The 230686-nt window shown below is 36.8% G+C and carries 215 protein-coding genes, 1 pseudogene and 1 riboswitch (2 of these 217 running past the window's edge); of the genes and pseudogenes, 133 read left to right on the forward strand and 83 right to left on the reverse strand.

Annotation, left to right across the window (positions count from 1 at the left end; genetic code table 11):
* From OK18_RS14190 to OK18_RS14210, 5 genes are all read left to right on the forward strand, one after another.
* Positions 1 to 394, forward strand: partial view of a TIGR02757 family protein gene (locus OK18_RS14190; RefSeq protein WP_053329383.1) — the 3' portion only. It extends 377 nt beyond the left edge of the window; only the last 394 of its 771 coding nucleotides appear in the window; the start codon falls outside the window, past its left edge; it ends in the stop codon at positions 392 to 394.
* A 12-nt stretch (positions 395 to 406) separates the two neighbouring features.
* Entirely contained in the window at positions 407 to 958 is a 552-nt protein-coding gene (locus OK18_RS14195) for a DUF1003 domain-containing protein (protein ID WP_050021449.1), read from the forward strand.
* Positions 959 to 1174: 216 nt separating this feature from the next.
* Positions 1175 to 3535, forward strand: coding sequence for a choice-of-anchor L domain-containing protein (locus tag OK18_RS14200; RefSeq protein ID WP_053328396.1), 2361 nt, complete (start codon positions 1175 to 1177; stop codon positions 3533 to 3535).
* A 172-nt stretch (positions 3536 to 3707) separates the two neighbouring features.
* On the forward strand, positions 3708 to 7295 hold the full coding sequence (locus tag OK18_RS14205) for a choice-of-anchor L domain-containing protein (protein ID WP_053328397.1): 3588 nt from the start codon (positions 3708 to 3710) through the stop codon (positions 7293 to 7295).
* 288 nt (positions 7296 to 7583) lie between these two features.
* Positions 7584 to 9950, forward strand: a complete 2367-nt coding sequence (locus OK18_RS14210; RefSeq protein ID WP_053328398.1) for a choice-of-anchor L domain-containing protein — start codon at positions 7584 to 7586, stop codon at positions 9948 to 9950.
* Positions 9951 to 10023: 73 nt separating this feature from the next.
* Here the strand turns inward: OK18_RS14210 and rsmA are convergent, their stop codons facing one another.
* Entirely contained in the window at positions 10024 to 10794 is a 771-nt protein-coding gene (gene rsmA, locus OK18_RS14215; RefSeq protein WP_053328399.1) for a 16S rRNA (adenine(1518)-N(6)/adenine(1519)-N(6))-dimethyltransferase RsmA, read from the reverse strand.
* 91 nt (positions 10795 to 10885) lie between these two features.
* On the opposite strand from rsmA, the gene OK18_RS14220 reads away from it, so the two are divergent.
* From OK18_RS14220 to OK18_RS14250, 7 genes are all read left to right on the forward strand, one after another.
* On the forward strand, positions 10886 to 11785 hold the full coding sequence (locus tag OK18_RS14220; RefSeq protein ID WP_050021446.1) for a cell division protein FtsX: 900 nt from the start codon (positions 10886 to 10888) through the stop codon (positions 11783 to 11785).
* Positions 11786 to 11787: 2 nt separating this feature from the next.
* Positions 11788 to 12084 (forward strand): DUF3098 domain-containing protein, encoded by a 297-nt coding sequence (locus OK18_RS14225; RefSeq protein ID WP_053328400.1) that lies wholly within the window; start codon positions 11788 to 11790, stop codon positions 12082 to 12084.
* Positions 12085 to 12179: 95 nt separating this feature from the next.
* Positions 12180 to 12998 carry an undecaprenyl-diphosphate phosphatase gene (locus OK18_RS14230; RefSeq protein ID WP_050021577.1) on the forward strand — a complete coding sequence of 273 codons (819 nt, stop codon included), beginning with the start codon at positions 12180 to 12182 and terminating at the stop codon, positions 12996 to 12998.
* Positions 12999 to 13023: 25 nt separating this feature from the next.
* On the forward strand, positions 13024 to 13722 hold the full coding sequence (truB, locus tag OK18_RS14235; protein ID WP_050021444.1) for a tRNA pseudouridine(55) synthase TruB: 699 nt from the start codon (positions 13024 to 13026) through the stop codon (positions 13720 to 13722).
* Positions 13719 to 14297 carry a hypothetical protein gene (locus tag OK18_RS14240; RefSeq protein ID WP_053328401.1) on the forward strand — a complete coding sequence of 193 codons (579 nt, stop codon included), beginning with the start codon at positions 13719 to 13721 and terminating at the stop codon, positions 14295 to 14297. Before truB ends, OK18_RS14240 begins: the two co-directional genes overlap by 4 nt.
* Positions 14297 to 15019: a 23S rRNA pseudouridine(2604) synthase RluF gene (gene rluF / locus OK18_RS14245; RefSeq protein ID WP_050021442.1), complete on the forward strand. Its 723-nt coding sequence runs from the start codon at positions 14297 to 14299 to the stop codon at positions 15017 to 15019. The genes OK18_RS14240 and rluF overlap by 1 nt, the downstream gene beginning before the upstream one ends.
* Before the next feature lie 165 nt (positions 15020 to 15184).
* Positions 15185 to 16408: a hypothetical protein gene (locus OK18_RS14250; RefSeq protein ID WP_053328402.1), complete on the forward strand. Its 1224-nt coding sequence runs from the start codon at positions 15185 to 15187 to the stop codon at positions 16406 to 16408.
* 175 nt (positions 16409 to 16583) lie between these two features.
* Here the strand turns inward: OK18_RS14250 and OK18_RS14255 are convergent, their stop codons facing one another.
* Entirely contained in the window at positions 16584 to 17837 is a 1254-nt protein-coding gene (locus tag OK18_RS14255; RefSeq protein WP_050021440.1) for a helix-hairpin-helix domain-containing protein, read from the reverse strand.
* Between the two features lie 381 nt (positions 17838 to 18218).
* On the opposite strand from OK18_RS14255, the gene OK18_RS21710 reads away from it, so the two are divergent.
* The 13 genes from OK18_RS21710 (at position 18219) to OK18_RS14310 (ending at position 32080) form a co-directional block, all read left to right on the forward strand.
* Positions 18219 to 18383: a hypothetical protein gene (locus OK18_RS21710; RefSeq protein ID WP_228377618.1), complete on the forward strand. Its 165-nt coding sequence runs from the start codon at positions 18219 to 18221 to the stop codon at positions 18381 to 18383.
* A 132-nt stretch (positions 18384 to 18515) separates the two neighbouring features.
* Complete coding sequence (locus OK18_RS14260) at positions 18516 to 19889, forward strand: T9SS type A sorting domain-containing protein (protein WP_228377619.1); 1374 nt, start codon at positions 18516 to 18518, stop codon at positions 19887 to 19889.
* Positions 19886 to 22750 (forward strand): RHS repeat protein, encoded by a 2865-nt coding sequence (locus OK18_RS14265; protein ID WP_053328403.1) that lies wholly within the window; start codon positions 19886 to 19888, stop codon positions 22748 to 22750. The genes OK18_RS14260 and OK18_RS14265 overlap by 4 nt, the downstream gene beginning before the upstream one ends.
* A gap of 10 nt (positions 22751 to 22760) precedes the next feature.
* Positions 22761 to 26465, forward strand: a complete 3705-nt coding sequence (locus tag OK18_RS14270) for a DUF6443 domain-containing protein (protein WP_053328404.1) — start codon at positions 22761 to 22763, stop codon at positions 26463 to 26465.
* 20 nt (positions 26466 to 26485) lie between these two features.
* Positions 26486 to 26776, forward strand: coding sequence for a contact-dependent growth inhibition system immunity protein (locus tag OK18_RS14275; protein WP_053328405.1), 291 nt, complete (start codon positions 26486 to 26488; stop codon positions 26774 to 26776).
* 294 nt (positions 26777 to 27070) lie between these two features.
* Positions 27071 to 27682: an RNase A-like domain-containing protein gene (locus tag OK18_RS14280; RefSeq protein WP_053328406.1), complete on the forward strand. Its 612-nt coding sequence runs from the start codon at positions 27071 to 27073 to the stop codon at positions 27680 to 27682.
* 18 nt (positions 27683 to 27700) lie between these two features.
* The gene (locus OK18_RS14285) at positions 27701 to 27997 is read left to right on the forward strand and encodes a hypothetical protein (RefSeq protein ID WP_053328407.1); all 297 of its coding nucleotides are present in this window, start codon (positions 27701 to 27703) and stop codon (positions 27995 to 27997) included.
* A gap of 294 nt (positions 27998 to 28291) precedes the next feature.
* Positions 28292 to 28456: a hypothetical protein gene (locus OK18_RS21280; protein WP_156173291.1), complete on the forward strand. Its 165-nt coding sequence runs from the start codon at positions 28292 to 28294 to the stop codon at positions 28454 to 28456.
* A gap of 111 nt (positions 28457 to 28567) precedes the next feature.
* Positions 28568 to 28876 (forward strand): hypothetical protein, encoded by a 309-nt coding sequence (locus OK18_RS14290; protein ID WP_053328408.1) that lies wholly within the window; start codon positions 28568 to 28570, stop codon positions 28874 to 28876.
* Positions 28877 to 28898: 22 nt separating this feature from the next.
* Positions 28899 to 29240 carry a hypothetical protein gene (locus OK18_RS14295; protein WP_053328409.1) on the forward strand — a complete coding sequence of 114 codons (342 nt, stop codon included), beginning with the start codon at positions 28899 to 28901 and terminating at the stop codon, positions 29238 to 29240.
* Positions 29241 to 29461: 221 nt separating this feature from the next.
* Positions 29462 to 30271, forward strand: coding sequence for a hypothetical protein (locus tag OK18_RS14300; protein WP_053328410.1), 810 nt, complete (start codon positions 29462 to 29464; stop codon positions 30269 to 30271).
* A gap of 597 nt (positions 30272 to 30868) precedes the next feature.
* Entirely contained in the window at positions 30869 to 31159 is a 291-nt protein-coding gene (locus OK18_RS14305) for a hypothetical protein (RefSeq protein ID WP_050022602.1), read from the forward strand.
* Positions 31160 to 31366: 207 nt separating this feature from the next.
* The gene (locus OK18_RS14310; RefSeq protein ID WP_053328411.1) at positions 31367 to 32080 is read left to right on the forward strand and encodes a hypothetical protein; all 714 of its coding nucleotides are present in this window, start codon (positions 31367 to 31369) and stop codon (positions 32078 to 32080) included.
* 245 nt (positions 32081 to 32325) lie between these two features.
* Here the strand turns inward: OK18_RS14310 and OK18_RS14315 are convergent, their stop codons facing one another.
* On the reverse strand, positions 32326 to 32670 hold the full coding sequence (locus OK18_RS14315) for a MerR family transcriptional regulator (RefSeq protein WP_050022604.1): 345 nt from the start codon (positions 32668 to 32670) through the stop codon (positions 32326 to 32328).
* Positions 32671 to 32953: 283 nt separating this feature from the next.
* Here OK18_RS14315 and OK18_RS14320 point away from each other — a divergent pair, with 283 nt between their 5' ends.
* Together OK18_RS14320 and OK18_RS14325 are read left to right on the forward strand one after the other, a co-directional pair.
* Positions 32954 to 35629 carry a reprolysin-like metallopeptidase gene (locus tag OK18_RS14320; protein ID WP_053328412.1) on the forward strand — a complete coding sequence of 892 codons (2676 nt, stop codon included), beginning with the start codon at positions 32954 to 32956 and terminating at the stop codon, positions 35627 to 35629.
* Between the two features lie 404 nt (positions 35630 to 36033).
* Positions 36034 to 36927, forward strand: coding sequence for an SMP-30/gluconolactonase/LRE family protein (locus tag OK18_RS14325; RefSeq protein WP_053328413.1), 894 nt, complete (start codon positions 36034 to 36036; stop codon positions 36925 to 36927).
* A gap of 308 nt (positions 36928 to 37235) precedes the next feature.
* Here the strand turns inward: OK18_RS14325 and OK18_RS14330 are convergent, their stop codons facing one another.
* A complete protein-coding gene (locus OK18_RS14330; RefSeq protein ID WP_050022609.1) occupies positions 37236 to 38543 on the reverse strand; it encodes a DEAD/DEAH box helicase in 1308 nt (435 codons plus the stop codon).
* 201 nt (positions 38544 to 38744) lie between these two features.
* Here OK18_RS14330 and OK18_RS14335 point away from each other — a divergent pair, with 201 nt between their 5' ends.
* From OK18_RS14335 to OK18_RS14360, 6 genes are all read left to right on the forward strand, one after another.
* Positions 38745 to 40451, forward strand: a complete 1707-nt coding sequence (locus OK18_RS14335; protein ID WP_053328414.1) for a DNA methyltransferase — start codon at positions 38745 to 38747, stop codon at positions 40449 to 40451.
* Positions 40452 to 40454: 3 nt separating this feature from the next.
* Positions 40455 to 43007, forward strand: a complete 2553-nt coding sequence (locus OK18_RS14340; RefSeq protein ID WP_053328415.1) for a DEAD/DEAH box helicase family protein — start codon at positions 40455 to 40457, stop codon at positions 43005 to 43007.
* A 249-nt stretch (positions 43008 to 43256) separates the two neighbouring features.
* Entirely contained in the window at positions 43257 to 45047 is a 1791-nt protein-coding gene (gene rpsA, locus OK18_RS14345) for a 30S ribosomal protein S1 (RefSeq protein WP_050022612.1), read from the forward strand.
* 350 nt (positions 45048 to 45397) lie between these two features.
* Positions 45398 to 46819 carry a T9SS type A sorting domain-containing protein gene (locus OK18_RS14350; RefSeq protein ID WP_053328416.1) on the forward strand — a complete coding sequence of 474 codons (1422 nt, stop codon included), beginning with the start codon at positions 45398 to 45400 and terminating at the stop codon, positions 46817 to 46819.
* A gap of 114 nt (positions 46820 to 46933) precedes the next feature.
* Positions 46934 to 47920 (forward strand): EamA family transporter, encoded by a 987-nt coding sequence (locus OK18_RS14355; RefSeq protein WP_053328417.1) that lies wholly within the window; start codon positions 46934 to 46936, stop codon positions 47918 to 47920.
* Between the two features lie 312 nt (positions 47921 to 48232).
* A complete protein-coding gene (locus tag OK18_RS14360; protein WP_053328418.1) occupies positions 48233 to 49228 on the forward strand; it encodes an alpha/beta fold hydrolase in 996 nt (331 codons plus the stop codon).
* Positions 49229 to 49316: 88 nt separating this feature from the next.
* On the opposite strand, the gene OK18_RS14365 is transcribed toward OK18_RS14360, so the two are convergent.
* Positions 49317 to 50450, reverse strand: a complete 1134-nt coding sequence (locus tag OK18_RS14365) for an MFS transporter (protein WP_053328419.1) — start codon at positions 50448 to 50450, stop codon at positions 49317 to 49319.
* A gap of 78 nt (positions 50451 to 50528) precedes the next feature.
* Here OK18_RS14365 and OK18_RS14370 point away from each other — a divergent pair, with 78 nt between their 5' ends.
* Positions 50529 to 51311, forward strand: a complete 783-nt coding sequence (locus OK18_RS14370; protein WP_053328420.1) for an AraC family transcriptional regulator — start codon at positions 50529 to 50531, stop codon at positions 51309 to 51311.
* 173 nt (positions 51312 to 51484) lie between these two features.
* Here OK18_RS14370 and rplS read toward each other — a convergent pair whose 3' ends face one another.
* The gene (gene rplS / locus OK18_RS14375; RefSeq protein ID WP_050022617.1) at positions 51485 to 51841 is read right to left on the reverse strand and encodes a 50S ribosomal protein L19; all 357 of its coding nucleotides are present in this window, start codon (positions 51839 to 51841) and stop codon (positions 51485 to 51487) included.
* 292 nt (positions 51842 to 52133) lie between these two features.
* Here rplS and OK18_RS14380 point away from each other — a divergent pair, with 292 nt between their 5' ends.
* Complete coding sequence (locus OK18_RS14380; protein WP_053328421.1) at positions 52134 to 54881, forward strand: fibronectin type III domain-containing protein; 2748 nt, start codon at positions 52134 to 52136, stop codon at positions 54879 to 54881.
* A gap of 183 nt (positions 54882 to 55064) precedes the next feature.
* Here OK18_RS14380 and OK18_RS14385 read toward each other — a convergent pair whose 3' ends face one another.
* Entirely contained in the window at positions 55065 to 56597 is a 1533-nt protein-coding gene (locus OK18_RS14385) for a toxin-antitoxin system YwqK family antitoxin (protein ID WP_053328422.1), read from the reverse strand.
* Between the two features lie 345 nt (positions 56598 to 56942).
* Between OK18_RS14385 and OK18_RS14390 the strand changes: the two genes are divergently transcribed.
* Positions 56943 to 57644, forward strand: coding sequence for a CoA transferase subunit A (locus OK18_RS14390; protein WP_050022620.1), 702 nt, complete (start codon positions 56943 to 56945; stop codon positions 57642 to 57644).
* A 57-nt stretch (positions 57645 to 57701) separates the two neighbouring features.
* Here OK18_RS14390 and OK18_RS14395 read toward each other — a convergent pair whose 3' ends face one another.
* The gene (locus OK18_RS14395) at positions 57702 to 59504 is read right to left on the reverse strand and encodes an ABC transporter ATP-binding protein (protein WP_050022621.1); all 1803 of its coding nucleotides are present in this window, start codon (positions 59502 to 59504) and stop codon (positions 57702 to 57704) included.
* Between the two features lie 122 nt (positions 59505 to 59626).
* Here OK18_RS14395 and OK18_RS14400 point away from each other — a divergent pair, with 122 nt between their 5' ends.
* Both OK18_RS14400 and OK18_RS14405 read left to right on the forward strand, forming a co-directional pair.
* Positions 59627 to 60280, forward strand: coding sequence for a CoA transferase subunit B (locus OK18_RS14400; protein WP_050022622.1), 654 nt, complete (start codon positions 59627 to 59629; stop codon positions 60278 to 60280).
* Between the two features lie 279 nt (positions 60281 to 60559).
* Positions 60560 to 60943 (forward strand): hypothetical protein, encoded by a 384-nt coding sequence (locus OK18_RS14405; RefSeq protein WP_128572546.1) that lies wholly within the window; start codon positions 60560 to 60562, stop codon positions 60941 to 60943.
* A gap of 71 nt (positions 60944 to 61014) precedes the next feature.
* Here the strand turns inward: OK18_RS14405 and OK18_RS14410 are convergent, their stop codons facing one another.
* Positions 61015 to 61827, reverse strand: a complete 813-nt coding sequence (locus tag OK18_RS14410) for a DUF4197 domain-containing protein (RefSeq protein WP_053328424.1) — start codon at positions 61825 to 61827, stop codon at positions 61015 to 61017.
* 232 nt (positions 61828 to 62059) lie between these two features.
* On the opposite strand from OK18_RS14410, the gene OK18_RS14415 reads away from it, so the two are divergent.
* From OK18_RS14415 to OK18_RS14470, 12 genes are all read left to right on the forward strand, one after another.
* Positions 62060 to 64324 carry a glycoside hydrolase family 20 protein gene (locus tag OK18_RS14415; RefSeq protein ID WP_053328425.1) on the forward strand — a complete coding sequence of 755 codons (2265 nt, stop codon included), beginning with the start codon at positions 62060 to 62062 and terminating at the stop codon, positions 64322 to 64324.
* 280 nt (positions 64325 to 64604) lie between these two features.
* Positions 64605 to 65597 (forward strand): isoaspartyl peptidase/L-asparaginase family protein, encoded by a 993-nt coding sequence (locus tag OK18_RS14420; RefSeq protein ID WP_053328426.1) that lies wholly within the window; start codon positions 64605 to 64607, stop codon positions 65595 to 65597.
* A gap of 98 nt (positions 65598 to 65695) precedes the next feature.
* A complete protein-coding gene (locus tag OK18_RS14425; RefSeq protein WP_082129199.1) occupies positions 65696 to 66256 on the forward strand; it encodes a hypothetical protein in 561 nt (186 codons plus the stop codon).
* Positions 66257 to 66269: 13 nt separating this feature from the next.
* On the forward strand, positions 66270 to 66932 hold the full coding sequence (locus OK18_RS14430) for a copper homeostasis protein CutC (protein ID WP_053328428.1): 663 nt from the start codon (positions 66270 to 66272) through the stop codon (positions 66930 to 66932).
* A 681-nt stretch (positions 66933 to 67613) separates the two neighbouring features.
* Entirely contained in the window at positions 67614 to 68000 is a 387-nt protein-coding gene (locus OK18_RS14435; protein WP_053328429.1) for a GxxExxY protein, read from the forward strand.
* On the forward strand, positions 67993 to 70464 hold the full coding sequence (locus OK18_RS14440) for a beta-mannosidase (RefSeq protein ID WP_053328430.1): 2472 nt from the start codon (positions 67993 to 67995) through the stop codon (positions 70462 to 70464). The genes OK18_RS14435 and OK18_RS14440 overlap by 8 nt, the downstream gene beginning before the upstream one ends.
* Before the next feature lie 158 nt (positions 70465 to 70622).
* On the forward strand, positions 70623 to 70868 hold the full coding sequence (locus tag OK18_RS14445; protein ID WP_050022626.1) for a type II toxin-antitoxin system ParD family antitoxin: 246 nt from the start codon (positions 70623 to 70625) through the stop codon (positions 70866 to 70868).
* Positions 70869 to 71168, forward strand: a complete 300-nt coding sequence (locus tag OK18_RS14450; RefSeq protein WP_053328431.1) for a type II toxin-antitoxin system RelE/ParE family toxin — start codon at positions 70869 to 70871, stop codon at positions 71166 to 71168. It begins immediately after the preceding gene.
* Between the two features lie 198 nt (positions 71169 to 71366).
* On the forward strand, positions 71367 to 72275 hold the full coding sequence (locus tag OK18_RS14455; RefSeq protein WP_053328432.1) for an AEC family transporter: 909 nt from the start codon (positions 71367 to 71369) through the stop codon (positions 72273 to 72275).
* Positions 72276 to 72408: 133 nt separating this feature from the next.
* Positions 72409 to 74856, forward strand: coding sequence for a replication restart helicase PriA (priA, locus tag OK18_RS14460; RefSeq protein WP_053328433.1), 2448 nt, complete (start codon positions 72409 to 72411; stop codon positions 74854 to 74856).
* A gap of 159 nt (positions 74857 to 75015) precedes the next feature.
* Positions 75016 to 76485, forward strand: coding sequence for a D-alanyl-D-alanine carboxypeptidase/D-alanyl-D-alanine endopeptidase (gene dacB / locus OK18_RS14465; protein WP_053328434.1), 1470 nt, complete (start codon positions 75016 to 75018; stop codon positions 76483 to 76485).
* A gap of 83 nt (positions 76486 to 76568) precedes the next feature.
* Entirely contained in the window at positions 76569 to 78497 is a 1929-nt protein-coding gene (locus OK18_RS14470) for a M1 family aminopeptidase (RefSeq protein ID WP_053328435.1), read from the forward strand.
* A gap of 71 nt (positions 78498 to 78568) precedes the next feature.
* On the opposite strand, the gene OK18_RS14475 is transcribed toward OK18_RS14470, so the two are convergent.
* The gene (locus tag OK18_RS14475) at positions 78569 to 79447 is read right to left on the reverse strand and encodes a cupin-like domain-containing protein (protein WP_053328436.1); all 879 of its coding nucleotides are present in this window, start codon (positions 79445 to 79447) and stop codon (positions 78569 to 78571) included.
* A 158-nt stretch (positions 79448 to 79605) separates the two neighbouring features.
* Between OK18_RS14475 and kbl the strand changes: the two genes are divergently transcribed.
* The 11 genes and pseudogenes from kbl to OK18_RS14540 all read left to right on the forward strand — a co-directional run.
* A complete protein-coding gene (gene kbl, locus OK18_RS14480) occupies positions 79606 to 80802 on the forward strand; it encodes a glycine C-acetyltransferase (RefSeq protein WP_050022630.1) in 1197 nt (398 codons plus the stop codon).
* A gap of 169 nt (positions 80803 to 80971) precedes the next feature.
* Entirely contained in the window at positions 80972 to 81523 is a 552-nt protein-coding gene (locus tag OK18_RS14485) for a CopD family protein (RefSeq protein ID WP_053328437.1), read from the forward strand.
* Between the two features lie 59 nt (positions 81524 to 81582).
* Positions 81583 to 82311, forward strand: a complete 729-nt coding sequence (locus OK18_RS14490) for an ABC transporter permease subunit (protein WP_053328438.1) — start codon at positions 81583 to 81585, stop codon at positions 82309 to 82311.
* A 4-nt stretch (positions 82312 to 82315) separates the two neighbouring features.
* Entirely contained in the window at positions 82316 to 83986 is a 1671-nt protein-coding gene (gene gldG, locus OK18_RS14495) for a gliding motility-associated ABC transporter substrate-binding protein GldG (protein ID WP_053328439.1), read from the forward strand.
* A gap of 197 nt (positions 83987 to 84183) precedes the next feature.
* Entirely contained in the window at positions 84184 to 85827 is a 1644-nt protein-coding gene (locus tag OK18_RS14500) for a T9SS type A sorting domain-containing protein (RefSeq protein ID WP_053328440.1), read from the forward strand.
* A 6-nt stretch (positions 85828 to 85833) separates the two neighbouring features.
* Positions 85834 to 88674 (forward strand): RHS repeat domain-containing protein, encoded by a 2841-nt coding sequence (locus tag OK18_RS14505; protein WP_053328441.1) that lies wholly within the window; start codon positions 85834 to 85836, stop codon positions 88672 to 88674.
* 6 nt (positions 88675 to 88680) lie between these two features.
* Positions 88681 to 92187, forward strand: a complete 3507-nt coding sequence (locus OK18_RS14510; RefSeq protein WP_053328442.1) for a DUF6443 domain-containing protein — start codon at positions 88681 to 88683, stop codon at positions 92185 to 92187.
* Complete coding sequence (locus OK18_RS14515; RefSeq protein ID WP_053328443.1) at positions 92159 to 92734, forward strand: hypothetical protein; 576 nt, start codon at positions 92159 to 92161, stop codon at positions 92732 to 92734. Before OK18_RS14510 ends, OK18_RS14515 begins: the two co-directional genes overlap by 29 nt.
* A 101-nt stretch (positions 92735 to 92835) precedes the next feature.
* A complete protein-coding gene (locus OK18_RS14520; RefSeq protein WP_053328444.1) occupies positions 92836 to 93300 on the forward strand; it encodes an RHS repeat-associated core domain-containing protein in 465 nt (154 codons plus the stop codon).
* 555 nt (positions 93301 to 93855) lie between these two features.
* Positions 93856 to 94104 (forward strand): hypothetical protein, encoded by a 249-nt coding sequence (locus OK18_RS14525; RefSeq protein WP_053328445.1) that lies wholly within the window; start codon positions 93856 to 93858, stop codon positions 94102 to 94104.
* Between the two features lie 1296 nt (positions 94105 to 95400).
* Positions 95401 to 96270 (forward strand): annotated as a pseudogene (locus tag OK18_RS14540) (IS1595 family transposase); the annotation flags it as partial.
* A 7-nt stretch (positions 96271 to 96277) separates the two neighbouring features.
* On the opposite strand, the gene OK18_RS14545 reads toward OK18_RS14540, so the two are convergent.
* The 4 genes from OK18_RS14545 to OK18_RS14560 all read right to left on the reverse strand — a co-directional run bounded on the left by OK18_RS14545 (position 96278) and on the right by OK18_RS14560 (position 98820).
* Positions 96278 to 96694 (reverse strand): hypothetical protein, encoded by a 417-nt coding sequence (locus OK18_RS14545; RefSeq protein ID WP_053328448.1) that lies wholly within the window; start codon positions 96692 to 96694, stop codon positions 96278 to 96280.
* Positions 96687 to 97184, reverse strand: coding sequence for a hypothetical protein (locus tag OK18_RS14550; RefSeq protein WP_053328449.1), 498 nt, complete (start codon positions 97182 to 97184; stop codon positions 96687 to 96689). Before OK18_RS14550 ends, OK18_RS14545 begins: the two co-directional genes overlap by 8 nt.
* Entirely contained in the window at positions 97177 to 97782 is a 606-nt protein-coding gene (locus tag OK18_RS14555; protein ID WP_053328450.1) for a hypothetical protein, read from the reverse strand. The genes OK18_RS14550 and OK18_RS14555 overlap by 8 nt, the downstream gene beginning before the upstream one ends.
* Positions 97783 to 98001: 219 nt before the next feature.
* The gene (locus OK18_RS14560; RefSeq protein ID WP_053328451.1) at positions 98002 to 98820 is read right to left on the reverse strand and encodes a hypothetical protein; all 819 of its coding nucleotides are present in this window, start codon (positions 98818 to 98820) and stop codon (positions 98002 to 98004) included.
* 401 nt (positions 98821 to 99221) lie between these two features.
* Here OK18_RS14560 and OK18_RS14565 point away from each other — a divergent pair, with 401 nt between their 5' ends.
* A complete protein-coding gene (locus tag OK18_RS14565) occupies positions 99222 to 99587 on the forward strand; it encodes a hypothetical protein (RefSeq protein WP_053328452.1) in 366 nt (121 codons plus the stop codon).
* Between the two features lie 19 nt (positions 99588 to 99606).
* Here the strand turns inward: OK18_RS14565 and OK18_RS14570 are convergent, their stop codons facing one another.
* Together OK18_RS14570 and OK18_RS21285 are read right to left on the reverse strand one after the other, a co-directional pair.
* Complete coding sequence (locus OK18_RS14570) at positions 99607 to 99834, reverse strand: hypothetical protein (protein ID WP_053328453.1); 228 nt, start codon at positions 99832 to 99834, stop codon at positions 99607 to 99609.
* An 18-nt stretch (positions 99835 to 99852) separates the two neighbouring features.
* Positions 99853 to 100002 carry a hypothetical protein gene (locus OK18_RS21285; protein WP_156173293.1) on the reverse strand — a complete coding sequence of 50 codons (150 nt, stop codon included), beginning with the start codon at positions 100000 to 100002 and terminating at the stop codon, positions 99853 to 99855.
* 191 nt (positions 100003 to 100193) lie between these two features.
* Between OK18_RS21285 and OK18_RS14575 the strand changes: the two genes are divergently transcribed.
* From OK18_RS14575 to OK18_RS21895, 8 genes are all read left to right on the forward strand, one after another.
* Positions 100194 to 101048 (forward strand): hypothetical protein, encoded by an 855-nt coding sequence (locus OK18_RS14575; RefSeq protein WP_228377620.1) that lies wholly within the window; start codon positions 100194 to 100196, stop codon positions 101046 to 101048.
* Between the two features lie 13 nt (positions 101049 to 101061).
* The gene (locus tag OK18_RS14580) at positions 101062 to 102318 is read left to right on the forward strand and encodes an AAA family ATPase (RefSeq protein WP_053328454.1); all 1257 of its coding nucleotides are present in this window, start codon (positions 101062 to 101064) and stop codon (positions 102316 to 102318) included.
* 470 nt (positions 102319 to 102788) lie between these two features.
* Positions 102789 to 103142 (forward strand): hypothetical protein, encoded by a 354-nt coding sequence (locus tag OK18_RS14585; RefSeq protein ID WP_053328455.1) that lies wholly within the window; start codon positions 102789 to 102791, stop codon positions 103140 to 103142.
* Positions 103143 to 103290: 148 nt separating this feature from the next.
* A complete protein-coding gene (locus tag OK18_RS21715) occupies positions 103291 to 103542 on the forward strand; it encodes an RHS repeat-associated core domain-containing protein (protein ID WP_053328456.1) in 252 nt (83 codons plus the stop codon).
* The gene (locus OK18_RS21955; protein ID WP_053328457.1) at positions 103535 to 104332 is read left to right on the forward strand and encodes a hypothetical protein; all 798 of its coding nucleotides are present in this window, start codon (positions 103535 to 103537) and stop codon (positions 104330 to 104332) included. Before OK18_RS21715 ends, OK18_RS21955 begins: the two co-directional genes overlap by 8 nt.
* 1 nt (position 104333) lies before the next feature.
* Positions 104334 to 104681: a hypothetical protein gene (locus tag OK18_RS14600; RefSeq protein ID WP_053328458.1), complete on the forward strand. Its 348-nt coding sequence runs from the start codon at positions 104334 to 104336 to the stop codon at positions 104679 to 104681.
* Between the two features lie 289 nt (positions 104682 to 104970).
* Complete coding sequence (locus OK18_RS21290; RefSeq protein ID WP_156173294.1) at positions 104971 to 105138, forward strand: hypothetical protein; 168 nt, start codon at positions 104971 to 104973, stop codon at positions 105136 to 105138.
* The gene (locus OK18_RS21895; RefSeq protein WP_053328459.1) at positions 105117 to 106280 is read left to right on the forward strand and encodes an RHS repeat-associated core domain-containing protein; all 1164 of its coding nucleotides are present in this window, start codon (positions 105117 to 105119) and stop codon (positions 106278 to 106280) included. The genes OK18_RS21290 and OK18_RS21895 overlap by 22 nt, the downstream gene beginning before the upstream one ends.
* Positions 106281 to 106953: 673 nt before the next feature.
* Here the strand turns inward: OK18_RS21895 and OK18_RS14615 are convergent.
* Positions 106954 to 107592 (reverse strand): hypothetical protein, encoded by a 639-nt coding sequence (locus OK18_RS14615; protein WP_053328461.1) that lies wholly within the window; start codon positions 107590 to 107592, stop codon positions 106954 to 106956.
* A gap of 115 nt (positions 107593 to 107707) precedes the next feature.
* Positions 107708 to 108136 carry a DUF4268 domain-containing protein gene (locus tag OK18_RS14620; protein WP_053328462.1) on the reverse strand — a complete coding sequence of 143 codons (429 nt, stop codon included), beginning with the start codon at positions 108134 to 108136 and terminating at the stop codon, positions 107708 to 107710.
* 126 nt (positions 108137 to 108262) lie between these two features.
* Here OK18_RS14620 and OK18_RS14625 point away from each other — a divergent pair, with 126 nt between their 5' ends.
* The 3 genes from OK18_RS14625 to OK18_RS14635 all read left to right on the forward strand — a co-directional run bounded on the left by OK18_RS14625 (position 108263) and on the right by OK18_RS14635 (position 110058).
* The gene (locus tag OK18_RS14625; protein ID WP_050022643.1) at positions 108263 to 108670 is read left to right on the forward strand and encodes an RrF2 family transcriptional regulator; all 408 of its coding nucleotides are present in this window, start codon (positions 108263 to 108265) and stop codon (positions 108668 to 108670) included.
* Between the two features lie 121 nt (positions 108671 to 108791).
* Complete coding sequence (locus OK18_RS14630; RefSeq protein WP_050022644.1) at positions 108792 to 109679, forward strand: sulfite exporter TauE/SafE family protein; 888 nt, start codon at positions 108792 to 108794, stop codon at positions 109677 to 109679.
* Positions 109680 to 109767: 88 nt separating this feature from the next.
* Complete coding sequence (locus OK18_RS14635; RefSeq protein WP_053328463.1) at positions 109768 to 110058, forward strand: putative quinol monooxygenase; 291 nt, start codon at positions 109768 to 109770, stop codon at positions 110056 to 110058.
* A 77-nt stretch (positions 110059 to 110135) separates the two neighbouring features.
* On the opposite strand, the gene OK18_RS14640 is transcribed toward OK18_RS14635, so the two are convergent.
* Both OK18_RS14640 and OK18_RS14645 read right to left on the reverse strand, forming a co-directional pair.
* Positions 110136 to 111434 carry a T9SS type A sorting domain-containing protein gene (locus OK18_RS14640; protein WP_053328464.1) on the reverse strand — a complete coding sequence of 433 codons (1299 nt, stop codon included), beginning with the start codon at positions 111432 to 111434 and terminating at the stop codon, positions 110136 to 110138.
* Positions 111435 to 111786: 352 nt separating this feature from the next.
* A complete protein-coding gene (locus OK18_RS14645; protein WP_053328465.1) occupies positions 111787 to 112599 on the reverse strand; it encodes a T9SS-dependent choice-of-anchor J family protein in 813 nt (270 codons plus the stop codon).
* Between the two features lie 96 nt (positions 112600 to 112695).
* On the opposite strand from OK18_RS14645, the gene OK18_RS14650 reads away from it, so the two are divergent.
* The 9 genes from OK18_RS14650 to OK18_RS14690 all read left to right on the forward strand — a co-directional run bounded on the left by OK18_RS14650 (position 112696) and on the right by OK18_RS14690 (position 122261).
* Positions 112696 to 114804: a TonB-dependent receptor plug domain-containing protein gene (locus OK18_RS14650; protein ID WP_053328466.1), complete on the forward strand. Its 2109-nt coding sequence runs from the start codon at positions 112696 to 112698 to the stop codon at positions 114802 to 114804.
* A gap of 14 nt (positions 114805 to 114818) precedes the next feature.
* The gene (locus OK18_RS14655) at positions 114819 to 115943 is read left to right on the forward strand and encodes an HmuY family protein (protein WP_053328467.1); all 1125 of its coding nucleotides are present in this window, start codon (positions 114819 to 114821) and stop codon (positions 115941 to 115943) included.
* Positions 115944 to 116027: 84 nt separating this feature from the next.
* The gene (locus OK18_RS14660) at positions 116028 to 116906 is read left to right on the forward strand and encodes a heme/hemin ABC transporter substrate-binding protein (protein WP_053328468.1); all 879 of its coding nucleotides are present in this window, start codon (positions 116028 to 116030) and stop codon (positions 116904 to 116906) included.
* Positions 116890 to 117930, forward strand: a complete 1041-nt coding sequence (locus tag OK18_RS14665; protein WP_082129200.1) for a FecCD family ABC transporter permease — start codon at positions 116890 to 116892, stop codon at positions 117928 to 117930. The genes OK18_RS14660 and OK18_RS14665 overlap by 17 nt, the downstream gene beginning before the upstream one ends.
* Positions 117930 to 118703, forward strand: a complete 774-nt coding sequence (locus tag OK18_RS14670; RefSeq protein ID WP_053328470.1) for a heme ABC transporter ATP-binding protein — start codon at positions 117930 to 117932, stop codon at positions 118701 to 118703. Before OK18_RS14665 ends, OK18_RS14670 begins: the two co-directional genes overlap by 1 nt.
* A 2-nt stretch (positions 118704 to 118705) precedes the next feature.
* Positions 118706 to 119356 (forward strand): class I SAM-dependent methyltransferase, encoded by a 651-nt coding sequence (locus OK18_RS14675; RefSeq protein WP_053328471.1) that lies wholly within the window; start codon positions 118706 to 118708, stop codon positions 119354 to 119356.
* Positions 119357 to 119359: 3 nt separating this feature from the next.
* Positions 119360 to 120388 carry a hemin-degrading factor gene (locus tag OK18_RS14680; RefSeq protein ID WP_053328472.1) on the forward strand — a complete coding sequence of 343 codons (1029 nt, stop codon included), beginning with the start codon at positions 119360 to 119362 and terminating at the stop codon, positions 120386 to 120388.
* A gap of 142 nt (positions 120389 to 120530) precedes the next feature.
* Positions 120531 to 121403 carry a ChaN family lipoprotein gene (locus OK18_RS14685; RefSeq protein WP_053328473.1) on the forward strand — a complete coding sequence of 291 codons (873 nt, stop codon included), beginning with the start codon at positions 120531 to 120533 and terminating at the stop codon, positions 121401 to 121403.
* A gap of 228 nt (positions 121404 to 121631) precedes the next feature.
* Positions 121632 to 122261 carry a peptide deformylase gene (locus tag OK18_RS14690; protein ID WP_053328474.1) on the forward strand — a complete coding sequence of 210 codons (630 nt, stop codon included), beginning with the start codon at positions 121632 to 121634 and terminating at the stop codon, positions 122259 to 122261.
* A 104-nt stretch (positions 122262 to 122365) separates the two neighbouring features.
* On the opposite strand, the gene OK18_RS14695 is transcribed toward OK18_RS14690, so the two are convergent.
* From OK18_RS14695 to OK18_RS14705, 3 genes are read right to left on the reverse strand one after another with little or no spacing between them, the layout of a single operon-like run.
* Entirely contained in the window at positions 122366 to 122791 is a 426-nt protein-coding gene (locus tag OK18_RS14695; protein ID WP_050022652.1) for an organic hydroperoxide resistance protein, read from the reverse strand.
* On the reverse strand, positions 122792 to 123226 hold the full coding sequence (locus OK18_RS14700) for a MarR family winged helix-turn-helix transcriptional regulator (RefSeq protein ID WP_050022653.1): 435 nt from the start codon (positions 123224 to 123226) through the stop codon (positions 122792 to 122794).
* 31 nt (positions 123227 to 123257) lie between these two features.
* Entirely contained in the window at positions 123258 to 123890 is a 633-nt protein-coding gene (locus OK18_RS14705) for an NAD(P)H-dependent oxidoreductase (RefSeq protein ID WP_050022654.1), read from the reverse strand.
* Positions 123891 to 124159: 269 nt separating this feature from the next.
* Between OK18_RS14705 and OK18_RS14710 the strand changes: the two genes are divergently transcribed.
* Positions 124160 to 124912, forward strand: coding sequence for an SDR family oxidoreductase (locus tag OK18_RS14710; protein WP_053328475.1), 753 nt, complete (start codon positions 124160 to 124162; stop codon positions 124910 to 124912).
* A gap of 22 nt (positions 124913 to 124934) precedes the next feature.
* Here the strand turns inward: OK18_RS14710 and OK18_RS14715 are convergent, their stop codons facing one another.
* The 14 genes from OK18_RS14715 to OK18_RS14780 form a co-directional block, all read right to left on the reverse strand.
* A complete protein-coding gene (locus OK18_RS14715) occupies positions 124935 to 125249 on the reverse strand; it encodes a hypothetical protein (protein WP_050022656.1) in 315 nt (104 codons plus the stop codon).
* Positions 125250 to 125319: 70 nt separating this feature from the next.
* The gene (locus OK18_RS14720) at positions 125320 to 126285 is read right to left on the reverse strand and encodes a protein-glutamine glutaminase (protein ID WP_156173295.1); all 966 of its coding nucleotides are present in this window, start codon (positions 126283 to 126285) and stop codon (positions 125320 to 125322) included.
* Between the two features lie 334 nt (positions 126286 to 126619).
* Positions 126620 to 127348 (reverse strand): lipoyl(octanoyl) transferase LipB, encoded by a 729-nt coding sequence (gene lipB / locus OK18_RS14725; RefSeq protein WP_053328477.1) that lies wholly within the window; start codon positions 127346 to 127348, stop codon positions 126620 to 126622.
* Between the two features lie 78 nt (positions 127349 to 127426).
* Complete coding sequence (gene trpA / locus OK18_RS14730; RefSeq protein WP_053328478.1) at positions 127427 to 128161, reverse strand: tryptophan synthase subunit alpha; 735 nt, start codon at positions 128159 to 128161, stop codon at positions 127427 to 127429.
* 63 nt (positions 128162 to 128224) lie between these two features.
* Positions 128225 to 129409: a tryptophan synthase subunit beta gene (gene trpB, locus OK18_RS14735; RefSeq protein WP_053328479.1), complete on the reverse strand. Its 1185-nt coding sequence runs from the start codon at positions 129407 to 129409 to the stop codon at positions 128225 to 128227.
* Between the two features lie 4 nt (positions 129410 to 129413).
* Positions 129414 to 129959: a GNAT family N-acetyltransferase gene (locus tag OK18_RS14740; protein ID WP_053328480.1), complete on the reverse strand. Its 546-nt coding sequence runs from the start codon at positions 129957 to 129959 to the stop codon at positions 129414 to 129416.
* Between the two features lie 324 nt (positions 129960 to 130283).
* A complete protein-coding gene (gene tnpA / locus OK18_RS14745) occupies positions 130284 to 130736 on the reverse strand; it encodes an IS200/IS605 family transposase (protein WP_053328481.1) in 453 nt (150 codons plus the stop codon).
* Between the two features lie 34 nt (positions 130737 to 130770).
* On the reverse strand, positions 130771 to 131499 hold the full coding sequence (locus tag OK18_RS14750; RefSeq protein ID WP_228377621.1) for a phosphoribosylanthranilate isomerase: 729 nt from the start codon (positions 131497 to 131499) through the stop codon (positions 130771 to 130773).
* A 1-nt stretch (position 131500) separates the two neighbouring features.
* On the reverse strand, positions 131501 to 132289 hold the full coding sequence (gene trpC / locus OK18_RS14755; protein ID WP_053328482.1) for an indole-3-glycerol phosphate synthase TrpC: 789 nt from the start codon (positions 132287 to 132289) through the stop codon (positions 131501 to 131503).
* A 75-nt stretch (positions 132290 to 132364) separates the two neighbouring features.
* Positions 132365 to 133351: an anthranilate phosphoribosyltransferase gene (trpD, locus tag OK18_RS14760; protein ID WP_053329386.1), complete on the reverse strand. Its 987-nt coding sequence runs from the start codon at positions 133349 to 133351 to the stop codon at positions 132365 to 132367.
* Between the two features lie 38 nt (positions 133352 to 133389).
* Entirely contained in the window at positions 133390 to 133989 is a 600-nt protein-coding gene (locus OK18_RS14765; protein ID WP_053328483.1) for an anthranilate synthase component II, read from the reverse strand.
* Positions 133990 to 134059: 70 nt separating this feature from the next.
* Positions 134060 to 135478 carry an anthranilate synthase component I family protein gene (locus OK18_RS14770; protein ID WP_053328484.1) on the reverse strand — a complete coding sequence of 473 codons (1419 nt, stop codon included), beginning with the start codon at positions 135476 to 135478 and terminating at the stop codon, positions 134060 to 134062.
* Positions 135479 to 135737: 259 nt separating this feature from the next.
* A complete protein-coding gene (locus tag OK18_RS14775; protein ID WP_228377622.1) occupies positions 135738 to 136352 on the reverse strand; it encodes a hypothetical protein in 615 nt (204 codons plus the stop codon).
* Positions 136353 to 136511: 159 nt separating this feature from the next.
* Positions 136512 to 136967: a cupin domain-containing protein gene (locus tag OK18_RS14780; RefSeq protein ID WP_053328486.1), complete on the reverse strand. Its 456-nt coding sequence runs from the start codon at positions 136965 to 136967 to the stop codon at positions 136512 to 136514.
* 196 nt (positions 136968 to 137163) lie between these two features.
* Here OK18_RS14780 and OK18_RS14785 point away from each other — a divergent pair, with 196 nt between their 5' ends.
* The 4 genes from OK18_RS14785 to lysS all read left to right on the forward strand — a co-directional run bounded on the left by OK18_RS14785 (position 137164) and on the right by lysS (position 140530).
* Entirely contained in the window at positions 137164 to 137382 is a 219-nt protein-coding gene (locus OK18_RS14785; protein WP_050022665.1) for a hypothetical protein, read from the forward strand.
* Positions 137382 to 137756: a c-type cytochrome gene (locus OK18_RS14790; protein WP_050022666.1), complete on the forward strand. Its 375-nt coding sequence runs from the start codon at positions 137382 to 137384 to the stop codon at positions 137754 to 137756. The genes OK18_RS14785 and OK18_RS14790 overlap by 1 nt, the downstream gene beginning before the upstream one ends.
* A gap of 3 nt (positions 137757 to 137759) precedes the next feature.
* Positions 137760 to 138689 (forward strand): 23S rRNA (adenine(1618)-N(6))-methyltransferase RlmF, encoded by a 930-nt coding sequence (gene rlmF / locus OK18_RS14795; RefSeq protein ID WP_053328487.1) that lies wholly within the window; start codon positions 137760 to 137762, stop codon positions 138687 to 138689.
* Between the two features lie 143 nt (positions 138690 to 138832).
* Positions 138833 to 140530 carry a lysine--tRNA ligase gene (gene lysS / locus OK18_RS14800; protein WP_050022668.1) on the forward strand — a complete coding sequence of 566 codons (1698 nt, stop codon included), beginning with the start codon at positions 138833 to 138835 and terminating at the stop codon, positions 140528 to 140530.
* Positions 140531 to 140564: 34 nt separating this feature from the next.
* Here lysS and OK18_RS14805 read toward each other — a convergent pair whose 3' ends face one another.
* From OK18_RS14805 to OK18_RS14815, 3 genes are read right to left on the reverse strand one after another with little or no spacing between them, the layout of a single operon-like run.
* The gene (locus tag OK18_RS14805) at positions 140565 to 141080 is read right to left on the reverse strand and encodes a ClbS/DfsB family four-helix bundle protein (protein WP_053328488.1); all 516 of its coding nucleotides are present in this window, start codon (positions 141078 to 141080) and stop codon (positions 140565 to 140567) included.
* Positions 141081 to 141086: 6 nt separating this feature from the next.
* On the reverse strand, positions 141087 to 142091 hold the full coding sequence (locus OK18_RS14810; protein WP_050022669.1) for a cytochrome d ubiquinol oxidase subunit II: 1005 nt from the start codon (positions 142089 to 142091) through the stop codon (positions 141087 to 141089).
* Complete coding sequence (locus tag OK18_RS14815) at positions 142088 to 143431, reverse strand: cytochrome ubiquinol oxidase subunit I (RefSeq protein WP_053328489.1); 1344 nt, start codon at positions 143429 to 143431, stop codon at positions 142088 to 142090. The genes OK18_RS14810 and OK18_RS14815 overlap by 4 nt, the downstream gene beginning before the upstream one ends.
* Positions 143432 to 143659: 228 nt before the next feature.
* Between OK18_RS14815 and gyrB the strand changes: the two genes are divergently transcribed.
* From gyrB to OK18_RS14830, 3 genes are all read left to right on the forward strand, one after another.
* Positions 143660 to 145594: a DNA topoisomerase (ATP-hydrolyzing) subunit B gene (gene gyrB, locus OK18_RS14820; RefSeq protein ID WP_053328490.1), complete on the forward strand. Its 1935-nt coding sequence runs from the start codon at positions 143660 to 143662 to the stop codon at positions 145592 to 145594.
* Between the two features lie 324 nt (positions 145595 to 145918).
* Positions 145919 to 146746, forward strand: coding sequence for an RsiV family protein (locus tag OK18_RS14825; RefSeq protein WP_053328491.1), 828 nt, complete (start codon positions 145919 to 145921; stop codon positions 146744 to 146746).
* A gap of 4 nt (positions 146747 to 146750) precedes the next feature.
* Positions 146751 to 147641: a diacylglycerol/lipid kinase family protein gene (locus OK18_RS14830; protein ID WP_394331960.1), complete on the forward strand. Its 891-nt coding sequence runs from the start codon at positions 146751 to 146753 to the stop codon at positions 147639 to 147641.
* A 47-nt stretch (positions 147642 to 147688) separates the two neighbouring features.
* Here the strand turns inward: OK18_RS14830 and OK18_RS14835 are convergent, their stop codons facing one another.
* Positions 147689 to 148969: a dicarboxylate/amino acid:cation symporter gene (locus OK18_RS14835; RefSeq protein WP_053328492.1), complete on the reverse strand. Its 1281-nt coding sequence runs from the start codon at positions 148967 to 148969 to the stop codon at positions 147689 to 147691.
* 183 nt (positions 148970 to 149152) lie between these two features.
* Positions 149153 to 150841, reverse strand: a complete 1689-nt coding sequence (gene ggt, locus OK18_RS14840; RefSeq protein ID WP_050022672.1) for a gamma-glutamyltransferase — start codon at positions 150839 to 150841, stop codon at positions 149153 to 149155.
* A gap of 342 nt (positions 150842 to 151183) precedes the next feature.
* On the opposite strand from ggt, the gene OK18_RS14845 reads away from it, so the two are divergent.
* Entirely contained in the window at positions 151184 to 152149 is a 966-nt protein-coding gene (locus tag OK18_RS14845) for an NAD-dependent epimerase/dehydratase family protein (RefSeq protein ID WP_050022695.1), read from the forward strand.
* A gap of 84 nt (positions 152150 to 152233) precedes the next feature.
* A complete protein-coding gene (locus tag OK18_RS14850; RefSeq protein WP_053328493.1) occupies positions 152234 to 152986 on the forward strand; it encodes a polysaccharide deacetylase family protein in 753 nt (250 codons plus the stop codon).
* Positions 152987 to 153072: 86 nt separating this feature from the next.
* Here the strand turns inward: OK18_RS14850 and OK18_RS14855 are convergent, their stop codons facing one another.
* Positions 153073 to 154278 carry a metallophosphoesterase gene (locus OK18_RS14855; protein WP_053328494.1) on the reverse strand — a complete coding sequence of 402 codons (1206 nt, stop codon included), beginning with the start codon at positions 154276 to 154278 and terminating at the stop codon, positions 153073 to 153075.
* A 69-nt stretch (positions 154279 to 154347) separates the two neighbouring features.
* Positions 154348 to 155415 (reverse strand): 3-oxoacyl-ACP synthase III family protein, encoded by a 1068-nt coding sequence (locus OK18_RS14860; RefSeq protein WP_053328495.1) that lies wholly within the window; start codon positions 155413 to 155415, stop codon positions 154348 to 154350.
* Positions 155416 to 155516: 101 nt separating this feature from the next.
* On the opposite strand from OK18_RS14860, the gene OK18_RS14865 reads away from it, so the two are divergent.
* From OK18_RS14865 to OK18_RS14905, 9 genes are all read left to right on the forward strand, one after another.
* On the forward strand, positions 155517 to 156086 hold the full coding sequence (locus OK18_RS14865) for a hypothetical protein (protein ID WP_053328496.1): 570 nt from the start codon (positions 155517 to 155519) through the stop codon (positions 156084 to 156086).
* 3 nt (positions 156087 to 156089) lie between these two features.
* Positions 156090 to 156821, forward strand: a complete 732-nt coding sequence (gene ubiE, locus OK18_RS14870; protein WP_053328497.1) for a bifunctional demethylmenaquinone methyltransferase/2-methoxy-6-polyprenyl-1,4-benzoquinol methylase UbiE — start codon at positions 156090 to 156092, stop codon at positions 156819 to 156821.
* Between the two features lie 3 nt (positions 156822 to 156824).
* Positions 156825 to 157607: a type IX secretion/gliding motility protein PorT/SprT gene (porT, locus tag OK18_RS14875; RefSeq protein WP_050022676.1), complete on the forward strand. Its 783-nt coding sequence runs from the start codon at positions 156825 to 156827 to the stop codon at positions 157605 to 157607.
* Positions 157608 to 157745: 138 nt separating this feature from the next.
* The gene (locus tag OK18_RS14880; RefSeq protein WP_050022677.1) at positions 157746 to 158048 is read left to right on the forward strand and encodes a hypothetical protein; all 303 of its coding nucleotides are present in this window, start codon (positions 157746 to 157748) and stop codon (positions 158046 to 158048) included.
* Positions 158048 to 158335 carry a cell division protein ZapA gene (locus tag OK18_RS14885; protein ID WP_050022678.1) on the forward strand — a complete coding sequence of 96 codons (288 nt, stop codon included), beginning with the start codon at positions 158048 to 158050 and terminating at the stop codon, positions 158333 to 158335. The genes OK18_RS14880 and OK18_RS14885 overlap by 1 nt, the downstream gene beginning before the upstream one ends.
* Positions 158336 to 158570: 235 nt before the next feature.
* Positions 158571 to 160136: a ribonuclease Y gene (rny, locus tag OK18_RS14890; protein WP_053328498.1), complete on the forward strand. Its 1566-nt coding sequence runs from the start codon at positions 158571 to 158573 to the stop codon at positions 160134 to 160136.
* A 74-nt stretch (positions 160137 to 160210) separates the two neighbouring features.
* Complete coding sequence (locus OK18_RS14895) at positions 160211 to 161452, forward strand: MFS transporter (RefSeq protein WP_053329388.1); 1242 nt, start codon at positions 160211 to 160213, stop codon at positions 161450 to 161452.
* Positions 161453 to 161527: 75 nt separating this feature from the next.
* On the forward strand, positions 161528 to 161707 hold the full coding sequence (locus tag OK18_RS14900) for a hypothetical protein (RefSeq protein ID WP_050022679.1): 180 nt from the start codon (positions 161528 to 161530) through the stop codon (positions 161705 to 161707).
* A 264-nt stretch (positions 161708 to 161971) separates the two neighbouring features.
* A complete protein-coding gene (locus OK18_RS14905) occupies positions 161972 to 162160 on the forward strand; it encodes a hypothetical protein (RefSeq protein ID WP_050022680.1) in 189 nt (62 codons plus the stop codon).
* Between the two features lie 77 nt (positions 162161 to 162237).
* Here OK18_RS14905 and OK18_RS14910 read toward each other — a convergent pair whose 3' ends face one another.
* The 3 genes from OK18_RS14910 to OK18_RS14920 form a co-directional block, all read right to left on the reverse strand.
* Positions 162238 to 163173 (reverse strand): YeiH family protein, encoded by a 936-nt coding sequence (locus tag OK18_RS14910; protein ID WP_050022681.1) that lies wholly within the window; start codon positions 163171 to 163173, stop codon positions 162238 to 162240.
* 138 nt (positions 163174 to 163311) lie between these two features.
* Positions 163312 to 164187 carry a LysR family transcriptional regulator gene (locus tag OK18_RS14915; protein ID WP_050022682.1) on the reverse strand — a complete coding sequence of 292 codons (876 nt, stop codon included), beginning with the start codon at positions 164185 to 164187 and terminating at the stop codon, positions 163312 to 163314.
* A 151-nt stretch (positions 164188 to 164338) separates the two neighbouring features.
* Positions 164339 to 165646 (reverse strand): voltage-gated chloride channel family protein, encoded by a 1308-nt coding sequence (locus OK18_RS14920; protein WP_174441962.1) that lies wholly within the window; start codon positions 165644 to 165646, stop codon positions 164339 to 164341.
* Positions 165647 to 165675: 29 nt separating this feature from the next.
* A riboswitch (Fluoride riboswitch) is annotated at positions 165676 to 165743 on the reverse strand.
* A 324-nt stretch (positions 165744 to 166067) separates the two neighbouring features.
* Here OK18_RS14920 and OK18_RS14925 point away from each other — a divergent pair.
* Entirely contained in the window at positions 166068 to 167090 is a 1023-nt protein-coding gene (locus tag OK18_RS14925) for a serine hydrolase domain-containing protein (RefSeq protein WP_053328499.1), read from the forward strand.
* 69 nt (positions 167091 to 167159) lie between these two features.
* Here OK18_RS14925 and OK18_RS14930 read toward each other — a convergent pair whose 3' ends face one another.
* Both OK18_RS14930 and OK18_RS14935 read right to left on the reverse strand, forming a co-directional pair.
* On the reverse strand, positions 167160 to 167996 hold the full coding sequence (locus OK18_RS14930; protein ID WP_082129201.1) for a GLPGLI family protein: 837 nt from the start codon (positions 167994 to 167996) through the stop codon (positions 167160 to 167162).
* A gap of 94 nt (positions 167997 to 168090) precedes the next feature.
* Positions 168091 to 168558, reverse strand: a complete 468-nt coding sequence (locus OK18_RS14935) for an acyl-CoA thioesterase (RefSeq protein WP_050022683.1) — start codon at positions 168556 to 168558, stop codon at positions 168091 to 168093.
* Positions 168559 to 168674: 116 nt separating this feature from the next.
* Here OK18_RS14935 and OK18_RS14940 point away from each other — a divergent pair, with 116 nt between their 5' ends.
* The 3 genes from OK18_RS14940 to OK18_RS14950 all read left to right on the forward strand — a co-directional run bounded on the left by OK18_RS14940 (position 168675) and on the right by OK18_RS14950 (position 169823).
* A complete protein-coding gene (locus tag OK18_RS14940) occupies positions 168675 to 169028 on the forward strand; it encodes an arsenate reductase family protein (protein ID WP_082129202.1) in 354 nt (117 codons plus the stop codon).
* Positions 169029 to 169092: 64 nt separating this feature from the next.
* Entirely contained in the window at positions 169093 to 169503 is a 411-nt protein-coding gene (locus tag OK18_RS14945; protein ID WP_156173297.1) for a hypothetical protein, read from the forward strand.
* 137 nt (positions 169504 to 169640) lie between these two features.
* Entirely contained in the window at positions 169641 to 169823 is a 183-nt protein-coding gene (locus OK18_RS14950) for a hypothetical protein (protein WP_053328501.1), read from the forward strand.
* A gap of 58 nt (positions 169824 to 169881) precedes the next feature.
* On the opposite strand, the gene gcvT is transcribed toward OK18_RS14950, so the two are convergent.
* From gcvT to idi, 3 genes are read right to left on the reverse strand one after another with little or no spacing between them, the layout of a single operon-like run.
* The gene (gene gcvT, locus OK18_RS14955) at positions 169882 to 170958 is read right to left on the reverse strand and encodes a glycine cleavage system aminomethyltransferase GcvT (RefSeq protein WP_050022687.1); all 1077 of its coding nucleotides are present in this window, start codon (positions 170956 to 170958) and stop codon (positions 169882 to 169884) included.
* A 9-nt stretch (positions 170959 to 170967) separates the two neighbouring features.
* A complete protein-coding gene (locus OK18_RS14960; protein WP_053328502.1) occupies positions 170968 to 171441 on the reverse strand; it encodes a hypothetical protein in 474 nt (157 codons plus the stop codon).
* On the reverse strand, positions 171441 to 171950 hold the full coding sequence (gene idi / locus OK18_RS14965; RefSeq protein WP_050022688.1) for an isopentenyl-diphosphate Delta-isomerase: 510 nt from the start codon (positions 171948 to 171950) through the stop codon (positions 171441 to 171443). The genes OK18_RS14960 and idi overlap by 1 nt, the downstream gene beginning before the upstream one ends.
* A 307-nt stretch (positions 171951 to 172257) precedes the next feature.
* Here idi and OK18_RS14970 point away from each other — a divergent pair, with 307 nt between their 5' ends.
* Both OK18_RS14970 and OK18_RS14975 read left to right on the forward strand, forming a co-directional pair.
* Positions 172258 to 172668, forward strand: coding sequence for an LNS2 domain-containing protein (locus OK18_RS14970; RefSeq protein WP_050022689.1), 411 nt, complete (start codon positions 172258 to 172260; stop codon positions 172666 to 172668).
* Between the two features lie 94 nt (positions 172669 to 172762).
* Entirely contained in the window at positions 172763 to 173722 is a 960-nt protein-coding gene (locus OK18_RS14975) for a D-2-hydroxyacid dehydrogenase (RefSeq protein ID WP_053328503.1), read from the forward strand.
* Between the two features lie 264 nt (positions 173723 to 173986).
* Here the strand turns inward: OK18_RS14975 and mscL are convergent, their stop codons facing one another.
* The gene (mscL, locus tag OK18_RS14980) at positions 173987 to 174361 is read right to left on the reverse strand and encodes a large conductance mechanosensitive channel protein MscL (protein WP_050022690.1); all 375 of its coding nucleotides are present in this window, start codon (positions 174359 to 174361) and stop codon (positions 173987 to 173989) included.
* A 243-nt stretch (positions 174362 to 174604) separates the two neighbouring features.
* On the opposite strand from mscL, the gene OK18_RS14985 reads away from it, so the two are divergent.
* Positions 174605 to 176116, forward strand: a complete 1512-nt coding sequence (locus OK18_RS14985) for a bifunctional ADP-dependent NAD(P)H-hydrate dehydratase/NAD(P)H-hydrate epimerase (protein WP_053328504.1) — start codon at positions 174605 to 174607, stop codon at positions 176114 to 176116.
* Positions 176117 to 176185: 69 nt separating this feature from the next.
* On the opposite strand, the gene lgt is transcribed toward OK18_RS14985, so the two are convergent.
* Complete coding sequence (gene lgt, locus OK18_RS14990) at positions 176186 to 177052, reverse strand: prolipoprotein diacylglyceryl transferase (protein ID WP_053329391.1); 867 nt, start codon at positions 177050 to 177052, stop codon at positions 176186 to 176188.
* Positions 177053 to 177480: 428 nt separating this feature from the next.
* Positions 177481 to 177732: a membrane protein insertion efficiency factor YidD gene (gene yidD, locus OK18_RS14995; protein WP_053329392.1), complete on the reverse strand. Its 252-nt coding sequence runs from the start codon at positions 177730 to 177732 to the stop codon at positions 177481 to 177483.
* A 102-nt stretch (positions 177733 to 177834) separates the two neighbouring features.
* Between yidD and OK18_RS15000 the strand changes: the two genes are divergently transcribed.
* Entirely contained in the window at positions 177835 to 179112 is a 1278-nt protein-coding gene (locus OK18_RS15000; protein WP_053328505.1) for a replication-associated recombination protein A, read from the forward strand.
* Positions 179113 to 179162: 50 nt separating this feature from the next.
* On the opposite strand, the gene OK18_RS15005 is transcribed toward OK18_RS15000, so the two are convergent.
* The 5 genes from OK18_RS15005 to OK18_RS15025 form a co-directional block, all read right to left on the reverse strand.
* Positions 179163 to 179597: a hypothetical protein gene (locus tag OK18_RS15005; RefSeq protein WP_053328506.1), complete on the reverse strand. Its 435-nt coding sequence runs from the start codon at positions 179595 to 179597 to the stop codon at positions 179163 to 179165.
* A gap of 104 nt (positions 179598 to 179701) precedes the next feature.
* Complete coding sequence (locus tag OK18_RS15010) at positions 179702 to 181942, reverse strand: DUF2339 domain-containing protein (protein ID WP_053328507.1); 2241 nt, start codon at positions 181940 to 181942, stop codon at positions 179702 to 179704.
* A gap of 106 nt (positions 181943 to 182048) precedes the next feature.
* Positions 182049 to 182756, reverse strand: a complete 708-nt coding sequence (locus OK18_RS15015; RefSeq protein ID WP_050021378.1) for a hypothetical protein — start codon at positions 182754 to 182756, stop codon at positions 182049 to 182051.
* A 419-nt stretch (positions 182757 to 183175) separates the two neighbouring features.
* Positions 183176 to 184024: a prephenate dehydratase gene (gene pheA / locus OK18_RS15020; protein WP_053328508.1), complete on the reverse strand. Its 849-nt coding sequence runs from the start codon at positions 184022 to 184024 to the stop codon at positions 183176 to 183178.
* A gap of 198 nt (positions 184025 to 184222) precedes the next feature.
* Positions 184223 to 184636 (reverse strand): acyl-CoA thioesterase, encoded by a 414-nt coding sequence (locus tag OK18_RS15025; RefSeq protein WP_053328509.1) that lies wholly within the window; start codon positions 184634 to 184636, stop codon positions 184223 to 184225.
* A 136-nt stretch (positions 184637 to 184772) separates the two neighbouring features.
* Between OK18_RS15025 and dnaA the strand changes: the two genes are divergently transcribed.
* The 4 genes from dnaA to OK18_RS15045 all read left to right on the forward strand — a co-directional run bounded on the left by dnaA (position 184773) and on the right by OK18_RS15045 (position 188124).
* On the forward strand, positions 184773 to 186227 hold the full coding sequence (gene dnaA, locus OK18_RS15030) for a chromosomal replication initiator protein DnaA (protein ID WP_053328510.1): 1455 nt from the start codon (positions 184773 to 184775) through the stop codon (positions 186225 to 186227).
* A gap of 128 nt (positions 186228 to 186355) precedes the next feature.
* On the forward strand, positions 186356 to 186805 hold the full coding sequence (locus OK18_RS15035) for a low molecular weight protein-tyrosine-phosphatase (RefSeq protein WP_053328511.1): 450 nt from the start codon (positions 186356 to 186358) through the stop codon (positions 186803 to 186805).
* Positions 186806 to 186890: 85 nt separating this feature from the next.
* Positions 186891 to 187589 (forward strand): SAM-dependent methyltransferase, encoded by a 699-nt coding sequence (locus OK18_RS15040; RefSeq protein ID WP_050021374.1) that lies wholly within the window; start codon positions 186891 to 186893, stop codon positions 187587 to 187589.
* A 157-nt stretch (positions 187590 to 187746) separates the two neighbouring features.
* The gene (locus OK18_RS15045; RefSeq protein WP_050021373.1) at positions 187747 to 188124 is read left to right on the forward strand and encodes a hypothetical protein; all 378 of its coding nucleotides are present in this window, start codon (positions 187747 to 187749) and stop codon (positions 188122 to 188124) included.
* Positions 188125 to 188302: 178 nt separating this feature from the next.
* Here OK18_RS15045 and OK18_RS15050 read toward each other — a convergent pair whose 3' ends face one another.
* Complete coding sequence (locus tag OK18_RS15050; RefSeq protein WP_053328512.1) at positions 188303 to 189178, reverse strand: DUF4349 domain-containing protein; 876 nt, start codon at positions 189176 to 189178, stop codon at positions 188303 to 188305.
* 81 nt (positions 189179 to 189259) lie between these two features.
* Positions 189260 to 189733: an Mpo1 family 2-hydroxy fatty acid dioxygenase gene (locus OK18_RS15055; RefSeq protein WP_050021371.1), complete on the reverse strand. Its 474-nt coding sequence runs from the start codon at positions 189731 to 189733 to the stop codon at positions 189260 to 189262.
* Between the two features lie 74 nt (positions 189734 to 189807).
* On the opposite strand from OK18_RS15055, the gene OK18_RS15060 reads away from it, so the two are divergent.
* From OK18_RS15060 to OK18_RS15090, 7 genes are all read left to right on the forward strand, one after another.
* Positions 189808 to 190653 carry a helix-turn-helix domain-containing protein gene (locus OK18_RS15060; protein WP_050021370.1) on the forward strand — a complete coding sequence of 282 codons (846 nt, stop codon included), beginning with the start codon at positions 189808 to 189810 and terminating at the stop codon, positions 190651 to 190653.
* A gap of 89 nt (positions 190654 to 190742) precedes the next feature.
* Positions 190743 to 192053 (forward strand): TolC family protein, encoded by a 1311-nt coding sequence (locus OK18_RS15065; protein ID WP_053328513.1) that lies wholly within the window; start codon positions 190743 to 190745, stop codon positions 192051 to 192053.
* A gap of 24 nt (positions 192054 to 192077) precedes the next feature.
* Complete coding sequence (locus OK18_RS15070; protein WP_053328514.1) at positions 192078 to 193190, forward strand: HlyD family secretion protein; 1113 nt, start codon at positions 192078 to 192080, stop codon at positions 193188 to 193190.
* 94 nt (positions 193191 to 193284) lie between these two features.
* On the forward strand, positions 193285 to 194877 hold the full coding sequence (locus tag OK18_RS15075; protein ID WP_053328515.1) for a hypothetical protein: 1593 nt from the start codon (positions 193285 to 193287) through the stop codon (positions 194875 to 194877).
* A gap of 237 nt (positions 194878 to 195114) precedes the next feature.
* Complete coding sequence (locus tag OK18_RS15080; RefSeq protein ID WP_053328516.1) at positions 195115 to 197328, forward strand: TonB-dependent receptor; 2214 nt, start codon at positions 195115 to 195117, stop codon at positions 197326 to 197328.
* Between the two features lie 105 nt (positions 197329 to 197433).
* A complete protein-coding gene (locus OK18_RS15085; protein ID WP_053328517.1) occupies positions 197434 to 198246 on the forward strand; it encodes a siderophore-interacting protein in 813 nt (270 codons plus the stop codon).
* Positions 198247 to 198347: 101 nt separating this feature from the next.
* Positions 198348 to 199052 carry a class I SAM-dependent methyltransferase gene (locus tag OK18_RS15090; RefSeq protein ID WP_053328518.1) on the forward strand — a complete coding sequence of 235 codons (705 nt, stop codon included), beginning with the start codon at positions 198348 to 198350 and terminating at the stop codon, positions 199050 to 199052.
* 247 nt (positions 199053 to 199299) lie between these two features.
* Here OK18_RS15090 and metG read toward each other — a convergent pair whose 3' ends face one another.
* Positions 199300 to 201333, reverse strand: coding sequence for a methionine--tRNA ligase (gene metG / locus OK18_RS15095; protein ID WP_053328519.1), 2034 nt, complete (start codon positions 201331 to 201333; stop codon positions 199300 to 199302).
* 331 nt (positions 201334 to 201664) lie between these two features.
* Here metG and OK18_RS15100 point away from each other — a divergent pair, with 331 nt between their 5' ends.
* The 11 genes from OK18_RS15100 (at position 201665) to OK18_RS15150 (ending at position 216243) form a co-directional block, all read left to right on the forward strand.
* Positions 201665 to 204448 (forward strand): SusC/RagA family TonB-linked outer membrane protein, encoded by a 2784-nt coding sequence (locus OK18_RS15100; protein ID WP_053328520.1) that lies wholly within the window; start codon positions 201665 to 201667, stop codon positions 204446 to 204448.
* 12 nt (positions 204449 to 204460) lie between these two features.
* Entirely contained in the window at positions 204461 to 206062 is a 1602-nt protein-coding gene (locus tag OK18_RS15105) for a RagB/SusD family nutrient uptake outer membrane protein (protein WP_082129204.1), read from the forward strand.
* 17 nt (positions 206063 to 206079) lie between these two features.
* Entirely contained in the window at positions 206080 to 207198 is a 1119-nt protein-coding gene (locus tag OK18_RS15110) for a SusE domain-containing protein (RefSeq protein ID WP_053328521.1), read from the forward strand.
* A gap of 76 nt (positions 207199 to 207274) precedes the next feature.
* Positions 207275 to 209431 (forward strand): glycoside hydrolase family 97 protein, encoded by a 2157-nt coding sequence (locus tag OK18_RS15115; RefSeq protein ID WP_053328522.1) that lies wholly within the window; start codon positions 207275 to 207277, stop codon positions 209429 to 209431.
* 197 nt (positions 209432 to 209628) lie between these two features.
* Positions 209629 to 211488 carry a glycoside hydrolase family 13 protein gene (locus OK18_RS15120; protein WP_053328523.1) on the forward strand — a complete coding sequence of 620 codons (1860 nt, stop codon included), beginning with the start codon at positions 209629 to 209631 and terminating at the stop codon, positions 211486 to 211488.
* A 12-nt stretch (positions 211489 to 211500) separates the two neighbouring features.
* Entirely contained in the window at positions 211501 to 212016 is a 516-nt protein-coding gene (locus tag OK18_RS15125; RefSeq protein WP_053329393.1) for a nuclear transport factor 2 family protein, read from the forward strand.
* A 16-nt stretch (positions 212017 to 212032) separates the two neighbouring features.
* Entirely contained in the window at positions 212033 to 213415 is a 1383-nt protein-coding gene (locus OK18_RS15130; RefSeq protein ID WP_050021435.1) for an MFS transporter, read from the forward strand.
* A 512-nt stretch (positions 213416 to 213927) separates the two neighbouring features.
* A complete protein-coding gene (locus OK18_RS15135) occupies positions 213928 to 214656 on the forward strand; it encodes a pirin family protein (protein ID WP_050021362.1) in 729 nt (242 codons plus the stop codon).
* 249 nt (positions 214657 to 214905) lie between these two features.
* Positions 214906 to 215136 carry a helix-turn-helix transcriptional regulator gene (locus OK18_RS15140; protein ID WP_053328524.1) on the forward strand — a complete coding sequence of 77 codons (231 nt, stop codon included), beginning with the start codon at positions 214906 to 214908 and terminating at the stop codon, positions 215134 to 215136.
* Positions 215137 to 215197: 61 nt separating this feature from the next.
* Positions 215198 to 215407: a hypothetical protein gene (locus tag OK18_RS15145; RefSeq protein WP_053328525.1), complete on the forward strand. Its 210-nt coding sequence runs from the start codon at positions 215198 to 215200 to the stop codon at positions 215405 to 215407.
* A 56-nt stretch (positions 215408 to 215463) separates the two neighbouring features.
* Entirely contained in the window at positions 215464 to 216243 is a 780-nt protein-coding gene (locus OK18_RS15150; protein WP_082129205.1) for a GLPGLI family protein, read from the forward strand.
* Between the two features lie 152 nt (positions 216244 to 216395).
* On the opposite strand, the gene OK18_RS15155 is transcribed toward OK18_RS15150, so the two are convergent.
* Genes OK18_RS15155 through OK18_RS15240 form a run of 20 tightly spaced genes read right to left on the reverse strand, consistent with a single transcriptional unit; the run spans position 216396 to position 229611 of the window.
* Complete coding sequence (locus OK18_RS15155; protein ID WP_053328527.1) at positions 216396 to 218225, reverse strand: PemB family protein; 1830 nt, start codon at positions 218223 to 218225, stop codon at positions 216396 to 216398.
* Positions 218225 to 219004, reverse strand: coding sequence for a hypothetical protein (locus tag OK18_RS15160; RefSeq protein WP_053328528.1), 780 nt, complete (start codon positions 219002 to 219004; stop codon positions 218225 to 218227). Before OK18_RS15160 ends, OK18_RS15155 begins: the two co-directional genes overlap by 1 nt.
* Positions 218991 to 219458: a hypothetical protein gene (locus OK18_RS15165; RefSeq protein ID WP_053328529.1), complete on the reverse strand. Its 468-nt coding sequence runs from the start codon at positions 219456 to 219458 to the stop codon at positions 218991 to 218993. The genes OK18_RS15160 and OK18_RS15165 overlap by 14 nt, the downstream gene beginning before the upstream one ends.
* A complete protein-coding gene (locus OK18_RS15170) occupies positions 219448 to 220287 on the reverse strand; it encodes a hypothetical protein (protein WP_053328530.1) in 840 nt (279 codons plus the stop codon). The genes OK18_RS15165 and OK18_RS15170 overlap by 11 nt, the downstream gene beginning before the upstream one ends.
* Positions 220288 to 220587: a hypothetical protein gene (locus tag OK18_RS15175; RefSeq protein ID WP_053328531.1), complete on the reverse strand. Its 300-nt coding sequence runs from the start codon at positions 220585 to 220587 to the stop codon at positions 220288 to 220290.
* Positions 220562 to 221104, reverse strand: a complete 543-nt coding sequence (locus OK18_RS15180; protein WP_053328532.1) for a phage holin family protein — start codon at positions 221102 to 221104, stop codon at positions 220562 to 220564. Before OK18_RS15180 ends, OK18_RS15175 begins: the two co-directional genes overlap by 26 nt.
* The gene (locus OK18_RS15185) at positions 221101 to 221388 is read right to left on the reverse strand and encodes a hypothetical protein (RefSeq protein ID WP_053328533.1); all 288 of its coding nucleotides are present in this window, start codon (positions 221386 to 221388) and stop codon (positions 221101 to 221103) included. The genes OK18_RS15180 and OK18_RS15185 overlap by 4 nt, the downstream gene beginning before the upstream one ends.
* A 12-nt stretch (positions 221389 to 221400) precedes the next feature.
* Positions 221401 to 222228, reverse strand: a complete 828-nt coding sequence (locus OK18_RS15190) for a hypothetical protein (RefSeq protein WP_053328534.1) — start codon at positions 222226 to 222228, stop codon at positions 221401 to 221403.
* A gap of 6 nt (positions 222229 to 222234) precedes the next feature.
* The gene (locus OK18_RS21295; RefSeq protein WP_156173298.1) at positions 222235 to 222438 is read right to left on the reverse strand and encodes a hypothetical protein; all 204 of its coding nucleotides are present in this window, start codon (positions 222436 to 222438) and stop codon (positions 222235 to 222237) included.
* A gap of 2 nt (positions 222439 to 222440) precedes the next feature.
* Positions 222441 to 222935, reverse strand: coding sequence for a hypothetical protein (locus OK18_RS15195; RefSeq protein WP_053328535.1), 495 nt, complete (start codon positions 222933 to 222935; stop codon positions 222441 to 222443).
* On the reverse strand, positions 222911 to 223441 hold the full coding sequence (locus tag OK18_RS15200) for a hypothetical protein (protein WP_156173299.1): 531 nt from the start codon (positions 223439 to 223441) through the stop codon (positions 222911 to 222913). Before OK18_RS15200 ends, OK18_RS15195 begins: the two co-directional genes overlap by 25 nt.
* Positions 223335 to 224447, reverse strand: coding sequence for a hypothetical protein (locus tag OK18_RS15205; protein ID WP_053328537.1), 1113 nt, complete (start codon positions 224445 to 224447; stop codon positions 223335 to 223337). Before OK18_RS15205 ends, OK18_RS15200 begins: the two co-directional genes overlap by 107 nt.
* Positions 224447 to 225058, reverse strand: a complete 612-nt coding sequence (locus OK18_RS15210) for a DUF6046 domain-containing protein (RefSeq protein ID WP_053328538.1) — start codon at positions 225056 to 225058, stop codon at positions 224447 to 224449. Before OK18_RS15210 ends, OK18_RS15205 begins: the two co-directional genes overlap by 1 nt.
* A complete protein-coding gene (locus OK18_RS21300; protein WP_156173300.1) occupies positions 225058 to 225198 on the reverse strand; it encodes a hypothetical protein in 141 nt (46 codons plus the stop codon). The genes OK18_RS15210 and OK18_RS21300 overlap by 1 nt, the downstream gene beginning before the upstream one ends.
* Positions 225199 to 225242: 44 nt before the next feature.
* Entirely contained in the window at positions 225243 to 225563 is a 321-nt protein-coding gene (locus OK18_RS15215) for a hypothetical protein (RefSeq protein ID WP_053328539.1), read from the reverse strand.
* Positions 225564 to 225602: 39 nt separating this feature from the next.
* A complete protein-coding gene (locus OK18_RS15220) occupies positions 225603 to 226019 on the reverse strand; it encodes a hypothetical protein (protein WP_053328540.1) in 417 nt (138 codons plus the stop codon).
* Positions 226019 to 227260 carry a DUF2586 family protein gene (locus OK18_RS15225; protein WP_053328541.1) on the reverse strand — a complete coding sequence of 414 codons (1242 nt, stop codon included), beginning with the start codon at positions 227258 to 227260 and terminating at the stop codon, positions 226019 to 226021. The genes OK18_RS15220 and OK18_RS15225 overlap by 1 nt, the downstream gene beginning before the upstream one ends.
* 9 nt (positions 227261 to 227269) lie before the next feature.
* Positions 227270 to 227482 (reverse strand): hypothetical protein, encoded by a 213-nt coding sequence (locus OK18_RS15230; RefSeq protein ID WP_053328542.1) that lies wholly within the window; start codon positions 227480 to 227482, stop codon positions 227270 to 227272.
* Between the two features lie 11 nt (positions 227483 to 227493).
* A complete protein-coding gene (locus OK18_RS15235; RefSeq protein WP_053328543.1) occupies positions 227494 to 228420 on the reverse strand; it encodes a hypothetical protein in 927 nt (308 codons plus the stop codon).
* A gap of 3 nt (positions 228421 to 228423) precedes the next feature.
* Positions 228424 to 229611, reverse strand: a complete 1188-nt coding sequence (locus OK18_RS15240) for a head maturation protease, ClpP-related (protein ID WP_167336366.1) — start codon at positions 229609 to 229611, stop codon at positions 228424 to 228426.
* A 123-nt stretch (positions 229612 to 229734) separates the two neighbouring features.
* Between OK18_RS15240 and OK18_RS15245 the strand changes: the two genes are divergently transcribed.
* Positions 229735 to 230178, forward strand: coding sequence for a hypothetical protein (locus OK18_RS15245; RefSeq protein WP_053328545.1), 444 nt, complete (start codon positions 229735 to 229737; stop codon positions 230176 to 230178).
* A protein-coding gene (gene terL / locus OK18_RS15250) for a phage terminase large subunit (RefSeq protein ID WP_053328546.1) crosses the window boundary here: on the forward strand, positions 230178 to 230686 show its 5' portion. Its footprint extends 1087 nt past the window's final position; 509 of the gene's 1596 nt are visible here — the first part of the coding sequence; its start codon is at positions 230178 to 230180; its stop codon lies beyond the right edge, outside the window. The genes OK18_RS15245 and terL overlap by 1 nt, the downstream gene beginning before the upstream one ends.

Genomic DNA, 230686 nt, shown 5'->3' on the forward strand with positions numbered 1-230686 from the left:
AAAAGAAGGAGAAAATAATTTTCTGCATTCCATTGAAAGGTTCAGGAATAATTTTCTGGAAGCCGAAAAACACAGAAGTCATAAACATATCAGCTCACCGTACAAAAATTCTTCCGCCAAAAGGATTATAATGTTTTTGAGGTGGATGGTACGTAAAGATAAGCGGGGAGTAGATTTTGGAATCTGGAAAGAAATAGATCCCAGATACCTGTCCATCCCTTTAGATGTACACACCGGAAATATTTCCAGAAAACTGGGATTGGTTTCAAGAACGCAGAATGACTGGAAGACGGTGGAAGAACTGGATATCGCCATTAGAAAAATGGATGAAAATGATCCGGCAAAATATGATTTTGCCCTGTTTGGACTAGGGGTTACCAAAGAACTCTTGTAAAAATATAAAAGGATGAAAAAATACAACGAAAAAACGGAAGTTCTTGAAAAAATAGCCGATAGCATTACATCATGGATTGGGTCTATTCAATCATTAATAGTGCATACGCTGCTTTTTATCACCTCCTTTCTGCTTCCTATGCTGAATATTGTTGATTTTGATAAAATGCTTCTGATTCTCACTACGGTATTATCTTTAGAAGCTATTTATCTGGCCATTTTTATTCAGATGTCAGTCAATAAAAGCCACGAAAAAATTGAAGATATCCAGGAAGACATTGAAGAAATCAGTGAAGATATCGAAGACATCCAGGAGGATATCGAGGAAATAAGCGAAGACATTGAAGAAATCAGTGAGGATATTGAAGAAATCAACGAAGATATTGAAGATATTCAGGAAGACCTTGAGGAAATTAATGAAGAGGAAGAAGAGGAAGATCATAATGAAAGAGCCAGAAACGTAATGCTGAAAAGCAATGTAAGCTCAAATAAAAATGAAATAAAAGCCCTGAAAGACATTATTTCCCAGCTTCAGAATGAAATTGATCAGCTGAAAAAGAATTAAAAAAAATAATATAAGTATGACAGGTCAGCATAGGTTGATCTGTTTTTTTTAGCATTAAATATCATTGGGTTTAAAATTTTCATACATAATTTTTTTTATGAAAAATTTAATAATAAGAAATTTTCATTATTAATAAATTGATTAAATGTGGGTTTTAGGTTGAGAAAGATCATTTTGTTTAGAAATTTTTGGTACATTTGGACAAATGAAATTAAAATGTTAAACTATAGAGTAAAAAGCTACTTTTTTCTTTTTGCGTTTTTACTGATTTCTATTTCTGCGTTTTCTCAGACGGCACCCGACAGAAGAATGTCCAAAAAAGTGAAACCTTCTGCAGCCAGTCTCAGAGCAGGCGCATTTATAGACGTAAACGTAACTCCTTATGTAGGTTCTACCTATACTGCCGAACAATTGGTAAAGAATATTCTGATTAACGGAGGAACCAATTGTACCACTGCTAACGTAACCAACGTCACGGTTTCTCCCAATCACGCGGTAGGAGATAACGATAGGTTTTGGGGATATTTCAATAAAGGAACAGCCAGTTTTCCTTTTACAGATGGAATTGTATTGACAACAGGTTATGCACGGCAGGCCGGGAACAGCTATGTCGGATTGCTTAGCGGACAGGTAGGTACGGGAAGTGATCCGGACCTTGTTACAGCAACGAATCCTCCATATGCCCTGCTGGATGCAGTAGCGCTTGAATTTGATTTTGTTCCCAATTCTACCCAGGTAAAATTTAATTATATATTTGCTTCTGAAGAGTATGATGCGAATTATCCATGCTCGGGATACTCCGATGCTTTTGCCCTTCTCTTAAAGAAAGCAGGAGATCCTACGTATACGAATCTTGCTGTGTTACCCAATGGTGCAGGCCCGGTAAGTGCTACAAATATTGTACCTGCCGGAAACGGATTTAGCTGTGGCCCGATCAATGCCACCTATTTCGGAGCAATGAACAATCCCCATGTTGGAATTAATTATTTTGGAAGAACAGTTCCGTTAACAGCTGTTGCCGATGTTATTCCGGGGCAGACCTACCATTTCAAAATGGTTCTTGCGGATGCAAGGGACAGGGGACACGATTCTGCAGTGTTCCTGGAAGGAGGTTCTTTTGATATCGGGATTAAAATTGTGGATGAAAACGGGGTTGCCCTGCCCAACAGCATCAATATGTGTGATAATACCCCTAAACAACTGAAAGCACAGTTAGCAGCCATTCCTGGAATGACTTTCCAATGGTATAAAGACAATGTGGCAATTCCCGGGGCTACCAATGCCGTTTATATAGCCAATCAGCCGGGTGTTTATACCGTAAAAGTAATGATTCCCGGGAACCAGTGTCCCGGAGAAGCAACGATAACTATTGTGGGAGGAACGAGCCCTACTGTAAAGGATGCCACCATGAAGCTTTGTGCAACACCGGCTCTGAATACTTTTAATTTGGAAGATGCAAAACCCCTGATCAGTACCACTCCGGGAGCTGTATTCCGTTTTTATACCACTCAGGCTGATGCACAGGCTCAAAATAATAATTTCATTACCAACCTGACCAGTTATAACGGAACAGACGGACAAATTTTATATGTTCTTGTTTCCAACGGAGCTTTCTGTAGTAAGATTGCTACATTAACTTTAAGAAGGGAAGAAACACCGGTAGCTGTGCTTAATGCAACAAAATTAAAAATTTGTGTAGGAGAGTCAGTGGTATTAACGGCTTCAGGAGGCGTTACCTATCAATGGAATAACAGCTCAGCCACAACACCGGTAAGAACAGTGAGCCCAACGCAGACAACTACTTATACAGTGTATGCAATCGGAGCACAGGGATGCAAGTCTTTACAGCCGGCCAGTGTTACCGTTGAAGTAGTACCCGCTATTGTTTCCAAATTAAAGGGAGGCCATATTTGCCAGGGAGACCAGATCGTTCTGGATGCCGGCGCGGGACCTGATTATACCTACGAATGGAGTACAGGAGAAACCACTCAGAGCATTTCTGTAGGAACTCCGGGAGTTTATACGGTGAAAATCAGTAACGGTGTATGCTCTGATGTATATAAAACAGAGGTTATAAAAGCAATCATTCCTGAAATTACCAATGTAGATTATAACGAGAACGGAACCATGATTATAACAGCCAGTAATCCTAGTAACGGAATACTGGAATATTCAATAGATAACGGGATTACATGGCAATCTTCCAATGTATTCGGTAATGTTCCAAGAAATAAAGTGATTTCCATCCGTGTAAGAGTTAAATACACCAGTTGTGTAGGATTCCTGGAATTCTTTACTTTCGTAATGAAAAATGTAATTACTCCGAATGGAGATAACATCAATGATATTATTGATTTCAGAGGAGTAAGTGATTATAAGGATTTTAGTGGAGTGGTGTATGACCGGTACGGAAGGGAAGTTTTCAAGGCAGAAAAGATCAGGCCTTATTGGGATGGATATTTCCAGGGTAAGAAACTGCCTACAGCATCCTACTGGTATCAGGTGACTTATGAAGATCCGGCCAGCAAGCAGCTCACTGTAAAAACAGGTTGGATATTGCTGAAAAATATAGAATGATTTTTTTAGATATTAGTTAAAAGACTGACGGTTTTGTCGGTCTTTTTTTAGTATATTGGTGGAAATAAAATTGATATTCTATAATAAATAAATTTGCGTTAGTAATAATGTAAATTGTGATAGGCTGAATTTCAATCAAAAAAAATAGTATTTTTGTTTAAAATAATATAAAATGTTAAATAGGAGGACAGGAAGTTTATTTTTAATCTTATTTTTTGCCTTTATCGGGAACTTTGTCTTTTCTCAGGATAGAGAGAGAATACAGGTGGCCAAACCTGACGGTTCTGTATCAAGGAGAGCCACGGATTTTATTGATGTGAATGCAGCCGGCTATCCCGAATCTGGTTATAATATTACCCAACTGGTTAAAAATGTTCTTATATCCGGAGGCGGATGTGCCACTTCCAATGTAAGTAACGTAACTGTTTCTCCCAATCTGCCTGCAAATGATCAGAACAGAAGCTGGGGATATTTCAATAAAGCCACTACTAATTTTCCTTTCAGTAAAGGGATTATTCTTTCTACGGGATATGCTAATAAAGCAGGAAATTCATTTAATTTAAATTTAAGTGATGATCTGGGATCCGGAGGAGATGTAGACCTTGCTACTGCCCTGGGAATTCCTAATAATAAGCTGAAAAATGCTACCTATATAGAGTTTGACTTTGTGGCAGCTTCTACTGAAATAACATTCAAATATTTATTTGCTTCTAAAGAATATCAACAGAGTTTTCCCTGTACCATTACAGACGGTTTTGCTTTATTGTTAAAAAAGGTCGGAGATCCTACTTATACTAATCTGGCAGTACTTCCGGGAGGTGCAGGTGCAGTAAGTGTTACCAATATTCACCCGTTTATTCCCGGACCTACCGGTTGCGGACCTGTAAATGAAGCTTATTTTGGAGGGTTTAACAATCCGCAGATTGAAACCAATTATGATGGCCGTACCATTCCTTTGACAGCAAAGGCTAACGTAATTCCGGGGGAAACCTATCATTTTAAAATGGTCCTTGCAGATTACCAGGATCCCAACTTTGATTCTGCTGTATTTCTGGAAGCGGGGTCATTCGATATAGGAGTGAAAATTCTGGATCCAGCCGGAGTACAGCTTCCGGCTTCTGTAAATATGTGTGATAATGCACCTCAGACTTTTACAGCTTCAGTACAGGGAGCCAATATTACTTATCAATGGTATTTGAATAATACACCGATTAACGGTGCCACAAACGCCAGTTACACGGCAACACAGCCGGGTGTATATTCTGTGAAAGTGTATGTTCAGGGAAATACATGTCCGGGAGAAGCTACTATTACCGTAGTAGGCGGTACTTCCCCTACAGTTCAGAACGCGAGCCTGACAGCTTGTTATACCGCCGGGAATGCAACCTTTAATTTAACATCGGCACAGGCCGCTATAAGTACAACTGCCGGGGCTACATTTGCCTATTATACCACGCTGGCAGATGCCAATGCCGGAAATACCAATACAATTCCCAATCCTACAGCGTACCCAAGCCCGGGAGGACAAACCGTATATGTTTTGGTGAAAAACGGATTCTGCTCAAAAGTAGCCGAACTGCAACTGATAAAAGCTCCGCAAATGACAGCTTCTATCGCTCCTCCAACAGCTCTGACCTGTGCCAACTCACAGACTACTCTGGATGCTTCTGCTTCCGTTTATCCAGCCGGAGCTACATTTAACTGGACAACCACGGGAGGGAATATTGTTTCCGGTGGAACAACCCTAAACCCTGTCATCAATGCTCCCGGAACTTATACTTTAACGATATCAAACACATATCAGCCTGGAAATCTTAACTGTACTGCTGTTGCTACGGTTACCGTAACAGGGGATAGTGCTCCGCCGACAACAGGACTTACGGCCACTAAAGTTAAAATTTGTAATGGTGAATCTGTGACCTTAACAGCATCCGGAGGAGCAACATATAACTGGACGGGGCTTCCGGGAACAGGAAATACCCAAACAGTTTCCCCTACAGCAACAACAACCTATACGGTAACAGCAGTGGGAGCAAATGGATGCGTTTCCCAAAATCCGGCAACCATTACTATAGAAGTATCACAACCATTTACCGCACAAAACGCAATATTGCATAAATGCTATGCGCCTGGCCTGACATATGACCTGACAGAAGCACAAACACAAATCTCTACTTCAACAGGGCTGACTTTTACTTATTATGTCAATCAAGCTGATGCCAATGCTGCCAATGGTAACTTTATTGCCAATCCTACAGCATACTCGCCGCCGGGTAACCAAACCATATATGTTCTGGTAAGCAACGGAGGATGTAGCTATGTAGTCTCTTTACAGCTGTTGAGAACAGCTGTCACTACATTAACAATAGCTGCACCACAGACCATTACCTGTACAACACCGCAGATTACCCTGAATGCTTCGGCTTCTGTAATTCCTGCGGGATCTACCATAACATGGGCTACAACAGGTGGAAATATAGTGTCTGGCGGAAATACCCTTACTCCTGTAGTCAATGCAGGAGGCACTTACACCCTTACCGTTACCAATGTCTCTCAGCCAGGTAATGTAAGCTGTACTTATACTTCAAGCGTTACAGTAAACGAAGACAGGGTAGCACCTGTTGCTGCGCTTGTTTCCTCACAGCCCCGTATATGTGTGGGAGAATCAGTAACCTTAACCGCTTCCGGGGGAGCAACTTATAATTGGGGTAACGGGCTTACCGGAAATGGAAACACTCAAGTGGTTTCGCCTACCTCTACCACTGTATATACCGTATATGCCGTAGGTGCTAATGGATGTATTTCCGCAACACCGGCTAGCGTTACCGTTGAGGTGGGACCTCCTGTTGCGGGAATCGCTGCTTCCAAATCAAAAATTTGTGCAGGAGAATCTGTTACCCTTACTGCTACCGGTGGTATTACCTATAATTGGGTAGGGCTTACCGGAAACGGAAATACTCAGGTAGTTTCCCCTACAGTGACTACACAGTATTCAGTATATGCATTGGGAGGAAACGGATGTAGCTCTGTGAATCCTGCTACCATTATTATAGAAGTAGTGCCTGCTATTGTTTCCACATTAACGGATGTGTATGCCTGTGCAGGAGATAATGCCACTCTGGATGCGGGTGCAGGAACAAATTACACTTACCTGTGGAGTACAGGAGCTACAACTCAGACCATCACAACAAATGTTCCCGGAACTTATAGTGTAACCATCAGTAACGGGGTTTGTTCCAAAACGTTTTCGGCACAACTGATCAACCCGGAACTTCCCCAGTTTACCAATGTTGTGTTTGAGAATAATACCCTCACCCTTTATGCAAGTAATCCAACAGGAGGTATCTTGGAATATTCAATAGACGGAGGAGCAACATGGCAGCCATCTAATGTATTCTATGGGGTTCTCAATAATATGATGTATCATCTGATGGTAAGGGTAAAAGATGCAAAATGCGGCACACCGCTGGATTATTTTACATTGGTAATCAGTAATGTTATTACTCCTAATATGGATGGAATAAATGATACTATAGATTTTACGGGAATCAGTGGTTATAAGGATTTTGCTGCCTCTGTTTTTGACAGGTATGGTTCAGAAGTGTTCAAAGCAACCAAATCGGATGTGATATGGAGAGGAACATTAAAAGGATTAAACCTGCCTACTGCTACTTACTGGTACAGGGTGCAGTGGGAGAATCCGGCAAGCAAGAAACTGGAACAGCGTTCAGGCTGGATATTATTAAAAAATAGAAACTAAATACTTTTTTAAATAAAAAATAATTAACAAAATCTTTCAGAAATGAAAGATTTTGTGGTTTTAAGAATAAAACACTAGCTATTTTTATGAATTGATGTCATAACATGATAAATTTGTTAAAAATGAGTGTATTACTGCCAGAGATTTTTCCGGATTATCAGAAAATTTTAGATTATTTTTATTCGAATTTGTTATAAAAGTTCAAAATTTTATTATTTTGATGTAAAAAAATCAAATATGTGTGTAATATGTTTAAAAAAAAATTAAATTTGTTTAAACAAAAGTATTATGAGAAGATACCTACCGCTTTATTTATTTTTTTTAGTCGTCTCGACTTCTCTGTTTTCACAAGACCTTCCCCCCAGAAAAAATCCTAAGGAAAAAGCAGTCAGCGCTACCTCCAGAAGAGCAGGAGCCTTTATTGACGTGAATGCTCCGGGGTATGCTGAAACGGCTTATACTATAGACAAACTGGTAAAAGATGTTTTGATATCATCAGGAACCAATACCTGTGTGACGCCCAGTGTATCCAATGTAAAAATTACTCCTAATCAGGCAGTAGGTGAAGCAGACAGGGCATGGGGATATTTTCACAAAGCCGCCACTAATTTTCCCTTCAAGGACGGGATTATACTTTCTACAGGATATGCAAGGAGAGGAGGTAATACCATTGAGGATCACCTTGGAGACAGCAATGGAGGAGGTTCTGATGCAGATCTGGCGCAAGCTGTAGGCGTAGCGGCCAACAGATTAAATGATGCCGTATTGCTTGAATTTGACTTTGTTCCTACGACTTCTCAGATTAAGTTTAACTATATACTGGCATCTGAAGAATATTCAGATTCTTATCCGTGTAGCTATGCGGATGCCTTTGCCATATTACTCAGACCTACTTCCGGAGGACCTTATACCAATATGGCGGTACTGCCTAATGGTGCGGGCCCGGTAAGTATTACCAATATCCACCCTGCCATTACAGGATTTGTAAACTGCCCTGCTGTGAACGAACAGTATTTCGGAGGCTATAACACAGCGAATATTGAAACTAATTTTAACGGAAGAACAGTTCCGCTTACGGCCACAGCTACGGTGGTAGCAGGACAGGAATATCACTTTAAAATGGTGATTGCAGACTATAGTGATACCAATTATGATTCTGCCGTATTCCTGGAAGGAGGCTCTTTTAATATCGGAGTAGAACTTTTGGATCCGAGCGGGGCGACATTGCCTTCCGATATTAATGTCTGTGACAATGTTCCTCAGGTGATCACTGCTTCTGTAAGTGATCCGAATTTGCTATACCAATGGTATTATAATGGTACGCCTGTTCCAGGTGCTACTACAAATGTAATAACAGCCACTCAACCCGGAACATATACCATTGAAGTAAGTGTGCCGGGGAATCCGTGCCCGGGTAAAGCCTCTGTACAGATTCACGGAGGAACCACTCCACAGGCACAGGATGCTACCTTGCTCCTCTGTACCACTCCGGATATTACGACCTTTGATTTCAGCACAATCATGCAGACCATAAGCCCGACGCCGGGAGCGGTATTTAAGTTTTATGAAAACCAGGCAGATGCAGTAGCACAAAATAATAACAACATTCAGAACATATTAAACTATAATGGAACTGATGGACAGATCATCTATGTGGTAGTTTCGAACGGAGCTTTCTGCAGTAAATTGGTAGAACTGAAATTACTTAAAGAAGTTACTCCTACAGCAGAGCTAAAATCTTCCAGAATTAAAGTTTGCCCGGGAGAGTCTGTTACCCTTACTGCCGGCGGAGGAAATACCTATTTATGGAATAATTTCCCGGGTACAGGAGATACACAAACTGTAACGCTGCACCAGACAACAACATTTACGGTATATGCTATCGGAGAAAAAGGTTGTCGATCATTAAACCCTGCAACCATCAGAATAGAAGTTACTCCTGAAATCAAGTCACCTCTTACCGATGTTGAAATGTGTCTGGGAGATAAGGTTACATTGGATGCCGGAGCCGGCCCTAATTATCAGTATACCTGGAGCACCGGAGCTACCACACAAAAAATAGAGGTAGATCAATGGGGAATCTATACCGTGGAAATTGATAACGGGTTCTGTAAAAAACAATTTTCAGTGAAAGTAATGGGAGCGGCGACTCCGTATATCACCGGCCTTAATTATGAAAGTATCAAAAAAACATTAACGGTTACTGCGGAGAATCCTCCTATGAATAATACGCCAAGCACTCTGGAATATTCTATTGATAATGGAATTGTCTGGCAGCAGTCTAATGTGTTTTCAGGGCTTTTGGATAATACAAACTATACTATTCTGGTAAGAAGGGTGGGAACCCATTGCGTGGGATCGCTTGATTTCTTTACTTTACAGATCAATAATGTAATTACCCCTAATGAGGACGGAATTAATGATGTTCTGGACCTTAAAGCTCTTGGACGTTTCAATAACTTTTCAGGTTCTGTCTATGACAGATATGGGGTGGAAATGTTCAGGTTCTCTAAAGAAAATCCGGTTTGGGACGGAACAGTAGGAGGAAAAAGATTGCCTACAGCTACGTACTGGTACAAGTTTAATTTTGATTACCCTAAATCAAAAGCTCAGATGAACTGGTCCGGATGGATTATGCTGAAAAACAGGGAATAATAGTACGATCTATAACAAAACAGAGGCTTTCAAATCATTTGAAAGCCTCTGTTTTTTATTTGTGGATTCAGGTTTACTGATTTTCTTTCCATAGGTTGGCAAAACGGATAAAATCCAGGACACTAAGTTCTTCAGCCCTTTTATCCATAAATTCATGGGTTTTCAAAACTTCAGGAATATTCAGGATTTTTAAGGCGTTTGAAAGCTTTTTCCTCCTTTGGTTGAATCCTGCCTTTACAATTTGTTTAAAAAGAATCTCATTACCGGCCAGCCCTTCTTTAGGGTTTCTGAGAAGCCTGATAACTCCTGATTTTACTTTCGGAGGCGGATTGAAAACATTCTCATGAACCGTAAACAGATAAGTTACATCATAGTAAGCCTGGATCAGTACAGAAAGAATACCGTAATCTTTAGTCCTGGGAACGGCTGCCGTCCGTTCGGCAACTTCCTTTTGAAACATTCCCACCATCTCCGGAATCAGTTCATAATGATCTACAATCTGAAAGAGAATCTGTGAAGAAATATTATAAGGAAAATTACCGATAATGGCCATCTGCCCATCTTTAATAAAATTGAAATCCTGTTTCAAAAAATCTCCTACAAAACTTTCTTCTGTAATCCTGGGATAATTCTTTTTCAGGTATTCGATAGACTCCGTATCGATTTCTGCAAGGTAAATATTCTGATCTTTTTCAATAAGATATTTGGTAAGAACCCCCATTCCAGGGCCTACCTCCATAATATTATTATAGTTCTCAAAACTAAGACCTTCAACGATTTTTCTTGCGATGTTTTCATCGGTCAGAAAGTGCTGACCCAGATGTTTTTTTGCTTTTACACTCAAAGTTTTTTATGATTTTATTAACAGTGATTTTCTTTATTTCGTCCCAAATTTCGGAAGTTTTTTTCTATTTTAGCCAAAAATTTTAATATTAATGGCTAAATCTGTAGATGAATTTAACAAGAAAAGGCTTCGGTCCAGCAATATTACGGTTGTGGTAAGTATTGCCTTAGTGTTATTTTTGTTAGGATTGATGGGGCTTATTTTAATCAATGCCCAGAAATATTCTGACTATATCAAAGAACAATTGGTAGTGAATGCTTACTTTGACGAAAATTATGATGCTAAAGATTCTGTAAAAATTGCAAAACTAGAGGAAGAAACTTTTAAAAAGGTACAGACGTTAGCTCCTGTAAAAAAAGCCACCTACATTTCAAGAAGTATGGCTGCCAAGGAAGCCAAAAAGAGTATGGGAATCGATAGTGATGCTTTATTTGAAGAAAATATTTTCCCTTCTTCTATTGAAGTTGCTTTAAAACCTGAATATGTGGATCCCGCAAAGATCGATGAAGCAATTAAAGTAATCAAATCTGTTCCGGGGATTATCGATGTTAAAAATGATAGTACCCTGATGGTGGATGTGTACAATAACCTGAGCAGAATTTTAAAATGGATTTTAGGATTTTCCATTTTATTTCTGGTATTGGCTGTGGTATTGATTAACAACTCTATCCGCCTCAAAATATTCTCAAAGAGGTTTATTATTAAAACCATGCAGCTGGTGGGGGCCAAAAGAAGATTCATCCTTAAGCCTTTCATTATTGAAGCTGTAATTTTAGGAGCTATTGGAGCTTTGATAGGCCTTTTGGCATTATTTGGTGTCTGGTATTATTTTACCAACCAGATTGGATCGGCCTTTGTACAGGATAACCAACAATATGTGTGGCTGGTATTACTGGTGATTGGAGTTGGAATTTTTATTACTGTTCTAAGTACCATTATTGCAACATGGAGGTTCCTGAGATCAAACGTTGACGACTTATATTACTCTTAACAATGAGCAAAAAAACAAATAAATTTTCCGCTTCAGACTTTGGGAAAGAAACTGAAGTCCCACAGGAAAATACATTCTATTTCGGACGGCAGAACTTTAAATGGATGCTGATCGGCCTGGCATTTATCGTAGTCGGTTTTCTTCTGATGATGGGACCTGACGCCAATACGGTAGATGGTAAATTTGATCCCAATTCATGGAATGATGATATTTTTTCCGTCAGGAGGATCAGGATTGCACCATTATTTGTAGTGATAGGTTTTGCAATAGAAGTATATGCTATTTTAAAAAGAAAATAATACAAATTATATTTAGGGATTAAGAGATTGAGAAGGGTAGAGTGAAGTATTCTAAACTTCCGGATCTCTTAATCTTTTAATTTTTGAAAAAAAATATGGATTTAATCAAAGCAATTATTATTGCCATTGTAGAAGGACTTACGGAATACCTTCCCATTTCCTCTACCGCACACATGGGATTTACAGCAAGCCTGATGGGGCTGGAAGAAACAGAATTTTTAAAGATGTTCCAGGTTTCTATTCAATTCGGGGCAATTCTATCAGTGGTGGTAGCGTACTGGAAAAAGTTTTTTGATTTAAATAATATTCAGTTTTATTTTAAGCTGGCTTTTGCAGTGGTTCCGGCATTGGTGCTGGGATATTTATTTGATGATAAAATTGAAGCTGTTTTGGGGAATCAGATCGCTATTTCTTCCGTGCTGGTATTGGGAGGAATCGTTCTGCTCTTTGCTGATAAATGGTTCAAAAATCCTAAAATTGATGACGAGAAAGGAATTACCATAAGAAATGCGGTGACTATTGGATTCTGGCAGTGTCTTGCGATGATGCCGGGAACCAGCCGTAGTGCAGCTTCTATCATTGGGGGTATGGCCCAAGGGCTCACCAGGAAAGCCGCAGCAGAATTTTCTTTTTTCCTGGCAGTACCTACCATGCTGGCAGTAACCGTTTATTCTGTTTTTGTTAAAACCTGGGGAAAAGAAACTGCTACACCGCAGAAAGGCTACGAAATGATTATGGCTTCTCAGGATCATATTATGATCTTTATCGTAGGAAATATCGTAGCATTTATTGTTGCTCTCATTGCGATCAAAGCATTCATCGGAGTATTGAATAAATATGGTTTCAAACCTTGGGGATGGTATCGTATCTTTGTTGGAGTGGCTCTGTTAATTTATTTTTATTTCTTTAAATAATGGGAAATAGCCCATACTTCCACTCATGACAGCCGAAGAATTAAAATCCGGATATGTTTTTTTATTGGATAAGCCCCTGGACTGGACTTCCTTTCAGGCTGTCAATAAAATGAAATATAAACTTAAAAGGGAGTTTGACCTTCCTAAAAAATTTAAAATAGGTCACGCGGGAACGTTAGATCCCAGAGCTACAGGATTACTTATTGTATGCTGTGGAAAATTCACCAAAAATATTCCGGAAATCCAGGACGCTCCCAAAGAATACTGGACGGAAATTAAGATCGGTGTACAGACAGAGTCTTATGATACTGAAAAACCGGAAATTCTTCATCAGGATATTTCAGGGGTTACAGAAGAAGATGTAAGAGAGACCCTGGAAAAATTTGTGGGAGAAATCGAACAAAAACCCCCGGTGTATTCTGCGATAAAAATAGATGGCGAAAGGGCTTATAATCTGGCAAGAGCAGGAGAGGAAGTGGAAATGAAATCCAGAAAAACCACCATTCATTATATCAAAGATATTCAAATCAACTTTCCGCTGGTAAGCTTTACAGTAGGCTGCTCAAAAGGAACTTACATCAGAAGCCTTGCCCATGATATAGGCCGGGACTTAGGGGTAGGAGCATATTTAACACAGCTGAGGCGCACTAAAATTGGTGACTATAAAATAGAAGATGCTACAGATCAGTTTTTGAATAATGATTTTAGATTTGAAAGCTTATGAAAATAAATTTATCCCTGTTTTTCACCTGCTTTGCTTTTATCTGTGTTTTTTCACAAAATGAGGAAGAGAAGAAACGAAAAATGGATTTTTATTTTAATCCATCTCTTAACCTGGGTTTTAATATTAATAAAAAATCTGAACCTTCCCATTCGCAGTATATTGAGACCCAATCCGTATTAGGTAAATTTACATACGGGATTACCGCTATTGGAGGGTATAATTTTCTTCCTAACTTTGCTGTCGGAACGGGAATTAAATATAGTTTTGTACAGGATAATTACCATTTGATATACTGGGTTATTCAGCCGAAAATTATTTTTTCGCCCGGAGAGCGCCCTTTCTATATTGATCTTAATTATGGAAAACAACTTAACCATTCTGCCGTATCAGATACCGAATTCTGGGGTGGAAGAATCGGGATGCAGGTTTCCTATTCAAAAGGTCTGAGCCAGGAAGGAGGAATTGTTCTGGAATCACACAAGCTGAAATATGGAGCCGATGGTTTCTTTATAGGATTGAGTTACGGGATCACCATTTTCAGCAATAAAAATTATACCGCTTACGGAAGAGACTAATGGAAAAGACACGTATTAATAAATATCTATCAGAAGTAGGATACTGCTCAAGAAGGGCCGCTGATAAATTGCTGGAAGAAGGAAGGATTACCATTAACGGGAAGATTCCTGAGCTGGGAACAAAGGTTTCGGATGAGGACCTGGTGGAGGTAGATGGAAAACCTGTCAGAGAACCGCAGGATAAACCGGTATATATCGCTTTCAATAAGCCTGTGGGAATTGTCTGTACCACGGATACCAAGCGCGAAAAAAATAACATCGTGGATTATATCAATCATCCGAAAAGGATTTTTCCGATCGGAAGATTGGATAAACCGAGTGAAGGATTGATTCTCTTGACGAGTGACGGCGATATTGTCAACAAAATCCTCAGGGCCAGGAATAATCACGAAAAAGAATATCTGGTGCGGGTAGACAAACCGATTACACCAAGATTTCTGGAAAAAATGAGAAACGGCGTTCCTATTCTGGATACGGTAACCCGGAAATGTGAGGTTGAAAAAATCGATGAAATGAATTTCAGGATTATTTTGACTCAGGGGCTCAACAGGCAGATCAGAAGAATGTGTGAGTATCTTGGATATGAAGTAAAAAAACTGAAAAGAATCCGCATTATGAACATTAAGCTGGATCTTCCCATTGGAAAATGGAGGGATCTGACTGATGAAGAGCTTACCACTTTAAACTCTTTACTGGTAGATTCTGCCAAAACAATTGACTAGGACATATCATAGCCTTTAACGTTTTATTTTCATACTTTCAGGTATAAATAACCGGAAAGGGGATTGTTATTGTTGATAATTTTTTCACTTATTGGTGTAATATTTTTTTGTTTTTCATCAAAATGTATTATATTTATGATTGTAATAACCATAATGTGAAAAATCATGAAAATAAAATTAAACACGGTTTTATTATTTGCTGTTTTGTTAATTTTCACCAATTGTGAAAATGACAATCATAACCCTAATCTTCCCCACGATTCTTCATTTTATATTGATTATAGAAGTTTAAACGGGTTACCGGATGGAATTGCCGTCATAGAGCTGGATCCTGAGGCTCCCAACTTTGGACATATCAGCAGCAGGCTTGAATTAGGGGTTGGAGTACTCCCTCATCATCTTTACTATAATCAAAATGCGAACAAGCTATTCACAACCGCATTGGGAGGCAGCTATCTCTATGAGGTAAAAACAGGGGAAGATAAAAACGGACAGCCTAAACTGCTTGGTGCCACCCCTATTGATACTGGTGAGAATACAGTAGGAGAGAACTTGTTTTTCACCAATGACGGAAGGTATTTTATGACTTTCATGGGTGGGGCAGGAGGCCCGAGAGATGGAAGTATAGGTGTTTTCAATGCCAGTAATAACCAGCTCATCAAAACTATTAAGGCACCCATTCAGGCCAATCCCAATAAATTTATCATGTATCCGCATGGTATTTCGATTAATGAGGAAAAAGGGTTAATGATGGTAACGTCAACCATTCATCCTGATCTTACTACCGGCATGGGGAATACCTGTACTTTATTGGATCTGAATACCTATGAATTGAAGGAAACCTACCAGGTGGCAGATTCGCCGACGGATATGTCCGCTCCTGTTGAGGTTCTATTGCTCCGTGGAAAATTTCCACAATATGCTCTTGCTACAACAATGCTTGGAGGCGATATCTGGATCGCCCCGTATAATGCTTCAACCAAAAAATATGATGCTTTTACTAAAGTGTTTGACGGAAGCACGCAGGGATTAGGATGGACGCTTGAAATGTACATTGATGATACAAACAAATTGTATGTAAGTTTTGCTGATCCGGGAAAAGTGCTTGTCTTTGACCTGAGTTATCTTCCTCAATTAAAACTCTTGAAGACCTTTAATGCGGATAAAGGGGCGCACCATATGGCTTTCTTCAAAACCAAATCCGGAAAGGAAGTGGTAGCTGTTCAGAATAACTTATTGAATATCCCCAACTTAAACTCCGGAACTATTAATGTTATTGATATCAATACAGGAAAAACCTTAGGTACAGTAGATCTACGTGCCCGGTATGGAATACTGCCGGAATCCATTGAAGGAACCAATGGCCCCAGCAATTATATGCATCATTAAAATTTCAGAAAGTTTGACTTGAGGTTGGAGCAAAAGCTGGAAGCAGGAAGTTGGAAGTTATGGGATACATCGGTATTAATCTTTTTTAAGTATTTAATTACGGAGCAATTGCCAGTAATTATAGCTGAAAATAATTTGCAGTTTCTTCCTTCCGGCTTCCGGCCTTTTAATTCCCTTACTTTATATATAACCTCATTTTTTCCTCATATTCCGGTTTTAGCTTTAGAAACTTCCATATCTTTTTATCATCAGGATACGTAATTCTGTAAAATATGATTTTGTCAGCAGAATATTTGAAATAGGGATGGTTTTTAAGCCATTCTTCAGGAGCATCTGTCAAAGTATATTTCTGAACACCCGATGTATCCAGCAAACAGATTGAAATGAGCTTTTGGACAAGGTCTTTATCAATATTATAGGTATCCAGTATTTGTTGTTTATTGACAAATCCTCCGAGTTTTCTTCTGAAACCAATGATGGAAGCGGCACTTCTTTCATCCAGTCCGAATTCCAGCAGCTGCTTAAAACTAATCGTATTAAGATCCGTCTTTGAAAAATCTGTTTCCTGACGTCTGATCTCTTCTTTGATGGTAATGGTAATATATGGTTTTAATTCCTCAAATTTTTCAGGAGAGATCACGAAACACTTTTGAAGATCTTCAGGGTTTTTAAAACTTCCCCGCAAGTTCCTGTCACGGTAATTAATAATAGTGGTCGCTTGTTTTTCTGAAAAACCTAATGCTTTCCATCCATCCGCATTCAAAGTATTCGGGTCAAAAGGACGGTAGCGGATGTTGGAACTTTTAGCATGACTGGCAGCAATAGTTCCGGAAACTTTTTCGGGTAATTGCAGATATGGTTCCAGTCTGATATAATTTTCCGGTGAAATGATAAAGCATTCTTTGAATTTTTCTTTACTGATAAAGCTTCCCCCTAAGTAATTTTTATACTTTAAGAGAGCTGCTGCTTGTCTTTCACTGAATCCCATTTTTATCCAATCGTTGGCCGAAAACCGGTCGGGGTTGAATTTTCCCGGAATTGTAATAGTTTTCTTCTCAAAAGTCCGCGATAAAGATTTTTCCTTTCTATCATCTTCAGGGAGAATAATATAAGGTTTCAGTTCAGCGAACTTTTCTTCGGAAATTGCATAACATTTCTTTAATTGCTGTTTTGAAATAAATTGTCCACCTACGATTTCCTTGTATTTAAGAATGGTGGAAACCTGTTTTTCAGAAAATCCAAGTTTCTGCCATTGGGTTTCATCTAATGTATTAGGATCAAAATCTGACCTGTTGACCCCGGACGATGCCATAATAAACTTTACATCCGGAAAAGATTCTTTCCCCCTGCTCGTGTAGTTCTGGTAGGCTAATAGGATAGTCAGTAACATGGCCATACAGGCCAGTTTCCGGAAATAGCTTTTTCTCATCATAAGGTAAACTTATTGATAAAAGTAAAGCCGTGCAATAGCTGAAATCAAACTCATTAAGAATAAAAGGTAATTTGAACCGGCCTGTTGAAAACATACAATGGGAATGCATTTTTTATAGCATATTATTTCATTTTCATAAAGAGCATTATACTTTAAATTTCTGAAGCCCATGACATATTGTATCTGTTTTCATAGCATATACTTGAATAATACGACATGTTCTGTCGCTTTGCATCCTTACTTTTGTGACAGAGACAGATGAGGCAGACTGACATAAAATTCAATCTGAAAAATATAGATAAATCAACCATTGTGGGAAATATGAAAAAATAGTAGATTCGCAATCAATAGTAATATAAATTAGTAAAAACACAGAGTATGAAGAAATTCTACATGAGTGCATTTACCTTATGCATAATTTTTAGTGCGTCGGCCCAGGAAGTGGTTTGGCAGAAAGACATCAAATCCTCAACGCAGGATTTCCTAAGCCAGGTGACCACCACAATAGACCAGCAGTACCTTATCACAGGCAGCAGTATTTAGGCGGGAAGCAGGAAGCAGGGAACAGGAAGTGCTTCCAGCCAGAACAATGGCTATGATTTCCATCTGGTAAAATTAAACCAGCAGGGAGAACAGGTCTGGGAGAAGTATTTCTCAGGGCAAAACCATGATTATTTGTCAGCTACTGTAACCACACAGGATGGGGGCTTCCTTTTAGCCGGGACCTCCTATTCCGGAAAAGGACTAGATAAAAAGGATGATTCCAAAGGAGGCTCTGATATCTGGCTGATCAGGATTAATGAATTCGGGGATGAGCTATGGCAGAAAACTTTGGGAAGCTCTTCCGATGAAGAAGCCAGGGCAGTGATTCAAACCACCGATTCAGGATTTTTTGTAGCGGGAAATGGACAAAACTCTTCCAAAGGTTATGGTTCCAAAGATGTATGGATAGTAAGACTTGATAAAGAGGGAAAAGAACTCTCGCAACTTGTTCTAGGAGGAAAAGGTTTAGACGAAGTTGAAAAAATGATTCCCACGAAAGACGGTGGCGCTTTGTTAGGCATCTATTCCAGAAGCTCCGAGGTTCGCGATTCAGGAATAAAAAATCCAGGGACTCAACTTCCGATCGATCAATCTGCCAACCGAAATTTGTCATCTGCAACCTCTACAGCCATTAGCCAGACGCCAAAAGCCAGCATCAATTTCGGTGAGGGCGACTACTGGATTGTAAAACTGGATAAAACCGGAAAGGTAGAATGGGAAAAGAACTATGGAGGCAAAGGGGATGATCATTTGAGGACCTTGGCGTTGACCTCTAGCGGCTATATCATCGGAGGAGAATCCAGATCGGAAAGATCCGGGAACAAAACAGTAGGAATAGAGGAAGGAACAGACCTTTGGCTAATTGCCCTTAATGAAAGAGGCGAAGAAGAGTGGCAAAAGTCTTACAATTTTAAAAACCGGGATATTCTGATGGGGATGAGTGTGATAGGTGGGGAGCTGGAAGATGGAAGCGGGAAGTCTACCAAAGGAATTTTATTGGGCGGCTATACCCAGGCAGAAGGAAGGATAGAAAAGGATGATGAAACTTTCTGGATGCTGTACCTGGATGGCAATGGTAATGAGCAGTGGCGGAAACATGTGGGAGGAGAATCGAGGCAAAGAGAGGAAAGGCTCTCGGATTTGAAACTTAACAGGGATGGTTCTATTATCCTGGCAGGAACGAGTGCAGAAGAACTGGGAAAAGAAAACTGGAAGATCGTCAAATTGGGAGACAAGCAGGTTGAACAGTTAATTGAAAAATCTGACATTAAGATTTATCCTAACCCGGTGTCAGACTATGCGTATGTAGAAATCGGCTTTGATTTCAAGGAAGCTGAGATTTTGTTGTATGATATGAGTGGGAGACAGCTTCAGAGTTTGAAAACGAAGAATAGAGTCACGAAGTTGAATACCCAGGCTTTGATCCAGGGGGCTTATCTGGTGACGATAAAGACTGATACTAATAAAACGGCGAATGCTAAACTGATAAAGAATAGTACATTATGAGAAGTATAAAAATTTTACTGGGTATTACCATTTGTATTTTATCCCATGTAAAAGCCCAACAATTAAATTATGGGGATTTTCCTAAGCCCGTACCTTCAGTATCTTCGATGGAAACTTATCAGGAGACACCGGTAGCAATGGCTACAGGAGTACCGGATATTAAAATACCTATAACGGGAATTTCTTCAAGCGATAGCTATATTGCTGATCGTCTAATATTATCTTATAATCCTAATAGTGTTAATGAAGCAGAGTTCGTGAATGATTCAGGTTTAGGATGGAGTGCATTAGGAGGGGGAATAATTTCAAGGAAAATAGTTAACGGACTGGACGAACGGTTCAGTGATGTAGGTGCTACTAATTATCAAAAAAATAAATTTGACGATATTTTTTATTATAACCTTCCTACAGGAAAAGGGGGTAAATTTAAGATTTATAGAAGACCTGATGACAGCTTTGAAATCACAGAATTATCAGGAAATAATATTAAAATTGATTTTACCAGAAATAATAATATGGCCACCCTTATTGTGGATTCCTTTACCATTACAGATGATAAAGGATATAAATATATATTCAATGATTACAGCCAGTCTTTATATAGTGGAAGCAACAAGCTGTATCGCTCGGCTTATTTTCTGAGTAGTATTAAAAATCCAAATAATGTAGAATTGCTTACATACGAGTACAGAAAAGATTTCAGAAATATTACAGGAACCAGCACTGTACTGTACCAGAGCTGCAAGCTTAAAAAAATTAATGCAATAGGAATAGGAAACCTTACTATTGATTATACATTTGATGAGAATCTTGAGAAAACGATGAACGATCCGTACAGTATTTCAAAGATTGCTTTACAGAATAATTACGGACGATCGTTGAGTCAGTATAATTTTGATTATACCTACTATAAATTTTCCAATGTGACGGCAGATATACGGTTGCTTACCAGGATCAGGAAAATGAATCCTGCCAACCTGAATGGTAGCCCATTAGAAACAACGGCATTTGAATATAATGAGACAGGCTTACCTGCTAAAGAGCTTATATCGGATGGCTATGCATGCGATGTGCCACAATCTGGTTTTCGCAATTCATTTCCGAAAGACAGAATAATCGGTGTATTAAAAAAAATAACCCTTCCAACGGGAGGGGTTCAGGAATACGTTTTTGAGCCGAATGAATATTTTACCGATATGAATACCCCTGAGTATCTGAATTCTTTGACAGAATATACAGACCCTTATGTTCAATATGTAAAATATAACAATTCGCTAGACTTTAATACAAGTTCGGCTAATCTTATAAGATGGAAGCTTTCCGGTACTGCAGGTCAGAAAAAAAGAATATATTTCAGATTCTATGCCGGAAGAAATACCCCCATAGGACCAATTATAGGAGGATCCGGTGGTTTACTTAATGCCAATATTAAAATTAATGGCGGAGCTGTTCCCTTCACGGTTTGTAAACAGGAAGGAACAATAGATAGCTATAATGCGATAATATCTTTTGAAATAACTCCTGGTACCCATATTATAGAAGTGGTAGGAGTGGATATTTCAGGAAATATTGATATTTCCGAGTTGGTTACCAATCCTCCGCCTTATGCCAACCTCAATTATTCTGAAACCGGTCTGCGTATCAAAAATATTCTGTATTATGGATCTTCTTCACAAAGTGCACCGGAAAAAAATATAACCTATACCTATAATAAGCTGAATGACCCTTTAAATACAAGTGGTAGTGTTTTTACCAATGAAAACGGAACCTATGTACTATATAGTAATGTTAAAGTAACTACAGATAATAATGGTTATACCGTTTATTCATTTAAAACTCCGGCAGACTACCCGGAAACGCCTCAGCAAATAGAAGGAAATTTTGTAAATGTCAAACATTATTTTAACCTCACACAAGGAGGCCTTTTGGATAAAACAGAGATATACAATTCATTAGATCAAAAAGTAGCGAGTACAGAAAATACATATGAATTGGCAGATCTTAAAGGAACAGTACCCACTCTTTCAAATGTAGGATATACAATTCCCGGAATGGTAAAAAAAGTGACAGAAATAGAGAAAAATCATATTTCATCACAAGTTATTGAGAGTAAGAAGGAGTTGGAGTTTGACAATTCCCTTTGGGTTTTTCAGCTTTTAAAAATAAAAAATACCTCGTCAGATGGGAACATCTATGAAAAAATGATGAAGTATCCTAACAATAAGGTACTTGAGGGGCAGGAGAATGAATATGCCCACCTATGGAATGCCAATATGAGAGGTGTTGCGGTGAGTACTACAGAAATAAACAACGGAAAGATAATATCGTCCACAGATATAAAATTTGATAACGGAAGTTTATATCCTACTTCAATAGTGGGCACCAACCCGAATGATAACAGCAAAAAGATTCTGATTAAATATGACCTATATGATGAAAGAGGAAATCTGAAGCAATTTACCAAAGACCTTGATCCCAACGGAGGAGGGGGTAATACTACAGCTATTATATATGGGTATAATAATACGTTGCCTATCATTCAGGTGGAGGGAGCAAATTATGATGTTCTTAATAGTATACCGGGTATAGATTTTAATACGCTTACCAACCAAGATGTAGATGAGGTTTCAGAAAAGGTATTGTTAAAATCATTAGATGAGTACAGAACCCATGAAGGACTTAAAAAATTTATGGTGACTACTTATACCTATGATCCTATGTTGGGTGTGACTACGGTAACTGCTCCTAACGGAATGCGTCAATCCTACCAATATGATCAGAATGGAAAACTTAAATCGGTCATTGATGTCAACGGGAACATTGTAAAAGATTTCCGCTATAATCTAAAACCACAACCCTGAAAAACAGATCATGAAAAAAATAGTAACAATTATAATGATTCTGATGGTGGGTCTATTCCATTCACAGAATCTGACATCATCGGAAAACTATACGTATAGCAGGACATACCTGGAGCCAGTAACAGCTACCAATAACAGCGCCCAACAGATCCAGAGTGTACAATATTTTGATGGATTGGGAAGACCTGTACAAAGTATTGGGATTAAGGCATCACCTAATGGAAAAGACCTGGTGGTACCTTCTGTATATGATAATAACGGAAGACAGACGAAGTCTTATCTTCCATTACCGGCAGATACGCAAAACGGTGCTTTTAATCCCAATGCGAATGAAAACACCGTAAATTCTTATTATGGGGTTCCCAATGCCTATGCTGAAGTACAGATTGAAAAATCGCCTTTAGCGAGAATTGAAAAGTCTGCAGCTCCTGGAGCAGACTGGCAGATCAGCAGCAACCATACCCAAAAGATGGTTTATCAAACTAACGAAGCTGGTACTGTAAAAAGATTTAAAGCAACCACCGCATGGAATGCTTCCAATCAGATTAATGATGTTTTTATTTCCCCGGCACCGAATGATAGTTATACGACAGGTGGGTACTATAACGCCAATACCTTACTCAAAACAGTATCTGTAGATGAAGATGATCATGAAATTCATACATATTCCAATACAAACGGCCAGAAGATCCTGGTAAGGCAGATCAACAAAAAACCGGAAGGCGGTACAGAAAACCTGGATACCTATTATGTATATGATGAATTTGGCAACCTGTCACTTATTATTCCTCCGAGAGCATCAATTTCACCCAATTTTTTCACAGTATTGGATCAATTATGCTACCAGTATAAATATGACAAATACAACAGGCTGGCAGAAAAAAAGCTTCCGGGAAAAGAATGGGAATATGTTGTCTATGACAAACAGAACAGGCCTGTACTTTCCCAGGATGGTAACCTTAGAACCACCACTAATAATTTCGGGAAGAAAGGCTGGATGTTTATCAAATATGATGCTTTGGGAAGAATGGCCTACTCAGGGTTCTTTGCCAATACGGGAACAAGAGTATCAATGCAGGCTGCTCTGGATAATATGGCATCCAATCCCAATAACAATGAAACGACAAGCACTATTCCTTTTTCATTAAATGGCATTGATGTCTACTATACAAAAAATGCTTTCCCTACAGAAAGTATGACGGTCCTTAGTGTCAATTATTACGATGAATATCCTGCGGGATCTCCCGCTTTGCCCACACAGATCCAAAGCCAGGTGACATTAGGTTCTATGCCCACTCCAATAACCTCTAACGGTTGGTCTTCCATAAGAAGTATTAAAACCCTGCCTACAGCAAGCTATGTTAAAAATATAGAAAATGACAGCTGGTCTTCGGCCTTTATCTGGTACGATACCCAAGGGAGAGTCATAGGAACTTATGGTAAAAATCACCTGGGAGGATTTACAAGGACAGAAGGTGTGCTGGATTTTTCGGGGAAAACACTGGAAACGTATACCTATCACTCCCGAAACACCTCTTCTACAGAAGTAAGTGTAAAAGACAGGTTTGTGTACAGCTCTCAAAACTACCTGTCGAAACATTACCAGCAGATTAATGACAATCCGGAAGAACTGATCTCAGAATACATTTATAATGACCTGGGGCAGGTGATCAGTAAAAAAGTAGGAAATAGCCTTCAAAGTATTGATTATACTTATAATATCAGAGGATGGCTTACCGGGATTAACCCCGATAATATTGCCAATCTCGGGAATAAGCTCTTTAGCTACAAAATAAAATACAATACAGTAGAAGGTGCAGAAAGCCCTAATAACTCTTATAGTTCACTTAAGGTAAAACCTAATTATAACGGAAGTATAGCTGAGGTAGATTGGAAAACTGCCTATGGAACCAATGAGCCTTTAAGAAGATATGGCTATGTATATGACGGAGCCAGCCGTTTGAGGGCAGGTTTTTATCAGGTGAGTACGAATCCTTATTCCAAAGAGTACAGTGAGGTCATGAATTATGATCTGAATGGAAATATCAGCTCGCTCAATAGAACCGGTGCTGCTGTGGGAGGAACTGCCGAAGTAATGGATGACCTGAGGTATACTTATTTTAATGGAAACCGTTTGGCATATGTAGAGGAGAGCGGAAGTGGAAATGCATTAAGCGGTTATCCATTAGGAGCCGGACAAGGTCAGAATATTGATTATGACGGAAACGGGAATATGACCAGTCATCTGGATAAAGGCATTACAAAAATTGCATACAATTATCTTAATCTGCCTTCTTCTTTCACCAATACAGATGCTTCAAAAAATATATCTTATGTTTATCTGGCAGACGGAAGTAAGGTACAGGCTTTTAGTAATGGAAAGGTAACGGATTATCTGGATGGGTTCCAGTATGAAAGTACGGGTGGAACTTTAACCACAAAAATCCTGGCTAATGAAGAAGGCTATTTTGATTTTATGAACAACCGGTATGTGTATCAATATGCCGATCACCTGGGCAATATAAGGCTCTCTTACACCAAAAATACAAACGGAACAGCAACGATATTAGAAGAAAATAATTACTACCCTTTTGGATTAAAGCATACGGGATATAATACAGGAGATACAACCAACAATAAATTTAAATATCTTTACAACAGCAAGGAATTGCAGAGTAGCGGAAATCTGGATTATGGCTGGCGTCAGTATATGCCGGACCTGGGGAGATGGTTTGGGATGGATGCCCTTTCAGAATCTTATCATATGGCTAGTCCATATGCCTATGTGATGAATAATCCGGCAATGTTCTTTGACCCTAATGGAATGCTTTCCCAGGCGTTCATGGACGAGGTATGGAATTCCCCATCAGGGACCGTTTGGACAAATAACGGAAAAGGGTTTACCAATAATTGGGGAGGAAGTATGGATTATGACGGAAACCCACTCAATTATTTTGGATATAGTCATATGACTACCGGTCTTGATGAAGGTGGTGGAGGTGGAGGAGGATTTTATTTCACAGTTCCGGTTACGGTAACAGGAAAAGGAAGCATCAGCACATGGAATAAAGGGGATAATTATTTTCCTAATATCTTTGCCATGGGGATGGCATTTGACCGGGCCCTTGCAGGGCTCTTCCCAAATGGAGGCAGAGCATTTGATCCAATGTCATGGGTAAGAAATGACAGAGGAGTAGAAATGATGAGCAGTGTGTGGGATGTTTTGGGTATTGCAGTAGCTAATAATATTTCTGCTGAAAACCAGACGCAGGCATTGGGATTAGCTGCTTTAGCTGTTATTTTAACAAAAGGGAAATCGGCTCCTGGAATTATAAAAACAGAAGGATGGTTGGCTTATCATGAAGGATCTACATTAGGACATACATTGGCAAGACATGTTGGTAAAACCGATGCAGATTTAATCAGCCGTTTAGCTACTCAAAAGGGAATTACAGGTGCAAGTTCTTTTACAAACGAAGCAATAGCAGAATCTGTTATTTCTTCAACCATAAAAAGTAATAGAGATGCTATCAAATCTTGGTTGAAAGGTGCTAATGTTATTGATAATTTAAGATTGGAATATACAGGTTCAACAAATATTGGTAGAGGAATAATGAGAAGAACAGGCATTGTTAATGATTTTACGAATGCTAGAGTTATCTTAAAATCAAATGGAAAGGGAGGTTATTTTATATTAACGGCTTTTCCAAAATAATAACAAGAAAATAAGTATAAATGAGTTTTGAAAAAGATTTCCCACGATTAGTGCAATTTTTTGGTGCTTACTTTCCAGATGCAGATTTCGAAGATTTGACAGATGAAGAAATTGTTTCTGAATATGTATCTAAACATAAAAAATATGATAATTATCAGAAAATAATTCAATTAATAAAAGATATTGAAAAATTGATTAACAATATTGATTATTATTGGGAAGAGGTTGGTGATGAGGCAAATAGATATTTTGAGAATTCTCAAGATGCATTAAAATGGTTGAATATGATTAAAAAAGAGCTGGAAAAATAGCGTGAGTTTTATAAAAGATTATCCAATTTTATTCCAGTTCTTCGGAGGATATTTCCCTCTGCTGGCCGATCATCTTGCTCGTGTCTGAATAAAAAGCAAAACCTTTGCAATAGTGAAGGTTTTGTTTTTATAATTGGGGAATAAATGTAAATTAAAAAGTGTTAAATAGCATGAGCCAGAAGTTCGCGGCTGGGTGGAGGAGGATTTTATTTCACAGTTCCGGTTACGGTAACAGGAAAAGGGAACATCAGCACATGGAATAAAGGGGATAATTATTTTCCTAATATCTTTGCCATGGGGATGGCATTTGATCGGGCTCTTGCAGGGCTCTTGCCAAATGGAGGCAGAGCATTTGATCCAATGTCATGGGTAAGAAATGACAGAGGAGTAGAAATGATGAGCAGTGTGTGGGATGCAGTGGGTATTGCAATTGCCAACAATATTTCTGCTGAAAACCAGACGCAGGCACTGGGATTAGCGGCTTTAGCGGTCATTTTAACAAAAGGGAAGGCGGCTCCTGGAATTATAAAAACAGAAGGATGGTTGGCTTATCATGAAGGATCTACATTAGGACATACATTGGCAAGACATGTTGGTAAAACCGATGCAGATTTAATCAGCCGTTTAGCTACTCAAAAGGGAATTACAGGTGCAAGTTCTTTTACAAACGAAGCAATAGCAGAATCTGTTATTTCTTCAACCATAAAAAGTAATAGAGATGCTATCAAATCTTGGTTGCGATCAGGAATGACTAATAGCTTAAGGTTAGAATACTCTGGTTCAACAAATATTGGTAGAGGAATTATGAGAACAACAAATGTTGTTAATGATTTGACGAATGCTAGAGTTATATTAAAGTCAAATGGAAGTGGAGGTTATTTTATATTAACCGCATTCCCAAGATAATAAACAAAAATAATATATATGAATTTTGAAAGTGAATTTCCACAATTAACTCAATTTTTTGGGGCCTATTTTCCAGATGCTGATTTTGAAAATTTGACAGATAAAGAAGTGGTTTCAAACTACATTGCGGACTGTAATAAATCAGAAGCTTCTAAAAAGATATTGAAAATAGTAAAAGAAAAAGAGTTACCTGCTTTGATTAATAATGTAGAAGTTCATTGGGAATATGTTAGAGATGAAGCAAATCGTTATTTTGAGAATTCTCAAGATGCATTAAAATGGTTGAATATGATTAAAAAAGAGCTGGAAAAATAGCGTGAGTTTTATAAAAGATTATCCAATTTTATTCCAGTTCTTCGGAGGATATTTCCCTCTGCTGGCCGATCATCTTGCTCGTGTCTGAATAAAAAACAAAAACCTTTGCAATAGTGAAGGTTTTGTTTTATAATTGGGGAATAAATGTAAATTAAAAAGTGTTAAATAGCATGAGCCAGAAGTTCGCGGCTGGGTGGAGGAGGATTTTATTTCACAGTTCCGGTTACGGTAACAGGAAAAGGGAACATCAGCACATGGAATAAAGGGGATAATTATTTTCCTAATATCTTTGCCATGGGGATGGCATTTGATCGGGCTCTTGCAGGGCTCTTGCCAAATGGAGGCAGAGCATTTGATCCAATGTCATGGGTAAGAAATGACAGAGGAGTAGAAATGATGAGCAGTGTGTGGGATGCAGCGGGTATTGCAATTGCCAACAATATTTCTGCTGAAAACTAGACGCAGGCACTGGGATTAGCGGCTTTAGCGGTCATTTTAACAAAAGGGAAGGCGGCTCCTGGAATCATAAATACTGAAAGTAAAATATGGAAGATAGGAGCATATAAGGAAATGAAAGGACTTGAAAAAGGGTTAGATGCGCATCATGTAGGACAAAGCGCAATAATGAAAAGATTTATAGCAGGCTATGAACATAATACAGCTCCAACTATTCTCGTCCCAGCAGTAGGACATAGGTTCTTAGGTCCAAATGGAATTGTTTCAAGAAGCACGAAAGGATTCACAAATGCACGTCAAGTTTTAGCGAGAGATATTTTTGAGTTAAGACGTGTCTATGGATCACAGGGTATCCCAAATAGTGCACTTCAAGATCTGATTCAGGCAAATAAAACAATGTACCCAGAAGCATTTATTAAGTAAAAAATAAATATATTAATATAAAATGAAACCAGAAGAATTAGTGAAAATTCTCAATAGAGATGTAATTAAAGGGAATTTGGAATTATATCAAAGCTTACTAGATACAACAAATGAAGCAACAGATCCTGTTTGGAAAGGTATTTTGCCAATATATATTAATTTTTCAAGAGAAGAAAAAGAAATATTTTTGAAATTTTTGAAAATAGTCGAAATTAACACGTTATCACATGTTTTAGGAATATTGGATGGAACAACTTACGCTGATGGGATAGAACAGGATTTTATTCTAACTGTAGAAAATGACGATAAAAAAATTAATGAGGACTTACAGGATCTATTTTTAGAATTGATTGAAGAGGAATAAATACCTCGATATATTTGAGGCTGCTTCGTAAAAGCAGCCTCATTCATAATATAATCAGCTTCATTTTCAAATACAAAATTATAACTAATGTATAAACTTATTGAACCAAAGGTTGCAGGAGGCTTGGGTGAACTTGGAATTCCAGCTATAACTCAAAATAGGTCAGGAATAGGTCGGGGTTTTGGAGTGGAAAATAAAAGATATCCCTGGAACTACATTAAATGGAAGTAGAATTGTTCACATCCAAATGGAAAATGAGATTAATTATCAACCATGATTATAAAAACTATACAAATACCAACAAGCTCAGCAGTAAAATGGAAATAAATTTTGTATTAGAAGAAAAAGTGTTATTGATAACGAAGTATATAAAACTCATTCGTAAAAAAGATTTTGACAAAATAGTTGTTAAAAGAGGTGATATTAAGTCTATTAATCTTCAATTCGGAGAGATCTCTAAGCGGGATATAGTCATCAGAGTTTCGTTTAAAGGCCTTAAAACTTTTAAAAACGATTATTATTTTAATGTCTTGGATATTTTAATTAAAAACAGGGAAATTATTTTAACAGGAATCCTTGACGATCCTTTATGGATATATAACCAGGGATATATAGATAATTTTAAACTTCTCACTGACAAAAAGGAAAAAATAAAATGGTATGAATTAAACGATAAACAAAAGTATTATTACTTAAGAGGATGCTATTTTCTAGGAGGATTAAGAAAATCTATAGATAATATGAATCCGATTATAGAAATTGACTTTTCAAAAGTCAGAACCGATTTGGATGTATATTATGAAATTGGAAAAGCTTTTTTTAATTCATATGGATATTTTGGGACCGAATTCCATTCTTTCAGAGATTGTTTGATTAATATTGATGAATCAATGAGAAAAAGAGAAAAAATGCCTGTTTTAAAAATAAAAGAATTCAAGAATTTTGAAAAGTATTTTTCATATAATATTTTGTTTGATGATTTTTATAATGAATTTAAAGCAAGCGGTTTTGAAATTGAAAATTCAAAATAATGGTTTGTTGAACATCCTTCCGCTGGCGAGCTTCTAGTTCGTGTCTGAATAAAAAACAAAAACCTTTGTAGTGAAGGTTTTGTTTTATTATTTGTAAATAAACGTAAATTTAATAGATGTTTAAATAGCACGAGCGAGAAGCTCATCTGGTGGGATGTTTTGGGCATTGCAATTACCAATAATATTTCTCCAGAAAACCAGACGCAGGCACTGGGATTAGCTGCTTTAGCTGTATTTTAACAAAAGAGAAGGCGGCTCCGGGAATTATTAGAGCTGAAGCTATGGCTGCTGCTGATGTATTAAAAGCTGAATTGGCTGTTGAGAAAGCAGAAATGACTTTATAGGTCAGATTCTCCTGCAGAATTAGATGATATAGTTTAGTAATGGTCTTAGATCTGGTACAGGATATGAAACAGGAAATGGGATGGAACAGCAAACACGATAATAAAAGCTAAAGTTCCTCAAAGTGTTATGAAGCAAGCGACATTCTTTGAAGCCGATGGAATTAAAACTGTAAGTAATACCATCGCATTTATTTCAAAATGTTAAGTTAATTATTCCGTTAAATCATAGCCCAATACATAAAATTAGTAAAATATGATAACAATTAGAGCAAAGTTAAACTTATATCAAGATGTAAGACAAACCCCTTTTATTAGTGGCTATAGACCTACTTTTGATTTGGGAAAAGGATTAACTTCTGGAAGAATACTATTATTAAATAATAAGAAATCTTTTTTGCCTGGTGAAGAAGATGAAGTAGAAATCAATTTCTTATCCAAAGAATTTTTGGGTACTAAATTTAAAGTAGGAGAAAAAGTAATGTTTACAGAAGGGCTAACACCTGTTGGAGAAATTGAAATATTAAAGATATTATCTATTGATTAGTAAAATGCTTCAACTATTTGGATTACAAAAACAGTAGAGCGTAACTCCAAATGGAATGGAGCATTAGAATGGCAAATAAAAGATGTACCAGGTACCGTAGGATTTAAATAGCAGTCGAATTGTTCAACATCCAGATGGAAGATGGGGATTAGTTATCAATCATGATTATAATAAAATTATACAAATACCAACAAGCTCAGCAGTAAAATGGAAATAAATTTTGTATTAGAAGAAAAAGTGTTATTTACAACGAAGTATATAAAACTCATTCGTAAAAAAGATTTTGACAAAATAGTTATTAAAAGAGGTGATATTAAGTCTATTAATCTTCAATTCGGAGAAATCTCTAAGCAGGATATAGTCATCAGAGTTTCGTTTAAAGGCCTTAAAACTTTTAAAAACGATTATTATTTTAATGCCTTGGATATTTTAATTAAAAACAGAGAAATTATTTTAATAGGAGTCCTTGACGATCCTTTATGGATATATAACCAGGGATATATAGATAATTTTAGACTTCTCACTTACAAAAAGGAAAAAATAAAATGGTATGAATTAAATGATAAGCAAAAGTATTATTACTTAAGAGGATGTTTCCTATTGAATGGGGTTAGAGAAACAATAGATAATACGAATCCGATTATAGAAATTGACTTTTCAAAAGTCAGAACCGATTTGGATGTATATTATGAAATTGGAAAAGCTTTTTTTAATTCATATGGATATTTTGGAACCGAAATAAATTCATTTATAGATTGTTTGATCAGTATCAGCGCATCAATTAAAAAAAGAGAAAAAACACCAATTTTAAAAATAAAAGGATTTAAGAACTTTGAGAAATATTTTTCAGATAATATTTTGTTTGATGATTTTTATAATGAGTTTAAAACAAGCGGTTTTGAAATTGAAAATTCAAAATAATGGTTTGTTGAACCCCAGCTCTGCAAAGTCTCCCGGATTGAGTAAATAAAAATCTAACCTCTCATAACTTAGTGGAGGTTTAGTTCTCAAAAACAATATATATCAGTATAAAGACCATTTAGGAAATATAAGGGCAAGTTTTCCTCAAAACAGCGCAGATGCTCCTGAAATTATCAATACCAATAATACTATCCGTTCGGGCTTAATCACATAGGAGATGGAAACAGTTCCGGAATTGGAAGCTTTTATTCTGCTTCCCTTTCACCAAGAGATTCTTTCAGTTTGATAAGCTCTGCTTTTACAAACTCGAGCCTGTCAATCAGAGTGATGGTTTCGGAAATTTTGCTGTTGGTAGTTAAAGCCACACGGGCGCCATCCAAAGTATAGCCCTTTTCTTTAACCAGATGGTAGATCATCTGCAGGTTTTTAATGTCTTCGGGAGTGAAATAACGATTGCCCTTCCTGTTTTTTTTAGGCTTAATGATAGGGAATTCCTGTTCCCAATACCGTATTAATGAAGTGTTTACATCGAAGGCTTTCGCAACTTCCCCAATAGAATAATACAGTTTGTCAGGTAAATTTATTTTCATTTTACAACTCCTAAAATTCAAAGATAAAAATTTTTTAAAGATCCATCCAAATATATGATCGAATCTATATAAATGTCATGCCAGAGGAACTGCAGATCCTTTTGATTTTGCTTTATTCAAAAACAACAAATCCCTTTTTATTTTGCTAAAGTACTATATGTTTTAAAATGATATGACCTCTTTTTTTATTATAAACATATTATTTTATTCATATTAGCGTGAAAAGATTAGGCGATTGATGTTTTTTTATATAACTTAGTGAAACACAAAAAAATACAAAGATATGAAACGTTATTTCTTTATTTTCGCACTGATGGTGCCCTTTTTGGGGTTTTCACAGTGGACAAGAACAGAGCTGAGATCTCAGAAAGTTAAAAAGAACCAGGAAAAACTGGAGTTCGCGGGGCTTTATACATTAGATGCCAATACACTAAAGCAAAGTTTAAAAAATGCTCCCATGCGTTTTTCCAATGCAAAAGGGACTGTTATTTCCGTTCCCAATGTTCAGGGAAGGCTGGAGGAGTTCCAGGTCTGGGAATCTTCCAATATGGCTCCGGGATTACAAGCCAGATTTCCGGATATCCGGTCGTATGTAGGGATAGGAATAGAAGATCCTACCGCCTATTTACGTTTTAGTTTGTCTCCCACAGGATTTTCATCCATGATTATCCGTTCCGGGTTATCTGAATTCATTGAACCTTATACGGAAGACAGGATGGTTTACGCTGTTTTTGACTCCAATGCAAGAAGGGGACAGGAGAAAGAGCCTTTCGAGTGCTCTACGATGGATGCAGTGAAAAAAAATGCTCCTGTGGAAAAAAAAAACGAAGCTGTAAATAAAAAAACGGCAGGTTTCAATGTGTTCAGGATGGCACTTTCCTGTACCGGAGAGTATGCAGAATATCATTTAGCCGCTGCAGGTACTTCACCCAATGCAACGGATGCCCAGAAAAAAGCGGTGGTTCTTGCTGCGATGAACGCCAGCTTAACGAGACTAAACGGTGTTTTTGAAAGAGATTTATCCTTGCATTTTAATTTAATAGATAATAATGATGCCATTATATTTCTGGATAAACTCAGCGATCCTTATCCCGATAATGCCGGACCGGATGATGCCAATACCGGGATAACCTCAGTGATCAGTGCTTCCAACTTTGATATGGGGCATTTATTAGACAAAAAAAATGCGAATGGGGCAGCTTATCTGGATGCACTGTGCGGAAGCCGGCCGGGAAGAGGCTGGACAGCCCATAACTTTCCTGAAGGAGATAAGTTTGACGTTGATTATGTTGCCCATGAAATGGGACATCAGATGGGAGCTAACCATACTTTTACTTATTATTTAAACGGTAGCGGAACCTCGGAAGTAGAGCCGGGAAGTGGAAGTACTATTATGGCTTATACAGGAATTATGGGTGGTGTTTTTGATGTTCAGTACAATTCTAATGACTATTTCCATACGTATAACCTGACGGAAATTAAAAACAGGATAAGCAGCGTAAGCTGTGGTACCACAACGCCTTTTGGAGTTGCTGCTCCTACCGTAGATGCCGGTGCCGATTATACCATACCGAAATCCACACCTTACCTGTTAAAAGGAAAAACAAATGATGGAAACACAGCTTCCTATACCTATACATGGGAGCAAATGAACCAGGCAACTAATGCAGAAACAGATGTGTCAAGCCTGGCGTATCCAACTAAGCCGGCGGGTCCTAACTTTAGATCTGTTGCCCCCAGGAGTACACCGGTAAGATATTTACCTGAGTTTAATCAGGTGTTGGCAGGTGCTTTATCAACCCGTTGGGAATCTGTTTCCAGTGTGGCAAGAAACCTGAATTTCAGGCTAACGGTAAGAAATAATAATCCTATAGCACCCCAAACAAATAAGGATGATATGGTTGTTACCGTGAATGCCGCAGCAGGTCCTTTTCAGGTAACAGCACCTACATTCGGACAGTCGCTGAACTCGGGAAATATGGCCAATATAACCTGGGATGTTGCTAATACCAATCAGGCTCCGGTTAATACGGCAAATGTTAATATCAAATTATCTACAGATGGTGGACAGACATTTACCACAATAGCTGCCAATACACCAAATGATGGCAATGAACAGATTATGATTCCTGCAGGATCTACTTCTGCGAATGCATTTATTATGATAGAAGCTGTAGGAAATATCTATTATGCCGTGAGCCCAAGCTTTGTGATTGATTATGTTGTTATGGGTGAGAACTGTACTACTTATACTTATAGCGGGCCAGCGGTAGCTATCCCTGACGGACCGGGAGGTTCCAATATATCCGCCCCAAGAATTAATGTTCCATTGATGGTGAACAATACCGGAACAATTACTAAAATTAAGGTGACTCCTACAGTAACACATCCAAATATAAGACATCTGGCAATAGGTATTGAAAGTCCGGTAGGTACATCAGCACTTATCTGGAACAGGTTGTGTAACGGAAATTCAGGAATTACAGCTTCATTTAGCGATACGGGGAATGCTGTAGCCTGTGCATCACCGGTGCAGGGACAAATTAAATCAAATGAACCTTTGAATGTTTTTAAAGGCCATAAAGCTCAGGGAGAATGGAAGCTGTATGCATCGGATAACAGACCAGGAAGTGTAGGCAGTATTACAGGTTGGTCCCTTGAAGTATGTACCCAGCAGACCCAAACTTTGGAAACCAAAGAAGTGGTATCTCCATTGGCAGATGATATTAAAATTTATCCTAACCCAAGTGATGGTAACTTCTTTGTGAAATCCCGGAATATAAAAGGAGAAATGAAAGTAACCCTGTTTGATTCCAGCGGAAGACTGATCTATAATACAGACTATAGAAGTGAAGGTAACCATACCAAAGAATTTAATGTAAATGTTCCGAAAGGAGTGTATATGATAAGCATTAAGTCTTCAAAAGGAGTATACAACAGCAAGTTGATTATAAAATAACCTGGGTTCGTAAGAAATTAAGTATAAAGGCTGGAAGCTGGAAGAAGATGCTGAAAATTACTTCAGGTATAATGACTGGTCAACGACATCATTCATTATTGTAAAGAGGATAAAACAGATTATGGTTATTCTTAGGGCACTATGGCTTTCATCTTCCATCTCAGGCCTCAAATCTGATAAACAAAAGGATCAGCACCGGCTGGTCCTTTTTGTTTGCAGTTTATCCTGTTAGATCAGTTGTATAAGAATATTGGTCTGTTTAAATAGAATTATGAATTCATTCTCCATTCTTCCTTTTGGCCTTTTTCAGGTTGTAATGATCTTCCGGTTTTTGCTTCAATACAATAAAAAATAGCTTTAAAACTGTTACTGATGTTGTAAATTGCAGGTTTAAAAAATGAAGAATGAAGAATATCTGTAAAATAGGAATGATTGGTTTGGTTTTCGCATTGGTAAACTGTCAATCAGTAAATTATAGCAAAATGTTTTATGAAGGGGTAAAGCCGGAAAAAGTTTCCGATCAGTTCAGTTTTACAGAAGGACCATCCGCGGATAGTGAAGGGAATGTCTATTTCACTGACCAGCCCAATGATAAAATTTATTTTTGGGATTGGAAAACCAACCGGATCATTGAATTTTTAGATAAAACGGGAAGGGCAAACGGAACCCATTTTGATAAAGATGATAATTTGATTACCTGTTCAGACGATCAGGGGGAAATCTGGAAAATATCAAAAGATAAAAAGGTGGAAGTCCTTTCAAAAGGATTTGAAGGAAAGAGGCTAAACGGCCCCAACGATGTATGGAATGATGCTTCTGGAGGCATGTATTTTACTGATCCTTTGTATGAAAGAGACTATTGGGTCAATTTTAAGCAGGAACTGTTTCATAAAAGTTTGTACTACAGAAGTAAGGAGGGTAAGATTTCCAGGCTGGAAACTTTTACCCAGCCTAATGGAATCATAGGAAGTGAAAAACTGAAAAAATTATATGTTTCAGACATTGATGCCGGAAAAACTTATGTTTATGACATTTTGGGAGAGGGTAAGCTGTCAGGGAAAAGGCTTTTTTGTGAAATGGGATCAGATGGAATGACGTTGGATAAGCATGGGAACCTTTATTTAACCGGTGACGGGGTGCATGTTTTTAACCGTGAGGGAAAAAAGATGTATCATATTTCCATTCCTGAAGAATGGACATCCAATGTGACTTTCGGAGGTGAAAATAACAATGTTTTATTCATAACCGCCTCAAAATCGGTGTATACTTTTCCGACGAGAGTGAGAGGGATAAAATAAATGATAAAGGAATATAAAAAAGCGCTCAAAAGTTTGTTTCAAGAGACTTTTGAGCGCTTTTGCTATATTGTAAACCTTTTGCCACCCCTCCGGAGAAGGGGAATGATTACGTCTTCAATTGAATATTTGTAGCAGTATCACATCAATGAAAATCGGAGATTTTCAAAAACTTATGTGAACTTTATATCTGCAAAGCTTTCTAACTTAAATAACTTAGATGTTTAAATCTTTTGTGACTTTTGTGGTTTGCAAACTATTGATATAGTTTTACTTCGTTCACAATAACAATGGTTTATCGAGTTGAAGCCTTAATAAGCAACCTCCATTTTCACTTTTTTTCCCTTCAGTTTTTCATTCTGAAGCTTTCTCAAAACAGCATTCACCTTATTTCTGGCAACCGCTACATAAGAAGTCGTATCTTTTACCTCAATAATACCCACCTCTTCTTTTTGTAATTCGCCTTTTTTAAGCAAATAGCCTGCAATATCCACTTTATTGACCTTGTCTTTTTTTCCTGCACTGATGTAAATCGTCTGGAAAGGCGTTTTTTGCGGGACTTTGGTAAATCCGGCGACACTTTCTTCAGGGGTATTGCTTTTAATGAATGGAAAATTTTCCTCTTCTGTCATAATCAGATAGACAAATCCTTTGGCGTTCATTCTTGCGGTACGGCCATTTCTGTGGATGAAAGCATCTTCTTTTGGAGGAAGCTGATAATGAACAATAGATTCCACTTCAGGAATATCAAGTCCACGAGCAGCAAGATCCGTTGTAATAAGAATTCTGGCGGAATCATTTCTGAATTTCAGTAAAGCACGCTCCCTTTCATCCTGCTCCATTCCGCCATGGAATGTTTCCCTATCAATTCCCATCTGATGCAGTAGTTCCGAAATACGGTCTACAGCGTCACGGTGATTACAGAATATCAGGGTTCTTTTGTTCCCGATTTTACAGACAAGGTTGAACAAGGTATCCAGTTTTTCTTCCGGAATTGTCATTACTTTTCTCAGCTGAATATCAGGTTTTACTTCCTTTTCTTTAAGGAAATTGATGATTTTCTCCTTTTTTAATCCTGTAAATGCAGGAATTTCATCCATTACGGTTGCAGAAGTAAGAATTCTTTGTGAGACGCCTTTCAATGAATTGATGATAAACTCCATATCATCGTGAAACCCTAGTTCCAATGCCTTGTCAAACTCATCCAGAACCAATGTTGTAATGGTTTCCGGATCAAAATTATTATTTCGTATGTGATAAGCGACCCTTCCCGGAGTTCCGATCAGAACAGCCGGAGCTTCAATTAAATTGTTGACCTCAATTTTTTTATCATGACCACCATAGCAAACGGAAACTTTGAAATCCGTACCCATAGCTTTAAAAACCTGCTCGATCTGTAATGCCAGTTCTCTGGCAGGAACCAGGATCAATGCCTGCACGCCCTGAACATTCCTTTTCAGATTTCTGAGAACCGGAAATAAAAAGGCAAGGGTCTTTCCTGATCCAGTAGGGGAAAGCAGGACAATATCCGTATGGTCCTCAGAGGCTTTATAAGTAGATTTCTGCATCTGATTCATATCCTGAATCTGCAGTTTTTGATAAATTGATTGTAGTTCCATGCTGCAAAGGTAGTGAATTAGGCCATAGGTTACAGGAGTACAGTTTTAGGATGGCTGATAGTTGAGTGACTCAAGGCCATGATGATATAAAGTTTGACTCTTACCGCAGTCTCATATCTTGGCTTGTCATTGTTATTTACGGTTTACCGTAATGTCCTGACAGTTTTTGATAATAGATTTGAGGTAATAAAATACAATACCATGAAACTTTATCAAACCCTTGAAAGGCAGATTAAAAAAGAACCTAATTACGTTTCCGATAACGGAGAAATTAAAAAATGGGTGGTCCTGAATAAAGCACAGAATTTTGATGAAGAACTGATCGGGCTGCTGTTGGATGATCCCGATCTGAAGGAAAAATTTTTTGTGAAAGTAAAAAATGTCCGGGTATTTAAACAAAATCTTTTTATCCGGTTTCTTGAGCAGAAAAACTATCTGAATGACAGTTATACCCAATTCAAAAACAAAGTAGGGTTAACGATTGATGGTAAACATCTGAAACAACGCAATGAAGTCTCATTGGTCTGGCCATTTAAAGACTGTATCCTTGAAGGCGGACAAAGCCGTGAAGAAGATAAAAGAGAAGAGATCTTTTTTAATGAAACCCTGGCACAGGACGAAATCACAGAACTGCTTGATCCAAAAGTATTAACCAATGCCAAACGGTTTGACCGGGATGGTGAACATTCTTTTGACGGATTTAACCGTGACGAAAACGGAACCATTACCGATAACCTGATTATCAAAGGAAACAATCTGTTAGCATTACATTCTCTGAAAAAGGAATTTGCAGGTAAGGTGAAGCTGATTTATATAGATCCGCCGTATAATACCGGAGGTGATTCTTTTAATTATAATGATAATTTTAATCATTCTACTTGGTTGACTTTTATGAAAAATAGGCTAGAGGTTGCAAAAAGTTTACTTACAGATGATGGAAGTATACTAGTTCAGGCGGATTGGAATGAAATACACTATTTAAAAGTCTTATTGGATTCTGTTTTCAATAGAGAAAACTTTAGAAATGAAATAATTTGGGCCTACCATGGACCTGGATCTCCTAAAATGAAGCAATATAACAGAAAACATGATAATATTTTATGGTATTCAAAGTCTAATTCTGATTGGATTTTCAATGGAGATGAAGTCCGGATGTCATCAGAAGTGCACGTTGGTGGTTTTAACAATGAAATGAATATAAATGTAAGTAATGAATACACTGATAGGGGAAAAATCCCTGAGGATTGGTGGGAAATGGGCAGAGATAAAGAGGAGTTTGTAGAAGAAATGTCTAATCTCTATGATGAATATGCAAAAATCAAAGACAAAAATTGGTGGAAAATGGCTGTTGCAGCAAGAATTAGAGTGGATGGTAAAAAAAGATCAGGCTATCTAACTGAAAAGCCATATAAACTTATAGAAAGATTTATCAAAGCTCATACAAATAAAAATGATATTATACTGGACTTTTTTGCAGGAAGCGGAACCACAGGTTTTGTTTCGGATTATCTGAGCCGGCAGTTTATTTTGGTTGAGCAACTTGAAAATACGCATAAAATCATTAAGGACAGATTCGAAGGAATTAATTATACCTATCTCGAACTCAAAAAATACAACCAAACCTTTATAGAAAAAATAGAAAAGGCAAAAGATGAAGAAACACTTCTTCACATCTGGGAAGAGATGAAAGCCAGATCTTTTCTCAACTATAATGTAGATATCCAAAGGCAGGAGCAATGTATAGAAGACTTTAAAGCATTAAGCCTTAAAGAACAAAAGCACCACCTTTGTGAACTGCTCGACAAGAACCAGCTCTATGTCAATCTCTCTTCTCTTAACGATCAAAACTTTGAATGTACTCCGGAAGAGCGAAAAGTGACTCAGGAATTTTATCAACTTAAAAACTAAATCATGACATTTTTACACGAGATATTCAATAATCCGTTTGCTCATAAGGCATTGGCGGAATTTGATTTACCCAACGGCATCACTGACAATCTGAGATTTGGGATTCGCCCTTATCAGGAAGAAGCATTCAGGCGCTATTTATATACCGAACACGAAGATTTTGAAGGAAAACCAGGGAAACCTCTTCACCTTCTTTATAATATGGCGACAGGAAGCGGGAAAACCTTGATCATGGGAGGCTTGATGCTCCATCTTTATGAAAAAGGATACCGTAACTTTTTGTTTTTTGTTAACAGCAATAATATTATTCAGAAAACGAAGGATAATTTTCTTAATCCTCAGACCTCCAAATATTTATTCCGGGATAAAATCGTGATCAATGGTAAAGAAGTCTTTTTGAAGCAGATAGATAATTTTGATGAATCAGATCATGAAAATATCAACATCAAATTTACCACCATCCAGCAGCTTCATATTGATTTAAACAATAGCAAAGAAAATAGTGTTACCTATGAGGATTTTCAGGACAAGAAAATCGTTCTGATTGCCGATGAGGCGCATCACCTGAACAGTGGTACCAAAAGCGGCAACCTGTTTGGAAGCTGGGAAGAAACCGTTTTACAGATCCTGCACCAGGATTTTGAAAATATCCTGCTGGAATTTACGGCAACTCTAGATTATGAAAGCCGGGAAATTACCGGGAAATACAAAGATAAAGTTATTTATAAGTATGACCTTGCCCAGTTCAGGAATGATAAGTTCTCCAAGGAAATCAATCTGGTCCGCTCCCTGTATGATGAAAAAGAAAGGATTATTCAGGCTTTGATTCTGAATTTGTACCGCCAGGAGCTGGCCACCATTCATCATATTAATCTGAAACCCGTTATTCTTTTTAAAGCTAAAAAGACCATCAGGGAATCTGAACAGAATAAGGAAAATTTTCATAAGCTGATAGAGGATCTGTCTGAAGCAATGGTGGATAAGATCAGAAAAACATCTGCGGTTCCCGTTGTTCAAAAAGCTTTTGAGTTTTTCGAAGCCAGCAATATATCAGAAAGTGAAATAGTAAAACGGATACAGGCTTATTTCAGGGAAGAAAACTGCCTGAGTGCCAATAATGACTCCGAAGCGGAAAAAAATCAGATTCTGCTTAACACCCTGGAAGACGAAAATAACCCTATCCGTGCTGTATTTGCAGTTCAGAAGCTCAATGAAGGCTGGGATGTCCTCAATTTGTTTGATATTGTAAGGTTATACGAAGACCGTGATGGAAAAGAGGGTAACCCGGGAAAAACCACCCTTTCTGAAGCTCAGCTAATAGGCCGTGGAGCAAGATATTATCCTTTCGCTGTGAAAGAAGGAGATGATAAATTTGTAAGGAAATATGACAATGATATTTCAAATGATCTGAAAATCTTGGAGGAATTATATTACCATACCAAAGAAGACAGTCGTTATATTTCCGAACTTAAAAAAGCATTGGTAGACTCCGGGATCTATGAAGATGAAGCCAACCTTGAAACCAAACAGCTAAAACTGAAAGCAGCATTTAAGGCCTCTGAATTCTATAAAAAAGGTGTGGTTTTTTCCAATAAAAAAATCCCCAAAAATCTTACACATATAAAGTCTTTTAAAGATTTGGGTATTAGTAAGCCTAAGTTCAGCTACCAGCTTTCTTCAGGAAGTGGGAAAACTTCCAATGTGTTTTTTGAATTGGAAAAATCGGTTCCACTTGATGATGGTATTAAGTCTGAAGGTGTCAGGATTCAGGATATTCAGAAACATGTGGTCAGATATGCCTTAAGCAGGAATCCGTTTTATTACTTTGATAACCTTTCACGTTATTTTCCGCATATCGCATCCATCCAGGATTTTATAGAGGATGAGAAGTATCTGGGAGGTATGGAAATCATATTCTACGGGACCCGGAGCCGTCTTCAGGAAATTTCGCATTTTGATTACCTTCAGGCGCTGAATGGATTACTGCAAAATATAGAAGCAGATATTAAACATAACACTCCGGATTATGAAGGCTCTGCATTTCGGGCACAGCCTCTCCATCAGGTTTTCAGGGATAAAGAAATCAGGGTTACAAAAGGTAGTGAAAGGGCAGAAGGGCAGGAGCATTTGGTTTCAGGTGAAGCCTGGTATGCTTACAATGCCAATTACGGGACCATTGAAGAAAAACGGTTTGTAGAATTGTTTTCCAGGCGCTTCAAAGGGTTGAATCAGAAGTTTCAGAACATTCATCTGATCCGTAATGAAAGGGAAATTAAGATCTTTGATAAGCTGGGGCGTGCTTTTGAGCCGGATTTTATCCTGTTTTGTAGCCAGAAGAAAGATAAACAGCTGACTTACCAGGTTTTTATAGAGCCGAAAGGAACACATCTGCTGGATTATGATAGATGGAAAGAAGATTTTTTAAGGGAAATGGGAGGGAAGAAGAAAACCATTACATTTCATACAGACCAATATTTGATAACTGCGGTACCATTCTATAATCATGAAACGGAAAAAGAATTTGAAAGGGCATTAGATGAAACACTGATGAACTGATCCCGTGACTTTCCCTTTTTTAAATTAAAAAAATCTAATCTTTTGATGTAAATATTGATATTCAGTGTTTTAAAGAGGAAGTATGAAACAGAATAACTATTGCTTATCTCAAATAAATATAGTATCTTTGCACCCACTTTTTGTGGTAAAGGTCTGAGAAAGTAAAATATTAATTATTAATTACTTCCGTATTTTTCAATCACATTTGTTAAGACCGTTGAAAGAGAAGGAATACAAATTTTTTAGAATATGTCAAAAGAGACAAATTCAGCAGAATTATTATTAAACCAAAACGTAGCACCTGAACAATTTGACTGGGATTCTTTCGAATCTGGTCTTGATGCTGATGCTAGAAAAGAGAAAAGCGATTTAGAAGAGATCTACAACGGATCATTAAACAATTTGGACGACAATGACGTTCTTATTGGTAAAGTTGTAAGATTAACTGATAAAGAAGCTATCGTAGACATCAACTTCAAATCTGAAGGTGTTATCTCTCTAAATGAATTCCGTTACAACCAAGGTCTTAAGGTTGGTGATGAAGTAGAAGTAATGGTTGACAAGAGAGAAGACAAAACTGGACAATTACAGTTATCTCACAGAAAAGCCAGAACGCTTAAAGCTTGGGATAAAGTAAACGAACTTCACGAAACTGGAGAAATCGTTAACGGTTTTGTTAAATCCAGAACTAAAGGGGGGATGATCGTTGACGTTCACGGAATCGAAGCATTCTTACCTGGTTCTCAAATTGACGTTAAGCCAATTAAAGATTACGATCAGTTCGTAGGAAAAACTATGGAGTTCAAAGTGGTGAAAATCAACCCTGAGTTCAAAAACGTAGTAGTTTCTCACAAAGCATTGATCGAAGCAGATATCGAAGGTCAGAAAAAAGAAATCATCGCTCAGCTTGAAAAAGGTCAGGTTCTTGAAGGTACTGTTAAGAACATCACTTCTTACGGGGTATTCATTGACCTAGGTGGTGTAGATGGATTAATTCACATTACAGACCTTTCTTGGTCTAGAGTGAACCACCCATCTGAAATCCTAGAGGACGGACAAACTGTAAAAGTGGTTATCCTTGATTTCGATGATGAGAAAACAAGAATCCAGTTAGGTATGAAGCAATTAGAAGCTCATCCTTGGGATGCTCTTTCTGCTGACTTAAAAGTAGGTGACAAAGTAAAAGGAAAAGTAGTAGTTCTTGCTGACTATGGTGCATTCGTAGAAATCGCTCCAGGTGTTGAAGGATTAATCCACGTTTCTGAAATGTCTTGGTCTACTCACTTAAGATCTGCCGGAGATTTCGTAAAAGTAGGTGATGAAGTTGAAGCTGAAGTATTAACTTTAGACAGAGAAGAAAGAAAAATTTCTCTTGGTATCAAGCAATTATCTAAAGATCCATGGGAGAACATCGAAGCTAAGTATCCTGTAGGATCTCAGCATGTAGGAACTGTAAGAAACTTCACTAACTTTGGTGTATTCGTAGAGTTAGAAGAAGGTATCGACGGATTAATCTACATCTCTGATCTTTCCTGGACTAAGAAAATCAAGCACCCGTCTGAGTTCTGTGCAGTAGGTGATAAATTAGATGTTGTAGTTCTTGAATTAGATATCCAGGCTAGAAGATTATCTCTAGGTCACAAGCAATTGACTGAAAACCCATGGGATAAATTCGAAACTAAATATGCTGAAGGAACTATCCACGCTGGTAAAGCGGTAGAAGTTCACGATAAAGGAGCTTCTGTACAGTTCGAAGATGCTGAGGTTGAAGCGTTCTGCCCTTCAAGATTATTAGAGAAAGAAGATGGATCTAAAATCAAGAAAGGTGAAGAAGCTGATTTCAAAGTAATCGAATTCAACAAAGAATTCAAGAGAGTAGTAGTATCTCACACAGGTATCTTCAGAGATGAAGAGAAGAAAAACGTAAAAGAAGCTTCTTCCAGAAACGTATCTTCTTCTTCTAACAACGAAGAAAGATCTACTCTTGGAGATATCGATGCATTAGCAGAGTTGAAAAGAAAAATGGAAGAAGGTAAATAATCTTTGAACCATTGATTAATATAGAGCCGCTCAGTTGAGCGGCTTTTTTGTTTTTCAGAAGTTTTTTCACTATCCACTCAAAATAAAGGAAAGATGAATAACCTAACAGGTTTTTATAAACCTGTTAGGTTTGGATTTATAATATAGCGACAGATCAAAACGAAATCTGTTCAGAAAAGATTATCAGAAAATAATTAAAACTTAAAGGTTTCAAATAGGTGGTTTTTATTTTTTTCAGAATTACAGTAAATATTAAATTATTAAATATTTAAAAGTTAAAATTTTAAACTAAGATCACTATTTGTTGAGAAAATATTATTTTAACAGAATTAAATTTAAAACTTTTAACTATGAAAAAAACATTTTTCTTTTTCTTCATGGCATTGATGTCATGGAGTACCTTTAGTGCACAGGCTAATTATATCATTATGGTTGATAATGGAGGTTCTATGACTAAGACAGATTATCAAGCGATGAGACGTGGTGTGATTAAGCTAATAGAACAGCTTTTAGCTTGCAATCCTGAAAACAAAGTAGCTGTAGTACAGTATGGAAACGGAATATTGGATCATGATACCGGAATATATAAGCCTTTAATTTATATTGAGTCTGATTATACCAACGATTTTTTTACCGCTCAGAATTTTGAGCGCCGTTTGGATTTTGGAGATCATTTACAGCAATCTTTAGGATTGGTCAAAAATGCAATAATGGGAATTCCGGATCCAGATATAATAAGTCCCCAAAAAACACTAAATGGGAATAAGCCTGAAAGAGTTATTGTATTTACTGACGCAGAACGAGCTTCAGCTAGTCTTGATTCTTATCTTGTAGATCCTGTTTATGCATCAAATTATAATTCATATGAGGCATTTGCCAATGTGATGGAGTTTAAAACGAATATTATGACGGGAAACTCAATAAGATTCACTTTGATTCATGCGAATTCAAATAATGATGCTATTGAGGCAGCAGCAGCTATTTCGAGTCCTTTTGGACCATATTCCGGGCCACTTGAAACGATTCCTGGAGATCCAAGTAATGGTAATTCAAGGTCATATTTTAATAGAGATACTGGATTTCGTATGGCGCCTGGTGAAATTAATTATTGGAAGGATATTGCGGAAAGTATTTGTGACTCTAATAATGGAGGAACCTTAGATTTTGTTTATGAGCCAGGAGAGTGTATATATCAGCCTGGTACTATTGCCGGGCATTATTATCTTCCATCTGGTGCTACTTTACAGAGCCTTAAGGTGGATATGATCAATTTGCAAACGGGTGAAGTGTATCCTGTGGTTTCTGATCCTGTATTTGAGGCAGGAAACTATTTCAAGATTCATTTCTATTCTTCTTACAGTTTTGCCGAGGCAATAAATGCAGGCTCAACAGGTTGGCACAAGCTTAGGGTAAAAATGAATTCAAATGCGTCTACCCATACGGTGTATAGCTGGAATAAATATCCGTATTTTGACTTTGATATTGATATGAGTTGTCCACAGCCTGTAAGTTTTAAGTCTTCAGTAACGGAAAAGGCTTTCCGGCTGACTCCAAATCCTACTATTGGTTTGTTTAAATTAATGATGAACAAAGAAATGAAATCGGGAACATTGGAGATCAGAGATCTCGTTGGAAATACAGTATATAATAAAGTACTTCGTGGAGAAAAAGAAATAGTGATAGATCTGAGCTCCCGCAAAGAAGGAATTTATATCGTTAATGTAACAACAGATAAAAATGAAACTTACTCAGAAAAAATAATAAAACAATAAGGAAGTGTATAAATCGCCGCAAGCAAAACTTGTGGCAATTTTATTTATCTATCATCATAATGTTTCAGACAGTTTTAATTTATATATTGTAACTTTGCAGGCTGAAAAAAAATTATGAAGAAGAAAAATATACTAAAAGGTGTTTTATTTGTCGGGATTGGAGCTAGTATATATGGTATGTTGGCCACATTTGTTAAAATGGCTTACCATGACGGTTTTACAACTTCAGAGGTAACCACATCCCAGTTTGTGTTAGGTTTAGCAGGACTTTTAATCCTGAATTTAATACAAACCGCAACCACAAAACAAAAACTATCATTACCAAGTTCCAGGGAAGTCAGAATGTTGATGCTTGCAGGGACTTCATTGGGAGGAACAAGTTTATTCTATTACATCGCTGTTCAGTACATCAATGTTTCCATTGCTATTGTATTGCTGATGCAGTCGGTATGGTTCAGTGTGGTGGTGGAAAGTATTCTGACCAAAAAATTACCCAATGCCAGAAAAGTAATTTCTGTAATTATTGTATTATTGGGAACAGTATTGGCTACAAACCTCATCAATATGGAAATAGAGCTGGATTGGCACGGAGTCTTCTGGGGATTGATGGCTGCCGCTTCCTATACATTAACGATGTTTACTTCCAATACAATAGCGACACATTTACCTGTTTTCAGAAAAAGTTTTATCATGCTGGCAGGAGGATCTGTAGTTGTTTTTTCATTCCTTTTCTTTGCCCAGATAGGACCTATGCATTTTGAGGGATTGAAATCATTGTATCTGAATTTTACAGAAAATACAGAACACATTCATCCTTTTAATTATTCGATTTTCTGGACCTATGGAATTATTTTAGCTTTGTTTGGAACTATTATTCCTCCGGTTCTGTTCAATATCGGTTTCCCGAATGCGGGCTTAGGATTGGGAAGTATTGTTTCTTCTCTGGAACTTCCGGTTTCCGTAACCATGGCCTTCGTTTTGTTGGGCGAAAAAGTCTTTTTAATACAATGGGTGGGGATCATTTTGATTCTTTTTGCTATTGTTTTAATGAACCTGCCTTCAAAGAAAGAAAAAGAAGTCCAAATGGCAGAATTATCTTAAAAAAGTAATATTTTAACATCAGTTCGGGATAAGGATTTCTGACTTAATCAGATTTGAAGCTGGGGAGATGGAAGATGAGAAATCATGGAGGCTATAAAGAATAACCATTGATTATTTTCTTTACAATAAAATGAATGATGTCGTTGACTGCCAGTCATTATAACTGAAAGTAACTTCCAGCCTCTTTCTTCCAGCCTTTTATACCTAATTTTCTTATCGGAACTCAAGTTAATATTTAATTAAAAAATAACAGTTGAAAACCGTTCCTTTTGGAGCGGTTTTTTTAATTTTAAACAACTAAAATAAATTCTCATGAAATATTTCAGAAATGCAGTAATGGCTATCATGTTTATGGCAGGTACCGGTTTTATCTCTGCGCAGATACGACCCCTGGACGCCTTATTATCAGACTATCAATATCCCTATGAGGTTCATTTTATCACATTGAAATCTCAGGATAACGATTTGAAAATGGCTTATATGGATGTGAAACCTCAGAAAAGTAACGGAAAAACGATGATGCTTCTTCATGGGAAGAACTTTAACGGAGCTTATTGGGAAAGGACGGCCAGAGATTTAGCTTCAAAAGGTTTTCGGGTTATTATTCCTGATCAGATAGGATTTGGGAAATCATCCAAACCTCACAGCTATCAGTTTTCTTTTTCCCAGTTGGCAGAAAATACAAAAGCTATTCTGGATGAACTGAAGATTGATAAAACTATTGTTTTAGGACATTCCATGGGTGGAATGGTGGCAACGAGATTTACTTTACTTTATCCGGATAAAGTAGAAAAGCTGATCCTGGAAAACCCGATAGGATTGGAAGATTATAAAACTTTTGCATCCTATCAGACTATCGACCAGGCCTACCAGTCGGAGCTTAAAAACACTGCGGAAACATACAAAAATTATCAGCTGAAATTCTATTATGATAACAAGTGGAAAGAAGAATACCAGCCATGGCTGGATCTTATTGCAGGATGGACTCTCCATAAGGATTATCCCAAAGTGGCTTGGGATGCGGCCCTGACTTCTGATATGATTTACAATCAGCCTGTCTGCTATGAATTTAAAAACATAAAAGTACCTACCTTACTGATTATCGGAACCAGGGACCGGACAGCAATTGGTAAAGACAGGGCACCAAAAGAACTTCAGCCGAAAATGGGGCAGTACCAGGAGCTGGGAAAGAAAACCCAACAGGAGATCCCGGGATCAAAGCTGGTAGAACTTGAAAATGTAGGGCATCTGCCTCATATTGAAGTCTATCCGAAGTTTTTTGAAACATTATATGACTTTATAAAATAGAGTTTTATAAGCTGGGCTTGGAAGAAGGAAGCCGGAGATACCTCCGGCTTCCTTCTAAGGTAAAGGCAAATGATTATTCCAAATGCACTCATTCTCTAAACATCAATATGGTAAGAACTCCAATTCCTGAGAAGATCAGGCAGGAAATTCCCAGATTTTGAATAAATCCTATACTGATCAATCCTGATCCTATCATTGTATAATAAATGAGCCCCAGTAAAGCTCCTGCACTTCCCGTTTCCTTTTTATATTGTATGAGTGCGGTACTTAAAATATTAGGAATAGCAATACTGAAAGCCATCACAATAAAGAAATAAGGAATTATAAAAAAGATCCCTTTTCCTGTTAAAACCCAGACAAAAATGGAAGCAGTAAAAGCTCCCAGCGTACTCATTTTTACCAGAGATGATGACGGGACGTTTTTTAATAGAAGATACCTGTTAAGCTGTGCTCCTGCAAATGTACCTGCTGCCAACACAAAACTACTATACCCGAACGCGTAGGATGAGTATTGCTGTTCTTTAAAAATAAAAGGTGCCAGTGAATAATAGGAAAAGAGTAAAACATTAAAAACCATGATCAATAAACAGGATCTGATGATTGTATGATCCCTGAGCATCCGTTTTAACAAACCGGCCAGTGTTTTCATACTGATCTCTTTCTGAGTATAATGGGTTTCTGAAATCCTTTTTCCGGACAGGATATAAAATAAAACAGCCAAGAGAAACAGACTTATAAATACACCCTGATATCCTGTGACAGCAGCCAGTACAGAACCCGTAAGCATACCGATAACCGGGCTGATGGATAACCCGATTCCTATCCATGAAAATACCTTGCTGATGCTTCCTTTATCATAGGTATCCCGCAAAATGGTTTGGGTTACAATAGATCCTACGGAAATTCCAAATGCAGAAACTACCCTCGCAGCAAGAAGAATAGTGAAGTCAGGTGCAAGTATAGCAGTAATGCTGCCGGTCCCGTAAGTAAGAAGTCCGTACTGAAGGGCTTTTTTTCTTCCGATCCGGTCGCATTGTATTCCCCAGAAAGCTACTCCTGCTGCAAATGCTATGAAGTATAGGCTTATCGTAAGCGTTGCAGATCCTTCATTCACCTGGAAAACTTTTTGTATCATGGGTAAAACAGGACTGTAAATGGTTTCTGCAAACTGAGGAAGCATTACCAGTAAGGTCATAAGCCAAAGCGGATTGTTTTTTTTCATTCTTTTTTCTTGCAAAGTTTCTAAAATTTCGATGTATATTTATAATGATATAAAAACAAAAAACATCAAAAATAGGACATGGCTTTACTTCATCAAAATGAAGAATTTGATGCAGATGCATATAAGGAAAAAGTTATAGGAATAGCCTCAGATATGGTGATGCATGATTCAGGATCCCATTTTCATACCACGAAGGCACAGCTGTTGTATGCTCCATCAGGTTGTATGACGGTTACCACTTCCGGGCGGCAGTTTGTTTTACCACCGTTCAGGATGCTGTGGATTCCTCCAAACGAAGTTCACCGGGTGAATTTCAGGAATATTGTATCCTATAGGTCCATTTATTTCGATGCTGATTATGCTGTAGAATATATGGGTTCGTATCTTAAAGTGTTGCATGTAAATGCTTTACTTAAGGAAATTATTGAAAGGGTATGTTTCTGGGAATGGCTTCCTCCTGACAGCGCCCAGGAGAACCTTTTGAGCGTTTTCTGGGATGAAATCAGCAGGGCTCCTGAAGAAAAGCTGGAATTGAAAATGCCTGAAGACAGACGTGTTAAAAAGTTGGTAGAAGAATGGACGCAACGTTTGTCCGTACCACCGATGCTGAAAACCCTGGCGAAGGATACTGGAACTGGTGAAAAAACAATCACCCGGCTATTTAAGAAAGAAACCGGCTTATCTTATCAGGAATGGCGGCAGCAGTGGCGCCTTCAGAGGTCTATTGAACTTCTGGTAGAAGGAAATTCAATAGGAGAGGTGTCCTATATTTTAAATTTTTCTTCCGATAGTGCTTTTATTGATTTTTTTAAAAAACATACCGGGTCAACGCCTTTGCAGTATCTCATGAAAAATGCATAATAACTGTGTTCTTCCAGCTCTCCGGATTCACAGATATTGGCAACCTCAAAACGCAATCTATTTTTAAAACTTAATGCCATTACAACATCCATTACTACTCTTGCAGCAGCCTATAAGAAAAGAGGCTGTCTACATATGTAAACAGCCTCTTTTTGCATTTATTGTTGTCTGAATTATTTCTTCTTGTAAGCAGCGTCCTTAATTCTCGCTTTTTTACCTCTAAGGTCTCTGAAGTAGTAGATTCTAGCTCTTCTAACTCTACCTTTTCTGTCAACTTCGATTTTTTGAAGCGCAGGCATGTTGATAGGGAATACTCTTTCTACACCTACATCACCACTCATTTTTCTGATGGTGAAAGTTTTTGTAGAACCAGTACCTCTTAATTGGATAACTGTTCCTTTGAAGAACTGAGTTCTTGTCTTTTGTCCTTCTTTAATTTCGTAATACACAGTAATTGTATCACCTGCTTTGAATTCAGGGAATTCTTTTTTCGCAATGTACTTGTCTTGTACGTACTTTAATAAATCCATTATTAATAAAATAAAATGTTAAAGCTAAGCAACTTACACGTTTTTCGTCAGAGGTTGAATAACAGGTTGCAAATGTACAAAATTGTTTTTGAATATACCAAATAATTAATGTGCTAAAAACTATAATTTTTTCATTTTGATTTTGCTAAAAAATTAACAGTTTCTTTAAGATTCCATCAGACTGAGTTTATATGAGACATCTACTTTTACCCGATGTGAAAAATCGAGATGTGGATTTTAAGTTATTGATTTACAGATTAAAAAATATATGTTATTTTAAAATTAAGCTATTATGAAACATTATTTCTTCTTTTTTTGTTTCGCAGTCCAGATGGCATTCGGCCAGGTTTTGTTTCCGTATTTGCAAAATCCGACTCCGAATTCCATGATCGTTAACTGGAAGACCGCTTCCAACAATGAAACGACTGTGATCTATGGTGATTCCCCATCGAATCTGAATGTAACTGTAACCGGTACAACAAACATTTTTTCTGATACCGGATATAATAATAACTATTATTACCACACAGCAAAGATTACAAACCTGCAACCTAATACCAAGTATTATTACAAAATAAAAACCGGTACGGAGGAATCAGCAGTGTATAATTTCAGAACCCTTCCTCTACCGGGACAGCCGGTAACGGCTAATGGGAAAATCCGTTTCCTGATCATGGGGGATAATCAAATCAAAGCAGAACCGAGATACGACAGCCTTACACTGAATGCTTTTAAAAAGCTGAAAGAAAAATTTGGTGCCAATGCCGATCCCTCGGATAATATTGCCCTTACATTTATGGTAGGGGATCAGGTGGACGTGGGTACACTGGATCATTACGAAAATGTCCACTTTAAAAAGAACATTAAACTATCTCCCTATCTTCCGATTCAGACAACGGTAGGAAATCACGAAACCTACGGAAGTCTGGGAATGAATTCCTATTATGCCCACTTTTATATTGATGAGATCAAATATAAAAATATCACTTCCGGAAATGAAAATTATTATGCCCAGCAGGCAGGTAATGTATTATTTATAAGCCTGAGCTCCGAACATACAGGTTCAGCCCAGCAAACCTGGCTTCAGCAGATCTTAAACGAAGCCAACAATGATCCTACGGTAGACTGGATTATCTCTTTAAGCCACAGACCTTACCAGGCCGAACAATATGTAGGGGATATTTCTACATGGGTAAGGAATAATGCCGTTCCTCTTTTAGTAACCTCAGATAAATACCTGATGCATGTAGGAGCTCATCACCATTTGTACCACAGAGGACAGCTGAAAAATACCCCTAATTATCAGATTATTTCAGGAGGTACTGCCTGGGATCAGTATTGGGGAATGTCTAATGAGCAGGATTTTGATGATGTTCAGAAAACACTGACAGACTGGACGTACCAGATTGTTGAAGTAGATGTTCCCACAGGAAAAGTGGATATAGAATGCTACTCAATCGGTGGAAAATATACCAAGAAAAACAATGAACTGATCGACTCTTTTCACCGGTATAAAAACCAGCCAAAGCCAGCCAAACCATCGATTATTAATACTTTTTCCGGGCCAATCACATTGCCTCTGATGTTGAATGGAAGTGCTTTTTCATCTTCCAATGGAGAACTTTTAAATACCACCCAGTTTCTTATCAGTAAAGCCCCGGATTTTTCAGTTATCGAAAAAGAATTGTACCGTGATTATGAGAACTGGTTCGGAAAAGACGGAAACGGAAACCCGGATGTCACCAAGAATTTAAATGCAGGAGTAGATATTACAAAAGCGGTTTTGCCCAATAATTCTATTCCCAATGGGACTTATTATGCAAAAGTTCGCTACAGGGACAGAAATCTGGAGTGGAGCGAATGGAGTGATGTGAAGCAGTTTGAAGTGACGGGAAGTGTGGTTTCAAATCCTACATTTACTTTAGATAAAACTGAATATACTCAAAATGAACCGATAACGGCAACTTTCACCGGAGGCCCAGGGAATCAGCAGGATTGGGTAGGGATCTATAAAAAAGGCCAGACTCCGGGTACTGCAACAACTTCCCAGGGATATATTTATACCAACGGCCAGACAGCAGGTACGGTAACATTTAACAATGGGCTGGCTGCCAAAGGACAGTATTTTGCAGGATTCTTTGCCAACAACGGATATACGGAAATTACTCCAAGAAAAAACTTTTATGTAGGACCAAAAGTTCAGTTACAGGCTACAGCAGATACCTATCCTGTAGGAGGAACGGTTACCATCAACTTTACCAACGGCCCTAATCTTCAAAAAGACTGGATTGGAATCTATAAAATGGGACAAACCCCGGGAACCACTGCATCTATAAAGTGGAGCTATGTAACAACTCCATCCGGAACGCTTAATTTTACGGGACTTCCAAAAGGATATTATTATGCCCAGTATTTGCTGGAGGATGGTTACAACGGGATAGGGGATAAAGTATTTTTTAAAGTGGGAGATATTGTCACCGAGTTATGGATCAATAAACCTGTTTATACATTAGGTGAAAATATCACTGCGTCTTGGACGGATTCCCCGGGAATTATCAAAGACTGGCTGGGAATCTATCCTCAGAATATTCAGACTCCTGATGATAACTTTGTTTCTTATACTTATTTTGATGGTGTTACCCAGGGAACCAAAACGATCACAGGAAATGTAAACGGCGTACCCACCACACCAGGGAATTATTATATGGTCATGTTTACCAATGACTCTTACACGGAGGTTTCAAACAGGGTCCAGTTTCAGGTAACTTCATCGAGCTTAGGTACGGATGAAACAAACAGTACTGAAAAAAATGTAATTCTTTATCCTAATCCAACAAAGCCTGGAGAGCCTAGATTCATTAAAAGTGACTATCCGATTGAGAAAATTGAATTGGTATCAGCAGCAGGAGAACTACTTTATGTATCCAGGAATATCAATAACCAGCGTTTCTCTTTAGTGAATGAAAATCTTCCCAAAGGAGTATACTTTGTAAAGGTACATGGTAGAAAATTATTTACATTGAAACTGATTATTCAATAAACGACAGGAAATAAATTATAAAGGGTGTTTCAACATTTTGAAACACCCTTTTTTTCTTTGAAATAGCCTTGTCATTATCTACAGGAGCGAAGCATTTGCACAGCATAAGAATTTTCTTATTTGTCATAAAAAAACAGCTTCAAAAAAATGAAACTGTTTCCTATCGTAAAAATAATTTGGTGATTATTCAAAGTCATAATATAGCTGATCTTCCTGGATAGCAGTCTGATTCTCACCAGCAAAAGAATCTTCCACAGCATCTGCCAGGACTTTAGAATCTTGGATAAGTTTTCCCTCGGCATTATAGACTTTTAACAAAATCCATTTTCCGCTGCGTTCCAGTTCCTTGCTTCCGTTTTCGGTTTTTAATCTGATTTTACCGCTTTGAAGAACACTCGCTTTTACTACAGCTTTATTCCCCGGTTTACCTTTCACATATTGTACAATCTGTCCGGTAAAAGTATAAGGATCTGCATCCTCACTGATAGGTTGGGTAAAAGTATAGGCAATTGCTCCTTTAGGGTCGTAGACTGTTACTTCATAAGCATCTTGTTTAATGTTAAGCTTTTTTTCAGACTTAAGCTTTTTGTTTTCAGAATAGTTTCTGAGACTGACTGCCGCTCCATCCTTATACTGAATTTCGTCCAGCCCTTCATAAGAGATTCCGTTATAAGGCATGTCATCCTTATAGGTGACCGTTGATTTTAAAGCTCCTTCCGGGCTGTAATATTTAATCTCCTGGGTAATTTCATCTTTTAATGTCTTCTCTGAAACCAGTATTCCGTTATCATCATAAAGCTTATTCAATATAAGCGAACCATTCTTATAGACATTTACTGATGAAATGTGGGAGTAGTCATAGCTTAGTTCATAGTCTTCACCATCCATAACCTTGTGCAGGTCACTCTCTTTGTCGTATTGATAAATAAGGTGGCCTATTTTTTTGCCGGACTCATCATAAGTGGTTTTGTATCCGTCTTTTTTATTCTTTTTTTCCTCCTGTAAAATCTTCCCGTTCTTGGAATATATAATACCCTCTTTTACGGTACCGTCACTTTTATATTTCTCAATTTTAGAAACTCTCATAGGATTATAATAGTAATCTACCAGCAGGGTTTCACCGGAGCCGGAAGATGTACTTCCTATAAATTTCCCTTTTTCACCATAATATTTAGTCTCATAATTGGTGTCTTTACCCAGAATGGTTTCATACCTGATGCCCTTGATGTCTTCATCATAGACAATGGTTTTGGAAGGTAAAGAGTTCTCATAGGTTGTAATGCTGTTGTAATAGTATTCATTTTCCGGATCTTTATAACTCAGCATTTTTCCGCTGAAAGTGCCGTCAGCTTTATAAGTTATTTCTTCTATCAGTCTCCCTGCTGCATCGTAGGATTGGGAAGTTCCTACCTGCTTGCCATTAGAATAGGTGGCATAATTCATTATTTTACCTTCCGGGGTGTACCAGGTGACTTTACCCTCAAAAACTTCACTGCCGGGAGTGGTATCAGAAGCCAGACCTTCCATTTGAAGAGTTCCGTCCTTATAAAAATCTTTAATAAGCGTAAGTTTTCCTTTGGCTGTAGTTTCCCGGTAATATTCCATCTGGTCTTGAGTGGTTTTTTCCCAGTTTTCATCGAAATAAGTCTTTTCCTGCCCATATGCATTGATGCTGAGCACCAAGGCAAGGAATGCAGATGTAAATAATTTTTTCATGCTTTATTTAAATTTATATACCATAAGCCCGAAAGTCAACATAAAAATAGCAGTCTCAATTGCTTAGAAATAATTTTACATTGAAATTGTGCTTAAACCAATATATCCAAAGACTATAAAAACAGGTTGTATTTCAGAATTTGGAGCCCCAAATATAAATCAAATTGACGAGAAGTATACAAAAAAATGAACAGACTTGTTCATTTTTTTTATAATGGTTTGAGTGTAATGGATTTAAATATTGAAAAACAACTGCCCAAAAAGCAATATAGTCATGATTATTTCCAATCATCACAGATAACAGAAAATTTATTAATTTTAGCCAACAGAAAAATCTAATATTTCATGATAGATAAAAGAGTAAAAAATGCGAAGGAAGCCATCGAAGGCATTAAAGATGGAATGACATTGATGCTTGGCGGGTTTGGACTTTGCGGTATTCCTGAAAATTCAATTAATGCTTTGGTAGAAAGCAACGTGAAAGATCTGACTTGCATTTCAAATAATGCGGGAGTGGATGATTTCGGCTTAGGATTGCTGCTTCATAAAAGACAAATTAAAAAAATGATTTCGTCATATGTGGGAGAAAATGCAGAATTTGAAAGACAAATGCTTTCAGGTGAACTGGAGGTGGAACTTACACCCCAGGGGACTTTAGCCGAAAAATGCAGAGCCGCACAGGCCGGGATTCCTGCTTTCTATACACCGGCAGGGTATGGAACTGAAGTTGCTGAAGGAAAAGAAGTGAAAGAGTTTAAAGGAAAACCTCATATTCTGGAACATGCTTTTGATGCTGATTTTTCTATCGTAAAAGCCTGGAAAGGAGATTATGCCGGAAACCTTATCTTTAAAGGATCTGCCAGGAATTTTAATCATCCTATGGCAGGAGCAGGGAAAATTACCATTGCCGAAGTAGAAGAGCTGGTAGAACCAGGAGAACTGGATCCTAACGAAATTCACATTCCGGGAATTATGGTCCAGAGAATTTTCCAGGGGGAAAAATTTGAAAAAAGAATTGAGCAGAGAACGGTTAGGCCTAAAGAATAAGGTCCCGACAAACTCACAATAAACAAAAAAGCGCTGAAAATCAATCCAGCGCTTTTTTTATGTTTGCGGGGTAAGCGTTTTCCTTTCCCCGATCTGTTGTCGCCACATAGCGTAGTATAATCCCTTCTCTGAAATCAGGTCATTATGGGAACCTGTTTCTATGACCTGTCCGCGTTCCAGAACATAAATCTTATCAGCATGCATAATGGTACTTAAACGGTGGGCAATAAGAACCGTAATCTGTTCTCTTTCTTTTGAAATGTCTTTTATGGTTGTGGTTATTTCCTCTTCAGTGATACTGTCCAATGCAGAAGTCGCTTCGTCAAAAATCAATAGATGAGGTTTTCTTAACAGTGCCCTTGCAATGGCAATTCTTTGCTTTTCCCCGCCACTCAGCTTCAGGCCGCCCTCACCGATAACAGTATCGATTCCTTTTTCAGCTCTTTCAAGGAGCGCAGTACAGCTGGATTTCTGTAAAGCAAGAGCCAGTTCCGCTTCTGTAGCCTTCGGATTTACAAAAAGAAGATTCTCTTTAATGGTCCCTGCAAACAGCTGTGTATCCTGGGTAACAAAACCAATTTGATTCCTCAGTTCATCAAAATCAAATTCTTTTCCATTCACTTTATTGTAAAAAATATTACCTTCCTGAGGCCTGTAAAGCCCTACCAGTAACTTTACCAGTGTGCTTTTCCCTGATCCGCTGGGACCTACAAAAGCTATTGTTTCTCCATTTTTAACATCAAAAGAAATATTGTTCAGCGCTTTATATTGAGCTGATTGGTGCTTAAAAGAGACATGTTTGAATTCCAATTCCTCAATACCTCCGATTTGTTTAGGGTGAGCAGGCTTTTCTTCTACCTTTTTTCGCATTAAATTATCAAAATTATTAAGAGATGCCTGAGCTTCACGGTAAGAAATAATAATATTCCCGATTTCCTGCATAGGCCCGAAAATGAAAAATCCGTAAAACATTAAAGACAGGTACTGCCCGGGAGTAACAATATTTTTAAAGATTAATAATAACAAGGTAAGGGTAATCATCTGTTGAAGAAAATTAACCATTGTTCCCTGGATAAAACTTAAAGAACGGATACTTTTAACCTTTCTCAACTCAAGACCAAGGATTTTGTAAGTATTGTTATTTAAACGGATAACCTCCTGCCTGGTTAATCCCAGACTTTTTACAATCTCGATATTTCTTAAACTCTCTGTAGTACTTCCGGCTAAGGCAGTGGTTTCTGTAACAATATTTTTCTGAATAACTTTTATCCTTTTGCTCAGTAAATTGGTGATAAAGGCAATCAGGAAAACACCGCAAATATATACAGGCATGATCGACCAATGCAAGCGGATCGCATACACGGAAACGAAAATAATACTCACCAGGATTCCGAAGAAAATATTGATGAAATTGGTGATGAATTTTACGGAATCTTCCCTTACTTTTGTTAAAATGGAGAGGGTTTCACCACTTCTCTGATCCTCAAATTCCTGATAGGGAAGGGCCATCGAATGTTGCAAACCGTCTGTAAAGATTTTTGCTCCGAACTTTTGGGTAATAACACTTACCACATAGTCCTGGAAAGCTTTGGCAATCCTGCTGACCATGGCTGTTCCTATGAGCAATCCCAGAAAATAGAAAGCCCCATGGTAAACCCCGTTCCCATATAAATAGTCATGCAGATTCCTGGCTAAGAGTTTCTCTTTGTCAAAAAAATGAGGACGAGTAACCAGCTGATCCAGAATATTCCCTGTAATGGCCGGCGCAAATAAAGAAAAAACCTGATTAATAGTAGCCAGCAGTAAAGAAATAACAATCAGCCACTGGTAAGGTTTAAGATATCTGAAAAGTATTTTCATTCTATTTAAAATAAAGAAACAAAATTACGATATTATTTTAACTAACAGTGTTAATTATTGATCCCAACAAATATCTTTGTATTCAGCCGAAAAATAATTAAATTGCAGTCTAAGTTTTTATTATGCTTACAAAAGAACAAATTGCCAAAAGAATTTCAAAAGAACTGAAAGATCGTTATTATGTAAACCTGGGAATAGGCATTCCTACCCTGGTTGCCAACTATGTTCCGGAAGGTATTTCCGTAGAATTCCAGAGTGAAAACGGGGTACTGGGAATGGGGCCTTTTCCTTTCGAAGGAGAAGAAGATGCGGATATCATCAATGCAGGAAAACAAACTATTACTATTTTAGATGGAGGCTCATTCTTTGATTCTGCTTTCAGTTTCGGGATGATCCGTGGCCAGAAAGTAGACCTTACCATCCTTGGAGCAATGGAAGTTTCGGAAAACGGAGATATCGCCAACTGGAAAATTCCGGGCAAAATGGTAAAAGGAATGGGAGGTGCTATGGACCTGGTGGCTTCTGCTGAAAATATTATCGTGGCGATGATGCACGTGAACAAAGCAGGAGAAAGTAAAATTCTGAAAAAATGTACCCTTCCTTTAACAGGAGTAAATTGTGTGAAAAAAGTCGTTACGGAATTAGCTGTATTAGATGTTACTCCTGCAGGGTTTAAACTGGTAGAAAGAGCTCCCGGAGTCTCTGTGGAAGATATCGTCAAAGCAACAGAAGCAGATCTGATCATTGAAGGAGAGATTCCTGAAATGCAGTTTTAAACGGTTCTAAAAATTTACATTATATACTAAGAGCAGTAAGGATTTATTCTTTACTGCTTTTCTTTTGAAGGTCTGCTAATGTACCTTTGGCAGGAAAGCCATCTGTTTGCAGAGAAGCCCTTATGGTATATTGCAGACACTTGTTAAGTCAAAAGAGACAAATATGAGGTTGTTTCCTACACTTACTAAATACCACTTTGTTTGATATCAGTTAAAGATCAATTTTACAATAACAAAAACGTGATTCAAAACACAAAAAATAACCTAAATACAAACATTATGAAACATCTGGTAATTATTCTGGGGCTTGTCTTCTCAACAGGTTATGCTTTACCTGTAAGCAGCGAAAATAACAAGAATTCCCATACAAATGAAAAGACTAAGGCTGTAATGCCGGCTAAAAAAATGCTGATAAATACTTATTATGTTGTAAACCGGAGAACGGGCGTGCTACCCCGCAATGCGGCTGAAGCAGAGCAAATAGCAGATGTTTCCGCTCCTTATGGGAATGTTGCCTACCTGTCAAATAGTGCCTGCAGATCCTGGTGGCTAAATAAAGCTGTGGTGCCGGGACCCAACTCTGTTCCCTGGTCTTACTACTATTCATCAGGTGGAATAGTAAATGTTACTGGTAATTATTTTCTTCTCGCCTGTCCTCTTTAACAAACAAGCCTTGTCGTCGACAAGGCTTTTGTATGTGAATTTTACGGTCATACTAATCTGATTGCTAATCTTTATTTACTGTCCTGGGCACCGAAAACTTTCTGCAGGATACTTGTCGTTCTCATAGCAGGTGTATTTCTGATTCCGCTTTCTTTGTCGGCTACCATTTTGAAAACTCCGTTGATGGTTTCTGTGGTCACGTATTCGTTAAGATCTGTGGTCACAGACTGTCCGGTAAACGTATTGTATTTAGAAATCAGGTTTTTCCAAAGGGTATCAGCACCTACTTTTCCCAGGGAAGCTTTTACCTTTGGCTGAAAAGCTGTAAATAACTGGCTTTGTGTTTTACTTTGTAAATAATGGGTTGCGGCATTATTACTGCCCAGTAAAATATTTTTGGCATCCGTAATAGTCATCGAAGTAATGGCATTGGTGAAGATAGGAGCAGCTTCAGTTACAGCATCTTCAGCCGCCCTGTTCAGCAATTTTACCCCTTCGTCAGCAAGGCTTCCCATTCCGATGGAACGCAGGGTAGCATCAATTTTTCTTAATTTTTCAGGCATTAAAATTTTTACCGCTTCATTTTTGAAAAAACCGTCCGTAACAGCTAATTTTTTTACTCCATCCGTAACCCCGATATTCAGGGCTTCCTTTAACCCTGATGAAATCTGTGAAGAGGTAAGATTTCCCAGGTTGGCAGATGACGTGTTTACATTGCCGGAAGGGGATGTTGTAGCGGGTGTAGCTGTACCTTTTGTTTTTACGGGAGCATTAAGATCTACTCCGGTTTTATCTTTTACTGTAGATTTTATCATATCTAAAAGCTGTGCCTGTGTAGATACAGAAAATAATAATCCGGCTGCTAATAAAATGTTTTTTCTCATTTGTATTTTAAAAATTAATTGTTTTTTTGACTGGCTTACACTTATCAAAAACCAAACCATAAAATAAAATAATACACATATTGCCTGAATCTAAATTAAAAAAATTAACACTTCATGGTTCCTTATTGATCTGTAATGATTGGAATGAAAAAATAAATCCATATTAATTGATTAAAACAAGGTAATAAGTTTTAGAAAATAATTATCTTCGCTAAAACCTTAACCGCATCTAATGATCCGAATCTTTTTAGCACTTTTTGTTTTGCTTTCCAACATCGCTTTTTCTCAAAATAAATTGAATCTGATTCCTTATCCTCAGAAAGTTGAAACTTTAAAAGGTGAGTTTACCATTCCAGCAACCCTTTTATTGAGTCATGATTTGCCGAAAGAAGAAACAGAATATCTCAGAAAACGTGTAGAAAGTTCATTACCCCTTCGGTATGCTCAAAAAGGAGAGATTGCTCATATAACAAATTCTATAATTTCCCCGGCCTCTGCAAAGGATGCTGAACAGAAAAAAGAGTATTATTCAATAGAAATATCCCCAAAGCAGATTCATATAAAATCTTATACCCGTCAAGGATATTTCCTTGCTCTCCAGACTTTGATCCAATTGTTTGAAGATCATAAAACAGATAAAAAACTTCCTGCTATAAAAATCGAAGATCAGCCCAGATTTGCATGGCGCGGAATGCATCTGGATGTTTGCCGCCACTTCTTTACAGTAGATGAGGTGAAGCAGTATATCGATTATCTGGCTATGTACAAACTGAATACTTTTCACTGGCATTTAACGGATGATCAGGGATGGAGAATTGAGATTAAAAAATATCCGAAACTGACCCAGATTGGTTCAAAACGTAAAGAATCCATGATTGGGGCCTATGTAGATAATACTTTTGACGGAAAACCTTACGGACCTTATTTTTATACTCAGGAACAGATCAAAGATGTGATAAAATACGCACAGCAAAGACATATTACCGTTGTTCCGGAAATTGAAATGCCCGGCCATGCTTTGGCTGCATTGTCAGCTTATCCTGAACTGGCCTGTACCCAAGGTCCTTTTGAATCCGCTACGAAATGGGGTGTTTTTGATGATGTGTTCTGTCCGAAAGAAGAAACATTCAGATTCCTGGAAAATGTTCTGGATGAGGTTATTCAATTGTTTCCATCACAGTATATTCACATCGGAGGTGATGAATGCCCGAAAACACGATGGAAAGAATGTGCGCATTGCCAGGATTTGATTAAAAAGAATAATTTAAAGGATGAACATGGCCTGCAAAGCTATTTTATCCAAAGAATTGAAAAATATGTAAACACTAAAGGCCGAAAGATCATCGGTTGGGATGAAATTCTTGAAGGCGGATTAGCACCTAATGCTGCAGTAATGAGCTGGACAGGGGTGAATGGCGGAATTGAAGCGGCAAAAGCAAAACATTTCGCAGTGATGACACCAGGGGCATATTGCTATTTTGACCATTATCAGGGTGATCCCCAATCAGAACCGAATGCTTTCGGAGGATTTACTCCATTGGATAAAGTATATTCCTATAATCCTGTTCCTTCCGAACTCACTGCAGACCAGGCAAAATATATCCTGGGTGTTCAGGCGAATTTGTGGACGGAATATATTCTGGATTTTAAACAGGTACAATACATGATATTTCCAAGATTGATGGCTCTTTCTGAAGTAGGATGGGGAACCTCGGATCCTAAAAATTATAAAGAATTTGAAAACAGGGTCATCAGTCAGTTTAAAGTTTTGGATAAAATGGGAGTGAATTATGCCAAGAGCATTTATAATATTTCCGGAAAGGTAGTTCCTTCTAATGGAGGGATCGCCTATGAATTATCAACCTCGCAGAATTCAAGCGGTATCAGATATACATTGAATGGAACGACACCGACTATTAATTCTAAGGCTTATCAGTCTCCGGTTTCTATTCCTAATTCTTTAACAATTAAGTCTGCTTATTTTGAAGATGGACAGCTGAAAAGCGCTGTTTCGACTCAAGAATTTATAGTTTCTAAAACAACAGGAAAGAAAATTACCCTTGAACAACAGCCAAGTGAAAATTATTCTTTTGGTGGACCATTTACTCTTATAGATGGAATTATCGGGAATACAAGACAGTTGGGAAAAACATGGTTAGGCTTTAATGGAAAAGATGTAGTGGCTACCATAGATTTCGGGCAGAAAACCAATTTCTCAGAAGTCTATTTCAATACTTTAGACAATAAAGGAAGCTGGATTCATCTTGCCAAATCCGCGAAGATTTTTGTTTCCGATGACAATAAAAACTTTAAACTCATCAAAGAAATCGGAAAAGAAGAAATTCAAAATGCTAAAGGAAAAATCAGGCTGAATGTGGGGACACAGAATGCAAAATACCTGAAAGTATTTATTGAGAATGCAGGGGTAATTCCGGCAGGAAACCCGGGAGCTGATTCAAAAGCCTGGTTGTTTGTTGATGAAATTGGCGTAAATTAACCTTCCTTGAAAAATACGATAAAGGCCTACTTCTAAAAATTAATAGAGGATAGTACAGGTTGTATGCCCCGGGCCGTTCTTTGCATAGATTAAAACAGGAGTTGGAAGTGTCCGTTACTTTATGAACGCCTTTGCGGGAACCCGGGTAAGGATATTTCAGAGGCAAACTGCCTCATTGATAATTGATAAGAATTCAAGAAGACTGTAGAAAATGATCTGCAGTCTTTTTTCTTTTCTACCAGCAGGAAATTTGCTAATTTGTAAGCCTAATAAACCTGATATGCAAAGCAGACGAAACTTTATCAAAAAAACAGCCGTAGCTTCTCTGGCGCTTGCGGTAAATCCATTAGAATTAATGGCTAATGAATTGCCTGAAAATAATATTGTCACCAATAAACCCATTGTTCTTTCAACCTGGAATTTCGGATTAAAGGCAAATGAAGAAGCCTGGACGATTCTTGGAAAAGGAGGAAAAGCTTTAGATGCTGTGGAAAAAGGAGTCCGTTTGGTAGAGTTGGATCCAAAGGAAAGGAGTGTAGGATATGGAGGCCGTCCGGATAGAGATGGAAGAGTGACACTGGATGCCTGTATTATGGATGAAAACTATAATATTGGTTCAGTGGCATGTCTGGAACATATTAAAAATCCTGTCTCTGTAGCCAGAGCTGTAATGGAAAAAACACCTCATGTGATGCTTGTAGGAGATGGAGCGCTACAATTTGCTTTATCACAAGGTTTTAAAAAAGAAAATCTTCTTACTTCTGAATCAGAAAAAGAATGGAAAGAATGGCTGAAAACAAGCCAATATAAGCCAATCGCCAATATTGAAAATCATGACACCATAGGAATGATTTCCTTAGATGCGCAGGGAAACCTTTCCGGAGCCTGTACAACCAGTGGAATGGCTTTCAAAATGCATGGAAGGGTAGGTGACTCTCCAATTATTGGTGCCGGCTTATTCGTAGATAACGAAGTAGGAGCGGCTACCGCAACCGGACATGGTGAAGAAGTCATCAGAACAGTAGGTACTCACCTTGTGGTAGAGTTGATGAGACAGGGCAGAAGTCCACAGGAGGCGTGTAAAGAAGCGGTAGAGAGAATTGTAAAAATCAATCAGAGAAGAAATAAAAACCTTAAAGATATTCAGGTGGGCTTTATTGCGATCAATAAAAAAGGAGAATATGGCGCTTATTGTATTCAGGACGGATTCAGCTTTGCCGTTTATGATCAGAAAGGAAACCGTCTGGAAAAACCGGAATTTGCCCTGAAGTAACAAAATAAAATATCAATAGAAATGGGCTTTAGCCCGTTTTTTATAAAAGAATCATACCATATTGGCTTAGCCGAAACATATGGATTATAGACAAAACAATGAAAAGAATGATTATTGCTTCCTTATTTTTAATCATTGGATGTAAGGAAGAAAAGAAGGAAATGACCACCCCGGTTGAGTCTCAGCCACAAGAAAAAGTCATACAGGAAATAAAACCTCAGGCTCATGAGGCTGAAAATGCAAAAAAATGGCTGGAAAAAAGCATCGGAGATTATTTTAAAGCAGATACCAATCAGGATAAGGTGATGCAGAAAATAACCACCAGAGATTATTATGAGTATAAAACAGATGCTATAAATGTAGATATGGAAGTTGATGGAAGTCTTACCGAAAAAGAATTTCAGGATAAATGGAGAAAAACATTCGATGTTCAGAAAGCAGGAATAGGGGTCGGTTTTTTAATAAGCGGACAAGATTGGGATGAGGTTAAAGTTACAAGTTGTAAATTACTTACAGAGAGTGAAAATGAATTCTTATTTGATGTTGTTCTTTCTGATCAAAAGTTCAAAGCAGAATATCCGGTTACAATAACGGTGATCAAAGACAATAATTCTTTCCTTATTGCAGATGTATGGCAGAAAGAGGCTAAGTTTAATTAAGTATACAATAGAAATGTCAAAAATAGAAATAGCATGTTTTAATCCGGAATCAGCAATGATTGCTTTTGAAAACGGAGCAGACAGAATCGAATTATGTGACGGACTGAGCGAAGGAGGAACAACTCCTGATTTTGAAATAACCCGGCAGCTCAGAGAAAAAATGAATATTCCGGTTTTTGTGATGATCCGTCCGAGAGGAGGAGATTTTACGTATTCAGATGCAGAATTTGAACAGATGAAAAATGATTTGATTCGTTTGAAATCTTTAAACGTTGACGGTTTTGTATTGGGCATCCTGAATGAAAGTGATGAAGTGAATATAGAGCAAAACAAAACGTTAGTGGAGTTGGCTGCACCACTTCCCTGTACTTTTCATCGTGCTTTTGACAGAGCTAAAGGCTTGGAAGAATCTTTGGAGAAAGTAATTGATTGTGGATTCAAAACAATTCTTACTTCAGGCCAGAAAATGAACGTATCAGAAGGGAAAGAGAATCTTAAAAAATTAGTTGAGCTTTCCAATGGAAGAATAGAAATTCTTGTAGGAGGCGGACTTCGTTCTTCAAACCTTGAAGAAATAAGAACATTAACAAAAGCAGGTTATTTCCATTCTTCTGCCATCACTGATGGAGGAGCGTTTGCCAATCCGGATGAGGTCGTGGCTTTGAAGAGTAAATAATACACAATCAATTTCCCATTACATCCGCAATGAGAAATTTATCTGGCATAATTGAGATTCCTCGTTTATTGCTATGATAAACTTATTAAATTATTGTAAAAAATAGAAAATTAACGTATTTAAACGTAAAGTTGTTTGATATTAAGTGGGCAAAGAAAGCGGCAATACCGCTGATTAAGCTAATGATAAAACGTTCGCTTCATCAAATCAATTGTTAAATTGATTAATTCTTAGCTTCCTCAAAATATAACATCATAAAAAATAATCTTTGCGTTAAAGAATAAATAAACTTAAACGCAAAGTTCTAAATTAGAATATGTTTGATATTAAGTGGGCAAAGAAAGCGGCAATACCGCTGATTAAGCTAATGATAAAACGTTCGCTTCATCAAATCAATTGTTAAATTGATTAATTCTTAGCTTCCTCAAAATATAACATCATAAAAAATAATCTTTGCGTTAAAGAATAAATAAACTTAAACGCAAAGTTCTAAATTAGAATATGTTTGATATTAAGTGGGCAAAGAAAGCGGCAATATTGCTGATTAAGCTAGGAAAAAACGTTCGCTTCATCAAATCAATTGTTAAATTGATTAATTCTTAGCATCCTTAACGATAACATCATAAAAAATAATCTTTGCGTTTAAAAAAAGAAATAAAGAAAATTAAAACACACAAATGAATGACAGAAAACGAATTATCCTACAAAATAATAGGTGCCGCTATAGAAGTTCATAAAAACCTGGGAATTGGTCTATTGGAACATGCATATGAAACTGCTTTGGCTTATGAATTAAAGATGTTGGGGCTTAATGTAAAACAGCAAGTATCTTTGCCTTTAAAGTACAAAGGCGTAACGATAGAAAATGCATATAAAATTGATTTGATCATAGAAGATAAAGTGATTATAGAAGTGAAATCTGTATTGGAACTACATTCTGTTTTTTATTCACAGGTATTGACTTATCTTAAACAAACTGATATTAAGTTAGGACTTCTCATCAATTTTAACAGCGAACTTATTAAATACGGAATCCATAGAATTGTAAACAAACTTATTCATGAATAAAACTATCCTTTTTGCTTTCCTTTTCGTTCAGAATATCACTTTTGCGCAGTCTTCAGAAAGAAGCTTATCTTCAGAAAGCTGGCAATTTAAACATTCAAAAGAAAATAAATGGCTTTCCGCGAAAGTCCCGGGAACGGTTCACCTGGATCTGATGAATAATAATATTATCCAGGATCCTTTCAAAGATGAAAATGAAAAAAAGGCGCAATGGATAGAAAATGAAGATTGGGACTATCAGGTCAGTTTCAGCATATCCTCAAAAGAATTAAAGAATGATCATGTAAATCTGGTCTTTAACGGATTGGATACATTTTCGGAAATCTACCTGAACGGAAAATTGCTGAGAAAAACAGATAATATGTTCAGGAAATGGGAAGTTCCTGTAAAACAATATCTTAGACCAGGAGATGATCTGTTGCAGATTAAATTTAAATCAGCAGTCAATACAGGAAAGGAACTTGCTAAAAAAGTGCCGTTTACGATGCCTGAATCACCAAGAAGTTTTGTGAGAAAAGCCCAGTATCAGTTCGGATGGGATTGGGGCCCAAGGTTGGTGACCGCCGGAATCTGGAAAGATGTAAAACTTGAGTTTTGGAACAGGGCAAAATTTGAAAATATAAAAATTGAACAAAAAAGTATATCTGATAAAAATGCCGATTTAAATATCCATACTTCAATATTAGCAGATAAAGAAGGGAAATATACGGTGGTTATCAATAATAAATCCAATACCGTTCAGCTAAAAAAAGGACACAATAAGATCAGTATTCCTTTTGCGATTCAAAATCCTAAGCTTTGGCAGCCTAATGGGTGGGGCGAAGCGCATTTATATGATATGAGATTTTCATTGAAAAAAGACTCGCAGACCCTGTCTGATGAAGCAATGAAAATAGGTTTAAGAACCGTTGAACTGGTTCAGGAGAAGGATGAAAAAGGAAAGTCCTTTTATTTTAAAGTGAATGGAAATCCACTGTATATCAAAGGAACCAACTGGATTCCGGCAGATAGCTTTTCACCAAGAATAACCAGAGAGAAATACCATAAACTCATTAAAGATTCCAAAGAAGCGAATATGAATATGATTCGTATCTGGGGAGGCGGAATTTATGAAGATGATGAATTTTATAAGGCTTGTGATGAAAATGGAATTCTGGTATGGCAGGATTTTATGTTTGCAGGAAGCTTTTATCCGGCAGATGAAGCATTTTTGAATAATGTGAAAGAAGAAGTAAAATACCAGGTCAACAGGCTTCAGAATCATCCGTCAATTGCTTTATGGTGTGGAAATAACGAGATTGATGAAGCGATTGTCAACTGGGGGTACCAGAAACAGTTTAAATATTCAAAAAATGATTCCATACAGGTTTGGAAAGATTATAAAAAGCTGTTTCATGATGTGATTCCTAAAACATTGGAGGAAAACCTTACCGCAGATAAAAATATCTATTGGCCAAGCTCACCTTCAATCGGATGGGGACATAAAGAAAGTCTTACAGAAGGAGATTCGCATTATTGGGGAGTTTGGTGGGGCGAACAGCCTTTTGAAATTTATAACGAAAAAGTAGGTCGTTTTATGTCCGAATATGGCTTTCAGGGAATGCCTACTTTAGAAGCGACACAATCAATGTTTTCCGGAATTCCGGATTTAAACCTACAAAATCCAACAATTAAAGCCCATGAAAAACATGGAAGAGGCTGGGAAATCATCAACGAATATATGAAAAGGGATTACCAGATTCCAGCCGATTTCGTGAAATATAATTATGTTTCCCAATTGTTACAGGCAAGAGGAATGCAGATTGCTATAGAAGCACATCGTCGATCGAGACCTTATAATATGGGAACCTTATATTGGCAGCTTAATGATTGTTGGCCGGTGGTTTCGTGGTCATCCATTGATTATCTGGGGAACTGGAAAGCGTTCCATTATCAGGCAAAAAGAAGTTTTGAACCTGTGTTGTTGTCTGTTTCAGAAACTGCTGAAAATTATGATATTTATTGTATCAATGATTTGCTTACTGATGTAGAAGTTAATTCAAAGGTAGAATTGGTAGATTTTGAAGGTAGAGTTCTTTGGTCAGTTGTAGCAACAGAAAGCTTATTAGCTAATTCCGGTAAGAAATACCTGGAAATTAAAAAAGAAACCTTTTCAAAATTTGACTTATCAAAAGCTGTTTTAAAAGTTACTGTTGGAAATGGCTCATTACAATCGGAGAAATTATTTTTCTTTTCAAAACCAAAAGATTTAAAACTTTCCAAACCCAGCATTAGAATAAAGAAAATATCTCAGACAGAAATTGAAATATCTACCGATGTCTTAGCAAAAGATGTCTATTTGATGGGAGATACTCATTTCAGTGATAACTTTTTTGATCTCCTGCCTAATACTTCAAAGAAGATTAGCCTTTCAAAACCTTTGGAAAAGGTTGAGGTAATGAGTCTTTGGGATACATTAAAGAATTGAGGAATAGAATTCGATAGTTTTACAGATCTCAAGAATTACAAGATTAAAAATCTGCATAATCAGCCTAATCTGCGAGAATTAAAAAATATTCTCAATATATTTTATTGAATTACCAAAAATTGGTAACTTTGATATATTGAACTTTAAGGTGGAAAAATATGGGACGTAACACATCAGTTTCCTTAGGAGATTATTTTGAAGATTTTGTAGATCACAAAGTTTCAGAAGGAAGATATAAAAATGCCAGTGAAGTAATTCGTGCTGGGCTAAGATTATTAGAAGAAGAAGAAAATAAAATACTACTTCTTAAAAATGCGATTAAGGAAGGTATTGAAAGTGGAACAGCAAAAAACTTTAATCCGGAAAAACATTTGGAGACATTAAAAGCTAAAATGAGAAGATAGGTGGCTAAGTATTCATTGACTAATAGGGCTGTTGAAGATCTTTCAGCCATTTATGAATATACCTATGAATTTTGGTCAGAATTTCAGGCGGATAAATATTATAGTGAACTGATTTATTTCTGTGAAATGCTTGCAGAAAATCCAAGGATTGGTAAAAGTTATCATGAACTTGGTATTGAAATTTTGGGATTTCTTTCTAACAAGCACATTATTTTTTACCAAATTATAGGCGTTAATGAAATTAAAGTTGTCAGGATTCTTGGAGCAGAAGTAGATTTGAAAAATCGAATGAAGGATTAAAAATCTGCTAAAAATTACAATAAAAAAGAAAGCTGCCTTCACGGTAGCTTTCGTCAATAATAAGTTGAAATTTAAACAACCGTTCGCTGTAATGTTCCGGTAACCTGTTAATGAAAGAAATTATACCTAAAAAAATATAAATTTTACCTTTCTAACTCAAAAATCAGCCGTAAATTTGCCGTATATTTCTTTATAATTATGGTGAATTTTGTTCTGATTGCAGTGTGCATTATTGCAGGAATGGTATTCAAAGCAACAAAATCTATCCACCCCGATGCCCATAAGGGAATCAATACATGGATTCTTTATCTTGCTCTGCCGGCAGTTTCATTTAAATATCTGCCTAAAGTACACTGGACAACGGAAATGCTCTTTCCGGTTGCAGCTACTTTTTTGATTTCTGTTTTCTGTTTCTTTTTTATGATGTTTTACAGTAGAAGCAGGGGATATTCAAGGCGGTCAAGGAGCACCCTGGAACTTGCAAGTGGCTATAGTAATACTTCTTTTATAGGATTTCCTTTGATCAGTGCCTTTTATGGTGAAAGCCTCCTGAGTATCGCTATTATTTGTGATCAAACCATGTTTTTTGCATTATCCACCCTGGGAATCATTGCGGCTGTAAAAGGAGGCAGCAAATCCGGAAAAGTGAGTGCTGCATTTATTTTAAAACGTTTGGTTACCTTTCCTCCATTAATAGGGTGTATTTCTGCATTGGTACTTTCACAGTTCATCGACTTCACAGCAGCTGAACCTTTTTTTGATAAATTGGCTGCAACAGTGAGTCCTTTGGCACTGTTTTCCGTAGGGTTGCAACTGAAATTTAATGGCTGGAAAAAGCTTATCCCGCAAATGTCTATGTCGATGCTTTACAAGCTGATCCTGGCTCCTGCAATAGTTTTAGGACTGGCAATATTGTTGGGAATCAAGGGAAATGTAGCGAAAATTACGATCTTCGAGGCAGCAATGCCCACCCTGGTTACTTCAAGTATTATTGCTGAACAGTTCAGACTGAATACAAAACTGACCAACCTTATCATCGGAGTCAGCATTATCGTAGGCTTCTTTACCTCTGCCATATGGTATGAAATTACAGAGTTTTTCTTTTAAAAATTGTAGTAGAAAGATTAATCTTGCCAGGATAATCATAAGCCAGCTATTATTAGATTGTTGGAATACCGAAAATTCTCAAAAGTTGCAGTTCTCTGAAGAAAAATTTAATTTTACATTTTAAATATTTCCCTTGCAATACGCTCAAATTGTTTTACCATTAAATTTAAAAGGATCTTTTACCTATAAAGTTCCTGAAGAGCTGATCTCCGATATCCAACCCGGAATGCGTGTGCTGGTGCCATTCGGAGGAAAAAAAATATATACGGGAATCGTTTTTGAACTTCATGATAATACTCCTGATAACTTTGTAGCCAAAGAAATTATCAGTATTCTGGATGAAAAGCCCATTCTTCCGGAAGAACAGATCCGTTTCTGGAACTGGCTTTCGGATTATTATCTGTGCAGTCTGGGGGAAATTTACAGATTTGCTTTTCCGTCCTCATTAAAACTTGAAAGTGAAACCTATTTAAAACTAAAACCGGGAATTGTCGTTGATTTTGAGAATCTGGATGTGAACGAAATGTACCTGATTCAGGCATTGGAGGTACGACAACTGATCAATTTGACGGATATTGAAGCATTTATTCCTAAAAAAGAAATCATTAAGACCATCAATTCACTGATTGATCTTCAATATATTGAAATTGATGAAAAAATAGCTGAAAAATATAAGGCAAAAGAAGTTGCTTACGTAAGAATTCACGAAAGTGTTCTGGGAACTCAAAACCTTACGGAGATATTGTTAAAACTCAATAAAGCTCCTAAGCAAAAAGATCTGTTTCTTTTTATTTTAGAGAAGCAGACGGAAAATCCTGATCTTCAGATCAAAAAAGCAGAATTATTTGAAGATGGTTATTTTGGCAGCTCTCATTTCAAAGCGTTGGCGGATAAAGGGCTTGTAGAGGAGTATTACATGCAGAAAGACAGGATCGAAAGCTATGAAGGAGAGATAGAAGAACTTGAAGCGCTCTCTGAGCAGCAAAAAACAGCCAAATCCGAAATTGACGAAGCCTTTGAAGAAGGAAAAAATGTTCTGCTTCACGGGGTCACATCATCCGGGAAAACCCATATTTATTTAGAGAAAATAGAAGAATGTATTCAGGAAGGGAAAAATGTTTTATTCCTGCTTCCTGAAATTTCTCTTACCAAACAGATTACCCAAAGACTGGAAAAAAAATACGGCAGGCAGCTTGGCTTCTATCACCAGAAGTTAACTGACTTTGAAAGGGTGGAAGTATGGAGAAGGATTAAACAGAATGATATCCGCATCCTTATCGCCACCCGGAATGCTTTGTTTTTACCTTATCAAAACCTGGGGTTAATTGTCGTGGACGAAGAGCATGATTCGGCTTACAAACCAAAGGAAGCTTCCCCTTATTTCAATGCAAAAGATGTAGCGCTGGTTTTAGGTGGTTTCTATAATGCAGGAGTCATTTTAGGATCGGCAACTCCATCTGTGGAAAGCTACTACAGAGCCAGAAAAGATAAAATGAGATATGTTTTTCTGAATGAAAGATTCGGAAATGTAAATTTACCGGAATATGAGCTGATCAATTTCAAAGAAGCCCAGGAATCTAAAAAAGTTTCGGGAAACTTTTCTTTGAGACTTATTGATGAAATTAAGAAAACGGTAGATGCGAAAAATCAGGTTATTGTTCTTCATAACCGTCGTGGTTATGCCAATGTAGTGGAATGTGAAACATGTGGTTATGTGAATTACTGTTCAAACTGTGATGTGGTCATGACCTACCATAAGGCAGCAAATGAAATGAAATGCCACTACTGCGGCCAGAGGGCTTCAAAGCCAAGAATCTGCCCGAAATGTAACTCTGAAAACCTGAACGAAAGGGGAGTAGGAGTGGAACAGATTCATGAAGAAGTTTCCAAATTGTTCCCAGAAAATGAAGTGGACAGAATGGACGTAGATTCCATGCGAAAGAAATTTGCTTACGAAAAGCTTTATGAGAAAATTGAAGAAAGGGAAACAGACATCGTGGTAGGAACACAAATGATTTCTAAAGGACTCGATTTTGATCATATTGAGTTGGTAGCAATTCCTAAGGCCGATTCCTTATTATACGTTCAGGATTTCCGGGCGGAAGAAAGAGCTTATCAGCTGATTACCCAGGTTTCCGGAAGAGCGGGAAGGGTTTCCGGAAAAGGAAGAATCCTGATTCAGACCTATAATCCTGATCATTCTGTATTTCAGCTGATCAAGATGAATAACCCGGCAAAAATTTATAAATATATCCTTACGGAACGGCAAAAATTCCATTATCCACCATTTACAAAACTGATTATGATAGAGCTGAAACACAGAAAGGAAGATAAGGCAGATCGTGCTTCTCAGTTTCTGGGTTCTATTTTAAGAAAATACCTGCCCGAAGATTGTATATTAGGCCCGGAAAGAGCCCCGATTGCCCGGTTAAATAATTTATATCAATTCCAGATTCTGCTTAAACTTCCCCGTGGAAAAAACTATGACAGGTTTAAGAAGATGGTTTTGATAAGTTTGAAAGAATTTGATGAAATCACTGCATATCAAAGCATTAAAAAAGATGTTTTTGTGGATTTTTAACAAGTTTTAACAAAATTTACACTCTTTTATAAGAGCGCTATGATCCGTTTTATGACAATAATTTCTACTTTTGGACGTTGATTAAGTGTTTGATGTTGTATTGAATGATTTAACTTATCATTTTTTATCACCTCAAACTATAGAACAAAAAAAGGATAGATGGTAAATTTCAGAAAATATATTTCAAGTGCAGCGGTGTTGGCTTCTGGTTTTTTCCTGGCTCAATCTACCGTTTCTACGGTTCTTTATTCTCAGAATTACGACAATCAAAAAAATAGTTTAAATCTCCCTTCCCCCGTAAGTTCGGTGGTGGAGAAAACTGTGTTGTCGGCTAAAGAACTCGTAGACATTAATGTAAACACAATGATGGCGGATCCTGTGCTGAAAAATGCAAACTGGGGATTCGTAGTGTATGATCCGAAAACGAAGAAGGTGATCTCTTCGTACAATGAGAATACTCCGTTAGTCCCGGCTTCTACTACCAAGCTGCTAACAACAGAAACAGCCATGCATTTGCTTGGGGAGAATTACCGTTGGATGACCCAGCTGGAGTATTCAGGAACTGTGGATGAAAATGGGGTTTTAAACGGAAACCTGTATGTAATAGGAAGTGGTGATCCGTCTTTAGGAACCAATAAAGCAGGAGCATGGTCTTACAGGGATATTATTTCAGATTTTGTGGGAGGCCTCACGCGGGAAGGAATCAGGAAGGTAAACGGTGATATTATTATTCAGACAGCGCTTTTCAAAGGCAATATTTCAATGCTTCCGGAAAATGTTGTATGGCTAGAAAATAATAATTACTATCTGCCTGTAGGTACGACCCGGGGAATTAATCCTGCCAATGAAAAATTAATTGTAAAAAAAGGGGGATTCTCTTCAGAAAAAAAGTTTTTTTATGTTTCTCCTTATGCCAATCAAATGGTATATGCCGAAAAGTATGATGGAGAAGGTATTTTAACAACGAAGCTTCCGGATGCTCCGGCGTATCTGGCCAATTCTTTCAGGACAACCCTGGTAAAGAGCGGTATTCCTGTCACCGGAAAAGTAACTCCTAAAATGACGGACGCCACTCCTGAAAACAGAAAAATGTTGGCCGCTTACAAATCTCCGACTTTGGGTGACATCATTTATTATACGAACCAACACAGCGATAATTCATTAGCTGAAGCCTTGTTAAGAACTGTAGGATTCCAGAAAATGGGTGATCAGACGTCAGAATCGGGTAGAATGGTAGTGACGGGACATTTAAAAGAAATCGGTTTTGATATGAATGGCCTGAACTATATGGATGGAAGCGGACTTTCAAGAAGTAATAATGTAACTCCTATTTCTCAGGTAAAGTTTTTAACTTCTTTAATGGATGAAAAATATTATAAATCTTATCTGACTTCCTTACCGGTAGGAGGACAGTCCGGAACATTGAAAAGAATGTTCCTGGGAGAAGGAAACGGACAGGTTTTTGCTAAAACCGGAACTTTAAATAAAGTGAAAACATTAGCCGGTTATCTAAAAACCAATTCCGGTAAAACACTGGTATTTTCTTTAATGGTTAATAATTACGCAGGATCTGTAGATATGGTGAAGAAAAGAATGGAGAAAATCCTGGCGCCTGCCCTGGATCTTTAAAAAATCTTTTATATATTATAAAAACCTTTTAATCAATGATTAAAAGGTTTTTTTTATATTTGAATGATATAAAATTTCTAATTATGAAAAAAATCTATCTTTTGTTGTTGGTTCTGTTGGTTTGTCAGCAGTTTTATGGGCAAAAAAACAATGAAAACATCGAAAAGAAAGGATTGGTTAAAAAGGAGATGAAATCCTTTGCCAGTAAAATGGTCGCTTATAATATTAATCCGAATACTTTAAATTACGATTTGCAGTACCAGAGGATGGATGTTACTTTAGATCCGGCAGTTTATTATATTTCCGGTTCGGTAACTTCCCATTTTAAACCGAATCAAAACATGGGAAGTATCTATTTTGATCTTTCGAACTCTCTGACGGTTTCCCAGGTACAATATCACGGGGCCAATGTTGCTTTTCAACAGCTTCCTACAAAAGAAATAAAAATTGATTTTCCAGCCTCTATTCCTGCCAATACAGTAGATTCTCTAACCATTCATTATTCAGGAGCACCCGCTACCAATAATAATGCTTTCTCTACAGGAAGCCAGGGAAGTACCCCGGTTCTTTCCACTTTAAATGAGCCCTATGGAGCTCAGGACTGGTTTCCTACAAAACAAAGCCTGAATGATAAAATCGATAGATTTGATTTTAAAATCACTACACCTGCACAATATAATGTGGCTGCTAATGGAAAACTGATGTCTGAAACATCTCTTTCCAACAATCAGAAGCTTACGTTCTGGAGAACAATGTATCCTACTCCTGCTTATCTGATTGCTCTTTCTATTACCAATTTTGTGAAACTGAATGATACAATCGGAAATCCCCCATTTCCGTTTGTGAATTACATTTATCCGTCTACCAGTACCAATGCTACCAGCATGGCTAATATTGAGTGGACCAAACAAATAATGAATACATTTGAAACGTATTTCGGACCTTATCCTTTCCGTAATGAAAAATATGGACACATGGAATATATTTACGGCGGTGGTATGGAGCATCAGACAATGTCCTCATTAGGAAGCTGGGGAAGAGGACTTATTGCCCATGAGCTTGCCCATCAATGGTTTGGTGATAAAGTAACGTGCGGAGCGTGGAATGATATCTGGCTCAACGAAGGATTTGCTACTTTTGGGGAGCATCTTGCCAATGAAAAACTACTGATGACCAATTCTGAATTTATGAATTATCTGTCAGGAGAGATCAATTATATAACAAGCGGTACGGGAGGAAGCACTTATGTTCCTGATAACGGACTTTCGAGTATCAACAGAATCTTTGACAGCAGGCTGAGTTATGCCAAAGGAGCCTATGTTTTGAGAATGTTGAAATGGATTTTGGGTGATACAGCTTTCTATCAGGCACTGAAAGACTATCATGCAAGACCGGCACTTGCTTATAATTATGTAAAAACTTCCGATTTCAGTGCTTCACTGCTTCAGTCTACCGGGAAAGATTTTACAGAATTTTTTAATGACTGGATTTACGGGGAGGGCTATCCTACCTATACTATAAAGTGGAGACAATCGGGAAACCAGGCTGTATTTAAGGTTTCTCAGACTCAAAGCAGCCCTGTAGTAACCTTTTTTGATATGCCGTTACCTGTAAAAGTGAATGGAACCGGCGGACAGACTGCTTATCTGGTATTGAATAATACCTCTAATGATCAGTATTTTACCGAAACAATATCATTTCCTATAGCCAGTGTTCAGTTTAATTATGAATATCAGATACTTGAAAGGAATTCTACCGTAAGCCAGGATAATACATTAAGCGTAGCTTCAGCAGAGAAAGATAATTTCGGTCTGTATCCCAATCCTGCAAAAAATGAACTTTATCTGAAAGGAGTTCACAAAGAAACAGCATTTTCCATTCATGCAATAGATGGAAAATTATTGCAGGAGGGAATTTATAAACCTGGAAAATCAATCGGGATTTATGAGTTGGTTCCCGGAGCCTATGTCTTTACGATCAAAGAGAAAAATATTAAATTCATTAAACAGTAGGCTGTGCTGTTCCGTGATTAAAATAGGATAAAACAGAACAGAACGATATATTAAAGACAGACAGGAAGTTTTCATATTTGAAAGCTTCTTTGTTTTTTAGCGGCTTTAGTTCCCCTTTCCCGGGCAATTCTTGTTTTGTATTTAAACCATTTTTCTTTGAGAAGTCTCCGCATCAGATTGTCAAAATTCCGGGTGATCACTAAGTTTTTAAATCCACGCCATTTTTCAGAAAAAGCAGATGGAAGAGCACGTACAGAGACAGAATATCCCCCGGTTTCATATTGAATATAATGCCACCATCCGGAAGGAATATAAAGCGTTTCGCCGGGATGAAGAAGTGTTTCATAGCCTGTCAGATACAGCAGTGCAGGAAATTCGGAATAATCTGGATTTTTAATATTGGCAAGGCTGTGGAAATTATAGGGCAGCCTGTACATGAGATCCGATTGTTCCCAGGGAAATAGCCATATCCTTTTGGTTCCCTGGAACTGAGTAATAAAAACATGGGACATATCGATATCAATATGATTCCTTGTCACTGAGCCTTCTCCTCCAAAAAACATAAATGGTAGCCATTTTAATATTTTGCCATTAGTCACATCATTATAGACAATGTCATTTTTCAATTCCGGTTTACTATTCAGCAGATTAAATAAAAAAAGCCGGTGTTCGGTAGGAGAAGTACTTATCAGGTCCAGGTATTCAGAGAATGTAGTTTGTGCAATAGGATTGCTGGCGACTCTGTCCAGGGAATCAAGTTCACTCCCGTATATATTAACAGGAATATTTCCCGCAATTTCTTTGAAATACTGATAATTCCATTTTTGAAAGGCAGGGCTTTCCGGATCTATAAAGTCTTCAAGAACAACCGGAAGACGTGGTTTCATATATTGTCTGATAAATTTTCCTGAACTTATCTGACTCACTTTCTGAATAGGTTTTAATCTCATATTTCCAAATTTTAAACAAATATACTTATTATCCTACTAAATTAGTAGACTAATTATGTTAAAAACCGGAAGCAAATCAAATTTTTAGAATTAACCTGATAAAAGGTCATATTTTACCGCCTTTTTATTAAATTAGCACATCTAAAAAATTACGAAAAATGATCTCTGAAAAATACCTTCAGCATTTACAGAATGAGCTTCAGAATATTGAGAATGACGGACTTTACAAAAGAGAAAGAATCATCACTTCTCAGCAGAGTGCAGAAATAGAAGCCAACGGGAAGAAACTTCTGAACTTCTGTGCCAATAATTATCTTGGACTGTCCAACAATCCGGAAGTAATGAAAGCTTCCCAGGATATGATTGACTCTCACGGATATGGGATGTCATCTGTACGTTTTATCTGTGGAACACAGGATATTCACAAGGAATTGGAAAAAAAGATTGCCGATTTCCTGGGACTTGAAGATACTATTCTTTATGCGGCTGCATTTGATGCTAATGGTGGTGTTTTTGAACCTTTATTTACTGAAGAGGATGCTATTATTTCTGATGAACTGAACCATGCATCTATCATCGACGGGGTGCGCCTTTGTAAGGCAGCCAGATATCGATATAAGAATAATGATATGGCAGATCTGGAAGCACAGCTTATTGCGGCTTCTGAAAAGAATCATCGTTTTAAAATTATCGTAACGGACGGAGTTTTCTCAATGGATGGTATCGTGGCTAATTTAAAAGGCCTTTGCGATCTTGCGGATAAATACGATGCCCTGGTAATGGTGGATGATTCTCATGCAACAGGATTTATCGGTAAAACAGGACGTGGAACCCATGAGGCCAATGAAGTAATGGGAAGAGTAGATATTATTACTTCTACCTTAGGAAAAGCTTTAGGAGGGGCTCTTGGAGGGTTTACTTCCGGTAAAAAGGAAATTATTGATATGCTGAGACAGCGTTCCCGTCCTTACTTATTCTCCAACTCACTGGCTCCCGGTATTGTAGGAGCTGCTTTGAAGGTATTGGATATGATTTCTGAAGACACCTCTCTCCGTGATAAAGTAATGGAAAATGCAGCGTATTTCAGAACTGAAATGAAAGCCAAAGGTTTTGATATTCCTGATGGTGATGCCGCTATTGTTCCGGTAATGCTTTACGATGCCCCACTTTCACAAAAAATGGCTGAAAGACTTATGGATGAAGGAATTTATGTCATCGGATTCTTCTATCCGGTAGTACCTAAAGGAAAAGCGAGAATCAGGGTACAGTTGTCTGCTGCCCATACAAAAGAGCATCTGGATAAAGCGATTGCCGCATTTGAAAAAGTAGGGAAGGAATTAGGAGTGATCTCTTAATACGGGATGATCTCATTCATGAAAATATAATCTTCGGCTCGGGCAGCTTTGCTGCCCCGAGCCGAAATATTTTTATATAAAATGCAATTCCCGTTATATTTTCCGGATCAAAAGAATTTTATTTTTAACAATTAGATAAAACCTTATCTTTGCTTTTAATTTTTTCTGAATGCTTTATACAATAATCAAAGCGCTGCATATTATTTTTATGGTAAGCTATTTTGCGGGAATTTTTTATCTCGTAAGAATTTTTGTTTACTATAAGGATACTGATGAATTCCCGGAAGAGAAAAAGAAAATTCTGAGGGAGCAGTACGCCTTTATGGCCAGGAGGCTGTGGAACATTATCACTGTACCTGCCGGAGTGATTATGGCAGTATGCGGACTGGTAATGATCCTGTTAAATCCTGGACTGATGAAAATGGGCTGGTTCCATCTGAAACTGACTTTCCTGATCGGGTTGGCTGCTTATCATTACTGGTGCTGGAAAAAAGTGCTTCAACTGAAGATATTGCATGGAAATACATTACCGATTGCCAATATCAAATTGAGACAGGCAAATGAAATTGCTACATTTATTTTATTCCTCGTGGTCTTTACCGTTATTCTGAAATCCATGGTAATTGAGTATTGGTGGCAATTAATTACAGGATTTTTCGTTCTTGTATTTCTGATCATGATGACAGTGAAACTCGTTAATAAAAATAAAAAAAACAAATAATTGTGGAGTAGAGTGTATACCCTTGATACACGATACCTTTTACATTTTTACAAAAAACTATGATTGCAATTTTAAAGAAGGAACTTTGGAGTTACTTTGGGAACTGGAGTGCATGGATTATTATTGCTGCTTTCAGTCTTATCGCAACACTATTTTTGTTCTTTTTCGACAATGATTCCAATATTTTTGAAATCGGGCAGGCATCGCTGCAAAGCTATTTTGTCTTAGTTCCATGGCTGTTGATGTTTATTATTCCGGCACTTTCCATGAAAACTTTTGCTGAAGAACAGCAGACAGGAACTTTAAACTGGCTTTTTTCGCAGCCATTGAAGATTTCAGAGCTGGTAACCGGTAAATTCCTTTCGGTATGGATTGTCGGGATTTTATGCCTTATTCCTTCTCTGATTTATCTTTATACAGTATACGTTCTGGGAGTTCCGGAAGGAAATATTGACCTGGGGATGACATTCGGAAGTTATATCGGGCTGGTTATCTTAATTGCAGCCTTTTCCGGAGTGGGAATCCTGGCTTCTTCATTGTCACAAAACCAGATTATGGCTTATTTGCTGGGTGTTTTCATGTGCTTTATCATGTATTTTGGTATTGAGCAACTGGCTAGTTATAAATTGTTGGGGGGAGCAGATTTTATCCTTCAGAATATAGGTTTCTACCAGCATTTTTTAGGCTTTACAAGAGGACTTATTGATTTGAAAGATGTAGCCTATTTTATTCTGGTTATCGGAGCTTCATTAGTATTGTCCAATCATTTTATTAACAAAAAGAAGTAGAGCTATGAAGAAGATTAATGTTAAATCTCCATTAGGAATTTTTTTATTTGTTATCGTTCCCCTGGTTATTATCCTGGCTTATTCGGGAGGCAGACTCGATTTAACCAAAGAAAAGAGATATACGCTTTCTGATAATACCATCAAAGTATTGGAGTCTGTTAAAAAACCTTTGACTGTTGAGGTCTATCTTGAAGGGGATTTCCCGGCAAGCTTTAAGCAGCTTCAGGGCGAAACAAAATTTATGCTGGAAGAGTTCAGAAAAATTAATCCAAAAATCGATTTTAAATTCATCGATCCTATCAAAACAAAAATGTCCCAGGATACCTTGATGGCCATGGGAATGCAGCCGTCTATTCTTCCTGATATTAAAGATGGTAAAATTTCCCAGATTACCCTTTTCCCCTATGCTGTAATCAAATACGAGGCTGATGGGGTTTCTATTCCGCTGGTGGTACAACAGGCCGGTATTGATGCTGATCAGCAGCTGACAAGGTCCATTGAAGGATTGGAATACAGCCTGGTTTCAAACATTAAGAATATCGCAGCTGATAAAAGAAAGAAAATAGGAATTTTAGTCAATCATGATGAATTGAATCCGGATGAGTTTCAGGGATTTGTACAATTGGCCATGGAGAATTATGATGCGGGACCTATTATTCCTAAGAACCAGACCGAACTTTCACTGGAAGATGTTCCTTTACTGAAACAAATGAGTGCCCTGGTGATTGCAAAACCCAGAAAAGCATTTACCGATAATGAAAAGGTAATCCTTGACCAGTATATTATGAATGGAGGGAAGACACTTTGGATGATTGATGCTGTAAATGCTGAAATGGATACATTGACAAGAGCTAAAAAAGTAATGCCTTTCCCTGTTGACATCAATATGACCGATTTCTTTTTCAATTATGGAATCAGAATCAACCCCGCGCTGGTAAAAGATGTTAAGAAGTTTGCCTTATTAAGGTTAGTAACCGGGGAGGTGAGTGGTAATCCACAATACACGAGTTTACCCTGGCCTTATTACCCGCTCGGGATCGCAGAGAATAATAATCCGATTACGAAAAATATTAATCCTGTAAAATTTGAATTTCCTACTTCTATTGATACATTGGGCGGCAGAAAGAATATCAAAACAAAAGTACTTTTTGAATCCAGTGAAAGAACTTTATTGAAACAGGTTCCTAACTATGTTGATTTAAAAGAAATCGCCAGTGTAGACAGCCTTGGGCAGATGGAAAAAGCAAGTACACCGAAAATTTTCGCGGTAGCATTGGAAGGAAAGTTTAATTCTGCCTATGCTTCCAGGATTGAAAGAAAGTCTTATCCGGGTTTCAGGGCAGCAAGTCCTGAGAATAAAATGATCGTTATTGCTGACGGAGATGTTGGAAGAAATAAAGTAATCAAAGGGAAACCACTTCCTTTAGGAGTAGATTTGTTGACCAACGAACAATTTGGAAACGAACAGTTTCTGAGGAACGCATTAGATTACCTGCTGGACGACAGCAACCTCATGGAATTGAGAAACAGGAATATTGAAGAGAGACTTCTGGACCGCCATAGAATTACCGAAGAAAAAACAAACTGGCAATGGCTGAATTTATTGCTTCCGCTGGCAATTATTGGGTTAATGGGAGGATTGTTCTTCTGGCTGAGGAAAAAGAAATTTAGATAAAATTAAAGAGAGGCAAACGCTTCTCTTTTTTGTTTTTAGTTGTAATAAAATGCGACAGCTTTTGTCGCTTAGCGTCAATACATTTGTCTCGTGAGAGTTTAACATTCATATTAAGTCACTTTCATAGGATTTGGTGTGTTAAAAATTGTTAAATTCGTAAAATTTAAACCAGTAATAACTTTTAAAAACAACAATACATGAAAAAGCTCTACATGAGTACCCTCACCCTGTGTATAGTCTTAGGTTTACCGGCCCAGGAAGTGGTTTGGCAGAAAGACATCAAATCCTCAACTCAGGATTTCTTAAGCCAGGTGACCACTACAATAGACCAGCAGTACCTTATCACAGGCAGCAGTATTCAGGCGGGAAGCACGAAGCAGGGAGCAGGAAATGCTGCCAGCCAGAACAACGGCTATGATTTTCATCTGGTAAAATTAAACCAGCAGGGAGAACAGGCCTGGGAGAAGTATTTCTCAGGGCAAAACCATGATTATTTGTCAGCCACTGTAACCACGCAGGATGGGGGCTTCCTTTTAGCCGGGACCTCCTATTCCGGAAAAGGGCTGGATAAAAAGGACGATTCCAAAGGAGGCTCTGATATCTGGCTGATCAGGATTAATGAATTCGGGGATGAGCTATGGCAGAAAACTTTGGGAAGTTCTTCCGATGAAGAAGCCAGGGCAGTCATTCAAACCACCGATTCAGGTTTTTTTGTAGCGGGAAATGTGCAAAGCTCTTCTAAGGGTTACGGTTCCAAAGATGTATGGATAGTAAGACTTGATAAAGAGGGGAAAGAACTCTCGCAACTTGTTCTAGGAGGAAAAGGTTTAGACGAAGTTGAAAAAATGATTCCCACGAAAGACGGTGGCGCTTTGTTAGGCATCTATTCCAGAAGTGGAGTTGTTAATATGGGCAACAGTCAATCAACAACCAATACTCCGGATTTACCTTCCAAAACTGCGGGCTCTGTAGCCAGAAGCCAAATGCCAAAAACCAGCAGCAACTATGGTGAAGGCGATTACTGGATTATAAAACTGGATAAAACCGGAAAGGTAGAATGGGAAAAGAACTATGGAGGGAAAGGAGATGATCATTTGAGGACCCTGGCATTGACCTCCAGCGGCTATATCATCGGAGGAGAATCCAGATCGGAAAGATCAGGAAATAAAACAGTAGGAATAGATGAAGGAACAGACCTTTGGCTAATTGCCCTTAATGAGAGAGGAGAAGAAGAGTGGCAAAAAGCCTACAACTTTAAAAACCGGGATATTCTGATGGGGATGAGTGTGATAGGTGGGGAGTTGGAAGCAGGAAGCGGGAAATCTACCAAAGGAATTTTATTGGGCGGCTATACCCAGGCAGAAGGAAGGATTGAAAAGGATGATGAAACTTTCTGGATGCTGTACCTGGATGGCAATGGTAATGAGCAGTGGCGGAAACATGTGGGAGGAGAATCGAGGCAAAGAGAGGAAAGGCTCTCGGATTTAAAGCTCAACAGGGATGGATCTATTATCCTTGCAGGAACCAGCGCAGAAGAGCTGGGAAAAGAAAACTGGAAGATTGTCAAATTGGGAGACAAGCAGGTTGATCAGTTAATTGAAAAATATGACATTAAGATTTATCCTAACCCGGTATCAGACTATGCATATGTAGAAATTGGCTCCCAATTTAAAGAAGCTGAGATTTTGTTGTATGATATGAGCGGGAGACAGCTTCAAACTATGAAGACCAAAAACAAAGTAACCAAGATCAATACCCAGGCTTTGATCCAGGGAGCTTATCTGGTGACCATAAAGACTGATACTAACAAAACGGCCAATGCTAAACTGATTAAAAAATAAACACTCATGAGAAAATACCTTATTTTTCTTTTATTGACACTTTATACATGCCTGAAAGCACAAAATAATCCTACGGAATTCAGCAAACCAATACCTACTCTTTCTTATTTATCTACTTATGTGGATACACCTGTTGATCTTTCAACAGGTATTCCAAAAATAGATTTACCTGTTTTTGATCTTCCTACAAGAAATAAGAATGTAAGTATTAATCTGGGAATGTCTTATCATGTCAGAAATGCGGCACGATTTCAAAAATCTTCAGATGTTGGTTTAGGATGGAGCCTGATGAATATAAATAATGCCATTTCCAAAGTTACCATTGGAGCTATGGATGAAAAAGCTGCTAACAATCCCCAAACGAATATGGATCTATTTCAGTTTGATGATGTATTCTTTTTTAATGCATTTGGAATGTCCGGGAAATTTGTTTTCAGAAAATCTGGTAATATTATTAATGTTCAGAATTTAGGAACCTCAAAAGAAAAAATAGAATTTACGAATTCGCCAAACAAATTCTATGATATTTTAGATTTTAAGATCACTGATGAATATGGTAATCAATATTTTTTTAACAAATCGGTTAAGGTACTAGATAATTATTATAATGAGACTTATACAGGAGCATATTATTTAACAAAAGTACTGGATGTTGATAATCAGGAAATTGTTAAGATTGAGTATGCAGAATATCCTTATTCGGAATATCAACTTTCTATGGTTGATTATAAGCCTAAGAAAATTATTTCTAAAGATTATGGAGTTATCAATCTTGAATATGATTATTTTCCTGAGAATAGATACAAATCCAATACTACTAATATGTCTGATTGCTATCGTGTAAAAAAAGTAGAATTAAAAGACACAGAGAATAAACTTATACAGGAGGTGAATTTAGAATATGGAGGCTTTTTCTATTATAAGTATGAATACGGTAATACAGTAACTTATACTACGACAACACTTGATAAGATCATTAAAAGAAATAGTCAGGGAAATGAAATAGAAACTCGTTCATTTGTTTATAATACAACAGGAACAGATAGGTATTATGGCCCATCCCCTAATTTTGGTTTTGATGTATGTCCTACTGACCCTGAGCCAATAAGAGAATGGATAGATAACCCCAAATATTCAGTAATCGGAACCTTATCAAAAATGATTTTGCCTACTAAAGGTTACGTTAAATTTAACTTTGAGTCCAATCAATTTGATCCGCCAGCTTGGATGGCGGGAATGGGATATATAAGCGGAAAAGAAACGTATTACTTTAAGCCTATTACCTCTTTCGATTTTGATACAAAAATAAATAGCACTTTCACTTTTAATGTAACATCTACCGGAAAACCGCAGGATGACTTTAGAGAACTTGTTTTTTGTTTCCAGGTTATTGGTTATGATCCCAACCCTCTACTTGATCCGGAGGCCATTCCCAATATCACTTTTTTTGTAGATGGTCAACCATTAATACAGACAGCAGATGGCTATGGGAGAATATATATGCCTGTATGTTGGGCAGGACCTCATACTATTACTATTGGAGGAAATACTACCGGGGTTGGTTATTTATCCGTTTCAGAAAGAACAGAAGCTGAACATCCTCAGAGCTATGTGAGTAAATATGGAGTAAGAATCAGAAGTATAGAAACCTTTAATTCAGAGTCTTCAGTGAAAGCTTCTAATTCTAAAACTTATTATTATGAGAAGTTTATGGATCCCAATGGCTCCAGTGGTGTACCTTCTCTATTTACCGGCTTTAAGAAAAGTTCTGATTTTATAACGATGTATGGAGGATATGAGCTAAACAGAAATATAATCTATAAAAATGTAAAAGAAGTTGACCGAGATGGAGGATACACTAAATATACCTTTATCGGAATGGATGATATAAATCCTGCCATAACTTCTACTGAACTGGATTATCTGGAAGACCTTAACAATAGAGGACTATTAAAAAAGAAAGAAATGTTTGATTCAGCTAACCAAATGATTGCTTCAGAGAGTCATGAATACACTACTCAGACTTTATCTGCTACCCCAATTATGGTAGAGCAACCTTCGGGGTATTTAAAGCTCAATCCTATATATATCAAAAAACACAACATCACAAATACTTTTTATTATCCTCAAAACAGATTTATAACTTCGTCAAAAGAAACACAAGTGAATAAGTTTGATTTCAATGTAGATTATACTAAAGAAACTACTGAAAAAGGAGTCTATGAAACCTATTATTTCTATCCACAAGCTAAACTATTAAACAAGCTACTCGATAAAAATATTTATAAATACCTTTTAGAAAAAAAAGAAATTTTCAATGGTAAAACAATATTTCATATAGAAACCAAATATGATGATCCTTCTAATTTATTTCCAAGTTCAGGATTGTCCTATGATCTTCAGAATAATCCATCAACCGATATTACTTATAATCAATATGACTCTAAAGGAAATTTACTCCAGTACACGACAAAAGATGGAATCTCTACAGTAATCATCTGGGGCTATAACCAGACTCAGCCTATTGCCAAAATAGAAGGGGCTAAACTGTCAGATATCCAGCAGTCATTAATTGATTCTATTGTTAATGCTTCTAATACAGATGCAGCAGCAGGAGCAAATAATGATGAAGTCAATGTGTTGGATGCTTTCAATACATTTAGAAACAGCCTGTTGGGTTACCAGGTTACCACTTACACTTATGATCCTTTAGTAGGAGTTCGAAGCATCACCCCGCCATCCGGAATCAGAGAGAGCTATATGTATGATGCAGCAGGCCGATTGGAAAAAGTGGTTGATGCCAATGGAAAAGTGTTAAAGGAGATGAAATACAACTATAAAAACTAACAAACGATGAAAAAGATAATTATCCCGGTAGGAATATTGCTGTTGGGAAATGTAAAAGCCCAGCTTACCCCACTTCCCAATACGGAAAACTATGTGCAGACTAAAACCTATCTTGATTACAGCGGAACAACAGCCACAAAATCTTCAGAAACCGTCCAGTATTTTGATGGCCTTGGCAGACCCAAACAAGTAGTTGGCGTAAAAGCCTCTCCTGCAGGAAAAGATGTTGTCACCCATATTGAATATGACCAGTTTGGAAGACAGGTTAAAGATTACCTGCCCGTTCCCCAATCCGGAACCCAGAACGGAGCTATCTATGCTTCACCTCTTGGAAATGCTTCATCCATCTATGGTGGGGAAAAGATCTATTCAGAAAAAGTGCTGGAAAACTCACCTTTAGATAGAATTCAGCAGCATATCCAGGTGGGCAATGACTGGGCTGGTAAACCTGTGAAATTTGAATATGGAACGAATGCATCTGATGAAGTCTATCAATTTGTTACTTCCACAACCTGGGAAAACAATGCGACTAAAAGTATTCTGAGTTTATCATCAGCACAAACCTATGCTCCCAATCAACTATATAAAAATACAGTAAAAGATGAAGATGGAAATGAAACACGAGAGTTTAAAAATGGGCAGGGGCAAATTATGCTGGTACGTAAAACAGATGGGATAAAAAATATTGATACTTATTATGTTTACAATGAATACAACCAACTTGCCTTTGTTATTCCTCCCAATGCTGTTCATCAATCAATCACGGACGATTTGCTGAACGACTTGTGCTATCAGTACCGTTATGATGGGAAAGGCAGGCTTGTAGAAAAGAAGCTTCCAGGTAAAGGTTGGGAATATATGGTATATGATGGAGCCGATCGTTTGATTTTATCCCAGGATGCTACCCTGAGAGCTCAAAATAAATGGCTGATTACCAAATATGATCCACTGGGAAGAGTTGCTTATACAGGACTTTTAGATGCAGGGGACAGGGTAGGAAGACAAACTAATGTCGGTAACGGGATCATTATTGAAGGCAGAAGCAATACAGGGTTTACTAAAAATGGAATGACGGTTTATTATACCAACGGTAACTTTGGCGATGAAATTTCTACGATATTGAGTGTCAACTATTATGACAATTACCCTGGGTACAGCTTTAATCCCTCTTTTCCTGCCAGTATCCAGGGAACTGCTGTATTAACAGAAACGTCAACATCCGATGGAAGAAGCACCAAAGGACTTCCTACCATGAGCCTGGTGAAAAATATTGAAGATGACAACTGGACGAAAAATTATACCTATTATGACACAAAAGGAAGAGTAATAGGAACCCATTCCATCAACCATTTGGGAGGTTATACCAAAACAGAATCCAAACTGGATTTTGCAGGCGTTGCTCAACAGGTTGTCACCCGACATAAGAGACTGGATACCGATACAGAAAGGATTATTACAGAAAACTTTGAATATGATTCCCAAAACAGGCTGTTGGTGCACAGACACCAGGTAGATAATAATCCTGAAGAGATTCTGGCCCAGAATACCTATAATGAACTTTCTCAGCTAACCAATAAAAAAGTAGGCAATAACTTGCAGAGTATTGATTATGCATACAATATCAGGGGCTGGATGACCAGGATCAATGATCCTGCCAACCTGAATGGGAAATTGTTTGGCTATGAAATCAAATACCATAATCCTGTGTATACCAATTTAGCTTCAGGCAGGTTTAATGGGAATATTGCCGAAATAGACTGGAGAAACTCTTCAGAGGATGTTTTAAAAAGATATTCCTATACCTATGATGGCCTCAACAGGTTAAAGGATGGTATCTATACAGAGCCTAATGCCACCAATCCATACAACAATAACTTTAATGAACATCTTACCTATGACACGAATGGCAATATTATGACCCTGAAAAGAAATGCTTTCCCGGTGTTGGGAAGCACTTCCACGGTGGTGGATGATTTGGAGTATAACTATACCGGCAACCGTTTGAACCAGGTGATAGAACATTCTCTGAACGATACCGGCTATGAAGGCGGAAATAATATCATAGATTATGACCTGAACGGGAATATGCTCAATTTAAAAGATAAAGGAATTCAGAATATTGCTTATAATTACCTGAGTTTACCCGATGCCTATTCCATTACCCAAACTGATCCTTTTTTCGGGACTAAGAATTTCAGGTTGCAATACCTTTATCGTGCAGATGGGGTAAAGCTTCGTAAACTCAATACTTCAGGAGGAGGAAGAGGACAATCAACCACTAATGTTATTACCGATTACCTGGATGGTTTCCAGTACAAATATCGTGAAGTTATTGAACCTTGCCTATGGTGTCGTACAAGTGTAGCTTTTGAAAAGGAGGCTTATAAGGAATCCGGGGAAATTCTTGAGCCGGGCGTTATTACCCCGGAATGGCGTCTTGATTTTGTACCAACAGCAGAAGGATTTTATAGTTTCCAGGAAAACCGCTATATTTACCAATACAGGGATCACCTTGGAAATGCGAGGGTAAGTTATGCTAAAAACAGCGCAGGTGCTGCTCAAGTGACGGATACTAACAATTATTATCCGTTCGGGTTAAACCATATTGGCCAGGGAAAAGGGCTTTTAGGAGGGTACTTTAATTATAAGTACAATGGAAAGGAGCTACAGGAGACCGGAATGTATGATTATGGTGCGAGGATGTATATGCCCGACTTGGGAAGATGGGGTGTGGTAGATCCACTGGCGGAAAAAATGAGAAGATGGTCACCATACAATTATGCTTTTAATAATCCTTTGAGGTTTATTGATCCGGATGGAAGACAGGGTACAGATATATATAAGTTAGATAAATCTGGAAATCTTACTTGGATGGCAGAATCTAAAACAGATATTATTTATGCTGAAAAGAATTTTGATAAGGATGGAAATCTTAAAGCAGACAATGATGGAGGGGTTGAAGCTGGTGAAAAAGGTTATATAGCTGAAAATTTAAAAATCACACACTTAGGGTTCCAAATGCGTGATAATACCGGACATACAAGTGATAAGATATCAACATTAAGATTTGCTAATAATGAATCAAAAGCTTCAGAAGTTGCAGAATATTTTTATAATAACACCAATATAGAAACTGCAAACTCAACATATTCTGGATCAAATAATACTACTTTCTCTATTATCTCTACTTTTCACTTAGAGTCTGGTGCTCCTATTGATCCCAAAAGATTTGTAGATAATTTTTCTGTGAATGGAAACTGGTTTTATCCAAGTACTTTAACATCACAAGATCATAATCATCCAATTCAGCTAGGATATTCACCAAGCGGTTTGAGATATGATGGTAAAACAAAAACTTTTATGCCATCTAATGATATTTTTGCGACCGCTAAAGATGTAATATCTGATACAAATGCAGCAAAAAATAATCCAACAGTTAGATTAAGAGTATATTCATCACTTTTAAAACAATATATTAAATACAATGAGACATACGGAAATTTTGAAAAATAATCTAATAATATTAGTTTGCTTAGTATTTTTTTACAGTTGCTTTTCTTCACAGACAAAAAAAGATAAGGTAAAAAATAAAATAAATATTAATGCAATTGTTGATGGTTATATCCATTTTTATTCTGATAGGAAAAGTAGCTTTAATTCAAAAGAAAGGTATTTGATGTTAAGCATAATTAAAAATCAAGATTTAAGTAAAATGCAGATTGATATTTTGGATAATTGTTATAATTGTCCAGGTCCTGAAATAACTAAGGATATGAATGTGGTTCAGTATAAAGGCTATCGGATTATAATTGGTACAGATATACCTAATCAACAGGAATTTATTTCAAAAAATTTTAAAAATATATCTAAGGGGGCTTTATTTTCAGTACCTCATTATCAAAAAAATGCGACATATGATTTTCCACGCCATTGGACATTTGAATATGATGGGGAGAATAAACTTATACAATTTTGCAATCCTATTTTAACTGAGTTAGAAGAAACAAAAAAAGCATTACATATTGATAATACTGTAATTGACTGTGATCCTAGAAAATAATTATAAGTACAACTTTTACTGCTACATGAAAGAATTCTTGTGGCAGTATATTAACAAGTAGCTATATTTACCAATATAAAGATCATTTAGGAAATGTAAGAGTGAGCTTTGGAAGAAACAGCGCAGGTGGTGCTCTTGAAATTACAGATGCTAATGATTATTACCCATTTGGTATGAACTATTTAAAGACTGGTAATGCCTATTTTGGACAAGGAACTTATAAGAATTATAAGTACAATGGCAAGGAGCTGCAGGAGACTGGTATGCATGATTATGGAGCAAGATTCTATATGCCGGATCTGGGAAGATGGGGTGTTGTCGATCCATTGGCGGAAACTTCCAGACGTTGGAGTCCTTATACTTACGCTTTTAATAATCCTTTGAGGTTTATTGACCCAGATGGAATGCAGGCAGAAGATAAGATTAAGATCTTTAACAATGGTAACATAGAAAGAACAAAAGACAATAATGCCTATGATACTATTACCAACGAAGATGAATCTAAATCTATTCAAATTGCCCGTACAAATGTGACAGAAAAGATCCTACAGGAGACTCACAAATAGGAGAAGCTAAAGATATTAATTTTAAAACACCAGGACACGAAGGCTCAAAAGGAAGTAACATTTATACATATCTACAAATACAAAATGATGATGCAGCTAAACAATTTTTTGACTTTGCAGCAGAAAATACTAATGTTGAATTTACTAGGATACATTTAATTTTGGAGATGGATTTTCCTCAAATGTTATAACTACTAGCCACGTTACTAATGTAAGTGTTAGTGCCTATTTTGCCATTCCCTATGTAAATCTGGCAGGAGAAAATGGAAATCACTTCATTAACCAAACCAAAAGTGTTGATTTTGATCATTCTCATCCGCTAGGAGAGAGTATAGCCCCCGGAGGATTTAATGTTAGATTTGATAATAATAATCCTATTTTTTATAAAATCATTACGGGAGGTTATGTAGATGCTGATGTATCAAGCAGAAATCCAATATTTAAAACTACCAATGTCTATAGTACTTGGAAATGGCCAACACCAGGAAAAGGGTATGTTAATTTTAATGGTTCAACAGCAACATATACAGGTAGTAACAGAAAAATAAATTAATTATGAAAACAAAAATGATATTTATTTTAGGAACTATACTAATTCTATTTTCTTGTAAAGCACAAGATAAAAAGATTGATCCTAAAGTAGTAATGCAAGTTATTGAAAGTTATATTGACTTCAAAAACAAAGAGCACTACGTAAATGCAAATGACAATATATTAATAGTTGGTGCAAATAAAATACAAAAGGAAAACAAATATTGGTTAAACGTATATTTTATGAATCCAGAATTAATGTCTGGTTTTTAAGTATACAAAAGTCTATAAACTTTATAATTATAGGATAATAATTGATGAAGTACTAGATGAAACAATCATGTTAAAAAATGCATTTAAGAATATACAGGAGGTTCCTTACGAAAACTTTAACTTAGCTTCTTATCCTTTCTCTTATAACACTAGTATGTGGTTGCTTACTTTCAATTATAAAAATGAAGTTATACAAGTATCGCCTCAAGAAAAAGCAAAGAATATAAAAAGTATTTTAGAACAGAAAGGTGTTAAATTTTCAAAGGACTACGAAGAGTAAAATTAGATAATGATATATAATGATGTACCAAATAAAAAAATCCCAATACTATTTTACTTATTAATATACTAATTACTTAAAAAATAGATAATGATAATTATTTACGAAATTCTTATCATTTTTTAAATTATAATAAATAATAAATATTCTATTTTTTATTATTTAATCTCGCATATTGCTATAAACAGATTCGAAACCTATTTTTCAAAAATAAAGAAAATTTTTAAAAATATTATGTTAAGCATAGTATTTTAAGTGTTAATAAAATTTAACAATTTAATTAATTTTATGTTAAATTATTATAATTTATATTTTTTACAACTTTTCAAGTATATTTTTAACTCATTTTAAGAGTTTCCTATAATTTCAATTTTCCAAAAATTAACTACATCATAAATCTAGTAATAGAAGTAAAAACAGGCTAAAATTAGCCTGTTTTTGTTTTTTCAAAAGTTCATTTTTTTCTTCATGAAAAATGTTGAATTAATTCTAATCATAAGAATTATGTCTAATAAAAAAATTTCAATTATCTCTCGTGTCGTGAGAGACTTAATGAGAGAAAAGCAAGAACTTTCAAAAAATGAAAATAACAATTTTTTGAACAAATTGTTGAGAATTATTAAATACAAAATCATTGATTATTTTTTAGAAAAAATCATAGATAGTATTTGTTTGTTGTATAAAATTGATTCAAACCCCTTCGAATTATTTCAAAACATTCCAAATACAATTTTTGATTATTTGATTTCATTACTCCACATCAAATCCATTTTGTTACGATTAATTGATTTGTTAAATCATTTAGTTAATTAAACCACTTCGGGATTCTAACAAGCTGACAATCATGCAGTAAAATATTTTTTCTAGAACGAAAAAAATGTTTTGCTGCATTGTTCTCTTTTTTATTAAATTTATAATATCAATAAAACATGATAAGTTATTCAAATTCAAACACTTATAATCCTGAATTCAACTCTCTAATCAAAATGATAGAGGTTTTAGATACAGAATAAAAATGCAGAGAATATTTTGAAGAATTACGTTGGAATGGAGAACCTATTTGTCCTCATTGTGGAAGTATTAGGGAAAATCATTACAAATTAAAACAAGGTGGTCGATTTAAAGGACTTTACAAATGCAAAGATTGCAGAGAAAGATTTACCATTAGAATTGGAACTATGTTTGAGGATTCAAATATTAAGTTCAAAAAGTGGTTTCTTGCAATTTATTTGTTTTCGTCTCACAAAAAAGGAATTAGCAGTCATCAATTGGCTAAGGATATTGATGTAACTCAAAAAACTGCATGGTTTATGCTTTCAAGAATTAGAAATGCATTTCAACCTGATAGAACTGGAAAATTTGATGGTATTACTCAAGTGGACGAAACATTCGTAGGTGGAAAAAATCAGAAGAAGTCCAAAGAAAAAAGGACTGAAAAAACTCAAGGTCGAAGCACCAAAACAAAAACTGTTGTATTTGGTCTTTTAAGCAATGGAATTGTAACCACAGAAATTGTCCCAAACACAAAAGGTAAAACTCTTATAGCTGTTATCAAAGATATGGTTAAAGAAGGATCAATAGTTGTTAGTGATGGTTGGGTAGGCTATTCCAGTTTACATAAATACTATACCCACAAAAAGATTCCACATAATGAAGGACTTTATGTTAAGGATTCCTTTCATACAAATAGTATTGAAGGATTCTGGAGTTTACTAAAACGAGGAATTCTTGGTATTTATCATTCTGTAAGTCCGAAACATCTTCAAAAGTATTGCGATGAGTTTGCTTTTAGATACAATACGAAAAACTATACCGAAGGTGATAGGTTTAATCTTGCATTACTAACTGCTACGGAGAGGATTACGTATGAGGAACTGATAGGTTAGTTATACCTTACTTCTGTTTGTTTTCAATTAAACAAATCGGTTGCTCTGGATCAAGCAAGGGAATATTAACTAATTGCTGTGTTATCTTAGCATAAGTAAATGCATCTGTAGTAAAAGTTTGAGCATTATGTCTGTGTGAATGATTAACTTTAGTTATTCTATAAGGCTTTTTTCTTTCAATTGCTACAAATAACTTTTCACATTCAAGTTTTGAGTTTAAATCAAGGGCTGAATATTCATTTATTTTTCGTTCTTTAGGGTCTAACTCTTTAAGAATAGTTGCTTCGCTATTTCTAGAACATTTATATGTTAAACATTTACCAATAGATTCAAAATCAACATATACACCAGGCATAATTTTCCTTGAAATTACTTCAGCGGAATCACATTCAATAGTAAAATTATTATGTACAAATTTAGTCATTCGAAGAATTAATTGTGTTTTTTTGATTTAACAAATTTAGAGATATTGACACGGAAAAAATTTCAAATAAATCTTCCTCATCGAAATCTACATCAATTTTACTAATGACGCTAGATAAATTATTTATTTTATTTATTGAGTCTAGCCTATTATCAGTTTTTATTAGATACTGGTCTTCATTATTTTCTAATTCATCATTAAACTCATCTTCAGTAATATATTCATTAGACAATTCATACATCAGATTTAAATATCTTTTTTGTTTTAATAAATTTCTAATAGCCGTAATATAGATTTGTTCTTTTTCATGAAAATTTCTGGTAATCTCATAAATTGGCAACTGAAAATCATGTCTAATAAAATTAGATCGTAAATTTGTAACTTTTGTCAATGTTAAATCATTAACAATAAAACCAAAGCTCAAATAGCTATCATTATTTGAGAAATAAGTTTCATTATTAGTTAATTCAAATTCAGTAATATCATTCATACTCCTTAATTATTAATTTAGCATACTCTTCAAAAGATTCAAATTTTTCAATTGATTGTGAAAAGCTATCATCATCTTTAAAGTGAAAATTAAAATCGAATTGTAAAGCATTTTTACTTTTTTCACCAATTTTTGAAAATAACTCTATAGGATTAACTTCTAATCGTAATCTACTATTCTCATAATCTGAACTTACATAATACCCATATGCTGCAGTAGTATCATCAAAAAAATTATTTAATTTATTCTCTTTAAAATAAAATAATTTTTTTGATTCTGTAATAATATCATCTATAAAAAGAGCCCATTTAAAATTAAATCCATATTTTTTGACATATATATCATTAATAAATTTATCAATATTAAGTTGTTTAATTGTTAAATCATTGTTTTTAAAAGTTATAGCAATTCTGAAATCAATAATATCTATTATATATTCGTTTGTTTCTATATATGAACTATTAGGAAGAAATATACTACTTTCTAAAATTTCATCTTCTTTTAATATTTCATTTTTAATAAAAAATAATTTATCATAATTTGACGGTTTGAAATCACCAATCATAATAATATTTTTTTCTAAAAAAATTTTTCCCATTACTATTAATTATTAAGCAAAATTACTTATTTAAAATTAAACAATATTTTGACATGACAAAAAACATATTTATAAATTGTTAAAAATGTAGTTTTAAATATGTATATAGAACTACATTCAATGAACATTAAAAACCTAATACTCCTTTAGAAGCACTCAGATAATCAATAAATTCGTCAGCCGATTTATTATATGCATTTGTTGTGTCATGTAACTCTACTAATCCCCATAACTTTCAGTTAACTCAACTTGTTTTTTATTTAGATCATTCGCAGATTTTGTTAGTGAAGTCCAAGCAGAAATATCCGTCTTTGACATTCTATTTTTTTGTATTCTATACAATCTTACATAGTGGTCGAATTTGGGAATGGTTGCTATAATTTGTTTTCGTATAGATTGTTGTTGTTCAAACCAATTATCAACTTTTTTCAAATAATCCTTATCTTTTTGTAAGACTTCAAGTGTAGCCATAGTACACCAAATTCGATAATATTTAGTTTTTACATATAGGTTTTCACCTATTTGATAAGGTTTATAGCCGAGTGATTGCATAAATCGATTTACAGTTTCTCTATCAGCTTCATATTTTTGTTTTTCTTCTTTTTCCTTATTGATGTTTTTAAGAAAACTTGATTCCATCACATAAAGTTTCTTGGTGTTTTCATTTTCTACCAATAATACATTACTTTCAGGAAGATCATAATATTTTATGACTTCTTCACTTAGCTCATATTTAAGAAAATGTCCCGAAACATCTTGATCATGAAAACCCATTTTATTTGAAACAATAGTAAAAGAGCCTTTTAATTCATCTGAGGAAATAGGAATTTGTTCATTAATTGAAATCATGTAAGCATTTCTTTTTTCTGAACCATCGGTTACTTGTTTAACTTTAACAGGAGTTAAAGTCTGGTAATCAAACTTTTTTAATATTTCATCATCAAAAGAAAATTTTGTTTGTCCTGATAAATAGAGATTTGTTAACATCAAAATAGAATATGATGCTACTGTTTTGAATGTAGAGAATTCAAATTTCATTGTGGTAGTTTTGGTTAATAAATGCTTAAAAAATAAAGCGTGGACATTGTACCACGTTAACCAAGGGCTACCACACCCTTAAAAGCAATGATACAAGCCACGCCAAAATGGCGTACCTTATATACATTATTTGCTTTTAAAGATGAAGTTCGAAAACTTCGTTGTGGTAGTTTAGGTTAGCAATAATGCAATTAGCACGATTTATTTACATTCCTTTTTCGGAATGGTTTTTATTTTTAATAATACAAATATATAAAAAAGATTTAAGGCTGAAAAACGCAAAACCCTCTAAAATAGAGGGTTTATTATAAATAAAAAAAAGAATCTCAATACGGATTTCCGTAAAAACACTGATTGTTTTTGAAATTTTATAGTGTTAGTTTTGCGAAAAAACAACAACAATGAGACAATATCATTGTTCTTACGATACTATTAAATGTGATAAACATTTTACAGATTATAAAGAAGCAAAAAGATATCTTTTATGTGTTTTAGGAAACACTCCAATAAAAGAGATTAAATCTTTTAATGAAAGTACTTTCATATTATACTACAAAAATAATCATGATTCACAAAAGCTAGTTGATTATCTATTTACTAATCTCAGTAAATATTTTTATTTTACAATTTCAATAATTGCTGAAAGTAAAATTGACAATCATCATTATGTAGATTCAAATCCAAATAATGAATTAAATATAAATTTACAAAATGAATGGCATAATTTAAATTGTGAAAATTTAAATAACCCTCTAACAGAATATTAGATGAAACAAAATAGAGTCTTTATCTTTCCGTCCATTTAATATCTTCAACTGGGGTTTCACCATGCATCCAAAAATTTGAATAAAAACCAAATAAATATCCATTAATTCTTATCAAATCTCTTTTGTCTGTTAATGCAATGGACTTTGGTAATCGTCTATATCTACATACAAAATCGAAAAAGACAAGTATTTTGTATAAGAATTTTATTTTAAATAAAACTGTTAGAGAAAGTTCTTTAACATTCATAATTTTTAAGTTTAAATGTTATTTTTCTTCAGTTTCCTTATTTTCACCCTCTTGAACAGTTGGTTGTTGATTGTCATTTTCATCAACCTCTTTTTCAGTGCTTTCTTGAACAGTGGGAACAGTTGGACTTTCTAAATTTTCTGCGATGAATTCTTTTAATGATTTCATAATAATTGAATTTTAGAATATGTATACAACTTTGTATATACAAACTTTTTGAGTGCATGTAGTAGTTGATACAGTTCACTAATAATCAAAAATTAAGTTTCTTAATTCAAACATTGTTCATAAATTACAAATTAAAAATGTGCTATTAACACTTTAATAAATTACTATTTAAATTATATAATGTATACAAAATGATTTTTAATATTTACTATATAAATTTTCCTAAAGTTTACGAAATAAAAATGATGCTTAATAATATGCTTCTTGCTGGACAGACAGTTGAAAAAGATAAAAGTATTGAAGGAGAGGCTTACTTAAAAACAAAATTAGGATTTAATATTCTTGATATTTTTAAACTTGGTGAAGCTGAAGCTGGTGGAAATATAAAAGGCTCTGGTTCTAAAAAAGTGTTAGAAACTTTTGAAATAAAAACAACGAAATCTGTAATTCTAGATGAAGTTGTTAAAAACTGTAACAATTTTAATGGTTTTGACAATGTTTCTGAAGGACAATTAATAAAAATTGATGATGTAAAACTAACTTTGGAAAATGAAGCTGAATTAAGAATGGTAAAATTTATGAATAGTGGGGCTATGAAAGATTTAGTCGTTCCAGGTACAAATGGATTAGATATGAATAATCTTTTTAATTCAATGTTTAAGGATTATGCATATAAAATTAAAGGTGCAATAAAAAACGATGAAAACATATTAATAAAAATTCCATTAACATTTGAGAGTGAATTTGAAAGTTCTTATAGTGTTGACGATTTATTTGTAGGAAAAGTTTCTATAATTGGATTATATAAAGGAAAAATAAAAATCGATGATTTAAAAAATTCTTTCCAATATTTTCAAGAATTAGGACAACTTCAAAATACTTTTCAAACAACAGCAACTGCTACTACTGATGATTCTGAGATTGAAGAAAGTCATTATACAACGAATGAGGAAAATCAAACATTCAATTTTACAAGTTCAGGAGATGGGAAAGAATATTATTATATTGATTTATTGGCAATTATTCAAAATGTAAATATTAAATGATAATATATTAACAATGACTTTATTATTTTACGAAAAAGATGACTATTATGATTTTAAGGAATCAAAGGAAGTAGAAGGCTTTACAATAATTAGCATTACCAAATTTTTGCATAATGTTTCTTTAATAGATGAAATAGATACAGAAACAGAAATAATCGATATTTCTGCAATGACTGAATACATCAAAATACAGTCAATATTTGAAGAGATAAGTGGTCGTTTTAACGAAATGCAAATTTTCATATGTGATATTTCTAAACGAGAAGCTCTAGAATACGAACTACGTTTTGTATTTGACAGTTTTGAAAATGTTGATAAAGACATATTTATTAGAAAAGAAAGAAATTTAACGCCTGTTGGGGAGAATTCTATAATTTCAAAAAGACACAGAAAAATAATTGACCTAACTGATTCAGAATTATTTGAATTTTTTGAAAATTTTAGATCAAAATTATATGGTCATGCAAAATTTAAAGATGATTTCGAGGAACAAATAAGAACATTTCGAATTTTTAATAAACTAGGTGAACATAAGATTTTATCTTTCTTTTTAATGGGTGAATCTGGTGTTGGTAAAACAGAAGTTGCACGAAATATTTTCAATTGCTTGAATGGAGAAAAGAAATTTGCAAAAATTAATTTCGGGAACTACAGTAATGAGTTTTCACTAAGTTCGCTAATTGGTTCTGCAAGAGGATATATTGGCAGTGAAGATGGAGAAATATTTATGAAAGTTAGAGAAACTGATATTGGACTTCTGTTAATCGATGAATTTGAAAAGTCAAATTCCACTCTTTTTAATTATTTTTTAGAAGTTTTGGAAAGCGGTAAGATGACAAGTTCTATGGGTGAAGAAATAGATTTAAATGGTTTTATTATTGTTTTTACTTCAAATATTTCAAAAGATGATTTCAAGAATAGAATTTCACCAGAGTTACGATCTCGTTTTGACTATAAATGCATTTTTACATTATTGAGTAATGAAAGTAAGAAAAAATATGTAGAATTTAGAGCTGAAAATATCAGTAAAAAAGTGCACTCAGAGTTTCAAATTGAAATAGGGGATCAGCTAAAGAGTTATTTATTAGCCGTAGTGAATGTATCTTTGTACAAAAATATGAGAGATATTAACAAACAAATCAAAAAGGAGTTTCTAAATTATCTTAAGATTTATCATGTGCAACAAGAAGACGAGAATAATAATGAGATGGAAACTGCTAATAACAGATTTGGACTTGCTAGAAGGTTTTTAAATTTTTTTAATAGTTAAATTTGTCAGATTATGTTAAAATTTGTATTCTACTTGCTTCAATTTTGTATAAATTAACATTATCATTTATATTATGTTAAATACCTTATTTAGTGTGGAAAACCGTAATTTATATTTGAAAATATTTCGTACGAGATTGAATTAATTTGTCTTATTACGTAAATAAAAAAGCATTCTTGACGAATGCTTTTGAGTATTTTTGTATATGTCAAATAATTAATATCAGCCAAAAATTTTAAATCAAAAGTTGTTTAATTATTTTGGTACATCATTATATATCATTATCTAAATTATTACTAGTTCTGATTCTGATATCCCAGTTAGGTTGGTCGCAAATTCCATGCATATCAAAAAATTATAAAATTAATAATTTTATTGATGCATTTATTTATACAAATAATGATGAAAATTTTACACCAACTTTATCATCAATTTATGTATCAAGTTTATATTACGAGAATCAAGGATATATGATTACCATCACTAGGGAAAATAATAGTGATATTAATATAAATCCTAAAGCTAAAAATTTAACCTTCTTTAAGTATAAAAAATTTAATTTACTATTAAAGGGTAATACTCCTGAAGATCTTAACTTTTTAAATAAAGCCATTATAAATAAATCTATTTCAAACAACTCTGACTTAAAATTTACCACATCTAATGATAACATTTCTAATGATCCTTATCAATGGTTTCTTCTATTTGATATGAAAATGAATCTAATAAATTATTCTTTACCAGAAGAAGAAAATAAAATAAAAGAAATTTTTGAGAAGTTTAGTATTCCAACGAGTAAAGTTGAGAAAAAAAAAGTTGAATAATTTTAGAAAACTTTCCCCAAACTGGTATAAGCATCTTTCTTGTGCCTAGAATAAAAATAAACAGTTTGCTTTTCAAAGCAGCCTGTTTTTGTAAAATAAGTATATTTACAACTATACGGATCACTTAGGAAATGTACGATTAAGTTATATGAACAGCGAATCCGGAATAGAGGTTATTGAAGAAAGTAATTATTATCCCTTTGGCTTGAAGCATGAAGGTTATAATGTATTAACAGGAAATTCAGCTTATAATTACAAGTACAATGGTAAGGAGCTGCAAGAGACAGGTATGTATGATTATGGGGCAAGATTCTACATGCCGGATATTGGAAGATGGGGTTATCGATCCGTTAGCAGAGAAAATGCCGAGCTGGTCGCCATATACCTATGCAATGAATAATCCTGTTAGATTTATTGACCCAACTGGAATGATTCCAGAAAATCCAAACCCTGATAGCTTCTGGCATAGAGTTACTTGGTCTGGAGCAAGGAGAAATGCACAAAGATATGCCAATGCAAAATCTGATCTTGGCTATGAATCTCAAGTTTATAAAAATTCTGATGTATGGAGTGTAAGAGGACAAAAAACACGAGATGACGGAACTACGTCAACAACATCTCATTATGCGGCTTCTTATGATAATAATGGAGAAGTCTATTCTAAAAGTTGGTCATTAACAACTCAAAGTCCTGAACCAGTTCCGATGGATTATGCTTCTTCAGGTGATGCAACAATTAGTTCTCCAAGCCCATTTCAAGGTAAGAGTAATTTCGATATTGTAATGGTCGATACAAATCCTATAATGCCAGCAATAGCAAGCGCTGTAGTTCCACCTTTAGGATTTATAGCGGGAACTGCACAAACAATTAATGATGCTTCTGAATGTAATTATTTTGGTGCAGCAATAGGAGTAGTATCTTTAGGATTAAGTGCTAAAATGTCTGGCCCAGCTAATCAATGGTTTAGAGGGGCAGATAATAAATTCTCATTAACTCCAGGTAACACATTTAGTAAGACTCTTGACCAAGGAACGGTTGGTTTTAAATGGGGAGCAAGCCCTATACATTTAAATAAAATTCCAAGTCCAGGAATGCAGAAAATTAATCAAATGATTAGGCGTACGAGTTTGCCAGTTAGTGATAATTTAGGATTGAGAGAAGCAGGACATTATCATTTAAGAACGAGGTAAAATGAAGAAATATATAGAAATAGAAGTAATGCCAAAATCTACTAATCCTCAAAAAAAATCTGGCATTTTAGGAAAATTATTGGGAAAAATTTTTCCACATAAACCTAACGAACAGGATAACGTAAAATACTGGGTATTAGAATTTGAGTATAATGATTGGAATTACAAGTACGAAGTAAAAAGAGAAATTGGTTTAGATGAAAATAAAGTTCCTATACTTAAGTTGCCTAATGAAAGAAATGAATTAGGATATTGGATGGATGAAAATTTAGATTATGATTATTTTAAAAATCATTTTGAGATAAAGGAAGTATTACCTGAACATTTTTTTAAACTTTGGAATGTATAAAAGTAAGAAAGTGTATGACAACTAGTTGATGGGTTGAGAATCATTTAAACGAAAACCTTCTTCGTATAGTGATACAGAAAAATTTTAAAAAAGGCCGTTTTCACGAGTTGTAAGACGGTCTCTTTTTATTTTTACAGTGCAGCTACCCACTGCTGGCGTAAGCGTTACGTTTGTGCCGTGATAACAATAAAACTACTGCAAATGCGGTGATTTCTTGTTCTGTTTTGTATATGAAAATAGAACAAGATAAATAAGCTCTGATCCTTTTTTCGGGACTAAGAATTTCAGGTTGCAATACCTTTATCGTGCAGATGGGGTAAAACTCCGTAAACTCAATAGTTCAGGAGGCGGGAGGGGACAATCAACCACTAATAATATTATCGATTACCTGGATGGTTTTCAGTACAAATTTAGTGAAGTTATTGAACCTTGCCTATGGTGTGCCGTACAAGCGTAGCTTTTGAAAAGGAGGCTTATAAGGAATCCGGGGAAATTCTTGAGCCGGGCGTTATTACTCGGGAATGGCGTCTTGATTTTGTACCAACGGCAGAAGGATTTTATAGTTTTCAGGAAAACCGTTATATTTACCAATACAGGGATCACCTTGGAAATGCGAAGGTAAGCTATACTAAAAACAGCGCAGGTGCTGCTCAAGTGACGGATACTAACAATTATTATCCGTTCGGGTTAAACCATATTGGCCAGGGAAAAGGGCTTTTAGGAGGGTACTTTAATTATAAGTACAATGGAAAGGAGCTACAGGAAACAGGTATGTATGATTATGGGGCAAGGATGTATATGTCTGACTTAGGAAGATGGGGCGTGGCAGATCCTTTAGCAGAAAAATCAAGAAGATGGGGTCCATATACTTATGCCTTTAATAATCCGATTCGTTTTATCGATCCTGACGGGAGGCAAAATGAAGATATTATCAAAGTCAATGCTCAAGGATATGTAACACAAATTGAAGTGCAAGACCCAAGCATTCCTCATACTGTTGTTGATGAAAACGGTAACCAGTTAAACGTTAATGATTCAAAATTTGATCAAGAGCAATTAGATGCTATTGCCTCATATGGAAGAACAATGAACGATTACGAACTAGAAGATGCTGGAATAAGGTTATTCTCTCCATATTCAGCTCAACAGATGGCGGATAGTTTCAATCAAGTAGGAATAGGAGATATAAAAGATACTGCTCAATATCTTCAAGCATTTGGTGAACAATCATATATTATGGCTCCTTGGATGATGTATATGGGCTCATTAGGTCATGGGCAATTTGATTTTGCAGGAGATATGGGAGCAGTTGTGCAAGAAGGAGGTAATTATCCTCCATCGCAAGGTGGTGGTGCAACTCCTCCGGATGGAACGGGTGGCTTCATAAGATTTGAAGGAACAAATACATTGTATAATGTATATGATGCGGGTAACTTCATGACAGGTAAGGCTTTCCAAATGATTGGAGCTCCTTTAGATGTTTTGAAAAATGGAGCAAATACAAGTAGCATTTTAACAGGGAAAGGGAAAGATTCACAAGCGGATCAGCGTGCAATTACTAATGGATATAATTATAACAAAGTTGGATGGAAAAAATAAGAATACTTAAAGTGGCTTATATTCCACTGGGAATATTTATTATTAACTTTTTCATTTATCTTTTAATAGATGTTTTTGGAGAGATTTATACATATAGTGGGACAGCTAAAAAAATATATTTATTTTTTTGCTTTCCGGCGAATTTAATAGGTTTAATTATATCAGCTTATCTTTTTATAAAGGTTCTTATCTTTAAAAAAAGCTTTTGGAATATTATTTTGTGTACACCTCTAATAATATTTGTACTCTATTTTTATTTTTTTCCATTAATTCAAAATACTAAATAGTATTAATACAACAAAGTCACCGATTAGGTGGCTTTGTTGTTTATAAAATGCTTTGCAGTTTAGTTTGTTTAAGGAACGCACCAAGGAGAGCGAAGACATGCTGTCTATCGTTCTCTTTTAGTTTTTGTATATCTAAAATTTTAGCGACAATATTTTTATCCAGTAAAATATTTGCTCTTGCTAGCCAGCATCCTGCTCATGCCAGAATAAAAACAAAAACCTTCACAACAATGAAGGTTTTATTTATATAGAAATAGGGGAGTGTTAATTAATTTTTTAAATTGGGTACCCATTTACCTTTCGCCATCAAAATCAATAATACTAACCCACATATGCTCTGCCATTATATAGAATAAATGTAATAGATGTAGCTAAATAAGATAATGTTATTTTTGAAAAGCCTCTTTAGGAAGCAGGTTGGCTGTTCTGTAATAACTGATATCTGTTGCTATTTTGTCCTGAAGATCCTGGAAGGTATCATAATCATAATGGGCCCAGTTTTGTTCATTATCAGGATCAGAGGTTTTGTCAACAGCAAGTTCCAGTTTACCGTCTTCCTGGTAGCTGCATTCAATTGCGGCATATTTTTCCCCGTTTTCGTCCGTGGTATACCAGCATTTTATGGTTTTTTCCAGCTGCGGTTCCTGGGTATTTTCATCAATAACCTGGGAACAGATAAAATTTTCAGGATCATCCGTTTTGAAAACGGTCTTGGAAATAAGTGGATGATCATCTACAGATAACGAATAAAGCTTATTGGTGGAAATAATAAATCCATCAGCAATTTCTCTTCTTTCAATATCGAAGAAGTCTGATTTTTCTTTCAGGTATTCTACAATTTGTTCCTCATCATCTTCTTCACTCAGGAAGTAATTGATGTTGTATATACTGTCTTCACTGATAAATTCAATTTCTTTCAGTAAATCCGAATGCTCCTGGTAATAATACAGGTGATATTCATCTAGCTTCACAGCGTTGTTTTTGGAAATGACTTCTCCAAAAATGTTTTTGTACACTTTTCTCATTTTTAATCATATTATTTAATTTCATCTATTAGTTTAGTGGTGTGTGGGGGGACAAAGATAAGTTTCTTTTTTATCTTAGTTGAAGGCGTAAAATAGTAATTATTTCGCAAGTATATCATATATCCTTTATAAAATCCTCATACTCGTAGTAAAAACGTTCAAATCCGTCCATTTTGTCTACAAAAAATTCATAAATTTCTTGCCATGTACTTTTATTAAAAATTGAAACCCCGTGTTTTTCTACCCAGATTTTACTGATGATCTTTCCGTTTTCCAAAGTGAAATATTCCTCTTTATGAAAATCACCGATGAAATCTTTTAAAATATCTTCCAAAGACCAGATTTTTTCATAATAGGCATTTCTGAAAATTTCATCTTTCATTTCGATGTCTAAAGAAACCTCTGCTTTTTTATTATCAGCAGAAAATTTAAAGGCTAAATCTTTAACCTTGGTATCATAGAGGATCCATTTTCTTGGAAAAGATTTCCCAAAAGCTGTCCAAAACTCTTTCTTTAATTGCTGTGCTTCTTGTTTACTGAACATAAAAGCAAACTTAATGATTTAATGATAAAAAGACAAAAAAGTGAAAAGCCAAATAATTATTGTTTTTATCATTTTACCTTTTTACTTATTTTAGTCATTTCAAACAATTTTCTTATTTTTGCTGTAATGCTTTCGAAAAAATCTCAATATGCGTTTAAGGCACTTTCATATCTTGTAGAAAAAAGAAATGACGGTCCGATTCTTATTTCCGAAATTGCGGAACATAAAAAGATTCCTTTAAAGTTTTTGGAAAATATCCTGCTTGAATTGAAAAAAGCGGACATCCTTGATAGTAAAAAAGGAAAAGGAGGGGGGTATTTCTTCAGGGAAAATCCTGAAAACGTTAAACTGGCAAAAATTATCCGTCTTGTTAACGGGCCTATTGCCATGCTACCTTGTGTAAGTCTGAATTTTTATGAAAAATGTGAAGACTGTAATGAAGAGCATTGCGGGCTCCACGATGTCCTCATCGAAGTCAGGGATGCCTCACTGAATATTCTGGAGAAAAAAACTTTAATGGATCTGGTTGATTAACCCGGTCCTTTTTTTGAATTATTAGTCTATCTGTTTTGTAGGATAATTATTTTATCAGATATTTGCATGGTCCAATGATATTGTTGTCAAATGGAACCGCAAACACTGAAGTAACAATAATATGGTAATTTCAAGAAAAATCCAGATCAGACTTAATATCCTTTTCATAACCCTTGCCTTGTTATCTATTACAGGTTTTTCCATGTATGAACTAGGGTATATGGATGAACTTTTAACAGTACTGGCAAAAGATCATTACATTTTTTACTGGATGCTTCTGGTGGGCATTTTCGCTGAAATTGTAGCCGGATCTATGGGAATGGGTTATGGAGTAATTTGTACCACAACGTTGATGTTTCTGAATATCCCTCCCCATATTGTAAGTGCAAGTATTCATTCAGCAGAAAGTTTTACCACTGCAGCCGGTAGTATAAGCCATGTAAAACTCAGAAATGTAAGCAAAAGCCTGGTAAAAAAACTGACTGTTCCTGCTGTTATTGGGGCGATTATCGGAGCTGTTTGCCTCACTTACCTCGGAGAATATTATGCTAAAATTACAAAAATCCTTATTGCATTTTATACTTTGTATTTAGGTTTCCGGATCCTGTCCAATGCTTTCAAAGAAAAACAGAACAAAGCCCTTAAAAGAAAAACCAATCTGACAGGCCTTGGACTTATCGGAGGTTTTATAGATTCATTTGCAGGAGGAGGATGGGGACCTTTAGTAACCGGAACATTGATTAAAAATGCATTTACTCCAAGGTTTGCGGTGGGAAGCTCTACCGTAGCCAAATGTATTCTCACCATTACGGCAGCGGTTACCTTTTTCTTTACCCTGGGGATTCAGCACTGGAATATTATCCTCGGACTTTTGATCGGAGGAATCATAACAGCTCCATTTTCTGCAATGCTTACAGCAAAGCTTCCTGTAAAAAAGATGTTTTTAGTGATCGGAATACTGGTGATCATAATGAGTTCTATAACTATTTATAAATCAGTGCTAAGCTGAAAATATAACCCGATGTGGAAAAATAAAGGCTTCAAAAATATATTTGGTTTTGAAAATATTTTACTTTTACATCACTAAATATTGAAACATGAACTTACATATCATTGCACTTTTTAAGTTTAATGAAAATTACCTGATGGAAGCAGTAGAGCTGTTTCAGAATCTTGTAAAGGAAACCAGAAAAGAAGAAGGCTGCCTTCAGTATGACCTTATTGAAGACAAAGACAATAAAGGAACTTTCTTCCTGATTGAATTATGGGAAAGTGTTGAACATCATAACAGGCACAATGGTCAGGACCATCTGCTGGATTTCCGCAGGGATGCTTCCAAGATGATGGAAAGCACAACAGAAGTTTACAAAGGATTTAAAATATATTAAATGTCCCATGTCAAAAGGCGGTTTCAACATTCTGAAACCGCCTTTTTATTAGAAAAAATAGAAAGTATTAAATAAAATTATTTCACGATGAGTTTTTTCGTTTCAGTAGTTCCTCCATAGGTAATCTTTACAAGATAATTTCCGGAAGCAAGGTGAGATAAATTTAAGTCCTGTCTGTAGAAGCCTGCCTGATTAGCAAGATCCGCAGAATAGACTGTTTTTCCTGTAAGGTCATAAACCTCAACTTTTCCTTTATTGCTGGCTTTCTCTTTAATATCAAACAAAACTGTAACTTTTTTATCGGCGGTTGCAGGATTGGGATAAATTCCAAAAGAAGCTTTTTTATCCACTTCTTTGATTCCTAAAGTCTGGGTGATGTTTTTATATTTAAAATACATGTCTCCGGTGGTAGCTCCCCCGTTGGTAATAAAATACATTCTATAGTAATCATTTCCTTTTTTGATGTAATACACTACATCACTTTTCACTGTGCCGATTCCTTTCCATGAATGTCCTACCGTTGTAATATTGGAAGAGAAGTTGGTGCTGGCAGGTATTGAATAGGCTGAAGTGGCCTGAATTTCCGGTTGTACCATGGCTACCTTTACATTAGGGTTTTGAATAGCTCCGGAAAGAGGGTACATCATGATGTTATTATAGAAGGTATAGTATTTGGTAAACATAAGGTCCCAGGCACTCCTGGACGGCTCCATATTGGGAACTTTTGCTCCTGTGGAGAAAGAAAAGTAGTTGAAAAAAGAATCATCACTTCCGTTGGTAATTGTTCTGGTTTCAGTAGGTCCCCAGGCATTTCCATTCCATTTGGAATATCTGAAAGTATACCCGGCAAATGCTTCATCGATGGCAAACTTTACGTAAGATCCTGTTTTGGTGTATTTTAGAACAAAAATAACCCTTCCTTCAATGCGATGCGTTGAAAAATTATACTCTCCCCAGCCCGTTGGAGAGTAGTTGGGAGACGATGGGGTAGTAATTGGTCCCTGCTCAAATGCTCCCTGGCTTAGATCAGTAGTCTGATCCGGATTGTAAAGGGGAGCTCCCCACGAACCTATATTGTTAATATCGATATTATCCCAGTCGTTCATGTTAGTAGAAGCGGCATATACTTCGATTTCAAGGGCATCATTCACTCTTGAGCCAAAACCGAAATTAGAATTCCTGTAAAAGGCAATATCCCAGGTATTGGCTGGTTGTGAAACCATGTTCCCATCAGTCAGGTTGACAAATACACGGTTCTGGTAATTGTTGCCCATAGACATATTCAGCTGGGTATATCCTAATGCATCCGTCTGTGCAAAAACCGTCTGCTGAACAGATAAAGCCAATACAGATGCCAATAATAGTTTTGTTTTCATAATTATCATTTATATTATTTAGAACTATTCTACAAAATTATATAATTATTTTTAATAAGTCTAAATAAAAATATGATTTTTGTCGTGTTTACATTGCTAGCAAAAATTAAGAACAGGATAACAAAAAAGCTTTAAAGACTCTAGCATTATGTTTAAGAAGAGCACATAAGTTTAAAAATCATAGATTTCTGTAATCAGGACGGAGATCAAAAATTATCCGTAAACATTTGTGTCTATCTTTGTTATCTGTGGTTACAATTAAAACCACAAAAGACACAAAAGCTTTTCTACAAATCTAAAAAACCGGCAATAGTCCTGCCGGTTTTACAGTAAAATAAATACTCTGATACTTTTATTTTTTTACGAATTTGGACGAAATGGTTTTTCCTTCTGCTGTTTCAAAATTCAAAAAATAAACTCCTGATGGTAGGGAGCTGATACCAAATTGACGTCCGATTAATTTACCCTCAGATACTTTCTCTCCTACAGCAGAATAGATCCTGATATTTTTCGGAGCTGTTTTAAAAATAAATTCCAATGCGGTCTGATCTGCATTTACTGCAAACCTGATTTCTCCTGCAGATGGATGGTTATCTCTTACACTTAATGAAGAAGAAGTATCATATACTACATCATCGATCTGAACTGCTACATGCTGGCTGCTTGGGGTAAATTTGAATACAAGATATGACCCGGTTACAGCCGGAATAGGAATGCTCTCATTTTGGATGGTTCCGATAGTGGTTACATTAATAGGAGTTCCAACGGGAACGAAAGTAGACATATCTGAAGGATTGCTGGCCACTCCGACCTGAATGGTTCCGGGACCCGGCGAAGGACTCACTAAAGTTGTTTTAAAAGAAAGTGTTTTAGTTCCGGACGGACTCTGGATCTGAGGAGAAATCAAATACGATGAATCCGTGGCGTTGGTTCCCGAATAAGACTGAACAGCTTTATCAGAACCGGTTGTTACAATCATTCTCGGCGGAACCGGAAATGGTGCTGTCCCTGTTACCATAGGAGCAACTACCGCAGACCAGCCCGATTGAGGGAAAGTGGAGTTTCCTGAAGTAAAATTGTCAAAATTTTCATTGATGCTTGAAACCTGGGCCTTCACTGTAAATGCTGAAAACATTAATGTTCCTAAAAGTAATTGTAATTTCATAACGTTATTTTTATTTAGAATTATTACACAAAAATATATATTTATTTTTAATGATTCTAAATAAAAGTTTTATATTTGTCGGAAATTTGTACCCTTATGAAGAAGAAAGTGCTTTCCATTCTGTCATTATCCATAGCTTTTTGGATAAATGCACAAGAAAAGGATTCTCTTAATCAAAAGAAAATTGAAGAAGTTGTCATTACGGGCCAGTATGTACAGAAGTCAATTAATAAATCCATCTATAAAGTGGAAGTTATTGATGAACAGCAGATTAAAAATATGGCAGCTACCAATGCTGCTGACGTTCTTAATCAGACTTTAAATATACAGATCACGCCTGATACCAACTCAGGAAATTCTACTGCAAATATCATGGGACTTGGTGGCGACTATGTAAAAATCCTGATCGATAATATTCCTGTTGTAGGAGATACGGGGTTGGGAAGCAATATAGATCTTACCAAAATCAGTTTGAGCAATATTGAACGTATTGAAATCGTAAAAGGAAGTATGGGCGTGGAATATGGAAATGGAGCCCTGGCAGGAGTTATCAATATTATCACTAAAAAGAACAGCAACAAGAAATTAAGCATCAGGGCTGCTCTGCAGGAAGAAACAGTAAGGGATGGCTATGACCTGAAAAAAAGAGGAAAGGGAAGGCATATTCAGAATCTGAATGCAGGATATAATCTGAATGACCACTGGTTTGCCAATATCAGTTTTAACCATAATCAGTTTATGGGATACGAAGGCAATAAAAAAGGATATAAACATTTCGGGGATGAAAAGAAGCCGATGAGAGGCTATGAATGGAATCCCAAGGACCAATATGAAATCAATGCTTTGGTCAGATATGCTAAAAATAAGACTTCATTTTTTTATAAGATATCTTATTTAAACGAAAAATTTAATTTTTATAATCCTGTTTCTACCCCGGAATCTCTTAATGACGGAAATGGAGGAACTACATATTGGGCTACAGATAGAGAATATAATACAGGCCGGTGGATCCATCAGTTCAATATTCAAACTAACTTCGGGCATATCCGGTATATGGGAGATTTTTCGTACCAGAAGCAGGACAGAAAATATTTTGATTATATCTATGATGTTCCTAGCCGGGCTACAGTCAGTGAAAAACCTGAAAATTCTTATTATAAAACGGATGTGATCTACTCCAGAGGGATGTTCAGCAACTTTTTAAACAGTAAAAAGTTTGATTTCCAGCTGGGTTATGAATTAGACCATACCAATGGATATGCATCACTTATTGCCGGAAATTTCTTTGAAGATAGTGCCCGGAGAAAGATTTTTACCTATGGTACCTTCCTGTCTGCCGAATGGAATATTTCAGATAGGTTTTCAGTAAGGCCTGGTGCCAGATTATCAGTGAGTGAGAACTTTGATAATCAGTTCAACTATTCATTCTCCACCAGATGGAAAACCTCGGGAAATTCTAATCTCAGAGGAGTATTTGGAACCGCAAACCGATATCCCACCTATGACGAGTTGTACACCTATTTTGTTAATCTGAATCATGATATTCAGGGTAATGCGGATCTGAAGCCGGAAAATGGCTATTCGCTTGGACTTTTCTGGGATCAGGGATTTTCTTTGGGAGACGGATGGAAGCTGAATTATAATCTGGAAGCACTTTACGTTGATCTGAAAGATAAAATAGAATTGGTAATGGTAAAAAAACCTTCTACTTACAAGTATCTGAATATGGATACCTACAGAAGCCTTTTATTTGCAGCCAATGCCAATCTCGTTAAAGACCAGTTCTCTTTGGGAGTAAGGACTTCCCTCAATGGAATTTCTGTTTCAAGATATGATATGGATATTGCTTCACCTACCGATTTCCAATATAATTTCCAGGCAGGTGCCAATGTTTCCTATAAGCTGAAAAACATACATACCACTTTCAATCTTTATTATAAATATACAGGTCCCGCAAGATTATATGTCCTGGAGAACGAAGCTTTCAGGATCGGAAAGACAGATGGTTTCCATATGATGGATTTTATTGTAAGCCAACCGTTCTGGAAGGATCGCCTGGAACTTTCCGCAGGAGTTAAGAATATTTTTGACGTTACTTCAGTCAACAGTACAACGAATGGGGGAAATGCCCATACAGCCGGATCAGACCGTCTCAATTTATATTATGGCAGAAGCTATTTCGCAAGATTAATGTACCAATTCTAAAAGTAAAATATATCATGAAGTATTTAAACATATTTTCATTTCTATTAATAATCACGGCAACACAGTCTTGTCTTTCAGCAGATGAAGACCCTGTTGCAGTACCGCCAATTACAGGATCTATTGTTGACCCCGAGGTTAACGGTGCAAGACAGCCAAACCAGGTCTGGATTGACTTAAGCGATATGAACCCTGAAACCAAAAAACTCAATCAAACCGTTAATTTGCGGACGGATTGGGACCTCGGGTTTTACTCCGGGGATGAATACCGTGTTATCCTTAACAGCTCAGTAGCAATGGCGGTCGCAAAGATTCCGAATGCTACCGATATTAACAAGGTAAAGGAAGCCGATGTCAAAAACCTTATGAATACAGTACAGGTAGGACCTTTCGGACAAGCTGTATTGCAATATATTGATAATCCTGACGGAAATTTTCTGACCCAGACCACAGGAATTGCACCGGTAAAAGATAATGATGCCGAAAACCCTGTTTACTTACTGAATTTGGGAAGAAAGCTCGATACAGGCTCAAATATTCCTCCGGGTTCTGTTTCTTTGTCAGGAGACTCAAGAGGATGGAAAAAAATTCAGATTGTAAGGGCTCCGGGTGGGTATAAAATCAGATATGCAGATATAGATGCAACAGAGTATAAAGAATATATCATTACCAAAGATCCGGACTATACTTTTAGCTTCTTTAGTTTTACATCTGGGACAACTGTTAAAATTCAGCCTGAAAAAAAGAAATGGGATTTGGGGTTCACCACTTTTACCAATGAAGTATTTATGGGAACAGCCAGTGCTGGAAGCTACTTTTATGCTGATTTTGTAATCACTAATACCGCAGCAGGAGTAAGTGCTTATCAGGTGAATGTGACAGGCAGCCTGGACCAGGCTTATAAAGCTTTTAAACGAAGTGATGTAGATGCCGGCAAATTCATTTCCAATGATCAAAGGGCAATTGGAGATAAGTGGAGAACGACCACCGGAACTGCTGAAATACAAGGTGCATTTGTGTATACGGACCGTTTTTTTGTGATAAAAGATGCAGCAGGATTCTATTTTAAACTAAGGTTTAATAAAATGAAGAATGTGGATGGTGAACGTGGATATCCCAACTTTGTGTTTGATCCCTTATAAATTATGAAATCACCCGTAACAAGTTTTTCTGTTTAAATAATGCAGAACAATAAACGGTAATTGACTAACTATAAAAATCTATCTATGAAAAAATTTATCCTGGCAGCTTCTGTTCTTGTAGCAGTATATTCCTGCAAAAAAACAGAAAGCGCAACAAAAGAAAATACAACGGAAACTACTTCAGAAACTCCGAAAAGCAATAATAAAATCGTTACATTAAGCGGGGGGATTACGGAAATTGTAAGTGCTTTAGGGCACGAAAAAGAAATTGTGGGAACAGATGTTACCAGTACATATCCTGCATCATTAAAGACTACCGCCAAGGATTTGGGCCATGTAAGGTCGATGACTATTGAGCCGATTATGGCGGTCAACCCTACTTTGATTCTGGCTTCCGATAAAGATATCAACCCGGAACTATTGGGAAAAATCAAATCTTCAGGGATTAAAGCTGAAGTTTTTCATCAGGAATATACAGTGGAAGGAACTAAAAAACTTATTGCTGATGTGGCAAAAGCAATAGGAAATACAGAGTATCAGAAGCTTACCGATAAGATTGACGCAGATTTGAAGCAGGTACAGCCCTTGTCCAAAAAACCAAAAGTATTGTTCATTTATGCAAGAGGAAATATGCTGATGGTGGCAGGTAAAAATACTCCAATGGCCTCCTTGATCAATCTTGCAGGAGGGGAAAATGCAGTGAATGATTTTGAAGATTTCAAGCCATTAACTCCGGAAGCGGTTATAAAAGCTAATCCTGATGTATTGTTCTTCTTCGAAACAGGATTACAGGGAGCAGGAGGAAATGAAGGAGCTCTTAAAATGCCTGGGGTTTCCCAGACGAATGCCGGTAAAAATAAAAAGATCATCGCAATGGATGGAGGTTTGGTTTCAGGATTCGGGCCGAGAGTAGGAGAAGCAGCAGTAGGATTAAACAAATTATTAGTTGAAAGCACAAAGTAAATTATACTTTTACATGATCATCAGTACCATATTGCTCGCTATCATAGCAGTATGGTCTGTTGACACCGGGGTTTATGATTTTGGTGGTCAATCTGCATTTGAAGTTTTAGGAAAAGTTATAAAAGGAGATCCTGATTTATCATTGAGTGATCGATATGTGGTTTGGGATGTACGTGCGGCCAGGATTATAATGGCTATGCTGATTGGAAGTATGCTGGCGGTTTCCGGGACGAGCCTGCAGGGGCTTTTCAAGAATCCTTTGGCAACGGGCGATTTAATAGGGCTTACATCGGGAGCAACATTGCTGGCAGCCATTGCGATTGTTTTAGGAGGGCATTTCAAAGAATATCTTCCTGAAGCGATACAATTTTCACTGGTAGGAATCTCGGCTTTCATAGGATCTTTGTTATCAATGATGCTGGTTTATAGAATTTCAACAAGTGGCGGAAAAACCAATGTGGTAATGATGTTGTTAACCGGAGTAGCTATTACGGCAATCGGATTTTCTATTACAGGATTTCTGATTTATATTTCGAAAGATGAGCAGCTTAGGGATTTGACATTCTGGAATTTAGGGAGTCTTGCTGCCGCGACATGGACAAAAAACATTATTTTAGCTATAGTCTTGGTTGTTGCTTATATTATTTTGTTGCCAAAAGGAAAAGCATTGAATGCGATGATGTTAGGTGAAAAAGATGCGCAGCATTTGGGCATTAATGTAGAAAAACTGAAAAAACAGATTATTATCATCGTAGCATTGATGGTGGGAAGCTGTGTTGCATTTTCAGGAACAATTGGTTTTGTAGGCCTTATTGTACCCTATATTTTAAGGCTGTTATTCAAATCCAATTATGTTTTTATACTGCCTTTATCAGCGGTATGCGGAAGCATTTTATTGTTGACTGCAGATACCTTCAGCAGAAGCATGGTTGCCCCTTCGGAATTACCGATCGGGATCCTGACAGCTTTGATGGGAGGGCCTATTTTTATAGCGATTCTGGTTAAATTTAAAAAATCATTGTAATGATCAAGGCACATCAGATTAATTATAAACATAAAGAATTCCATATCCTGGAGGGCATAGATGTTTCTTTGGGATATGGAGAATTCCTCGCTATTGTAGGACCTAACGGAGCAGGAAAATCAAGTCTTCTGAGTATTTTGGCAGATGAAGTAAGATCCGGAAAACAAAAGGTTGTGTTTAAAGACAAACCAATCCGGAACTGGAATGTAAAAGAGCTTTCCATGCATAAGGCAAAATTTTCACAGCACAACAGTAATGATATCCCTCTTGATGTAAAAGATGTGGTCATGATGGGGAGATATCCCTATTTTGATGCTCAGCCCGGTCAGGAAGACTTTGAAGCAATGAACAGTATGATGTATGAAACGGATATTTTTCATCTGAAGGAAAGAGAATATAATACTTTATCAGGAGGGGAAAAACAACGGGTGCACCTCTCCAGGGTAATGGCACAATTGCAGAACGGAATTGCCCATAAGCTGGTATTTCTGGATGAACCCTTGAATAATCTGGATATCAAACATCAATATAAAGCGCTTGAGATCATCAAAAACTTTACTAAAAAAGCAAACAGTGCCATCGTTGTACTGCATGACCTGAATCTTGCCGCGCAATTTGCCGATAAAATCTTATTGATGAAATCGGGGAAAGTTTCCGCTTATGGAACCCCGCAGGAAGTTTTTACAGCAGACAATATCAGCCAGGCTTATAATTTTCCCTGCACGATCTGCGAACACCCTATTACTCATAACCCAATGATCATTTTTGGATAACCATGGAAAAAGAAGAATTAAAAAACCTCGCGAAGCATCTCGCCAATCCTCAGGGAGATAAAGGAATAGAGATCGGAGAAATGATGAATGCCACGAACATCAGCATGACGTTAGAAAGCGCCAGAATGCTTCTCATAGAAGACCATGACAGGATTCTTGAAATCGGACACGGAAATGCAGGACACCTGAAAAATATTTTGTCCCTTGCTAAAGATTTACATTATACAGGAGTCGATATCTCCGAAACTATGTACAATGAAGCCAGAAAATTAAACAAGGAATTTGAGGCACAGGCACAATTTGTATTGTATGGTGGGGAAAAGCTCCCTTTTGAAGACCAAAGTTTTGATAAAATTTTTACCGTCAATACCGTTTATTTCTGGAAAAATCCCGTAGAATTTCTCAATGAGATCTGGAGGGTTTTAAAGGATAACGGAACTTTTGTTCTCACATTCGGACAAAAAAAGTTCATGGAAAAACTACCGTTTACAGAGTACAATTTTACCTTGTACAGCAATAGCGAAATGGAACAGCTGGTTTCAAAAAGTTCTTTTAAAAGAATGAAAATTTCTGAAAAAGAAGAAGAAATCAAAAGCAAAACAGGAGACGAAACCATACAAAGAATATATACAGTTTTAACCATAAAAAAATAAATAATGAGCACATTAATTAATGATTTAAAGGAAAAATGGGAGGCTCTGAAAGCAGACAATCCACATGTAAGAATAAGAAATGCGGCTGCCCAATTGGGAGTAAATGAAGCCGAATTATTAGTTACAGGAGTAGGAGAAGGGGTCACTGTGCTACAACCGGACTTTTCTGCCATTCTTACTGAAGTGGAAAAATTGGGAAAAGTAATGGCACTTACCCGTAATGATGAATGTGTTCATGAAAGAAAAGGAATATATCAGAACGGTGATTTCAGCAGCCCCCACGCCCAGCTTTTTGTAGGTGAAGATATTGACCTTAGGATTTTCCTGAACCACTGGAAGTTTGCTTTTGCTGTAGTGGAAGGAGATAAGAAAAGCTTACAGTTTTTTGGAAAAGACGGATTAGCACTGCATAAAATTTATCTAACTAAAGACAGTAATGAAGAAGCTTTTGACGCCATTGTGGAAAAATTCAGGGCAGAAGACCAGGATCAGACTTTTACATTTGAAAATGTAGCTCCGAAACAGGCAGAAAAGCCGGACACTGAAATTGATAGAGAAGGATTCAAAAAAGCATGGACAGAACTAAAAGATACCCATGATTTTTTTATGATGACCAGAAAATTCGGAGTAAGCAGAACCCAGGCATTAAGATTGGCTCCCGAAGGTTTTGCTCAAAAAATTGATAATGCCAAAGTGGTAAATGTTCTTGAAGATGCTTCTGAAAAAAATACCCCCATCATGGTATTTGTAGGAAACAGAGGAATTATCCAGATCCATACCGGGAATGTAAAGAAAACCCTTTGGCACCAGCAATGGTTCAATGTGATGGATCCAGATTTCAACTTACACCTGGATGTTACAAAGATTGCAGAAGCATGGATTGTGAAAAAGCCGACAGAAGACGGAGAAGTAACAGCTATTGAAGTATTCAACAAAGAAGGAGATTTCATCGTCCAGTTCTTCGGAAAAAGAAAACCCGGGATTCCGGAACTGCAGGAGTGGAAAGACCTTGTTGCAGCATTAGAAAAATAATAATTAGATGATTTGAATAGGCCGTTTTGTTTTGCAAGATTCAAAGCGGTCTTTTTTATGCTAAAAGTAGAAAAGCAAATTTGCTCATCGTTAAGAATATAGGTAATTTGTAATGAGAATAAAAGAACAAATACATACTAACATGAAGAATATTTTCATAATGGTTTTACTTGCCGGGCTCTGTTCTTTGAAAGGTCAGGATTTCAAAGCTTACCAGTTTTATGATAAAAAAGGGAAAGAAATAACAACAGAAAAATTAGTCAGAGAACTTGCCGGATATGATGTCGTTTTTTTTGGAGAAAACCATAACAGCTCTATCAATCACTGGCTTCAGCTGAAAATTACGGAAGCTTTATATGAAAAGAAAAAGGGACAGCTTATACTGGGAGCGGAAATGTTTGAAAGGGATAACCAGGCTCAGCTTGATCAATACCTGAGCGGAAAATTTGATGCCAAGACCCTGAAAGATTCTGCACGCCTCTGGAATAATTATGCAACAGATTATAAACCACTGGTAGATTTTGCTAAAAATAAAAAACTGAATTTTATTGCGACCAATATTCCCCGGAAATATGCATCCCAGACAGCAAAAGAAGGACTGCAGTCATTAAATACCCTAAATGAAAAAGAGAAAACTTATATTGCCCGGCTGCCAATCCAAGTAACATTAGATACTCCCGGATATCCGGAAATGAAGGCGATGATGGGAGATCATGCAGAAGGAACAAAAGTGATGAACTTTATTTCGGCACAAGCCATAAAAGACGCCACCATGGCAGAATCTATTCTCAAAAACCGGCAGGAAGGAAAGACTTTTATCCACTATAACGGAAACTACCACAGTAAAGAATTCGGAGGAATCTACTGGTATATCAGGCAGAAAAACCCAACCCTGAAAATGGCGGTAATTTCGGTTTTTGAATCCGAAGACCCGGAACTGAACATACCCGCAAAAGACTATATCCCAACAGACTTTAATCTGATTATTCCAGCTGATATGGCGAAGACTTTCTAGTTTCTGGCGATTTCAATCATTAATACATCAATAACAATTCAAAGGGAACGGGCTTTAGCCCGTTTATTTATGGACAAAACCTCTAATGGGCTTTAGCCAAATCCTGATGGTAGAATGCTACCATTAAATAAAAGCTCAGGAATTAACTTCCGGACAAGGTTTAAACCTGCACTTTGGTTATCCATTTTATTCCTACAATTTTTACCTTTGCAGCAGATTTAAATCAATATGAAAAAAATAGCCATTCTGTTTATCTTTTGGGTCACCTTTTTTAATGCACAAAAGTTGACTTCAGAGGAAGTTTCCCTTATTAATCAAGGGAATACCAGTACAGCGTTACCAATTTACCAGACCACCAATGCTGTTCAACATAAAACATTACTGGGGCTTTCCACAGAAATTGATCCGCAGGATCCCAATACTGCAATTCTGGTAAAAAGAATGAAGGAATCCCTTCTTTCTACTGACGGCGGAGTAGGAATTGCTGCGCCACAGGTGGGCATCAACAGGAAAGTGATTTGGGTACAACGTTTTGATAAAGAAGGGGCACCATTAGAATATTTCATCAATCCGGTGATTGTATGGAAGTCTGACCTGCAGAATCTTGGGCCTGAAGGAGATTTATCCATCCCTGATTTCAGAGACCAGTTTTACAGAAGCAAGGTAATCCAACTGGAATATGCAGATCTGAAAGGACAACGATATTCTGAAATCGTAGAAGGTTTTACCGCAGTGATTTTCCAGCACGAAATTGACCACCTTTTCGGAATCCTGATTTCCGATAAAAAAGAAAAAGAAAAAAACGATTCATATAAAAAAGTAGATGCTTATCAGAAAAGTGACCTGAATAAGAGATAAGCGAATAATACTGCGATAAATCCGCAGCCAGATAAAAATAAAAAGGAGCTGTTTTCAAATGAAAAACAGCTCCTTCCGTTATAACTATGCTTAAAAAAATTGGATTAACCGTTATTGGTTACTGAAAGCTTAACCTCTATATTATTTCTGGTTGCATTGGAATAAGGACAGATTTGGTGCGCCTTTTCCGTTAAAGATTGCGCTTCTTCAAGAGAAACTCCCGGGATATTAACATCCAGTTCTGCTGCCAACCCGAAACCACCGTTTTCAAGCTGGCCTATGCTGACCTGAGCGGTAACCGTTGTTTCACCTGTTTGTATTTTAGATAAACTGATCACTCTGTTCAGGGCACTGTCAAAGCAAGCCGAATATCCTGCTGCAAAGAGCATCTCAGGATTTAGGAAGTCATCATTTGCCCCTCCTAAAGCTTTCGGCATTCTTACCTCAAGATTTAATACTCCGTTTTCACTTTTTACCTGCCCGTTTCTTCCTCCGGTAGCAGTAACTTTTGTTGTATATAACGTTTTCATTTATTTTTCTATTTTGTTTAATATTTTTAAAACTGTTTCTTTAAGCTGCAGCAGTTCTTCAGGCTGTATATCAATTTTTTTCTGAATTTTTCCAGGAATCTCGCATGCCTTTTTACGGAGTTGCCGGCCAGCTTCATTTAAAAATACCTCAACCACCCTTTCGTCTTCTTTTTTTCGCTTTCTGATGATAAGTCCCTTAGACTCCAGTCTTTTGAGGAGAGGCGTTAAAGTTCCACTGTCCAGAAACAGCTTTTCTCCAATATGCGTTACGGTAAGCCCGTCACCTTCCCATAATATCATCATAACAAGATACTGCGGATAAGTGATGTCAAGCTCATCAAGAAAAGGACGGTAAAGCCCTGTGATTTCTTTGGCAATCACGTATAAGGGAAAGCAGATCTGGTTTTCTAATCTTGGGGTATCCGGATTTTCCATAAGTTTAAATACGAAAGTTTCGATGAAGGTATTACTTTTTTATGATAAATTCATCCATTGGTATGCGGACTTTCTTCATAGAAGACAGCCAGTCATTAGCTTCGTCACGGTACCCAAGGTATAAAAGACTCACACTTTTCAGACCTAATTCCTTTAATCCCAATACTTCATCTACCACCTGATTGCTGAATCCCTCTGCCGGGGTGCTGTCGATCTTAAGTTCTGCCGCCTGTGCAAGGGCAATACCTAAGGCAATATAAGTCTGGCGGGCAGTATGCGCAAAATGCTGTTCTGGAGTCTGGGCTCCATAGATTTCTTTGATTTTATCCGTATAACTACCAAAACGCCCTCTCGGAAGATCTCTTACATCCGTATGATAATCATATACTTTATCAATCTTTTCGTTGGAATAACTGTCCCACGCTGCGAATACCAGTACATGAGAAGAATCTCTCATAACTTCAGGATTTAAAGAGCCGGCTACCATTTTTTCTTTCAGTTCCTGATTTTCTACAACAATAATACGGAAAGGCTGTAGTCCCGAAGAAGTAGGAGCCAGTCTTGCCGCTTCCAGGATGGTATTTAAATCTTTTTCAGATACTTTTTTAGTGGGATCGTAAGCTTTTACAGCATGTCTCCAGTTTAGATCTTCTATTAATGACATTTTTCTCTTTTTTAAATTAAACTACTTTTTATTCCTGAAATTTTTATCAGGTTTAAATTAACAATGCAAATATATGACCAATTAAATTGTGTGCAATTTAATTTTGAAAGATTTTATTGATGACTATTATTTATTTTATAAAAGATTAAAACAAGTGAAATAACCCGTAAACCAGATTTTTTATTCATTTATATATTTTCCGCATGATCCGGATTTTTTCGGAACAGGAAGATTTCAATCTTTGCAGTAGAATTTAAACTAAAAAAACAATGCAAAGATTTAAAAACAAAACAGCTTTGATTACAGGAGGAACAAGCGGAATGGGCTTTGCAACTGCCCAAAGGTTTGTAGAAGAAGGAGGCTCTGTAATCATTACGGGAAGAAGTGAAAACACTGTTAACAGTGCTTTGGAAAATCTGGGAAGTCAAGCTTCAGGAATTGTTTCTGATGCAGGAAGCGTCAATGATCTGATGAATTTGCAGGCAGCAGTGAAAAAATATACAGACCGGATTGATCTGCTTTTTGCCAATGCCGGTTATGGAAGATTTGCTTCTGTCACAGATGTTGATGTAAAAGATTTTGATGAGCTTTTTAATATATTGGTGAAAGGGTCATTTTTTACAGTCCAGCAAATACTCCCATTGATGAATAGCGGAAGTTCTGTAATTTTTAACACTTCCGTAGCTACTGATATTGCAATGGCTAATTTTTCAGTATATTCTGCTGCAAAGTCGGCAGTACAGTCTTTTATTAAAACCTTTGCAGTAGAACTTACTGAGCGTAACATTCGTGTAAACGGAGTGAGTCCCGGACATATCAAAACCAATATTTTTAACAATACGGGGCTGAACAGGGAACAAATTGAAGCTGCGGTTCAGGGGATTATTCCTGCCATACCTTTTAAAAGGCTGGGCGATCCGGTGGAAATTGCTGATGTAGTACTGTTTCTTGCGTCAGAAGAGGCTTCCTACATCCATGGTGCCGAAATCAAAGTAGACGCCGGAATCTCTGTGATACGGTAATAGAAGTTTACTGATAAAAGTATTATTTCTTTATGTCGTTGATCTGCCTGATAATATTGGTATTGTTTTCAATTCCTATATCATATGCTTTTCCTCTTTTGAAGCTTTGTTTGGCCTTTTCAAAAAGGGCATCATAATCAGATGATTTTTTAGAGAGGTAAAAGACCTGGGCGCTTATTCCGATAGCAATGCGTATCACTTCATCAGGTTTGTCCGGATCTTCAATAATATTGGTAATGGTAGAATTCTTATACCAGGTTAAGTTCGTTGAGCCGGAATTGCCGGAGCAGGATGTAATCATAATTAAGGGTAATAACAGATAGGTCCAGATTTTCATAATAAATTTGATTTAATAAAAAAGCTCCTGCAATTTATGTGCAATAAATACAGGAGCTATATTAAGAGAGTTAGAATCCGCAGTGTCCTACACTCGGTGCAGGTGATGGAGAGCATCCGGAAAGAGACGAGAACGTAGTCAATACACAATTGGTATTTACATAGTTGTTATCATACAATAAAGAACCGCTAGGGCTTCTGTAGTAAACATTTCCTGCAGTATTGGCATAAGAAGAAACAGAAGTAGATCCGCAGGTGGAATTGGTACAAGCGCTTCTCCATGCCGTATCAGTAATAGGCCCGGTTGAATTTAATGAAGGATCTATGATTCTCTTTTCAACAATTCCGGAAGCATTTTTAAAGCTTACAAGGATAGCCACATGGTATACCCATGATACACAGCATGTACCGGTAGACGCTCTCAGGCTACCATATACAAATTGCTTTTCACATTCATATCCTGCATTGTTCAGAATTTGTCTCATTTTGTGAGCTCTTGCATAGCATCCGTCTACAGGATATCTGAAAGTGATGCAGGGAGAAGAAGCAGTGGAAGTCCCGCAAGACTGGCTTTTGATCTGAGCAAATAAGCTGTTTAAAGTAGCCACATCAGGAATAACAGTAGCCAATCTTCTGGCTGTATTATCACTTCTTTCTTCTTTCGTTAGAGCAGATCTGAAAAAACGGATATCTTCATCCGTACCTTTTTCTACCTTTGCAATCTCATTGGAATTGGGCTTAAGAAAAACATGAACCGGTGATTCATCCTTTACAGCCTGTCTGATCATTGAAATGTACTTCTCATTTTCCTTACTTGCTTTTATTGTATAAGGTTGAGCACTGATAATAAATGAAACTTTAAAAGTACCATTCTCTTCATCTATCCCTACCGGGACAGTTCTGCCGAAGTCTTTCATCGCAATTTCGCCGGACTCTGTTGTATTCAGTCCCTGATCCTGGTTAGCACCTGCATCCGAGCAGGCATTGAATGACAGCATTGTGGCAAATACCATCATGGATAAAAAAAAGTTTTTCATAATTCTCATAAATTTGGTGGTTAAAATTTTCTCATGCAGTGATTTTAGTTCACTGAAATGTGATATTAAAAGTAAAAAAAAATAAAATACCAGCAACTTATTTTTTGTAAAAATTTCAAAAAAAAATTAATATATCAGGTTTTAAAGTAGTTTTTAAGCATATTTTACTGTAAATTAATAATCGTATTCGATTAAGGAATGTTTTTTATAAAGCCGGAAAATGCTTTTTACCTGCTGATAATTTTTGAGATCTTTTACAGAGAATTAATGGGGTATGGATAAAATTTTCCCTATGCATCCGGAGAGGCATAGGGAGAAATATATGTTTTGAAAATTATTTGTAAATCAGTTCAGCCTGGAAAACATCTGCAAAATGTTTCCGGATTTTTGCTTTTATGTCTTCCATTTCTTCAGGTGTCAACTCCCTTTCAAGTTCTCTTTGTAAGGAAGTTACCTGTTTGTCTTTGATCCCGCATGGAATGATGTATTCAAAATATCGCATATCCGTATTCACATTCAATGCAAAACCATGAAGGGTTACCCACCGGGAAGCTTTCACTCCCATTGCACAGATTTTTCGCGCATAAGGTTTTCCTACATCGAGCCAAACTCCTGTTTCTCCCTGGGAACGTTCTCCTTTCAGGCCATAATCACCAATGGTTCTGATAATAACTTCCTCAAGGTTTCTCATATATAAATGAATATCAGTGAAAAAGTTTTCAAGGTCCAATACAGGATATCCTACAATCTGTCCGTAGCCATGATAAGTAATATCTCCACCACGATTGGTTTTCACATAAGTAGCTTCCAGTTTTTTAAGTTGATCAATCCCGGCAAGCATATTTTCTTCGTGGCCGCTTTTTCCTAGGGTGTAGACATGCGGATGTTCCACAAGAAGAAGGTGATTCTGAGTAATGCTATGCTGTTCTGCCGGCAGGTCCCGGTTTTTTATTTTGGTATCAATAATATCTTTCATCAGTTTTTCCTGATATTCCCAGGCGGGCTGATATTCTTTTATTCCTAAATCTTCAAACTCTACTGCCTTATTTTGATGTGTATTCATATGCTTATATCTGTCTTCTTTTAACGGTCAGTGAAAACAAGGTTTCAGACCATTTTTGACATACAAATTTAGTGAATTTTAAGCTTTTATGGAATGGATAAAATCTATGGCATTTTTCTTCCAGTTTGTATCCCTTAGTAAAATATTCACAAAGGCCGTTCCGATAATCCCTCCATCTGCCTGTTCTGTAACATTTTCAAAATCTTCTTTTGATTTAATCCCGAATCCGATCATAACTGGATTTTTAAGAGGCAGCCCGGCCAGTCTCGAAAGGTAATTTTCATTTTTCAGAACTGCATTATCATTTCCGGTGGTTGAAGAAGAACTTACGGCGTATAAAAAACCTGAGCTTAAAGAATCAAGATACCGGATCCTTTCATCAGATGTTTCAGGCGTTACCAGAAAGATGAAGTTAAGATCATATTTTTTCAGGATCTGTTGATAATTTTTTTCAAACTCAATAGGAGGGAGGTCCGGGAGAATTAACCCGGAAATGCCACTTTCAGAACATTCTTTACAAAATCTTTCAAAGCCAAAACTTAAAACAGGATTAATGTACCCCATAAGAATAACCGGAATTCTGATCTCATTTTTAATGGTTTTTAATTGTGCAAAAAGTTTTTCTATGGTCATGCCGTTTTGCAAGGCCAGTTCATGAGCCTGTTGAATGACAGGGCCATCTGCCACAGGATCAGAATAAGGCATACCGATTTCAATCATATCTGCTCCGGAGTCTTGGATAAGCTGTATAATTTCGGTGGTGTTTTCCAGTTGGGGAATACCTGCTGTAAAATATATGTTTAGTTTTTTCATTGTTAATATAAAAGTTAAAGGTTAGAAGTTAGAAGCAAATAGTAGAGTTGGTAATTTTTACTATCAACTTCTAATTTCTTTTAAATAGGTTTCCATATCTTTATCTCCACGGCCACTCAGACAAATAACTACAACATCATTGGGGTTAAACTTCTTTTTGTCTAAAATGGCAAGAGCATGAGAGCTTTCCAAAGCAGGAATAATACCTTCCAGCCTGGTAAGTTCAAACGCTGATTGTAAAGCTTCATCATCATTGATACTAAAAAATTCTGCCCTTTTTTCTTTAAAAAGATTTGCATGGAATGGTCCGATTCCCGGATAATCAAGACCGGCAGAAATAGAGTGGGGCTCAATGACCTGGCCGTCTGCCGTTTGCATCACAAGACTTTTACTTCCATGAAGCACACCTAAAGTTCCTAAAAACGTTGTTGCAGCAGATTTCCCTGAATCTACCCCCAGACCTCCGGCTTCAGCAGCTATAATCTTAACCTCCTTCTCATCCACAAAATGGTAAAATGTTCCTGCAGCATTACTTCCGCCACCTACACAGGCAATTACATAATCCGGATTTTCCCTTCCCATTTTTTCATAAAGCTGCTCTTTTATTTCCTTTGAAATAATACTCTGAAATCTTGCTACAAGATCGGGAAACGGATGAGGTCCTACCACACTTCCGATGACATAATGGGTAGTAACAGGATTGTTGATCCAGTCCCTTAATGCTTCATTGACGGCATCTTTTAGTGTTTTCGATCCTGAAGTCGCGGCTACCACTTCAGCTCCCAGCATTTTCATTCTCGCTACATTCGGAGCTTGTCTCCGGATATCAATTTCACCCATATAAACAATACACTCCAGGCCAAGAAGAGCACAGGCTGTTGCAGTAGCAACACCGTGTTGCCCGGCCCCGGTTTCTGCAATAATCCTGGTTTTACCGAGGCGTTTTGCCAATAAAACCTGGCCTAATGCATTATTGATCTTGTGGGCTCCTGTATGGTTAAGGTCTTCTCTTTTCAGGTAAATAGAAGTTTGATATTTTGCAGATAAATTTTTCGCGAAATAAAGAGGAGTGGCTCTTCCCACATAATTTTTTAACAAATCCTGATACTCATGCTGGAAATCTTCAGACTCAATGATTTCAAGATAGTTTTTTTGCAGTTCATCAACATTCGGATACAGCATTTCAGGGATGAATGCACCTCCAAATTCACCATAATATCCGTTTTCATCGGGATTTCTATAATTCATTTTTTTATTCTTTACTGATTAAATAAGCGTTATTTTGTGTGCTCAGTTTACCGAGCTGTTCTTTTCTTTCTTTTGAAACATTAAAAATAAGAATGTCGTCATCCTCAGAACTGATCCATCCGGAACCTGCTTTTTCTTTAATAGCCCTAGCCTTATCATAGAGAATTTCAATATTACATTTTTGATAAAACGGTCGCAATCCGGTATGGCAAAATCCTATCGTTTCAAGCCTCCTTTGGGTTACATTTTCTTTAAAAACCTGTACGAGACCCGTACCATATCCCTTTCTTTCATGGGCTGAAACCAGTCCGACTGCTTCTGCAAAAGAATAGGTTTTCCCGGAAATTTCCAGTGCAAAATCAAAGTTAAGCCGAATGGCTGCCGTAATCTCTTTATGGGAATCAAGCAGAAAATGAAATTCGGAATCTTTAAAGAAACTTTGGAAATAAGCTGATTTCATCCCGTTCCAGGCAGAGATATTCCAAAGTTGCAGAATATGTTCTATTTCCTTTTCTGTTAACTCGTTTATTGTCTTAATTTGATATTTCATGATTCTGATTGTAATTTACGAAGAGTCCCGAAGGGACGATCTAACTAATGTAAGTGAAGCCATATCTTTTTCATAAGCCCAAACCTACCGAAATAAAGAGTCCCAAAAGGACGATTTAACTAATGTAAGTGTAACCATATCTTTTTCATAAGCCCAAACCTGCCGGGAAGAAGAGTCCCGAAGGGACGATTTAACTAATGTAAGTGAAGCCATATCTTTTTCATAAGCCCTAAACCTGCCGGAATGAAGAGTCCCAAAGGGACGATTTAACTAATAGCAAAGGATGAAAATCCTTTCGCTTTTTAATTTAATTTAAATTATCATTCAATCCCAAAGATATTTTTCATCATATTCCATATTATGTTTTTCTAATATTTCAATCATTTCATTCTTAAAATTTTGTGTCTGATGATGCTGCCGTTGATTTTTTATATAATTCTTTACCGTGTAAATATCTTTTTCACCAACAGAAAATGCCCCATAGCCATTCTGCCAAAAGAAATTTTCATACTTTTCACCTTTTGTTTTGATCCACTTTGAAGAATGTGCCTTTATTTCCTGGATCAATTTCATTAATGCAATCTTTTGAGAAAGACGACATAAAATATGGATATGGTTATCCGTTCCCCCTATTTGTAATGCTGTACTTTCAAAATCTTTACAAAGGACTGCAATATATGAATACAATTCTTTTTCTATTTTTTCATCAATAAAATCATTTCTATATTTTGTGCTGAATACAATGTGAATGTAATTCTTAACTAATGATTGTGGCATTTTGTGTTTTTGGATGGTATTTTAAAGTAGTATATCAAGTTTCGGTTAAATCGTCCTTCCGGATGAGCGAAATGAATTTCTTTATTCTGTCGGTATCTTTATCTCCAGGGCTAATTTCAAATTTTGAGTTGATATCCAATACAGCTGGTTTTTGCATTAATGCATCCATTTGCCCAATATTGTCTTCGGAAATGCCTCCGCTTAAAAAATAAGGATGAGGGATTTCAAATTCATTCAGAAAGGTCCAGTCAAACTGTTTTCCGGTACCTCCGAAAGCTTTACTATCTGTATCAAAGAGATAAAAGCTGATGAGGTCTGGATGATTGCTGTTATGATTGAAAAACTGTTCTATATTAGCTTTATTTTCAGAATAATTATTTCCAATTCTTATGACTTTGATGATTTGAGTTTCCGGTTTTAATTTTTCTCTGAGCTCAAGAATGAAATCAGTATTTTCATTCCCGTGAAGCTGGATGAAATTAAGTTGGGCTTTTCCTGCAATCTCTGCTATTGTATCAGCCTCTTCATTAACAAAAACTCCGGTTTTTCCCTGATGGTCTATTTTTGAAATATCTTCTAAAGTTAAATGATTTAGAACATACCTCGGAGACTTTTTATAGAAGATGAACCCAAGAAAGTTTACCTTCATTGCCATAAGCTCCTGAATCTGGCTTAGCTTTGTTAAACCACATACTTTGAGTTCAGGAACATGTTTATTGGGAATAACAGGCTGCATATTGATATTGTAATCATTAATAATCATTTCAATTAACAGATTTTCGGATTTGTGAACTAAACTCTTCAAATGCCTGGGCAGGATCGGTATTCCTCATAAAATACTCTCCCATAAGGAATCCGTCGAAGCCTTTTTCTTTTAAATAAATAAAATCTTCAGTGTGATAGATACCACTTTCAGCTACAGATATAACATCTTTTGGAAGAAGGTTTTTAAGCTGGACAGAATGCTGTAAATCTACTTTAAAATCTTTTAAATTCCTGTTATTGATTCCTACAAGATCTATCTTCGGATTAAAATGCTCAAGCTCTTCTTCAGTATGAATCTCTAGTAAAACTTCCATTCCCAATTCATGGGCAAGTTCTGTAAATTCCTGTACCTGATTGGGTGAAAGACAAGACGCAATCAATAAAACAACATCTGCCCCGATGCTTTTGGCTTCATAAAACTGATAAGCGTCGATCATAAAATCTTTTCTCAGGATCGGAATACGGATATGATTTCTTACATTAAGAATATCATCGGATTTCCCCCCGAAAAAATCCTTGTCTGTAAGAATGGAAATCCCGCTGGCCCCAAATTTTTCATAAGCCGAAGTTACCTCCAGAAGCTGTGCATCATTGTTGATAATTCCCTTTGATGGAGACTGTCTTTTGAACTCAGCAATAATTCCACTTTTATTTTTAACAGATTCTTTCAGGGAAAAGCAGTTTCTTTCGAAAAAAGCTGAATTTCTTAATTGTTCAAGACTAATATCAGACTTTGCAGCTGCAATTTCTTCTTTTTTTCTTTTAATAATTTTATCAAGGATATTCATATTACGGGTATAGAAGTTAGAAATGAAAAAGGTGTGATGTAGAGATAGATTCACTTTCAACTTTTAATTTTTATTTTAGCTCACCAAAAGTTCAAAGCTTTTCAGGGCCTTTCCGCCTTCCAGGCTTTCCTGGGACATAAGAAGACAGTCTTCATAACTTCCAAACCTGCCGGTATGGTAAAGAGCTACAGAAGCATTGGCCAGAACAACGGAATTTTGCTGAACAGTGCCTTTTCCTTCCAGGATATCTGTGAAAATCTTTGCCGTTTCCCGGATGGAGTTTCCTGCTTTGATATCTTCAAGAGTCACAGGGTTGAATCCGAGGTCATTGGCAGAATAGATCTCTTCGCCTTTTTTAGTGATAATCTTACTGTCGTGGGTAAGGCTGATTTCATCATAACCATCCAGACCATGCACCAATATGAAATCCTTATCATCCTTTTGAAGCAGGTATTGATATATTCTTGCAATTTCCAGATTATAGACCCCAATCATAGAATACTGCGGCTTTGCAGGATTTACCAAAGGACCTAAAAGATTGAAAAACGTCCTTAATCCTAAAGACTTTCTCAATAATCCAACGGATTGTAGTGCAGGGTGGAAGTAAGGTGCATGTAAAAAACAGATATTGGCTCTTTCCAGATCGTCATTCAACTGATCTGAATTATTTTTGAACTCATAGCCCAGCTCTTCCAGCACATTGGATGAGCCTGTGGTAGTTGAAGCCCCGTAATTTCCATGTTTTGTAACCTTCTGCCCGGCTCCGGCCACCACAAAGCTGGCCAATGTTGATATATTGATTGTGTTTTTTCCGTCACCTCCGGTTCCCACAATATCGATAGCATCTCCGGCATCGATGTTTACAGGAACGGCCATCTGGAGTAAAGCCTCTCTGAAGCCTTCCAGTTCTTTCAGTGTAATATTTCGCATCAGAAAAACACTGATAAAGGCTGTTACTTCCGCAGCATTGAATTTATTCTGGGCAATTTCAATCATCATGGCTTTTGCCTCGGATTTTGATAAAGTATTATGATTGAACAGGTATTGCAGTATGTCTTTCATTTGAGGAGTTTTTATATGGGAAGGAATGTCTATTGTATTCACGATAAAAGAAAATTTTTAATAATGGTTTCCCCTTCAGGAGTTAAAATACTCTCAGGATGGAATTGTACTGCATGTACATCATAGGTTTTATGCTGCAATGCCATGATCATTCCATCGTTATCTATTGCCGTAATTTCCAGTTCTTCCGGAAAGCCTTCGGGGTTGACAGCCCAGCTATGATATCTCCCAACTTCAAGTCCGGAATCAATATCTTTGAACAGTTTCGTATTTTCTTTGATCAGTTGAGTGGTAGTGGCTACTCCATGGAAAATTTCGGAAAGATTGATCAGGCTTCCCCCAAAAGCTTCAGCGATAGCCTGTTGTCCCAGGCATACTCCAAAAATACTTTTTGTAGAAGCGTATTCCCTGATAAGATCCAGTAAAATACCGGCTTCTTCAGGAATTCCGGGACCGGGGGAAAGGATAATCTTATCGTATTTTCCAATTTCCTCCAGGGTAATCTGGTCATTTCTTACCACATCCACTCTCTGATTCAGGATTCTTTCGATGATCTGGACAAGGTTGTAGGTAAAGCTGTCATAGTTATCAAAAACCAGGACTTTAGGCTGTGATTGGTTATTTATTGTGGTATTCATTTTTGTTAATGGTTGATTTATTACTGGTTTTGGGTACAGGTTGTTTGGTGCATCATTTTCAGCTTCATTTTTACACTATTTTCTCTGCTTTTTCTACTGCTTTTTTTAAGGCGTTTAATTTGTTGTTGACCTCCTGCAATTCATTTTCAGGAACCGATTTGGCTACAAGCCCTGCTCCGGCCTGATAAAAGAGTGTATTGTTTTTGCTTAAAAAGGTCCTGATCATAATGGCCTGATTACAGCTGCCGTTCAATCCAACCATTCCTATACAACCTCCATAATATCCCCGGGAGTCTTTTTCATACTGATTGATCAGCTGAAGTGCTTTATGTTTTGGAGCTCCGCTCAAAGTCCCCTGAGGGAAGGTGGCAGACACCATCTCCAGAGGATTTAAATCACCTGGAATATCGGCTGTTACTTCGCTTACCATATGGATGACATGTGAAAATAGCTGAATTTCTTTCAGTTTGGTAACAGTTACATTCTTTCCTAATTTTCCAAGATCATTTCTGGCCAGATCAACCAACATGGTATGCTCAGCATTTTCTTTCGGGTCATTTTTTAAAAGTTCAACAGCCTGAAGATCTGTTTCGAAGTTTCCTGTTCTTCTGGCAGTTCCGGCAATCGGATGTATGGTGGCTTTATTGTTTTTTATAATCAGCTGGCTTTCCGGACTTGAACCAAATAGCTTGTAATTTCCATAATCAAAATAGAAAAGGTAGGGTGAGGGATTGATATTCCTTAAAGCACGGTATACATTAAATTCGTCTCCTTTAAACTTTTGTTCGAACCTTCTGCTGAGAACCAATTGAAAAACATCTCCTCTCATGCAGTGCTTTTGGGCCGTTTTCACCAGATCAAGGTAATCTTCATCAGTGATATTGGAGGTTTCCCGGCCATTTTTTTCAAACGGATAAAGAGGAGTATTCTGATTTTTAATAAGGTTCTCCAGGAGGTGTACTTCCGATTTAATCCCATCAATTAAATTTTCAATAAGGTACATTTCGTCATTGAAATGATTAATAGCAATCACATATTGATATAACCGGTATCTGAGAATGGGGATTTCAACCTCCGGGCTTTGTGCTTTTAAATTAATATTTTCAAAAAATTGTACGGCCTCAAAACTGGTATATCCAAAAAGGCTTTGTGCCGTTTCTTCAATAGGATCACTGGCTTTTTCGCACTTAAATGCAGTACGGAAATTTTCAAAAATGTCCGTAATGTTTTGCTCCATAATGAATTGCTTTACCGGAGCAGAGTTAGGAAACTTGATTTCATATTCATTGAGATTCTTCACTTCAATTCCTGCAATTGCATTGATGGCTATAAAAGAAAAATTATGATCAATACTCTTTGAATCTGAACTTTCCAGAAGTACCGTATCCCGGAACTTGTCTCTGATCTTGAGATAAATATTCATGGGAGTATGAAGGTCTCCCAAGGTTTTTTTCGAAACGGTTTTTATGTTGATGGTATCACTAAGCATCTGTAGGTTTATTTTTTTTGTAAGGTTTAAGGAATAAAAAAAGGCTTCAACGGTATCCGTCAAAGCCTAGTATATTGTATTATTTTAATTATTTCTGCTGTACAGTTAACAACATGACAATACTTTCAGACCCGACGAAGAGTTTGAAAGCCACCACCAAATATTGTTGCTCATTTTAAACATGGGACAAATGTAGAAAATTTTTCAATACAAAAAACAAAAAAAATGAAAAAATAACAAAAACTGATTATCAAATTGCTCATTTCAGTTTTTTAAGCTGCTGTTTAAGCTCTTTAAGTTGTGCCTGGTAATTCTCATCATCATAATATTTCAGGTATTGTTCCAGAGCCTCAATATACTCCTGGACAAACTCTTTGTTAGTTCTGTCTGCTTCGTATTTGATCTTTGCGGTGTTTACCGGAGCAAGCATTGAATATTGAAGAGCCCGCTTTCCCTCTTCAGACTCATTGTAAAGAATGACAATGTTTTTTTCGTATCCCGGAATAAATTTTACAGGAAAAGATTCTCCCACACCCGGAATTCTGATGGCATTTTCAATAGGATATATGGCAGCAGTAGTGGTAGAAAAGAATGTAGGGCTGTATTTGCCATTCAGTTCTTTCACAATAGCTTCGTAATCATGAATGTACATATCATTTAAAGTAGAATTGGTTTCTACGTCAGAAGTAATGATAGCTGTACTTTTTACTCCGTATTTATTTAAAAACCAGGCATTCAGAAACTGGCCGCCAAATCCGTTTAAGATGGCTAAAGGAATAATGGGAGCCAGCAACCATGCTTTTTTGGTCAGGTAAGAAAGCAGTCCAAAAAAGGCAAAGAGGATTACCACTGTATAAAAACCGTGGTGATTCATAAAAAACAGAATTTTTGAAATAAAAACCATAACTTTAATTAATATATCGGGATAGAACTGTTTTGAATACCAAAATACAAAGGCTATGACAGCTTTAATGTGCCCGTTTTATATACGAAAGATAGGACAATTTCAGAAATTCTGTTTTAAACAATAATTTTATTGTACGGGTTCTGAAACAGGAAGGTCAGTTGTTCCGCTGTAGAACACTATTAAAGTAGCTCCTTTATCTCCTGTTTTTCCCCTGTGAGCAGTATTCACCACCTCTGGGAGTGCTTGCCCCTGCCTTACCCAATGTGTTCTGCCGTCATCTTTTCTTTCAATCTGGATTTCTCCCTTCTCTATATACGCAGCATTGATCATCGGATGTTTATGCCAATCCAGCGTTTTATGGGGAGGAACGGAAATTTTCAGCACTGATATTTCAGGCTGCCCACCCGGATAGCTGTCATATAATGTCCCATCCCAGGATTTTGTAGCTTTTAATAAGGTTATCGATTCAATTTTATCAGAATACTCTGATTTTTCATCATCTGATGAAGAATTATCACAAGAAAAGGGAACAGAGGAGGCTAAAACAAGTAAAGCTACTCCTGATAAATTTTTTTTGGTCATAAGTTTATATTTTAGAATAATATTTTTTATTTCATGAATGTGCTATACAAAAATAATCATTTGATCTAAAATTCTCTTTAATTTGAATTATTTTGTTGCTATTATTTTTGCCTGGGTATAAAAATCTTTTAAAGAAAACATTTGTCATAAGTTTAAAAGTTTATTTTTTATATTTTTGCTTCCAAATTAGAAAACAATGAAAAAAGTATTAGCAATCGCATTTATCGGAGGTCTAGTAATCGCTAGCTGCTCTAAAAAAGTAGATCATTCACTACAAGACAGCAATACCATGCTTGAAGAACCAGAAGCAACTACGGTGGTAGACTCTGCTGCTAAACCTGCTGCTCCTGCTGCTGCAACTCCGGCTACACCTGCTCCTGAAGCTGCTAAAACAGACTCTACAGCAAAAAAATAATGAAAGAAATGCTTTTGGCAGGAATAATGGGTCTTCTGATCCTTTCCTGTTCTAAAAAAGAAAATGTAGCAGAAGTGGCACCTTCTTCTGAAACTGCCGCTGTTTCGGAACCTGCCCAGTCTAATCTTTCAGGTGATCAGATCATTGAAACATTAGATTGCTCAGGCTGCCATTCTGTTAGTGAGAGAATGATAGGACCTTCTTATCAGGAAATAGCAGGTAAATACACTGAAAAAGATGTAGAATTACTTGCTTCCAAAATCATAGAAGGTGGAAGTGGAGTGTGGGGAGGAGTTCCTATGGCCGCTCATCCACAGGTGTCTAAAGAAGATGCCAAAAAAATGGTAGAATATATTTTAAGTCAGAAGAAATAAAATATGTCTGCTGAAAAATCAAGTCTGCACACAAGAAATCTGCACCGTGATTCCTATAATTTTGATCAGCTTATTTCTTGTGTGCCAGAACTTAAACATTATGTTTTTGTCAACGCTTATCAGACAACAACTATTAATTTCAGCATTCCTCAAGCTGTAAAATTGCTGAATAAGGCTTTATTAAAGCATTTCTACAATATCAGAAGTTGGGATATTCCCGAAACGTATCTTTGTCCTCCTATTCCCGGAAGGGCAGATTATGTACATTATATTGCCGATTTGCTGGGCGAACAGCAAAAAGAAATTCCAACAGACATCTCCGTTCGGGGTCTGGATATTGGAACCGGAGCGAATCTTGTGTATCCTTTAATTGCCACCAGATCTTATGGTTGGAAAATGACAGGTACGGATGTCAATGAAGATTCCCTGAAAAATGCTCAACATATTTTAGATCAAAACCCGGATCTTCTTCCGGTGATTCAGTTACAACAACAGCCGGATTCAAAACATATTTTTAAGAATATCCTGAAACCTGGTGACCGGTTCACATTTTCGATGTGTAATCCTCCTTTCCATGATTCAGAAGAATCTATGATAAAAGGAAATATCAGGAAAACGAAAAATCTCAATAAAGCAAAGCACCAAAAACCATTGCTTAATTTTGGCGGACAGCAGTCAGAATTATGGTATGAGGGAGGCGAACTGGCCTTTATCACTAAAATGATTCATGAAAGTGCTTTATATTCTTCACAGGTTCTTTGGTTTACTTGTCTGGTTTCCAAAAAAGAGAATCTCCATAAGCTGACCAGTCTTTTAAAGAAGCTAAAAGCTGTACAGGTAAAAACCATTGATATGGCCCAGGGACAGAAAATAAGCAGAGTACTGGCCTGGACGTTTATTCCTCAACAGGATAGAAGGACATGGTTTATCTAGTGTAAAGTTCAGGATTAATAGGATTATAGCTCAATCCGGCATCTCAGTTCCCACTCTTAGTTCACTTTTTAAAATTTCTGAAAAAACTCGTTGACGGTCAACTCAAAAATGCCTAAATTTGTACGCTTTTAGAAAAATAAGAAATGCAATTATCAGAACAAGAAATCATTAGAAGAGAAAAGCTGAATAAGCTTACTGAAATGGGGATTAATGCGTTCCCTGCGGATGAGTATACAATCACAGATACTACAGAATCTATAAAACAGGATTTTTCTGAAAGTAAACAGGTGAAGATCGCCGGTAGATTGATGTCGCGCAGAATTCAAGGGAAAGCTTCTTTTGCAGAATTGCAGGATTCTAAAGGAAAAATCCAGGTATATTTCAATAGAGATGAGATCTGTCCGGGTGAAAATAAAGAATTATATAATGAAGTATACAAGCATCTTTTAGATATTGGGGATATTATCGGGATTGAAGGAGAATTGTTTACCACTCAGGTAGGAGAGAAGACTGTTTTAGTAAAGAATTTTACCCTTCTTACCAAAGCTTTGCGTCCATTGCCGCAGGCAAAAACAGATGAGAACGGTGTTGTACATGACGGATTTACAGATCCTGAGCTGAGATACAGACAGCGTTATGTAGACTTAACGGTAAATCCTCAGGTAAAAGAAATTTTTGTGAAGAGAACAAAATTGTTCAATGCCATGAGAACTTTCTTCAACGATGCAGGGTATTTTGAGGTAGAAACCCCGATTTTACAGTCAATTCCGGGTGGAGCTGCGGCAAAACCGTTTATTACCCATCACAATGCCCTGGATATTCCATTGTATTTAAGGATTGCCAATGAATTATATCTGAAAAGATTGATCGTAGGTGGTTTTGACGGGGTATACGAATTCTCCAAAAACTTCAGAAATGAAGGGATGGACAGAACTCACAACCCGGAATTTACAGCGATGGAAATCTATGTGGCTTACAAAGATTACAACTGGATGATGGATTTCACTGAAAAATTATTGGAATTCTGTGCTATTCAGGTAAACGGAACTACAAAGGCTACTTTTGGAGAACATGAGGTGGATTTTAAAGCACCTTATCCAAGAGTTTCGATGACAGAAGCAATCCTGAAATTTACAGGGTTCGATATCACCGGAAAAACAGAGCAGGAATTATACGATTTTGCGAAATCTATTGGAATTGAGGTGAATGAGACGATGGGGAAAGGAAAATTAATCGATGAAATTTTCGGTGAAAAATGTGAAGGAAACTTCATTCAGCCGACTTTCATTACAGATTATCCGATTGAAATGTCTCCATTAACTAAAAAACACAGAAGCAAAGAAGGTTTAACAGAACGTTTTGAGCTGATGGTATGCGGAAAAGAAATTGCAAACGCTTATTCAGAGCTTAATGATCCGATTGACCAGAGAGAACGTTTTGAAGCTCAGATGGCTTTATCAGAAAGAGGAGACGATGAAGCAATGTTCATTGATCAGGACTTCCTGAGAGCACTGGAATACGGTATGCCACCTACTTCAGGATTAGGAATCGGAATGGACAGACTAATTATGTTCCTTACGAACAATGCATCCATCCAGGAAGTTTTATTCTTCCCTCAGATGAGACCTGAAAAAGCAACTCCGCAAATTGAGCTAGGGGAAGATGAAAAAGTAATCCTTGAAATCCTTAACTCTCAGGAAGAGCCAATGGCTTTGGCTGAAGTAAAAGAAAGAAGTCAGTTATCCGGTAAAAAATGGGATAAGGCATCTAAAACCTTGACTAAAAATAATCTGGTGAAAGTGGAAAAGATTGATGAGAATCTTTTGATGAAACTGGTTTAAAAATAGAACAGAATACCATATAAAAGGTACAGAGCTATTCTGTACCTTTTTCTTTTTTCCATTTCCGGAGTTGGGCTCTGAAATTCTTAAACGGTGCTACCGTATTCATATGGATCCATTTCCAGACCGGCCATTTTGCAGGCGTTATAGCCCATTTTCTTTGCTCAGGTTCAAACAGGATTTTGTTGTCGAGATTTTCTATCCATTCTATAATTTCATGCATCTGTTTTTGTAACAGTTTCCTTTGTTCTGCTAAACTGTAAGAAGAATATTGATCATAAAAAGACTGGTATAGTCCCTTTAAATTATTCCATTTGTATTCAGGAGAAGGTGTTTTTACCTCAATTCCGTTCTTTTCGTTTGATTCCCATTGCAGCAATAAGGCTGTCCATCCTATCTGATAGGAAATATTTTGTGAAGGAGTTTTGTCAATTCCTGGTTTTAACAGATTTTTTTCTTCTTCTTTAATACCATTGAATTCCTGGTCGTAGAGAAGGTACCTGGTTTTAATCTCTTCAATAAGTTCTGCTTTGTCTTTATAAGTCTGCATATTACTTTATTTTCTCAACCTGCTAAATGAAGCCATCAGGTAAAATAAAAACGGAAGAATAAATAAGGAACCTAAGATTAGTGCCCATCCTAACGCAGAAATTGTTTTATCAGGGGCCATATGTTCCAGAAGAGAAAGATGTTGCCCGTTACCTAATAATATGATGTTCGGATTGTGCTGATAGGTTGCTGCTACAAGAATCATTACCATTTGAAAACCTGCAAGAGCACGTACCGGAAGCAGTTTTTGACGATTCATTGCTCTAAGGATCAGAAGCAAAGCAATTGTGGCAAAAGCAATAGCCATAATCCCTAAAGGTTTCGAAAATACCCACATTAAAAGAGGGATATCTGAAATATAAGCAGTAACAAAAACAAGAATTCCGGTAATGACCACAAAAATCATAGTTTGTTTGGATTTTCTGATCATCAGCAGCAATTCGTCCTTACCGCGGGTTTCTCTCAGTGAAAAAATAGAGGCGAGATAAGCACAAAGTGCAACGGTAAATAAACCAACAGAAACTCCGAACCAGTTCAGCCAGCTAAAAATATACAGATCCAGAAAGCCTGTAGCATCGGGATTGATAGAATGTGAAACTGTTGCAGCAGCAATCAGCCCAAGGAAAAAAGGAGTCAGAAGACTTGCATAGTAAAATATCTGGGTATATAAAATCTGCCAGTTATCCTTTACTGCATCATAATGCCTGAAGGTAAAAGCCGTGCCTCTTGCTATAATTCCTAAAAGCATAAGAACCAGAGGAATATGAAGGTAAGTAGACATGGTGGTATAAATTTCGGGAAACCCCACAAAAAGGATTACAATGGCAATAATCAGCCACATATGATTGGCCTCCCAAACAGGAGCAATAGATTCGTACATGATTTCCTGAGTCTTGTGACGTGCTTTCTTATTGGTAAAAAGTTCTACAATACCAGCTCCGAAATCAGCACCTCCCAGGATAATGTAAAGACAAATGGAAAGCCATAAAAAGCCTATAACAATGTAGATCATGATTTTTTGTTTTTATCGTTAAACTGAGGATCTGTAGGGTCATAAAGTTTGGGAACCATCTGGATTTGTCTTCTTAACAGAAATACAAGAATCAATGACAGAGATACAAAAATAGCCGTGAAGAAATAGAAGGAATATTGTATTCCCGGCATCGGGGTTACTGCATCTATGGTTCGCATTATTCCATAGATAATCCAGGGCTGTCTTCCTACTTCTGTAACAGTCCATCCCGCTTCCAAAGCAATATAACCGAAAGGGGTAGCGATTAGAAATGTTTTCAGGAACCAGTTTTTAGTAAGCCATTCTTTCCTGAAATAAAATGCATATAAATACATGATTCCGATACAGATCATCACAACACCAAAGAAAATCATAATCTGGAAAGCATAATGAGTAACAGTAACCGGTGGCCATTCATCTTTTGGAAAATCTTTAAGTCCTTTGACTTCAGCGTTGAAATCATTGCTGACCAGAAAACTCAGAACTTTCGGGATTTTTATGGCATATTTTATTTCTTCCTTTTCTTCATCAGGAATTCCCCCGATCACAAATGCAGCTCCTTTTTCTGTTTCAAAATGAGCTTCCATGGCTGCTAATTTTATAGGCTGCCTTTCAGCTACGGATTTGGCAGCAATATCACCACTTAAAGGCGCTCCAAATGCTCCGATCAAGGCAAATCCAACAGCAATCCTGAAGGCCTTGGTATGAAACTCAATATTTCTTTTCTTTAAAATTAATAAAGCATGAACTCCTGCAACAGCAAATCCTGTGGCACAAAAAGCAGCAACCGTCATATGCAGCGCCTGTGGAAACCAGGCATCATTGAACATCGCCTTAATAGGATCAATATTCAGATATTGCCCGTTGATATAATCAAAACCAGTAGGAGAATTCATCCACGCATTGGCTGCCACAACAAGAATTCCGGAAGCCAGTCCGCTTAAGCCTACCAGAAAACCACAGAACCAGTGAAACCATTTATTGAACTTTTCCCATCCGTATAAAAAGAACCCAATTGCGATGGCCTCAATAAAAAATGCTGTTCCCTCCAACGAAAACGGCATTCCGAAAATAGGGCCCGCATGTTTCATAAAACCCGGCCACAGAAGCCCGAGTTCAAAAGAAAGCATCGTTCCTGAAACAGCGCCGGTGGCAAATAAAATGGCTACTCCCTTGCTCCAGGCTTTAGTAAGCCCTTTATATACTTCATTCTTGGTTTTTAAATACTTCCAATGGGCAAAGGCCATCAGAAAAGGCATCACCATTCCCACACAGGAAAAGATAATGTGAAAGCCCAGCGACAGGGCCATCTGGGCGCGTGCTGCAATAAAATCATCCATAATATCAACTTTGAGTAACTAAATTTACGTATAAATTATTGATGTTGAGTATGATTTACAACAGTTGATATTTCAGAAATACCATGTAATTTTGAATCTTTATAGTTCTTCTGATGTTCTATTTAGAAGAAAACTCCAATTTTTTTTGACATTTTTTAACTTTCGTACCTCGAAAAAAATCACGATATTTGTAAGTCTTTGCATGTAGCAAGATTTTTAATATTTTATATGAGTCAAAAACAATATACAGCTAGTAGTATTCAGGCATTGGAAGGAATGGAGCACGTACGTATGCGTCCTTCAATGTACATTGGTGATGTGGGAGTAAGAGGTCTCCATCATTTGGTTTATGAAGTAGTAGATAATTCTATTGATGAGGCGTTGGCAGGATACTGTGACACCATCTTCGTTAACATTAAAGAAGGAAACGGAATCGAGGTTAGCGATAACGGTAGAGGTATTCCGGTTGACTTTCACGAAAAAGAACAAAAATCTGCACTTGAAGTTGTAATGACGAAAATCGGTGCCGGTGGTAAGTTTGATAAAGATTCTTACAAGGTTTCCGGAGGTCTTCACGGAGTAGGGGTATCGTGTGTGAATGCACTTTCCAATGAGATGATTACTACCGTTTACAGAGACGGGAATGTCTATCAGCAGGTGTATTCCAGAGGTAAAGCCCAGACCGGTGTTGAAGAAATCGGACACAGCGAAAAAAGAGGAACGAAACAGTTCTTTCAGCCGGATGATACCATTTTTACGGAATTAGTGTACAACTATGATACTTTAGCTAGCCGTTTAAGAGAACTTTCATACCTAAATAAGGGAATTACCATTACCCTTACCGACGAAAGAGAAAGATTAGAAGACGGTTCTTTCAAATCAGAAGTTTTCTTCTCAGAAGGCGGATTAAAAGAATTTGTTGCTTACATCGATGGAAACAGGGAATCAATCATGGAGCATGTAATCTTTATGGAAGGAGAAAGAGACGATATTCCGGTTGAAGTAGCGATGCGTTACAATACTTCTTTCAATGAGAATCTTCACTCTTACGTAAATAATATCAATACCCATGAAGGAGGTACTCACCTGGCAGGTTTCAGACGTGCTTTAACGAGAACCCTTAAAAAATATGCTGATGATTTAGGAATTCCACAGAAAGAAAAAGTGGAAATTACAGGAGATGACTTCCGTGAAGGCTTAACGGCTGTAATTTCTGTAAAAGTAATGGAACCTCAGTTTGAAGGGCAGACAAAAACAAAACTGGGTAACTCTGAAGTTTCAGGAGCTGTAGATAAAATTGTAGGGGAAATGCTTACCAATTTCCTTGAAGAAAACCCTACTGAAGCAAAACAGATTGTTCAGAAAGTGGTTTTGGCTGCAAAAGCAAGACAAGCAGCAAAAAAAGCCCGTGAAATGGTTCAGAGAAAATCTCCGATGGGAGGTTCCGGACTTCCGGGAAAACTGTCTGACTGTTCATCCAAAGACCCTGCAGAATCTGAAATATTCCTTGTAGAGGGAGATTCCGCAGGCGGAACAGCAAAACAAGGGCGTGACAGACACTTCCAGGCCATTCTTCCGCTAAGAGGTAAAATCCTGAACGTAGAGAAATCTATGCTTCATAAAGTATACGATAATGAAGAGATCAGAAATATCTATACAGCTCTTGGAGTTTCTGTAGGAACCGAAGAAGACAGCAAGGCACTAAACCTTACCAAATTAAGATATCATAAAATTGTGATCATGACCGATGCCGATATCGATGGGTCCCACATTTCTACATTGATTCTTACTTTCTTCTTCAGATATATGAAAGAGCTTATTGAAAACGGATATATCTATATTGCGCAGCCACCTTTATACCTGCTAAAGAAAGGAAATAAAAAAGTGTATGCCTATAATGAAAAAGAACGTGAAGAGTTTACCTTAGAAATGTCTCCGGATGGAAAAGGAGTAGAAGTACAGCGTTACAAAGGTCTTGGGGAAATGAACCCTGAGCAGCTTTGGGAAACAACTTTGAACCCTGAACATAGAATTCTGAAGCAGGTAACGATTGATAATGCTGTGGAAGCAGACAGTATTTTCTCAATGCTGATGGGAGACGAAGTTCCTCCGAGAAGAGAGTTTATCGAGAAGAATGCAAAATATGCTAAAATTGATGCATAATCATTAAAAAACATATAGAAAAGAGGCCGTATCACAGCTTGTGAAAACGGCCTTTTTTATGAAATTTTTCCTGCATATCCATATGAGAGGATTTTCAGTAAACGATTCCCAACTCAACCATTAGTTGCGATACACTTTGTTTTTATCTGGATACCAAAAAAACAATAATATATTAACTCTTTTGCCAGATGAAATCAGGTAATAAGCTTAATTAAAAAATAATAAATGAAAAAATTATAACTGTTTTTTCTTTTAAAAATAATTTTTTTCAAAACCATTCATCTTTTGAATGGTTTTTGTATAAATAACAAAAAAATTAGAATTATGAAAAATACAATTGCTGTAATGGCCCTTTCTGCACTCTTTGCCTTTTCGGCCTGTAAAAAAAATGAAAAAACAGGAACTCCAACAGAGAAAAAAGATAATAATCAGACTGAAAAACTGATAGTGGATTCTGTGAAGGTGAGCGACTCTACCCGGATTACAGATTCACTGAAAGTAACCTACACTTCAAAATTATTGGTTTTTCCTTCCATTACAGACAAAAAATTATTAGACAGTATTTATTTTCAGAATGAAAAAATTAAAGACTTTTCCAAGGCAGGTCTTCAAACTTATCTGGAAAATGAAAAAAATAATTATTTCAATTCAGTGAAAAATAATAATAAAGACTGGATTTCAGATATTACCTATGCCCAGGATTGGTATTCAAGTTCCCATATGAACCTGATATCCGATATCAATGGCTATATGCACATTCAATATGTAGGAAGTGGCTACGAAGGAGGAGCCCATGATAATTATGGTTTTTCAGAGCGGGTTTTTGACCTTAAGAATAAAAAAAGGCTGGAACTTAAGGATATCACATCAATGCCCAAGAGTAAAATTGAGGAGATACTGATGAAAAATATCAACAAGATCAACGGCGGAGCCAGCGATGGTGATGGAGAAATAAATAATTCGGAAATGCTGTTGGTTGAAAAGATTCCGGCTTCGGACAATTTTTATTTTGATGAGAAAAACCTGTATTTTCACTATAGCCCATATGAAATTGCCGCATTTGCAGCAGGAGATATCATTATTCCTGTTTCCTGGGAAGAACTTAAGGGAACATTAAATGCAGAATTTAAAGAAAGAATGAAAATTAAGTAATTTAATGCTTCCGGATCAGGAAGCATTGTTTATTTTTGCGGTAATGGAAAAAGTAGCTTTTATCATCAACCCTTTCTCGGCCAAAAAAAATTATCAGCCCTTTTTAAATGAGCTTAAAACCAAAGTTGATAATCCGCTTTACTACGTATCCGAATCAATTCCGGGAACAGATGAATTCATCCGGACTCATTTTGATCATGTAGATGTCTTTGTGGCGATAGGAGGTGACGGAACCATTTCTACAGTAGCAAAAAATCTGATTTTTACCAATAAAATCCTGGCCATTTTTCCGGCAGGGTCCGGGAACGGATTTTCCAATGAAACCCGTTTCAGTAAGAATCTTGATGAGCTTTTGGATAAAATTAAAGCCAAAAAATCCCGGAAAATTGATACATTTACGGTTAATGAAAGACTTTCCATTAATGTTTCAGGAACAGGTTTTGATGGAAAAGTCGTTAAAGAATTTGAAAAAACGAATCGCGGATTCAAAAATTATATCAAAGTTTCCCTGAAAACATTCTTTAATTACAAACCAATCAAAGTTACTTTTTTTGACGAAAAATACCAGCAATACAATGGCAGATATCTTATGCTGAATATTGCCAATACCCGCCAGTTTGGGAATAACGCCTATATTGCTCCCAAAGCAAGTAAAAGTGACGGGCTGGTAGATATGGTATTGGTAAAGAAATTTCCTCTTACTTATTCTGCACTTTTTGCTTTCAGGATGTTTACCAAAAGGCTGAAAGATGATGAGTATGTTACTTATCTTCCCGTTTCTGAAATCTCTTTTAAAGTAAATACCAAAAACTGGCATCTTGACGGCGAATTTAATAAAATCGAATCACCGGTTCATGTTAAAGTACAGCCTTCAAGTTTGAATATTTTGATATAGCGTTGTGCTGGCAGGATTGTTTATATAAATTTTCAGGATTCTCTTTTTTAAACTTCAAGTTTTTTCTCTATTTCCCCGGGATTGTTCAGGCAATAGTTGAATTGCTCTTTGTCAAGCTGCTTTTCCCAATTCGCAACCACTATGGTAGCTACAGAATTACCTATCACATTGGTAAGTGCCCTGCATTCGCTCATAAACTTATCAATTCCTAAAATCAAGGTCATTCCTGCTATGGGAATTTCAGGAACAACTGCTAATGTGGCAGCTAGTGTAACAAATCCGGCACCTGTAACCCCCGCTGCCCCTTTTGAACTTAGCATGGCAACCAAAAGCAACATCAGCTGTTTTTCAAAAGGAAGATGGATGTTTAACGCCTGAGCAATAAATAAGGAAGCCAGTGTCATATAAATATTGGTTCCGTCAAGATTAAAAGAGTATCCGGTGGGAACCACAAGACCTACGATAGCGCGGGAACATCCTGCTTTCTCTAGTTTTTCCATCATTCCTGGAAGGGCAGACTCCGATGAGCTGGTTCCCAGTACCAGCAGCAACTCTTCTTTAAGGTAATACAGGAGTTTAAAAATATTAAACCCGTTATAAAGGGCTACAGCCCCTAAAACCAATACTATAAAAAGGATTGAAGTAATGTAAAAAGTACCTACCAGGAATATCAGGTTCCAAACAGAGTGAAGGCCATATTTTCCTATGGTAAAAGCCATAGCTCCAAAAGCACCTATCGGGGCCAGCTTCATCAGCATATGAACAATTTTGAATACAGGTGCGGAAAGGTCCTGAAGGAAATCTGTTACTTTCCTGCTTTTTTCTTTGGTAAGAACAAGAGCGATCCCCATTAAAATTGAGACAAGCAGAACCTGTAGTATATTTTCTCCCACTAATGGACTAAACAAAGTTTCAGGAATAATATTCATGATAAAAGCTGTAAGAGTAGACTCGTGAGCTTTCTCCTGGTATTGGGAAACATCTCCTGAAAGGGTAGCGGGATCAATGTTCAAGCCATGACCGGGCTGAAGAATATTACCTACCAATAATCCTATGATCAATGCCAATGTGGAGAATATGAAAAAATAAATCATAGCTTTTATGGCAATTCTCCCTACCTTTTTAAGGTCTGTCATATGGGCTATTCCTAAAGTAAGGGTGATGAAAATAACCGGGGCAATAATCATTTTGACCAGCTTGATAAAACCATCACCTACCGGCTTCATCTTTTCCCCCAGTTCAGGGTAAAAATGTCCTAAAAGAATGCCTGTGATAATGGCTATAATGACCTGGAAATAGAGGAGATGATAGAATTTTTTTGCTTTCAACTGAAATAATTTTAAAGAGCGAAAGTAAGAATTTTAATTAAAAATATGATAAAAGTCATTAATTTATGGCTGACTTCATTCTACACTATCTGTTTTCTGAATAGGAAAATAAAAGTTGAAAAAAAAATTCTGTTTTAGTTTACTAAAACAGAATCCTGATATCAAATTATATATTGTCTTCAATTATTCCATCGCAACGGAGTCATCACCACGGCCATCTGCAACCGCATGAATGTTACCGTTTTCATCCAATACAATCATTTCCGTTTTCCCAATCTGTTTCACTTTTTCAATCGTGTAGTTCTTGCTTTTCAGCTCAGAAATAGTACTTTCGGGGAAGTTATTTTCTACCTTTATGGTTTCCGGAAGCCATTGATGATGGAACTTCGGAGCGTTTACAGATAGGTTGGCATTTAATTTAAAATCTACCACATTCACAATAGACTGGTATACTGAAGTGGGAATTGTGGTTCCTCCCGGGGTTCCTACTACCATATAAGGCTTTCCGCTTTTAAGGAGAATGGTAGGAGTCATGGAAGAAAGCATCCTTTTATTCGGTTGTATAGAATTGGCTTCTCCACCTACTGCTCCAAACATATTGGGAACACCGGGTTTAATGGAAAAGTCATCCATTTCATTATTTAAAAAGAATCCTGCTCCGGAAACAACCACTTTGCTTCCGTAATATCCATTAAGGGTCGTTGTTACTGAAGCCGCGTTTCCGTCCTTATCCAATACTGATATGTGTGTGGTCTGGGTAGATTCTTTTGGCTGGGGAATGATTTTTCCTACTTCAGCACTTGGTGTTGCCTTGTTGAAGCTGAAGCTTTTCCATCTGTTTTTTAAATATTCATCAGAAATCAGGTAAGAGGTTTTGTCCTGTATGAAATCCGGATCTCCCATATATTCCGCTCTGTCAGCAAAAGCTCTTCTTTCAGCTTCAGCCATGATCTGAACAGCTTGTGTGGAATTCTGCTGGTATTTTTCCAGGTTTTCAAAGCTTGCCATTCTGAGCATCTGGGCAAGAAGAACCCCGCCACTTGAAGGTAAAGGCATGGATACCACTTTGTTTCCTTTATAATCAAACTCTAGCGCTTTTCTTTCTGCTACTTTATAATTTTTAAGGTCTTCCAGGGTAATAATTCCGTTACCTCTTTTCATTTCTGCAACCAAAAGCTCTGCTGTTTTTCCTTCATAGAACCCTTTTGCTCCATATTTCTGGATAAGCTTAAGAGTTTCGGCCAGTTCTTTCTGAACCAGAATATCTCCGGCTTTCCAGGGCTGGTCTTTTACAAAAACAATGGAAGAGGTATTGTGTTTTTTGAAATGTTCCCTGTTGTTATTAAGCATGTCTGCTTCCTGTTCAGTGATGGCAAATCCTTGTTCTGCCAGGTCAATGGCGGGCTGGATAATTTTCTCCATCGGCAGTTTACAATACTTTAATGTTGCAAAAAAACCTGCCACACTTCCCGGGATTCCTACTGCAAGCCTGCCGTTCTGAGACAGATCCGTATTGGCTTTTCCTTTTTTATCAAGGTACATGTCCCTGGAAGCTTTTTTAGGAGCGGTTTCCCTGTAATCGAGAGTAAATTTTTCACCGTTATTTTTTACTCCTACCAGAAATCCACCTCCACCAATATTTCCTGCCTGTGGGTATACAACTGCCAATGCATATTGGGTAGCGGTAACGGCATCGTAGGCATTTCCACCCATTCTCAAAATCTTGGCACCTGCTTCGCTTGCCAGGGGATGTGCAGATACTACGACCCCTTTATTCTTAACTTTTACCTCTTTTACAATATTGATATCCGTAAACTGGGCCCAGCTGAGCTGGCTGGCTAGTATAATCGAAGCAATTAAGATCTTCCTCATAATGATTGTTTTTCTTATAACAAAAATATGGAAATTACATCAATAACTTGAGGTTGGAACTACGAAAGTAAGGCAGAAAGGTTAGGAAGATGGAAGAAAGAAGCTGGGAGTTCCTATTTGGTTTTAGAACTTGTATGAGTTTGTTCAATAGTTGATATGCTTAATTTTCAGTGTTTCTAAGACTTTAATAACTTCCTTCTTCCGGTTACAGGCTTCCTGCCTTTATCAAGGATTCAGGTTAAATAATTTCACAACAATGGCGGGAATATTTTAAATACACCTTTTTTATTATGGTTGACATGTTTTTTTTACTTTTGTACAATTCTAAAAAAATCTGAAAAAATGGAATCCTATACGGAAAGAATACTGATTACAGGTGCTCTGGGACAAATCGGCACCGAACTTACCAACAGACTTGTTGAAATTCATGGAGCGGAGAATGTGGTTGCTTCAGGACTGGACAGATGGCAGGAAGGAATTACCTCTGCAGGACATTATGAAAGGATGGACGTAACGAATACACAGCTAGTAAGACAGGTGATTCAGGATTATGACATCACTACTGTGTATCATCTGGCTTCTCTTTTATCCGGAACTTCGGAAAAGCAGCCTATTTTCGCCTGGAAATTAAACCTGGAACCTCTGCTTCATTTCTGTGAAATGGCAAAAGAAGGGCTTATTAAAAAGATTTTCTGGCCGAGTTCTATTGCAGTGTTTGGAAAAGGAATTCCAAAGCATGATGTAGGGCAGGATGTGGTGCTGAATCCAACAACTGTTTACGGGATCTCTAAAATGGCGGGTGAGAAATGGTGCGAATACTATTTCGACAAACACGGGGTAGATGTAAGAAGTATCAGGTATCCGGGGTTAATCTCTTGGAAGACACCGGCAGGAGGTGGAACTACAGACTACGCTGTTGAAATTTTCTACAAGGCAATCGAAGAGGGGAAGTATACAAGTTTTATTTCTGAAAATACAGGAATGCCAATGTTGTATATGGATGATGCGATCAATGCAACATTGAAATTGATGGAGGCTCCAAAAGAAAGTTTAACGGTTCGTTCATCTTATAATCTGGGAGGAATGTCATTTACCCCAAAAGAACTGGCTGAAGAAATCAAGAAAGAAATCCCGGATTTCACGATCGATTATAAGCCGGATTTCAGGCAGGCGATTGCAGATTCATGGCCGGCTTCCATTGATGATTCAGTAGCTAAAAAAGACTGGGGCTTGACTTATAATTTCGGAATTTCTGAAATGACAAAAGACATGATCAAAAATCTGAAAGTAAAATTGGCTAAGAATTAATAATATAAAGTAATACTTTAATTATAAGTCTTTTTAACTTCTGATTAATAGTAGGTTATAACTTTTATCTAAAATTTAAATTAAATGATATTGTTGACTTTTAACATCACAAATATTGAGGCTGAAACAAAAAGCGGCGTTCAGATTACTGATGAAGAAAGGCTGAAAATTATAGAAGATAATACAAAAGCGATTCTTAGAATTTTAGATATTCATGATATAAAAGCAAGTTTTTTTGTAGAGATTTCTCTTACCGGAAAACTGCAGAATCTTATAAAAGCAATTTCATCCAAAGGGCATGAAATTGCTTTTTATAATCAGAACTCAAATCCGGAGGAAATTGAAATTGCCAAGAAAAATATTCAGGATCTTCTGGAAAAACAGATCAGGGGAATCCGCCAGAAAGATGTAAAGGTTCCGCAGGAAAATTTAAAGATGCTGGAGTTTAATTATGTTTCCAATATCGACAATGCCAATATTCTCTTTCCTTTCAAACGTTTGAAAAGAGATACCGAGATTACTGAAGAAGACGGTTTAAGTATTGTTCCGGAAAGTATCTCTCCTTACAGTCAGTTACCATACAATGATTTTGTATTTCAGATCCTTCCGATGAAGTATTACCAGAATATGGTTCTGGAGACTTTGCAGAATGAAGAATTTGTGTTAATCTATCTGAATGTATGGCAGTTTACAGACTTTAAAAAATACCGTTTTGATATCCCTTTTTATAGGAGTCTATTTTCGGGCAAAAAAATGGAGGACAAATTAGATGCCCTCCTGAAATTTATCAACGAGAAAGAGCTTGCCGTTTCCCGGATGAAAGATTATATTTTTTAGATACAAAATAGAAGATGTAGCTTAGGGTTTTAACCAATTACTTCAACAAAGTCAATCAGTAAGAACAACCAGCAGCAAACAACTGCTTAGCTCAATTCAAAAAGTGTAATTTCCGGTAATACTCCCACTCTTCCAGGGTAGCCCAATACCCCGAATCCCCTGTTGACATACAACAGTTTCCCTTCACTTTCATAAAGATCCGCCCATTTAGGATAACGGTATTGAACAGGTGACCATTTTACATTTTTAAGATCCAGACCAAACTGCATCCCATGCGTATGCCCTGAAAGGGTCAGCTGGATGTTTCCGGGGTGTTTTTTTACCACGTAATCAAAATGAGTGGGGTCATGGCTCATCAGAATTTTTGTTGCGGATTCTGGTACATCTTTTAAAGCGCTGTCAATTTTACCAAACTGAGGAAAAGGTTTCAGTCCCCAGTTTTCAACACCCAGGATATAAAGCTTTTCCCCGTTCTTCTCAATAATCCTGTGTTCGTTTCTCAGCATATCAAAACCGGCTTGTTTTTCATAACCGATCAGGGTATCAAGATTTTCTTTTTTAGCAGAAGGAGATTCCCAGGTAACATAATCCCCGTAATCATGGTTTCCAAGCACTGCAAACTTGCCGTCTCTAGCTTTGATTTGTGAGAACAGGGGAATAAAGGGTTTGAACTCATCCGCTACATTGTTAACCATATCTCCTGTAAATAACACAAGGTCAGGTTTTTGTTCGTTAATTAAATCAACGGCATGTTGTAGTTTTCCCGGATCGGAAAAGCTTCCGCTATGAACATCAGAGATCTGGATGATTTTATAACCTTTAAAGCTTTTCGGAAGATCCGAGAGTTTTACTTTTACCTTTCTTACCTTATGGCGGTATTTCCCAAAGGTGATCCCGTCAATAAAAAGAGCGGAAAGTACTCCTCCCAGTCCTATTCCCACCAGGCTCAGGAATTTTCTTCTTTCCGGGAAGAAGTTATCCGGCGATTGCGTTAAACCTGCTAAATAACTTCCGGTTCTGAAGATATCATCGATTAATAAAAACAAAACCACAAAAATTTTTGGCAGAATAAATACTAAGAATAATGAAATCATGATCTGGGCTCTCACCATGCTCCGGTCTGTCCTCTGATAATGGGTGATCTCGTAGGCAAAAACAGCATAGATGATTAAAGATACGATCCAATAGCCGCTTCTTATCCAGAAGTTATCGGTAAGCGTTCTGATGGCCTGGTAAATGTAAATTTCCAAAAGCAGGAAAATTCCGGCAGTGATTAAAAGGTTTCTTGGCATATTCTGAGTTAAAAAAAGCACAAAAGAAAGACTTCCTTTGTGCTTTTTATATATTTTTTTAAATTATTCTTAAGGAAATCTATACACGATAGCATTGATATTCATTCCGGCACCTACCGAAGTCATAACAATGTTACCTTTATCTTTAAACGATTGACCCTCCATTTTTCCTTTAATGATTAAATCATACATGGTAGGAATGGTTGCTACAGAGGTGTTTCCAAGGTCCTGAATTGTCATGGGGGAGATGGCATGATCATAATCTTTCACATCGTAAAGTTTATGAAGTCTTTCAATCATGGCGTAATCCATTTTGGCATTAGCCTGGTGGATCAGGATTTTGTCAATATCTTCAATGGAGAGACCTGCATCAGTAATCGTATCTTTAATGGCTACAGGAACGTTTTTAAGGGCGTATTCGTAAATTTTTCTGCCCAGCATTCTTACATACAGGCGTTTTTGATCTACATTCTTGTTAATAGACGGTTGGTTTTCAAGGTAGTTTAATTCAGGGCCATTATCGCAGATCGTATTGTGTGCAATAATACCTGCATTTTCATCATCCGTTGCTTTTACCACTACAGCTCCGGCACCATCAGCAAAAATCATTCTGTTTCTGTCATGCGGATCAGTTACCCGGCTTAAAGTTTCAGCTCCAATAACAAGGATGGTTTTGGCTACTTTAGCTTTAATCAGATTGTCTGCCAAAATCATACCTTCCACCCAACCCGGGCAACCGAAAATCATGTCGTACGTTACACATTTTCTGTTTTTAATCCCCAGTTTATTCTTAACCCTCGCTGCCATTGTTGGCATAAAGTCCGCGTATCCGTTCTCCGTAACTTCTCCAAAATTACTTGCGTAGATAATATAATCCAGGTCTTCGCCGTTTACTTTTGCGTCTTCAAGGGCAATTTTAGCAGCTTCATAACCGATTTGTGAGTTGGAAAGATTATCTTCAATAAACCTCCTGTTTTCGATTTCAGTAATTTCTACAAACTTCGCAATAGTTTCTTCCACAGGCTTTTCAATCTTTACTCCGTCTTCTGTGTAAAACTCAGAATTCATGAAGTAATCTCTACCAATAACTCTGTTCGGGATGTAAGATCCAGAGCCAATAATGATCGTATTCGGCATTCGTTTATATGATTTTTTTAAAGATGCAAAGTTAATAATTAATATTAATAACGGAGAATTAAAAATATTATTAAATTTGCAAAAATTGTACTTTACAATCTATGAAAAACAATCCGTCCTTAAAAGGCTTACTTATTGCAGTTGTGGCGTTTATCGTTGCCTTTGGGATCTACTTCCTTTTTTTAGCCAAGAAGAATTATTATGTTGTAGATAATCCTACCCCGAATACGTACTACTTTAAGATCAATAACGGTTCTGAGGGAATCATTTCAGCGGGACAGTATGTGCATGTGGATCTGAAAAAAGGTAAAAATTCTATTCAGGTTTTTGATCAGAATAAAAAAATGCTTTATGATTCCGCATTTGAAGTAAATAAACTGCGGGGATTGCTTAATATTGCCCATCAGGATTATTATGTGAATGATCAGTATTACGGCTATAATCTTAAAAAAGATTCATTGTTGATGGCTCTTGACAAGACCGTGATTGATGGAAAGACTTATGTGGGAGGTGCCAGACACTTCAACAAGCTTTACACCGAAGATTTTTATTACAATGTAGATGAAGATTATGATAAAGTGATCAAAAATATCCAGAAAGTGGAGTCCAGATCAAAGATCTTCAGAAAGCAGGATTACCTAAATTATTACAAAGAATATTACAAGTTTTAAGTTTTGACAAAAGATATCACCAAAGTTACTCCCTACAATTCAGAGGCTACAAAGAAAAGCCAGGTAGAGGATATGTTCGACAACATTGCGCCGAAGTATGACCTTCTGAACCATGTTTTATCCATGAAAATTGATGTTTTATGGAGGAATAAACTGGTAAAATGGATGAAAAATGATACCCCGCAGGAAGTGCTGGATGTGGCTACCGGAACGGGAGATCTGGCTATTGCCATTGAAAAAGGAACCGGCTCAAAAGTAGTTGGTTTAGATTTATCACAACAAATGCTCAATGTTGGCGTTATTAAAATAAAAAAACTTAAATTAGACGGCAAAATTTCCATGCAAAAAGGAGATGCAGAAAATTTACCTTTCGAGGACAATAGATTTGATGCTGTTTCCGTTGCATTTGGAGTGAGGAATTTTGAAAACCTTACCAAAGGTTTGGCAGAATTAAGAAGAGTAGTTAAAGATAACAAAAGTGTTTACATACTGGAGTTTTCAAAGGTTGAGGGTTTCATGGGGCCGCTGTATATGTTTTATTTCAAAAACATATTACCTGCCATAGGCAGACTGGTTTCCAAAGATAATAGGGCATATACATACCTTCCGGATTCTGTAAATGCTTTTCCTTTCGGGGAGAAGATGAAGCAAATTCTTTTAGATACGGGATTTAAGAAAGTTGAATATAAAAAACTAAGTTTAGGTATAGCCACAATTTATAAAGCAACAAAGTAACCTATGAATAAATTTCTATTAAAAGCACTGGTTTTGACCTCAGTAAATGTTGCCGTTTTTGCAAACGCGCAATTTAGAACCCGAAACAGAATGGATAAGCTGGAAGATTTCGACGAACAGAAATTCAGTTGGGGGTTTTATCTGAACGGGAACAGACTGGACTACCGCATCGTATTGCATCCCAAATATGGGGCAAACGAAAATCAGAATCTTGTTACCTCTAAAGAAAGTTACAGTTTCGGTGCCGGGCTTATTGCAAAATGGAGACTGAACGACTATCTTGATGTAAGGATAGAGCCGGGATTACAGTTTGCACAAAGACAGTTGACTTTTAATACGCAATCTAATGACATCTATGCAGGCGGATCTTTAACCAATCCTCCTTTCACACCATTCCCTTTAGCAGATAAAGATAAAGTAAGAGAAATCAAATCTACCCTGATTGATATTCCCGTACTTTTAGAACTTCACGGGCGAAGATGGTACAATTCGAGACCTTATATTGCAGGTGGGGTAAACTATGTGGTAAACCTTCAGTCTAATGCCACTTCCACCGATGATAATATGCAGGGAATTTTCAGATCTACAACCCACAACTTTGCGTGGTCTGCAGAAATGGGGATTCAGTTTTACTTCAACAAATTTAAGCTGACTCCGGCCATTAGAGGAACTTTCTTCATGAATAACGAAAAAGTAGCAGATAATGCAACAACACCGCCTTACTGGGCTTCCGCAATCTCTACTTTACAAACAAGAGCAGTCATGTTCGTCTTGAAATTTGAATAAGAAATACCATATTGAAAATAGATAGGAGATGCCTGGGCATCTCCTTTTTTGTGGGAACACCAAAATATAGGCCGTTTTATTTTTGTTAGTGTTAATATTTTTTTATTTTTGCTTCTAGTTAGAATATACAAACCTGAAATGCTTCAAGATTTAGAAAACAATTTTTCAGAATTAGAGAAAAAGATTTTGGCTCTGCAAAAGAATTATAAAAATCTTACTGAAAGGTTATCAGAATTAAGTATTGAGCATGAAGAGCTGAAGGTAAAATATGACGAGGAGAGAAGAAAAAATCAGGTATTAGCAGAAGAACAAAAAAATATAAAACTTTATTCAGCAATATCAGGAAATCCTGAACACAATAGGTTAATGAAAAACCATATCAACAGATTGGTGAAAGAAATTGATTTCTGTATTGCTCAGCTTCAAAACAGTGGATTATAATGGAAGTAAGGAGAATAACCATCAACATTGCAGGAAGGGTATATCCGCTGAACGTACCGGCAGCAGAAGAAGAAACGCTGCGTAAAGTCGGGAAGCAGATCGAAAATATGATTAAAGATTTTGAACAGAATTTCGATGTAAGAGATAAACAGGATGCTTTGGCAATGTGTGCCTTAAAATTAGGAACCAATGCGGAAGTTGTTTCTCTTAACTACGAAAAAAATATTAATTCTACCAACGACAGATTAGCAAGAATTAATCAGTCATTGAATGAAATCGGGAAATAGATTTTTTCCTGAACAAGCTGCCTACAATAATTCTAACACATTAAAGGTAAACTCAACGCTAAACAATTACCGAACAAATGTCCATTGAATGGCGTGCCGGTCTTCCGGATTACAGACAGTGGAAATCAGTTCAAATCGTGTTGATTAGGAGTTTACTCTCAATCTCTGGATTATTGTGGGCTTTTTTTATTTAAATTAAAAGGAATATGAATACAATTAAAACTCAATATATATTATGATAGAAGTAATAGTCGGCGTTGTTTGTTTAGTAATCGGTGCTGTAGTTGGAATATTTTTTTCCAGAAGCTCACTGAATACTAAAGCAAAGTTTATCATAGATGATGCTAAGAAAAATGCCGAAAACCTTATAGAAAAAGCTAATGTACAAGCTGAATCCATAAAGAAAGAGAAAAATCTCCAGGCTAAAGAAAAGTTCCTGGAATTGAAATCCCAGCATGATGCTGACATCCAGGCCCGTGAAAAGAAAATGCAGGAAGTGGAAAAAAGGATCAAGGACAAGGAGCATAAGCTGAATGATGAGCTTAGCAAAGCAGGGAAACTTGAAAAGGATTTGGATAAGCAGATTGCAGATTATGCCAAAAAGAATGAAATTTTAGAAAGAAAGCAGCAGGAATTAGATATAGCTACTGCTAAAAAAGTTGAAATTCTTGAAAAAATTTCCAATTATACAGCTGAGGAAGCTAAAGCAGAATTGGTGGAAACTATGAAAGCTGAGGCTAAAACAAGAGCCCAGGCACATGTTCAGAGCATTATGGAAGAAGCTCAGATGAATGCTAAAAATGAAGCCAGAAAAATCGTTATTCAAACGATCCAAAGAATTGGAACCGAGCAGGCAATCGAAAATTCAGTATCAGTTTTCAACATTGAATCTGATGAAGTAAAAGGAAGAATTATCGGTAGAGAAGGTAGAAATATCCGTGCTTTAGAAGCCGTAACAGGAGTGGAAATTATTGTTGATGATACTCCGGAAGCCATCCTTCTTTCATGCTTCGACCCTGTAAGAAGGGAAATCGCGAGGTTATCCCTTCACAGATTAGTAACAGACGGAAGAATCCACCCTGCAAGAATCGAAGAAGTTGTTGAAAAAACCAGAAAACAAATCGAGGAGGAAATCATTGAAGTAGGTAAGAGAACCATCATTGATTTAGGAATCCATGGTTTACATCCTGAATTGATTAAAATCGTAGGTAGAATGAAGTATCGTTCTTCTTACGGACAAAACTTACTGCAGCACTCAAGAGAGGTGGCTAACATCGCTGCAACAATGGCTGCTGAGCTAGGATTAAACGTGAAATTAGCCAAAAGAGCAGGTCTTTTGCATGATATCGGTAAAGTTCCGGAACAGGAATCTGAATTACCACACGCCTTACTAGGTATGCAATGGGCAGAGAAGTATGGTGAAAACGCTGAAGTAGTAAATGCTATCGGAGCTCACCATGATGAAATTGAAATGAAATCATTATTATCTCCAATTATCCAGGTTGCTGATGCTATCTCAGGAGCGAGACCGGGAGCAAGAAGGCAGGTATTGGAATCTTATATCCAGAGACTGAAAGACCTGGAATCTGCCGCATTAAGTTTTGACGGAGTATCAAGTGCTTACGCGATCCAGGCAGGTAGAGAATTGAGGGTAATGGTAGAAAGCGGAAAAGTAAATGATGAAGTTGCTTCTCAGTTGTCTTATGACATCTCTGAAAAGATCCAGAATGAGCTTACGTATCCGGGACAGGTAAAAGTAACAGTGATCAGGGAAACGAGAGCTGTGAATATTGCCAGATAATAATCAGAATAAGATATTTGATAAAAACCTTTCAGGAAATTGGAAGGTTTTTTTATTTTTATCAAAACTTAAAAATGCAAGAACTTTCACTGTCTTCAAAACTGAAGTACATTTTCTCTATTCCTGTTATTATTTCTGCCCTGGGATATTTTGTAGATATCTATGATCTTCTTCTCTTTGGAATTGTAAGAATTCCGAGTTTAAAGGCATTGGGTCTGAATCCCGATACGGACGGAACATTTATCCTGAATTGTCAGATGATAGGATTGCTTCTCGGCGGAATTTTCTGGGGAATATTCGGAGACAAGAAGGGAAGGCTTTCCGTGCTCTTCGGATCAATTCTGGTTTATTCTTTGGCCAATATCGCCTGTGGATTTTTACCCTATTTCCCTAAAGAACACCTGGAGTACCAATATGCTGCTTTAAGGTTTGTGGCAGGAATTGGACTGGCTGGTGAACTTGGAGCCGGGATTACACTGGTTTCTGAAAGTCTACCTAAAAATCTGAGAGCCATAGGTACCTCTGTTGTCGCAGGTTTTGGATTAATGGGAGCCGTAGTAGCTCAGTTAACGGTAGAATTGGCCGGAGGATGGAACATTTCCTATATCATTGGAGGAGTCATGGGAATTATGTTGCTAATTTTAAGAATAAGCGTTTCCGAGTCGGGAATTTACAAGAATCTGGAACATAAAAACATTTCCAAAGGAAATTTCCTATCCTTTTTTACCAACAAAGACCGTCTGATAAGATATTTAAAATGTATAGCAGTGGGACTACCTACCTGGTACTGCATAGGAATCCTGGCGGTTTTGGCTAATCAGTTTGCTCCTGAGTTAGGAATAAAGGATATCAACCCCGGAAAAGCAATTATGTGGGCTTACGTAGGTGTCTCTGCAGGCGATCTGATGAGCGGCTTTATCTCCCATGCGTTACAATCCCGTAAAATGGCAATCTTCTACATGCTGCTTTTTACACTGGTTGGGGTAGGAATCATGCTGTTTGGAAATACCAATACAGAGACGAAATACTATATCTTTTGTGTGTGGCTGGGCGTTGGAACAGGATATTGGGCTATGTTCGTGACATTGGCAGCAGAGCAGTTTGGGACCAACATCAGAAATACAGCAACAACAACGGTTCCCAATATGGTAAGAGGGCTGGTACCGGTGATGATCTTCGCTTTTGATTCCCTTAAGCCTGGTTTCACAGTGGTAGAAAGTGCTGCAATTGTGGGAGCTGTGGTATTTGGACTTGCATTTTATTCCTCGCTTACCATTTCTGAAACCCATAACCGGGATCTTGAATTTACAGAATAAAATAAATACTTATCATTTGCGTTTTAACTTTATAAAGTTAACCAGATAATATTGTTTAATTAAAATCAAATCATCATGTCACAGAAAATTTTTCAAAATGCCAGAAAGCTGGAAAAAAATGATCTTAAGAATATAACAGGAGGTATCGGGGATACTCCTGATCTTTCGAAATGCGGTTGCAGCTGTACGGGGGAAGTCACAGGGCCAACCTATTGCATAAAGTATAAAAGATGCCTGCAGGTAATTACCTGTTAACCGGATATTACTGTATAATGAAAACCTTTTAAGAAATTGAAAGGTTTTTATTTTAGGGCTTTCTGAAGTTGGTAAGAGTCCGGATTTACAGCGTAATTGGTTTTGTTTAATAATTCAGGCATTACTTTTCCTGATTTAAAACATAATAATTACAATGTAATCAAGATATTATTGAAATTTATATTAAATTATGTTGCGAATAATTAATATTTGTTTAACTTTGGGAAGTCACTAAAACTAAATTGTTTAATCAAACTAAACCACATGAACATTATGAAAAATGCTAAAAAATTAAGAAAAGAAGATTTGAAAAACATTACAGGAGGAATCAGCGGAAATCCTGATCTTTCCCTTTGCGGATGCAGTTGTTCAGGATCTGTAACAGGGCCATGGTACTGTGTACAGTATATAGCTTGTCCACAGGTTTATACTTGTGACCAGTCTGCGATCTGAGAAATTATTCAACATGAAATAAACATTTCCACATTTAATATGCAGGACCCTTTCGATTTCGGAAGGGTCCTGCTGTTTTAATGAATAAGGTATAGTAAGCTGCCGACACTGATGGTAATCCAGAGAAGCACGGCAGTCAGTAAAGGTTTAAATCCAATGGTTTTTAACGTCCGGATGGAAAGGGTTGAGCCAATAAAAAATAAAGTCAGATTCAGCCCAGATTTTGCCAAAGCGGTTATTCCGGTACTAAAACGGTCAAAAAAAGGAAAATACGTATTGAGCAGGATAGCAAGAATAAAATATCCGATGAACCATGGGATTTTAATTTTTGAATCTTTATTTTTAAAGATAAACATGGTAATCAGTGAAACCGGAATGATCCATAATGCACGGGCCAGCTTTACTGTTGTGGCAATTTTTAAGGCTTCGTTTCCATACTTGCTTGCTGCTCCCACTACGGAACTGGTATCATGAATTCCAACGGCACACCATAGCCCGAATTGCTCCTGTGAAAGATTCAGTAAATGTCCGATAGCAGGATATATGAATAAAGCGATAGAGTTTAAGGTAAAAACAATGGCCAATGCCAGGGAAATCTGCTTTGTATCAGGTTTAATGATAGGAGAGACCGCTGCAATGGCACTTCCGCCACAAATAGCAGTGCCGGCAGAGAGAAGATAAGATAAAGGCCTTTCAAGCTTAAATAACCTGCCCAATAAATAACCCAGGATCATAACGGTTAGAATACTTACTACCGTCAGCATCAATCCTGTTTTTCCGGCATGAAGTGCTTCATCAAGTTTTAACCCGAATCCCAAACCTACGATTGAGACCTGTAACAGTAAATGGATGTATTGATGAAGATATTTTTCAAATGGATTTCCCATGAACACAGCCAATCCGAAACCTAAGGCGAGGGCAATGGGAGAAGTGATAAACGGCGTCAGGCAGACACCGGCCAGTACAATAAAAATAATTTTTCGGATAGTTGTGTCAGGAGCTAAGTTTTTCATATTGCGAACTTTTACAGCTCCAAAATTCCGCAATTTATTATTACAAAGTAAATTGTATTTTATTATATTGAATAACTTTAAGTTATATCTTAATAGTAAAATGAAGCAATGCTTTTACTTGATTCTCATCATACAAATTTATTCTGCGAATCTTAAAAAAAGCTTTATCAATTCAGATTGCTCCCCTTTAGGAAGAATAAAATGGAAATTTCTTTCGATACTGAAGTTCCTGATATCAATAACGGTTAAGCGGTTACTTTTCAATTCATTCAAAATAGTACTGATAGAAAGAAAGGCCATACAGTCTGAATAGAGAAGATAGTTTTTAATGCTTTCACTGCTTCCCAGTTGTATAACAGTATTTAATTCCTGAATATTAACACCTTTTTCTTTCAAGCGGTTATGTATAAATTCCAGGGTTCCGGAGCCTTGTTCGCGAAAGACCAGAGGGATGTCATACAGATCCTTTATGCTGAGGGTTTTATTGGATAATGGGTGGTTTGCCTTTGCTGCCAATACAATTTCATCTGCCTTAAATGGTTTATAATCAAAATACGAAGACTGGGATTCCCCTTCAATAATACCAAGGTCAATTTTTTCTTCCTTCAGAAGAGTGGAAATGGCTTCTGTATTCCCGGTAAGAAGCTCAATTTTAATATCTTTATAATATGTATTGAATCTGGCTAAAATTTCCGGTAAAATATATTGAGCAACAGTAGTACTGGCACCAATGATCAATTTTCCTTTATGCTGCTGATTCATCTGACTGATTTCAAATTCAAGGTCCCGGTAGAGGCTTCTTATTTTTTCAGCGTATTCATATAAGACCTTTCCACTTTGTGTCAGTTGGATGGAAGTGCCTTTACGATCAAATAATCTGATGCTTAATTGGCTTTCAATTTCCTTTATGTGTTTGGTAACAGCCGGCTGGGAGATATGAAGTTCTTCCGATGCTTTAGTAAAGCTTAATCGGGAAGCTACTGTATGGAATACTTTTAACCTGTAATCGAACATAGCGCAAAATTACGAATTATAGTTGTAAGTTATTTGTTACCGGGTGATAGTTGTTTTTGCTCTTTGTTAATAGATACTGGCTGTATTATATCAATTCCGGACTTTAGCGATCAATCTTAATAACTTCTCCAATTTCATAACAACCTTTCTTTTACAAAAAATCTGAAACCGACCTGTCCTGCTGGTTTGCATACCTTCTGTTTTTAGCTTCACCGATTTTTTGTTTTGTATAAATGCTATTATGCCCGGAAAGAAGATAGGATACCACACAGGCAATCGCTACATACACCCCGCATTCGGCACCAAATAATTCAATTCCCATGAGCATACAAGCCAGCGGGGTATTTGTGGCTCCTGCAAATACCGCCACGAATCCCATTCCTGCCAGAAGCCCGAAAGGTAAAGGAATCCATAAAGACAATGCGCTTCCCAAGGTAGCTCCGATAAAGAATAAGGGAGTAACTTCACCGCCCTTAAATCCTGCAGATAATGTGATAATGGTAAAGATCATTTTCAGGGCAAAATCATAAAACGGTAGCTGTTTTTCGAAAGATTCCAGGATAACGGGAACCCCCAGCCCGATATATCTCGTAGTTCCCATGGCAAAAACGGCTAAAACAACAATGATTCCTCCTGCTACCGGGCGAAGAGGCGGATACTTAATTTTAGATTTAAAAATTGAACCAGCCCAATGAATAAGCTTGCTGAAAATTGCGGCACAGATCCCAAAAGCAACTCCTGCTAAAATACTGTATAGAACGGGCAAAAATTCCAGTTTGGGGATAAAATCGATATGATAACGGGTGTGTTTTACCTGCCAGAGGCTGGTCATCCAATCAGCCAGTATAGCTGAAGCAAAAGCGGGAAAAATAGCATTATAGCGGATTCTTCCGATCAGAAAAACTTCAAGTCCGAAAACAGCACCCGCCAAAGGCGTTCCGAAGACAGATCCAAAACCTGCTGCAATGGCGGCAATAATTAATATCTTTCTTTCATTTCTGTCCAGCCTGAATGGTGTGCTCAGCTGGTCTGCAATGGCTCCGGCCATTTGAAGGGCTGTTCCTTCACGCCCTGCCGAGCCACCGAACAGATGGGTGGCTATAGTTCCCAGATAGACAAAAGGAGCCATCTTAAACGGGATTATTCCTTTCGGATCGTGAATATTATCAATAAGTAGATTGTTTCCCGCTTCTACATCTTTCCCCCAATAATAATATAAAAGACCGATCAGGAAACCCACCAGGGGAAGTAAGGCAATCATCCAGAGATGGTTTTCCCTGAAATGAGTGGCCCATTCCAGGGATACTAAAAATCCTGCAGAGGCGGTCCCTACCAATATCCCTACAATAATGCTTATACAAAGCCATTTTGCAATATAAGGCAACGCCGGAAATTTTCTGAAGAAAAAATGGGTGTGAAAAATTGCTTTTTTACCAAGTGTCCGTTGATTTTTTGACATAATAATCCTGATTAGCTATTGTAATAAACTCTCAATCAGGCGTCATCAGCTTCTGTAAAGCGGTTGGGTAAGGAAGAACACCATTTCCTTTTGATACTGCAAATATAAAAAGAAGAATCTGTTTTTCAAAAAAATATCAAGGATAAAGACTATTATATTTTTAGTCTGAGCGATAAAGTTGATGAATAACCGGATGAATATGTATATGTTTAAAAAGGGGCTGAATTGATTCTTCCATAATATAAGATTACAGAAAGCTCTTTCGTGAAAGAAAAGTAGAAAAGTATACATATTCTAATTCCCTTCCGTTTTGCACCTGATCCTAACACGAATGAAATGAAAATATTTTAATGATATTTTGATTTTATGTGTAACTTTTAAATGTATACGGTTGACTTATACTGTATTAAATGTAATAACCATGACCAGAATATTAGTTGCTTCCGGTTTTATTTTGTTAATTCTATTTGCCTGTAAAAGAAAGACAGAAAAAGAAGTCGTCCTTGATTTTTATGAAAAAGGGAAACTTAATGGTACTGTTCTTATAGTAAAAGAAGGAAAAGTTGTTTGCGATACTGCCTTAGGGTATAAAAGCTTTGAAGATAAACTTCCTTTAACAAAAGACACTCCATTTTGTATTGCTTCCATTAGCAAACCCTTTACAGCAGCTGCCATCATGCTTTTACAGCAGGAGCATTTGTTGTCCTATGATGATAAAGCTATTCGCTACGTTCCGGATCTTCCTGTCTATGCGCAAAATGTGAGTATACGTCAACTGCTTAATCATACTTCAGGTTTGGCAGATTATGAAAACGTTTTGATGGTAAACCGTAAAATTACCAATGATGACGTTTTGGACTTTCTGAAAAAACAGTCAGGATTGAGATTTCCTTCAGGCAGCCAATTTGAATATAGCAATAGCGCATATACAATACTGGGAAGGATTATAGAGGCTGTGTCGGGACAATCTTACAAAAGATTTATTCAGGACAAAATTTTTACACCTTTGAAGATGCGGCATTCTTTTGTCTACGATGCAGAGACCATTCCACCTGCTGATAGGGCTAAAGCGTATGATGCGGATAAAAAACCGGATGATTATTATCTTTTGACTACCGGAGACGGAAGTATCTATTCTACAACCGGGGACTTGTACAAATTCGATCAGGCCTTAAGAAAACATCAGCTATTGAATGATGAAAATTCTAAGGAAATGTATAAACTGCCGGCTTTAAAAGATGGAAAGCCCGGTCAATATGGTTTTGGATGGTATGTTTCAGATCAGGCAGTAATGCATACAGGGGGAGTAAATGGCTTCAGGAGTATCATGTGGCGGGATCTCGGAGCCAATACCTGTGTTATTGCACTAAGCAGCATGGGAGATGCTTTTCCGGTATATAAATTTCTTGATGAAGAAAAGAAAGTATTGAAAAGGAATAAGTAACTTAACTTTTATCATTCGATAGAAGTCTAAACCATAATATCCTGTAAACCTATTTATATTCCTGAGCGACTATTGCGGATAATGCATTGCCTTATCGATCTCAATCGGGTTATTATATTTTCTGATCACTTCCTGCATGCTTTTGGTTTGGGTGTTAAGTTCATCCACGTTCCGTATCTCCTTTCCGTTGATATTGATTTTTAAATCATTATTGTTCTTACTGAAATTGTTTCTTTCGAATGCAAACGGATCATTATAAAACTCCATAATCAATTTGTGTTTCTGCTTTTCATTAATGGGAATGGCTTTATTCCCGAAATTGGATTCCAGGAAGTCTTCAGTAGAAAAGGTATCGGGAAGCTTACGGATTTTTACCAGGTTATAGATAAAGTTTTTCTTAGTATCAGACAATTCGAATATTAAACCTGGCAATCCGCGGAACTTAAAAGGTCCCTCACTGAAGGGAATATCTTTACAAAACCAAGCTGTCCAGTTTCTTCCTCCAAACCGGGTAGTGGCTTTTTGTAAGGTGTAACCTTCTGTCTTTTTCGTTTCATCTAAAATGTTCCAGTTGATTTTGTCCGTTGTTTTAAAAGAATAATATCCGTTTTTGATGTTGATGTAATTTTCATTATCAAAAGAATTGATTTTTCTTTTCACTACCTGTCCGGTCATATCCGTATAGCTTGCATTCATTCCAAACTTCTTGTTTAAAGAGTCTCTGATTGCAAGATCCTGACCGTAGAACTTCACCTCCCTGGGGCCGATATCCAGAATCATATTGAGCTTTTCATGACCGGTTTCTGTTGAATCCATTTTATATTGCAGCTGATAAATAAACCGATGCGTTTGGGATTGCATTATAATAGTAATGAACAGGGCAGATAAAGTGAAAACAATTTTCATATATTCTTATTTGAAATAAAAATATAAAAACTATCCGATATACCAATGTGTATTTCTGTGAATATGAGTGTTTTAACAAAATAATTGTCTTGCTCTACAGAAAAGGTTTCATTTCATCTTCAATTTGGGTTCTCAGTTCCATCAGGCGTTTGGCGTACTGCTCCTGCTGTTTTTCCTCTTCTGTAGTAGGAATCCATTTAGGGACCGGAAGCTTTTTACCGTTTTCATCTACGGCTACAAATACAATAATGCAATGTGTTTTTTTATCAAAAGTTGGTTGTTTCAGGTTTCTGGAGAAAACATTGATGGCAATATGCATACTTGAAGTTCCGGTGTAGATCACCTGTGCGTCTACTTTTACCACTTCACCGATTTTAATAGGTTCATAAAACCGTATTCCTCCTACATATACTGTCACTGAATAATTTCCACTCCATGTTGTTGCACAGGCATAACCTGCCTGGTCAATCCATTTCATAACGCTTCCGCCATGTACATTTCCTCCGTAATTAACATCTGAAGGCTCTGAAATAAACTGAAACGTAATAGGTTTGTTCTGCATCTTTATAAAATTTGAATAAAGTTATTTAATAATTTCCAAAGTTTTAGATTAAATCCTACTTTTGGAGTCGAAATGACGTTGAAATAAAATGACAATAATTAATAAATTTAAGAATAATGAAGAAAGTATTTTATCTTAATACCTGTGATACCTGCAGAAAGATTTTAGCACAATTTGACCTTACAGATTGGGAACTTCGGGAGATTAAGAAAGAACCCATCACGAAAGAAGAGCTTTCTGAAATGCATAAAAGAACAAAATCCTATGAAGCACTGTTCAGTAAAAAATCTACCCAGATCAAGCTGAGGGGACTGGATGTAAAATCTTTAACTGAAAAAGATTTTAAAGAATTATTACTGGATCATTATACCTTCTTGAAAAGGCCTGTTTTCCTTACTGATAAAGAGATATTTGTAGGTAATGATAAGAAGAATGTGGAGGCTTTACAGGAATTTTTTGGTGTAAATTAAATCTGTTTCACCTGTAAATCATTTGAAATTGAAGTGTAAAGCTGCCATAATAATTTTTTGTTTTTTGAATATGTACATCAATGCCCAAAGAAAGGCTGTTCAAAAAAAGGAAGAACGTACTCAGATAAAAGCATTGGACACATTAAGCTACCTCAAGGCTTTTGAAACCAATAAAAAAGAATACATAGGAAAAAAATTCTCCTATTTATTAGGCAAAATGGAGAAAATTCAGCCTCAGACGGTTTGGAGTGTTCCCAATGCAAAAGATAGTATGGTGGTGGCAAAGTCCTTATTCAGATTTTACGATACCAATTATCCTATCATGAATGAGGTAAAGATGCTGATTACCTGGGAAACCGGACTGCCTTTTAAAACAGTGAATTTTAACAACAGCAGGAACAAATTCTATTTTTCCACATCTGAAAGGCTGTTTTATGGCAATAAGATTGTAAAAAATATCCTGGTTTACCGGTAGAGGGCATTATCAAAATATAAGCAGTTCCGGAATTGTATGGAACTGTTTTTTTTGTGGTTAATGATTTGGTTTACAGTTGATAAAGTTGTTTTTTATGACAATTAATTTTATCTTTATGGCTACCAAAAAATTATAGTATGAAAAAAGACTTTTTAAAAACAAAAAACCTGGACAGATCAACGTTGAAACAGATCAATGGCGGCATTCTGATACCTGCATGTACAATCCTTTGCGGACCTGGCGGAGGAGTAATTTCTACTAAGCCGGGAGTAGGGGATGCCTGTAATTCCGACAGATCAGTCTGCTGTATCTGTTACTAAACGAAAAAAGAGATTGTAGAAATACAATCTCTTTTTTATGCTCTTTTTCTGAAAATACTTATACAAAAGGAGCTTTTACTACTTTTGCAGGAATGTTTTTATTTCTTACCTGGATGAAGATTTCAGAACCCAGTTTGAAATAAGGTTTGTCTACATAAGCAAGTCCTAAACCTATTTTTTTCATCGGAGACTGTGTTCCTGAAGTTACTTTTCCGATAATGTTTCCTTCTGCATCCACAACAGGGTAATCATGTCTTGGAACCCCTTTATCCTGAAGCTCAAAGCCTACAAGTTTTCTGGTAACCCCTTCCTCTTTTTGCTTGGCAAACACATCTTTAGAAACAAAATCTTTGTCAAACTTGGTGATCCATCCTAACCCCGCTTCAATTGGAGAGGTAGTATCATCAATGTCATTTCCGTACAGACAGAATCCTTTTTCCAGTCTTAAAGTATCTCTGGCAGCTAATCCGCAAGGAATAATTCCTTCTGCTTCACCTGCTTTGATGATTTCATCCCAAAGTTTTTCTGCGTGTTCATTGCTGAAATAAATTTCAAAACCCCCGCTTCCTGTATATCCTGTGTTGGAAATAATAACGTTGTTTACTCCGGCAACACTTCCTACTGTAAAATGATAGTAAGGAATTTCTGAAAGATTTACTTCCGTAAGTTTTTGAAGAATCTCCGTAGCCTTAGGGCCCTGGATAGCCAGCAATGACATCTCATCAGAAGCATTGGTCATTTTAGCTCCGAAAGTATTGTATTTTGAAATATGATTCCAGTCTTTATCAATATTTGAAGCATTCACAACCACGAAGTATTTGTCATCCTCCATTTTGTAAACGATAAGATCATCCACAATTCCTCCATTCTCATTGGGAAGACAAGAATATTGTGCCTTACCGTTTTCAAGAGCATCTACATTATTGGTAGTTACCAGCTGTAAAAGATCTTTCGAGCCCGGGCCTTCAATGAAAAACTGTCCCATATGGGAAACATCAAATAATCCTGCTTTTTCTCTTACTGCAAAATGCTCTTCCGTTACTCCTGAATATTGTACAGGCATTTCAAAACCTGCGAAAGGTACGATCTTAGCTCCCAAAGAAACATGTTTGTCGTACAAGGCTGTTTTCTTCATATTTAATTTTTATTTCTTTATTTTAAAACTGTTAAAAGTCTCATTAAACAGGGTCATATAGTTTCCGTTCCAGAATTTCTGGCCACAATTGATTGTTACCAGATACAGGGCCTTTTCTTTTTGAAAAGCTTTGGTAACCCAGAAAAGCTTTTCTTTTTCATCAAAATATTCGTAGAAATATTCTGTATACCCTTTTTTACTTTTGTTTTCTTTTACTTTATTTTCAGAATCCTGGGATTTATAAAGGGCCAGAATAAATTTTTTCATTTCTTCTTTCGGAAGATTCAGATCGTGGTATTCGGAAATAGTAATGGCTCCGATTTCATTGGTAGGAAAGATATTGACAATGTCACTGTCATTGGTAGATTTCCAGCCTTTCGGAACATTGATAGAATAGTTGGGACTGTCATAAACTCCTGTCTTTTGAGCAAAGAATAAACTTCCCGATACCAATGCAAAAGCGAGTATTATTTTTTTCATCATTAAAAATGGTGTTTATATTCTTCAAGAATGATTTTGAACCATTCTGTAAAATTTTCGGGGTGGGCAGCTATTTCCCGGTCCAGGTTTTCAAGGGAAATAAATCTTATTTCTTCTACTTCATCTTTGTTCAGGTGAAATTCCGATTCATAGGTGCCTACAAATACATGGTCCAGCTCGTGCTCCCAAAGGCCGCCTCCTACATCCGCCTTATAAATGAAACTGAATTTTTCTGAAAGTTCCGCATCAATACCCAGTTCCTCTTTCAATCTTCGACGGGCACCATCAAGATAAGTTTCCCCGTCTCTCGGATGCGAACATACAGCATTGGTCCATTGGTTGGGAGAATGATATTTTCCTGATGCTCTTTTCTGGAGAAGCATTTCACCTTTACCATTGAACAGGAATACAGAAAAAGCACGATGCAACAGGCCATTGATGTGAGCCTGCTGTTTTTCCATCAGTCCCAAAACTTTATCTTCAGGATTTACTAAAACTACAAATTCTTCCATTTCTACAAATGTAAGCGTAATAAATGTATTTTGGAAATTTTTAGATAAACATCATGTTTTTTACCATAAAACTGGGAAAACTGAGAAAGTAAAAAACGGTCTGGCTTTCCTTCTGGTAATTTTTGTAAAAATCATATTTGTTTTCATCCATTCAAATGAAAAATTTTAACTTTATGTGCTAAAACGATGAAAGAAATGTTTATATTATTCTTTGAATATCAATTTTTATAGTAAAATTTTAACATAAGCTAAGATTAATATACCTGATATAGGTAAAAGCACTAACTTTGTTACTTAATATTTAGTAATGGAATTAGAGTACATAGAACACATCAGTCCTGTTCTCAAGGATGGAATAAAAAACTACTTAATAGACATAGACGGAACCATTACCGATGACGTTCCTAATGAAGAACCGGAAAGAATGGTTACCTGCGAGCCCTATCCCGATGCATTGGAAACGATCAATAAATGGTATGATGAAGGGCATCAGATCTGTTTTTTTACTTCAAGGACCGAAAATCTGAAACAAATTACAATAGATTGGCTGGATAAGCACGGGTTTAAATACCATAGTGTGCTCTGCGGAAAACCAAGAGGCGGAAATTACCACTGGATAGATAACCACCTGGTAAGAGCTACAAGATACAAAGGAAGGTTTACAGATCTTGTAGAAAAGCAGGTAACTATTGAAGTATTCAAAGAAGACGGAGAATAAAATATATATCAAGGATTTAAAAATTAGAATAAAAGGGAATCTCCCGATAAGTTTTAATTTTTAAATCTTTTCAATTTTAAATATACTTGTATTTATGAAAGTTTTAGCAAACGACGGCCTGGATCAATCAGGAATTGATGCATTAACAGAGAAAGGCTTTGAAGTCATTACTACGAAAGTTCCGCAGGAATTTTTGGTAGATTACATTAATGAGCATAAAATCCGTACTTTACTGGTAAGAAGTGCAACACAGGTAAGGAAAGATATTATTGACGGTTGTCCTTCGATTGATATTATCGGAAGAGGTGGAGTAGGCATGGATAATATCGATGTGGATTATGCAAGAGAAAAAGGAATTCATGTAATCAATACTCCGTCGGCTTCTTCGGAATCGGTTGCTGAACTTGTTTTTGCCCATTTGTTTTCAGGAGCAAGATTTCTTCAGGATTCCAACAGAAAAATGCCTTTAGTAGGAGATACAGAATTTGCTGCCCTTAAAAAAGCTTATACTGCCGGCATTGAACTGAGAGGGAAGACAATCGGAATTATCGGTATGGGAAGAATAGGACAGGAAGTGGCAAGAATTGCTTTGGGACTGGGCATGAGAGTAGTGGCAGCTGATAATAATGTAGGAAGAGCCAGCATCAAAGTAAAATTTTATAATAATCAGTTTATCAATGTAGATATAGAAACGGAACCTTTACAGGACGTTTTAAAACATTCAGATTTTATTACATTGCATGTTCCCGCTCAGAAAGACGGATATATGATTGGAAAAAATGAATTTGAGTTGATGAAAGATGGGGTTGCTATTGTAAACTGCTCCCGAGGAGGAGTAATAGATGAGGTTGCCTTGATTGAAGCTCTTGATTCCGGTAAAGTGAAATTTGCGGGACTGGATGTTTTTATTAATGAACCTACTCCGTCTAAAGCTGTTCTTACCCATTCCAAAATCTCTCTCACTCCCCATACAGGGGCCTCTACTCTTGAAGCCCAGGATAGGATAGGACTTTCCCTGGCAGAGCAGATTTCGAGTATCTTACAAATTCATTAATTACAATATAAAGCTGTCTGTTTTTGAGGCAGCTTTTTTTTCGGTTCATCATTCTGTTCAGCCTGTAACAGATACTGATGTGATCGGTTTTCATATTGAATGTTTTGTAGTTCCTGCCCCGGATATTTGCGGTTACGCTGGGATGACTGATCCGGATCCGGTAACAAAGAATGAAATTCATGCAGAAAGAAAAAATAAAAACCGGAGAAGTAAGAACTTTTCCGGTATTATATTGATATCAATGCCAATTAATGGCAGTATTATTTATTGTTTATTTTTTAAAAGGTCTCTGATCTCAGCCAGCAATTTTTGCTCTTCTGTAGGCCCAGCCGGAGCAGGCTCCTCTTTTTTACTGATCTTGTTTGCCCCTTTAATGAGCCAGAACAATACCATAGCGATACACAGAAAACTGATTACTGCAGAAAGGAAGTTTCCGTAAGCCACTCCATTCCATGACAGCTTGGAGATGTTTTCTGCACCAGCTGCCTTTAATGCAGGGTTTAGAAGCAAAGGTGTAATAACATCTTCTACCAAAGACGTCACAATTTTACCGAATGCTGCACCAATGATAACACCGACCGCCAGATCAATTACATTGCCTTTAAAAGCAAACTCTTTAAATTCCTTAATAAATCCCATAATTTATATTTTTTTAGTTGTATTTACACAAAAATAAAATTAAAAAATGTAAAAAACGCTACTTTTTATAGTTTTTTATTCTAAAATGCTGGATTTTATTTTAATTTTATATTAGATATTTTAATGAAAATCGTCTTTTTATATTAATCTTTTATGCCATTAATGATGAGCCTTTAATTTTATTATTGAGGTAGTATTGTAATTAAAAATCTTTTGTAATTTACTTAAAAGCTAATTTTTCTTATGAAAGTTTTTACTGCAGAACAAATACGCAACTGGGATCAGTTTACCATTTCCCAGGAACCTGTCTCTTCCGTTCAGCTGATGGAAAGAGCCTCTATGGAAGCTGCCCACTGGATTTCTGAAAATGCCAAGAACACAAGGAAAATGGCCCTGTTCTGTGGGAACGGCAGTAATGGCGGAGATGGACTGGCTATTGCGAGAATGCTTTACATGAAAGGATTTGATGTAGATGTATTTGTAAACGATCCTAAAGGGAAGTTTTCTGAAGATGCATTGCTGAATCTTAAAAGGCTTCGTGACATCTCAGGAATTACTGTTAGAAAATTCAGTGAGATGCCTCAATATGGTTTTGATGATAAAACGATTATCATTGACGCGTTGTTGGGGACAGGATTGTCAAGACCCTTGGAAGGAATATATAAAATGCTTGTTGAGGAACTAAACGAAAAGAAAAATACCAGGATATCAATAGATGTTCCCTCCGGATTATCTGCCGATATGATGTTTGATAATAGCACAACAGTCCTGAAAGCAGATTATACTTTAAGTTTTCAGTGTTGGAAAAGAAGTTTTCTTCATCCTGAAACAGGAAAATATACCGGAAAAGTTGTGGTTTTAGATATTGGATTAAGCGAAAAATATAAAACTATTACAGATACTCCTTATTTTGTAATTGATGATCTGCTTATAGAATCTGTTTTTAAACCCAGATCCGATTTTTCCCATAAAGGAAATTATGGGAAGATGGGAATTATCGGGGGAAGCTACGGGAAAATTGGAGCAGCTGTGCTCGCTACCCGGTCAGCCCTGAAAGCCGGAGCGGGATTGACATTCACTATAGCTCCACAATGCGGGTATGAAATATTACAGACTACATGTCCTGAAGCAATGTTTATCGAAGGAGGTGAGAATTATGTAAATGATTTTAGTGAAGTTGAAGGAATGACCTTGGGAATTGGACCGGGCTTAGGAACCCATGAAGAAACAGAAGCCGGTCTCATCAAACTCCTGAAAGATAATCGGATGCCCCTGGTACTGGATGCAGATGCGCTGAATATTATTTCAAAAAAACAGAAAAATATCCGGCTGATCCCTGAAAAGACAATAATCACTCCACATCCCAAAGAATTTGAAAGATTGTTTGGAAGTACAGAAAATTCTTATCAACGGCTGGAACTTGCAAAAGAAAAAGCAAAGGAACTTCGTGTCTATATTGTTCTCAAAGATCATCATACACAGATTATTACCCCGCAGGGAAATGTTTTTTATAACATTACCGGAAATGCAGGGCTGGCAAAAGGCGGAAGCGGAGATATCCTTACCGGGATTCTGACCTCACTTTTAGCACAAGGATATTCTGAGGAGGAAACCTGTATTTTAGGCGTCTGGCTGCATGGAAAGGCTGCTGATTATGCTTCAGAAAAGCACTCAAAAGAATCAATGCTTCCCACGGATGTAATAGATGAGCTTGGCGCTGTTTTTATAGAGCTTAATAATAAAAAATTCCTGTGATATAAAATAAAAAAGGCAAATTCGCGGTTGCAAATTTGCCTTTTTTGTACATATTACTTTATCTGCACCTTATTCAGGTTTTTCGTTTTCTGCCTGGGTAATTCTGAATTTCTTTGAAATAATCATAATGATCACTCCGGCAATCATAAACGGTATAGAGAGAACCTGTCCGGTATTTAAGCCTCCGATTTGAATAAACTCATCACCCTGAGGTTCTTTCAGGAATTCTACAAAGAATCTGATCGCCCAAAGGATAATGAAAAACAATCCGAATAACCATCCCTGCTGGTATTTTTTATCTGTTTTTCTATATAAAACCCATAATAAAATGAAAAGAAGGATGTAGCCTATAGCTTCAAACAGCTGGCTCGGGTAGCGCGGTACTGTAAGTCCGTATTCACTGCTTTGTTGTGGGAAAAGTAAAGCGAAAGGAGAATTAGGATCTGCCGGTTTCCCTACAATTTCGGAATTGAAAAAGTTCCCCATTCTCACAAATGTACCTCCCAAAGCTACCACGATACCTAATCTGTCATATACCCAGAACGGATTTTTCTTAATGATTTTAAAAGAATAGTATAAGGTAGTGAAAATTAATGCGATAGTAGCTCCGTGGCTTGCCAGTCCTGAAAATCCTGTAAACTTTAATCCGTTTTTTGTACTGATGGGTAAAAATACACTCCAGAAATCTTCTTTAAACAATTCCGGCTGGTAAAAGATAACGTGACCCAATCTTGCTCCAAGGATAGTTCCTATTAAAGTCCATGTAAAAAGTGGTTCCAGATATTTCTGGTTGACATTATCGATTTTAAAGATTCTGGTCATTACAATATAACCAAAGCCAAAAGCAAAAACAAACATCAAACTGTAAAAGTGCAGGGTGATGGGTCCCAGCTGAATTCCTTTTGAAGGATCCCAGATTTTAAAAGGGGTTTTCAGTTCCACTTTATCAGAAGAAGCAATAGGTTTTGGCAACTTTACGGCATATTTGAACTCTTTTATATTGTCCTGGGTAACAGGAGTATCCAATAATTTAAAATCCTTATCAAACAGTTGATATTTTAAATCCCTGAATTTGGCCAGGGTAGCTGCACTGTAATTAAAATAAGCCGGTTCAAAGCCGGATTCATTCAGAATTACCACAAGGCTGTTTTTATCTGCTTCCTTGTCCGGAAAAGCATTAAGATCTCCAATTTCTGTCGTAGAATAGATTTTTACGGGTGTATTATTTCCGTTGATTTCTAATGTACCGTCAGATAAGCCTCCCGGATATTGCTGGGCAAAAAGGCACTGGGTAATCAATGCAAATATGGTGAGGTAAATTCTGAAAAAAAAAGTATTCATTTTTCTATTGATTTAATAGTTTGTTATTGCTTTTTATGATGATGAGGCACCGGATCATATCCGCTTCCGCCCCATGGGTGACATCTCAAAATTCTTTTAACTCCCAGCCAGAACCCTTTAAATATACCATGGACGCGAAGCGCTTCCAGCATATAATGTGAGCAGGTAGGTTCGTAGCGGCAGTTTTTAGGAAGTAACGGCGAGATGAACCACTGGTAAAATTTGATCAAAATTACCAACGGGAATGTGATGATTTTATTGAATGTAAGTTTCAAAACAATGCAAAAATAGGGTAAAAAAATGAAAATTAGTTTAATTTTGTTAGAAGTTTCAGAGATCTGAAACATAAAATATTTATCTCAAAAAATAAAATTACCTTGAATCAAAATATTCCATTAGCTGAAAAATTAAGACCTAAAACACTGGATGATGTGCTGGGGCAGGAGCATCTTACCGGAGAGAAAGGGACGATCAGGAAAATGATCGAAAACAACACCCTGAACTCCCTGATCTTCTGGGGGCCTCCGGGAACAGGAAAAACAACATTAGCGGAAATTATTTCGGAGAAATCGGGTAGGAAATTTTATAAACTTTCCGCAGTTTCCTCCGGAGTGAAAGATGTTCGTGATGTCATTGAGGATGCCAGGAAGCAGAATCTGTTTTCCGGAAAATCTCCCATTTTATTTATTGATGAAATCCACCGTTTCAATAAATCACAGCAGGATTCATTGCTGCATGCGGTAGAAAAAGGCTGGATTGTTTTAATAGGGGCTACCACTGAGAATCCGAGTTTCGAAGTAGTTTCGGCTTTGCTTTCAAGAAGCCAGGTGTATGTTCTGAAAGCATTGAGCTATGAAAAGCTGGAAGAACTTATTGATATTGCTTCAGAAAGGTATAATAAAGAAGAAGGTACGGATTTTAAAATTCTGGAAAAAGAAGCTTTAATTCAATATTCAGGAGGAGATGCCAGGAAACTGATTAATTCGGTAGAGCTTGTTCTGAACCAGTATAAGGATTCAAAAAGCAAGGAAATCATCAATACCGATGTTCTGGAGGTTCTTCAGGAAACAATGGCACTTTATGACAAAAACGGAGAACAGCATTATGATATTATTTCAGCGTTTATCAAATCAATGCGCGGAAGTGATCCTAATGGCGCAGTATATTGGCTGGCACGGATGATTGCAGGAGGAGAAGATATCAAATTTATTGCAAGACGCATGCTTATTTTAGCAGCTGAAGATATAGGGCTGGCTAACCCTAACGCACTGGTTATTGCCAATAATTGTTTTCAGGCAGTAAATGTTATCGGAAATCCGGAAGCAAGGATTATATTAAGTGAAACAGCAGTGTATCTGGCTGTATCACCCAAAAGTAATTCAACTTATATGGCGATCAACGAGGCGCTGGCATTGGTGAAGCGGACGGGAAACCTTCCGGTACCACTTCATTTGCGAAATGCACCCACGAAGCTGATGAAAGACCTGGACTATGGCAAAGAATATAAATATGCCCACTCTTATGAAGGAAACTTTGTAGATCAGGATTTTCTGCCCGCTGAGATTAAAGATGTGAAGCTTTACGAGCCGGGAAACAATTCCACGGAAAAGAAAATTTACGAAGAGCTCAGGAAGAAATGGAATAATAAATACTAACAGAAAAGGATACCGGGCTACGGTATCCTTTATTTTGTTATGGTATTTAATTATCTGGAAGTGGAAATGAAAAGTGTTTTTTTACCATTGTAATTTTTTGCTTCCATTTTACCCAGGATATCTCCATAAACCAGGGTATTGGTATCGGTAAATTCATATCCTTCGATAAAAACCGGGGTGTCTGCCGGAATATCATATTGCGCATTCAGGTCTGCCAGTGAGATTCTGTCTAGCCCTTCATATCCATTTTTGATCTTATACTCGGTAAATCCTTGTGTAGAAATAAAGCTGTATTTTTTCAGGGTTTGAGGAAGATTGGCAGCACTGCTATATACCTTTGAACTTTGTACAATCGTTTTTTTTGCATTGAACATCTCTACCGTCCCAATAATATTATTGGCAACAGCAAACCTGATGCTAGGGTTTTGTTGTGCAAATAAAGTTGCAGAGGACAATAGTAAAAAAGAGTAGAGTAATTTTTTCATAATCAGAATATATAACTGTTAAAAACGTGATAAATATAGTTATTTTTTGTAAAATGTAAATAAAATTTAAAGATGTTTTGAATTTTATTTAGAAATAAGAATGATTAGCCGGACGGAGGGTCTGAACTTTCCTTCTTTTTCTCCTTTTTGTCAACCATATTTTTAACCATATTCTTAAGGCGCTGAAATGTAAAAGAGCTTATTAATAAGATAATTCCTAAAATAATAAATGCACTTATCCTTGAGATATTATCCATTTGCCATACATCATAGGCATACAGTTTTATCACCATCATTCCTATAAGCGCAAAACCGATTTTATTATATTCCTGAATGTTTTTTTTCAACCCGGTATAAATAAAGATGCTGGCAAGGATGGCCCATATGATAGGAAGATAAAGAACATTAAAATGTTTTTTAATCACATAATACTGTGAAATATCTTGAGTATTGGCAAATATATACAGATGATAAAGTCCGAAACTTACAGCAATAGTGAAGGCTAAAGACAGTATCCAGTAGGAAACGGGTTGTTTGTGAAACCCTGAGGAAGGAACAACCTGGAAGACTATATATATAAAAGGTATCCATTGGAGCAGATGTACAAAATAAAATCCCGATGAAAGTTTTTTAAATAGAATGTCTGTGACAACAGATGAAGAAGAGACAGATGCATTAACCGTTAATAAAAACAGGAATATATAAATAAACCCTGTCTGAAGACTATTGCTTATATTTTGTTTCTTTCTGAAAAGTAAAATAACAAAAATATAATACAGACTGAACAATAGTCCTATATGAGTGATTGCAGCCCAGGACATGCCGGAAATGTGATAGATAATTTCCAGCAGGATGGCTGTATAAATGATTCCATAGCTGATTACCGGTGTGGAAGCTTCCCAAAAGCTGTCTTTCTTTTCTGTTTCAGGGGTGGCTTTTAATAAATATAAATTAAAAATTGTTGAAATTATAGTTACCAGGCTCGTTAAAAATACCGGATTTACTATAATACTGAGGTTTTTAGCATTAAAATATTCTGTCCATGTCAGAATCTGGGCAATGATCACCAATGGAAATAGAATGTAAAAACACGTTTTAAAAATTTTCTGATCCGTTTTTTTCCATATAAAAAGGAGTAAGCTTGCCTCTATGGCCCATACGCTGGTGATGAGATGTGTCCTGAACTGAAGAGCAATGGCTAGAGTAGCTAAACTCACTGTGATTCCTGCAAAAACAGAATAAGCAGTTCCGGAGCTCTTTCTTGTATATTCCCTGAAAAAAAGAATGGTATTGATAAAAGCAAATAGGAGAGGGAAGATAATAACAGGCTCATACTTCAATGCATTAAAAGTATACACAAGTCCTATAGTGCTGGTAAAGTTGATTAGCGCCAGCATTAAAATATCCGGAACCGGAAGTATATTTTTCCTGATGTAGTCCTGAAGGGCAAAGAGGTAGAAAATAAGATAAGTAATGATATAAAATACAATGCTGAGAAGCTCTGTTTTTTCGGATGTCCATGTGAACAGGTAGAGGGTAGTGAAAATAAAAGCAGTCCATCCCACACTTTTCCAGTGTCTAAGGAAGGTGACTGCCAGCATTCCTGTATTTAAAAGACTGATGTAAATGAATAAGAAAAGGTAATTGCTTTGTCCTGTGCTGACCATTAAAGGCGCTGAAAATCCTCCCAGCAATGAAAAGATAATCAATATTTCACTCCTGTAATAATAAGAAAGAACAATGGAAATGACGGTGATTAATGTCGTGATACCAAACGCTGTATTCTGGGTGAAAAGGTGATATTCCCTGAAAGCAATGGTTGCTGTGAAATATAGGACGGCAGTTCCTCCGCCGGTAATAATGGAGGCAAATGTTGCATAATTTTTTCTCAGGAAGTGACCGGTCAGTATAATTCCGGCACCGGTGCAAAATCCTATTCCGGCTCTTGCAGATTCTCCGATCCAGTTTTTATCAATAGCATATTTTACAAAATAACCTATACCAAGAACCAGGGTAAAAATCCCGATGACAGTAAGGGCATTCTGCTTAAGGAAATCTAAGACAGGTCGTAACCAATCTTTTGGTTCAGCTACCGGAATCTGTTCGTTATTGTTTTTATTGAATTGTACAACTTTCCTGAGGGGTTCATTATTTGAAATAGCCGGGGAAGGTTCATCTTGTCGTGAAGCGGCTTTCTGCTCGGCGGGTTCAGAATGAATGGACCGGGCATTTATTTTGGAATTAAGATCGGTAACTTGTTTTTCAAGATTTCTGATTTTATTATTCAGGTTCTTGAAAATGACAAAAACAACTATGATTAATATGATAATGAGCAGTTCATTCATTATATAGTTTTTATCAAATATAAACAAATGTTTGAATATGGGTAAAAATTAATCCATCACAATTCTGTGATGGATCAACTGTATAAATAACTAACAATATGTTTTACTAATCAGATATCTTGTAAATGTAGAATGAAGCAACACTGGATCCTAATAAACCTACGTCCAACGCTGTTGATCCGACAAGACCAAATGAAACTTTGTCTCCTGCCTGGAAGGAATAGAGTGAGTTAAGAGAACTTTCGGAAATTGTCAAGCTCAATACAAGCAGGTTAGCTCCACTGAACGGACGGCTGTCTATAGTAGTTGCCACACCAGCTCTTGTTCTTACTATACCAACCCCCGGGTTATTTGCTAACAATGAAGCCTGAAGGCCGGTTCCATAACGGAATGTAAAGCCTACAGCATAAACACCTGTGGATGGAATTACATAAGAATTATCTGTGTCATTGAATAAGCTGGCAGATCCTAAGGTTCTTTCTGCTGCCAGGAAGTTAACTGCTCTGAAGCCCGAAGGGAAAAGTCCCAGGCTTAAAAGGCTGATTCCTGCAGTTTTTTTAGCGGCATACATGGATGGGTTTACATTAGCAGCCGAAATAATAAGTTGAGGATCCATAACGAAAACCTGGTCACTGCCCTGATTGCTTGCTAAGAGTTGATAACCGGGTAAAGCAGTAGCTTGTGGAGTATCGCGTACTATTAATGTCCCATTGACATCAAGTGTTGCAGCCGGAGTAGCAGTATTAATACCAACCTGTGAAAATAGAGGGAAAGCTGCACATGCTAAAAGTAAGCTGTAAAATTTTTTTTTCATGATCAAAGTTTTAATAGTTCTAAGTTCTAAATATAGCAAAAATTATGCCCCGTATTATTATTTTTTTTATTTTACTTGTATTATGATGAATAATATTTAAACATATGTTTATATTATATTTCAATATACTTCATAATACCATTACGAATTAATTATCTTTAAATATGACTGAGACAAATGTAATAAAAATATTTCTAACTCTCGTTCTATTGAAATATATTTTTTTGATTAAAATTTTACTATAGTATTTTTACTATGTATTAAAAGGTTTTTATTATTTCAGTTTTGTACAAAAAGATAATAACATGCCTTAAATGGTTGATGTATGAGATGTTTTGTTCCGCGAGATAAGGTATGTATTAAAAAAAACACCGTCAGAATGACAGTGTTTATATTGAAAATGTTGTACAATAAAATATTTAGCTTTCTAAAAGAAATTCTTTATAATTTCCTAAAAAGTCCACTTCGGCATTGATAGACTCCAGCTCCTTCAGTGCATTGTCATGTAAAATTTCTTTCCATGGGCCAACAACATTAATAAAGAAAAAGTAATTACCTAATCCGGTTTTTAAAGTTCTGGATTCTATTTTACTAAGATTCATCTTTCTCCAGGCAAAAACAGACAATACCTGATGCAAGCCTCCCGGATGATCTTCCGGCAAAGTGATCAGCATCCCTGACTTTTCGCCTAGAGTTTCCAGTCTGCTGTTATCATATGTGTTTTTCTGTATTGAAATGATAATAAACCGGGTATGATTTTGTTCAAAATCCTGAATATTACGATTAATAATTTCTAATCCATATAAATTGGCAGCAAACTGATTGGCAACTGCTGCAATTTTGAGATCCTTATTTTCCGAAACATATTTGGCCGCTGCTGCTGTAGACGAAAAATCCTGTCTTGGTATTTCTTTATAGTGAGTATCCAAAAAATGGAAACTTTGAGCCAATGCCTGCGGATGCGAATATATTTTTTCAATATCCTGTATAGTGTTTTCCGGATGAATCATCAGATGATGCGCAATAGGCATTACAGCTTCAGCTTCAATCTTAATGGAGGGGGTTTTGTATAAATAATCCAATGTCATGGAAACGGTTCCTTCTATAGAGTTTTCCAAAGGAACTACTGCTTTTACTGCTTCGCCATTTTCCACAGCACTGAAACAATCCAGAATGCTAGCCTGTGGTACAAGTTCTTCTTCTGGAAAAAGCTGTGCGGCAGCAAGCTGGGTGAAACTGGCGTGGGGTCCCAAAAATGCAATCTTCATAAATAGTAATTAAAGGTATTGTTATTATAAGAACAAAGGTGCGAATTAAAATTCAAAGTTTTCAGTATTTATGTTTAAGTTGCTGATGTAATTTCCCTATTTATAGCTATCCCAACCCATCTCTCTCCTGCAATTCCAGATTTCAATCTATCTATCCATCCATCTAGCATCTGACATCTAACATCTGACATCTATCACCTATCTCCTTATCCAGTTTTCTTCAATAAGCTTCATTAAAAAATCCGGACATTTGATAACCTTATTGGTTTTTGCATCTAAAAAAAACAGGGTAGTGGAAGCTTCCGTTATTTTAATATGCTCTTCATTGTAAATTTCATATTCAAATTCAATTTTTACTCCAGGGATTTTTTTAATATAGGTATGAATTTCTAATTTTTGATCATATAAAGCCGGCCGGATATACTTAATTTTATACTCTGAAACCGGCAGCCAAATGCCTTGGTTTTCAATTTCATCGTAGGACATTCCTATGCTTCGGAAGAGCTCTACTCTGGCTACCTCAAAGTACTCGGCATAATTTCCGTAGTATACATATTTCATAGGGTCTGTTTCTCCGTAACGTACTCGTATTGAGTGTGTTGTGTGTATCATTTTTTGGTTAAAATTATACATACAAATATATTTTTAAATAATCAATACCTGCAATATTTTTTTTTAAAAAGAAAAAATTGGACCTTTGTCTTCCTTCAAAAAAACAGTACTAACGAACAATTAATCGGGGCTAAATATGGATGAAAATTTAATGATGATATGGCAGAGGTGTCTTCAGTTTATGCGTGATAATTTGAACGCGGCTGAGGATAATTCTGATTTAAAAAAGCTTGAAAAATCTTTTGATTTATTGTTTGATAAAGTACAGCCATTTTCATTGGTTGATAACAACCTGACCTTGATGGTTCCCAGTGATTTCTATAAAGAATATATAGAAGACAATTACTTATCGCTTCTTTCAGCAGCCCTGAAAAAAAATATTGGAAAAGGCGTTAAATTATGGTATTCAGTAATGGAAAACAGGCCAAGTGGACTGGAGAAACCTGTTACCATGAATATGAAAGGAAAAAGTGTACCGACTCCTAAAGTGCAGGAGACGATGCCGCAAGGATTCTCATCCAATATTGTAAATCCGTTTGTAGTGCCGGGAATCAAGAAAGTAAATATTGATTCTAATTTGAAGGCCGACTTCTCTTTCGATAATTATGTGGAAGGAGAAAGTAATAAATTTGCCGCTACGGTTGCAAGATCAATCGCAAAAAGACCCGGTGCAACAGCTTTTAACCCGTTATTTTTATATGGAGGTTATGGAGTAGGGAAAACCCACTTAGGCCAGGCGGTAGGACTGGAAGTAAAAAACCAGTTTCCTGATAAGGTAGTTCTTTATTTGTCTTCAGAGAAATTTATCCAGCAATTCATCTCTGCTGCGAAAGCTCATAAGCAGACAGAATTTGCCAACTTCTACCAGATGGTGGATGTATTGATTATTGATGATATCCAGTTCTTATCCGGAAAATCTGCTACTCAGGACAGTTTCTTCCATATTTTTGATCACCTGCATCAAAATGGAAAACAAATTATCCTTACGTCAGATAAAGCGCCTGCTGACATCATGGATATTCAGGACAGAATTGTTTCCCGTTTCAAATGGGGACTTTCTGCAGAAATCAAATCTCCTGACCTTACTACACGGAAGAAAATTATTGAGAATAAACTGAGCAGGGACGGAATTGTTCTTCCTGATGATATGCTTGAGTTCCTTGCTGCAGAAGCTAAAACCAATGTAAGAGAACTTATCGGGATTATTAACTCTGTGATTGCTTATTCTACTATTTATAAAACAGATCTTAGCTTAGAATTATTAAAAGAGACTATTAATAAGATTGCTGCCAATCAAAAGAAAATTATCAATATTCCTTATATACAGGAAGTTGTTTGTGATTATTTCGGGATCAAAAAAGAGCAGCTTTTATCTAAAACAAGAAAAAGAGAAATTGCGCTTCCAAGACAGCTGGCTATGTATTTTTCAAAAGAATTTACCAACGCTACCTTTACCAAAATTGGTGAAGAAATGGGAGGAAAAGACCATTCTACTGTAATGTATGCCTGTGATACCATCAAGGATGTATCAAAAATTGATAAAGAAGTCAAGAAGTATGTAAAAGACCTTACAGAAAGAATCAAAAGTTAGGAAATAATAGTTTAGTTGAAATAGAAAAGTGGAGAATAGTTTTTATTCTTCATTTTTTATTTAGTTTTGTCAGGATAAAAAGGCTTGTAGGCCTTTGTTTCCTACTTTTAAATAGCAAAAGATAAAATATGAATATATTAATGATCTGTTTAGGAAATATATGCAGAAGCCCTTTGGCAGAGGGAATTATGAAAACCAAGGTTCCGGCTGATTTTCTGGTAGATTCTGCAGGAACCATTTCATTACATGAAGGGGAGCATCCTGATAAAAGGGCAATTAAGACAGCTGCCAATCATGGTATTGATATTTCCAGTCAAAGATCAAGACCGATCAACAGGAGAGACTTTGAAATCTTCGATAAAATATACTGTATGGATATTGATGTATTCGAGGACGTGATTTCCAAAGCTAAAAATGAAGCGGAGCGTCAGAAGGTCTCTTTATTTTTAGAAGTACTGGGGGATCATAAAAATTCAGAAGTGCCTGACCCTTACTGGGGAAGTATGGAAGACTTTGAAAAAGTATTCCAGCTATTGGAAAAAGGCTGCAATGAAATCAGTAACCAGATACTTAAATAAAAAAATCTGCTGCTTTTTATATGGACCGGTCTGAATATTTCCCACAACCCTTTATTACATAAAAGAACTAAAAAAAATTAATACAATGCTTTTTTTACTCCCTGCTTACTTATCAGAAAATACGCCTCTTACTCATTTTTCTCCTGTTCTGAAAGAATATATCATGCGAACAGATTATTTCTTTGTAGAAAATGAAAAGACCGCAAGAAAGGTAATCAAATTTTTTGCTCCTGAAAAAAAGCAGGCAGATCTGAAACTGTTCTTATTGGATAAATACACTGAAAATGCTGATATCAAAGAAGCTCAAGACCTGATGCTTAAAGGTCAGGATTTTGGGTTGCTTTCAGAAGCCGGCTTACCCTGTATTGCTGATCCGGGAAATCTTATTGTAAAATGGTGCCACGAAAAAAATGTCAGGGTGATTCCTGTTTCAGGACCTTCATCCATTATTCTCGCCTTAATTTCCAGTGGATTCAACGGACAGGAATTTACCTTCCATGGTTACCTTCCTATTGATAAAGGGGAAAAAAAGAAACAGATTATGAATCTGGAAGGGTTGGTCCAGAAAACCGGATATTCACAGATTTTTATGGAGACTCCTTACAGGAACAACCAGCTTTTTGAAGACCTGTGTAAATTCTTATCACCTAATACCAGGCTATGTATAGCTGCTAATATCAATGATGCAGAACATGAATTTATTAAAACAAAAACGATAAAGGACTGGCAGAAACAAAGGCCTGAGCTTCACAAGATTCCGGCAGTATTTGTATTGGGGAAATAAGTAAAATGATGTTGATAGTAAATTGAGCGGTAATCTGTTTCTTCCTGTTTCGGTCTCTTCCAATTCTATTTTTACCTTTAAAAATATTTAACAGCCCTTAACGTATGCTTTGCATTATTCTTGATTTTTACAAGGTATAATCCTAAAAGAATAAATTATGTCTGACAAAAAATTAGCAGGAATATGGATCGACACAGAAAAGGCTATCGTAGTAAAAAATCATGATGCCCAAAATGTTTCGGAGTTCTTTCTCTGCAAACCTGTGAAAGCAGAGATACAGCATGGCAATTCCAGTGAAAATGCAGGAAATAATGCTGAAATTACCAATAGAAATAAATTTTTTAAAGAAGTTGAACGCCTGCTGACCAATACCCAGGAATTGTTTATCACCGGTCCTGGTGTTACCCAGGAGGAGTTGAAGCATTTCCTGCACGATACAGCTCAATACAGGGATCTTGAGATTACATTGGGTACCTCCCAGCAAATGTCTGATGAAAAAGTATTGGAAACAGTAAAGGATCATTTTAATAGCTAGTTAAAAATAAAAATCCGGGCATCGGAGATGCCCGGATTTTATATGATTATTCGAAAAATACTAGAATACGGGATAAAACAGATGAATGGTGATCTTTTATAGATTCATACTTCCATCTCCTTGCTTCCATCTTGATTAATCAAAATTTCTATCCCGAACTGACGTTATTTAGGAATGTTTACTTATTCCGTTTTCTCAACTTCCACTTACGCCAGAGAAATATCATAAAAGGAATAATCAAAAAGAAAGGCCATAGTGAAATGACACCAAGAAAAAAACTTACAAAACTGTTCCAACCTTCGGTGAAAGAGTCTGTAAAACGGCTTCCAAAACCAATTTTAGAAGTTGCCGAGCTTCTTACCTTTTCCTTGTATAAGCTAAGGTTCAAAGTGCTGTAATTAACCCGGTCATCAATGAAACGAAGCCTTCCTTCGGCTACATCGATTTCGTCTTCCAGTCCCCGGATTTTTTCCTGTATTTCCAACATGTCCTTTGTGGTGGAGGCTCTTTTGAGCATGTCAAGGTATTTTTCAAGATAAATTTTCTTATTGGCTAATTTGATGGAAATATCAGTATATTCTTCAGTAACATCATTGGATGAAATATTTTTTGATAAAACAGAACCTACACCGTCTGAGAAAGAATTGATAAGAATATCAAAGCTTTTGTAAGGAACCCTGATAACGAGATTAAGATTTTCATCCATGTCTGTATTCTGGAAATCCTCTTTCTGGATATAAGCGTTATTTTTCTTTAGAATATCATTAACCTGGTTTTGTGCTTTTTTAATATCGCCTACCTGAATTCTCATATCTCCGTTTTTGATGACTTTTCGGGAGATAGTATCTACTTTATGCTCTGAAATAGAGGTTGTGGTTGACTTTTCATCCGGAAGAAGCTTTTCAGAAATCGAACTTGGTGGCGGTACATTGGCAGAAACTTTGTCTTCAGAGATCATGTCTACCAAATCAGCTTTAGCTTCCTGTTGAGACGGTCCTGATTTACTACAATTGATAAGGATAAGGCAAAGTGAAGATAAAATAATACTCTTCATAGTTGTTTTTCCAAGATACCATCAAAAAGTATGCTTAAAATCTATGAGCAATTGCTTATTGTTAATTACTGATAACTTTGATTAATATCTGATTCCCGTTTTTTTAAGAATAAAACCTAATAACCAAATGGGCCCTATTAATAAAAATTGAAGATCCTTCAGAAAGGAAGGTTTCTGGCCCTCTATTTTATGTCCTATCAACTGAAAAATCCATGTGATGATGAAAATAATGAGATAGATCACCCATGATTGTTTGCCAAATTGAATATTGGTGAGGTAAATAAAGTGTTCCATCAGAAACATCAAAAAAAGCATAATAATGCTTATCCGTAAAGAAAGCCTAAGGTAGAAGAAAGTAATCAGTATGACGGTAATAAGGCTTGCGACACTGATGCATCCGAAGTAAGAAATACAGAGATGCGGTGCCGGAATCAGGGATACAAAACCCAGAATTGTCCAGAAAATCAAAGGTACACAGATCCAATGGATGAATTTGTTGGTTGCGTTTCTATGGCTCTTGCTATATTCCGCAAATAATAAATCAACCTTTCTCATAGTAACGTAGAATTTGGTAAACGCTAAAATAATAAAATTTTGTAATCACTGGTAAGATTGCTTACATTTGTGTTATGTCTGCCTTAGAAAAGTTCGGCGTTGAAATTTTTACACAGCGTAATATTTTTGAGAGAATTGCTGTTGATAAACCTTTCCGTCCCGATAATCCGGCATTTATTTTCATAAAATCCGGGACAATCAAGCTTCGCCAGCACTTCAGTGATCTGGAAGTTTCTGCCAATATGTTTATGGTAACCGATCCTCAGACCATTTACGAAGTTGTTTCCGTAAGCGATGATTTTCAGTCCCGTATGGTTTCTTATAAAAGGGAATTCATCTCGGCCCTGTCTTTGAAATTCAACCGGCTGATCACCTACCGTTACTTCAGGCAACAAATGAATAAAGGAGTCCCTTTTCCTGAAAATGAAATGGAAGTAGTCTGGAAAAGTGTCAATTTCCTGAAATATATCCTGGATTCTGAAACGGAAATGCTATATAAAAAGGAAATGGTAGAACATCTGTTTTCCGTCTTCTGTTATCAGATGGCCGGAATAATTTCCAAGGAAGATAATAACTCCATGAACCAGATGACAAGACAGGAAGAAATTGTTTTCCTGTTTCTTACAGACCTTTCGAAATACCATCTTACAGAAAAAACAGTGGAGTTTTATGCCGAACGGCAATCAATTACAACCAGACATCTTTCCTCAGTAGTGAAGTCAATTACAGGAAAGTCTGCCAGCCAGATTATTGCCCTAATTGTAATCAATGAAGCAAAGGTTCTTTTAAACTCGTCTAATAAACCGGTTTCAGAGATTTCTTCAATCCTTGGATTCAGTGATCAGTATTCATTTTCACACTTTTTTAAAAAACATCTTGGGGTAAGCCCTACACAATACAGACATCAGTTTGAAAACTGAAATCTTACATTTGAACATCTTTTTCCAAAAATCAAACATTTGATTGATTTTGTTGTTAGCCTAACTTTGCATCTGTAAAACAAGGTAAAATGACAAAGAAAATAAAAACAGCACTATCAGTTCTGATAGCAGCTTTCCCTGCGCTGTTTTTTTCACAACAAATTAAACAGATGACCGCAGGTGAGGTTGCCGAACTGGCAGTCCGAAACCATCAGCAGTTAAAAGTTTCAGCGCAAAATATAGATATTGCGAAACAAAACACAAATATTGTCAAGCTTCAGAAGCTTCCTACGATTACTGCATCTACAAGCCAGTTTTATCTGGGGGATGCCGTTGCCATCGATAAAGATTTTTCGAATTCTGCCAAAGTTCCGATGCCTCATTATGGAAGTTCTTATGCTGTACAGGCTACACAATTGATCTTCAAAGGAGGATTGGTCAACAAGTCTATAGAAATGGCCGGACTTCGTGAGCAGCTTTCTGAGCTGGATCTTGAAAAAAACAAACAGGATGTGAAATTTTTAGTGATTTCAAATTATCTGGATGTTTATAAAATCATGAACCAGGAAGAAGTGTTTCAGAACAACAAAAAACTGGCTTTGGAACGCCTTAAGAATATTCAGAAATTCTATCAGCAGGGTATGGTAACCCGAAATGAAGTGATCCGTGCCGAACTGGCTATTAAAAATTTAGACCAGGGAATCCTGGCGTTGGCCAATAACAGGAAAATCCTTACCTATAATTTAAATATTGCGCTAGGTTTATCTTCTGATACGGAAATCGTTCCAACGGAAAGTTTAGAAAATAAAGATGCAGGAATCGGAATGGAATATTATACCCATCTTGCTCATGACAGCAATCCCTTGCTCAAATCAGCGAAAAAGAATATAGATGTTGCCGACAAAAATATAGAAATTATTAAAACCGATAATATGCCTACCATCGCAGGATTTGGTGGATATACCTTACAAAGACCTATTACTACAAGAAATCCTGTCCTGGATATGTATTCAGGAGGCTGGCAGACGGGTGTTTCTTTAAGTTATAACATAGACAGTCTTTATAAGACGAAAGAAAAAGTAAAATTGGGTGAGCTGCAAAAAAATCAGGCGAATGATGCAATGACTTTAGTACAGCAAAACGTGGATATGAGTGTGAATGCGGCTTATACAAAATACCAGGAAGCTATTCAGCAGGCTGAAATTCTGAACGATTCCAAAAGACTGGCAGAAGAGAACTACAAAATTACAGAAGCGAAGTATTTGAATCAGTTGGCGGTACAGGCGGAAATGATTGATGCGCAAAACCAGAAACTACAGTCAGAACTGGATTATGCCAATGCAGAGATCAATGTCTTGTATCAATATTATAACCTTTTGAAATCTACGGGAACACTTTAATTTTTTAAACTGAAAATCAACACAATGGAAAACAAGGAACAAACCACTCAAAATACAGCACCAGTAAGACCAAGCGGTGAAGGCAAAAAAAAGCAAAATAAGAAAAATAAAATCAGGGCAGTCATTTCCAATATCATCGTTTTTCTGGTGATTGGCTTCGGATTATTCTGGTTAATACGTGAATATTTCCACATCGGAAACAAAACCTACACGGAAGCAGCTCAGGTAGAGGAATTTATTAATCCGATCAATACAAGGGTATCTGCTTATATTAAAGAAATTAAATTCATTGAGCATCAAAAAGTTAAAAAAGGAGATACTTTGGTGATTCTTGACAACCGGGAAATCCTTACCCAATTAGGACAGGCTGAAGCGGCTTATCAAAATGCAATGGCCCAGAAAACAGCGACAAGCTCTTCCGTTAATACCGTTTCCAATAATATTAACGTAATGGAGTCCAATATTGCCGGAGCAAAGGCAAGATTGTGGAATGCGGAACAGAATTTAAACCGGTATAAAAACCTTTTGGCTGCAGAAGCTGTTACCAGACAACAATATGACCAGGTAAAAACAGAATATGATGCTCAAAAAGCAGCGTATGAAACGCTGGTTAATCAAAAACAATCAGCCAGCCTTTCCACAACAGAGGTTAAAAGTAAACTGGGGATCAATGATGCTGAAATTAAAAGAACAAAATCTGCCTTGGATATGGCAAGGATCAACCTTTCTTATACTGTTATTACCGCTCCTTATGACGGTGTGATGGGAAGAAGAACAATTTCTGAAGGCCAACTGATTCAACCGGGACAACAGGTAGCTACAATTGTATTAAACGGACAAAAATGGGTGACCGCAAACTTCCTTGAAAGTCAGATGCCTAATATTAAAGTGGGAGAGAAGATCACCATGACTGCTGATGCTTTAGGAGGAAAGAAATTTGAAGGAGTAGTAACAGCAATTTCTGCGGCTACCGGATCAAGATATTCCAGTGTACCTACAGATAACTCTACCGGAAACTTTATCAAAGTACAGCAAAGAATTCCTGTAAGAATTGAATTTACAGCTTCCAATAAAAAAGAAGACCTGGATAAGCTGAGTGCAGGAATGAATATGAATGTGAATATCAATCAGGACTAAAAAGATCGAAGATATCAGATTCAGACAAAGTGTAAGGAATCTGAAGACGAACAAGTCTGCTATCTGGTATCTGAAATCTGTTATCTAAAAAATCATGTACAATAAAGGATTATATAACGATTGGGTACCCAAACCCATACAGCTGTTACTGATTGTATTGCTGCTTGCTGTGGTAATGCCGTTGGGAGGTGTGTATACGGGAAATATCAGCTATCTGGTAAGCGGAACCGGATCGTTAACAGAATATTTTATGTGGGCGAATTATGCAACCACAATCGGAATGGGAGCCTGTATGCCTGTTGTCCTCAGAATTAAAATGAGGTTCAAAGTCAGAGATAAAATGGTCTTACTGCTGATATTGTTAGGATTGTTGAGCTATGTGAATGCAACGACTCTTCAGCCAATGATTTTTGTAGCAACCTCCCTGTGTATCGGGTTTATGAAAATGATGGTCACAATAGAGCTCTTCCTGCCATTGATGGTTATGATTGGAAACCGGGGAATGTTTTATGGCGTGTTTTATACGTTTGTGCTGGTGATGAACCAGGTAGCAGCATACTATGCAGCAAAATTTTCCCTTCTTTATAACTGGCAGCAGTTTTATATACTGGCATCTGTTTTATGCTTTATGCTCGCATTGATTCATTGGATTTTTATGCATAATAAATACTTCGCCCTGAAAGTACCTTTACATTATATTGATTGGCTGAGTATTCTGCTGTTTATATCTACATTCATGTTTTCAGCCTATGTATATGCTTTCGGAAGACAGCATGACTGGCTGAACTCAAAGAATATCATTAATGCAAGTATAGCGGCTTTTGTAAGTTTTGCATTGCTTTCCATCCGGCAGTTAACATTAAAACGTCCGTATCTGTCTTTCAGGATTTTTACCAAAAATAATGTTCAGCATGGTTTATTTATGTTGTTCTGGCTGGGGATGTTTTTAGGAACGGCTTCTCTTCAGACTACATTTGCTGTAGGGGTTCTGGGGTATGATCAGGTCACAAATGCAGGACTGAGTGTGTTGATGGTTCCGGGAATTATTATGGCGGGTGTCATTGCTGTATTCTGGTTTAAAAAAGAAAAGCCATTGAAAATGTATATTTTTTCAGGTTTTGCTGCTATGACAGCTTATGCTATTATTATGTACTTTTCTATGGTATTGGAGTTCAATTATGACTATTGGTATCTGCCTATGTTCTTAAAAGGATATGGAATGTGCTCCTTATTTATTTCAGTATGGTTCTATACACTGGACAAACTTGAAATGGATGAAATGCTTGCTGCCATAGGATTGGTACTAGTTTGGAGGACCTTTTTGGCAGTAGGGATTTTTTCAACATTATACTCTTGGTTCCAATACCGTTTTCAGGTGGTTGCGGTAGGAGATCTGGCCGTTTATATGGATGGAATGGCAGTGAGTCCCCAGAATGTAGCCGCTAATATGAAAACAATTCAGCTTAACGCTGTTATTATAGCGACCAAAAAAATATTCGGATATATTACGCTGGCGGGTTTTGGAGTATTATTTTATGTTATCACACATCATTTCGGAGCAAAACGGTTCCGGTATTTCAGATTTGTGAGAGTGCTTGGAGGTAAATCAGTGATCGCAAGAAGAAGACTTCGTGAACGGAAAAAATTATTAGAAGAAATTAAAGACGCAGCCGGCCCTGCGGTATAAAAAATAACCTTGTTTTTCACAGTAAGATCCTGGTCCTTCATTGGGCTGGGATCTTGCGCTTTTATTAGAAAAGCTGGAGACCTCCATGGGAAATTATGATAACGTTTATAGCTTATATTCGTAGGAACTTCCTTCTTATAATCTTTATAACAGCAATGAAAAATTTCCCCATCTTATTTTTATTCTTTCTAAATAAGAATTATCTTTGCAGGATTATAAAAACTTTTATTAAAAGGAATGAAAAAGCAGTATGCATTCATAGGTCTATTGGCATCGGGTTTAATGTTTTCCCAGACCATTACAGATTCTATAGCCTCTAAAGGTATTGACGATGTGGTGATTGTAGCCTCCAGAAAACCAACAAAAATTTCAGAAATTCCGGGTACGGTTTGGGTGGTACAGAAAGAAAAAATACAGGAGCAGGCAAAGAGTGGTGTTCCTATTAAGGAAATGCTTTCTATTCTGGTTCCGGGTATGGATATCGGCCCACAAGGGAGAACTAACTACGGACAAAATATGAGGGGACGCTCCGCTTTGGTTATGATTGACGGGGTTTCTTTGAACAGTATCCGGGCAATCAGCCGTCAGCTGGATGCTATTGACCCTTTCAATATCGAAAGAATTGAGATCCTTTCCGGGGCAAGCTCAATTTATGGCGGCAATGCTACCGGAGGAATCATCAATATCATTACCAAAATTCCTTCCAAAAACGGAATCAGTGGAGAAACCGAATTGGGTGTGCGTACAGGTTTTATGGGGAAAGATGATCATGATTTCCGTGCTGCTCAATCTATTGCTGGAAAAGGAGAAAAGCTTTTTGGAAGATTGGGGGTTGCTTATCAACAAAATGGAGGGGCTTACGGGGCAGACAAGAAACAACTTTTTACCGATATTACACAAACTGATCTTCAGTACAATCAATCTATAGATATTTTAGCTACTGGAGGGTATCAGTTTAATAATAAACATAAAATAACAGCTTCAGTTCAATATTACAATTCAAAATTCAATGGAGACAGAAGTTTGTTTTTAGGTGAAAACCTAGGTGCTTTCACTCAGAAGAATGCATCTTTACTCGAAATGAGGGACGGTTTTTCTTCTGATAAAAATATAGGTACGGAACGTTATATGGGAACTGTAGCATATACCGGAAACGGGATATTGGGAGGACAGGATCTGTATGTACAATTTGCTACCCGCGGTGAAAAACTGGGGTTTTATCCCTTCCCGGGAAATGTAACTTTACAGCAAAATAAAAAAATTGCTTATATGTCTTCTTCCCAGCAAGATACCTATTATTCGGGAATCAAAGCCTTGTTATCCAAATCCTGGCGCGGACTGAACGTTACGTACGGAGCCGATATCGATTTTGAAAAATTTGAAGGAAACCAATCAGTCTATGATATTTCTAAAACCATGTCCAGCGGTGGCTTGATTAATGAAACACAATACAGGCTGGGAAGATACCCTACCAATCATTCACAAAGTTATGCAGGATATATTCAGGCAAAATACAATATCTTCCCCAAATTACAGCTCAATGCAGGAGTACGTTATCAGAATATCACAGTTAAAATGGATGATTTTGTAGGCTCAGAGCAGCAGACGCAGATGGCAATGGGATATGGGCAATCAGCATCAGCGATTCCGGGAGGCCAAAGTTCGTATAATGTAACTCTGGTTAATGCAGGATTATTGTATAAGCTTAATGACCAGCACCAGATCTGGGGAACGTTTTCTCAAGGAGCAAGTCTGGCTGATCCTGCAAAATATTATGGAATTGGAAAATATGAAATCAACGGTACCCATTGGAATGTTGTATCCAGTATTAATGTGAAAGATCAGCCATTACAGGCGATTAAAACCAATCAGTTTGAAGTGGGGTACCGTGTTAATAAAGGAGGTTTGAGAGCCCAGGTGGCCGGTTTTTTAAGTAATTCGGATAAAAGTGTCACTGTAGATAAAAAGACTTTCCAGATTCTGGTCAATGACCTGAAATTAAGAAATATGGGAATTGAAGCTGAAATTTCTTACGCTTTGGGTAATGGTGTTTACTTCGGAGCGAGCGGGCTTTTGATCAAGTCTGAGGTCGACAATAAAGGAGAATGGAAAAAGCAGGAGATTTATAATGCTTCGCCATCAAAATTGGTTACCTACATTGGGTACAATGTGAAAAACTGGTCATTCAGATTTCAGTCGTTACAGAATTTCAAGTTGACAGATGAGTTGAATAATGTGATTGATGGATATAATACCTCAGATTTAATGATAGGATACCGGTTCAATTGGGGTAAACTCAATTTAGGGATCCAAAACCTGTTTAACACGGATTACCAGACTATCTGGAGTAAACGTTCCCAGGTTTTATATTCTTCCTACGGACTTCCGGAATTATTTAATTATAAAGGAAGAGGGAGAACATTTAATCTGTCCTATACTTTCGAATTTTAAAAAATCAGATTAGGCTCTATAGTCCTGATCTGAACTACAATACTTTCTATAAATCCGGTTTCTGATGTTGATCGGAAACCGGATTTTAATTTAAAAAATTCAGTTATGGCTAAAATTCCAACCGGGCAGATTATTGCCGAAGTAACCAGAAAAGAATATATTACTGATCATTTTATCAGAGTTTATCTGTATTCACCGGAGGTTTCCTTATTTAAAGAAACTACTGTAGGAGATAATAATAAAATTGCTGTTCCGCCGGCCGGGCTCAATGAAATTCATTTCCCTATGCTTGATGATAATCATCAGTGGGTATATCCGGCTAAAGAAATTGCCCCGGCAATCAGAACCTACACTCACAGAGGAATTGATCTGGAGAAAAATGAGCTGATCATTGACTTTGTAGACCATGGAGATGGTGGACCCGCATCAAGATGGGTGAGAAAAGCTGAAGCGGGCTCAAAATTAGGGATCATGATGCGCCGGGATGGGAAAGAGCTTTATCCTGAGGCGGAATGGTATTTGCTGGTAGGGGATGCTACGGCTATTCCTGTTCTCAGCGTTATCCTAGAAACACTACCCGAAACCGCAAAAGGAATTTGTATCATGGAAGTTCACGGAAAAGAAGATGAACAGGCACTTCATACTAAAGCTGATATAGAATTTAAATGGCTCCATAATGCTGAACCTCATTTGAAAAGTGAGATTGCTGATGCTGTTAAAAGTATTGCCATTCCTGAGGCCAGCAAATTTGGTTATGTAGCTTGTGAGTTTTCAAGTGTCAAAGAAATCCGTACTTATCTTAGAAAAGAAAAGAACTGGACTTCACAAGAGTTGTACGCTTATTCATACTGGAAAGCCGGTGCCACTGAAAATGAATCTCAGCCAGACAGGCATAAAGAAAAAGAATCGATGGGATAACAAAGTTTGAATCAACATCAGATAAACATAAAGATGAAGGTTGAAGCTTAAGAGTAATGATGATTTTTGAACTTTGGACCCTGAAGTCTTATCTTTGTACCATGAAAGATTTAATGGGCAGAGCAATCTGGGATTATTACCATAATGAAAATCCTGAAGATTTGCAGACCGAAACTTCAATTTCTGAACTGGATGAACTTCCGGTAGATTATTTATTCAGAGGTTTTGAAGAAATGAATGCTATTGAGCAAAAAGCATTGAGATTATCAAAAGGGAAAATCCTGGATATAGGCGCTGGAGCTGGTTCTCACGCATTGTATCTTCAGAACGAAAGAAATCTTGATGTAACAGCTTTAGATATTTCTCCAAAATCTATTGAGGTTTGCAAGCTGAGAGGCATCAAAAAAACAATTTGTGAAAATATACTTGATTTTTCAGGAGAAACCTTCGATACCATTTTACTGCTGATGAATGGTACAGGAATCTTCGAAAGCCTTTCTAAAATTGATACGTATCTTCAAAAGCTGTATGCTTTATTAAATGACAAAGGACAAATTTTAATTGACAGTACGGATATCCTTTATATGTTCGACCGTGATGAGGATGGGGGAATCTATATTCCCGCCGGTGGATATTATGGAGAACTGGATTATGTAGTTCATTATAAAGGAGAATCCGAAGAGCCGATTACCTGGCTGTACCTGGATTTTAATACTTTAAAAAATGCAGCTCAGCACAATGGTTTTGCCATAGAAAGAATCATGAAGGATGAAGATTCTTATTTGGCAAAACTGATTAAGGTATGATTTGAAAGCCATTCTGTAATGAATGGAAACAATATTTAAATCTTAAAACATATTCAACATCAATAGAAACGGACTTTTGGTCCGTTTTATTTTTATGTTTTCATTTTCCATTAGTTTTAGCCCAAACCTGTCTCTAGAAAGAATATGTACATCTATCGGAGAACAAATATGAATGAATTAGGGCTCATATTATAAAGAAAAGGCTATTTCATAAGAAACAGCCTTTAGTCTTTTTATAGGAATGTAATTATCCGATTTCGATACCGTTTTCAACATTGTCGTCCGGTGTAACGAAAGATAATTTTCCGTCCGGTTTAGTAGTTAATAATAACATACCCTGGGATTCAATTCCTCTGATTTTTCTTGGAGCAAGGTTTAATAAAATCATTACCTGTTTGCCAATGACTTCTTCAGGAGTGAAGCTTTCTGCAATCCCTGAAACCACCGTTCTTACGTCTACGCCTGTATCTACGGTAAGTTTTAATAATTTATCTGCTTTTTCCACTTTTTCAGCTTCTAAAATCGTTGCTGTTCTTAAGTCTATTTTCGTAAAATCATCAAAGGTGATCTCTTCTTTCATTGGGTTGGCGTTAGGATTTGTTTTTTTATTGTTTTGCTTTGTGTTTTCAAGCTTTTGGATCTGAGCTTCAATCACATTGTCTTCAATTTTTGAGAAAAGAAGAGAAGCTTCATTAATTTTATGGCCTGTTTCAATTAAAACCGACTGTGTTTCAACATCATTCCAGGTTTTCTTTTCAACATTGAACATATTCAATAGCTTTTCAGAACTGAACGGCATGAATGGTTCACATAACTGAGCCAAAGCAACGGCAATTTGTGCTCCTACGAATAAAGATTGGGCTGCCTTTTCAGGGGTATCTTTAATGGTTTTCCATGGTTCTTCTGTCTGAAGATACTGATTTCCGAAACGGGCAAGATTCATTAAAGCGGATAACGCATTTCTGAATTCGTAATTTTCAAGGAATCCTGAAATTTCTTTTGCAGCTTTATTTATTTCCTGTAATTCAGGACTGTTTACATCACCTTTCGGAACAATACCGTCATAATATTTATGGATAAGAACTGCAACTCTATTGATAAAGTTTCCGAAGATACCTACCAGCTCAGAATTATTCTTCGTCTGGAAATCCTTCCAGGTAAAGTTATTATCTTTTGTTTCCGGAGCTGATGAAAGAAGGGCATATCTTAAAACATCCTGCTGACCAGGGAAATCTTCTACATATTCATGAGCCCAAACTGCCCAGTTTCTTGAAGTGGAAATTTTATCGTTCTCAAGGTTCAGGAATTCAAAGGCCGGAACGTTTTTTGGCATGATGTAATCTCCGTGAGCTTTCATCATTGATGGGAAAATAATACAGTGGAATACGATATTGTCTTTTCCGATAAAGTGTACCAGATCACTGTCTTCACTTTGCCAGTAATCTTTCCAGTTTTTTCCGTTTTTCTCTGCCCATTCTTTAGTGAAAGAAATATATCCGATCGGTGCATCAAACCACACGTACAATACTTTACCCTCAGCATTCGGAAGTGGAACAGGAACACCCCAGTTCAGGTCTCTGGTCATGGCACGTGGTTTTAATCCATCATTTAACCAGGATTTAACCTGACCATATACGTTCGGTTTCCAGTCGTCTTTGTGACCTTCAATGATCCACTCATTCAGGAAATCTTCATATTCATTTAAAGGAAGGTACCAGTTTTTGGTTTCTTTAAGGATAGGAACATTTCCGCTCAGCATTGATTTCGGGTTGATTAATTCTGAAGGAGAAAGGGTAGAGCCACATTTTTCACATTGATCACCGTATGCATTTTCGTTGCCACAATTTGGACAGGTTCCTACAATATAACGGTCAGCCAGAAACTCTCCTGCCTGTTCATCGAAATATTGCTCCGAAACTTCTTCTGTGAATTTTCCTTTTTCATACAAAACTTTAAAGAAGTCCTGGCTGGTCTCATAATGCTTTTGGGAAGTCGTTCTTGAATATTCATCAAATGAGATTCCCAGATCAGAAAACGATTTTTTAATGATTTCGTGATATTTGTCAACGATATCCTGTGGAGTAACACCTTCCTTTTTTGCTCTTATGGTAATAGGAATCCCATGCTCATCCGAACCACAGATAAACGCTACATCTTTTCCTAATCTTCTCTGAAATCTTGCGTAAACATCCGCAGGAATATAAACACCTGCCAAATGTCCTATATGAACAGGGCCGTTTGCATAAGGCAAAGCTGCCGTAATCATCTTTCTGTTTGACATTTATAGTAAAGTTTTAACTGCAAAGATAAGGATTATCTCTTGAATACCGCTATTTGTGGAGTTATTATGATTTTTAATACTAATTTAAAGGCCAAAGATGAAATTAGGTTAAACAGTTGTTTAACTTAATGATAAATCAAAACCTATATTATGTAGAACATAGTATCCTTTAATATATTGAATGTTAGATATTTAATTTATAAAAGTATCGTAATATACATAATTTTATCCTAATTTATATTAAATTTATGATAATTCTATTTTTTTTATAAATTGCAAAGCTGGCTTCTTGCCAAAATGAACAAAAACGAAACTATATAAAAATAAAATTGTGAAGAATTTTACAACGGTATTAAAAGTTGCGCCCGCTTTTTTATTGGCCAGTACAATAATGCATGCGCAGACAACAGACTCTGTCACAAAGGAGAAGAAGATTGAAGAAGTTGTATTGATCGGGTATGGAAAACAGAAAAAATCTGATCTTACAGGGTCTATTACTTCTGTAACGGCAAAAGACTTCAATGGAGGTGCTACTTCTGCCGGACAACTGATCCAGGGTAAAACACCGGGAGTACAGGTTACCAATAACAGTGGTGCTCCAGGGTCTGGTACTAAAATCAGGATTAGAGGGGCATCTTCTTTAAGCGGAGAAAACTCGCCCTTAATTGTAATTGATGGTGTTCCCCAGGATTTTGTAGGAGTCAATGGAGTTTCAGATCCATTAGCTTTAATTAATCCTAATGATATTGAAACATTTGATATCCTGAAAGATGCTTCAGCCACTGCAATCTATGGTAACAGAGCTTCTAACGGAGTTATTTTGATTACTACCAAAAAAGGAAGTTCCGGAAGATTTAAGGTGAATTTTTCAACAGTAACTTCCTTATCTACAAAAATGGGTAATGTGGATGTACTCAATGCTGAAGAATTCAGAAATTTTGTAAATACCTATGCTCCGGACAGCTATAAACAACGACTTGGAAATTCAAATACCAACTGGCAGGATGTTATTTACCAGACTGCATGGGGAACAGACAATAATGTTGCCTTCACAGGAGGAATTAAAGGATTGCCTTATCGTTTGTCTTTAGGATATAACGAACAAAATGGTATTGTTAAAACAAACTCATTCCGAAGAACATCCGTAGGTTTGAATTTGAATCCTAAATTCTTTGACAATCATTTATCAGTGAATGTGAATGCTAAAGGAACTTTTACTGACAACAGATTTGTGGACGGAGGAGTAATTAAAGCCGCAACCTATTTTGACCCTACACAATCCGTTTATGACAATACGAATATTGTACCGGGTAATGGAGGCTATTATGAATGGTTTGTAACAGAAGATAAAAATGGGGTTCTTACAAATAAATTGAATGGTAATGCCAATGCAAACCCCTTATCAATGCTGAATGCAGTTCGTGATGTTTCTTCGGTAACCAGAGGGCTAGGGAATATTCAATTAGATTATAAATTTCATTTTCTCCCGGATTTGCGTTTTAATGTTAATGCCGGTTATGACTATACAAAAAGTGAGGGACATAAATTTAAAGATGGAAGATACAAATCAGGCTTTGATGACAAAGGAAGCTCTAACTTCTATTCTATGGAGAAGAAAAATAAGTTGTTGGAAACCTATTTAAATTATGTCAAAAATATATCAGCAATTAACACAGGAGTAGATATTACAGCTGGATATGCCTATCAGGATTTTCGTATTTCAATTCCAGGAGCAATAACATATAGAGGAAATGGTAATAATGTGACTGACCTGGATTTTGCTTCTCAAAACACACTGATATCTTTCTATGGTAGAGCAATTTTCACTATAGATAACAAATATATCTTATCAGGGTCTATTCGTAAAGATGGTTCATCAAGATTCTTTAACGGAACCAGAGATAATGTATGGGGTGTTTTCCCGGGAGTTTCTGTAGCCTGGAAACTCAATGAAGAAAACTTCATTAAAAATGTATCAGCCATCAGTACTTTAAAGCTGAGAGCAGGATGGGGTAAAACAGGGCAACAGGAATTGCCTGCACTGGGAATTAACGGTAATAAGCCTAATAATTACCCGGCTTTTGCAGCTTACAATCCTAGTTATCCGGGAGCCGGTTATCAGTTCGGAAACGAATTTTATTATATGTTCAGACCGGCTAATTACAATCCAAACCTTACCTGGGAAACAACTACTACGAAAAACTTAGGGTTAGATTTTGGATTTAGTAAAAACAGGATTACAGGTTCCATTGATGTGTTTAGAAAAGATACCAAAGATCTTCTTGTATATGCGGATGAACCTGCAGGAGGTTTAAGTAATGCAAGCTGGCAGAACATCGGTGATATGAAGAATGAAGGTATTGAAGGAAGTATTACGGTAATCCCTGTTAAAACTGAAAAAACAACCTGGGAAGTAAGCTTTAATGCGACCCATTACAAACCTATTATTACAAAATTAAAAGACCGGGCAGATGAATCATTTAATATGGAAGTCGGAGGGATAGAAGGAGCGGCTGGAAACAGAATCCAGGCTCATGCTGTAGGATATGCCCCTAATTCATTCTGGGTATACCAGCAGGTATATGATGCCAACGGGAAGCCGGTTGATGGTGCATATGTAGACAGAAACGGAGATGGAGCAATCACTACAAAAGACATGTATTATTATAAATCGACTACCCCTGATGCTATTTTAGGTTTCTCTACTAAAGTCTCTCACAAAAACTGGGATTTTGCATTAAGCGCAAGGGCTGTATTAGGAAATTATGTGTATAATAATGCAGCATCAAACAGCTCTCTGCAGTCGGCTTCTACAAATGAGTACCTTCAGAATGTATTTTCAACGGCACCACAGTATAAGTTTGCTGTTCCTCAGTATAAATCCGATATTTATGTGGAGAATGCCTCATTCCTGAGATTAGACAATATCAATATCGGCTACAACTTTGGTGAAATTTTCTCTAAAGGAAGCAATCTGAAAGTATATGGAATGGCACAGAATGTTTTTGTCATTACTAAATACTCAGGAGTAGATCCTGAAGTGTTTGGTGGAATAGACAATGGTTACTATCAAATGCCTAGAATTTATTCCTTAGGCTTTAACTTTCAATTTTAAATAAGAATTAAGATGAGACTCAATAAGATCAAACTTAAAAATATAGTATTACCTCTTTCTGCAGTATTTTTATTAACTGCAACTTCATGTGTTAAAGATCTTGAAAGAGAGCCGATTACAGACGTTACTTCAGCAAGCGTTTATAAGGATTTTGCCAATTATAAAAATATCCTGGCAAAGCTTTACGGAGGATTAGCCATGGGAGGACAAATCAGTGGAGACGGGGACCAGCCGGATAGCGATATTAATGGAATCAATGGTGGATTCTCCCAGTATACAAGACTATTGTACAACCTGAACGTAGTGACAACTGATGAAGCTGTAATCGGGTGGAACGATGGAAACCTTCATACCCTTCACAAAATGACATGGGATGCTTCCAATGAGTTCATTGCAGCAATGTATTACAGGGTATTTACAGAAATTGCTTATTGTAATGAATTTCTGAGAAATGTGACGGATGAAAAATTAGCATCCAATGGGATTTCCGGAGATAATCTTACCCAGGCAAAACTGATGAGAGCTGAAGCTCGTTTCCTGAGAGCACAATCATATTACCATGCGATTGATATGTTCGGAAACGTACCTTTTGTAGATGAATCCTATATGCCGGGCTCTAAAAATCCCCCTCAGAGAATAGAAAGAAAAGCTTTATTTAATTTTATCGAATCTGAACTTCTTGCCGTAGCCAATGAACTAAAAGATCCCAGAACCAATGAATACGGAAGAGCAGATAAAGCCGCCGTATGGTCTTTACTGGCAAAATTATATTTAAATGCTGAGGTGTATACAGGAACCCAGAGAAATACAGACTGTATCACTTATTGTAATAAAGTAATTGCAGCTGGTTATTCTTTAAAACCTAAGTACGATGAGCTTTTCCTTGCAGATAATAATGTTAATAATCCGGAGCAGATCCTGAGCGTAAACTTTGATGGAATCAATACACAGACCAACGGGGGAACAACTTATATGGTGCATGCTGCGGTTGGAGGAACAATGCCTTCTTCTGATTTCGGGATCAATGTTGGATGGGGTGGTTTAAGAACTACAAAGGCTTTTGTAGGCCTGTTTCCAGCTAACGGAAGTGATAAAAGAGGAAGATTCTATACATCTGGACAGAATTTGGAAATCAATGATCTTGGGTCTTTCAATGATGGATATGCATTTATCAAATACAAAAACATTAAAAGCAATGGATCAGCTGGAGCTCATAACAACTGGGTAGAAGCAGATATTCCGTTATATCGTTTAGCAGATATCTACCTGATGTATGCAGAAGCTGTACTTAGAGGAGGTGCCGGCGGAAATCAGGCTACTGCCATTGGATATATTAACCAGCTCAGAGAACGTGCTTATGGCAATACAAACGGCAACGTATCTTCTATCAATCTTGATTTTATTTTAGATGAAAGAGCAAGAGAATTGTCATGGGAAATGACCCGGAGAAGTGATCTTATCCGTTTCAACAGGTTTACAACAGGAGATTATCTATGGCCATGGAAAGGAAATGTAAAAGACGGTAAAGCCGTGGAAAGCTATAGAAATCTATTCCCGATACCGGCTAAAGACATTGTTGCGAATCCTAACCTGATTCAGAATCCCGGATATTAATTTAAATTCTGCTAAAAATGAAAAATCTATTCAAAATATTAGCCCTGGTTTTCACCGGACTATTAATTTTTTCCTGTGAGAAAGATGAAGATCAGGCTGTCATTAATGAAACATCTGCCGGTAAAATGACTGCGGATAAAAGTGCAATTATTCTTAATGAACTTAATGCCAATGATCCTGTCATCACATTTACATGGACAAAACCTATATTTAATATTGCTGTCGTTCCCAATCAGAAAGTAGAGTTCGGAATCAAAGGTGATAACTTCAAAAAAAGTGCAACCATCGATTTCTCCAACGACCTTGTGACGGGTACAGCTACCCATGCCGCTATTAATGCAGCAATGTTCAACATTGGTGCAAAACCGGATATAGTGAATGACATCGAAGTAAGATTGAAAACTTCTGTGGGATCAGCTGTTTTTTATTCCAATATTATAGCCCTTAAAGTAACTCCCTATACTCCTAATCCGGATTTGGTATACCCTAAAATCAATGTGCCAGGTAGCTATGCTGGGGCAGCGGGTTATGCAAACTGGGCTCCGGATAATTCACCTAATCTGTTTTCCCCTGAGAAAAATGACAAATACAGAGGGTTTATCTGGATCAATACCGTAACCGGTGACGAGGATGGAAAATATAAATTTTCTATCAATCAGGATTGGCCGGGAAATAAAGGAGATGACGGAACCCTTTCAGGCAAATTGAAGCTGGATGGAGACAATATCAAAGCACCTGCAGCAGGAACATACTATATTAAAGTAGATTGGGCAGCCAATACCTATTCCTCCGTGTTGGCAAACTTTGGTGTGATCGGTGATGCAACTCCTACAGGATGGAATTCAGATACTGATTTTGTATACAATCCTTCCACAAAGACTTATGTCATCAATTCCATCGCATTGAGCAATGCCGGGTCATTTAAGTTCAGAGCCAACGATGACTGGACTTTTAAAATTCAGCCTAAGAATGCTGATGAAACCCTGATTTCAGGAAAAGGAGTACAAACCTATTTCAATGCTGAAGGTACGGTAACTGATGACCATGGATATAAGGTTTCAGAAGCAGGTAACTATAAAATAGAACTGGATTTGCATAATTCAGCGTATTATAAGTTAACCATTACAAAATTATAATAAGTATTACATTGATAAAGCAAAGTGCTGCTTTATTGCAGCACTTTATTTATTTTTTTAAGTATAAATAGTCATTATGAAGAAAATTACAGTTGGAGCACTTTTGCTCTCAATGATGTTTGCAGGCGTAAAAGCTCAATCCTTGAAATCCCCGGACGGAAAGTTTGAAATGAACTTTCAGTTAAAAGAAGGGGTACCTTACTATAACCTGAAATACAATGGGGCTATAGTGGTTGAAGATTCTAAACTGGGATTAAGATTATTTAAAGACAAAGCCATAAAATTTGCTTCTGAAATAGCCAAGCCGGAAGATGCAAAGTTCGATCTGAATAACGGTTTTGCAAAAATCGATGAAAAAAGAGATTCTAAAAATGAAACCTGGCAGCCGGTTTTAGGAGAAAAGAAAAATTATATTAACCACTATAATGAGCTGGCAATTACGCTGAATCAGGCTTCTACAGACAGGAGTATTGTGGTAAAATTCAGATTGTTCAATGATGGATTAGGATTCAGGTATGAATTCCCACAACAGAAAAACCTGAACTATTTCGTAATCAGGGAAGAAGATTCTGAAATCGATTTTCCTACCGATATGAAAGCATGGTGGATCGTAGCAGATTACGATTCCCAGGAATATCAGTACCAGGAAACAAAAGTGTCTGAAATTCCCGCGCAATGGGATAAAGCATTTGACGCCAATGCTTCACAGACCTTAGTGAAGAATGCAGTGCAGTCTCCGTTAATGCTTAAGAAAGAAGGAAAAAATCCTTTATACATCAACGTTGCTGAAGCAGCAGTATTAGATTACCCTGCTTCACACCTTGAAGTGGATGCACAGAATTTTAAATTCAAAACCCATTTAACGGCTGACAGGCAAGGAGCAAAAGGATATATCCAGACTCCATCGGTAACACCCTGGAGAACCATCATCGTTGCTCCAAAAGCAGAAGAAGTGATGGATTCTAAAATGATCTTCAACCTTAATGAGCCTACAAAATATACCGATACGTCTTACATTCATCCTACAAAATACATGGGAGTATGGTGGGAAATGATCATCGGAAAATCCCAATGGGCATATTCTACGGCTGAAAACGTACACTTAGGCAAAACAGACTTTACAAAGCTTACTCCAAACGGAAAACATGCCGCAAACAATACAAAAGTTAAAGAATACATAGACTTCGCAGCGGAAAACGGATTCCAGGGACTTCTGATTGAAGGATGGAACATCGGTTGGGAAGACTGGTTCGGGAATTCCAAAGAATATGTTTTTGACTTCATTACCCCTTATCCGGATTTTGATATCAAAATGCTGAATGAGTATGCTCATTCCAAAGGAATTAAGCTGATTATGCATCATGAAACTTCAGGTTCTGCAACGAATTATGAAAGATGGGCAGATAAAGCTTTCCAGACAATGAATAAATATGGATATGACGCTGTAAAAACCGGATATGTAGGAGATATTATTCCGAGAGGAGAGCACCATTATTCTCAATGGACCATCAATCATTATTATAGAATTGCTGAAAAAGCAAACGACTATAAAATTATGATAAACTCTCACGAATCTGTACGTCCAACAGGAGAGAGCCGCACCTATCCGAACTATATTTCTGCAGAAGCAGCCCGTGGAACAGAATATGAAGCATTCGGAGGAAATAAGCCTGATCATCAGACCGTACTTCCGTTTACAAGATGGATGGGTGGCTCTATGGATTACACACCGGGAATTTTCCAGACTAAGCTGGATTATTACTTCCCTGGAGATAAGCGTTTTGTAAAAACTACATTGGCTAAGCAATTGGCACTGTATGTAACGATGTACATGCCTCTTCAGATGGCGGCAGACCTTCCGGAGAACTACAAAAAGCATATGGATGCATTTCAGTTTATCAAGGATGTAGCAGCAGATTGGGATGATACGAAAATCTTATCTGCAGAGCCGGGAGATTATGTAATCACTGCAAGAAAAGCAAAAGGTACCGAAAACTGGTTTGTAGGAGGTATTACCGATGAAAACAAACGTGATTATACTGTAGATTTCTCATTCCTGGATAAAGGAAAAAAATATGTAGCGACAGTTTATGAAGATGGAAAAGATGCGGATTATATCGACAATCCTCAAAGCTATAATATCTATAAAAAAGAAATTACCAGCAAATCAAAAATTAATTTTAAAATGGCGAGAAGCGGAGGTTTTGCAATCTCTGTTAAACCTGTAAAATAATTTTAAAGAATAAACATTAAGGTGCCCCGGTTCATTGTTTTCAATGTCCGGGGTATTTTATATATGTTTGTTTTTTCTAAAGAACTTTAGATACGTGAATATTTTCAATAAAAAATTTTAAAAATGTTGGGTATAAGGCATGAATTCTAATATATTGCAGGAATATTTGAAAATTTAATGCTAAATTGAACTTTAATATGAAGACAATATATGCAGTACTCACCCTCTCCATAGCTTCTGCCGCTTTTTCTCAGAAAACACTGGAAAGAGTAGAACCGGCTTTCTGGTGGAAGGGAATGAAAAATCCCGAACTTCAGATCCTGGTGTATGGAAAAGATATTGCCCATAATGAAATTTCACTTTCAGATGGTATCCGTGTTAAAGATATTCAGAAAGTAGAAAATCCTAATTATGCTTTTATTACCGTAAATACCAATGAAATTAATGTTCCAAAGTTTACCATCAATGTTAAAAAGGGTAAAAAAAGCCTGGAAACTTATACCTATGAACTGAAGCAGAGAAACCCCGGATCTGCAGATCGTGAATCTTTTACCTCTAAGGATGTTATGTATCTGATTATGCCGGATCGTTTCGCTAATGGAGATGAAAAAAATGACTCAAACCCGGAATTAACTGAAAAGGCAGATCGGAACCTGCCTAACGGAAGACACGGTGGAGACCTTAAAGGGATTATCAACAACCTTGATTATATTCAGAATCTTGGCGCTACGGCAGTATGGCTTACACCAGTGAATGAAGACAATGAGAAAGTTTACTCTTATCATGGCTATGCTCAAACCGATTTATATAAAATTGATGCCCGCTATGGCACGAATGAAGAATACAGAAATCTTTCCCGTGAACTGAATAAAAGAAATATGAAGCTGGTTATGGATTACGTAACCAACCACTGGGGCGTTTCACACTGGATGATCAAAGATCTTCCCGCAAAAGACTGGATCCATTGGTTTAATGACGGAGATAAAGGCTTCAAACGCTCAAACTATAAAACAACCACCCAGTTTGATACCAATGCTTCAGAAATTGATAAAAAATATGCACTGGACGGATGGTTTGATACAACAATGCCTGATATCAACCAGAAAAATCCATTGGTTTTAAAATATTTGACCCAAAATGCCATCTGGTGGATTGAATATGCAGAATTAGGCGGTTTCCGTGTAGATACTTATCCTTACAATGACAAGGATGCTATGGCAAAATGGGCGAAAGCTATTACCGATGAATACCCGAAGTTTAATATTGTAGGAGAAACCTGGTTGTATACGGCAGGGCAAATTTCAGCGTGGCAGAAAAATTCTAAAACGGGAGAAGCAGCAGGATATAATTCTAATTTGCCGTCTGTAATGGATTTTATGCTGTTCGCAGATATGCCTAAAGCCCTGAAAGAAAAAGAAGGCTGGAATACAGGAATGATCAGAATTTACGACTCTTTTACCAGCGATTTCCTCTATCCGGATATCAATAATATCCTGGTTTTCTTTGAAAATCATGATACAGAAAGATGGAATGAAATCTTTAATGCAGATCCTAAGGCATACAAAATGGGTCTTACCCTGATTTCAACGGTACGTGGCATTCCCCAGATTTATTACGGATCAGAAATCGGAATGCGGGGCGACAAAAATAAAGGGGGTGATGCAGATATTCGCAGAGATTTTCCGGGTGGCTGGAAGTCCGATAAGCAAAACGCATTTAACCCTGCAGGGCAGACGCCGGAACAACAAGACTTCTTTCAATTTACCCAAAAATTACTGAATTGGAGAAAAGGCAAAGAGGTAATTCATACCGGGAAAACTAAAAATTATGTTCCTCAGGATGGCGTCTTTACCTATTTCAGATACAATGAAAAAGAAAGTATTATGGTGATCCTTAACAATAATGAAAAAGATCAGGCGTTAGATTTGAAACGTTTTGAAGAATCATTAAAAGGATTTTCAAAAGGAAAAGACGTGATTTCAGGAAAGGAATGGATGCTTCATAACAACATTGTCATTCCTGCAAAAACTTCATTGATTATTGAGCTTGAAAAATAAATGATTAGCTATATGAAAAAATTATTAACCGCTTATGTGATTCTTTTCCTTGGATTTACCGGGCTTTCAGCACAATCTAAAAACGGGTTTGAAAAGGAGAAAACAGAAATCAGTACAATGCTTGATGCTTTCAATGTAGCAGCAGCAAAGGCAGATTACAATACTTACTTTAATTATTTTGCTGACGAGTCCACCTTCATCGGGACCGATGCCACAGAAATCTGGGATAAAAAAGCTTTCATGATTTGGGCAAAACCCCATTTTGATAAAAAGAAAACCTGGAATTTTACCGCTCTTAAAAGGAATGTTTATTTCAGTAAAGACGGAAAACTGGCCTGGTTTGATGAATTACTGGATACCCAGATGAAAATATGCAGAGGCTCCGGGGTGGTAGAAAAAATCAATGGAAGCTGGAAGATCAGACAATATGTACTGTCTATGACGGTTCCTAATGAAGTGGTAGATAAAGTAGTGGCTGAAAAAACACCTCTTGAAGAGGTATTGATCCGGCAACTGAAAACCAAATAATACATTGGAAGATAATATGGCAAAAAAAATAAAACCGGAACTTTCACTTGCCCAGATCATCAATATGAGTATGGGATTCTTAGGTATTCAGATGGCATTCGGACTACAAAATGGAAATGCGAGCCGCATTCTTGGTAATTTAGGAGCTGATGTTCATGAATTATCATGGTTCTGGTTAGTGGCGCCCATTACAGGATTAATCGTTCAGCCTATCATTGGGCATATGGGAGATAATACCTGGAGCCCCTTAGGGAGAAGGAAACCGTATTTCCTGATAGGTGCTGTTCTGTGTGCCATAGGATTGGTATTGTTGCCGAATGCAGCATCAGTTACTCAGATGTTTGCTGCGAATGCCCTTTTACTGGCTGTTATTTTTTTGGCGATGATGGACGCCTCTGTCAATATCGCTATGGAGCCTTTCAGGGCGCTGGTGGGGGATATGCTCCCAAAACATCAGGGGACAATAGGTTTTTCAGTGCAAACAATTTTAATAGGTATCGGTGCGGTATTGGGTTCGTATTTGCCGGATTGGCTTACCAAACTTGGAATTTCCAATGAAGCTCCCAAAGGGTATGTGGCAGATAACGTGATCTATTCTTTTTATGTAGGTGCTGCGTTACTTATTATAGCCATTTTATATACCATCATTACAACCAGGGAATACTCTCCGGAAGAATTTGCTGAATTTGAAGATGGAAAAGCAATAGAAAAAAAACAATCCGGATTTTCAGATATTTTTAAGGATTTTGCAACTATCCCTGTACAAATGAAAAAACTGGGTATTGTTCAGTTTTTCTCCTGGTTTGCACTCTTCACCATGTGGGTGTTTACAACCAGCGCTCTGGCCACGCATCATATGGGACTTTCCCCGGAAGATACACATTCAAAAGCATTTAATGATGCAGGAGACCTGACAGGAAAACTCTTCGGAATGTATAATCTCTGGGCTATTCCTTTTGCGTTTTTGCTGACTCCTATTGCAAAATGGATCGGAAAGAAACAAACCCATGCCCTGGCGTTGTTTTGTGGAGGTTTAGGACTCATTTCCATGTATTTTATCAAAGATGTGAACAATTTATGGATCTCAATGGTAGGATTAGGATTTGCCTGGGCAAGTATCCTTGCCATGCCTTATGCCATGCTGATTGAAGTCATCCCACAAAAGAAAATGGGAGTGTATATGGGAATATTCAACTTCTTTATTGTCATACCACAGATCATCAACGGATTATTCGGAGGTCCTGTTGTAAGCAGCATTTTTGGCAAACAGGCAATGGATTATGTAGTTGTTGGTGGAATTTGTATGCTGATTGGAGCATTAGTAACCATGATCTTTATTAAATCTGAAGATGAAACTCCTAAGGAAATTGAAGAAGAGATTCAACAGGTACATTTTTAAATTAATTTAATAGAATTCAAATTACATATTAATAAAGCTATCCATAAACATCTGTGAAAATCAGAGTCATCTGTGGTTAAAATTAAAACTACAAAAGTCGCAAGAGTTTTGAACACTTTAGTATTTTAAGTTAAAAGCATTAGCGTTTAGAAGTACACAAAAGCTTAAAAAATCCAAGATTTTTATTATTAAACTGGTGTGTTTACTTACTTGTGTGCTAAAGCTATCCGTAAACATCTGTGTCAATCTGCGTCATCTGTGGTTAGAACTCAACCACAAAAGTCGCAAAAATTTTTTAGTCTTTTTAAGTTAAAAATATTGCATTTGAAGTGTACCCAAGTTTAAAATTAAAGATTTACAAATCTGCGGTATTGCTTAATCGAATAACATACATTCATACCGCAAAATAATCAGTCATTTCATTGCCTTTTGCTGCCCAATTCCTTTCTTAACCTACATCAACTTTTTTACCGTCCGCATCCCGTACATTTGCATCATAAATAATCACAGAAATGAAAACAGTATATCATAAAGCAGATTCAAGAGGCCATGCCAATCACGGCTGGTTAAACTCTTACCACACATTCAGTTTTGCAAACTATCAAAACAGGGACCGAATGAATTTTGGGGTATTGAGAGTGTTAAACGATGACACCGTTTCCCAGGGAATGGGATTCGGAACCCACCCGCACAGGGATATGGAAATTATTTCCATTCCTCTGGAAGGAGATTTGGAACATAAAGATTCGATGGGAACTACTGCAGTAATCAGAAAAGGTGAAATCCAGGTGATGAGTGCCGGAACCGGGGTTATGCACAGCGAATACAACAAAAATAAAGATGAAGAAGTAAAATTTTTGCAGATCTGGGTTTTTCCAAGAGAATTAAATGTAGAGCCAAGATATGATCAGAAAAGTATCAAAGAAGGTGAAAAAATCAACGGATTTCAACAGATTTTATCCCCGAATAAAAATGATGATGGGGTCTGGATCCATCAGGACGCATGGTTTAATATAGCCAACTTTAAAAAAGGCAATGGTAAAAATTATATGCTCAACAAAAAAGGAAACGGGGTGTACGCATTTGTTTTGAAAGGGAGTGCAAAAGTAGGGGACCGTGTTCTGAATGAAAGAGACGGATTAGGAATCTGGGATACCCAAAGCTTTAATATCGAAGCAGTGGAAGACACAGAAATATTATTAATGGAAGTACCCATGGAATTGCCTTCTTATCTTAAATAAAAAACTAAATTTGTATCCTTTAAACTTAAACTTAAACTTACATAATCGGCGAAACCAAAAGTAAAAAAAATAATCACTATGCGCTCCACTTTATCATTGGAAACTACACCTTATTTAAATGATATTTAAAGACCATTTAAATAATAAAAAAATGCACTCAACTGAGTGCATTTTTATTAATTTCTAGTCATTAATTGACCTTACGGAAATCCGTTTTAATCAGCCAAAATATCAGTATAATTTTACTTTATGAAACATATTGAAAAAATTATAATAGATTATCTGGCAGACGGGTACAGCCAGTATGAAATCGCTGAAAAATTAAAAGAGCAGGGGATCAAGCCCAATAGTTTAAGCTCCATTGAGAAGCATTTAAATAAAATCAAGGAAAATTATGAAGCTAAATCGCTCTTTCACTTGGCTTGCATTCTCCATAAGTTAGAAATTTTAGGAAATACGGATTCCCATAAAGGTGATTAATTTTTTATTTGTATAATTGTACGATTGCAATCACGAACATTAATTTAAAAATCATTCAATTATGAAAAAAACAATTTTACTGAGCGCTTTACTAGTAGCAGGTGTAGTAAGTGCATTTCCGTTTAGAACTTCCTGCGGGAGAGTATTACAAATTAGTCAAACTATAGCTGATAATATGACCCTTGATCAATTAGGAAATTACCTTGGTGATGTCAATAGCCAGGCATGCCCCGGAACTGGGCCAGTTGCTATAAAAATCTATTACCATTAAAAATGAATGTTAGACCGTCATATATGTATATGGCGGTCTTTTTAAAGTTAATATAAATGAAAAAGATTATCCTACTAATCAATTTTTTTATAATGATATTTATTTTGGGACAGAAGCCGTTTCCTGTTGTTTATGAGGCTGATTACAAGTTAAACTACAGAATGTCCAATGCCACCAATTATAAAAAAGAAACAACTTTTGCCCTGCTTATTAATGAAAATTCCTCCTTCTTTAAGGATATGCATCGATATGTATCGGATTCTCTAATGGTAGAGAAAAAACTTAATTCATTAGAGGAAGCAATGAAGTATATGACAGATTTTAGAGGTTATATTGGGACCACAGCAGCAAAATTATATGTTACTGATGAAATCAATTATACATACTTTGAATACGAAGAACCTAATAATATAAGTTGGAAAATCAAAAACGAGTTTAAAACTGTCGCGGGATATAAAAGCCAAAGAGCTGAAACAACAAAATACGGCAGAACCTGGGTTGCATGGTTCACTCAGGACATACCTTTTCAATTTGGGCCTTATAAATTTAATGGACTTCCAGGATTGATTACTGAAATATATGATACTAAAGATGACTATCATTATACATTATATACGTTTAGAAAAAGAAAATATATATGTAGATCTGCCAATATAGCAGTCAACGTAAAAAAATTAACTAAAGAAAAAGTCGTAGAGGTATTTAAAAACAGACTGTCAGGTAAATTAAGACTTAATGAACAATACATCGAAAATAAAGAAGATCTTGAGATGTTGAGGCGTAACGCATTGCTTGCAGAGAAAAATTATAATCCTATTGAACTAAGTATTTATTAAAAAAAAACAGCACCTAATTATATGATTAGGTGCTGTTTTTTTTAATTGTTGCTTGTTTTAGCTGCCCGCCATCCCTGAATACCTCATTTGCCGGGCTCATTCCGTTCGCCCGGCAAACACCCGTGTTAGTATTTGGATTTGCCATTTCATTTTTAATAATTCAATTCAGTAATATTATTACCGTGAGATCTTTTATCAAGAAAAATGTTTCCTACCAAGGCTCCCGGCTGTCTCACAGTTTCTCTACGCGAAAAGCTTGCATTCGTGTCTGTGTCATCTGATTTAAATGTATTTCCGACAAACAGCACTGAAGCCTCTGATAATGCCGGATCCACGTTCCCTCCATTAGTCTGATTGGCGTCATGCAAAACGATTGAAGCCCCGCCTTTTGAGTAAATCTCGCAGTTGAAAACCTCTAACCTTTGAGCGGTAATTCCATTTTGAACTTGATTGTGCCAATATAAAGAACCTCCGTTTGCTGTTGTATTGTTTTTTAAGAACTTGCAATTCCTGAATCGCAATGTATGGCCTTGCCAGGAACCAGCACCATAATTATGTTGATTCTGTACATCGTTAATGAAATCACAATTGAAGAATTCAATTAATGCCGGAGCAGTTCCGAAGTCTGAGTGTACCGAATAAGATGAAGGGTCTGCGATTCCTTCCGTTTGCGTAGATTTGAATGTAATATTCTCGAAATAAGCATTGATATTAACTTGCATCGGAGCAGCATGGTAGTCTCCTTTGTTCATAACAATCGTCACATCTTTTTTCGAATATCCTATAAAGGAAAGTTCCAATCCCGGATTAACCGCATTACTAAACAAGTCTATCGACTCATTATATATGCCCGGATTGATCCTGAAAAAGAATTTCCCTGTTTTGTTTTTTATAGAATTAATAGCTGAATTGATTGAATTGAACTTGCCGGCAAATTGATCAATCGTAATTACATTACTTGAAACCTCAACATCAGCGGCTAATTTTTCAAATAAATCTATCGGAGTATAACCTTTTCTTTGGATATCTGAAACTTCTAGCTCCATTGCCAAATCAAAATCATTGTTAGTTGCCACGTCCCCATTATATCCTGCCGTTTCGTACATAATGCCAGTCTTTCCTGCCTTAGAATTCCAAGCCATTCCGGATGAAGGTGTTTTTAACGCAATTCGCTCACCTTTATAAAGAATATCATCAATTGGATATGTCTTAATTCCAGCAGGCAAAGCAACGCTAAAACTAAAAGTTTTCCTTTCAACAAATTTTTTATTAATAACTGATCCAAAAGCAAAAACAACCTGGCCGGCACTTTCCGCATGCATTTTTATGCTAGAAACCTGTTTATCCGAATCAAATGATCTATTATTGAAATAATATGCCTCAAAGTCCACCAAACTGAATCGCGTTGTAAAATCAGTACTGCCATTTAAAATTGTGTTAGACAACTCTATACTTTCTATATAATTGGCTATCTGTTTTCCTCCTTGTGGTTTAATGTCTGTAATTGGATCAAAATCTGGTGAAACTGTTTCTCCAGGCATTTTACTTTCCGATTTCGTCCACGATGCCCCGTTCTTATAAAACATGGTATTGTACCCCTGTTTAGCTCTAAGATTCCCGGCATTTGGATAGGGTGTGCCCCAATCTACCGCACTGTCAGGATTTTCCGGTTTATCAAGTTCAGAAGATATTGAAGGTTTATATGAACCGTTGTCGGTTGGTTCGGGATCTGTTGGAGACAATACTCCTTTAAAGTCTGTTTCCACTTGCGCTACGACATTATCAAAAGCTTTTAAGAGCGTTTCTTGCACACTCAGATCTAATTTATTATCTAATGTATTCTGCAAGCTTTTTACTGCCGAAATATCAATGAGTTCATCCTTATGCCAGTACGAATCAAACATATTATAAAATGCTTCCTGTGCTGGCTTTAAGCCTTTAGCAAAAAGTTGTCTGAGGTTTATTTTTGAGATTTTAGGCATTATCCTTTGTAAATTATATAGTTAACAATTCGATAGGGATCTAACGTTTTAAGAGGTTCAGAAAGCCCCAGAACTTCAGTTTCTATCTGTGTTCCATTAGGGGTTGTTCCTATGTTATCCATCGGCCCTGTGTCATCAACCAGCCTTCCCCCATTAGTATAGATAGAGGTTCCTATTTTGACTTGTGGCAAATTCATCTTTTGGATTATAGAGGTTTTACTTCCGCCAGTGGCTCCAAGCACACTGAAATCTGAATCCATAGGATCTCTTCCTACTAAAGTTTTGCCCGCTGATCCTGTCCATTCCTCATAACCAGAAGGAATTTCATTGGCAGGTTTCAAAAATAGAATAGGGCTATTCCCTTCAAGTATGGGTTTGGCTATTTTTTCTAATTTTGCCAACCGGTCCTCAATTGTATTAAGTGGGGTAACTCTTTTAAAATCGTTCCATGTATAGGCGGAAGTAGAATAACCAAAAGTAGCGAATCGATATTTTTCAAATGGTTTTATGCTGCCATCTTCAAAAGCTACCTGTGTATTTTCTTCTTTTATAATGACTGTAGATTGTTTTACACCTCCTTTGAATTCCAGGAGTTCTCCGTTAATAATCACATAGCCGTCACCAACATTGACTCCCAAGTCTTCACAACCTGAAACAATAGCCTTTTCTCCTGCCATTCTAGCCACGCCGGAATAAATGGAATAAGCATCCTGCAAGCCTGCTAGTATTTCAGTTACCAATTTAAAACCTCCCGTCTGATTAAAGTTAAATGTTTTCATTTACTACTATTTTATAGCGTTTGCTCGCTAGTTTATAAAAATCTATTAATGCTTTTATTTCGACCTGGTAATTTTTCAAATCACCTGGAATCATTACAGTAAAATCAACGCCGGATCCTTCTGTCTCTTCTTGGGTATAAAGGACCATTTCACCAAGATATTTAGGCTTTTGTTCAGCATTCGTATAGATGTACTTAGGTTTTTTGAGTACTCCGTCAACAATCTGTATTCTTCGCTCATAATCAAATGTATCATTCAAAATTTTTCGAAGTTTGCAGACTTGTGAATTATGTACAATTTTTGTAATATTTTGTTTTCTATTTGTCAAAAAGCTCAGATTTAAGTCTGAAATTTCATCAGAAATCAAGGATAAAAAAGAACTAAAAAGAGGCGTTCTTAAAAAAGTAACCCAGGTTTGTAAAATCTGAATTTGACCGTTTAATTTATACCACATATTCAATTTCACTGTTTTCAAAATCAATTGTAAAGTAACCGCTAACAGGTATTTTGGAAATTTCAATAATTTCATAACTTCCGTAATTTCCTGCAATTGGATCTATCCAGGCTGTTTTTACTGTTATAAGATGTGGATTAATTACGCCATCTATAATTTGTAATTTATCTACCATCTTATTAAGTATTAATTCGCCATTAAAAGGCAATTCTTTCATAAACTGTTGAAGTGCTTCTTTAACAGGTTCATTTCCGGTTATTATTGACACACCATTAGAATCAATAACATTAGGATCTCTTTTGATCTTTAAAAACACTCGAAGTTTATCCGGCAGGTAATTAATAACTGTTGTTTGTACGCCTGCATCACGTACCTCAGAGATATAATACTCAAAAGCAGTTTTTTGATCTTCTGTTATTGGTTGCAAGATTCCTCCTGACTCAGTGGCTATTTTTATAATCAACCGGCTTTCTTTTTCGGCTTCAGTGACGGCACAATATTTAATGATTTTATACGGTAAAATCTCCTCAGCACTCAGACCCCTATTGTCAAACTGGTCAGAATCAATTAATAAAGGAAAACCATGCTGAAATGCTAAAGCCATTTTTCTGTACCACTTTGGTGTATGTGCTTTTTCTTCATTGATTTGCTGCGAAACTTCCTGCTTATGTTGTGCAAAGATCTGTTCATGTGTCCAGATCAGAAATGCAACGACATAGAGGATATTTCTCCATACAGCTGTATTAGATGTTGAATTTAATGCGTCTAAAGCCGGGTAAGTGGCTTTTCTTTCTAGCAAACTGTTGTATATTTCGTCTAGTGTTCTCATTTATTGTATTTCAAACGTCTCTCCAATTTCCCAATATCCCACACCTTCCAGCGGTTTAACTTCAACCAAATTACTCTCCAAAGCTGTAGCCGGTTGATATCCTCTATAAGAAAAAAAAGTTACCACGTCAATATCCGTATCAAGTGCATCCGGGATAGTGATCTCCATTCCGGGTGTTAAAATTTCAGTGACTGAAAGATCATTATGAAAGGCGATAATAAAGCTATTCTCAACCTTTCCGGTGTACTGAATTGCGATATCTAATAAGGACTGATTATGCAGAGCTGTTATTATCTCCATCAGTTATATCTTTTATTGTTGTTATACCAGACTTTATTTTTGCGGTAATTTTTTTAAAATAGCTCCAGATATCAAAGCCGGCCCTAGGTAGATTTTCAAAAAATATTGAGTAAAACTCAACTGCGCAAGCTATTGCAATAGATACAAGTGATAATGTTAAATCATGATCGGTATAATTATTGGACCCAAAACTTTTTATTCTGAAAATCACCTCTATACCATATGAGCAAATGATAAAAAAGAAATAAGTAACACTCTTTATAATTGACAATCTTATTCGGGAACTTGAAAAGCCGTAACGCCAAAAATTACTTTGTATCTTTGAATTTTTCCACATATTCCAGGAGGCCAGAACCCCCGTAATAAAATCTACAGTCATAAGGCCGAGCAAAAGAAAAATGCCCAAAATAGAGTCCGAAAATGTTACAAGACCTAGTGTTGGCACTACAATTGCCGGTTTCTCTACAGCAGCCAATAAAGCAATTGCATTTTTTTTATAAATAAGTAATTCTTTCATATATTAATTTTCAAATTTTCATAACCCCCGGTTAAGTCAATGTCAGGATTATTATATCCGTCATATTCCAATTGAATGTTTAAATCACGTTTAAACTGATTATCATTCCGGTTTTTCTTCAGTTGCAGAACCGCTGCAAATCCAAGCATCGGAGCCCTTTTATATTCTCCCGGATGGGCAAACGTAATATCAATTACATGCTGCCGGTCGGATTCACCAATTACGAAATCTCCGTTTCGAATTAGAGGCTCATAGTTTTCATTTATTAGGATATCATTTCTCATTATTATGATATTTTACCGTCCAACATATTTGTAAATCATTATATCTTCATATCCATTTCCATCACCAGTAGAGGCGTATACTGTTTTTGTTGTTGCAACATTAAAAGGACTTTCTTTATATTGATTAACATGAAGCCAGTCTAGAAGTTCTATAATCTGACTTTTACTGCTAGTAAAGTAAAAGAAAGACCTATCCTCAATCGTTTTTAAAACATCCAAGTAATTAGTAAGTTTCCAATAACCCATATTCTTGTATCTTGTTACATCTGTGGATAAATATGGAGGATCTAACAAAAAAATTATATTATTGTACTCTTTATACTTTTTAAACAATTCCCTATAATCTTTTGTAACTATTTCAACACCGTTTAAATAATTCTCCGAATTGTAATCAGTATTTACAATACGGTTATAAAACGATTGTTTTTCGAGTTCTTTTAAGTTATCAGCAACACGCCCACTAAATAAAATGTTAGATGATAATGTAATGTAATCAACAAAACATGATTCGGTTTTTATACGCTCAATTATTTCTATCCGTTTTACATCATTTACTTTACTGTTATAAGGCACGTCGGAAAGTATTGTACGAATATCTTTGATGAGATTATTTGTTTTATCAATATTCTTTAATCTCTCAGAATATTTATCAAAATCATTATATATGACATGAGAATTAGGATAAAATGTTTTTACTGTATGTGATAGTAATCCTGATCCTCCAAACAGATCAATATATATAGCATCTTCTGGAAACTCATTTAACGCTTCTTTGAATTTGTTTAAAAAATTTCTTTTTTGCCCCTGAAATGGCAATGGTGCTTTATTATATTTTTTCATTTTAAGTTATTCTATACTGCCTGTTCCGGTAAAAGGTCCCTGATTACTGGTTCCTGTAATTGTTACTTTAGCACTCATTAAATACTCCTTAATGATCATAAGCAGCTTTTGTGCATATAATTCTCTGGCAGATGCCTTGTCGGTGTAGCCTTCCATTTCAGACTGTAGGTCTACTATTCTTTGAATAAATTGAGTGTCGTTTAATGGCATTTTTATTTAAATAATTGGGTTGTTTTATTTTTCAGGTCTTCAAACTTTTGTTTATTGATATCAGAAAACTGCCCAGGACCTGACGGTGTAGTTATCACAGCATTTTTAAGATTATCAAATCCCTCTGTTAAAATTTCCTTCAGATTGCTTTCCTGGTTCTTTAGTTCAAACTTACCGCTTGACATTTCAAAGCGGGCTCCGCTTAATGTTATCAAGACTTTATCAATCTGCGTATATTTGACAATGGCTGTTTCTGCGGGTTCATTTTCCACAACCAGGCAAAGAACTTCAGAGCCAATGGCCGGATAAATCAAAATACAATCATCAAAATTTTTATCTATAGCATTAAGCCGGACATCATAAAGAGGGGGAAGGTCTTCACGTTCAACGGTACAGGTTACCCCTGTAATTTCCGTAACGGTCCCCAGTGATGTAAACCTGTTAACAGGTAAAGCCCGTTGACTTTCTTTCCTTATAACCTCAAGAAACTTCTCCACGGTATTTTATATAGAATGAACCCTATTAAACCGAATAGAATAATTTTCCCGATCCAAATACAAATTTTCTGAAAAAGGGTCAGCTCTGCCTGAACCGGAACCTTTTCAATGACTGGATAAGGGACCGATATCGTTTTGTTGTGCTCTTTAGTTTCCTGGACATATTGCTCTTTCCACTTTAAGAAGAGCTTTTGAGCTTCAGTATTAACCAGAATTGTGAGCTTTCCATTATTTAAATTAACATCGGATTTGACTCCGGTTGTTTTTTTCTCTTCGGGATCTCTGAGCACCGGTTTATTATTGATACATTCGATATACGCTTCATAATAGAGACTATCCGGCACCGATACCAGTACTGTATCTTTTACAATGACAGTAACCTTTTTGGTGTTTAAAATGCTATCCTTTTCTATTTTTGGAGGAGGCAGTTCCGGATTGCTTTTTCTTACGTTGCACCCTTGGAGTAATAGTAATATGACCATAAGTAGGCCGATTATATTCTTCATTGCTTTTAATTTTAAATGATAATTTATTTTGTCTTTTTATTCCGTCTGAGTCATTGATCGTTGTTGTAACACCATCAATGAAATATTGACCGTCACGATATCCCGTAGGATAGTTTGGATCTTTAATATTAGCACCGTCACCGACTTCTGTACGGGGATAAAACCATCCGTCAACACTTCCCTCATAACCATCAAAAACAACCGAATTATAATACTTCTCTGCCCATTCCTTGAGCTGTTGTTGATCCAGGTTCAGAGGAGCATGTAATGAAATCTCACTTTCTCCAACGTCTCCAAATTCATACGTTACCTTTTTATTCGCACTACCTTTTTGCATGGAAACAGCCTTAATATAGCGTTTGCGGCTTGCCTTTGTTTTATATTTCAGATCCGTACTTTCCCGGATATTTTTCCCAAAGGTGAAATCATGCATAACCTGTGGTTTAAAGTCAACGGTAAGACCTGCATATAAAACTTTTCCCTTAAAGAAGCACCTAACCCCATATTTATCTTTCAGATCTTCAATGACCTTGTAAGGTGTAGCCCTTTCAATCATATATTTGCCCACAGGCATGTCTAAAGCGTTAACCTGATAGCCGGGTGCAATAAACTGTAAAACCTCCTTTAGATTGGCAGATTTGAATGTATGATTGATCAGAGGCATTTTTTTTAGCTTAAACATTTCATCTTCACATTCCAGAACTATGGGGATTTCTGCGCCTACCTCAGAAATGTATCCGGTAAACTCAGTAAATAATTCTCCATTATACCCCGCCTCAATGACGATAGAATCCCCAACTTTTATATATTCCAGCAAGTTCTTGCGTTCCAGAGATAAGCGAACATCATTTTCAACTGCTTTTTTAAACTCTCTTGGGAGCTCAATACTGGCGGTATCAGACAATTTTTCAATGGTACTTTCAATAGTGATAGACTTAGCCACGTAGAACTGAATCCGCTCAGCAATGGTAATCCTGATATCAATATTGTAATAATGGCGATACATTAGTTAGGATTTAATAGCGTAAAGTTCACTTCATTAATACTCGAAGCAGTCAGCGTAAACTGTATAGTATCCTGAAAGCCTTCGACTGTGGTAATAGAAACATCTTTTAAAAAGATATTTTTAATATTTTTATCCATAAACTGCCCACCTACAACAGCTATTGTGTCGTTGTGTTCAAAGAAACGGCAGAGTTGTTGAATTTTTTTTGATGGATAACTCCTATTTTCTACATCAATTAAAATCCCTCTAATTTCAATGTCCCAGGGCTTGGTTCCCCACCTTTCAATCACTACCATATCGCCTCCGGAAACCTGTGTTTCAATTAAATTTTTTCCACGGTTAAAATTCATCATTAATGGCGGTGCATAGATAGAACTATCATCCCCCTCCAGCATTTTGGCAAATTTTAATTCAATTGCATCTTTAGCAGGACCGTAAGACATTGTTACAGCTTCAAAATCAGGATCGAAATCCTCATATACCTCCACATTATATTGGTTGTCTTTCCTATTGATTACCGCCTGGTTAATCCTGTTATTAATTGCCATTATTCCGAAAGCAGCGGCATATCTGGCAGCTAAATTGATTACTATTGATTCTCCGTTTGTCATTACTGAAGTTTTTTAACACTTAATATTCCCATATCTGCGAGCCATCCAATCTGCGCCCATTTAATGGCCCAGGTGTCGTCATCCAGTTCCTCCGGGAAAGGAATATGAAGGAAATGGCTGATCAGTGCATCTGCCTTCATATATAAATCACTTTCCTGATTATAGCTTAGCCCGGAACAGCCCTCTAAACTTTCCCAAACTTTCCCTGCCTGATCGGAATTAATTCAGTTAGAAGCCCGGCAGCGGCATAGAAGAGACCATCATCAGCCAAAACACGTTCTTTATCTGTAAGAATGCAGTTTTTTACTAATATCTCCTGTCCTTTTTTGGGATCAGTATTCATAAACTTCATCGACTGCCCTACAACAGAGCGGGAAGGCACAAGGGCCAATACTTCGATTTCTTCCGTAGAATCATCATCCAAAGGAAGGATTAACGATTTTAGCTTATCTCCATGCTCTTTTTTAAGATTTTCTTTTGTCTCCTGATTAATTTCCTGTAACATTTTAAAATTTTTTTTAAGATTAAATGATTGAATTATTTATTATGGGAATACATCGAGATCCACTTTCAAAGCAAATAGATCAAATTGTTTTTCGAGGCCCATATCCCCGGTAACGTCACGACCATTGCTCTGGAATTTCGCTATGATCTTATCGACAACAATCACATTGAATTCATTCACAAACTCAACAGTAATAATAAAAGGCTTGACTTTTAACAGATCACCTCCGGCCGCCCGTTCTAACGGCACTAAGTCGGCCATCATTAAGGTCATTGATGCAGATGGGGTTTTCTTTCCCCAGGACCATGAGGTGGCATCAATCCCCAACGTATGGTTTAATTGATGTTCCTGCTCATTCCCGTAAGTGATAGCCTTAACATTGACAGGAACCGCATTAATTTGGACCTTGACATCAGCACTGTCATAGGCTTTGCCATTTCTTATAATATCACTCATTACAATTGTGTTTTAAGGTTAACAGTTCCGTTTATTTCACCAATATTGCCTTTTGGGACGATTTTAAAGCCAATGTTGAGAACCTTTGTCACAATCACATCACTATCCGGGTCAACATAGGTTTTACCCCCTGAAATCTCTCCGGCTCTCTCCATATCGGCAAAAACACTGTCGCCTATGGCTTCAAAGGCGACCACAACACCAGGAAGCATTTTTCCGGTTTCCGGATTGACGGCCGGGTCTGTTTTGACTTTTGGCAGATACATTGTTCTTAATGCTCTCCTGGCTTTCTTTGCCGTTCTTCCATATGCTACCGTATGTTCGTTGATGTTATTATCATCATCGAGGATAATAGGCGCACAAACGTGGTCATTATTAAGTCTTACCCCAGCCATTCCTGTATAGGTAAGCCCAAAAACATAACCTTTATTCTCTAATGTCTGAAGGTCAGAAAACTGTTCTTTGATGGTTTTGTGATTCGATAATCCTGGATTAACAAGGAGTTTTTTAGATTCATGGGTAAGGTTTTTAGTTTCATTTTCCCCAATATTCTGATTAACAGAACATGAAGCGCAAACTCCTAAAACAGTACCTATAAATGCATACTTCTGAGCGTGTCCGGTCTTCTTTTCTGCAATATCGAAATCCTGTCCGATTACAAGGGTCACCCCTTCAGCGGAAAGATTTTCCAAATCTCTAAGATTGGCAGAGCTGGCGGCAGAACCACCATAACTATACCCTTCAAGGAAAATAGAAACCGGCATGAAATTATCTTCACTCCATTCTTCTAACACTTTAGCCTTTGCAATGGAATTATACACATCATCCGGCAAGCCGTTAAGCATGGTAATGGTTGCTTCAGGTTCCAGGTTTAACCCGATTGCTAATTGCTTAATTTTACCCTGAGCAAAGATTAAAAGCTTTTTAGCCGGCTGTTCACAAAGGTCAACAAGTTTTTTTGTCTGGTCTTCAAGGATCAGGTACAACTCTGTTCCAGTAGGTGCAAAGCGGAAAAACTCATAAAGATGCTCATACACATGCACATTGTTTGTTGTGTCATACTCCTTTGTAATTCCCAGGCTTTCAACATCGTCAATGTTGTAAACTACTATAGGGGTATCAAGCTCCATATTAGCCGGCTTAGGACCGGTTATAATAATACCGGAAATCGCATCATCACTACCAAGTCTGTTGGTTCCGACTTTTCCTTTTTTAAAATTAACGCCGTTTATATTTGACATTTTTTGAATTTATTTAGGTTGATCTTCAGCAGGATCAATCTTCTGACCTTGTTTGATCGTTTCGATTTTCCCTTCCCTTTGGCCTTCCTTATTTTTTGGAAGGCTATTATTTGCATAGTTGATATCTGTGAACCACTCACCCTGAGGATTCAAGTGAAGCTCCTTAACAGCTTTATTTTCTTTAAAAAACTGTTGTGCATATTCTTTCTGTGCCTTTGTCATGATTCAGCTATTTAAGGTGTAACATTATCTGAAATAATAGCTCCAAAACCGTGATCTTGTTTTTTATCACAAAGACCATAACAGTGAAGTCTTAATTCAGAGGTTGGATCTTTAGAGCGCGTGTCCTGTGCCATTGGCTTTAATAATGTTTTAACAGCCTCAATCCAGTATACTGTATTTGGAGCATAGAAAAATACAGATGCTGATTGATCTCCGGCAGCAGGTGTTGAGCCTAGAGATTTTAATATTCCCTGAGCGTTGTATTTTGGAGTTACTGTATTTTCAAAAATCTGCAAATTGAAAAACCTCTTTAACTCTCCGGTATTTTTATCAATTTCAAGATCACGGTAATTGTTTGTATTAGCTCGATCATGCACTAAATCGGCCTTGTGCATATCATCTAGGGTTAAATAAAACTGGTTTTTATCTTTAAGATTCAGTTTTACGAGTTCTTCAAAAAGGAAGCGATTAAGATCAGCGTATGTTAATCTTTTTCTACCGTTGAACTCCTCTCCTGTAGTTCTGATAACAGGCATTTTACCGGCTGTGTGTTCCTTAGGCGCAAGTTTACTTAATGCGTAATCCCTTACTCCGATTTTAAAAGAGTTGGTATGTTCTACTCTTAAAGCTGCTTCTTTGTCGAAGGCCATCGCTCTGAGCTCCGCATCTGTGTATGAGGTTGGTGTAGTGTCTAATTTATCCCACGGAACATGCCCCTTTGCTCCCGTCATGGCCAAAGGAGTAAAATCAACTGTTGCATTAACTACAAAACCAACATTATTGATCAGTTTATTAAATTTAATCCCGTCTGCATCAATAGCAGCCGGATTTGGCCTTTTTAGCACTCCAATGAAGGAATCATTATAGTTCCTAAAGTCTTCTAATAACTGTGGGTCGACATAGGTTCTGGTCCACAAACCGTCTTCAAATTCTGGCATTTTTTATTGATATTTAGCGTTAAACAAATTTTTGAATTTCTCAGGCTCCTGTGTAGCCATTTTTTCAAGTCCTTTCGGGTCTTCTTTCTGCCACTGGGCAAAATCCCAACCCTCCCGGCCTGCCGTTACTGCTCCCTTATTACCCACCTGGATAGCCGCTGAAATATTAGGAGCCTGCGGTTTACTTACGGTTTTAAAGACCAATTCAAGAGCTTCCACTCCTGAAGTAGCACCGATTGTTTCATAAGTTTTTCTTTCATCTTCTGTGAAAGTTTTTCCAAGACCGGCCGCTGCACCATCAATAATGGCTTTGATTCTGCCATCTTCGTATTCTTTGAGTTTGGCCTCTGCTGTAGTTTTTGCAGTTTCAGCCGTTCTTTTTTCGGCTTCCAAATCATTGATCTTTTGTTGAATTGCACCTATTACGGCAGTATCAGAGCTTTGAGCATTGACCGTATGCAGCGCAAGGGCTGTGATTAATAACTGTTTCATATCGTCGTTAAAATTTGATTGAGATTGAGTTTCTTGTGTTGGAAAGTCCATAAAAGCATTTACCGCCGGAGTTGAATATTTCATCAAACTCACCGCCGGTGTAGGAATAGAGGTCAAAAGTGCCGCATACATATTGAAAACTTCTGTTTCTCCGACCTCTTCAGGAATAAATGAAGGATAAACCGTCTCAACAGATGCCGGGATCACTTCAGAAACCAAACCAAGATCTAATGCTTCCTGAGCGCTTAACCAGGTATCAGTGTCTAGCCAGGCCATTACCTCATCCTTAGATTTTCCGGTTCTAAGCATTAATTTCTCTGTAAAGTTCTGTTCCATCAAACGCAATAATTTTGCGGCTGATTCGTGATCTTTAGCATTACCATAAGAACCGCTAGAAGGTGCGTGAATCATGACGTATCCGTTATTTACAATTTTCACATTCTTGGAGGACAGTATAATAACAGCACCCATCGAAGCGGCTAGACCATCAATAATAATAGTAATGTTTGCGTTTGATCGTTCTATTGCATTACACATTAGATTCCCGGCGAAAACACTGCCGCCATAAGTGTGCATTCTAATGGTGATTTCAGAATACTTGCTTTCAAGTTGATTTAAATAGTACACGAAATCTTGTCCATCATATTCCCAGATGGTTCCGTACATAGTCAGCGTGTTGTCTTTAATACCGAATATCATGTGTTTGCTTGATTTTTCAGCAATATTAAAGCTCAAAAACAGGGGTTGGTAAATCATCCGCAAGGGTTGCCACTTTTTAAAAAAAGGGACCTTTTTATTTGGAAGTTTGCCCAAAAGTGTACAATGGCAAAGAGAGTTAATAATGAGCCCTTACGGGCTATGGCTGAAAGAATGTTTGTCGAGGAAGGCATGACCGCAAAAGCAATTGCCGCAACTATTGATGTAACTGAGCAAACTATAGGAAGGTGGCGGAAAGGTATTCAGGGAGATATCTCCTGGGATGAAAAAAGAAAACAGTACTTAACCGCTCCCAACAATATTAAAAAGGTGTTAATGACAGAGCTCGGTGATCTTGCTGAGGGAAAAGATTCACGAATTGATGTTAAAGCAATAGCAGCCGTCACAAAAGCAATCGAACTTCTCTCTGATAAAGTTTCGGCGCAGATCGCTATGGCGGTTTTTAAAGAATTCGATTCCTGGATGGCCGTGCAGGACCCTGAAGCGGCTGTCTCATTTCTGGAATGGCATAAGATGTTTCTCCTGTATAAAGCACAACAAGAACAATAATGAGCGCTACAGATGTAAAATTGACAAAGGTATATGAAAAGATGCTCCGTGATTACGATGAGCATTGTAAAAGTATACATCAATCTACAGGCTCCGGCCTCAATCCGAACGAAACACCCACAGAAAGAAGAAAACAGCGGTTGGAGTGGGAAAAAGATTATATTACGTGGTTTGAGGAAATGTTTCCGCATTATGCTAAAGTAAAATGCGCATGGTTTCATAAAAGGCTTGCGGATTTAATTATTAATAATCCTGTTTGTGATGTCCTGGCGGAAATTTACCGATCGGGCGCAAAATCCGTGCATATTGATTTAGGGATTCCCTTATATCTTTATGTTACTGATCAGCTTCATTTCATGCTTCTTTTTGGTCAAACGGACCTGAAAGCAAAAAAGCTTATTTCTGATATCCAGTCAGAGTTAGTTTACAATCAAAAATTTATCCACTATTACGGTAAAAAATTTAAATTTGGAGATTGGTCGGATGGTGACTTTACCACTACAGACGG

Source organism: Chryseobacterium gallinarum (genome assembly GCF_001021975.1).
GTDB lineage: Bacteria > Bacteroidota > Bacteroidia > Flavobacteriales > Weeksellaceae > Chryseobacterium > Chryseobacterium gallinarum.

Excerpts from the sequence above, each read along its gene's own strand:
- OK18_RS14280 (WP_053328406.1), top strand. The coding sequence starts at position 27,071 with ATGGGGATGGCATTTGATCGGGCTCTTGCAGGGCTCTTGCCAAATGGA.
- OK18_RS14380 (WP_053328421.1), top strand. The coding sequence starts at position 52,134 with ATGAAACATTATTTCTTCTTTTTTTGTTTCGCAGTCCAGATGGCATTC.
- OK18_RS15125 (WP_053329393.1), top strand. The coding sequence starts at position 211,501 with ATGAAAAAATTATTAACCGCTTATGTGATTCTTTTCCTTGGATTTACC.
- OK18_RS14240 (WP_053328401.1), top strand. The coding sequence starts at position 13,719 with ATGAAAATAAATTTATCCCTGTTTTTCACCTGCTTTGCTTTTATCTGT.
- OK18_RS14650 (WP_053328466.1), top strand. The coding sequence starts at position 112,696 with ATGAAGAAGAAAGTGCTTTCCATTCTGTCATTATCCATAGCTTTTTGG.
- OK18_RS14355 (WP_053328417.1), top strand. The coding sequence starts at position 46,934 with ATGAAGAAGAAAAATATACTAAAAGGTGTTTTATTTGTCGGGATTGGA.
- OK18_RS14785 (WP_050022665.1), top strand. The coding sequence starts at position 137,164 with ATGAAAAAAGTATTAGCAATCGCATTTATCGGAGGTCTAGTAATCGCT.
- OK18_RS14325 (WP_053328413.1), top strand. The coding sequence starts at position 36,034 with ATGAAGAATATCTGTAAAATAGGAATGATTGGTTTGGTTTTCGCATTG.
- OK18_RS14825 (WP_053328491.1), top strand. The coding sequence starts at position 145,919 with ATGAAAAATACAATTGCTGTAATGGCCCTTTCTGCACTCTTTGCCTTT.
- OK18_RS14855 (WP_053328494.1), bottom strand. The coding sequence starts at position 154,278 with ATGCCAAGAAACCTTTTAATCACTGCCGGAATTTTCCTGCTTTTGGAA.
- rplS (WP_050022617.1), bottom strand. The coding sequence starts at position 51,841 with ATGGATTTATTAAAGTACGTACAAGACAAGTACATTGCGAAAAAAGAA.
- OK18_RS15180 (WP_053328532.1), bottom strand. The coding sequence starts at position 221,104 with ATGAAAGAATTACTTATTTATAAAAAAAATGCAATTGCTTTATTGGCT.
- OK18_RS14220 (WP_050021446.1), top strand. The coding sequence starts at position 10,886 with ATGGCTAAATCTGTAGATGAATTTAACAAGAAAAGGCTTCGGTCCAGC.
- OK18_RS15035 (WP_053328511.1), top strand. The coding sequence starts at position 186,356 with ATGAATATATTAATGATCTGTTTAGGAAATATATGCAGAAGCCCTTTG.
- OK18_RS15225 (WP_053328541.1), bottom strand. The coding sequence starts at position 227,260 with ATGTCAAATATAAACGGCGTTAATTTTAAAAAAGGAAAAGTCGGAACC.
- OK18_RS15150 (WP_082129205.1), top strand. The coding sequence starts at position 215,464 with ATGAAAAAGATTATCCTACTAATCAATTTTTTTATAATGATATTTATT.
- OK18_RS15205 (WP_053328537.1), bottom strand. The coding sequence starts at position 224,447 with ATGTATCGCCATTATTACAATATTGATATCAGGATTACCATTGCTGAG.
- OK18_RS14915 (WP_050022682.1), bottom strand. The coding sequence starts at position 164,187 with ATGTTCGATTACAGGTTAAAAGTATTCCATACAGTAGCTTCCCGATTA.
- OK18_RS14330 (WP_050022609.1), bottom strand. The coding sequence starts at position 38,543 with ATGGAACTACAATCAATTTATCAAAAACTGCAGATTCAGGATATGAAT.
- tnpA (WP_053328481.1), bottom strand. The coding sequence starts at position 130,736 with ATGCCACAATCATTAGTTAAGAATTACATTCACATTGTATTCAGCACA.
- OK18_RS14435 (WP_053328429.1), top strand. The coding sequence starts at position 67,614 with ATGACAGAAAACGAATTATCCTACAAAATAATAGGTGCCGCTATAGAA.
- trpD (WP_053329386.1), bottom strand. The coding sequence starts at position 133,351 with ATGAAAGACATACTGCAATACCTGTTCAATCATAATACTTTATCAAAA.
- OK18_RS14920 (WP_174441962.1), bottom strand. The coding sequence starts at position 165,646 with ATGTCAAAAAATCAACGGACACTTGGTAAAAAAGCAATTTTTCACACC.
- OK18_RS21295 (WP_156173298.1), bottom strand. The coding sequence starts at position 222,438 with ATGCCATTAAACGACACTCAATTTATTCAAAGAATAGTAGACCTACAG.
- metG (WP_053328519.1), bottom strand. The coding sequence starts at position 201,333 with ATGTCAAACAGAAAGATGATTACGGCAGCTTTGCCTTATGCAAACGGC.
- OK18_RS15070 (WP_053328514.1), top strand. The coding sequence starts at position 192,078 with ATGGAAAACAAGGAACAAACCACTCAAAATACAGCACCAGTAAGACCA.
- OK18_RS14475 (WP_053328436.1), bottom strand. The coding sequence starts at position 79,447 with ATGAGATTAAAACCTATTCAGAAAGTGAGTCAGATAAGTTCAGGAAAA.
- OK18_RS14775 (WP_228377622.1), bottom strand. The coding sequence starts at position 136,352 with ATGAATCACCACGGTTTTTATACAGTGGTAATCCTCTTTGCCTTTTTT.
- OK18_RS14715 (WP_050022656.1), bottom strand. The coding sequence starts at position 125,249 with ATGAAAATCTGGACCTATCTGTTATTACCCTTAATTATGATTACATCC.
- lipB (WP_053328477.1), bottom strand. The coding sequence starts at position 127,348 with ATGAATACACATCAAAATAAGGCAGTAGAGTTTGAAGATTTAGGAATA.
- OK18_RS14620 (WP_053328462.1), bottom strand. The coding sequence starts at position 108,136 with ATGTTCAGTAAACAAGAAGCACAGCAATTAAAGAAAGAGTTTTGGACA.
- OK18_RS21280 (WP_156173291.1), top strand. The coding sequence starts at position 28,292 with ATGGGGATGGCATTTGATCGGGCTCTTGCAGGGCTCTTGCCAAATGGA.
- OK18_RS14660 (WP_053328468.1), top strand. The coding sequence starts at position 116,028 with ATGAAAAAATTTATCCTGGCAGCTTCTGTTCTTGTAGCAGTATATTCC.
- OK18_RS14600 (WP_053328458.1), top strand. The coding sequence starts at position 104,334 with ATGAAGAAATATATAGAAATAGAAGTAATGCCAAAATCTACTAATCCT.
- OK18_RS14340 (WP_053328415.1), top strand. The coding sequence starts at position 40,455 with ATGACATTTTTACACGAGATATTCAATAATCCGTTTGCTCATAAGGCA.
- OK18_RS14440 (WP_053328430.1), top strand. The coding sequence starts at position 67,993 with ATGAATAAAACTATCCTTTTTGCTTTCCTTTTCGTTCAGAATATCACT.
- OK18_RS14320 (WP_053328412.1), top strand. The coding sequence starts at position 32,954 with ATGAAACGTTATTTCTTTATTTTCGCACTGATGGTGCCCTTTTTGGGG.
- OK18_RS14365 (WP_053328419.1), bottom strand. The coding sequence starts at position 50,450 with ATGAAAAAAAACAATCCGCTTTGGCTTATGACCTTACTGGTAATGCTT.
- OK18_RS14895 (WP_053329388.1), top strand. The coding sequence starts at position 160,211 with ATGCAAGAACTTTCACTGTCTTCAAAACTGAAGTACATTTTCTCTATT.
- OK18_RS14815 (WP_053328489.1), bottom strand. The coding sequence starts at position 143,431 with ATGGATGATTTTATTGCAGCACGCGCCCAGATGGCCCTGTCGCTGGGC.
- OK18_RS14925 (WP_053328499.1), top strand. The coding sequence starts at position 166,068 with ATGACCAGAATATTAGTTGCTTCCGGTTTTATTTTGTTAATTCTATTT.
- OK18_RS14205 (WP_053328397.1), top strand. The coding sequence starts at position 3,708 with ATGTTAAATAGGAGGACAGGAAGTTTATTTTTAATCTTATTTTTTGCC.
- OK18_RS14880 (WP_050022677.1), top strand. The coding sequence starts at position 157,746 with ATGCTTCAAGATTTAGAAAACAATTTTTCAGAATTAGAGAAAAAGATT.
- OK18_RS15135 (WP_050021362.1), top strand. The coding sequence starts at position 213,928 with ATGAAAACAGTATATCATAAAGCAGATTCAAGAGGCCATGCCAATCAC.
- OK18_RS14370 (WP_053328420.1), top strand. The coding sequence starts at position 50,529 with ATGGCTTTACTTCATCAAAATGAAGAATTTGATGCAGATGCATATAAG.
- OK18_RS14310 (WP_053328411.1), top strand. The coding sequence starts at position 31,367 with ATGGAAATAAATTTTGTATTAGAAGAAAAAGTGTTATTTACAACGAAG.
- OK18_RS14885 (WP_050022678.1), top strand. The coding sequence starts at position 158,048 with ATGGAAGTAAGGAGAATAACCATCAACATTGCAGGAAGGGTATATCCG.
- ggt (WP_050022672.1), bottom strand. The coding sequence starts at position 150,841 with ATGAGGAAGATCTTAATTGCTTCGATTATACTAGCCAGCCAGCTCAGC.
- OK18_RS14950 (WP_053328501.1), top strand. The coding sequence starts at position 169,641 with ATGAAAAAAGACTTTTTAAAAACAAAAAACCTGGACAGATCAACGTTG.
- OK18_RS15115 (WP_053328522.1), top strand. The coding sequence starts at position 207,275 with ATGAAGAAAATTACAGTTGGAGCACTTTTGCTCTCAATGATGTTTGCA.
- OK18_RS14630 (WP_050022644.1), top strand. The coding sequence starts at position 108,792 with ATGGTAATTTCAAGAAAAATCCAGATCAGACTTAATATCCTTTTCATA.
- OK18_RS14485 (WP_053328437.1), top strand. The coding sequence starts at position 80,972 with ATGCTTTATACAATAATCAAAGCGCTGCATATTATTTTTATGGTAAGC.
- OK18_RS14740 (WP_053328480.1), bottom strand. The coding sequence starts at position 129,959 with ATGAAATATCAAATTAAGACAATAAACGAGTTAACAGAAAAGGAAATA.
- OK18_RS14335 (WP_053328414.1), top strand. The coding sequence starts at position 38,745 with ATGAAACTTTATCAAACCCTTGAAAGGCAGATTAAAAAAGAACCTAAT.
- OK18_RS14635 (WP_053328463.1), top strand. The coding sequence starts at position 109,768 with ATGAACTTACATATCATTGCACTTTTTAAGTTTAATGAAAATTACCTG.
- OK18_RS14805 (WP_053328488.1), bottom strand. The coding sequence starts at position 141,080 with ATGCAGACTTATAAAGACAAAGCAGAACTTATTGAAGAGATTAAAACC.
- OK18_RS14455 (WP_053328432.1), top strand. The coding sequence starts at position 71,367 with ATGGTGAATTTTGTTCTGATTGCAGTGTGCATTATTGCAGGAATGGTA.
- OK18_RS21895 (WP_053328459.1), top strand. The coding sequence starts at position 105,117 with ATGGTGTGCCGTACAAGCGTAGCTTTTGAAAAGGAGGCTTATAAGGAA.
- OK18_RS14550 (WP_053328449.1), bottom strand. The coding sequence starts at position 97,184 with ATGAATGATATTACTGAATTTGAATTAACTAATAATGAAACTTATTTC.
- OK18_RS14225 (WP_053328400.1), top strand. The coding sequence starts at position 11,788 with ATGAGCAAAAAAACAAATAAATTTTCCGCTTCAGACTTTGGGAAAGAA.
- OK18_RS15200 (WP_156173299.1), bottom strand. The coding sequence starts at position 223,441 with ATGAAGAATATAATCGGCCTACTTATGGTCATATTACTATTACTCCAA.
- OK18_RS15075 (WP_053328515.1), top strand. The coding sequence starts at position 193,285 with ATGTACAATAAAGGATTATATAACGATTGGGTACCCAAACCCATACAG.
- OK18_RS14655 (WP_053328467.1), top strand. The coding sequence starts at position 114,819 with ATGAAGTATTTAAACATATTTTCATTTCTATTAATAATCACGGCAACA.
- OK18_RS21710 (WP_228377618.1), top strand. The coding sequence starts at position 18,219 with ATGAAGAAATTCTACATGAGTGCATTTACCTTATGCATAATTTTTAGT.
- OK18_RS14360 (WP_053328418.1), top strand. The coding sequence starts at position 48,233 with ATGAAATATTTCAGAAATGCAGTAATGGCTATCATGTTTATGGCAGGT.
- dnaA (WP_053328510.1), top strand. The coding sequence starts at position 184,773 with ATGGATGAAAATTTAATGATGATATGGCAGAGGTGTCTTCAGTTTATG.
- gldG (WP_053328439.1), top strand. The coding sequence starts at position 82,316 with ATGAAGAAGATTAATGTTAAATCTCCATTAGGAATTTTTTTATTTGTT.
- OK18_RS14400 (WP_050022622.1), top strand. The coding sequence starts at position 59,627 with ATGCTTACAAAAGAACAAATTGCCAAAAGAATTTCAAAAGAACTGAAA.
- OK18_RS14295 (WP_053328409.1), top strand. The coding sequence starts at position 28,899 with ATGAAACCAGAAGAATTAGTGAAAATTCTCAATAGAGATGTAATTAAA.
- dacB (WP_053328434.1), top strand. The coding sequence starts at position 75,016 with ATGGTAAATTTCAGAAAATATATTTCAAGTGCAGCGGTGTTGGCTTCT.
- OK18_RS14690 (WP_053328474.1), top strand. The coding sequence starts at position 121,632 with ATGAAAAAAATAGCCATTCTGTTTATCTTTTGGGTCACCTTTTTTAAT.
- OK18_RS14790 (WP_050022666.1), top strand. The coding sequence starts at position 137,382 with ATGAAAGAAATGCTTTTGGCAGGAATAATGGGTCTTCTGATCCTTTCC.
- OK18_RS14275 (WP_053328405.1), top strand. The coding sequence starts at position 26,486 with ATGAGTTTTGAAAAAGATTTCCCACGATTAGTGCAATTTTTTGGTGCT.
- gyrB (WP_053328490.1), top strand. The coding sequence starts at position 143,660 with ATGAGTCAAAAACAATATACAGCTAGTAGTATTCAGGCATTGGAAGGA.
- OK18_RS14940 (WP_082129202.1), top strand. The coding sequence starts at position 168,675 with ATGAAGAAAGTATTTTATCTTAATACCTGTGATACCTGCAGAAAGATT.
- OK18_RS15120 (WP_053328523.1), top strand. The coding sequence starts at position 209,629 with ATGAAGACAATATATGCAGTACTCACCCTCTCCATAGCTTCTGCCGCT.
- OK18_RS15080 (WP_053328516.1), top strand. The coding sequence starts at position 195,115 with ATGAAAAAGCAGTATGCATTCATAGGTCTATTGGCATCGGGTTTAATG.
- OK18_RS14935 (WP_050022683.1), bottom strand. The coding sequence starts at position 168,558 with ATGCAGAACAAACCTATTACGTTTCAGTTTATTTCAGAGCCTTCAGAT.
- gcvT (WP_050022687.1), bottom strand. The coding sequence starts at position 170,958 with ATGAAGAAAACAGCCTTGTACGACAAACATGTTTCTTTGGGAGCTAAG.
- rluF (WP_050021442.1), top strand. The coding sequence starts at position 14,297 with ATGGAAAAGACACGTATTAATAAATATCTATCAGAAGTAGGATACTGC.
- OK18_RS14410 (WP_053328424.1), bottom strand. The coding sequence starts at position 61,827 with ATGAGAAAAAACATTTTATTAGCAGCCGGATTATTATTTTCTGTATCT.
- OK18_RS15040 (WP_050021374.1), top strand. The coding sequence starts at position 186,891 with ATGCTTTTTTTACTCCCTGCTTACTTATCAGAAAATACGCCTCTTACT.
- OK18_RS15065 (WP_053328513.1), top strand. The coding sequence starts at position 190,743 with ATGACAAAGAAAATAAAAACAGCACTATCAGTTCTGATAGCAGCTTTC.
- OK18_RS14555 (WP_053328450.1), bottom strand. The coding sequence starts at position 97,782 with ATGGGAAAAATTTTTTTAGAAAAAAATATTATTATGATTGGTGATTTC.
- OK18_RS15245 (WP_053328545.1), top strand. The coding sequence starts at position 229,735 with ATGGCAAAGAGAGTTAATAATGAGCCCTTACGGGCTATGGCTGAAAGA.
- OK18_RS15175 (WP_053328531.1), bottom strand. The coding sequence starts at position 220,587 with ATGGAGATAATAACAGCTCTGCATAATCAGTCCTTATTAGATATCGCA.
- OK18_RS14255 (WP_050021440.1), bottom strand. The coding sequence starts at position 17,837 with ATGAGAAAAAGCTATTTCCGGAAACTGGCCTGTATGGCCATGTTACTG.
- OK18_RS14445 (WP_050022626.1), top strand. The coding sequence starts at position 70,623 with ATGGGACGTAACACATCAGTTTCCTTAGGAGATTATTTTGAAGATTTT.
- OK18_RS14830 (WP_394331960.1), top strand. The coding sequence starts at position 146,751 with ATGCTTCCGGATCAGGAAGCATTGTTTATTTTTGCGGTAATGGAAAAA.
- OK18_RS14765 (WP_053328483.1), bottom strand. The coding sequence starts at position 133,989 with ATGAATACCACAATAAATAACCAATCACAGCCTAAAGTCCTGGTTTTT.
- kbl (WP_050022630.1), top strand. The coding sequence starts at position 79,606 with ATGATCTCTGAAAAATACCTTCAGCATTTACAGAATGAGCTTCAGAAT.
- OK18_RS14210 (WP_053328398.1), top strand. The coding sequence starts at position 7,584 with ATGAGAAGATACCTACCGCTTTATTTATTTTTTTTAGTCGTCTCGACT.
- OK18_RS15015 (WP_050021378.1), bottom strand. The coding sequence starts at position 182,756 with ATGAAAAAAAAATTTTACAGCTTACTTTTAGCATGTGCAGCTTTCCCT.
- trpA (WP_053328478.1), bottom strand. The coding sequence starts at position 128,161 with ATGAAAAAACTAAACATATATTTTACAGCAGGTATTCCCCAACTGGAA.
- OK18_RS14850 (WP_053328493.1), top strand. The coding sequence starts at position 152,234 with ATGATATTGTTGACTTTTAACATCACAAATATTGAGGCTGAAACAAAA.
- OK18_RS14810 (WP_050022669.1), bottom strand. The coding sequence starts at position 142,091 with ATGATCTACATTGTTATAGGCTTTTTATGGCTTTCCATTTGTCTTTAC.
- OK18_RS15215 (WP_053328539.1), bottom strand. The coding sequence starts at position 225,563 with ATGTTACAGGAAATTAATCAGGAGACAAAAGAAAATCTTAAAAAAGAG.
- mscL (WP_050022690.1), bottom strand. The coding sequence starts at position 174,361 with ATGGGATTTATTAAGGAATTTAAAGAGTTTGCTTTTAAAGGCAATGTA.
- OK18_RS15005 (WP_053328506.1), bottom strand. The coding sequence starts at position 179,597 with ATGAAAAAATTACTCTACTCTTTTTTACTATTGTCCTCTGCAACTTTA.
- OK18_RS14265 (WP_053328403.1), top strand. The coding sequence starts at position 19,886 with ATGAGAAGTATAAAAATTTTACTGGGTATTACCATTTGTATTTTATCC.
- OK18_RS14250 (WP_053328402.1), top strand. The coding sequence starts at position 15,185 with ATGAAAATAAAATTAAACACGGTTTTATTATTTGCTGTTTTGTTAATT.
- rny (WP_053328498.1), top strand. The coding sequence starts at position 158,571 with ATGATAGAAGTAATAGTCGGCGTTGTTTGTTTAGTAATCGGTGCTGTA.
- OK18_RS14560 (WP_053328451.1), bottom strand. The coding sequence starts at position 98,820 with ATGAAATTTGAATTCTCTACATTCAAAACAGTAGCATCATATTCTATT.
- OK18_RS14500 (WP_053328440.1), top strand. The coding sequence starts at position 84,184 with ATGAAAAAGCTCTACATGAGTACCCTCACCCTGTGTATAGTCTTAGGT.
- OK18_RS14405 (WP_128572546.1), top strand. The coding sequence starts at position 60,560 with ATGAAACATCTGGTAATTATTCTGGGGCTTGTCTTCTCAACAGGTTAT.
- OK18_RS15105 (WP_082129204.1), top strand. The coding sequence starts at position 204,461 with ATGAGACTCAATAAGATCAAACTTAAAAATATAGTATTACCTCTTTCT.
- OK18_RS14230 (WP_050021577.1), top strand. The coding sequence starts at position 12,180 with ATGGATTTAATCAAAGCAATTATTATTGCCATTGTAGAAGGACTTACG.
- porT (WP_050022676.1), top strand. The coding sequence starts at position 156,825 with ATGAATAAATTTCTATTAAAAGCACTGGTTTTGACCTCAGTAAATGTT.
- OK18_RS14525 (WP_053328445.1), top strand. The coding sequence starts at position 93,856 with ATGAAAACAAAAATGATATTTATTTTAGGAACTATACTAATTCTATTT.
- OK18_RS14640 (WP_053328464.1), bottom strand. The coding sequence starts at position 111,434 with ATGAAAACAAAACTATTATTGGCATCTGTATTGGCTTTATCTGTTCAG.
- rpsA (WP_050022612.1), top strand. The coding sequence starts at position 43,257 with ATGTCAAAAGAGACAAATTCAGCAGAATTATTATTAAACCAAAACGTA.
- OK18_RS14975 (WP_053328503.1), top strand. The coding sequence starts at position 172,763 with ATGAAAGTTTTAGCAAACGACGGCCTGGATCAATCAGGAATTGATGCA.
- OK18_RS15010 (WP_053328507.1), bottom strand. The coding sequence starts at position 181,942 with ATGAATGAACTGCTCATTATCATATTAATCATAGTTGTTTTTGTCATT.
- OK18_RS15210 (WP_053328538.1), bottom strand. The coding sequence starts at position 225,058 with ATGACAAACGGAGAATCAATAGTAATCAATTTAGCTGCCAGATATGCC.
- OK18_RS14670 (WP_053328470.1), top strand. The coding sequence starts at position 117,930 with ATGATCAAGGCACATCAGATTAATTATAAACATAAAGAATTCCATATC.
- OK18_RS15170 (WP_053328530.1), bottom strand. The coding sequence starts at position 220,287 with ATGAGAACACTAGACGAAATATACAACAGTTTGCTAGAAAGAAAAGCC.
- OK18_RS14910 (WP_050022681.1), bottom strand. The coding sequence starts at position 163,173 with ATGAAAAACTTAGCTCCTGACACAACTATCCGAAAAATTATTTTTATT.
- OK18_RS15110 (WP_053328521.1), top strand. The coding sequence starts at position 206,080 with ATGAAAAATCTATTCAAAATATTAGCCCTGGTTTTCACCGGACTATTA.
- OK18_RS14615 (WP_053328461.1), bottom strand. The coding sequence starts at position 107,592 with ATGAGAAAAGTGTACAAAAACATTTTTGGAGAAGTCATTTCCAAAAAC.
- OK18_RS14780 (WP_053328486.1), bottom strand. The coding sequence starts at position 136,967 with ATGACCAAAAAAAATTTATCAGGAGTAGCTTTACTTGTTTTAGCCTCC.
- OK18_RS14430 (WP_053328428.1), top strand. The coding sequence starts at position 66,270 with ATGTCAAAAATAGAAATAGCATGTTTTAATCCGGAATCAGCAATGATT.
- OK18_RS14270 (WP_053328404.1), top strand. The coding sequence starts at position 22,761 with ATGAAAAAAATAGTAACAATTATAATGATTCTGATGGTGGGTCTATTC.
- OK18_RS14300 (WP_053328410.1), top strand. The coding sequence starts at position 29,462 with ATGGAAGTAGAATTGTTCACATCCAAATGGAAAATGAGATTAATTATC.
- OK18_RS14305 (WP_050022602.1), top strand. The coding sequence starts at position 30,869 with ATGATAACAATTAGAGCAAAGTTAAACTTATATCAAGATGTAAGACAA.
- rlmF (WP_053328487.1), top strand. The coding sequence starts at position 137,760 with ATGTCTGCTGAAAAATCAAGTCTGCACACAAGAAATCTGCACCGTGAT.
- OK18_RS14425 (WP_082129199.1), top strand. The coding sequence starts at position 65,696 with ATGAAAAGAATGATTATTGCTTCCTTATTTTTAATCATTGGATGTAAG.
- OK18_RS14395 (WP_050022621.1), bottom strand. The coding sequence starts at position 59,504 with ATGAAAATACTTTTCAGATATCTTAAACCTTACCAGTGGCTGATTGTT.
- OK18_RS14285 (WP_053328407.1), top strand. The coding sequence starts at position 27,701 with ATGAATTTTGAAAGTGAATTTCCACAATTAACTCAATTTTTTGGGGCC.
- OK18_RS15050 (WP_053328512.1), bottom strand. The coding sequence starts at position 189,178 with ATGAAGAGTATTATTTTATCTTCACTTTGCCTTATCCTTATCAATTGT.
- OK18_RS15025 (WP_053328509.1), bottom strand. The coding sequence starts at position 184,636 with ATGATACACACAACACACTCAATACGAGTACGTTACGGAGAAACAGAC.
- OK18_RS14700 (WP_050022653.1), bottom strand. The coding sequence starts at position 123,226 with ATGGAAAATCCGGATACCCCAAGATTAGAAAACCAGATCTGCTTTCCC.
- OK18_RS14860 (WP_053328495.1), bottom strand. The coding sequence starts at position 155,415 with ATGCCGAATACGATCATTATTGGCTCTGGATCTTACATCCCGAACAGA.
- OK18_RS15240 (WP_167336366.1), bottom strand. The coding sequence starts at position 229,611 with ATGATATTCGGTATTAAAGACAACACGCTGACTATGTACGGAACCATC.
- OK18_RS15160 (WP_053328528.1), bottom strand. The coding sequence starts at position 219,004 with ATGAAAACATTTAACTTTAATCAGACGGGAGGTTTTAAATTGGTAACT.
- OK18_RS14695 (WP_050022652.1), bottom strand. The coding sequence starts at position 122,791 with ATGAAAACGTTATATACAACAAAAGTTACTGCTACCGGAGGAAGAAAC.
- truB (WP_050021444.1), top strand. The coding sequence starts at position 13,024 with ATGACAGCCGAAGAATTAAAATCCGGATATGTTTTTTTATTGGATAAG.
- OK18_RS14705 (WP_050022654.1), bottom strand. The coding sequence starts at position 123,890 with ATGTCATTAATAGAAGATCTAAACTGGAGACATGCTGTAAAAGCTTAC.
- OK18_RS14470 (WP_053328435.1), top strand. The coding sequence starts at position 76,569 with ATGAAAAAAATCTATCTTTTGTTGTTGGTTCTGTTGGTTTGTCAGCAG.
- OK18_RS14545 (WP_053328448.1), bottom strand. The coding sequence starts at position 96,694 with ATGACTAAATTTGTACATAATAATTTTACTATTGAATGTGATTCCGCT.
- OK18_RS14675 (WP_053328471.1), top strand. The coding sequence starts at position 118,706 with ATGGAAAAAGAAGAATTAAAAAACCTCGCGAAGCATCTCGCCAATCCT.
- OK18_RS14900 (WP_050022679.1), top strand. The coding sequence starts at position 161,528 with ATGTCACAGAAAATTTTTCAAAATGCCAGAAAGCTGGAAAAAAATGAT.
- OK18_RS14385 (WP_053328422.1), bottom strand. The coding sequence starts at position 56,597 with ATGAAAAAATTATTTACATCTGCATTCCTTGCCTTGGTGCTCAGCATC.
- OK18_RS14680 (WP_053328472.1), top strand. The coding sequence starts at position 119,360 with ATGAGCACATTAATTAATGATTTAAAGGAAAAATGGGAGGCTCTGAAA.
- OK18_RS15060 (WP_050021370.1), top strand. The coding sequence starts at position 189,808 with ATGTCTGCCTTAGAAAAGTTCGGCGTTGAAATTTTTACACAGCGTAAT.
- OK18_RS14930 (WP_082129201.1), bottom strand. The coding sequence starts at position 167,996 with ATGAAAATTGTTTTCACTTTATCTGCCCTGTTCATTACTATTATAATG.
- lysS (WP_050022668.1), top strand. The coding sequence starts at position 138,833 with ATGCAATTATCAGAACAAGAAATCATTAGAAGAGAAAAGCTGAATAAG.
- OK18_RS14905 (WP_050022680.1), top strand. The coding sequence starts at position 161,972 with ATGAACATTATGAAAAATGCTAAAAAATTAAGAAAAGAAGATTTGAAA.
- OK18_RS14645 (WP_053328465.1), bottom strand. The coding sequence starts at position 112,599 with ATGAAATTACAATTACTTTTAGGAACATTAATGTTTTCAGCATTTACA.
- OK18_RS21715 (WP_053328456.1), top strand. The coding sequence starts at position 103,291 with ATGAACAGCGAATCCGGAATAGAGGTTATTGAAGAAAGTAATTATTAT.
- OK18_RS14770 (WP_053328484.1), bottom strand. The coding sequence starts at position 135,478 with ATGCTTAGTGATACCATCAACATAAAAACCGTTTCGAAAAAAACCTTG.
- trpB (WP_053328479.1), bottom strand. The coding sequence starts at position 129,409 with ATGAATTATAGAAATCCCGATGAAAACGGATATTATGGTGAATTTGGA.
- OK18_RS14200 (WP_053328396.1), top strand. The coding sequence starts at position 1,175 with ATGTTAAACTATAGAGTAAAAAGCTACTTTTTTCTTTTTGCGTTTTTA.
- OK18_RS14710 (WP_053328475.1), top strand. The coding sequence starts at position 124,160 with ATGCAAAGATTTAAAAACAAAACAGCTTTGATTACAGGAGGAACAAGC.
- OK18_RS14390 (WP_050022620.1), top strand. The coding sequence starts at position 56,943 with ATGATAGATAAAAGAGTAAAAAATGCGAAGGAAGCCATCGAAGGCATT.
- OK18_RS15235 (WP_053328543.1), bottom strand. The coding sequence starts at position 228,420 with ATGCCAGAATTTGAAGACGGTTTGTGGACCAGAACCTATGTCGACCCA.
- OK18_RS21300 (WP_156173300.1), bottom strand. The coding sequence starts at position 225,198 with ATGAAGGCAGATGCACTGATCAGCCATTTCCTTCATATTCCTTTCCCG.
- OK18_RS14290 (WP_053328408.1), top strand. The coding sequence starts at position 28,568 with ATGAAAGGACTTGAAAAAGGGTTAGATGCGCATCATGTAGGACAAAGC.
- OK18_RS15085 (WP_053328517.1), top strand. The coding sequence starts at position 197,434 with ATGGCTAAAATTCCAACCGGGCAGATTATTGCCGAAGTAACCAGAAAA.
- OK18_RS15190 (WP_053328534.1), bottom strand. The coding sequence starts at position 222,228 with ATGAAAAAATATAATAAAGCACCATTGCCATTTCAGGGGCAAAAAAGA.
- OK18_RS14845 (WP_050022695.1), top strand. The coding sequence starts at position 151,184 with ATGGAATCCTATACGGAAAGAATACTGATTACAGGTGCTCTGGGACAA.
- OK18_RS15145 (WP_053328525.1), top strand. The coding sequence starts at position 215,198 with ATGAAAAAAACAATTTTACTGAGCGCTTTACTAGTAGCAGGTGTAGTA.
- OK18_RS14985 (WP_053328504.1), top strand. The coding sequence starts at position 174,605 with ATGAAAGTTTTTACTGCAGAACAAATACGCAACTGGGATCAGTTTACC.
- OK18_RS14750 (WP_228377621.1), bottom strand. The coding sequence starts at position 131,499 with ATGATTATTAATGATTACAATATCAATATGCAGCCTGTTATTCCCAAT.
- OK18_RS15220 (WP_053328540.1), bottom strand. The coding sequence starts at position 226,019 with ATGAGTGATATTATAAGAAATGGCAAAGCCTATGACAGTGCTGATGTC.
- OK18_RS14565 (WP_053328452.1), top strand. The coding sequence starts at position 99,222 with ATGAGACAATATCATTGTTCTTACGATACTATTAAATGTGATAAACAT.
- idi (WP_050022688.1), bottom strand. The coding sequence starts at position 171,950 with ATGGAAGAATTTGTAGTTTTAGTAAATCCTGAAGATAAAGTTTTGGGA.
- OK18_RS21285 (WP_156173293.1), bottom strand. The coding sequence starts at position 100,002 with ATGAAATCATTAAAAGAATTCATCGCAGAAAATTTAGAAAGTCCAACT.
- OK18_RS14580 (WP_053328454.1), top strand. The coding sequence starts at position 101,062 with ATGACTTTATTATTTTACGAAAAAGATGACTATTATGATTTTAAGGAA.
- OK18_RS15045 (WP_050021373.1), top strand. The coding sequence starts at position 187,747 with ATGTCTGACAAAAAATTAGCAGGAATATGGATCGACACAGAAAAGGCT.
- pheA (WP_053328508.1), bottom strand. The coding sequence starts at position 184,024 with ATGAAGATTGCATTTTTGGGACCCCACGCCAGTTTCACCCAGCTTGCT.
- OK18_RS14415 (WP_053328425.1), top strand. The coding sequence starts at position 62,060 with ATGATCCGAATCTTTTTAGCACTTTTTGTTTTGCTTTCCAACATCGCT.
- OK18_RS15230 (WP_053328542.1), bottom strand. The coding sequence starts at position 227,482 with ATGACAAAGGCACAGAAAGAATATGCACAACAGTTTTTTAAAGAAAAT.
- OK18_RS15140 (WP_053328524.1), top strand. The coding sequence starts at position 214,906 with ATGAAACATATTGAAAAAATTATAATAGATTATCTGGCAGACGGGTAC.
- OK18_RS14970 (WP_050022689.1), top strand. The coding sequence starts at position 172,258 with ATGGAATTAGAGTACATAGAACACATCAGTCCTGTTCTCAAGGATGGA.
- OK18_RS14420 (WP_053328426.1), top strand. The coding sequence starts at position 64,605 with ATGCAAAGCAGACGAAACTTTATCAAAAAAACAGCCGTAGCTTCTCTG.
- OK18_RS14315 (WP_050022604.1), bottom strand. The coding sequence starts at position 32,670 with ATGAAAATAAATTTACCTGACAAACTGTATTATTCTATTGGGGAAGTT.
- OK18_RS15185 (WP_053328533.1), bottom strand. The coding sequence starts at position 221,388 with ATGAGAAATGATATCCTAATAAATGAAAACTATGAGCCTCTAATTCGA.
- OK18_RS21955 (WP_053328457.1), top strand. The coding sequence starts at position 103,535 with ATGAATAATCCTGTTAGATTTATTGACCCAACTGGAATGATTCCAGAA.
- OK18_RS15090 (WP_053328518.1), top strand. The coding sequence starts at position 198,348 with ATGAAAGATTTAATGGGCAGAGCAATCTGGGATTATTACCATAATGAA.
- trpC (WP_053328482.1), bottom strand. The coding sequence starts at position 132,289 with ATGAATATCCTTGATAAAATTATTAAAAGAAAAAAAGAAGAAATTGCA.
- OK18_RS14570 (WP_053328453.1), bottom strand. The coding sequence starts at position 99,834 with ATGAATGTTAAAGAACTTTCTCTAACAGTTTTATTTAAAATAAAATTC.
- OK18_RS15155 (WP_053328527.1), bottom strand. The coding sequence starts at position 218,225 with ATGCCTAAAATCTCAAAAATAAACCTCAGACAACTTTTTGCTAAAGGC.
- OK18_RS15130 (WP_050021435.1), top strand. The coding sequence starts at position 212,033 with ATGGCAAAAAAAATAAAACCGGAACTTTCACTTGCCCAGATCATCAAT.
- OK18_RS14505 (WP_053328441.1), top strand. The coding sequence starts at position 85,834 with ATGAGAAAATACCTTATTTTTCTTTTATTGACACTTTATACATGCCTG.
- OK18_RS14685 (WP_053328473.1), top strand. The coding sequence starts at position 120,531 with ATGAAGAATATTTTCATAATGGTTTTACTTGCCGGGCTCTGTTCTTTG.
- OK18_RS14720 (WP_156173295.1), bottom strand. The coding sequence starts at position 126,285 with ATGAAAAACTTTTTTTTATCCATGATGGTATTTGCCACAATGCTGTCA.
- OK18_RS14960 (WP_053328502.1), bottom strand. The coding sequence starts at position 171,441 with ATGATGAAAAAAATAATACTCGCTTTTGCATTGGTATCGGGAAGTTTA.
- OK18_RS14865 (WP_053328496.1), top strand. The coding sequence starts at position 155,517 with ATGAAAAACAATCCGTCCTTAAAAGGCTTACTTATTGCAGTTGTGGCG.
- OK18_RS14585 (WP_053328455.1), top strand. The coding sequence starts at position 102,789 with ATGATTACCATCACTAGGGAAAATAATAGTGATATTAATATAAATCCT.
- OK18_RS14350 (WP_053328416.1), top strand. The coding sequence starts at position 45,398 with ATGAAAAAAACATTTTTCTTTTTCTTCATGGCATTGATGTCATGGAGT.
- OK18_RS14575 (WP_228377620.1), top strand. The coding sequence starts at position 100,194 with ATGATTTTTAATATTTACTATATAAATTTTCCTAAAGTTTACGAAATA.
- OK18_RS14195 (WP_050021449.1), top strand. The coding sequence starts at position 407 with ATGAAAAAATACAACGAAAAAACGGAAGTTCTTGAAAAAATAGCCGAT.
- OK18_RS14510 (WP_053328442.1), top strand. The coding sequence starts at position 88,681 with ATGAAAAAGATAATTATCCCGGTAGGAATATTGCTGTTGGGAAATGTA.
- OK18_RS14625 (WP_050022643.1), top strand. The coding sequence starts at position 108,263 with ATGCTTTCGAAAAAATCTCAATATGCGTTTAAGGCACTTTCATATCTT.
- OK18_RS14515 (WP_053328443.1), top strand. The coding sequence starts at position 92,159 with ATGAGACATACGGAAATTTTGAAAAATAATCTAATAATATTAGTTTGC.
- OK18_RS14490 (WP_053328438.1), top strand. The coding sequence starts at position 81,583 with ATGATTGCAATTTTAAAGAAGGAACTTTGGAGTTACTTTGGGAACTGG.
- OK18_RS15165 (WP_053328529.1), bottom strand. The coding sequence starts at position 219,458 with ATGTGGTATAAATTAAACGGTCAAATTCAGATTTTACAAACCTGGGTT.
- OK18_RS15055 (WP_050021371.1), bottom strand. The coding sequence starts at position 189,733 with ATGAGAAAGGTTGATTTATTATTTGCGGAATATAGCAAGAGCCATAGA.